Genomic DNA, 230,686 nt, shown 5'->3' with positions numbered 1-230,686 from the left:
ACAACCTAGGCAAGAACAAGCCAGACCTCAACCTCAAAGATCTGAAAGGGTTGAGCAAAGCAGGCCTTCCAGAGGATCTGAAAGCCGAGGAAATGGCGGCGGCGGAAGAGAAAATAACTCCTCTTCGAGATCATCCAGAAGCGGAAGAGGCTAGATAAATTTTATAAAGAAAAGCCGGCATAAATGTGCCGGCTTTTCCTTTTACACATTCCACACTTTTTTTTCCTTATCTTTGCAGCCTTTTATCAAGCACAACACGCTTAAACTCTTTATGATTAACCCGGAAATAGAAAAACGAAAAACATTTGCCATTATCAGTCACCCCGATGCAGGTAAAACTACATTAACAGAAAAATTTTTACTTTTTGGAGGGGCTATAAATACTGCCGGGGCAGTTAAACGGAATAAAGCAAATCAAAGCAATACCTCCGATTTCATGGAAATAGAAAAGCAACGTGGAATATCCGTGGCTACTTCTGTAATGGGATTTGAGTATAGCAACAAGCGCATCAATATATTAGATACCCCTGGTCACAAAGACTTTGCGGAGGATACTTACCGTACCCTATCGGCAGTTGACAGTGTTATTCTGGTAGTTGACTGTGTAAAGGGTGTTGAAGAGCAAACTGAAAAGTTAATGGCTGTGTGCCGGATGCGTAATACCCCTGTGATCATCTTTATTAATAAGATGGATCGTGAGGGTAAGGATGCATTTGATCTGCTTGATGAAATTGAGAATAAACTTAACATCAGCTTGTGCCCTCTTTCCTGGCCTATTGGGCAAGGACATACTTTTAAAGGGGTTTATAGTATTTACAATAATCACCTGAATCTATTTGAACCAGATAAGACTAAGATTAGCGAGCCTGTTATTGAAGTAAGCGACCTGAACGATGAAAACCTGGGTAAGTTTTTAAAGCCAAAAGAACTTGATGGCTTAAAAGACGACTTAGAATTGGTAGATGGCGTTTATGGTAAGCTTGACAAAAGCATGTACACTGAAGGATTGCTTGCTCCTGTATTTTTTGGAAGTGCGATTAACAATTTTGGGATAAAAGAGCTTTTAGACACTTTTGTTCAGATTGCCCCAAGCCCTAGAAGCCGCGAAGCTGAACAGCGTGAAGTTCTGGTTAGTGAAAAGAACTTTTCAGGCTTTGTTTTTAAGATCCACGCTAACTTAGACCCTAAACACCGTGACCGTATTGCCTTTTTAAGAATATGTTCAGGAAAATTTGAGCGTAATAAATTTTACTTCCATACCAGACAAGGTAAAAAGCTAAAATTCTCTAACCCAATGGACTTTATGGCCAATGAAAAGAGCATCGTAGAAGAGGCATGGCCGGGTGATGTTGTCGGTTTATATGATAGTGGTAATTTCAAAATTGGCGACACCCTTACAGAAGGAGAACAATTGCAATTTAAGGGCATTCCCAGCTTCTCTCCTGAAATATTTAAGGAAGTAGAGAACCGAGACCCTCTGCGCACTAAACAGCTGGAAAAAGGCATACAACAGCTTACCGAAGAAGGCGTTGCTCAGCTATTTATACAACAACCTGGTAATAGAAAAATAATAGGCGCTGTTGGAGAACTTCAATTTGAAGTTATTGCTTTCAGACTTGAGCATGAATATGGTGCTAAAGCATATTTCAGAACCTTAAGCTATGGCAGATCAAACTGGGTAACATCTAAAGACAAGAAGAAATTAGAGGAATTCCTAAAACGTAAGCAACAGCATATTGGCCAAGATAAAGATGGCAACCCTGTTTTCCTTGCAGATAATGAATTCATGATCAATATGACCATGAGGGATTATCCGGACATCGAATTTCATAAAACTTCGGAATTTAAATAGCTTTTATTTTAACTTTCCTAGCGCGGCTTTAATTCTCGGCAACATATCTTTAATATCCTGCAAAGAGCATCCACCCACAGAAGCTCTGAACCAGGCCATTGATTCGTCGTTTCCAAATGCTGAAAAAGGAACCAGCGCCGCCTGAGCTTCTTTAATTAAGTAGAAATTTACGTCTGCACTGTTTTTAATCAAATCTCCCGATGGTGTTGTTTTACCTATATAATCGATTTTCAGCGTCAAATAAATAGCCCCCATAGGGATTACAGAATCTACATTAAAACCTTCTGATTTTAATTGCTGAAAGCCATTGTGAAGCTCATCCAGACTGATTTGAACTTGCTTTTTAAACGAGCCCAGGAAACGATCAACAAGATTCTTGTTTTTAAAGTACTTAGCTACCGCTACCTGCTCTGCCTTAGGTGCCCACGCACCAATATGACCAAGCAATGCCTTCATTTTACTGATAATGACTTCCGGACCAAAGGCCCATCCGACCCTGACACCCGTAGCAGAAAGACATTTAGAAATTCCATCTATATAGATTACATATTCTTTTAGTTCCGGGCGTAAACTTACCGGATTAACATGTGCGCGACCAAAGGTTAGTAAAGAGTAGATCTGGTCGTATAAGACATATAGGGGCTTTTCTTCTGCTCCTCTTGATTTGTTTTCTTGAATTACCACCTCACAGATCTCTTCAAGCTGCTCCTGCGTAAACATTGTACCGGTAGGATTTAGTGGAGAACAAAGCGCAAGTAACGTTGCTCCCTTTAAATGTGGCCTTAATTGATCGGCGGTGGGCATAAAGTTATTCTCTACTGTAGTTACTACCGCTATACCTTTTGCAGATGAAAGGTGACAATAATGATTATTATTCCATGATGGTGCAGGATAAATCACCTTATCGCCAGGATCAATTAAAGCCAGGTAAGTGGCGTAGATCAATGGCCTGGAACCTCCTGCAATTAAAATATCCGATACCGCATAGTCCAATGAATACCTGTCCTTTAAAATATCAACTACCGTTTCCCGAAGTGGCAAAATGCCATCAGCAGGTGGATAATTGGTATGATTATGATGGTAAGCATCGATAATCTCATCTTTAAGTTCAGCAGGGATTGGAAAAATCGACGGATCAAAGTCTCCAATGGTCAGGTTTGCAATCTGCGCTCCTTTTCGCTTCATATCATTAACCTCGTTACCAATTTTAATGATTTCAGAGCCTATAAGGGTGTTTGCTAATACTGATACATTCATTTCTTATGCTTTATTTATGGTTAAGATAGCAATTGCTGAATTGCTTCTTTGGTTTTTTCAAATTTAAACTGAGACAGGATCTCGTCCATCATATCTTCAATATCACTATTACATAGGTTGCCAATGCTTCCCTCATGTGTATGGTGTATTTCAGTGCCAGGTGTAAATGTTCCGTTCTCTATTGACTCACCTACGATTTTATAGGCCTCTCTGAAAGGAGTCCCTTTTAATGCAAGTTCATTTACCACTTCTACACTAAACAAGTATGCATACTTTTTATCAGCCAATATATTGTCTTTAACAGTGATGTTTTGCAACATGAAAGTGGTCATCTCCAAACACTCGTTTAATGAGGTGATCGCAGGAAATAGATTTTCTTTTAATAATTGAAGATCTCTGTGATATCCCGAAGGAAGATTAGTGATCATCATAGCAATTTCGTTTGGCAAAGCCTGTATCTTATTGCAGCGAGAGCGAATCAACTCAAACACATCAGGATTTTTCTTATGCGGCATGATGCTAGATCCAGTGGTTAGTTCATCAGGGAAGCTAATGAAACCAAAGTTCTGGTTAATAAATAAGCAAACATCCATAGCCATTTTAGCTAATGATGCTGCTACAGATGACATGGCCTGTGCCAGAATGCGCTCTGTTTTCCCTCTACCCATTTGAGCGTACACCACATTATAATTTAGCCTTTCGAAGCCTAATAATTCAGTAGTCATTGTTCTGTTTAATGGGAAAGAAGAACCATATCCTGCTGCAGACCCTAAAGGGTTTTTGTTGCAGATCTTCCATGCCGCAAGCATTAATTCCATATCATCAACCAAGCTTTCAGCATATGCGCCAAACCATAATCCAAAAGAAGATGGCATTGCTATCTGCAAGTGTGTATAGCCCGGTAAAAGTTTATCTTTATGCGTGTTGCTTAATTCAAGTAGCTGGCCAAATAAAACGGAAGTGTTGCCAACCATTTCTTCGATACAGCTTCTAAAGAAAAGTTTAAGATCAACTAAGACTTGGTCATTACGAGATCTGCCACTATGGATCTTTTTACCTGCATCTCCAATTCGTTGGGTAAGCAGCCATTCTACCTGAGAATGCACATCTTCCACTGTATCATCAATCGTAAATTTACCAGCTTCAATATCGGCATAGATATTTTTAAGTTCTTTTTGAATTGCCTTAAGCTCATCTGCAGTAAGTAACCCTATACTTTCAAGCATTTCAACATGTGCAAGGGAACCAAGCACATCAAAAGCAGCCATTTGCAAATCCAATTCCCTGTCTTTACCGACGGTAAAGGTTTCAATATCTTTATTTACGTTTACGTTTTTTTGCCAGATCTTCATTATAATCTATTATAGATACCAAAAATATTTATTTGCCTTTTATTACCGGCTTAAGCATGTCAATATAAAGTTCAATCCCTTCGGCAATCTCGTTAACATAAACGTATTCATCAGCCATATGAGAACGTGCCGAATCGCCAGGACCAACCTTTACAGAGGGGATACTCAACAAAGCCTGATCGGAAGTTGTTGGAGATCCATAAGTTGTTCTTCCAAGTGCAATGCCCGACTGAACCAACGGATGTTCTTTATCTATTGATGATGGTTTTAATCTTATAGATCTTGGAGTTACTTCACAATCCACATTGGTACGGATAATTTTTAACACCTCTTCATTGGTATACGCATCTGTTACGCGCACATCTACAGTAAAAGTACATGTAGCCGGAACAACATTATGCTGAGAGCCGGCATTGATAATTGTAACCGACATTTTTAAAGGACCAAATACCTCGGAGATTTTAGAAAAGCGATAATTTCTGAACCACTCAATATCTTTAAGGGCTTTATAAATTGCATTGTCCCCTTCTTCACGGGCAGCATGTCCTGCTTTTCCCGTTGAAATGCAGTCTAACACCAGCAAACCACGTTCAGCAATTGCAAGATTCATTTGCGTAGGCTCTCCTACTATCGCGAATTCCAGTTCGCCCAAATCAGGAAGTACACATTCCAAACCGTTGTTACCTGAAATTTCTTCCTCAGCGGTTGTTGCCAAACAAATGTTATAGCTCAATTCTTCCTGATTATAGAAGTAGAGAAATGTTGCGATAAGCGAAACCAGACATCCTCCCGCATCATTACTTCCCAGTCCGTACAATTTACCATCTTCAACTGCTGCGTCGTAAGGATCGCGCGTATAACCTGAATTTGGCTTTACCGTATCATGATGAGAATTTAAAAGTACCGTCGGCTTGTTTGTATCAAAGTGTTTATTGTAAGCCCAGATGTTATTAAGCTTCCGGTAAGTTTTTATATCACGTTGCTGCAAAAACTGTTCAATCGCATCAGCCGTCTTATCTTCTTCTTTACTAAAAGACTGAATGCCTATTAGTTCTTTTAACAATTCTAAACTATCTTTTTGCAGTTGTTCTATCATAAGTAATTATTCTTTAGTGTATAAAGCCCCGGCTTTGATTGCCGATAACTTAATACCTTTAATTAAAGATGAGCTGAAGCCATTATGTTCCATCTCGTTTAACCCTGCTATTGTACAGCCTTTAGGGGAAGTAACTTTATCGATTTCCTGTTCAGGATGCGACTGCATTTGCAATAGCAGATCTGCAGCACCTTTTGCCGTTTGAACAGCCATTTTTAATGCTTCATCTGCATGGAAGCCAATTTCTACTCCACCCTGTGAAGCTGCTCTTATTGCACGCAAGAAAAAGGCAATTCCACAAGCACATAATGCCGTGGCAGAAGTCATTAGGTCCTCGTTAATTTTAACAACAGCCCCAACAGTTTCAAACATTCTAACCACCTCATCTACGTTCTCTTTTGACGCATTATCTGTGGCTACACAAGTCATCGACTGACCTATTGCGATGGCTGTATTTGGCATTGCCCTAACAACCTGTACCGAATCTCCCAGTTTATTTCTGATATCAACACAGCTTACACCTGAAGCAACCGAAATAAAAACCTGTTTCTTAGGGTCAACCGCGGGACGTATTTGTTCTAATAAGTGATTTAATTGCTGAGGCAAAACCGCTAGAACAACAATATCAGCCGCAGCAACTACGGCAGCATTTTCGCCGCTAACCATAAATCCCTGATCAGAAAATGCAGTTAAATTAGAAACATTGCGCCTTGTTAAAGTAATCTGACCGGGCTCTGCATAACTCGCCTTAACTAGCCCTTTGGCTAAAGAGACACCAATATTTCCGCTTCCTAAAATGGCAATACTGCCTTTAAACTGGTTCATAATTATCTGATTAATCGGGTTCCAAAATTCTGTTGATCTATTTGTGGCAATTCATCTGCTTTGCCAATATATACTGCATTAACTCCACTTTTTATAGCTTCAAAAGCATTATGTAATTTAGGGATCATTCCGCCCGATACTACGCCTTCATTTTTCAGGGTTTCAAATTCACCCATCCTAATCACTGGCACTAAAGACTGGTCATCATCAATATCCCTCATTACTCCACGCTTTTCGAAGCAGTAAATTAAAGAGGTGTCATAAAGCGACGACATCGCAACAGCAACCGCAGATGCGATCGTATCGGCATTAGTATTTAGCAATTGCGAAGCGCCATCATGGGTTATCGCACACAATACCGGGACAAGGCCGGCCTTTAACAGACTGTCTAAAGTATCTGAAGAAACCGAAGTCTCATCAAGATCCCCAACAAAGCCATAATCAATTTCCTTTACAGGTCTTTTAAGCGCTTTTATTATGTTTCCGTCTGCACCTGTTAAACCAATAGCATTACTGCCTTTGGCCTGTAACTGGGCAACCATATTCTTATTAATCAGTCCGGCATAAACCATGGTAACGATCCGAAGCGTTTCTATATCAGTTATACGCCTTCCTTCTACCATTTTGGCTTCTACCCCTAATGAAACCCCCAGTTCGGTTGCAATTTTACCGCCGCCGTGAATTAAAATCTTATCTCCGGGAAGCGCTGTAAAATCAAGCAAAAACTGATGTAGTTTCTCTGAATTATCAATAACATTCCCGCCGATTTTAATTACACTGAGTTTCTTCATACGATTACCTGATTACTATAATTTTTCTAACATTTGTTTCAATACTGCCTGTGCTGCCCATAAACGATTTCCTGCTTCATGGATAACCAATGAATTAGGCCCATCCAATATCTCAGAAGACAATTCAAGGTCTCTACGAACAGGCAGGCAGTGCATTACTTTTGCATTATTTGTGCCTGCTAGTTTTTCATTATTTAGCATCCATCCTTCCGGATAGGCGAGTACTTTCCCGTACTCCTTAAAGCTAGACCAGTTTTTAACATAAATATAGTCCGCTCCTTTTAATGCTTCATCTAAATTATGCGTAATGGTTGCACCAGGGGTAAAATCTTCACTTAGTTCATAACCTTCTGGCTGGGCAATGGTAAAATCAAGCATTCCATCCGCTTGAGCCTTACACATCCATTCTGCAAATGAGTTAGGAACGGCCTGAGGTAAAGCCTTAATATGAGGCGCCCATGCTAATACCACTTTTGGTTTAGCTGCACCACTCCAGGTTTCTTTAATTGTAACAAGATCAGCCAGACTTTGTAAAGGGTGGCGGGTAGCGCTTTCTAAACTGACTACAGGAACATTACAATATTTAATGAACTTATTAAAAAAGTCTTCATTATAATCTTCATCTCTGTTTATCAGCTTAGGGAAAGAACGCAAGCCTAAAATGTCGCAATATTGCCCCATTACAGCCGCTGCCTCACGAATGTGTTCGACAGTAGTTCCGTTCATTACCACACCATCTTGTGTTTCTAATGCCCAGCCTTCCTTATCCATATTCATCACCATCACATTCATGCCAAGGTTTAGTGCAGCCTTTTGAGTACTCAAACGCGTGCGCAAACTTGGGTTTAGAAAAACCAGACCAAGGGTCTTATTCTTTCCTAAATCCTGATGCGAATAAGGGTTTTCCTTTAGAGCCAATGCGTCTTTAACCAATTGGCCGATGTCTTGTACATCATTTACTGAGGTGAATTGGTTCATCCTTTTAAAGCAATTTTAAATTCTTTCAAAAATTGATCTGCTTGATCTTTAGTTAAATTTAATGCAGGCAAAAGTCTAATTACATTAGGCTTGGCTTCACCTGTAAATATTTTATGTTTAAATAAAAGCTCTTTTTTAACGTGCGAAAGGCTTTCAGGAAGGTCGATGCCTATCATTAAACCACGTCCACGTACCTCTTTTACTTCTTCAATCTTCTGTAATTCCCCAATCAGGTAGCTTCCTATTGTTTCCGCATTTTTCAATAAATCATCTTGTTCAATGATCTCAAGAACAGCCAAAGCAGCTGCGCAAGCAAGATGATTACCTCCAAAAGTAGTCCCCAACATACCATGCCAAGGCTTAAATTTTGGTGCAATAGAAATTCCGGCTACCGGGAAACCGTTGCCCATTCCTTTTGCCATCGTGTAAACATCAGCGTTCACACCGGCATAATCATGAGAATAGAACATCCCTGTTCTGCCGTAGCCACACTGAACACTATCAGCTATGTAAACCGAATTATACTGATCACAAAGGGAACGGATCTTTTGTAAAAAGCTTATCGAGGCTTCTTTTATACCTCCAACACCTTGAATCCCTTCAATAATTACAGCTGCAATATCATTTCCAAATTCAGCAAATGCCTGTTCCAGGGCAGCTTCATCATTATGAGGAAGAAAGACAATATTATCAGTTTCATTTACAGGAGCAATAATTTTAGGGTTATCAGTAGCCGAAACAGCTAAAGATGTTCTGCCATGAAATGCGCCTTTAAAGGCAATTATTTTCTTTCTGCCATTGTAAAAAGAAGCTAATTTTAAAGCATTTTCATTAGCCTCTGCCCCAGAATTACACAAAAACAATTGATAGTCTGTTTTTCCGGAAACCTTTCCTAATTGGTCAGCTAACTGCACTTGTAAAGGAATCTTAACAGAATTAGAGTAGAAACCAACCTTATTAAGCTGGTCAGTTAAACGTTGCACATAGTGGGGATGGGTATGACCAATTGAAATAACAGCATGTCCGCCATAAAGGTCCAGATATTCTTGTCCTTCAGCATCCCAAACGGTACTGCCTTTTGCTTTTACTATTTCTATATTATTTAATGGATATACGTCGAATAAGTTCATTTTTTTAGATTTTTTGCTCCTAGTCATCCTGAATTTATTTCAGGACCTCGAGGTAGCATGAGTTAAATGGTTAAATGGAAATCCGGGATCCTGAAATAAATTCAGGATGACGAAACAACAAATTAAAATGCAGCCGCTTTTAGCCGGAGTCCTGTACCTTCTTCTAATCCAAATATCAAATTCATATTTTGCACCGCCTGCCCACTTGCTCCTTTTAACAAATTATCTATTATACTTACAATAAAGAGTTTATTACCATGTTTTTCTACATGTACTAATCCTTTATTTGTATTTACCACCTGTTTTAAATCAATATTTCTTTTACTTACATGAGTAAAAGGATGTGACGCATAAAAATCTTCATAGATGCGCTGTGCCTCCTCTGCTGTCAAATCACTTTCAAGATACATTGCTGCCAAAATACCTCTTGTAAAATCACCGCGTTGCGGAATAAAATTTAAATCTTCATTAAAGCCCGGCTCAAGTTGCTTTAAACTTTCGCCTATCTCATTAAGATGCTGATGTTCAAAAGCTTTGTATACTGATAGGTTGTTATTGCGCCAGCTAAAATGAGAGGTTGAAGCCAAGCTTTGCCCGGCTCCGGTTGATCCTGTTGTTGCGTTGATATGTACTTCGCTTTTCAACAAACCTTTTGATGCCAAAGGCAATAGTCCCAGTTGAATACAAGTTGCAAAACAACCCGGATTTGCAATATAGCTCGCCTTCTGTATAGCTTCACGATTTAATTCCGGCAAGCCATATACCCATTTATTTCCCGCATTGACTTTTAATCTGAAATCCTGACTCAAGTCAATTATCTTAATGCTGCTATCAATAACGTTTGCAGCTAAAAATTTCTTCGCATCACCATGTCCTACACAAAGAAACAAAACATCGATATCCGACGATAATTCATCTGTAAAACGCAAGTCAGTATCGCCAAATAAATCCGTATGCACATCTGAGATAAGATTTCCGGCATTACTGTTACTATTTACAAATACAATCTCAACAATTGGATGATTCACAAGAATACGAAGCATCTCGCCACCTGTATATCCTGCACCCCCAACTATACCTGCTCTAATCTTCATGACTGTTTACTTTATGCCATATCATTACCTGGTTACCAAAAATCTTTGAGAAACCTTTAACATCTTCGCCACTCCATGCGTTGTTCATTTCTCCATAACTACCGAATTTATTGCTCATCAAATCGTGTTCTGATTCAATTCCGATAATATTGAAACGATAAGGCAACAATTCAACAAATACATTTCCGCTAACTGTTTTCTGTGTATCAGTTAAAAAAGCCTCAATGTTTCGCATAATAGGGTCATGGAATTGACCTTCATGTAACCAGTTACCATAGAAAGACGATAATTGCTCTTTCCATGAAAGCTGCCATTTTGTTAAAGTATGTTTTTCCAGCGTGTGGTGAGCTTTAATAATCACCATTGGAGCCGCAGCCTCAAAACCTACACGTCCTTTAATCCCTATAATTGTATCACCCACATGGATATCTCTGCCAATACCATAAGGCTGGGCTATTGCCTGTAATTTCTGAATTGCCCTAACCGGCTCAAAAGTTTCGCCATCAATAGCTACCAGTTCACCTTTAGTAAAAGTTAAAGTTAACTTGCGAGGTGTAGTTACGGAAACTTGAGTTGGCCATGCTTCTTCCGGCAATGTCTCATTAGAAGTTAAAGTTTCTTTTCCTCCTACAGAAGTTCCCCATAAACCTTTATTGATAGAATATCTCGCTTTTTCAGCGCTATAATGAACACCGTGATTGCTTAAGTACTCTATTTCTGCTTCGCGTGATAGTTTTAAATCTCTGATTGGAGTGATGATCTCTACATTTGGAATAATGATATTAAAGATCATATCAAAACGTACCTGATCGTTACCTGCACCTGTACTTCCATGAGCAACGTAATCAGCACCTATTTTCTTAACATAATTTGCAATTGCGGTAGCCTGACTCACACGTTCTGCACTTACTGATAGTGGATAAGTTGCATTCTTCAATACGTTCCCAAAAACCAAATATTTAATACAGCTGTCATAATAGTTTGTCGTTTCATCAACCACAGCATGAGAAGCTACACCTAAAGCATAAGCACGTTTTTCTATTTCCTCTAATTCTTCATCAGAAAAACCACCAGTATTTACAATAACAGAATGCACTTCTAATCCGCGATCCTGGGCTAAATAAATACAGCAAAATGAGGTATCCAAACCTCCGCTAAACGCTAAAACAACTTTCTTCTTCATCTTTATAACAGCTATTTAAATAAAACGGTAAACATTAAAAACAGAGATTTTAAACCTCCTTTATTCTCGGGTTTTGAACTAAGCACCAATCGTTGTTTAATACGCATAAAACGCTCGTAAAGCTTAGGCTTTTTGTGCAATTCCTCTGCGAATTTCTTGGCAACATCATGTTTTTGTTCCACAGGATCATACAGCATTGCAGTACACATGCAATTTTTGCGTTCCTTCATCTTTAGAATTTCGAAGTTCACACAACTTTGACAGCCTTTCCAAAATTCTTCATCCTGAGTAAGCTCTGAATAAGTTACAGGCTCATAACCAAGATCCGAATTGATTTTCATTACTGCCAATCCTGTAGTTAAACCAAAAATCTTGGCTTTAGGATATTTTTGTCTTGAAAGTGCAAAAATCTTTTCTTTAATAGCATGAGCAAGTCCTGCTTTTCTGTATTTGGGACTAACTATTAAACCTGAATTGGCTACAAATTGTCCATGTGTCCAGGTTTCTATATAGCAAAACCCAGCCCATGAGCCATCCTTATGGAAAGCAATTACAGACTTCCCGTCTAAAATTTTATTTGCTACATACTCCGGAGAGCGTTTAGCGATACCTGTACCTCGAGCTTTTGCCGATTCTGCCATTTCTTCGCAAATTTCTTCTGCAAAGACACGATGTTCAGGAAGTGCAACTTGCACTATAAAATCGTTTATATTCATTAATATGATAACGAAAAAAAATAAATGTTCTGATTAATTGTTTTTTGAGAGGCAATCCTCTGTGGAAATGCGTAGAGACATTACGCAGAGATTTACTCAAATCCGCGGCGTATAATTTTGCCGGTTAGTGGTTACAAAAAAAACGGGTCGCAAACGTTCAATAAACAAACTTCTGGAAGCAATATTTTTTGCTTCTACAATAGAAAGTTTATGGGTCGCGTGCTTAATCATTTTCTGTGTATAATAATTCTTTGAATGAGTTGAGGCGCAAAGGTTTAAATAAATATCGAGTTGTGCAATACGTTTTTAATTTTTTTACATTTTTATAATGAAAATCTGCACTTAATTTAACGTCCAAATCGGAAGAAATGAGACAAAATATTTGGCCTCCCCTCCATTATCTCAATAATCATATCCATTCCCATTACTGAAAAAGTAATCCCATTGCCCCCAAAACCGAGCAAAAAGTAGCTTTTAGGGTATTTAGGATGCATTCCTATATATGGTAAACCATCTTTGGTTTCACCAAAAGTACCAGCCCAGCAAAAGTCCTCAACAAATGAACTACCAGGTAAATATTTTTTTACCGTTTTTTCCAATCTCTCCTTTTTTCTGCTCAAAAGCAGATCTCTTCGAATTGCATTTTTAAAATTCTCATCTTCGCCACCAACAAGAAATCTTCCATCAGCCGTTGTTCGCATATATAAATATGGAGAATCTGTATTCCAAAATAAGGTTTTTTCGTAAACATCAGGATGTAAATCCTGCTTTTCACTAACCATCGCATAGGTGCTTTTCAATTGCACAATCTTATCAGAAAGCATATTTTGAGTTTCATATCCTGTGCAATAAATAATATGTTTTGCAGATATTTCAGCTCCAGTACTTAGCTGAACCTTTACCGCATCCTTTTCATATTTTACTTTTTTCAATTCCGTTTTATCAAAGACCTTTAGTCCTCTCTCTGCATTATAGTGCAGCAGATCGTGGGTCAAACAAAAAGCATCCACACTACCCCCATCGGCAGAAAGAATTGCTCCTTCGGCCACAATGCCATAAGTACCCTTTATTTCTTTTTTATCTAGCCAGCTCACATCAATACCCACCATTTTGCGTGCTTCATACTCCTGCTTTAGCCATTTAACATCCTTACTTTTCGCTGCAAAATAAAGAGATTCCTTTTTTTCAAACCCGCATGATGAATCAATCTCTTTCACCAGATTCTCCAGTTTATAAATAGAATCCCTGCAAGCAAGATAGCTCGCAATAGCACCATGCTCTCCTATCAATTCTTTTAATTTATATAGCGGCACATCAATTTCATATTGAAGCATTGAGGTAGTTGCCGAAGTACTGCCGTTAGCGATCTCTCTTTTATCGACCAATATCGTTTCATAACCCTTAGCTATACAGGCGTGCGCCATTAGGGCTCCGGTAATCCCCCCCCCAACAATCANCACCTGACAGTGCGCATCTTTCCTTAAAGAGGKGTAGGAATGCATTATTCCATTTTTTACCAGCCAAAATGGCTCATTTGAGCGAACATCCATAAGTTTCAATTAATCAAACTATAACAATCTTGTTTGATATGTGTTTTAGGTTCACAAAATTTAAACTTTACGTAAGTTTAACCCTATATTGAATTTTCCTTTGGGATTATTATGAAAAAGTATTCCTTAATATTATTTCTTTTTATTTTTATTGCAGGACCTGCACTTCCGCAGGATGTTCGCGATGCTCGTAAATTGGTAAATCAGCTCACTTCAAAAACCTTGTGGGGAAGAGGATATACCAATAACGGAATGGCAAAGGCGGCAGATTTGATTTGCTCTGCTTTTAAAGCTTACGGGCTAAGCCCGATGAACGGAACGGATTTTAAACAAGCATTCTCTTTTCCTGTAAATACCTTTCCTGGAAAAATGCAGGTTACCATTAATGACAAAAAACTTACTCCAGGTAAAGATTTTATTGTAATGCCCCAAAGCATTGGGAAAATAGCCAAAGGAAAATTTAAACAAAAAGACAGCATTACTTTTGCTGATACAAACCAGCGGGTAATTGCCATACTTAAGGATAAACTCACCTGGTCTRYWGSWMMWGAGMANGSKYGWTTWMANNCYGKYMYRKWMATMRRRMWWARYNCCRTMARMKKYMWWCMWMWWRACWKNCAWNAYYWWYRYTGAWANAMWCSWKYRKSCMWRWAKKTWWTRYTGCCMATAYNNNCTRWRKRRTMGTAAWRRGYACTACWAAACAAGATTCCATATTGGTTATAACTGCTCATTACGATCATTTAGGTGGTATGGGCAACAAAACCTATTTCCCCGGGGCCAACGATAATGCCAGTGGCATTTCTTTTTTACTATCTCTGGCAAAATACTACGCCGCCAATCCACAACCCTACACAATGGCGTTTATTTGCTTTGCCGGAGAAGAGGCGGGATTACTTGGATCCAAATACTTTACAGAGCATTCATTGCTTGCGCTCCAAAAAATCAGATTTCTAATTAATGTTGATATGGTAGGAACAGGAGAAACAGGCATTACCGTTGTAAATGCAACAATCCACCAAAAGGAATTTTCATTATTAAATCAACTCAACGATAAAAACAAATACCTGAAAAAGATCAATTCAAGAGGCAAGGCGGCAAATAGCGATCACTACTTTTTCACTGAGAAAAATGTTCCTGCCTTTTTTATTTACACCACTGGAGGCATAAATGCGTATCATGATATTTACGACCGGCCTAAAACCCTTCCATTAACAGAATATCAGGATTTATTTCGGCTCTTTGTCGACTTCAATGCGGCATTAATGAATAAATAGCCCATGTTTTTCATTTTATTGGCTTTACTTTAAACCAAATTCCTTTAATTTCGTTTTATAATAAAAACAACAACTTATGTTTGATAAATTAATGGCAGCCCAGCAGAAGGCTGACGAAATAAAAAAAAGACTAGATACGATCTCTGTTTTTGGAGAAGTTGAAGGCGGTGCAATACGTGTTACTGCAACGGCAAACAAAGCGATTACTGCAGTAGAGATCAGCGAAGAATTCCATAAGCAGGCCGACAGAGAAGAACTTGAAGAATTACTATTAACAGCTATAAATAAAGCCTTAACACAAGCCGATCAGGTCAGTGCTACCGAAATGCAGGCAGCAACCAAAGACATGTTTGGCGGATTAGGCGGAATGTTTGGACAATAATGAAATATACGTATTATGGCCAATCCTGCTTCCTGCTAGAAGCCGATGGCAAAAAGTTTCTTTTCGATCCCTTTATCACACATAATCCACTTGCGAAGCATATAGATATTAAAAGTATAGAGGCTGATTATATCCTGGTGAGTCATGGCCATGGCGATCATATTGCTGATCTCATAGAAATTGCAAACCAAACCAATGCACTTGTTATTGCAATAGCAGAAGTTGCTGATTGGGCCGGCAAACAAGGAATCAAAAATGTTCATGGAATGAACTTTGGAAGCCAAAACTTTGATTTCGGAAAGCTAAGAATGGTATGGGCAACTCATTCAGCGGCTCTTCCCGACGGAACCTGCGGCGGAAATCCGGCAGGTTACGTGCTGGAACTTGAAAATAAAACCATTTATTTTGCCGGAGATACTGCACTAACTATGGAAATGAAACTCCTTGCCGAGCTTTATAATCTAAGTTATGCAATCCTGCCAATTGGAGGCAACTACACAATGGATGTTGATGATGCCATTATCGCTACAAAATATATTGATTGCGACACCGTAATTGGCGTGCACTACAACACTTTCCCTGTAATAGAAATTGATACAGAAGAAGCCTTAGCTAAATTTAAAAGAGAAAATAAAGTTCTGTTATTGCCGGCAATTGGCGAAACCATTGAGCTTTAAAATAAAAAGCCTCGTTATGAAAATTCAAAACGAGGCTTTTCTATACGCATTAATTAATGCGCCGCTAACCAGTTATCTCCCTCACCAATTTCAACTTCAATTGGAACGGATGTTTTAATCGCCGTTTTCATCCTATGTGAAATGATCTTTTTCATCGCTTCAACTTCAGATCTAAGCACATCAAAGACCAACTCATCATGCACCTGCATGGTCATTTTTGATTGAAGGTTCTGATCCTGAATATCCTTATGAATATTGATCATCGCCACCTTTATCAAATCTGCTGCAGAACCTTGTATAGGAGCATTTATTGCATTTCGTTCTGCAAAACCACGGACTGTCTGGTTGGCAGAGTTGATGTCTCTTAAATATCTTCTTCTGCCTAAAATGGTTTCTACAAATCCATTTTCGCGGGCAAAATTCATCGTGTCCGACATGTATTTTTTAATCCCCGGATATTGCTCAAAATACTGATCAATAATGGCTGCGGCCTCTTTACGTGGAATGCCCAGATTTTGCGACAAGCCAAAAGCAGATTGGCCATAGATAATCCCAAAGTTTACGGCTTTTGCATTCCTTCTCTGAGTAGAATCAACCTCTTCAATTGAAATACCATATACCTTTGCTGCTGTTGCAGTATGAATATCGATACCCTTACTAAAGGCGTCCAACATGTTTTCTTCTTTACTGATCTCAGCGATAATACGAAGCTCTATCTGAGAATAATCTGCAGAAAGCAGCACGTGGTCTGCATCTCTAGCAATAAATGCTTTGCGCACCTCTCTACCTCTTTCCGTACGGATTGGAATGTTCTGCAGATTCGGATTATTAGAACTTAACCTTCCGGTTGCGGCAACAGCCTGATTATATGAAGTATGAACACGGCCTGTCCTCGGATTAACCAACAACGGCAATGCATCAACATACGTAGACTTTAATTTTTGCAGCTGTCTGAAATCTAAAATATCCTGAACGATATCGCTTTTATGAGCAAGTGCCAATAATACATCCTCACCGGTTTGGTATTGACCTGTCTTTGTTTTTTTTGCTTTTGGATCTAACTGTAATTTATCGAAAAGAACCTCTCCCAGTTGTTTTGGCGAGGCCAGATTAAACTTAATACCACACTTATCATAAACGTTCTGTTCAAACTTTCTAATGTCTAGCTCAAGCTCTTTAGAATAGTTAATCAAGGTGTCCATGTCTATTCTAACCCCTTCCTTTTCAATATCTGCAAGCACATAAATCAAAGGATTTTCAACATCAGTGGCAAGCTGTTCAGCATTAAGCTGTTTAAGCATTGGTTTAAACACATTGGCAAGCTGCAAGGTTATATCGGCATCTTCAGCGGCATAATCTACGACCTGCTCAACGGGAACATCCCGCATATTCCCTTGCCCCTTTCCTTTGGCACCAATAAGCTTAGTTATTGAAATGGGTGAATAGCTCAAATAATTTTCGGCCAGCACATCCATGTTATGTCGTGTATCAGGATCAATCAAATAATGCGCGAGCATGGTATCAAATAGCTTTCCTTTTACAGATACACCATACCATTTAAATACAAGCATGTCATATTTAATGTTCTGTCCTATTTTGGCTATATTTTCGCTTTCAAGAACAGGCCTAAATTCCTCAACAATTACCTGAGCATCGGCTCTTTCGGCTGGTACGGGAATATAATATCCTTCCCCTGGCGTTATACTAAACGAGATTCCTACCAGATCTGCAAGATTGGCATCCGTTCCTGTTGTCTCTGTATCAAATGAAATGCTTTCTTGCTTTAAAAGCAAGTCCACAAGCTCCTTACGCAACTCCGGAGTATCTATTAATTTATAATTATGTTCCGTATTTTCAATTGTTTTAGCGGCTACGCCTTGTTCAAATACTTCCGAAATAACTATCGTAGTTTTAGTTTTGATCTCAACTTGATCCACCACATTACCAAACAGATCAATTTGTTGCGATCCACCTGTCTTCCCTTCAGTTACATTAAATCCATCACCAAAAACACGTTTACCAATTGTTCTAAATTCCAGTTCCGCAAACAATGGCTCCAGTAGCTCCCTACTTGGTTCCTCAAGCTCCAAGGCCTTTTCATCAAATGGAACAGGAACATCAAGTATAATAGTGGCTAATTTTTTAGAGATCATCCCCTGTTCAGCATAAGTCTCCACGTTTTCACGCTGCTTTCCTTTCAGCTCATGTGAATTTGCAATAATGTTCTCTACTGAGCCATATTGTTTAATCAATAATTTCGCAGTTTTTTCTCCAATCCCAGGAATTCCCGGAATATTATCAACGGCATCGCCCCATAAACCAAGAATATCAATTACCTGTTCAACATTTTCAATCTCCCACTTGGCCAATACTTCTTTTACGCCTAAAATCTCCATCTCATTACCCATTCTGGCAGGTTTATAGATAAATATGTTTTCAGATACCAACTGTGCAAAGTCTTTATCAGGCGTCATACAATACACCTGAAAACCGGCTTTCTCTGCCTCTTTTGCCAAAGTTCCGATAATATCATCCGCTTCAAATCCATCCTTTGTAATTACCGGAATATTAAACCCTTCTATCAGCTTAAAAATATAGGGAAGTGCAGCCGACAAGTCCTCTGGCATTGCTTCTCTGTGTGCCTTATAGGCTTCAAAATCGGTATGTCTCTCAGTGGGTGCTTCGGTATCAAATACAACCGCTATATGTGTTGGCTTTTCCTTTTTAAGTACTTCCAGTAAAGTATTTGTAAAGCCCATAACTGCCGAGGTGTTAACTCCTGTAGAAGTAAACCTTGGGTTTTTACTCAGTGCAAAATGGGCCCGATAAATAAGCGCCATGCCATCAAGAAGGAAAAGTTTTTTCATTGGTATCTGATTCGTTTAATGATCGTGAAAGTTACTACTTTCAACATATCTCAAAGTTAATAATAGAGATCGGATTAGATAACAAACACAAAAGAAATTCCGTTATTTGAGTAATTATGAAAAGAGCACTTAAAACCTTCGCTTTATTAACGATGCTTTTGGTAATCGCATTGCGCGCATCAGCACAAGATGCAGTAGTTATTGCTTCAGGAGATTTTATAAGAGGAACAATACAGGGCACCAATTTTTCGACAGTTATTCTTAAAAATGACGACGAAACCATTGTTCAGTATAAAGCCAGCGACATTAAAGAGTTTTTATGGAATGGGGAAACCTATGTTAGCAAACCCATTGTTATTAAAAAGAAAATGGAGCATCGGTTTTTTAAAATTATAGAACAGGGGGCAGTAAATTTATATGCAATTGGTGGCACCACAAGTATTGAACAACCGCAGCCGAAAAGAGCACGAATTAGGCCATCTGTTGGTATTGGTACGGGAACCGGTGGCTTTGGAGGAGTAGGTGGCGGTGTAGGTATTTCATTTGGAGGTGGCAGAAGAAACGATGCTGAGCAAACTAATCGCAATCTCCCGACAGCCTATTTTATTGAAAAGTTTGGAACAGGACCAATGCAGGAAATCCCTGCCGAAGGAGGTAACTCTTCAGGCAAAACAGAACTGATTAAAAGCATTCTGCTTCAAAAACTTACCAACGACGAGGATCTTGCTGAACGTATAAAGGCAACAGAAACTTTTGATGCTAAACTCATAAAAGCTTTTGTTGCAGCATACAACGACATGCAGCAAAAATAACCTGTAAATTACCGGCTTATGCACCCTTCAACATGGTCGTTTACCATGCCGGTAGCCTGCATATGGGCATAGCAGATTGTGGTTCCAAAAAATTTAAACCCTCTCTTCTTCATATCCTTACTAATCAAATCTGATATCTCAGTTCTTGGAGGTACATCTCCTAAAGACTTAACTCTATTTAGAATAGGTTTTTTATTTGGCAAAAAACCCCACATATAGTCGGCAAATGACCCAAATTCCTTTTGTATTCCTATGAAAAGCTTTGCATTGTTTATTGCTGCATTAACTTTCAATCTGTTTCTAATAATACCGGCATCATTCATTAGTCTTTCTACATCTGCATCTGTAAAGGCGGCAACTTTTGCTACATCAAAGTTAGCAAAGGCTTGTCGGTACCCCTCTCTTCTTCTTAAAATTGTGATCCAGCTTAATCCGGCCTGGGCGCCTTCAAGAATTAGAAACTCGAATAATGTTTTATCGTCATAAACAGGTTTTCCCCATTCTTCATCATGATATTTTACATACAAAGGATCAGTTCCGCACCAACCACATCTAACTACTTCTGCCATTATTTAAAGACTAAGTTCATCCCAATATTCAACTGCTCTCCTGTAGTGAGGAATTACAATAGAACCACCAACCAGATTGGCGATCATAAATACTTCATTGATCTCCTCATTGGATACCCCTTCATCAAAACATTTTTCCAGGTGGTATTTTATGCAATCATCACAACGCAAAACCATAGATGCCACAAGACCAAGCATCTCTTTAGTTTTTACATTTAATGCTCCCTCAGCATATGTGGTTGTATCCAAAGCAAAAAACCGCTTTATGTTTGTATTTGCGGTTTCCATTATCCTATCGTTCATTTTAGAACGGTAGTCATTAAACTCTTCTACTAATTGTCCCATTATATTAAAATTAATTCAGCGTGCCCGTTCGTCAAAGTTTTTATTTTAACGCTACAATTCAACCAGAGGGTCCCAGAAATGCTGTTTAAAATTCTGGATTTTGTCATTTTTAACTACCACTCCTTCTTTCTCCAGCATTTCCTGCATCAGATTGGGCTCAGAGAAATGGAATTTACCAGTGAGCAACCCACTACTGTTAACCACTCTGTGTGCAGGTATTGTCGGATGGGCCAAATGGGCATTACTCATTGCGTATCCCACCATTCGCGCCGAACCACCTGCGCCAAGACTTTTAGCTATGGCCCCGTAAGAGGTTACCCTTCCTTTAGGAATTAACCTCACTAACTCAAAAACCTGGTCATAAAATGATTGTTCCATCTAATCAATTTATATTCAGTTCTAAATTAATCAAAAGAGAACTGTATGTAATTTATATTCTTATCGTGTTTCAGATAAATCCTTTCGTAATGCGTTTTAATAGCTAAAACAGCATCTGCAAACTCCGATTTATATAACTGATCTGTGTTTTTATGACAAACCAACCCTAGCTCCTGAACTTTCTCGACAGTATAAAGATACAAACCGTCGTTGTCAGTTTTCAAGTTTATTTTACCTCCCGGTTTTAAAAAAGTTCTGTACTTGTCTAAAAACCCTGGAAAGGTTAAGCGTTTTTTCTCACGACTATCCTGTGGTTGGGGATCAGGGAAAGTTATCCATATTTCATCTACCTCGTGTTCACCAAAGAACTCCACAATATCTTCGATCTGAATCCTCAAAAAAGCAAGATTTGAAATTCCTTCGTCCATGCCAGTACGTGCACCACGCCAAATCCTGTTTCCCTTAAGGTCAACTCCAATAAAATTTTTGTCAGGAAACATCTTTGCCAATCCAACAGAGTATTCACCCTTACCGCATGCGAGTTCTAAAACAACAGGATTGCTATTTTTAAAATGCTGAGACGCCCATTTACCTTTTAATTCTTTACCAGCATCAAGCTGGTAAACGTTAGGAAAGGTGTCTATTTCTGCAAATTTTCTTAACTTATCTTTACCCACTACTAAAATTATTTTTATGCAAACTTAAGCAAATAGTTATTTCATACAATGACAGATTGTTTAAAGCTCTCCTCATCGCGAGGAACTGCATTCCTCCCTTAAGGATGCCAAGAGGATTTTGTACTTTTGTAATAATCATTAAAAGCAAATTGGAAAAGAACGCAAAAATATATGTAGCTGGTCACCGAGGTATGGTTGGCTCAGCAATTTATCGTAAACTGATCAAAGAAGGTTTTACAAATCTGATCACCAGAACTTCAGCAGAATTAGACTTACGCAATCAGCAAGCTGTAACCGATTTTTTTGAATCCGAAAAACCTGAGTACGTATTCCTGGCAGCGGCCAAAGTAGGTGGTATTATCGCCAACAATACTTACCGGGCAGATTTCCTTTACGAAAATCTTTGTATTCAAAACAACGTGATCCACCAATCGTATAAAACAGGTATAAAGAAGCTGATGTTTTTAGGTTCAAGTTGCATTTACCCTAAACTTGCACCACAGCCATTAAAAGAAGACTACCTGCTTACAGGGTTACTAGAAGAAACCAATGAACCTTATGCTATTGCTAAAATAGCCGGTATAAAAATGGCCGATGCTTATCGCTCACAATATGGTTGTGATTTTATTTCGGTAATGCCTACTAATTTGTATGGGTATAACGACAACTATCACCCACAAAACTCCCACGTGCTACCTGCTTTAATTCGGAAATTTCACGAAGCAAAAGTGAACGGCACACCAGAGGTTATCATCTGGGGATCCGGATCTCCAATGCGAGAATTTTTATTTGCAGATGATCTGGCCGATGCCTGTTATTTCTTAATGCAGGAATACGACGAACCTGGTTTTGTAAATATTGGAACCGGAAAAGACCTGACAATAAAAGACCTTGCATTATTAATTAAACGCATCGTTGGATTTGATGGAGCACTAACCTTTGATAGCAGCAAACCAGATGGAACCCCACGCAAATTAATGGATGTATCTAAATTACATTCACTCGGATGGAAGCATGAAATAGAACTTGAAGAAGGAATTAAATTAGCTTATCAGGATTTTTTAGCCAAGCATAGTTAAAATTGATATCTTTGCTAAAGAGAATAAACTTTAGCTATATGACCTTAGTTCAACTAGAATACATCGTAGCGGTAGATACTTACAGAAGTTTTGTAGGCGCTGCCGAAAAGTGTTTTGTTACCCAGCCCACCCTCAGTATGCAGGTACAAAAGCTTGAAGAAATGCTAAATGTAAAAATCTTTGATCGAAGTAAACAGCCCATAATTCCAACAGAAATAGGTGCGCAGATTATTGAACAGGCTCGTCTTGTTCTTCAGGAAAGCCACAAAATTAAAGAGATTATTAGTAGCCAACAGCAAGATGTTGTTGGCGAACTAAAAGTAGGTATTATACCCACAGTCGCGCCTTATCTGTTACCAAAGGTAATTGCTGCAATGATGGAAAAATATCCCGACCTGAAACTTCTGATATGGGAATATACTACTGAAGATATCATTCATCACCTAAAAACAGGAATACTTGATTGCGGAATATTAGCCACTCCACTTGGAGATAGCGCAGTTGAAGAGGCGCCATTGTATTACGAAAATTTTGTTACCTACATCAGCAAAAACAGCAAACTTTATAAAAAGAAAACGATAGATGCGGATGACCTAGAAGATGAAAATATCTGGCTGTTAAACGAGGGGCATTGTATGCGGTCGCAGGTATTAAACATCTGCAGATCAACCAAGCAAAATCGTCTGCAAGGACTAACTTATAACACAGGAAGTGTCGAAACGCTTATCCGCATGGTTGATATGAACAATGGCGCTACCTTGCTTCCCGAGCTTGCTCTTGAAGAGTTAAGCAACAAGCAACTAAGCAAGGTAAGGTATTTTAAATCTCCCGAACCTGTCCGCGAGATCAGCCTTGTTACCCATAAAAATTTCATTAAAAAAAGAATGCTTAATGCATTGAGAGAAGAGATTTTGACGGTTATACCAAAAACAATGCGCCAGAAAAAGAAAAAGGATATTGTAGGGATATAATTTACATCCCTATTTCACCAGAGTACCCCCTACTTTTCTGCATGAAGTCCGATTTTGTTTCCTTCTGTGTCAATAATGATTGCAATATATCCTGCGGGAATTAGTGTTTTAGGAGCAATGATTTTTCCTCCTGCCTGTTCAACTTTGTCGAGAACAGTTTGAATGTTCGGACTCGCGTTAATGTAAACTACTGTCCCGGTACCAGATGGCCTGTTTCTGTCAGTTTTTGACAATACTCCCGTAACCCTTCCTGATGTCGCCTGAACAACATTAGGATCAAACGGAAAGAAAACAGCTTCGTCGTTGCCATCCGCTCTTTTAACCATTTCAATACCTAAAATGGTTTCATAAAAAGTCTTTGCCCGTTCAGTGTCTGCTACAGGGATTTCAAACCAAGTTAAAACATTGGTGTTTTTGTCAATTTTCTTAAGTAATTCCATGATGTTTCTTTTATAAATGTCTATACAACAAAGTTGATAAATGAAAAGGCGAATGACCTGTGACATTCGTCACAAAATCACGAAAGAGTTCTTCTTTTACGTATTCTGCTTAAGGTTTCCCTTGAAACACCAAGAAATGAAGCTAATTGAGAGAGGGAGACCCTTTGCAGGATTTCAGGATATTTGGTTTCTATATATTCCAGGCGTTCTTGAGCCGAATAGATCTTAAATAGGTTTGAAAATTCTTCCTGTTTAGAGGCAAACAAGCGGATACAATTACGTCCTAAAGTTTCTATTTCGACTGCTTGTTTTGCTGCTTGAAACAATTTATTCTTATCAAAAACGACTGCTGTTAATGGCTCACAGGCGATGATATTAAATTCGGACTTCAGCCCATTACCAAAACTGTTGATGTTTGTTGCAATATCATTTTCAAAGAAAAACCCTATGTTTTTTACAACCCCATCAATTTCATAATAGCTTTTACAATAGCCCTCATCTATGTAAAATAGCGAATTACAGACCTGTCCCTCTCGTAATAGAAACTCATTTTTCTTAAACTCTTTTCTGATTAATGCAGGTTTAAGCAGTTTCCAGCTTTTATCGGAAAACGCAGTTAGGGAATGAATATATTTTAATAGATTGTTCATTTGATCAAGTAATGCAAATCAAAAAAGGCCCCTATGATTCGCATCGGGGCCTCTTATATAATTTCCGTCTGACGGAAGTTTAAATAATTATGCTTTTTTGAAACGTTCTGCAACAGCATCCCAGTTAACTACATTCCAGAAAGCTGAAATATAATCAGGACGTCTGTTTTGATATTTTAAGTAGTATGCGTGTTCCCAAACATCCATACCTAAAATTGGCGAGCCTTTTACCTCTGCAATATCCATTAATGGATTATCCTGATTAGGAGTAGAAGAAACTACTAATTTTTTATCAGCGCCAACGCTTAACCAAGCCCATCCTGAACCGAAACGGGTTGCACCTGCTTCAGCAAATTTAGTTTTGAAATCAGCGAAAGAACCAAAAGCTGCATTGATTGCTTCAGCTAATTCACCTTTAGGCTCGCCACCCTTATTTGGACCAATAACTTCCCAGAATAAAGAGTGATTATAATGACCACCGCCATTGTTTCTAACAGCAGCTGGAAATTTAGAAATGTTTTTAACGATTTCTTCGATGCTTTGGCTAGCTTCTGGCTTGCCTTCTAAAGCTTTATTTAAGTTAGTAACGTAAGCTTGGTGATGTTTACCATGGTGAATTTCCATAGTTTGTTTATCGATATGCGGTTCTAATGCATCTGTTGCGTATGGTAACGCAGGTAATTCAAAAGCCATATTATTTATGATTTAAGTTTAAAAAATATTTTCGGACAATCTTTGTTAAATTGTAATTCAAAAGTTCGGGATTGGATACCAGAAACAACCAGAAAACAATTCAACTGAGCAAATATAACATTCGGAGGTTAAGTTTTGTTCAATTATTTGTCAATATTAGCCCCTTTTATTTATAAAAAACCGTTTCATCAGATTCCCGCACTGCGAGGCCAAAACATTTCCTTGTAGAATTGTTTTTGGATGCAATAAAGATGCTCCTTTGGTCGTAAAGCCTCTTTTTGGTTCCGGGGCACCGTAAACGATGCGACCTATTTGTGTCCAATAGCTTGCGCCTGCGCACATTACACAAGGCTCAACGGTTACATACAGGGTGCAATCTTTTAAATATTTGCCGCCAAGAGTTTGCGAAGCTGCTGTAAATGCCTGCATTTCTGCATGTGCAGTTACGTCATTTAACTGTTCGGTTAAATTATGCCCGCGACCCACTATCCTGCCCTTACATACCACTATTGCTCCAATTGGGATTTCTTCTGCATCGAACGCTTTTTGGGCTTCCTGAAGTGCTAAAAGCATGTAATGCTCGTCTTCTGCTGCAGGGTTCTCGTCTTCTGAAAAATTATAATAACTCATTTAACACAATTTACTGCCATTAGGCACTTTGCCATTTAGGGCTGTTAATACAATATCTCCATTTTCGTCAGCAAAGCCTGTTACCAAAAACTCTGACATAAATTTCCCTATCTGTTTGTTAGGAAAATTAACCACTCCTACTATTTGTTTACCAACCAACTCTTCTTTAGTATAATGTGCTGTAATCTGGGCACTACTCATCCTGATGCCAAGCTCGCCAAAATCTACCTTTACTTTATAAGCTGGCTTCCTCGCCTCCGGAAAATCAAAGACTTCAAGAATAGTTCCTGCCCGAAGTTCTACTTTTTCAAAATCATTCCAGGTTATTTCTTCCATGGGATAAAATTACAACTTCTCGGCAATACCGCCTATCATATCTCTGTTCTTCTGCATATATTTGTAACGCAAGGCCCTTAACATACCAATTCCTACCCCAATGATCCCTCTTAAAGAGATTTCCTACTTTGCCCTGGCCGCGTTGATCCTGGTGATCAGCCCCGGCCCAAATATGATCTATTTAATATCCCGTTCCATTACCCAGGGACAGCGATCGGGATTAATTTCACTTGCAGGAATAATATCAGGTTTTATCTTTCACATTGTTATGGTTTCTGCAGGTCTAACAGCTGTACTCTTTGCCGTCCCGTTTGTATACACTACCATTAAAACACTGGGAGTACTATATCTGTTGTACCTGGCCTATCAGGCAATTAAGCCAAACGGAAAGAGTCTTTTCGAAGTCAGACAAGACCTGACTAATGACAAACCGGCCAAATTGTTCAAAATCGGGGTACTAACCACCGTGTTGAATCCTAAAGTTGCTGTATTCTATTTATCTTTTTTCCCTTACTTCATAAAACAGGAATATGGCTCTGTATTCGTACAAAGTCTGCAACTCGGCATTACCCAGGTAAGCATCAGCTTTACGATTAACTTTATCATCGTACTAACTGCCTCAAAAGTAGCGCTGTTCTTTTCAAAAAGCCCAGGCTGGGTGAAAATCCAGAAATGGTTTATGGCAAGTGTCTTGGCTTCATTAGCTATAAAAATGGCATTAAGCAAAGAAAAGTAGTTGCTAGCCCCCCTTTTTTTTATCTTTGCACCATGATCGATGTAATACTCAAAAAAGGCAAAGAAAAAGCTGCTGTACTTCGCCACCCCTGGATTTTTTCTGGTGCACTTGATAAGGTTAAAGGCAAGCCTTTAAATGGCGAGATCGTATCTGTATGGTCGGCAGAGAAAGAGTTTCTGGCTTATGCCTACTACAACGACCAATCCAGAGTGGCGTTGCGCCTGTTAGAATGGGATCAAAACACCGAAGTAAACAGAGCCTGGTATCAACAAAAGCTTAAAAGCGCAATTGCATCTCGCAAACACGTATTAAGTAAAGATACCAATACCTGCAGACTTGTATTTAGTGAGGCTGATTTTTTACCTGGTTTAATTGTAGACAAATATGCTGATTTCCTTTCCTTGCAGATTTTAAGCGCAGGTATAGAAACAGTAAAAGATGAGATCATCGATATTTTAAGGGAAGAGTTAAACCCCACCGGAATATTTGATAAAAGCGATGCCGGAGCGCGTAAACACGAAAATCTGGAAGCTACGCAAGGGTTGTTATGGGGAGAGACTCCTCCTGAGTTTATTGAAGTGAAGGAAAATGGAGTTGTTTACCACATCAATATTGCGGATGGACAAAAATCAGGCTTCTATTGCGATCAGCGAGACAACAGATTAATTCTTGCTGAATATACTGAGGATAAAACAGTATTAGATTGTTTCTGTTATAGTGGTGGTTTTTCATTAAACAGCTTAAAACAAGGTGCATCTCATGTAACCAGTGTAGACAGCTCTGCTCTTGCCATAGAAACCTTGCAGCACAATCTTATGCTTAACGGACTTTCGCAGGATAAACAAACCAGCATTCAATCTGATGTAAACAAGCAACTGCGTGTATTTAAAGAAGAGGGTAAGAAATTTGACGTTTTAGTACTTGATCCACCAAAATATGCACCATCACGTTCTGCATTAGACAGAGCTGCACGTGCCTATAAAGACTTAAACAGACTTGGCATGCTTCTGCTTGAAAGCGGTGGTATCCTTGCTACGTTCTCTTGCTCTGGTGCGGTAGATCTTGAAACTTTTAAACAGATTATCGCGTGGGCAGCATTAGATGCAGGTAAGGAAGTACAAATCATTAAGCAGTTTAGCCAACCCGAAGATCATCCAGTACGTATTTCTTTTCCAGAAGGGGAGTACTTAAAAGGGTTATTGTTGAGGGTATTGTAGACTAATCTTCTGGGAGTTTATCATACTCCCCTTTTAGGGCATAGTAGCCAAAAACAACAAGACCTGCGCTGATGGGGATAAAAATAAACAGGATAATACCCCACTGTAAAGCTGTGTTTGTTTTTGCCACTCCTTCTGGAGCGAGGCCTACCTTTTCAATAGCCTGTATAAACATAAATATAATAGATGCCGGACCTAGTAAGATCCAGAATATTCCTAATGCTTTTTTTAATCCGTTCATGGTAATTTCTCTTTTAATTGATTAATGATCAGCCTCGCCATGGTCCGGCTTTTTATTCGATAAATAAATCGCCCCTATAACAAAACTTAATGCGGCTATTCCAATTGGATACCACAAGCCAGATAATGGCGTAGAACCCGAGAAACTAGCTATAAGCGTTGCAATAAACGGCACCAAGCCTCCAAATACGCCATTACCCACGTGGTAGGGCAGCGACATAGATGTATATCTTATTTTGGTTGGGAACAACTCTACTAAAAATGCAGCGATAGGGCCATATACCATTGTTACCAGCAAAATCTGAAAGAAAATTAGAAACACAAATTTCCAAAAAACAGGAGTGGAAAGCTTTTTATCCTTAAAAGCATCAGGCGAAATACTTACAGGCTTACTTAAATCAGCGTATTTAGTATGCGCCTGTATTTTTGTAAACGACGCCCCGCTTAATAGAGTAACCTGAGAGGTGGTGGTAATTAAACTATCTGAAGTATTCTCAATTAAGGTTTTTGTAACTACAGGATTGGAAACTTCTTTAATATCTTTCTGCTCGATCTTGGTTACATCCGTATCATCAAGGAATATCTGATATATTGGCCGGTAAAAGATAATCCCCAGCAACATCCCCGTCAGCATAATCCACTTTCGACCCACCTTATCGCTCCATGAACCGAATATTACAAAGAAAGGCGTTGCAAAGGCTATACCCCACAAAAGAATGTATCTGGAGTCGTTAAAATCGACCTTACACGTGTTTTCAATAAACGATTGGGCATAAAATTGACCGGTGTACCAAATAACCCCTTGCCCCATGGTTGCACCAAAAAGAGCCAGTAGCACCATTTTAAAGTTTGCTTTGTGGCTAAAGCTTTCTTTCAATGGATTTTTAGAAATATTGCCCTCTGTTTTTAATTTAGTAAACATTGGCGACTCATGCATTTTCATTCTGATGTAAATGGAAACGCCTACCAGTAAAATGGACAACAGGAATGGAACTCTCCAACCCCAGGCAGCAAAATCTTCGGCGCCTAGCAGGTTTTTGGTTAACACAATTATCCCTAATGAAAGAAACAATCCTCCGGTTGCTGTAGTTTGAATCCAGCTGGTAAAGAAACCACGTTTATTTGCAGGGGCATGTTCAGCCACATAAGTGGCTGCTCCACCATATTCACCCCCAAGGGCCAAGCCTTGTATCAACCGTAAAATCAACACCAAAATTGGCGCGGCATAACCGATGCTGGAATAGGATGGGATAAGCCCAATAAGAAAGGTTGATCCACCCATGAGAACCAGGGTCAAAAGAAAAGTATATTTTCGGCCAATAAGATCGCCCAAGCGGCCGAACACCAAAGCACCAAAAGGACGCACAATAAACCCTGCAGCAAATATCGCAAGGGTATTTATTAATGCTGAAGCTCCGGCATCTGCAGGAAAAAGCTGTGATCCTATAATGGTGGCCAGACTACCAAAAATGTAGAAATCATACCATTCGATTAGTGTGCCCAGGGACGACGCCCCAATTACTTTGAAAATGCTATTCTTTTGTGGTTCAACGTTCATATTATAGTTTAGGATATTTGGCTTACCACTAAACTACAATTATTTATTAATTACCGACAAACATTTTAACTATAATGCCAAAGCCGGTTACTCTTCCTCTCTGAAATAAACCTTATAGTAATTCATAGATTTATCATCGTCGAAACCTTTTTCTATCAGCTCCTTATCTCCGTGAATATAAATATGAAAGTTCTTATCCAGTTTAAGCACACTTTTAAAAACACGAGCCTGTTTCTTTACCGCAGCGCCTGAGATATCAAAACTATCTGGAATAGGTGCATCAAATTCTTCTTCGTAGTTTTTCTTATAGTTTTTAAAGGCCTCAATCCCCTCGGAATTGCCAATAACTTCATTCGAGAACTCATCAATATCAAAGCTTTCTTTCTCTTTAAAATATTTCATAGACTTGTTTAACAAATCTATTTTATCGGCTTTAGAGATATCAAATTCCTGATCCAGTTTCTCAGTAACAAAGTTTTTGTATACACCCAATACATTGTTTGTCTGGTTGAAATTATCATTTCTGGTTTTTAATTTCAGAAACTCATCTTTCCAGTAAACGGCCTCTGCACTACGATTGGTTTGATCTATCACTGCTACTCTGTAGCCTTCTTCTTTGTCCGTATTAAAGATAAGACAGCCTTTATCAAGCTTATTGATGTTAATTGCATCCTGTTCATAGCTTAAACCAAATCCGCTATTCTCTGGATATACTTTTAGGTAGGTCTCTTTAGTTTCTGATTTAAAGATCCCAATGGCATCATGAAGCTCTCCTTCTATCTGCACATTTTCGAAATAGGCAAGGTAAAGCTCTCCCGATTTTATTTTGGGATGCCCCGATACATCGTACAGGTATTTAGCAAGTTCTTTGCTGTTTTCATGAAAGGTTTCGCCCTTTTCAAATATTTCTGACGCAAAATGATACACTTCATTTAAGTTCAGATCTGAGTTGGGATGAAAGAAACGATAAATCTCGTTTACCTTTTCGTACGGACCAAGAAAATACTGCTGCAATAGGTTGCTCAACATATTGTCTTGTATGGCTACAGATTGCTCAGACAACACATAAAATTCATCTTGCGATTTATTTCCAATTCTGTGTATGGAAAGCTCAGCAAGGGAGGCTTCAAAAAAAGAAATCATTAATGGTATTAGTTTTTAGTTTCCTCTTCGCGAGGGGTATTTCTCAACTCAATAGGTTTTTTCGCATTTTTCTTCATTTTCAAATTCAGCATCTCTACTAAAACTGAAAAAGCCATAGCGAAATAAATATATCCTTTGGGAATATGCTGATCTAAACCTTCGGCTAACAGCGAGACGCCAATTAACAACAGGAATGACAATGCAAGCATTTTTACAGTAGGGTGATCGTTTACGAAATTACTGATTGCACTTGCCGAGAACATCATTATAATCACGGCAATAACAACTGCAGCAATCATTATTTCAACATGTTCTGCCATCCCTACGGCAGTAATAACAGAGTCTAAAGAAAATACAATATCTAAAAGTAAGATTTGAATTATTACACCGGCAAAAGAGTGAACCTTCCCTTTTATTTCTTTTTCTTCTTCACTTTCCAGTTTGTCATGTATTTCATGAGTACTCTTATAAATTAAAAAAAGCCCCCCTACAATAAGGATTAGATCACGCCCGGATATCGAAAGTTTTGCTAACCATTCTGCGTTAGAAACACCTATTAAATTCCCAAGATTAAACAATTCGGATGTTAAAGTCATCACCCAGGTAAGTGACAATAATAAAAGAACGCGGGTAATCATTGCAAGAGCCAAGCCCAATTGTCTGCCTTTTTTTTGCTGATCAGCTGGTAATTTGCCCGACAGAATAGAAATAAAGATAATATTATCTATGCCCAGGACAATCTCTAAAACGGTCAGGGTCAGTAGTGATATCCAAGCTTCCGGGCTGCTCAAAAATTCCATAGTTTTTAAATTATATTTTGAAGCTAAGATATAAAAAAAGCTTGCTGAATTATCAACAAGCTTTAGTAGTGTTTGGTTTATAATTTTATTTAAATGATACTGAACCGTAATCAGAATTGACCTTTACTCTGGCGCCACCTCCGTTACCTATTTTACCGGTATAGTTTTTAGTTGTCGACCCTCTGTCTCCTCCATCAGTAATTCTAGCTGAAACCCTGTCTCCGTAATTAAATGAAGCATAGCTGGTATGAACATCAAAATCTGCGTTAAAGGAATTGTTAAAATTAATAGAGATGCCAAGATATCCTCCATCAACAGTCAGCAATTTGCAACCATTGGTTACCTCATCAATGCTTAGTTTATTGTATTGCATATCAAACTTACCATCACCTCTTAAGGTTCCAATACTTGCGCTTGTATATTGGGCATTCAAATCGAGATTTCCTACAGATGAAATGCTGATATTGTTGTATTGCTGTCTGATTTTGGCATTTCCCTTAATGGTATTTACATTAACATTCGCATATTGAACATCCAGATCAAGGTTTTCTACCGAGCCAACAGTAAGACCAGAACCGTATTGTTGCTTAATAATTGCGTTTCCTTTAATGTTGCCCACATTAACTCCGGTATATTGTGCGTCGATATCAAGTGTAGTAGCCGAACCAATGGTTAATCCAGATCCATACTGCTGTTTAACAATGGCTTTGTTTACCGCCTGAACATTGGTTTTCCCGTATTGAACAGAAATATAGTTATTAGTACTATTTAAATTGCGGGCCGTAAAATTACCGTATTGTACTTTTACATAAAGGGGCCCGTTCAGGTCACCCATATTTACATCACCATAATTCTGCGACATCGTTAACGCATTTGATACAGGCATGTAAACAACATAATTAATCTTCACTTCTCTGCGCCACCTTCTGCCATTTCGGCTTCCGTTACCCCAATTGCCATTCTTTTGTTCCATTGTGGTTTTAAAAACAATCTGGTCTCCAGATTTTCCTGCTTCTATAGTAGTATTGTCCAATAATTTCTGGGCTTCTGCATCATTGCTGCTGTAAGCTTTAATATCAACATCTACTTTTACTTCTTTTCTGTCCCATACTTTAACCAGTATTGATCCGTATTGGTTACTCAGTATAATTTTATCAGAATTGTCGGCAGCAAAGGTTTTACTAAACGTTTTTGACCGCATTGGATCATCATCTCCGTCACTTGTATTCTGTGTAAAACTGGCAGGTTCAACTAATTCTTCAACGTTAGTTTTCTGTGAAACGTTAACTGCCACTTCTCCATTTATTGCGTTTTCAATATTTACAGATTGTGCATTGGCGATACTTGATACAAGTACCAGGGCTGCAATGATTCCCGTTAAATTTTTCATATTTTGTTTTCCCTTTTATACTGACTGACCTCGTTAATAATAGATAACTGTTGATTAATTACCTGTAGCTGGAGCTCAAGATTCTTTACCATCGCTTTCACAACCAACTTCTGATTAGGGCTGCTCTCCAACTGTTTCTTTAAGTTCTCATAGTCGGCACCCAGTTTCTGTAAATCAGCACTAAATTCACTGTATAACTTTGGGTTTTCCTGTGCATAAACCATAAGACTATCCTTCTTCTGTTCGATTAGACTGGCAAATCTCATCTCTTTCTGCGCATATCCCGGATTTACATCGGCTATATCTACCCCTGTTTCCCTGTTACGATAGGTATATATAAAAGTAACTGTCATCACCAAGATCAGGGATGCAGCTATAGCGAACCAAAACGGCACCCTCAAAGGCTTTTTTACTTTTTCTTTGTCTAATGCTGTTTCAATTTTACTCCACAACTGATCTGATGGTGTACCAACATCAAAAGACTTTTTATGTTCCCTGATATACTCTTCTAACTTTTTGCTCATCTTATGCTCCTCTCTTTTCTAATAAGCCGTTCAACTTCATTTTGGCTCTCATATATTGTGTGCGTGATGTATTTTCAGATATTTTTAGGATGTGTGATATTTCTTCATGGTCATATCCTTCAAATAAATACAGCGTTAGCACCACTCTGTATCCATCAGGAAGCCTGGCCACAGCCTCTCTGATTTCATTTACTTTAAATTCTAAATCTTCTTCATCCTCCGCCTCGGTATCCGCAACATCTACTTCATCAATATTTATAAATTCTGCTTTTCGTTTCCTCAGCTGATTAATGGATTTATTAATGATGATCTGCTTTAACCATAACCCGAAAGTAGTTTCGCCTCTAAAGGTTTCTATCCTTGTAAAGGCATCTAAAAACCCTTCCTGCAAAACGTCTTCTGCCTCGGCCTCATGATTAACTATCCTCAGAGCCACATTATACATAGCTTTAGCATACAATTTGTAAATTTCAAATTGTGCTTTCCGATTACCTTTTCGGCAATCGGAAACTAAGTCTACGTGTTTATCTATGTATACTGTTTCCAATGTTTTTCTGATTCGTTTAATATGACAACTGCTTTTTTAAAACGTTGCATGCGGTATTAAAAAAATTTTCATTTTCTTGATTTTAGAGACTCCGTCATCTCGGACTCCCTCCCACACTGTCACCTGTCCTATAGTCGAGATGACGGCAGATTTATTTTCAAACATCTTCGCCTCTTTAAGCGTAGTCATGACTTTTTTTTCTTAATTCAAACAGATAATCAATTAAATATAGTAAGTAAAATCGCCAGCATTTAAAATATGTGGTTCAAAATGAATATTTTTGCCGCTTAATAATTTTAATAATGTTAAGAACAACTACTTGCGGCGCTTTAACCATTCAGAACTTAGGAGAAAATGTAATCCTTTGCGGTTGGGTACAGAAATCAAGAGATTTAGGAGGCATGACCTTTATTGATATCCGAGACAGATATGGGATTACCCAATTGGTTTTCAATATGGATGATAATCGTGAATTATGTGAAGCTGCCCGTGGTTTAGGAAGAGAGTTTGTAATTAAAGCCAGCGGATTGGTGGTAGAACGCTCTAACAAAAACCTTAAAATGACAACAGGTGAGGTTGAGATAAAAATCACCGCCCTGGAAATACTAAATGCAGCGAAGCTCCCTCCCTTTTTAATAGATGACGAAACTGACGGCGGTGATGATTTACGAATGAAATACCGTTACTTGGATTTGCGTAGAAATCCGGTTCGTAATAACATGATATTACGCCATAAAATGGCACAGGTGGTACGCCGTTATTTAGATGGGCTAGACTTTATTGAAGTTGAAACACCCGTACTTATTAAATCTACACCTGAAGGCGCAAGGGACTTTGTTGTTCCAAGCCGAATGAATGCAGGTGAGTTCTATGCACTTCCTCAATCTCCGCAAACCTTTAAACAATTGTTAATGGTATCGGGCTTTGATAGATACTTCCAAATTGTGAAGTGTTTTAGAGACGAGGATTTACGCGCCGACAGGCAACCGGAATTTACTCAGATAGACTGTGAAATGTCCTTCATTGAGCAGGAAGATATCTTAAATACTTTTGAAGGTTTGATCCGTACTTTATTCAAAGAGGTTAAAGACTTTGATTTACCGGAAGTACCGAGAATGCAATATGCAGATGCAATGCGCTTTTATGGCTCTGATAAGCCCGACACGCGCTTTGACATGCAGTTTATTGAAATTACTGAGCTGGTAAAAGGCAAAGATTTCCCTGTTTTTGACAATGCCGAACTGGTTGTTGGTATTAATGCAAAAGGTTGCGCCAGCTATACCCGCAAACAAGTTGATGAGCTTACCGATTTCATTAAACGCCCGCAAATTGGCGCAACAGGGCTGATTTACTTAAGGCATAATGAAGATGGCTCGTTAAAATCATCTGTAGATAAGTTTTACAATGAAGACGAGCTAAAGAAATGGTCAACAGCATTTAAGACTCAGCCAGGCGATTTAGTGTTAGTTATGGCGGGCATTCAAGAGAAAGTGCGCAAACAACTAAGCGAACTACGTTTAGAGATGGGTAATCGTTTAGGTTTACGTGATAAAAATAAATTCAGTGCCTTATGGGTACTTGACTTCCCTCTGTTGGAGTGGGATGAAGAGACTGAAAGATACCATGCAATGCACCATCCATTTACCTCTCCTAAGCCTGAGGACATTGATCTTCTAGACTCTAAACCAGGAGAAGTAAGGGCAAATGCTTATGATATGGTAGTAAATGGAACTGAAATAGGTGGTGGTTCAATTCGTATTCACGACAGGACTTTACAAGCCTTAATGTTTAAACATTTAGGCTTTTCAGCAGAAGAAGCACAAAAACAATTTGGGTTCTTAATGGACGCATTTGAGTTTGGCGCTCCTCCACATGGCGGTATTGCATTTGGATTCGATAGGTTATGCTCTATCTTTGCTGGTCTTGATACCATTCGTGATGTAATTGCTTTCCCTAAAAACAATTCTGGTAGGGATGTTATGATTGATAGCCCTTCTACAATTGACGAAAAGCAATTAAAGGAATTGAAAATAAAGACAACGGTTTAGTTGTTAAAATAGAAAAGGGAGTCAACTCCCTTTTCTATTTTAATACGTTTCACTGTCAGGTGGAATGCCGTAATCAACATCCGAGTCCTCCTTATCTTTCTTTTTCTTAGAACCAGTAAACCACGATTTGACAGAGTTAAAAATAGCGGACAAATGTTCCGCATCTAAGGTCTTTCCTACTTTGTTCGATGCCAGTCCAACAAGGGTTTTAGTAAGAAACCCCGATCCTCTGAACAATGTCGTATTCATAATAAAAGGCAAGATATAGGACATCACACTACTGCTCAGATTCAGTTTATCATCCATCTTAAGAAAGGCCGAAGGAGTTGCATATTTTTTAATAAACCCTCCTAAAGTGAACTGCCTGAGGTATACTTTAGTATCATTAAACAATACATCTTCCTGCATTTTATATTCAACCTTTAGGCTAGCTACTGTTGCATGCAGGTCTTCCAGGTTCCGAATATTATATCTTCTTATCTTCTTCATCCTTGTCCGCCAATTTGTTAAAGTAATTTCTGATAGTAAAGTTAATTATTGCCTTCTCGATGTATTTTTCTTTAGTGTAATAAACGATCAGTGCCAAAAAGACATAGATTAAGGCCACACAACCAAAACCCCTTGCATAACTGCCAAGTAGGTCTGATAAGAATAGGGCTAAAGTAAACGTACCAAACAAGAATGCCAGCATAAAGCATATAGCCACCACAGCATTGGTTACCAAATCCGCAAATATCTTCGAGATTTTCTCTACAAGATATAAGCGGGTGTACTCAACCCTCGTATCTAAATAACTCTTCGCATCTTCATACAAATCCTCAATGCCCTTTTCCTTATTTTCGTGATTTTCCTCCATGCTGCTGGTTTAAAATTTGTTTATTAAGCGTGCTCTACATCGTCAACAAATTCCTCTTCAGATTGACGGAGTTTGCTTTTAACAGAACCTACAACCTTATCTTTCAAGCTGGCCAGGTGATTTATTTCATCTGCAGCTTTATCTCTGATAGAATCTCCAAGATCTTTTAACGATTGACTTAACTTATCTCTGGTATCACTTCCTTTTTCAGGTGCTAAAAGTAATCCCAATGCTGCACCCGCAGCCAAACCGGCTAAAAGCCCTATTAATACTTTTGAATTATCACTCATGACATTTTAATTTATGTTTAACATTTATATTCTATTTCCGCTCTCCGTATTATTATAACTCACCATGCTCTGAAATTGTTTTAATTCTCTCCAATCTTTCCGATGCCATAGCACTTGTTTCATATATTTTTATCAATAATACAAAATAAGATATCAATAATGGGCCAAATACAAGCCCCAATATCCCAAATAAAGGTATACCAATAACTACGCCAATTACCGTGGTTATTGGATGAATGTTTCCAATCCGTTTTGCAATCATAAAACGGATCACATTGTCGATGTTAATGATCACCACAAATCCAAATATTAGCATTGCCCAGCCTGCAAAATTGTTGCCTTCTGCAATTTGCAGTAACGCTGCTGGCACAAAAATGACTGGTGGCCCAAGTATTGGTACAAACGAAATAAAGGCAGTTATAACGCCCCAAAATACCGGATCTGTATAGCCTAAAACATAAAAGGCGAGCCCTAAAAGAGATCCTTGCACCAAAGCAATAAACCCCTGGCCTACCACATTTGCATAGGTTGTATTTCGCATTTCTTCGGCAAATCGTTGTGCATTTTGCTCTCTAAAGGGTGCATACTTTACCAGGGCCGATTCAAATGTTTCTCGCTCTACCAGCATAAAGTAGAGTAAAAAATACATCAAAAGTAAGCCCAAAATAATGTTAAACGCTCCGGTAATAAGTGAAGGGAACAATTCCGTAGCCCATACCCCGGCTTTTTTCACTCCTTCTTCAACAAGATTTTGAAGATCTCCATCTATTGGAACCAGGTGCTTTAGTTTAAAAATGACATTCTTGAAATATGATGGATCACTTTGCAATTCCGCAATCTTATTAATCATCATACTGCTTAACGCATAAAAAGGAAGGATGATAACAATTACTGATATGAAAAGCAATAAAATGGCCGAAAAACGTCTATTCATCCCCTTCACGTCTACAAAATAAATAAAGGCGGGCCGCAATAAGGTATACAACACAAGTGTGCTTAATATAGACCCAAAAATACCTTGTAAAGAAAATGCGATTAAACAGCCTAAGGCTATTATAATGACAAGATTGATATTATTCCTTTGCTTATATGTAAATATTGACATAATCCTTTAGGTTAAAACCAGAGGGTCCCCTCATGATATATTGGAATGCGAATCAGGAATAAACTCCCTTGTGCAAGTTGTTTCAGTTTAATGGAACCATTGTGAGTAGTTAATACACGCTGAGCATGGGTAAGTCCTAATCCACTGGCGCGTTTTTTTGTTGTGAAAAATGGTTCAAAAATCTTTTCCTGATTTTTTGGGTCTACCCCCGTACCATTATCCTCTATGGCAATTTCATACATTCCTCTATCAGCTGTGCTTGTTATATGAATTATTTTAGGGTAACTCTGCATGGCTTCAACCGCATTCTTAATAACACTAACCAATGCATTTTTTATTTTAGGTTTATCGAGTAATACCTTTTGCTCTGACTGATGAAATTGTGTTGTTAGCTTTATATTGTGCCCAACTATTAAATCTTCCAGATCAGAAATAGCTTCCTCAATTACTGTTAAAATATTATGTCGCTGAAGGTTTAAGGTTTTTGTTTCGGTGCTGGAAATGAAGTTTTGCATCAGCTGATTCACCCTATCGCAATTACTTTTTATAATTTCCAGGTAAGACTGAATTGTTTCATTACAAGCAATTGCAGGGTCAGCTGCCAACTCATCTAATGCAAGATTGACAGTACTTAATGGATCTCTGATCTCTTCACCCAATCCCTTGGCAATATGTTCCGAGATTGACATTTTACCCAAACTAACAGATCTTTCTTCTATGTTCTTTCTATGCCTCAGATCATGAATAATGGTGTGATAAACCTCTTCCACATTTACCATGTCTGTTTGAATAAATGAAGACAAACTACAACAGCAGACCTCTGATTTACTTGAAATCAACTCGCATTCAAAATCACTTAGAGAGCCGTTACTTTCCATTAATTCTCTAAATCTTTCTCCATCCTCTGCATTGTTAAAAATAGCACTTGTATTTAGCTGGAGTATGGCTGCTCGTTCGTAATCAAGGAACTTTAATCCTGCACTATTGATATCGTAAATTCTTCCGGTGTAGTCAGACACAAGAATTGGATCTTTAGCTTGTTCAAAAATAGCCCTATACTTCCGTTCACTATCTTTTAACGCCTTTGTTGCACTTGCTTCTTTAATAGAATACCGTATACTTCGATCTAATGACGAGGGGTCTATCTCATCTTTCACCAAATAATCAGCAGCCCCAATATTCATCGCTTGCTCATCAATAACCAAATCGCCTTTACCTGTAAGTATGATTATTGGCTCTTCACAACCAGAATTAATTGCTTCATTTAATAAGTCTATTCCGGTTCCCCTTCCTAATCTATAATCAACAAGGTAAACGTCAAACAGCTTCTTTAAAACGGCGTAAATTCCCTTCTCATAGCTGTTTACCCATGATAGTTCGTACGAAGCCGAAATCTGATCAAAAACTTCCCTGGTGAGGATGTAATCATCTTCATCATCATCAATCAATAAAACTCTTACCTGCTTCATTATCAGATTGTTTCTATTTATTTTGTTTCTTAGGAAGGATTACTACAAAAGTAGCTCCTTCCCCAGGTTTGCTTTCTGCAAAAATAAAACCAGAATGGTTATCCGTTATCCTCTTACATATAGCCAATCCGATACCTGTTCCTTCGTAGTCAACCCTTGAATGTAAGCGATGGAAAATATCAAAGATTTTCAAAGTATCTTCGGTTTCAAAACCAATTCCATTGTCCTTTACTTCAACAACACAATATAACTGGTTTTTGTTGATCTCAGATATATTCATTTCATGCCCATTTTTGGTGGTGCAGGATATTGTAATACTGGGAACCCCATTTTGATTTGTGAACTTTAAAGAATTTCCTATTAAATTTTGAAAAAGTTGCATTAACTGACTTTCAACACCCTCTATTTCATCCTCTTCAAAATCTATGGTTACTATGGCCTTTTTAAGCTCTATTGTAAAATCAAGATCACTTAATGTTTTTCTTACAATATCGCCAAGTTTAAGTTTAGAAAAGCTTTTATTACCCCTTGTAAGCTTAGAAAATGCAAGCAGATCGTCAATTAACGCCCGCATTCTATCGGATGCACCCCTCATCCTGCTGATATAATCCTGAGCTTCGGCATTCATCTGCGCTCCATACTTATCTTTCAAGCGGTCTCCAAAAGCTTGTATCTTTCTTAGGGGTTCCTGTAAATCGTGCGAAGCAACATAAGCAAATTGCTCCAAATCCTGGTTAGAGCGATTTAGTTCAACTACCTTTTCCTCCAACTGTACCTGAGCCTCTCTTAGTTGAGTTACGTCCTGTGTGTTCCCGATGTAAGCATAGTTATCATTTAACCCAATTAGTTTATGCTCAGCGGTGGTCAGCACGTGCCGGATCTCTCCTGAAGGCAACACGATTCTATAGTTTATCTTAAACGATATTTTATCTTTTTGGGCCTTATAAAAGTTCTCCATAAAAAGTGGAAGATCATCCTCGTGAACAAGCCCTTTATAAAATGAAAAATTAACGAAGATCGAATGCGGAAGAAAACCATGGATGTTATACATCTCATCAGACCAAAGAATAAACTCCTTACCATCAATCCATTCCCAGCTTCCGCTGTGCGAAACCATTTCGGCTTCTCTTAATAAAGACTCGTTTATTCTAAGCTTTAAAACAGCTTCTTTTAACTCGGTAATGTCTTGGATGGTACCAACAAGCTTATCTTCGCCCTCGACGTAAAATCCTTGCCCAAGCACGTACTTTCTTGCTCCCGAAGGCTGTACAATTTGGTATTCAACGGCAAAAGATGTTTTATTAGCAATTGCAGATTTCAGTTCTTTAGATACCTTTTCCCTATACTCAGGCGCTACAACTTGTTCATTGATAAGAGTATCGGGCAAAAAATCATCGTTCTTAAACCCATATACTTTATAAAGCTCTTCAGACCATTTAACTTGTCCACTTTCTACAAAAATCTCCCAGCTTCCAAGATGGGTAATCCGCTCCGCAAGATTGAGAACTTCAACCCGTTCTAAAAGGTATTTATTTTGATTTCGTAGCGCTGCAACTTCATCTCTTAGTCCACGAGCTACCGACATACTCCGAAAAAGGAAATATCCCAGGGTCAACAACCCGATAAAGATAACAGTAACTACCAATAACACTTTACGTATCCAAATTAATCGCTCTCATTTTGTTATACAACGTTTTCCGATCTATATTTAGAATTTTTGCTGCTTTTGTTTTATTAAAGTTTACTTCTCTTAAAACTTTTAAAATAGCATCATACTCTGCTTCCAGAGCTGCATTTTTTAAATCCCTTGGTTTTTCGATACGAGAAATTGAACTTTCAATAGCTGATGCCTTGGCATAGGTAGAGATTTCAAGAGGAAGTGCCTTTAATTGTATTTCCTGGCTCTCAGTAAGCAGGGTAGCTCTTCTCACTACGTTTTTAAGCTCCCTTACATTACCTGGCCAGTTATAGGTCAGGAAACAATCTACAACCTCTTCAGAAAACCCTTGTACATTCCTCGATAATTCCTGATTTGCTACATCCAAAAACGTATACGCAAAAACCATAATATCGTCGCCCCTTTGACTTAAAGGCGGCAGGCCAATAGAAAATTCATTGAACCGATGATAAAGATCTTCTCTAAATTTCCCTTTCTGAATAGCATTGGAAAGATTTTCGTTCGTTGCAACAATTATCCTTACATCCAAATCGATCTCTTTGGTGCTACCTATTCTTTTAATCTTTCTCTCTTGTACTGTTCTCAATAAGGCGGCCTGGATATCATAAGAAAGATTGCCAACCTCATCCAGAAAAAGTGTCCCTCCATTAGCCATTTCAAAGTGACCAATTTTAGTATAGAGGGCTCCGGTAAATGATCCCTTTTCATGGCCAAAGAATTCGCTCCCGGCCAATTCTTTAGTAAGAGAACCACAATCCATTGCTACAAACGGGCGGTCTTTTCTAGGGCTGTTTAAATGGATTGCTTTAGCAACAGACTCTTTCCCTGTACCGCTTTCGCCTGTTAAAATTACACTATAAGAAGTTGGTGCAACCAGTTGTATCTGCTTCAATAACTCTTTTGAAGCAGGGCTTTGCCCGGCAACAAAATTGTCTACCTGCTTATAGGCTTGTTTTGCAGTCTTTTGCTTAGCCGTTTCAGAAGATGTTTCCGATTGATTTGTATTTAACGCAATCTGGGTTTCTATTGCCTTATTAATCGTGTTTAAAATTTCATCTGGATAAAGTGGCTTGGTAATATAATCATACGCCCCTAATTTAATCAGTTCAACAGCAAGCTTAATATCCGAATAGCCCGTAATAATAATAACTCCTGTGCTAGGATAGCTTTCCTTTATCTTGATCAGCATTTCTCTCCCATCTGTATCATCAAGCCTGTAATCACATAAAACAAGATCATAAGCCTCTTTAGCCAGATAATCCATTGCAGCTACACCACTAGTAGCTGTTGATACACTAAATGAATTTCGGGTTAAAAATTTGGACAATAGCACACCGATGTTTACCTCATCGTCAACAATTAATATTTTTCTCATATTACCTAAAAAATTAGAGCGCATTTGATGAAATAAATATAACTAGTTTTTTTTAACTGGGAAATATTTTCTACAGTTTTATAAAAAAAGTATACAATTTTTTTCTCACTTTGCAACAAAGCCTCAATAAATCTCCGCAAGATCTAATGAGGCTCAGCTAATTGAGGACTTTATTTCCCGAAAAAGACAGGCTTTCTTTTCTCAAGAAAAGCTGTTGTTCCTTCTTTAAAATCCAATGTGCCAAAGCATTTACCAAATTCCTTTATCTCGGTGTCAAACCCATCAACATTATGTAATAACGATGCATTTACAGCTCTTATAGCACTTGCAATAGCTAGTGGGGCCCTTAGTTTTATCTTATTTAATATCTCTTCGGCCTTACCAATAAGCTCACTCTGCGAAACTACATAATTCACCAAGCCTATTTTTTCTGCCTCGGTAGCAGTAATCATATCGGCTGTTGTAATTATCTCTATTGCCTTCCCCTTACCTACCAACTGGGTTAATCTTTGGGTGCCCCCATAACCGGGAATTAAACCAAGACTTACTTCCGGCAAGCCAAGTTTTGCGTTTTCAGAAGCAATACGCATGTGACAAGCCATTGCTAATTCTAATCCTCCTCCTAAAGCAAATCCATTTATTGCTGCAATCACAGGCTTAGGGCAATTCTCGATGGCATCAAACACCGTATGCTGTCCCACTCGCGCAAGGGCTTCTCCTTCGGCAATGTTGTAGTTAGAAAATTCTGAAATATCCGCCCCCGCAACAAAAGCCTTCTCTCCGGCACCAGTAATTAAAACGCCCCTTATCTCATCATTACTTGCTGCTAGTGAAATTGCTTCAGCCAATTCGGCTAATGTATCCTTATTTAAGGCATTTAATTTATGTTCACGGTTTATGGTGACATACATGATGCCATCTGTTGTTTCCAGTAAAATGTTCTGATAAGTCATAATCTAAAAATTTCTGTTTTCAGCAACCCAATTTTTAATATAATCCACTATAGTAATCATTGTCGTTCCTGGCGCAAATAACTCCCCTACACCTATCTCTTTAAGTTTTTTCATATCATTTTCAGGAATAATACCTCCGCCTGTTAGCAAAACATCTGTTAATTGTTTTTGCTTCATGATCTCTACAATTTTTGGGAAAACAGTCATATGGGCACCGGATAGAATGGAAATTCCAATCGCATCGACATCTTCCTGCAAGGCGGTATTTACAACCATTTCAGGAGTCTGGCGCAATCCGGTATAGATCACTTCCATGCCGGCGTCCCTAAGGGAAGTTGCAATAACTTTTGCACCTCTGTCATGTCCATCGAGCCCAACCTTAGCGACTAAAACCCGTATTGGCCTGTTTAACGTTTTGCTCATAATTTATACTAATAGTAGGTGGTAAATGTAAGTAAATTAGCGCTTTTATGTTAACTTTGGCGCTAAATTTACAGTTTTTATGAGTGAAGAAAGATCATTGAACTTTATTGAAGAAATCATTGAGAACGATTTAAATAGCGGAAAATACGAAACACTAATCACGCGTTTTCCTCCAGAACCGAACGGATATTTGCATATAGGCCACGCCAAAGCTATATGCTTAAACTTTGGACTAACAAAGAAATATGGCGGTTACACAAACTTAAGATTTGATGATACCAACCCGGTTACTGAAAAAACCGAATATGTAGACAGTCAACAGGCAGATATTAAATGGTTGGGCTTTGAATGGAAAAACGAATTATATACTTCTGATTATTTCGATGCACTTTATGAATTCGCCGTAACTCTTATTAAAAAGGGTTTGGCCTATGTGGATGACAGTACTGCAGAAGAAATTGCTGAATTAAAAGGAACACCTACTGAAGCTGGTAAAGACAGTCCATACAGAAACCGTAGCGTTGAAGAGAATCTTGATCTCTTTACACGAATGAAGGGCGGCGAATTTCCGGACGGTACCTGCACACTCCGTGCTAAAATAGATATGGCTAGTCCTAATATGATTATGAGGGACCCGGTGATCTACAGGATTAAACATGCTGAACACCACAGAACGGGAAATAAATGGTGCATCTACCCAATGTATGATTTTGCACATGGGCAAAGTGACAGCATTGAAACCATTACACATTCTATTTGTACACTTGAGTATGTAGCACATCGCGAATTGTACGATTGGCTAATCGAGAAACTTGAAATATTTCCGTCAAAGCAATACGAATTTGCCCGTTTAAACCTATCGTATACTGTTATGAGTAAGCGTAAGCTACTTCAGTTGGTAAATGAGGGTGTGGTAAGTGGATGGGATGATCCCCGCATGCCAACAATAAGCGGACTAAGAAGGCGTGGTTACACCCCGGAAAGCATCAGAGAGTTTTGTGACAGAATTGGAATTGCCAAAAGAGAAAATCTTATAGAATTAAGCCTTTTAGAATTCTGTGTACGCGAGCATTTAAATAAAACTGCAAACAGAGTTATGGCTGTGCTAGATCCAATTAAGCTGATCATTACCAACTATCCTGAAGGGCAGAGTGAGATTCTAATTGGAGAAAACAACCCTGAAGCAGAAGATAAAGGCGGAGCAAGAGAAATCCCTTTCAGTAATGAATTGTGGATTGAGCGAGAAGATTTTATGGAAGAACCTGCTAAAAAATGGTTCAGGCTTGCACCAGGGGCAACTGTAAGACTTAAACATGCTTATATTGTAAAGTGTGAAGACTTCAAGAAAGATGCGAACGGCAATGTGACGGAAATATATTGCACTTATATTCCGGAATCAAAAAGCGGAGAAGATACCAGTGGCATCAATGTTAAAGGTACCATCCACTGGGTTAGCAGTAAACATGCTAAAAGCGCTGAGATCAGAATGTATGATCGTCTGTTCACCTCCGAATCTCCGGATTCAGAAGAGGGTGACTTCAAAGACTATCTTAATCCGAACAGCATTGAAATTATAAAACAAGCATACATTGAACCTTACCTTGCAAACGCAGCTAAAGATGCACGTTATCAGTTTATCAGAAAAGGGTATTATTGCGTAGATAAGGATTCTACTCCTGAAAGCCTGATATTTAACCGTACTGTTTCTTTAAAGGACGCTTGGGCAAAAGCGAATAAATAAGCAGATTAATATCTTATGTAAAAAAGCCTGATTAGGCTTTTTTACATATACTTCCTATACAAGTTAAATAGAATTAGTTTAACTGCAGGGGTTAGCTCAGGCGTTACATCTGTTTGCACAAAGTGAATCTTAAATGCCACAATTGCGGCGGGCAAATTACTCACATCATACCCTATTATCTTTAGCGCAAGAGTTGCATCGAAATTATCTGGTGGCATTACAAGCACGCTGTCATACCATAACCCATAGCCTTTTTCGGCAAACCTCTTCCAGGGAAAATTAGCAGGATCAACCTTTCTTCTTGGTGCCACATCTGAATGACCTATAAAATTTGCTGTTGGAATTTTATACCTGCTTTTTAACGTAGACAGCAATGTCATCAGACTTTGTAGCTGCGCCTCAGAATAAGGTTCAGCTCCCGAATTATCAATCTCTATTCCGATAGAAGATGAGTTTAAATCCGTATCGTTACCCCATCTGCCCACACCTGCATGATTAGCTCTTAAATATTCATTTACCATCTGAATGACCTTTCCGTCCCTTCCAACTACATAATGAGCACTCACCTCTGTTTTAGCAATGGTAAAAGTTTTTATTGTCTGATCAGAAGATTTCTGAGCCGTATGATGAAGAATTACAAAGTTTGGTCTTCGTATACCAAAATTCACAGATCCAACCCAGGATTGCAGCGTCGGATCAGAGAGGACAACCCCTTGCCCTACCGGCGGCATTGATTTTATTGTTTCTGCAAACTCACCAGCCTTTTTCTTATACACTTTATTTGTAGCCGCATATTTACCTGTAGAGCAGGATGCGAGTATAAGCATTGCTAAAATGTAGGGATAGCCTTTTTTTAATTTGATCTGATATACCATAATGAAAAGATAGAAAGTGTGAAATTACTATTTTTTACTATTTTAGTCGCAATTAAATCTGTGCTATCAAAACCTGCTTTGCCTAATGCAGGCTATGTAGTGATAAAAGTACTAATATATTCATCTATGAAAAACATTAGCAAAGCAAGCCTTTTTATTGCTGGATGCTCAATAATTGCAGGAATTGCTTCATGTGGTAATCCGCAAGATAAAAACACAAAAAAGACAGAAAAGAAAACATCCACAAACGATAGTTTACAGAGTTATGTAAATGAGCGTATTGATATTTATGAAAAGGTAAAACTAACCACCAATTTAAATGATCTGACTATTAATGAGCGTAAAATACTTCCTCTGTTAATACAATCTGCTCAAATAATGGATGAGCTATTCTGGAAACAGGCATACCCTCAGAGAGATAGTTTGCTAAACACCATAAAGGATGAAAAAACAAAATCTTTCATCTGGATTAACTACGGTCCATGGGACAGGCTTAATGGCGACAAGCCCTTTGTTGCCGGCATTGGCCCTAAGCCGGATGCAGCGAGCTTTTATCCTGCTGGAATGACTAAAGAAGACCTCAAAAAATCTGATGCAAAAGATAAATATGGCCAATACTCTGTTATAAAAAAGGATAGTACTGGAAAACTAAATTCAATTCCTTATCATGTCCTTTTTGCTGCAGAACTACAAAAAGCTTCAAATCTTTTAAAACAAGCAGCATTGCTTGCAGAAGACCCTGGACTTAAAAAATACCTGAATCTACGTGCCGATGCATTAGTAACAGATAACTATACTGCCAGCGACTATGCGTGGTTAGACATGAAAACCAATAACCTTGATATCATTATTGGACCTATTGAAAATTATGAAGACAAACTATTTAATGCCAGGGCGTCTTACGAGGCTTATGTATTGATCAAAGACAAGGTATGGAGCAAGCGCCTTGCCAAGTATGTAAGTATGCTGCCTCAATTACAGCAAGGCCTGCCTGTTGAGGCTAAATATAAGAAAGAAAAGCCGGGTACAGACTCTGAGTTAAATGCTTACGATGTGATCTACTATGCGGGTGATTGTAATGCCGGCTCAAAAACTATTGCAGTAAACCTTCCGAATGATGAAATTATCCAGCAAAAGAAAGGAACAAGGCGTTCACAGTTAAAAAACGCGATGAAAGCCAAGTTTGATAAAATTCTAATTCCTATAGCGCAGGAACTTATCGACAAAGATCAGCAACAGTATATCAATTTCGATGCTTTCTTTGCCAACGTAATGTTTCACGAGGTTGCTCACGGCTTAGGAATCAAAAAAACAATTACAGGTAAAGGGTTTGTTAAAGAAGCTTTGCAAGAACAATATTCATGGCTCGAAGAAGGCAAGGCAGATGTTTTGGGGCTTTACATGGTAACCGGATTACTTAAAAAGGGAGAATTGGAGGGCGACATTAAGCAGTTTTACACCACATATATGGCGGGCATACTTCGTTCAGTAAGATTTGGAGCCGCAAGTGCACATGGTAAGGCTAACATGCAATGTTTCAATTTCTTTAAGGAAAATGGGGCTTTCATCAGAAATGAAAACGGGACCTACAAAGTCGATTTTACTAAATTTGAAACGGCTATGAATAAATTAAGCAGCTTAATTATAACCCTTCAAGGAAACGGAGATAAAGCTGCTGTAGAAAAAACTCAAAAAGAAAATGCTGTTATTTCTGCTGAGCTTCAAACCGATCTTGATAAATTAACCAAAAAGGGAATCCCGGTTGATATCATCTTTGAACAAGGAGTTGATGTTTTAGGTGTTAAATAACCTAAAAGTACTAAAGCGCCTGCACTATTAATTTGATGCAGGCGCTTTCTTATATAGAAAGATGTTTGTGAATGATATCCTCTAATTCCTGGATATCAAATGGCTTAGACAAGTAGCCATCTGCCCCAGCCTCTGCCGCAAGTGCCTGTACATCGTTATTTGCGGAGAAATAAATAACGGGTATACCTTTCAGTGCCTCATGACCTTTAAGCTCTCTGGTTGCGTCAATCCCTCCTACATCCGGCAGCCAATTGTCCATAAAAATAATATCTGGTATGTAAGCCATCACCTGATCTATAATATTATTAGAGGTCGAAGATGTCTTAATATCGAAACCTGCATCTTCCAGAATAATGGTACATAATTCTAAAATTTCTGCATTATCATCAAATACAAATACTCTTTTATTCTTCTCCATTTGCGGGTATGATTAACTACAAAGTTTAGGGCAACAAATTTATGAATTCTACTATATCTTCTATGCTTAAAACACGATCTATTTTTACGTTAGCCTGAGCATGGGCAGGCATATAGGCTACCTGAGCAGTCGTTGGGTCCTGGATTAAGGTTGTCCCCCCCCAGAGCTTTACACTTTTCAAGCCATTTACACCATCGGCATTTGATCCTGAAAGTAAAAGGCAGGCCAATTTATCTTTATAAACCTCGGCCGCGGTCTGAAATGTAGCATCAATTGCCGGTCTGGAATAGTTTATTTTCTCGGAATAATCCAAAGAGAATGAACGGTCCTGTTCTATCAGTAAATGATAATCTGAGGGGGCGATATAAATAGTACCTGCAGTTAACGGCTCTTTCTCATCTACCTCTTTAACCTTAAGTTTAGTTCTGGTAGATAACAATTCCGGCAATAAAGAATCTGCACCATGTTTGCGATGGATAACAATAACAATTGGAAATTTTATTGCAACATTAATTAATGGAAGCACTTTTAAAAGCACATCTAAACTCCCTGCAGATCCTCCAATAATAAATGCTTCACATTTTTTCATCATTGTATTTTCCTCCAGATCTTCTCTGAATCCAATCGTTTATACTTGTCCGAAATACCAGAAAAGTTAATCGTTTCCTTAGTTCCAAGTGCCAAATACCCCAATTCTTCAAGGCTCTCATCAAAAAGGTTCAGCACCTTCTGCTGTAGTTCCCTATCGAAATAGATCAATACATTTCTACATAAAATGAGCTGAAACTCATTAAAGGAGTAATCAGAAACAAGATTATGCGTAGAAAATATAATCTTGCTCTTTAGGTCTTCATCGAATTTAGCCAACGAATAGTTCGCCGTATAATAACTTGAGAAATCTTTTAAACCTCCGGATAAAATATAGTTTTCAGAATATTGCTTCATGCTATTCATTCCAAACATTCCTTGTGCTGCCTTTTCCAGCACAATTGGATTTAAATCTGTTGCGTAGATTAAAGATTTATGCAGGAGGTTAAGTTCTTTTAAAATAATTGAGATCGAATATGCCTCTTCTCCTGTTGAACAGCCCGCTAGCCAAATCCTGATAAATGGATATGTACCCAGTTTTGGCAATACCACATCTCTTAAAGTTTTAAAAAAAACGGGATCTCTAAACATTTCAGTTACATTAACCGTAATCTGTTCTACAAACCGCTTAAAGTATAAACTATCGTTATTTACCTTATACCTGAACTCTGCAAAACTTACAGCTCTATCCAAACTGTACAACCGTACAATTCTTCTCTTTAAGGATGCTCTGGAATACCCCGTAAAATCATACCCATACTTTTCCAGAAGGTCTGAGAGTAAGATCTCAACGTGATCGTCGCTAATTACAGAGAGTTCCAATTTAAATATACTTTATGAGTAAACTTGTTAACTCTTCAACATTAATCGGTTTAGAAACATAGCCGGCGGCCCCTGCATTAATACAACGTTCTCTATCTCCAACCATAGCTTGGGCAGTAACGGCTATAACAGGAACATGTTTAATTTCAGGACTTTCATCTATTTTAGCAATCGCCTCATATCCATCCATTCCCGGCATCATCATATCCATTAACACCACTGCGATCTCTTTATTCTCTTTAAGCAAGTCTATTCCTTCTTCTCCCCCAGTCGCGGTTAAACATTGGTAGCCTTTTGCTTTCAAAACAGCCGATAACGCAAAAATGTTCCTGTTATCGTCATCAATTATCAAAATCTTTTTCGCCATATAGTTACACTTTGTTATAAAGCCAAACACGTAATAACGAGATTAGCTGATCAATATCAACAGGTTTCGAGATGTAATCAGATGCCCCTGCGGCAATACATTTTTCCCTATCACCCATCATTGCTTTGGCAGTAACAGCCAAAACCGGTAATTGTTTATATGCAGGGATCTTTCTGATCTCTTTAGTGCTCTCATATCCATCCATCTCAGGCATCATCATATCCATTAGTACAATATCTATCAATGGGTTCTCTTTAAGCATCTGTAGGGCTTCTTTGCCATCAGTAGCAGCTAAAACTTTCATTTTATGCTGTTCCAATGCTTTTGTTAATGAGAATATGTTTCTCACATCATCATCAGCAATCAGAACTGTTTTGTTATTCAGTATCTCATATAGGCCTCCAAGTTTTTCAGATGCGTGTTTTTTATGCTTGCCATCCATTTCCTTCTCTTCTATAAGATGCAAGAACAATCCTGCTTCATCTAATATCCTTTGATAAGAATGGGCCGTTTTAACCACAATTGAGTCGGCATATTGTTTAATTCTACTCTCTTCACCCTTCGATAAGTTTTTGCCGGTAAAGATGATGATAGGCAAATTCTCCAGGCCTTCACTTTTCTTAATAGTTTCAAGTGTTTCATATGCGTTCTTATCTGGTATACCCATATCCAGAATCACACAATCCACTTCTTTTTCTTGTAATGCGCCAATCCCTTCCTTAACATTGTTAGCAACCTGCGTATTGATATTATAGTTACTTAAGAAATAACTTAAAGCTTGGGCATGCTGCTTATTTTCTTCCACAATAAGAACTTTTTTAGGCCCCTTAGTTAATGCCTGCTCAAGCTTTTGGAATATCTGCGCCATATGCTCAAGAGCTACAGGCTTATTTATAAAATCCACGGCGCCCTTTAACAAACTTTCTTTTTTTACCTCAAGCGACGACATGATATGAACAGGAATATGTCGGGTTTTAGGATTCGACTTTAACTCTTCCATTACCTGCCATCCATCTTTAACAGGAAGCTGAATGTCCAATAGAATAGCCAGTGGCTTGTAGTGATTGGCCAGTTCAATTCCAACATCACCCCTAACGGCTACAATCCCTTTATAATTTCTTTTTCGGGTAAATTTTAACAGCGTTTTCGCAAATGCAGTATCATCTTCTACAATTAGAATCACTTTATCGTCATCCTTAATATCGTTCCTGTCGTCCTCAACCTCTTGTGGAATATGCTCAACGGTAAACCTTTCCAGAACAACCTCTTTTTGCTTTTCAATAGGAGTAAAAGTATCCGTCTCCTCCACTTCTTCTTTTTTAACTGCAGCCAACCTATCTATGGGTAAAGAGAAGGTGAACTCACTACCTATATTTTCTTTGCTGGTAAGCTCAATTTCTCCCCCTAAAAGTTTCGCTAATTCCCTGCTTATGGAAAGACCTAGCCCTGTGCCCCCAAATCTTCTTCTGGTCGAACCATCAGCCTGTTGAAATGCTTCAAATATAAGCCCGAGTTTATCCCCCGGAATACCTATACCAGTATCCGTGACTTTAAACAAGGTAAACTTATTTGTATCGTCCCTTTTTACTGTTAATGATACCTTGCCGTGATTTGTGAATTTGATAGCATTAGACAGCAGGTTCTTTAAAATCTGTTCAAGTCGCATTTTATCCGTATTAATGATACCCTTGCTCTCCTCAACATCAATAACTAACTCAAGCCCTTTATTCTTGGCCAGTGGTTCAAACAAAGACCGCATATCAGTTACGACCTCATTAACACTAATATCATCGAACTCAAGTTTCATTTTCCCCGCCTCTATTTTGGAGAGGTCAAGTATTTCATCAATAAGCCCCAACAACCCTTGTCCTGAGCTTTGGATCACATCCGCATACTCCACATATTCCTTATCGAGCTCTTTGTTCTCCGACATTAACTTAGACAACAATAATATTGAGTTTAAAGGAGTGCGCAATTCGTGCGACATATTAGCAAGGAACTCAGATTTATACTTGGTACTTTGCTCCAATTGTTCTGCTTTCTGTTGTATATCCAGATTTCGCTCCTGTATGAGTTGATTCTTTTCTTCCAATAAGCTTGTTCTTTCCTCAAGTTCCTGATTACTTTGCAGTAATTCCTCCTGCTGCACCCTCAACTCTTCTTCAGAAGTTTGTATTTTTTGCGTCTGCGCTTCCAACTCGGCATTGAGTCCTTCCAGTTCACTATGCTGAGCCTGCAGCTCTTCGGCCTGAGCCTGCGTTTCCTCTAAAAGCTCCTGTAATTTCTTGCGGTTCTGGGCAACATGTACTGCAATTCCAATATTATGCGAAATACTATTAAAGAACTCTAGCTGCAGGGGTGTATAGGTACCTAATGAGCCAAGCTCCACTACCCCGATAGTCTCATTATGCCTAATCACAGGAAAAGTAACAATATTTCGTGGCTTGGTGGTACCTGTAGCATAGCTAATAGTCATTTCGCCTTCGGGAATGTCATTAATTAAAATTTGTTTCCCCAATTTAAATACTTGGCCGGCAACCCCCTCTCCGGCCCTCAACCTTTCCTTTTCCCTGTCCGCGGTCAGCGAATAACTTCCTGCAAGATGCAACTCCGAATCGTCTCCTGCCAGGTAAAAAGCTGCAACGGAGCTATTAGTATGTACTATAATATTCTCAAGAATATCATTAGCAAGGTCTTCTACGCTTTTTTCTCCAACCATTTTATCGTTAAGAGAGGCAATGCCCGATTGGAGCCATTCTTTATCGGCCAAAAGGGCAAAAGAATACTGAAGTGATTCAGCCATCGAGTTTAATGACCCCGCTAAACTACCCAGACCATCTTTTTGTTCAGCGTTCATCCGGATCTGGTAATCGCCATTAGAAATTTGAGCAGCAATACCTTGAATAACTTCTATCCTATTGTCCATCTCCTCATTCTTATCCTCCAGCTCTTTTTGTAATCGCCTTCTGGTATTAAAATCAGATGAAACTCTTTTATAGAAAATTACGGTAATTAAAATGGCAAAAAAAGCAGCTATAAGAATTAAAATTGGGGTATAGCCCGCCATTTTATTCATATTAGCAGTCCGATCATCAAGCAATCTCTTTTCTTCTGCCTGCATTCTTTTAATAACCGCTCTCGACTTATCCATGTACACCTTTCCGTCAAGTAATTGAGCCGTTGTAACGCTTTCGCCTTTACTCTTTAACACTATGGTTTTTTCAATAATACTTAACCGGTCATCAATAATCCCTTGTAATTCCTTCGCATTTTGCTGCTGAAAAGAATTGTCCTTTGTATCTGAGCTTATTTTACTTAAAAGATCAATTGCCGATTGTCTGGCACCGTTATACGGCTCTAAAAAAACCTTATCACCAGTCAACAAGTATCCTCTCTGTCCTGTTTCTGCATCTTTTAATGTCGAAATTACACCATCAAGATTCGTCATAACCTCATTGCTATGCGAAACCAGATCTGCGTTTTGAATCAGGTTCTTTATGCTAACAAAAGACGCAAGTGATGAAATAAAAAGGATCAACAGTGATAGCCCTAAGCCAATTCGTAAATTATTTCTTAAAGATTTTTCTTTCATAAATTAATGTCTTTTAATCCGTTTCAGTGCCAGAATTTACAGGTAAAATGAAATAAAATTCAGAACCCTCGCCAAGCGTACTTTTAACCCCAACTTCTCCACCATGCCGTTTTATGATTTCGGCAGAGATGAACAGTCCAATACCCAGTCCTTGAAAGTGTATAGAGGTTTCTTCAACCCTATAAAATTTATCGAACACAGACTTTTGTTGGTCCGGGGCAATCCCAATTCCAAAATCCCTTACCCCTACGTAAACCTTATCAGCAATTACATCTACATGAATGTGAATTTCATTCGTTCCAGGAGAGTATTTAATGGCATTTGTTAAAAAATTAATAATCACCTGTTCAATCCTCATTTCATCGGCATAAACTTCAATGCCCACTTTTCCTTTCCTAATGATGTTAAATTCAGGATTAGCCTGCCGGATAATGTCGATTACACTATCTAGCAGATCATCAATTGCAAAATCTTTTTTGTTAAACTTAAGCTTTCCACTTTCGATTTTTGATATATCCAATAAATCAGCAATCAGTTCATGAAGCTTCTCTAACTGGATTTGTGCTTTCTCAAGATGTTTTTTGACTGTCGGGATGTCTCCCTTTTCTACGCTTCTTCCAAGCAATTGCATATACCCTTTAACACTTGTCAAGGGCGTTTTTAATTCATGACTGGCGATGCTGATAAACTCATCCTTTTTACGCTCGGCTTGCTTTCTATACTCTATTTCATCAAGTAATGCCTTTTGAATTTCAATCAGCTTCCTGCTCTGCTCATAGATGCGGTAAAACGTTTTTACCTTTAAAAGCAAAATATCCATATCAACGGGCTTGGTAATATAATCGAGCCCCCCAGAGGAATAACCCCTGGTAATAAATTTTAGTTCTTTATTTACAGCAGATAAAAATATTATAGCCGTTTCTTTGGCTTTACTGTACCCTGAAATGGCTTCCGCAACTTCAAAGCCATCCATCCCAGGCATTTGCACATCCAAAATAATCAGGACATATTCATTTTTAAGAACTTTTTTTAAAGCTTCTTCACCTGAGGATGCAGTATCAACTTCAAAATTATGCCTTTCAAGAACCCTTTTTAAAGAGATAAGGTTCTCTGGCGTATCATCTACAATTAATATCATTATTAAAGGGGAATAAGCTTCTAAATAGCATTAGCAAAATAATTTGTATAATAGTTTTGTTCTAAAGTTATACAACTCTGGAGAATATTAAGCGTTTAAACTTATATATATATCAAAAAAATTGCAAAACTACAGGCTTATTTATAGTTGTTTTGAACTAAACGTATCCCCTTGATTAATGTCTCCAGTCTCAAACCCTTTTTTAAACCAGTACATTCTTTGCGCAGATGTACCATGAGTAAATGCATCCGGAACAACCTCTCCCTGAGCTTGTTTCTGTAGTTTATCATCACCTATTGCATTCGCCGCGTTTAAAGCTTCGTCAATATCTCCCTCTTCTAATTTAAAGTCTTTTAAGTTTTGAGCATGATGTGCCCACAAGCCGGCAAAAAAATCTGCCTGTAATTCCAGTTTAACAGACAACCGGTTGTACTCAACCTCACTTACCTGTCCTCTGGCCTTTTGCAATTTATCAGAAATGCCCAATAAATTCTGAACATGATGGCCTACCTCATGAGCAATTACATATGCTTGTGCAAAATCCCCGGCAGCGCCAAATCTGTCCTTTAAATCCTGATAAAAGGACAAGTCAATATATACTTTATGATCTCCTGGGCAATAGAATGGTCCAACCGCGGAGCTCGCATTGCCACAGGCTGACTGTACCATATTGGTAAACAAGACCATTCTTGGCTTCTCGTATTCCTGCCCCAGGCTTTGAAATTGCTGCTCCCAGACTTGATTTGTCGACTCAAGAACGCCATCCGCAAACTTACCTTCTGCATCAGTCGGGTCTCCTTGTTTACCCTCAGATTGCGTAACATTATTTACAGGCAACTGGCTAACCAGACCTGTTAAATCTTTTCCGAAGAGAAGACCTAGAACTACAATGATAATACCAACGCCACCACCAATGGTGCCGCCACTCATACCCCTTCTATCGTCGATATTACCACTTCCTTTTCCAAACCACTGCATAAAATTATTTTTTAATTTGATAAGACAAGAATCCGAGACAATTGTCATACCAAAATACAAAATAATTAGCTAAACGCAGTTAATGCATTCTTTATTCTTTGCACAGTTTCCACTGCACCTAAAGCAAGGGCTATATCAAATACTCCGGGCCCGAATTTACCACCGACAAGCATTATTCTAAGTGGAAGCATTAGCTCTCCCGGTTTAAATTGATGTGTTCCTGCTAATTCTTTAAATTTCTCTTCTAGCTCTAAAGCAGTAGCATTATCGGTTACCAATAAAGTATAGGCATCAAAAAATGCATCCTTCTCTGCTGTCCACTTTGGTTTTACCGCAGCCAGATCATACTCAGCAGGGGCCACAAAAAAGTAAGTAGCCTGTGTAACGAAGTCGCTCAGCAAATGACATCTGTCTTTAACCAAATCAATTACTTTCAGCAAGTAAGCATCGTCTTCAAGTACAATACCTTGATCCGCAAATGCTGCTTTTACTGTAGGTAATAATTTTTGGGCATCAGCATTTTTGATCCATTCATGGTTATACCATTTGGCTTTTTCGAAATCAAATTTTGCTCCGGCCTTGCTTATACGCTCAACCGAGAACTTATCAATTAATTCAGCTAAGGAAAACAATTCCTGATCTGTACCATCGTTCCAGCCCAGCATGGCCAATAAATTCACAAAAGCTTCGGGCATGAACCCAAGTTCTTTAAACCCTTTGGTTAAATCACCAGTCTTCGGATCAGTCCAGTTTTGTGCATAAACCGGAAAACCTAATCTGTCGCCGTCGCGCTTACTCAGTTTTCCATTGCCATCCGGTTTTAATATCAATGGCAAATGAATCCATTGTGGCATTATATCTTCCCACCCAAGGTAACGCCACAATAAAATATGTATTGGAGCAGACGGAAGCCATTCCTCTCCCCTAAAAATATGACTAATTTCCATTGCCTTATCATCAGCCACAACGGCTAAGTGATAAGTTGGCATGCCATCGGCCTTTAATAAAACTTTATCGTCAACTAAATTTGTATCAAAACTTACATGCCCTCTAATCAGGTCTGTAAACGAAACCAGTTCATCTTTAGGCATTTTAATACGCACAACATGCGGGGTGTTATTGGCTAAAAGTTCAGCTACCTCATTTTCGCTAAGCGTAAGTGAATTGCGCATTCCTTCGCGTGTTGCTAATCCGTAAGTAAAATTAGGAATCTCCTTACGTTTTGCATCCAGTTCTTCCGGAGTATCAAAAGCATAGTAAGCATAACCATCAGCAATTAACTGATCTGCATACTGTTTGTAGGTTGCTTTACGTTCACTTTGACGATACGGGCCAAATTCCCCGCCTTTCTGCGGGCTTTCATCTGGAGACATCCCACACCATTCCAAACAAGAAACAATGTATTCTTCTGCTCCCTCAACAAAACGTGTCTGATCGGTATCTTCAACACGCAAAACAAACGTTCCATTGTGTTTTTTAGCAAACAGATAATTAAACAAAGCGGTACGTACACCACCTAAATGCAGCCCTCCTGTCGGACTAGGGGCAAATCTTACTCTTACTTTCTTTTCCATAATAACACTGCAAAGATATATTTTTGTAATTTGCCTTTTTCATAATCTATGAATCCTTACGAGAAAAAACGACGATGGAAGTTCTTTTTGCTGTTCTTTGCCATTATTATTGGAGCAGCATCTGTGTTTTATAGCGACTTCTTTGTTAAAAAAATGGAGCGGGAGGAACAATTACAGCTTCAGCTTTATGTAAAAGTAACAGAGCAATCACTGGTCATGTACGATGATGACCGCTATACCAGCTTGATAGAACTCATCAGAACCAATACAAAGCTTCCGGTTATCATGACTGATTCCACAAAGATGGAAATCCTTAGTTTTCAGGGACTGGATTCAACTAAAACCAATTACGATCTTGAAAAAAAGGCAAACGTAACCTACGATCCTGCCTATTTCGCACGTGAACTAAGAACCATGAAAAAACAGCATCCACCAACTCCAATTACCGGGCTGGATGGCACACGATGGTGGATTTTCTATAAAGATTCGCCTACCCTAACACAGCTTCGTTACTTTCCTTATATACAATTAGGCGTAATTGCCCTATTCCTGCTTACAGCATATGTAGCTTTTAGTTCTGCTCGTAAGGCAGAGCAAGATCAAGTATGGGTGGGTATGGCTAAGGAAACCGCACATCAGCTGGGCACCCCTATATCTTCTCTCATGGCCTGGGTTGAGTTGATAAAATCGAGATTCGATGCCGAAGACGATCCGCTCATTGCCGAAATGGAAAACGATATTAAACGCCTCGAAGTAATTACCGACCGTTTTTCAAAAATAGGCTCCAAACCAATAGTAGAAGACCACGTGGTATACACCGTTATCTATAATTTTGTAGAGTACTTTAAATTGCGCACGTCAGACAAGATCATTTTTACCATTAGCGGCGATGAGCAGGTACGTGCATTATTGAACGTTCCATTATTTGATTGGGTAATAGAAAATTTACTTAAAAATGCGGCTAATGCCATCGAAAACGAGGGCACAATTACCATAAATATCATCGAAAATCTGACCAAAGAAGAGGTCCTTATTGATGTAACCGATACCGGAAAAGGAATTGCAAGGTCTAAATTTGATGCAGTTTTCCAACCCGGCTATACAACCCGAAAACGGGGATGGGGTTTAGGGCTATCTCTAACCAAACGTATTATCGAGAACTATCATAGCGGACAAATATTCGTTAAAGAATCTGAATTAGGTAAAGGCACAACATTTCGTATCGTTTTAAAAAGCAGTATAACTTATGAACCGACCTCAAACACATGAGTACCCCGCCTGGGCTGAAACATACATTAAGCTTGTAGGCGAAGATGTAGTTGAATTACTGGAAAAACAAGCCATCGAATTTCCAGATTTTATAAACTCGTTAATAGAAAAGGCAGATTACGCCTATGCTCCCGGAAAATGGACTATCAAAGAATTGATTGGTCATATCATTGATACCGAGCGTGTATTTGTATATCGGCTAATGTGCTTTGCCCGCGGAGAACAACATGCACTTCCGGGTTTTGAAGAAGATGACTATGTAGCAAACGCTCATTTTTCAGATAGAAGTTTATTGAGCCTTTCTGAAGAATTTGCGCATTTACGTAAGTCGAATCTTTATTTAATTAAGTCATTTACAGAAAAAGAGCTTAACAGAAGCGGAACTGCTTCTGAAAGGCAAATCACGGTAAGAGCCATCCTGTTTGTAATGGCCGGCCATATTATGCATCATGTTGGTATTATTAAAGAAAGGTACTTATGATCTGGTTTACAGAATTTTCACCGACAAAGCTAAATAACCAACCCAAAAATCATATGGGCGGCTTTTTGGATATACAGTTCACCGAGGTGGGTGAAGACTTTTTAACCGCAACCATGCCTGTTGACGAGCGGACACACCAACCTGCTGGGATTTTACATGGCGGGGCTTCTGTTGTGCTGGCCGAGACCCTGGGCAGTGTTGCCTCGTATATGTGTATTGATCCGGAAAAGTATGTAGCTGTGGGCTTAGAGATAAATGCAAATCACTTACGTCCTGTAAAAAGCGGACTCGTAACCGGAATTTGCAAGGCCTTGCACATTGGTGCAAAAACCCACGTATGGGAAATCAAGATTTATACCGACAAAGGCAAAATGAATTGTGTAAGCAGGCTTACTGTGGCAATCATCAATAAGCCTTAATTTTAGACTCCTCCATAATTCTTTTCTGAGATACAAACTACTTGTGATTTGTATTATTTAACCAATCACAGATAAATTATACACAGATAAAATAAATCAATATCTTTGCAACCTAAGTATTTTAACAATGACTGAACAAGAAAACAACAACAGTTTTGACTGGGTTTACTACATTTTAGGTATGTTTTTTGGAATTTTAACTGCCTTTATTATTTCCGGAAGTTTTGGGTATGCAATTCTTGGCGGTATCGTCGGCTTTATTTTTGGTGCCATTTTCTTAAACGGAATCGTTAAAGGCCGAGAATATTAAACTACGGTTTTCTTTACTACACCTTCTCCCTATGAAGAAAATAATGCTTTTTGCTCTGTTTGCAATATTTGCCGGCAATACAATGGCGCAGGATGTAAAATTCCCGGTTATTGATTCGAGCCCTGCCGATATTGCTTATTTCCCTTTAAATGTTGCGAAAGCAAAAGACGATTCTAAGCCATTAATCAAGGTTATCTATTCGCGCCCTTCAAAAAAAGGACGGGAAATTTTTGGTGTGCTTGAGCAATTTGGCAAAGTATGGCGTGTAGGTGCAAATGAATCAACAGAAATTAAATTCTATAAGCCCGTAGTTATTGCCGGCAAAAAGATAAAAGCTGGTTCTTATAGCTTATTTGCCATTCCAAATAAAGACAACTGGACACTTATCATCAATAAACAGACTGATAAATGGGGCCTTACCTATAATCAGGAAAAAGACCTGTTAAGAACTGATGTACCCACAAAAGCCTTAACCAGCACAGTTGAATCGTTGTGCATTACTTTTACGCAACAAGACAAGGGTGCTAATTTAATTATTGCCTGGGATAAGACTTTTGTTGAGCTTCCTATAGAGATAAAGTAGTTTTATTGAAGGCTTTTGCCTTTTTTTCTTCTCAAGATACTGTCGAAATAGATTAGCGCTATAACCACATCTATAAAAAGGAAAGCAGTTAAAAACCCGGGAGTTAAGGTTTTGTCAACAGCGCCGGTAAGGTCGATTTTAAGTTTAGGCAATTCATATGTAGCAGTGCTATTGGCTATTGCATATATAAAAACGCCAGCAATGAATGCCCCAAAAATAGCCGCTATTCCGTAAATAATTCGATTATCCACCCGTGTTTTTAGAGCTACAGGTTGCTTTTCAAGCTTTATCTGCTCCATTACATTACGAGTAAAAGACATTGACGGCTCTTCCATCTCCATGCCTTTCAGTAACCTGGTTAATTCTTCGTCTTTTAGTTCCATAACAATTCCTTTACCTCGTCTTTTAATAAAAATTCTAACCGCTCTTTCAGTCGCGCCCTTGCTCTGTGCAGCCTGATTTTAACTGTATTTGCCGGCATATTCATTGCCGTTGCAATTTCTTCTAAACTTTGTTCCCCCTTATAAAACAACGTAACTATCGCGATATCGTCATTAGAAAGCGTAGAAATTGCCTCATCTAAGTATCTGTTTGTAGATTTCCTTTCGGCCAGGTTATCACTCAAATCAGATTTATGTCCTTCCAGCTCCAGTTCATTTTCATTTCCGTGTATTGATTGCGTATCAATTCGCTTTTTGCGTAAAAAAGACATCGCTGTAGTATAAGTAATGGTATACAACCATGTCGAAAATTTTGACGTTTGCTTAAATGTCCCTAAAGCCTTGTATGCCTTTACAAAGCAATCCTGAGCTATTTCTTCCGCATCTTCCCTGTTTTTAGCAAAACGCACAGCAAGTGTAAATACAAAGCGCTGATGGCGTTTTACCAATTCCGAATAAGCGGAGGTATTACCCATCAGGACTTCTGCAATTAGGTCTTGATCTGTTTGCTGCTGCATATACAGCTATGACGCCAGCTCGTGCTTGCAGGTTACAGGAATTTAGTTAATTTTTCATTGACCCATCAATCTAATGGCTTCCAGCAAAGAATTTTAATCCCAGAATTGAGCCAATTAATGTTGCAATAAAAAAGATACGCCAGAAATTAGCCGGCTCCTGAAAATACAATATCCCAACTATTACCGTTCCTACCGCCCCTATACCTGTCCACACAGCGTATGCCGTTCCCATCGGTAAAGTTTGGGTGGCTTTATTTAAGAAGTAAAAACTTAACGAAATACAAACAGCAAAGGCCAAAGTCCATTTAAAGTTGGTAAAGTTATTGGATAGCTTTAAACAGGTGGTAAATCCAACCTCAAACAATCCGGCAATGATTAAAATAATCCAGCTCATAATTTTTTTTTCTACAAAATTAGGGCGAATTAACAGGCCATTTTTTTACAAATGTTAAAAAATGAATTTGCTATTTTATTTCTGCACGGATCCGGCTCAACGTAACCTGGGTAACGCCAAGATATGAAGCAATATACCCCAACTGGATTCTCTGGATTAAATTGGGCGAGTTTTTAAGCAATTCGGCATAACATTCTGATGCCGATTTAAATAATCTGGAGATATAGCGTTCCTCGAGCTTAATCAGCTCAAGCTCTGCCAGTTTTCTGCCCCAGTTTGCAAGGTCTATATTTTCTAAAAATAGGCGTTGTAAGGCTTCATCTTTAATTTCATAAAGAATACTGTTCTCTAACAATTCTATGCTCTCGTAACCCGGCTGTCTATTTATATAGCTGTTATAGGAAAACACAAAATCGCCTTCCAGGCCAAACCAAAAGGTGATCTGGTTATCCTTTCCTTCGCAATAAGCGCGTGCAATGCCTTGCTTTATAAAGTAAGCCGAGCGACCTATTTGTCCCGCTTCAACTAAAACCTTGTTTTTGGGCAACCCTATCTTATGCATTTCATCAAGCAAAAGCTTAAGGCTATCGGGCTTTAGAGGATAAATACTGTTTATTTTTTTTATAAGCTCATCCAATGTATTTCAAAATTTAGATAAAGATAAAATAACAAGGACAAACATTTTTTTAAAATCTGTGTAACCTGAAATATTTTGATGTAGTCATAGCACACAGAACACAGATTCAAAACAACAGAACATTTAAAATATAAAATAGAATAACATGGGACCAGAATTAGTATTTATATCGCTTTTTGTTTGCACAACAGCAATGGTTTTTGGCATAAGATATATGTCTAACAAAGAAAAAATGGCAATGATAGAGCGCGGAATAGATCCGGGAATTGCCCGATCAAGACAAAGTGCCCCTACTCCTTTTTTGAGTTTAAAATTTGGGTTGTTAATGGTTGGCTTAGGATTGGGCATACTAACTGCACTATTTTGCGTGCGGCAAGCAGGTATAGATGATGAAGAAGCTGTAGCAGTTTATTTTGGGTCAATCTTCATTTTTGGAGGCCTGGGGCTAATTGTATCTTATCTTGTTGAGAAAAAATRGCTCGATCAGCATAACGACTAAGTTTGCAATAAGATCGTTTTAAGAGCCTGTTCATATTTGACCAGGCTTTTTTGTTTTGCCGCAACTCTCTTTGTCGCAATCGTCATCCGCTGACTTTTGTCAACACAAAGTCAACATACAATGCCTCCATAAAATTAGATATAAATTAATCAATCGATTGATTAATTTTGCCTCACAATTTGATTACATGGAAAAAGCAGATAAGAGATCGAGTATTCTGGAAGCAGCTTCAAAGCTGTTTGCTGAATTAGGATATGAAGGAGCCTCAACCCGTCAGATTGCGAAAGAGGCAGGCGCAAATATGGCTATGATTAACTACTATTTTGGTTCAAAAGAAGGCGTTTTCGTTGAAATGATGAATAACCGGATACGGGGATTCAAAGATGAACTGAATAGCATCAGCAAAGACCGCCTATCGGGAATGGAAAAACTATTAAAAGTGGTTGATGGTTATGCCACACGCATACTTTGCAATMWSASWTYCYWTAAAWKGRTRMWTARANGAKNCNTGWYKWTWTYTCRRWSWCCTGAAATGTTCATCACCATAAAAAATGCACTGTCCGAAAATCTTTTGGTGATACAGCACATTATTGAAGAGGGAATTGAAGACGGAAGCTTCAGAAAAGTGGATGTAAAAATGCTTATCGCCACTGTAATGGGAACCATAAGCTATGTAGCCATCTCCCCTTCTAAAATAACATCCGGAACTACGCTGGACATCAACAACAAAGAAGACCGAAAAATCATCACGGATCGTTTAATTACCCATTTAAAGGATCTCATTACTATTTACCTAACACCCCAACAATGATACGCAACACGATTAAATTAAGCTTTGTCGCTTTTCTGCTCCCTGGAATGCTATATGCCCAAAACATAAAAAAGCTAAGCCTACAGGAAGCAATTGAATTAGGCATAAGTAACAGCAAGAATTTAAAACTATCACAAAGTAAAATTGATGAAGCTGTTTCTAAACTCGCATCAGTTAAAGACAATGCACTGCCTACCGCCAGTGCTTCATTTTTATACAACCATGCCGAGATCCCCACTAATAAATTAAGCATAGGTGGCGCAGATCCAATTAATTTACCCAACAGAGCAGATGCATTTATAGGAACTGCCGCGGTGGAACAATTAGTATACGGAGGGGGTAAATTGAAGTATGCAGAAGCATCAACAAAATTGCTAACTGATGTTGCCCGTCTGGATGCCGATAAAAACAAAGAAGAAGTTAGCTACGCAGTAATTAACACTTACTATTCGTTGTTTAAAGTATTGCAAAGCAAAAAAGTAGTGGCCCAGAATCTGGAATCTATTGCCGGACAATTAAAGCAATCACAACGCTTTTTTGAACAGGGAATAGTAACTAAAAACGACGTTTTAAGGTTTCAATTACAACAGGCCAATGTTTCGCTAACCGAAATGGAAATTGAAAACAACAGGAAAGTAATTAACTACAACCTGGATATTTTATTGGGCCTGGATGAAAACACGGATATAGAAATTGCTGATCCCGACAACGCTTTAAAGCCGGTTTCACCATTAACATCTTATATAGATTTGGCGTTATCTAACCGTCAGGAATTAAAGCAGGCAGATTTGCAGAACAAAGTTGCCGATATGAACATCAAATCTATTCAGGCAAATACAATACCTACCGTTGGTGTTGGTGCAAACTTGTATTACATTAATCCAAGCGGCAAATTCATTCCTCCAACCAACCAGTATATTGTGCCTATGACGCTCGGAGCCAATATTTCTTGGAATATCGGAAGCCTATGGACCAATAAAAACAAAGTTACAGAGGCCCGGATTCAACAGAAAAATGTAGGTATCCAAAAGGATATTTTATCTGATCAGGTAAAAACCGAGATCAACAAAAATTATCAGGATTATCAGCTCGCCTTAAACAAAATAAAAGTGCTTGAAACTTCTATCGCTCAGGCCACAGAAAACGACAATTTACTGGCTTCAAAATACAAAAACAATGTGGCCTCTGCCATCGACCGTATCGATGCGGAAACATTGCTTTATCAAGCAAAAATCAATTTAGAATTAGCTAAAGCAGATGCCGGACTGGCCTACTATACGCTATTAAAATCAACAGGAAAAATCGCCCAATAACTACCATAACAAATACAGCAATGACAACTGAAAAGAAAAAGAAAAACAAAGTTATACCGATCATATTAGGGGTATTAATTGTAATTGGAGCCATTTTTGGCACCAAAGAGTATATTTATTACAGCAAACACGTTGATACGGATGATGCGCAGATTGATGGAGACATTAGCCCGGTAGTTGCACGTGTTGGTGGTTATGTAAAGGAAATTAAATTTGAAGAAAACACGCTTGTAAAGGAGGGTGATGTGCTGGTTACGCTTGACGATAGCGATTACAAAGTAAAGCTTGAACAGGCTATGGCAGGACAAAAAGGAGCTAGTGCAGGTGTTGGCGTTTCTGAATCGCAAATTGCGGCAACTGCTGCCAATACGAGTACTGCAAGGGCTAATATTGAAGCGGCTAAGGTTAAATTATCATTAGCGCAAAAAGATTATGAACGCTACGCAAACCTGATTAAAGATGGCTCAATTACTCAACAGCAATTTGACCAGGCTAAAGCAGAAAAAGAATCGGCCCAGGCTGCCTTTAATGCTGCTAGCGACCAATACACCGCAGCCGTTAAGCAGGTGGGTACTACTAAGTCGCAGTTACTTGTTAGCAACACAGGTGTGAACCAGCAACAATCGGAAGTTGATTTTGCTAAATTACAGTTATCATATACCGACATTAAGTCTCCTGCTACAGGAATCGTTTCTAAAAAGAATGTTCAAAAAGGACAGCTGGTACAAGCCGGCCAGTCTTTGTTTTCAGTTGTAAATGAAAACAGCATTTATGTTACTGCAAACTTTAAAGAAACTCAACTTGAAGAAATTAATCCTGGACTGAAAGTTAAGGTTGAGGTTGATGCTTATYYWKAYGSKKATGTACAGGGTGAGGTTTACAATTTTGCTCCTATTACCGGCGCAAAAGGTTCTTTATTACCTCCTGACAATGCCACAGGTAACTTTGTAAAAGTAGTACAACGTGTACCCGTAAAAATAAAAATCACTAAAGCACCTAAAGAGATCATGGCAAAATTACGCCCTGGTATGAGTGTTAAGGTTTCTGTTTCTATAAAAGACTAAAAATGGCCGAGAAAGGTTTAAAAAAGTGGATAATAACCTTTACAGTGATCACGGCTTCATTACTGGAGCTGATTGATACCACCATTGTAAACGTTGCTATACCCCAAATACAAGGTAACCTTGGCGCCACCCTGGAGGATGTTGCCTGGTTATCTACTGGCTACGCTGTAGCTAACGTAATCGTACTGCCTATGTCGGGATGGTTGGGTAGTCGTTTTGGCCGAAAAAACTATTTCCTGTTCTCTATCATTCTTTTTACGATCGCATCTTTCCTTTGTGGAAATGCAACCAACCTCGAAGAGCTGATCCTGTTTCGCATATTACAGGGACTTGCCGGTGGCGGCTTAATTTCTACCGCTCAGGCGATACTAATTGAAACCTGGCCACGAGAAGATGTTGGTATTGCCACAGCTTTGTTTGGACTGGGCGCAGTTGTAGGGCCTACTGTAGGGCCAACAATTGGTGGTTATTTGTTAGAGATCAGTTCGTGGCCGTTAATTTTTTACGTAAACATTCCCGTCGGCATCCTGGCCGCCTACTGTACCTATATGTTTGTTCGAGAGACGCCTAAGGATGGAAAAGGGATGCCGGTAGATTGGTGGGGCATTGCATTACTTGCCATTGCAGTTGGAAGTTTACAAACTGTATTGGAAAAAGGCGAAAGTGAAGACTGGTTTGCCACCCCTTACATTACAGCACTTGCGGTTACATCTGTCCTTGGCTTATTGCTGTTCATTTGGAGGGAGTTGAGTACCGACCACCCTATTGTGAACTTTAAGATTATGCGTCACAGGAGCTTTTCGGTCGGGATGTTTACCTCGTTTATCCTGGGTTTCGGGCTTTATGGATCCGTTTTCGTGTTCCCTGTATTTTGCCAGAATTTACTGGGCTTTTCGCCTCTGCAAACAGGAGAACTGCTGTTCCCGGGTGGTTTATGTACCATTGTAATGATGCCGTTTATTGGGATTTTCCTTAAAAAAGGCATACCGGCTCAGTTTATGGCAACCATTGGGATGTTCCTCTTCTTCGTATTTTGTTCTATGCTCAGTAAATCTACCCTGCAATCAGGAACCAACGATTTCTTTCTTCYWWKKMTGNMKRARMKKWGTWKKTMTKKCTTNYWTTGWTNMKWWSMGSTNRYYRSTWTGGCNNTTYAKKRTTYGNWMMGSTRMYSASWTTGGMCANNNWTCMGGNYTTGAANANSRTGMTGAGANNSRACWWGGMKSYKSMTTKRRYAWCNMTGNATKANACWACTTNNYGRTWCATNTTSGYMWSGSTNYWTYAMCNYASYWWKWTACWTGTNNNTMKYMAKGRWTWTMACCNCWGCNATTTACNYGWWMRTWTTAATGNRYWTWAYMMWGMATTTNNNKATSGNNYYAAWGGMTNTWANTAWWKARWYKYAWRRYCWMWGGMTRTAANNAWKYMRWCGMARRWWCYCTNKMYRWAAMAGYCATNKAMKGYWCMCTTNNAWARCNAKKCANTAYTGNKSWSKYMKRGCNGATRCNTWTTRKGTNKCMRKKCYGMTNSTTKTATSTTCAANNKTYCNMWRWWGWATSTTNNRAAGTTCMRRMAGANWTRYWSWARWYMMRRCAGMCNTTAMRMWAAWCWWAACRGCNSGTTNNKWWAATCTTAACGGCTGTTTTACCCCAAAAAATTAACAATTAAATTGCTTCATTTATTGCGTTTCCGCCCTCAAATCAGCACATAAGTTTAAAAGGATTTGCTTAACCTCTATGGTACTAAGTTAGTTTTTTTTGCAAAAAAATCAAAATTAAATTAATAGTACTTTCGGGTCTTTTTTTTGAATCATTTTTGGTAGCTTAAGCGCGAAAAAATACCCTTTAAATATGATGCAGAAACAACGCGCAAAAGGTCAGAGAGAATCAGTATTTAACAACGAAGTAGTATCCAGATTTGAACTCTATAACAGCCTTTTCCTTACCCTTCCTTTTTACAAGATTAAAGATACCGGCACACTATTGCCATTATTTATAAAATACTGTGAAGATGGTGTAAATAACCATGAGACTCCGGCAGAAATTATTAATGCTTTTTTCAAGAAGTATACGCAAAATAACGGGGCGAAGGACGTGATTGATCTTCTGTTCAGATTTATCCAATACATTGAGCGCCAGGTGGTGTTATTTGATGCAGTTGAAGACGCATCTTTTAACAAACTTAATGCTTCTGATGAGCATAATGCATTGCTTTCTTATCTAAAAAAAGGAATTGATGACAGCTCTTTAAATCAGAAAATAGAAAAACTGATTGAGGAATTCTCTTTAAGACTTGTTTTAACCGCTCACCCAACTCAATTTTATCCTGGAAGCGTATTGTCTATCATCACAGACCTTACCGCCGCCATTAAAATTAACGACATCACCAGCATCCACCTTTTGCTTCAACAGTTAGGCAAAACGCCATTTTTCAATAAAAAATCGCCAACCCCGGTTGATGAAGCGCTCAGTTTAGCTTGGTACCTTGAAAACGTGTTTTATTTTGCAGCAGCAAATATTCAATCGGAAATAGACAAAAGCCTGAACGATTACAGCCTGGACTCTAAAAAGATTATAGAACTAGGGTTTTGGCCAGGCGGCGACAGAGATGGTAATCCTAATGTACATACCGAATCTACCGTGCAGGTATCAAAAATGCTTCGCCAGATCTTATTCAGATGCTATTATCGCGATTTTAGAAACCTAAAAAGACGCATCACCTTTAGAGGTGTTGATGAGCCTATCGCTATAGTTCACGATGTATTGTACAAAAATGCCTTTGATCCGAATATTGAAATGGAAAACATTTCTGACTTTCTGATTGAGCACCTGAATAAAATTAAAAATACACTGATAGATAGCCACGATGGCTTGTTTGCAGATATTGTTTCTGACCTGATCCGTAAGGTCGAGCTTTATGGCAGTCACTTTGCCTCCCTTGATATTAGACAGGACAGCAGGGTTCTAAGAGACGTGCATGCCTATTGCCGACAAAGTAAACCGATCAATTCTATGTTCCCTGAGAACTACGACAGCTTATCGGAAGAAGAAAAAATCAAGACCCTTTCCTTTAAAAGTGCCCGAGTATCGCATAGCGATAAGGCAGATTCATTGGTTCAGGATACGCTTCAAACCATTACTGAAGTGAAACAAATACAGCAAAGCAATGGAGAACTTGCCTGCCACCGATTTATTATCAGTAATTGCCAGCAAGCGAGTGATATTTTACAACTAATAGAGCTTTTCTTATGGAATGGATGGGAAGAAAATGATCTTTCTATTGATTTTGTTCCGCTATTTGAAACAGTTCATGACCTTGCTGATGCGGCTACAATTATGGAAACCTTGTATTCTCATCCGTTTTATAAAAAACATTTGAAGAAAAGAGGGAACAAACAAGACATTATGCTTGGCTTCTCTGACAGCACGAAAGATGGCGGTTATTTAATGGCAAACTGGTCCATTTTTAACGCCAAGGTTGCTTTAACAGAAACGGCAAACAAACACAATATTCAACTGGCATTTTTTGACGGTCGCGGTGGTCCGCCTTCAAGAGGTGGAGGTAAAACGCACCGTTTCTATGCCTCTATGGGTAAAGAGATCGCTAATAAAAACATCCAGCTTACCATTCAGGGACAAACAATCAGTTCTCAGTATGGCTCTATAGACAGTGCCGAATTCAACATTGAACAATTAATAAACGCTGGTATTTCTGCGGGTATTAAAGAAAGACATAATATTTTATTAGATCCTGTTCATAAAAATCTTTTGGATATAATGGCGCAGGAAAGTTATGAATCATTTGTAGCCTTGCGGAAGCACCCATTGTTTTTAAGTTACCTAGAAAAGTTCTCGCCACTTACTTTGTTGTCTAAAATTACCATCAGCAGTAGGCCGGTAAAAAGAAATTCTGGAGGCGCATTAAAACTTGAAGATCTAAGAGCGATAAGCTTTGTTACTGCCTGGAGTCAGCTTAAACAGAATATTCCAGGATTTTATGGTATGGGCACGGCATTGAAAAGCCAGGAAAAAGCAGGAAACTGGGACAAGGTTGTTAAAACCTATCAGGAATCTGGCTACTTTAAAACCATCATAGACAACTGTATGATGTCTATGAGCAAGTCTGACTTTGCTGTTACGGCTCACTTTATAAACGACAAGGAATACGGTGCTTTTTGGAAGATTCTTTTTGATGAATTTACGCTTTCTAAGGAAATGCTTTTAAAGTTAGCGGGTCATGAGACACTAATGGAGAATTACCCTGTAGAGAAGCGCTCTATTGCCGTTAGAGAGAAGATCGTACTGCCTTTGGTGCTCATCCAGCATTACGCATTAGAACAGCTACAGAACGAAATAACAGAGGAAGAAAAACAATCGTATGAGAAGCTTGCCATCAGAACGGTATATGGCATTGTAAATGCCGGACGTAACCTGGCGTAAGGACATAAAAAAGGGGATATTGATATCCCCTTTTTTATTATGTTGCTAAATTAATGCCTGTCAATTGATCCCATTACTTTTTGACCAAATGCGTTTAGCGCATCTTTTTCAACTGCTCCTGCTTTCACGTTCTCATGAACTTCAAGCGCTCCGCATATATTGGTGATCATTTCTCCTGCCACATCAATTTCCTCCTCACTTACCCCTCTGAATTCACAAAAAGCTTCTAAAACTGATAAAGTTGCCTCAAGATTTTCTGGAGTAGTATTTTGGAACAGCTGTCTTATAACCGGAATTTTCATTATTTTATTTTATTAAATAATTCGCTTAATACTTCTGCTTTGTTCGTTTGAACCTGATCTACCAAAGCGCCGCCTTCAAAGGCTGCAAAAGTTGGTAAATTGTCAACGGTTGCCAGTTTACGCGAAGCCGGAAGTTTTTCGGCATCCACAATTAAGAAAGCAACATCTTCGTTTTCAGCAGCTAGTTTCTTAAACTTAGGCTTCATGATTCGGCAATTCCCGCACCAAGATGCAGCATACTGGACCATTACTTTCTTGTTTTCAGCAACATATTGTTGAAGATTATCTTCTGTTAATTCTAAAAACATAATTTTAAATTAATTGATTAGTTAGCGCTTAAATATTCAGCAACGCCAGTTCTGTTTGCATTCATTGCTTCTTTGCCTTCTTCCCAGTTTGCAGGGCAAACTTCGCCATGTTTCTGAACGTGAGCATAAGCATCAATTAAACGTAAATATTCTTTAACATTTCTACCTACTGGCATATCGTTAACACTTTCATGGAAAACTTTACCGGTTTCGTCAATCAAGTAAGTTGCTCTGAAAGTAACGTTTGATCCGGAGAAAATTTCGTTTCCTTCTTCATCATATTCAACCTCTTGCTCAACAATACCTAAAATGTTAGCCAATTGTCTGTGCGTATCAGCTAAAATCGGATAAGTAACACCTTCAATACCACCATTATCTTTTGGAGTGTTTAACCATGCAAAGTGAACTTCGTTTGTATCGCATGAAGCACCAATCACAATTGTATTTCTTTTTTCAAAGTCAGGTAAAGCTGCTTGAAAAGCATGCAATTCTGTTGGACAAACAAAAGTAAAATCCTTTGGATACCAGAATAATAAAACTTTTTTCCCTTTGCTTACTGCTTCTTCAAATACATTGATCTTTAAATCGTCACCCATTTCTGACATCGCATCGATACTAACACTTGGGAATTTTTTTCCTACTATAGCCATAATTATATTTTGTATTTTATTGTTGTTTTTTGATGGTGCAAAGGTAAGCCTATCTGCACTCAAAAACAACCATATTCAAGATATAACAGATACTTAATCTTGATAGGCACATAGACATAATCTATAATACAGAAAAACAAATTAGTTTTTATCTATTTTTGTTTTACCTCAGTATTCGTCCTGTTTTATCAGTATTAACACCAAATGGTTTTAGATATTCATTTACCAGAACGGCAAACTCTCTTCTTGTAATATTTCGCGCAGGGTCGTATTCGGTTTTAAACTTATATACGCTTTTCCAGTTTTTCTTAATCTCTTCTTCTGTATTCTTTGGCGATTTTCCGCCCACATAGCAAACAAGGTTTAGCGTTGCGCCGATAGTCATCTCGGGCGCTATATGTTCATCAAACCAGATCTGCGCTTTATAATAAAACTCCTTAATCGGATCCTTTATTTCTGCTGTTGAAACCGTCCGATCTGATTCAAAATTAGCCACTCCGTTCACTATATCTGCCTTTAAAAATCCCGAAAGACCCAGAAACTGAATCGATTTCCAATTGGTATCAGTTGGCTTAATATCTGAAAATGGCATTAAAGACAACTGGTATTTCATTAGCTCTCCCTGAATTTCCTTTAAAGGGGCCTGAGAGGTTTTGGTTTTGAAAAAAGCAGCATAAGCAGCCACAGCTCCCGCCGCCTGTCCTGCAGCAATGCTTTCAATTCCTGAATTTAGCACGACAAGATTATCCTGTTCAGGAATAAGCAAATCGCTTAGAAAAAGTAAATTTGCAGATGTATTTTCAACCTGCTGCCCCGAGGCAATACTTGTTCTGTAAAGGTTGTTGTTATAAGTAAGGGAATGCCACGACTTATTTACATTTTGCAAAGGAATAGCGGCATTAACCTTTCCTGTTCTATCCGCATTCACCATGGCAATCGCTTTCACTGTTCTGCCGTCACTTAACTGAACACTCCAGCCACTTCCAGATCTTTTTAACTTTATCCAGTTTGCATTTTTTATTATTGTCAGGTTTTTAAGTGTATCTGTCCATGATTTTATAGTGGCGTTGATTTGAGCTTTAGCTGCAGGCTTTAGCCTCTTAATCAAGTCCCCTTCAATTCCGGAAGATAAATTCCCTGAGGCGAGTGCAGCTTCAAAACCTTCTCCCGGTAATAATAGAACTGTTTTAGCGCCAGAAATGCTTGATTGAATGCTTGCTGCCAATGCACCACTCCCGTTACCAATAACCAAAACCCCCGTTTTAATGGTTTGGGCATTCCCCAACTGGAGAAATAATATAGTGGTTAGTACAGTAAAAAATCCCCTTTTCATTTTGTATATTTATTTTACATGTGCAATATCCTTTAAATCAATCTATTTTCAATACAATAGCAATTAAGGACAATTAATTTAACCTATTTTAACAATTTTAGGCCGGTTTGGCAAACTAACATGACACAAACGATCAACGCTGTTTTTAACGCCCAGCAAGCGCATAAATATACGCTTAGGACTAGCAATGCCGCACAAAGAATGAATAAATTAAAGGCATTAAAGCGCGGTATAGAAAAGCATGAGGCTGAGGTATATGCTGCTTTACTGCAGGATCTTCGCAAAAGCCAGTTTGAAGCTGCCGTTACCGAACTGATATTTACTTACGCTGAAATTGATTTTGCGATTAAGAACGTCAGAAATTGGATGAAGCCTAAATACATTGGTAAAACAATAACCAACCTTTTTGCAAAAAACAGGCTGTATTATGAACCAAAAGGCGTCTGTTTGATCATTTCGCCGTGGAACTATCCTTTTCAATTGCTGATGGCGCCTTTAATCTCTGCCATTGCAGCAGGGAATTGCGCCATATTAAAACCCTCAGAGCTTAGCCCAGCAACCAGCTCAGTTATTGCACGGATCATTGGCGAATGCTTTGAGGAACAGGAAATCTGTTGCTTTGAGGGCGATGCCTCGGTATCAACAGCTTTGCTTGAACACCCATTCGACCATATTTTCTTTACAGGAAGCACCGACATTGGAAAAGTAGTGATGGAAGCCGCTGCGAAAAACCTCACTTCTGTAACATTGGAGTTGGGAGGAAAATCCCCTACTGTAATTGATGCTACAGCCAACTTAAAGAATGCAGCAGAAAAGATTGCCTGGGGGAAATTGATGAATGCCGGACAAACTTGTATTGCACCTGATTATGTTTTTATTCCGGAAGAAAAACAAGCTGAATTTATTGGGCATTATAAGGAATCAGTAAACAAAATGTTCTGCAACGGGAACAATACCATCGATCACTCCGTTTATGCTAAAATTATAAACGACAGACATTTTAAAAGATTAACAGGGCTGATTGCTGACGCAACAAATAAAGGCGCCAATGTTGCCTTTGGTGGCGAAACAGACGAGGGAAATAACACCATTAGTCCTACGGTTCTTACGCGAATCAGCGATGATTCAAATATCATGAACGAAGAAATTTTTGGCCCGCTATTGCCGATCATCACCTATAAAAGTTTAGATGAAGTAATTAACCGCATCAACAAAAAGAGCAAACCGCTGGCGTTATATATTTTTAGCGACAGCAAAGAAAACATCCGTCGCATTATAGCAAATACAAGCGCAGGCGGCACCTGTGTTAATGATGTATTAATTCATATATCAAACCCGAAATTGCCTTTCGGGGGTGTAAACGGAAGTGGTATGGGAAGTTGCCATGGGGAATTTGGCTTTAAGTCGTTCAGCCATGAAAGAGCTGTTGTTTTTCAATCTAAGTTAGATATGACCGGAATGATTTATCCTCCTTATCACGGCAAAGACTGGATATTAAAGTGGCTGAAAAAACTAATGTGATTAGCCTACCTTAACAGAAGTCATAGTTAATGAACCGCCAACTGCTTTATCGTTAAATAACGAAACTTCCTCATTATCATTTTTCAAACCAAGAGTATACATTAAGGGCAGATAATGCTCCGGGGTAGGAATGGCGAGCATAGCCTCTCTACCAAGCGTTTGATAATTCATCAACGGATTATGCTCATTGTTTAGAATCAGGCTTTTAAACTTATCGTTCATTTGTAAAGCCCAGTCGTAGCCCCCACCATTTATCATTTCCCAGCTCATCATCCTAAGGTTGTGAACCATATTTCCGCTCCCAAGAATTAAAACCCCCTTCTTTCTTAAAAGTTGCAATTCCCTGGCCAGCTCATAATGATAGTGCGCATCCTTGGTATAGTCAATGCTCAATTGCAATACAGGAATATTTGCCTCTGGGTACATGTGCCTTACAACAGTCCATGCGCCGTGGTCAAGCCCCCAGTCATGATCCAAGCCAACATGAATATGTTGTATAAGTCCTGCTGTTTCAGCAGCAAGCTCCGGATTTCCGGGTGCGGGATAAACTACATCAAAAAGTGCCTGTGGAAACCCGCCAAAATCATGTATCGTTTTAGGGAAATCCATGGCAGTAATGTGGGTGCCTTTGGTAAACCAATGTGCAGAAACCACCAGTACTGCTGTTGGAACCGGTATATTTTGAGCCATAGAAGCCCATTTGTTGCTAAACTCATTACCCTCAATCCCATTCATTGGAGATCCGTGCCCCACAAATAGAACAGGCATAAGGTTTTCCTGAATTGGCAACCCCCTTGTGAATGTTTTGAATTGAGATAAGTTAGTCATAATGGGTAGAAATGATACAGGCCATCTTATCCAGACGGCCTGTAAAATCAATTATTTTGCCTGAACAAATTCCAGGTTTAAGGTTATTTTAACGTCTTTACCTACACCCATTCCTGTTGGATCATATTTGATATTATAATCCAAACGATTGATGGTTGTGTTAGCTGAGAAGCCTGCTTTGGTATTTCCTTGCTGATCTTTAGCTGTTCCGCCGAATACTACATTGAACTTAACATCTTTCGTTACATCACGAATTGTCAATTTTCCACTCAATTCATAGTTATTTCCTTTCAATTTTTTAAATGAAGTACTTTCGAAAGTCATGTACGGAAAAGTTTCAGCATTAAAAAAATCGTCAGATTTTAAGTGCTTATCGCGAGGTTCAACACTTGTAGAAATGCTGTTTACATCAACTGAAAAGCTGATTTTTGCATCAGTTAAATCTTCTTTAGCTGCAGTAACTGCGCCATCAAACTTTTTAAATGATCCATCTACAAATGAGATTCCCATGTGTTTCACTGAGAAATTTATAAATGAGTGCATTGGATCTACCGTCCACTTTGTTTGTGCGAAAGACGCAACACTGATTGAAATTGCAACCAGGAATAAAAATACCTTTTTCATAATTTTTTTGAGTTTAATGTTACAAAAGTACACCTCTGTGTTTTAGCCGACGTTGATGTATGGTAAGAAAGATAATCAATAAAATTGAAGCTTCCCGCATTTCAATAAAGCCATTTTTAACTTACCTTAGCTCCAAAGTAATATTAATGAACAGAATTCTAGCCTCACTACTATGTCTGGGTGTTTTCTCTGCTTTCGCTGCAAAGCCAAAACACCAATACGTTAAAATTAAAACGGATATGGGCGAATGTATAATCATGCTTTACAATGAAACTCCTCAGCACCGGGATAACTTTGTGTCCCTGACTAAAAAGGGTGTTTATGAGGGCTCTTTATTTCATCGGGTTATCAAAAACTTCATGATTCAGGGGGGAGATCCGGATTCAAAAGTTGCAAAACAAGACGAATTGCTGGGAAATGGAACTGTAGGCTATACCATTCCCGCTGAATTTAGAGACAGTTTATTTCATAAAAAAGGTGTGCTTGGGGCTGCGAGAGACGACAATCCCGAAAAGGCATCAAGCGGATCTCAATTCTACATTGTTCAGGGTAAAAAATTTACAGATCAGGGATTAGATTCATTAGAAACGAATCGCCTCCACTTCAAAATACCTGTTTGGCAGAGAGAAATCTATAAAAATCTAGGTGGCACACCACATCTGGACAGAAACTATACTGTTTTTGGAGAGGTGGTTAAGGGCTTAGATATGGTTGATAAAATCGCCGCTGTTTCCAGGGACTCAAACGATCGACCCAACATCGACGTAAAGATGTCTGTTTCAGTTTTGAAAAGACGCGCGGCTAAAAGATTAGAGAAAGAGTTGGCCAAATCGATTAAAAACGATTCATTTACAATTAATTAATCCAGTACCAATATATATTTTATGAAGATTATCTCTTACAATGTTAATGGCATTCGTTCTGCATCAACAAAAAACTTTTTTGGCTGGCTGCAGGCAACTGATGCCGATATGGTTTGCTTGCAGGAAGTTAAGGCCCTGCCTTCTCAAATTCCGGAGATACTTGCACTAATTGAGCAATTAGGATATCATCACTACTGGTTTCCGGCAGAAAAAAAAGGATATAGCGGAGTGGCCATCCTTACCAGAATAAAACCAAATCATGTGGAGTACGGTTGCGGAGAAGAATGGATAGATAAAGAAGGACGTATTTTAAGAGCCGATTTTGACGAGTTCTCTTTAATGAGCCTCTACATGCCATCTGGATCCAGTGGAGACGACAGACAGGTTAAGAAGTACGAATTCATGCGTTTCTTTGATACATATATTAGAGACCTGCGCAAGGAGTATCCTAATTTGATTATTTCAGGCGATTACAACATTTGTCATACCGCCATTGACATCCACAATCCAAAATCAAACGCAAACTCTTCAGGTTTCTTACCGGAAGAGCGTGAATGGATGGAGCTGTTTTTAAACAATGGGTTCATAGATACCTTCAGGCACTTTAATAAAGATCCGCACCACTATACCTGGTGGAGTTTTAGAGCAAATTCAAGAGCTAAGAACCTAGGTTGGCGCATCGATTACCATTTAGCAACCCAGCCTCTTTTAAATAAGCTGAAACACGTTTCAATACTTCCCGACGCAATTCATTCAGATCATTGCCCAGTTCTATTAGAGCTAAATCCCTAAACCATGTCTGCCCTCTTAATAACAGATATTGACACGCTTGTAGGCACTCATCCTAAAAACATTTCTGTTTTAAAGGGTAGTGCTATGAATACTCTGCCTGTTATAACCAATGCCTGGATATTATGTGAGGGGGGATTAATAACTGGTTTTGGCAGTATGAACAACCTACCTGCTGATCTGCCTACATCATTAACCTCCATTTCTGCTAAAGGAGGTTATGTTTTTCCATCTTGGTGCGACTCACATACACACATTGTATTTGCTGCTTCCAGAGAAGAGGAGTTTGTAATGAAGATCAAAGGAAAAGGCTATGAAGAAATAGCGGCTGCAGGAGGGGGTATTTTGAACTCCGCCCGCAAACTTCAGCACGAATCTGAAGATCATCTGTTTGAAAGCGCCTCCACCAGGCTAAACGATATGATTAAGCAGGGAACCGGAGCTGTTGAAATTAAGAGCGGCTACGGGCTAACCTTTGATAGTGAATTAAAAATGCTTAGGGTAATCCGGCGACTTAAAGACGCTTTTAAAATTCCTCTTAGGGCATCGTTCCTTGCCGCTCACACTTTTCCTGAAGACTATAAAAAAGATCATAACGGATATATTAGGCTTATTATAGACCAAATGCTCCCTAGAATAGCTGGCGAAGGCCTGGCAGACTATATGGATGTTTTTTGTGAAAAAGGCTTTTTTTCTGTGGAAGAAACGGATAAACTTTTAGAGGCAGGTGCGAAATATGGATTACCACCTAAAATTCATGCAAACCAATTGTCTGTATCAGGTGGCGTTCAGGTTGGTGTAAAACATCATGCAATTTCTGTGGATCACCTTGAAGCCACCGATGAGGAAGTGGTTAAGTGCTTAAGCGCAAGCAATACAATTGCTACCCTTCTTCCATCTTGTTCTTTATACCTTGGTATTCCTTTTGCAGATGCCCGCAGCCTTATCAATGCGAATGTTCCCGTTGCATTAGCCTCTGATTTTAACCCCGGTTCTACTCCTTCAGGAAATATGAATTTCGTGGTTTCATTAGGTTGTATTAAATTAAAGCTGCTCCCGGAAGAAGCTATTAATGCGGCTACTTTAAATGGAGCCGCAGCAATGCAGTTATCAGATGTTGCAGGAAGCATTGCAATAGGGAAAAAAGCGAACCTTTTCATTACCCGCCCTATGAATTCAATAGCTTACCTGCCTTATAGTTTTGGGCAATCGCAAGTAGAAAAAATCATTTTAAACGGAGAAATAAACTAATGGATGAGCTTAGAATTTATTCGAATAAGGATATTCTAAAATTAGTCAATATCCGCAGCGGAGAAACAAAATTAGGTGAACGCGTGAAGGTCATTTCTACTTTAGAAGATCTGAATACTTCGGAGGCCCGTTTTGTATTACTTGGAATTCCTGAAGATATCGGGGTAAGGGCTAATTACGGTCTGGCAGGGGCATCTACAGCATGGGATCCGGCACTTAAAGCCCTTCTCAATATCCAAAGTAACCGCTTTTTAGATGGGTCGGAATTAACAGTTCTAGGCCATTTTGAGTTTACTGAGCCCCGTAATAATACGATTGAAGCGTTACACAAAAAGGTATCAGAAATAGATAATCAAGTTTACGAATGTGTTCTTAAAATTATAGCTGCCGGCAAAATCCCCATTATAGTTGGCGGAGGGCACAATAATGCCTATCCTATCATTAAAGCGCTGGCCTCAGTCCATAATAGGGCCGTTGACATACTCAATATAGACGCTCATGCCGACTTAAGAGAGCCAAAAGGCAGGCATAGTGGCAACAGCTTCAGCTATGCCTTAAAAGAAGGCTATTTAGCTAAATACGGGGTCTTTGGATTACACCATAATTACAACAATGAAGCAATTCTAAAACAAATAGAACAGAATGAAAAAATACAGGCTGTTTTCTTTGATGACATCTTACTGTCGGAAGCTACAGGGACCCTCTGGAATCAGTTAATCACTGATTTTAGAAATCCTGGCTTAGAAATCGACCTGGATAGTATAGAAAATATATTATCAAGCGCTGCTACACCATCGGGTTTCAGCTTAAATGAGATCAGAAAGCTCATTCTTAGGTCATCAAAACAGTTTGCTTATTTGCACATCTGTGAAGGCGCAAGCGAAATGGCCGATAGAAGAACCAGTTCCTTTACTGGCAAAAGTATTGCCTACCTCATCACTGATTTTCTGAAGTCATATACCTTATGAGGTGTAATACATAGATCCATTTGGACATCATGTTCATTTACATCCTCTATATCATCTCCTGATTCGAAAAAAGAAACCCCCACCTTAAGCGCAGCTAACCCTTGTAGAAACCTGTCATAAAATCCTTTCCCATAACCAACCCTATAGCCTCTTTCATCAAAAGCCAATAATGGAATGATCACCATTTCCACATCCCCCCTATGCAGCTCTCCTTTTTGAGGTTCCAGAATATCATATAGGTTCTTTTCTAAACCATCCCTCCCTGAATAAACATAATTGTGCATTAAGGCCGTTTCAAAATCTGCTTTTGGGACAATAATTTTTATATCAGGATGGTTATTTCTAAGCCAATCGATCAAAAAAAATGTATCTGGTTCATTTTTCTCAACTATGGGTAAAAAAACATGTATTGTCTTTACCCCCGAAAAATCAAGACTTGAAAAATGAGCCAATAATAGGTTACTAAGCGCAGGTATTGCTGAGGGGGAGAGTAATTTTCTCTGGTTCAATGCTAATTTCCTAAGTTCTGCCTTTTTCATTTAAACAAATATAAAAAAAGATGGCTTCGGGAACCACTCCGAAGCCACAATCAACCTAAACCTAAAACTAAACTATGAAAATTCTTATTTTACTCTTTCTACGTAATCGCCAGTACGTGTATCTATCTTAACTTTATCGCCTTGATTGATAAACATCGGCACTTTTATTTCCACTCCGGTCTCTACTGTTGCATATTTTAATGCGTTTGTAGAGGTATCGCCTTTAACTGCGGGCTCAGAGTACGTTATTTCTAATTCAACATGTGAAGGTGTTTGTGCCATAATAGGCTCGTCACTTTCAAATGCAATGATTACATTCATTCCCTCTTTCAAAAAGCGAAGGCTTTTACCAAATAACACCTTTGGTATATTAAATTGTTCGTAAGTAGTATTATCCATTACTACTAGTGCTTCACCATCTTCATACAAGTATTGGTAATCGTTGGTTTCAACACGGCAAATCTCAACATCTTCATCAACACGGAACCTATATTCTACAAGTTTCCCTGTTTTTACGTTCCTCATTCTTGCTTGATAAAAAGCGCGTAAGTTACCTGGTGTCCGGTGTAGAAACTCTTCTACTTGCACTAATTCTCCGTTAAAACGAAGGATATTACCATTTTTTACTTCTGATGCTTTTGCCATTTTATTCTGAAATTTTGCCTAAACCACCGGCTCTTTTTCGTGCCGCAAAGGTATAAACTATTTATTAATTCTACAATAGTAATTTAAAAATATTTTTTTATCGTTCTTTAATGCCTAAATCGACCGCATTTGCACTTATCACAAATATAATTTTTGTTATTTATAATCCGTTATTTGAACGAAATGGTTACAAAACGAATACTCAGCTTCCTGATTTGAGCCAACGATTACAAGCCTGTCAGCTGTAAAACGTGCTATCAGCTCATGATACCATACAACGCCTTGCTTATCTAAGTTTGAGGTTGGCTCATCCAATAAAAGTATTGGCGTATCTGTACAGCATGCCAGAACAAGCTTGGTTCGCTGTTTCATTCCAGACGAGAAGTGTTTTAGTGCCTTGTCTTGCGATTTCTTTAGTCCAAGCAACTCCAAGACCATCTCTTCATCAAAACCCTTCTGCGGCGCCTTAAACTTGAAATGGAAATCGATGGTTTCCTGTAGCGTAAACTCTTCGATCAAATCTAAATACGGTGCTGCAAAACTAATGTATTCATAGATCTGCTCTACCGGTATATTCTTTTGATTATTGTAGGTTACAACGCCCTCCGATGGAGATAAATTTCCCAATACAACACTCAAAAGTGTCGATTTTCCAGAGCCATTTGGGCCTAAGATTGCGTATTTGCCGCCAGAATTAAATTGATAATTTATTCCCTTAAAAATCCATTCCTGGTTAAATCTTCGCCCAATGTCCTCTAAAGTAATTGTCATTGATTGATCAATTAGCTTCCAGAACCAAAGCCCTTCATCACACCCCTGTTTGAGTTTCTAATAAAATCAACTATTTCATCGCGAATTTCTGTTGGCTTAAATTCTGCTTCAATCATATCCAACGCTTTAGTAACGTTGTTATGTTTCACAAATAAAACCCTATAAATCTCCTGTATCTCGTTAATCTTTTCAGAAGAAAAGCCTCTTCTTCTCAAACCTACTGAGTTAATTCCTGCATAAGAAAGCGGCTCTCTTGCTGCCTTAACGTAAGGCGGAACATCTTTTCTTACCAGGGAACCGCCGGTAACGAAAGCATGGGCACCAACTTTTACAAATTGATGGATAGCCACAAGTCCTGCAAGTACTACATAATTACCAATGGTAATATGGCCTGCCAAGGTGGTGCTATTCGAAAAAATGCAATAATCTCCAACTTCACAGTCATGAGCGATGTGAGAATATGCCTGTATAAGGCAATTACTTCCTATTACCGTTTTCCATTTGTCTTTTGTTCCTCTGTTTATAGTAACACACTCTCTAATGGTGGTATTGTCTCCAATCTCAGCCGTGGTCACCTCGCCAGCAAACTTTAAATCCTGAGGCACACCGGAAATGACTGAGCCCGGAAAAACGCGGCAGTTCTTTCCAATACGCGCCCCATCCATAATGACTACGTTAGAACCTATCCAGGTTCCCTCACCAATCTCTACGTCCTTATGTATCACTGCAAAGGGCTCTATTACCACATTATCGGCAATTTTTGCCTGAGGGTGTATATACGCTAGGGGTTGTATCATGCTACTGGTTCGCTATCTTTTACTTTTACAATTTGTGCCATCATCTCTGCTTCCACAACTACCTTGCCTCCCACCATTCCGACGCCTTTCATCTGGGCAATTCCCCTTCTGATTGGTTCCATCAAATCGCATCTGAAAACAATAGTATCGCCTGGCGATACTTGAGCCCTAAAGCGTACATTATCTATTTTTAAGAACAAGGTAAGGTAATTTCTTGGATCAGGCACTGTGCTCAAAACCAAAATACCTCCGGTCTGTGCCATTGCCTCAATTTGAATTACTCCAGGGAACACTGGTGCTCCAGGGAAATGTCCTTTAAAAAACTCTTCATTCATGGTAACATTCTTAACGCCAACAACGTGTGTCTTAGAAAGTTCCAATATTTTATCAATAAACAGGAAAGGTTGTCTGTGAGGTAAAATATCCATGATCTGAACCACGTCGTAAAGTGGTTTTACCGATGGGTCATAAACGTGCTGTACCTTTTTGTTTTTTTCTTTTTTGATTGCCGCCTTAATCTTTTTTGCAAAGGCAACATTTGCTGCATGACCTGGGCGGGCAGCCATAATATGACCCTTTAAATGTACCCCAACAAGCGCAAGGTCACCTATCATGTCCAATAACTTATGGCGGGCAGGCTCATTTTGATACCTTAATTCCATGTTATTCAAGATTCCCTGAGGTGCAACCTCTATGGCCTTTCTATTAAAAATAGTGGCTAAATGGTCAAGTTCTTCTTTAGTAACCTCTTTATCTACAATAACTATGGCATTATTTAAATCACCTCCTTTAATCAGGTTATTTTGTAGTTGATATTCAAGTTCATGTAAAAAGCAAAAAGTTCTGCACGATGCAATTTCTTTTCTGAATTCTGCAATACTTGAAATACCTGCATGCTGACTTCCCAGAACAGGCGAATTATAGTCTATCATACAGGTAAACCTATAGTCGTCAAGCGGCATTGCTACAATCTCAACTTTTCTATCCGGTTCTGTATAAGTTATATTATGTGGTATTTGAAAGTACTCACGATCGATCTCTTGTTGTTGTATGCCGGCGGCCTCCAGTGCTTCTAAGAATAGAATTGCACTGCCATCCATAATTGGCGTTTCAGGACCATCCACTTTCATAAGCACATTATCCAGATCCATACCTACAAGCGAAGCCATTACATGTTCAACGGTACTTACACTTGCTCCATTCTGGGAAATAGTAGTTCCCCTGGCAGTGTCAGTAACATTATCACAATCTGCATCAACGATTGGCGCTCCTGGTAAATCTATTCTTTGAAATTTAAATCCATGATTTTCAGGTGCGGGACAAAAAGTTAATGTAACATTTGCTCCGGTATGCAGGCCTACCCCTTTTACGGAAACTTCGCTCTTAATGGTCTTTTGCTTAACGTTCATTATTTATCTTGTATTGTACTGTTTTGCTCAATTAACGCTTTTAATTGTGCGATAGTTGTTTCTAAGGCTGCTATTCTTTTTTCAACAGCAGGCAATTGTTTAAATATTACAGATGCGCGCATCCAATCTCTTAATGGCTGAGCAGGGCTGCCATGCCATTGTTTATTCTCTTCTGTTGTACTAAAGTTAATGCCAGCCTGTGCGCCAATCTGTGTTCCCTTGGCTAATGACAGGTGCCCCGCAATACCAACTTGTCCTCCAACAACGGATTTTTCACCCAATTTCGTACTTCCCGAAATTCCGGTTTGTGCGGCAACAACACTGTGTTCACCAACGTCAACATTGTGGGCAATTTGGATCAGATTATCCAATTTAACCCCTTTTCTGATGAAAGTAGATCCCATTGTTGCCCTATCGATAGTAGTATTTGCCCCAATCTCAACATCATCTTCAATAACCACATTGCCAATTTGGGCAATTTTTGAATAGGTTCCGTCGGCCTGCGGCGCAAAACCAAAGCCATCGCTTCCTACTACCGTGTTTGCATGTATAAAAACTCTATCCCCGATAACTGATCTGTTATAAATCTTTACTCCCGGAAAAAGTGTACATCCCGTTCCAATTTTGGTATCAGGGCCCACATAAACCTGAGCAAGTATTTTCGAGTTATCTCCTATTTCTACGTTTTCTGCGATATAAGAAAAGGCTGCTATAAAGACATTCTTGCCCAATTTTGCAGTTGGATGAACAAAGGATGGCTGCTCAATTCCTGATGAGTCATTAACCTGACTGATCACTTCATTGTACCTGTCTAACAACACAGAAAATGCGCTGTAAGGATCTGCAACCTTAATTAAGGTGCTTTTTACGGCCTGCGCAGGCAAAAAATCTTGACTAACAATAACTACAGAGGCATTGGTAGAATATAAATAGTTCTCGTATTTCGGATTGGACAAAAAGCATAAAGATCCCGGCTTGCCATCTTCTATTTTAGAAAGCTCTTCGACTTTTACATTTTCGTCGCCCTCAATGGTGCCATTTATAAATTCGCTTATCTGCTTGGCAGTAAATTGCATTTTACAAAGTTATATGTTAAATTGATATGAACAAATAAACCTATTTAGGTTATTATAATTCCATCTTAGATTAAGAAACTAAAAACGGGATTAAAAATTAATTATTTTGTTAAAATATGCTAAATAATTCTCGGGTAGCAAAGTATGTGCTTTTTCACTGTTTTGTCTAAAGATTCTAAGTTAGATAAATCTGATGCTTTTGCAATATCAATTATGATATTGTTTTTTAATAGGATATTAATATTGCTGTTGCCGGCATCATATGCCCTGTTTCTTATTACATCTGTAAAAACAAAATAGGACACTTCATCATTATTAAGTTTTAGAAATTCTGCTGTATTCTCCTTAAGCACAGCTACTCTGTTTTCATCTGGGGCATCATTTGTAATTTCAACTTTATAAAGATTCCTATTGGTAAGCATTTTACACAATTGGGCCAATATCCTGTCCGGATGGTCACACCAAACTTTAATGGAAGCAAAAATGTCCTGATCATCAAGTTGGACGAACATAGATAAATGAATCTCTTCAGAAAAGAAACTTGTCTCCGTAACGTCATTTATTAAAAAATGTTGAAGTGCGGGTGTTGCAAAAAGAGCTTCTCCCCGAACAGCAAGTTCCTTAGCGCGTTTCAAAATTTTCACCAGCACCATTTCTCCTGCAATAACCGTTTTATGTAAATAAACCTGCCAATACATCAGTCGTCTCGAAATCAAAAAGTTCTCTATCGAATAAATGCCCTTTTCTTCAATTACCAGGTTATCATCCAGCACGTTAAACATCTTAATGATGCGGTCAAAACTAATTACGCCTTCACTTACTCCGGTAAAAAAGCTATCCCGGTTCAGGTAATCCATTCTATCTAGATCCAACTGACCGGAAACGAGTTGAGCCAGAAAGGTCTTATGGTATTTTCCTTTAAAAATATCAATTGCCGGAGTTAATCTTCCGCCAAACTCTGCGTTAAGCTTTTCCATAATGAGCATGGAAATGTCTTCGTGCTTTATGCCGTTAACCAACGAATACTCAAGCGCATGCGAAAAAGGTCCATGTCCGATGTCATGTAGTAAGATTGCAATTGTGGCAGCCTCTTCTTCCTCCTTATTAATCTCGTGCCCTTTGCTTCTTAAAATTTCGATAGCCAATCCCATCAGATGCATTGCCCCTAAAGCATGGTGAAATCGGGTATGCAATGCACCCGGATACACCAAATGGGTCATCCCCAATTGCTTTATATACCTCAGCCTTTGAAAATAAGGATGAGAGATGAGATCAAATACTATTTCTGAAGGAATATTTATGAAACCATAAACAGGATCATTTATTATTTTCTTTTTGTTCAATCCTAAAAAATAAATTATACGGTACAAAAATTGCTATTTTTATCCATAGTAAGAAAGACGCAGTCTCTTTTTGACAAATTAATTCACATTATATAAATACAATAATGCAGGAAACCAAGATTCTATGGGCCGACGATGAGATAAACTTATTAAAACCACATATATTACTGTTAAACGAAAAAGGATATCATGTTACCACATACACCAACGGTAACGATGCCCTTGAAGCGTTTGGTAAAGAACACTTTGACCTGGTTTTTCTTGACGAAAACATGCCTGGCATGAGTGGTCTGGAAACACTTACCGCAATAAAAAACATCAGAAATGATGTCCCGGTTGTACTAATTACCAAAAGCGAAGAAGAAAACCTGATGGAAGATGCCATTGGATCTAAAATAGATGACTACCTTATTAAGCCTGTTAACCCGAAGCAGGTTTTATTAACCATAAAGAAAATAATAGACAATAAACGCCTTGTAAGCGAAAGAACTTCTATGGCCTATCAACAGGACTTCAGACGCTTGGGAATGACTTTAAATGATAAGTTAAGCTATGAAGAGTGGGTAGATGTTTATAAAAAATTAGTTTTTTGGGAACTAGAGCTGGAGAAACTTGATGACCCGCAAATGCACGAGATTCTGACAATGCAAAAGTCAGAGGCAAACATGCAGTTCTCAAAATTCATTGAAGACCATTACTTAGGCTGGGTCAATGGTAAAGGCAAAGCACCGTTGCTTTCAAACGAGTTATTAAAGAAAAAGGCTTTCCCTTTAATTAATAACAACGTTCCTGTCTTTTTTATCCTTATTGATAATTTAAGGTACGATCAATGGCGGATCATTAATCCCCTGATTACGGAATATTTCCGTTTGGACGAGGAAGATACGTATTCAAGTATCTTACCTACAGCAACCCAATATGCACGTAATTCCATATTTTCCGGGCTAATGCCTCTGGAGATGGAAAAACGCTTTCCTGGATTATGGCAAAACGACGATGATGAAGGCGGAAAAAACATGCACGAAGGCGCCTTTTTGGCAGATCAGATTAAGCGAAGCTTGCGTAAAGATTGTAAATTCAGCTACAACAAGATATTAACTTACGACGATGGGAAGGCCCTTAATGAGCAAGTCAACAATTTACTGCAAAACGAGTTTAACGCTATTGTATATAACTTTGTTGATATGCTATCGCATGCCAGAACAGACATGCAGATGATTCGTGAGCTGGCTAACGATGACGCCGCCTACCGTTCACTAACCCTCTCATGGTTTGAGCATTCTCCATTAATGGATCTTTTGAAAAAAATATCTCAGAAGAATGTTAAGCTGATCATTACTACAGACCACGGAACAATAAGGGTGAAACATCCAAGCAAAGTTATTGGCGATAGAAATACCAATACGAATCTTCGATACAAGCAAGGGCGTAACCTTAATTTTAATGCAAAAGAGGTTTTCCTTATTAAAAACCCTCATGAGGCCCAGTTGCCAAAAATTAATATCAGCTCCAATTATATCTTTGCAAAAGAAGACCGTTATTTTGTTTACCAAAACAACTATAACCAATTCGTAAATTATTACAATGAAACCTTCCAGCATGGAGGTATTTCATTAGAAGAGATGATTATACCAATTGCCACATACAGTTCAAGATAGTAATGAATATTAATGTAAACAGCTTATCTGATTTAGATCAAGCCGCTATTGCCCTGTTAAATTTTGCCGGAACTGAAAAAATATTTGTTTTTGAAGGAGACATGGGGACTGGAAAAACAACTTTTATTAAGGTCATAGCCAAGGCTCTTGGCGTAAAAGAACTGGTTTCCAGTCCAACCTTTTCCATTGTAAACGAATACGAGGGAAAAGGCAATACCTTTTATCATTTTGATTTCTATCGTATTAAAAACCTCCAGGAGGCATACGATATTGGCTACGAAGAGTATTTTTTTTCAGGAAACACCTGCTTTATTGAATGGCCTGAAAAAGTTGAAGAACTTTTGCCGGAGCACTATATTAAAGTCGAGATCAAAATGTTAAGTGAAAACGAGAGGATACTCTCGATCAATAAAATATAAAATGGCAAACCCTGATTTTTAGGTTATTTTTCTTAATTTCAAGCTAAAATATCACATAAACAAATATGGCTACAGGATTACGCGAAGGTATGGCCTCAATTGCTCAAAAAGGGCTTCTACAACCCAAAGAGACAATGTCAGAAACCAGTCAGAAAAGCAATAGTTTGTATATTGGCATTCCAAAAGAAATCTCATTCCAGGAAAACCGAATTGCACTGACTCCTTTATCTGTTGCTCTCTTGGTTAACAATGGGCATAAAGTTATAATTGAAACCGGCGCTGGCGTTGGTTCAAATTTTTCTGATAACGACTATAGCGAACAGGGTGCGATCATCTCTTTTAATAAAAAAGATGTATTTAATGCTGATATACTGGTTAAAATAGCCCCGCCCACTTTAGAAGAGGTTGCCCTCATGCACAAAGGGCAGACTTTAATATCGGCGCTTCAAATGGGCGGACTAAAAGAAACCTATCTAAAAGCACTTCTTAATAAGAAAATCAATGCCATTTGCTTTGAAAACCTTAGAGATGAAGGAAATATTCTAAGCGTAGTGCGTGCAATGAGTGAAATTGTTGGAGCAACCTCTATTTTCATCGCCGCAGAATACCTCAGCAATGTAACAGGAGGAAAAGGACTGATGCTTGGAGGTTTTACGGGCGTTCCACCAACCGAGATTGTAATTCTTGGCGCAGGAACCGTTGGAGAATATGCCGCGCGTACAGCCCTTGCGCTAGGCGCGGAGGTAAAAGTATTCGACAGCTCCATCTATCGCTTAAGGCGCCTTCAAAATAACCTGGGGAGCCGTGTATTCACCTCTGTAATGCAGCCAATAGTTCTTGGCAAAGCAATTACTACCTGCGATGTTGTCATTGGAGCCATCAGAGCAACCCACGGAAGAAGCCCATGCATTGTAATGGAGGAAACCGTAACCCGAATGAAACCCAATTCTGTTGTAATAGATGTAAGCATAGACCAGGGCGGTTGTTTCGAAACTTCTGAGGTCACCAATCATAAGGATCCTGTGTTTAGGAAACATGATGTAATACACTATTGCGTTCCCAATATTGCTTCAAGGGTACCTCGCACTGCATCTTATGCCCTCACAAATATATTTACACCAATTCTTGTAGATATAGGTGATATGGGAGGATTAATGAATGTGGTTTGGAGCAAGCCCGGCATCAGAGAAGCGCTATACATTTATCAGGGGCATCTAACGAACAAAGACCTCGCTAACATGTATAATCTTCCATACAAGGACATTGAGCTGCTTGTAGTCTCAAATCAATAGTTCCTGGCATGAAGAAATACCTGTATCTGTTACTGTTGTTCATTTTCGCGTCACGCACAGAAGCGCAAAAGCTTAAGACCAATCCTTACGGTTTACAGGTCATCAATTCATATGAAGACTACCAATCATCTTATGCTAAAGACCCAAAGAATGAACTAATAGAAATCAAAAAAGCAATTCCGAATATTAAGCTCGACATCAGGTACGCCACCAAAAATAATTTCATGAATCAGGTGATGTACAAAGAGGCTCGGGCTTTTGCCAGGAAACCTGTTGTTGAACAGCTAAAAAAGATACAATTAGCCCTCAACAAAAAAGGCTATGGCTTAAAAATCTTTGATGCATATCGACCATATACCATTACACTTGCTTTCTACCAAAAAGCTAAAGACAAAAATTTTGTCGCTAACCCTAAAAAAGGATCTAAACACAACCGAGGCTGTGCCATCGACTTAACACTTATCGATTTAAAAACAGGAAAAGAACTTCAAATGCCAACATCGTACGACAGTTTTGCCGCCCAAGCCTCACCATCTTATTCAAACTTGCCAGCCTTAGTAATAAAAAACAGAACATTACTGATAGCAACAATGCAGGCCTATGGATTCCGTGTAATAACAAACGAATGGTGGCATTTTGATTTCGTCGGATGGAAAAAATATCCCCTAATGGATATCCCATTTGAAAAGCTATAACCCTAAAAGTTTTCGTGCACGTAGGTTATAATTTTGCCCATCTCATTTCTCACCCCGGTTGTCGACGAAACAAAATTATTGTTCATAAAAGAGAACAGATATACCTTGTTTTTTTTGGTCACAACATAACCGCTCTGACAATGAACATTCGATAACGTTCCTGTTTTGCCAAAAACAAAGGGATCATTGGTTTTAGGATAGGCATTTTTTAAAGTTCCGCTCTTCCCTCCAGCCGGGAGCATCGCAAATAGTCTCTTTTGATCATTCACCTCTTTGTAAATAAGCTCCAGAAGCTTAACAATATCCCTTGGAGTGAATAAATTATACCTGGACAGACCTGAACCATCAATCCATACGGGCTTGTCCTGTAGCTCCTCTAAATAAGTTTTTTCGATGTGCTGGATTGCAGTCTCTGCACTCAATTTCTCACCAATCTGATTGGAATATACCAGAAGTAACTGTTCGGCAATAAAATTGTCACTTGGAACCATCATCTCTTTAAAAACAGAATCCGATTTTAAAGAATACAAAGTTGATGCATTGGCTGGCATATCCATGTTAACTAATTCAACCTTTTTTCCAAGGGTATCCGACAATAAGGCTAACGTTGTTTGCAAACTAACTTTATACGGCACAGACTGCTTATATCCCAAAGGCACAGTTACTGGCGGATAATTAAATCTATTTTCATTGAAATCCCTCTTTACAAGGAAAGAAGTATCTTTTATTGAAGAATCCTGGCCTACACAATCAGCAAACAACGTAGGCGAAACCTTCAATTTACCATTCTCCTCATTAATTTCCACCAGGTTCCCCATAATCGGGAACTCATTAATCTCTGCCTGATAATAATCATTGTAATCATCCCATTGCCAACCCTTTCCATAAAAATCACCCTTATATCTTCCATACGCAAAAAAGAGTCTTTTATTTGTAGCTTTCAGGAAATCGAAAGCCTTGATTCCTTTTAACTGGATTTGTAAAAAAGAGGGGTCTCCTGTCCCCCAAAATATAAGGGAATCTCCACGTTCAACATACCGCAAGGCGGGAATTGAATCCGGGGTCATTTTTAGTCCCCCATAAAAAGTAAATAATTTAGTATTTGATGCCGGAGTAAAATATTTATCAGCGTTATTTTCAAACACCATTTTATCGGCAGACATATCGTATAAAGCAAACCCCACATAGTGTTTTTTTAGCCCCTCAGACTGTTTAAAAAGACTATTCACCTTTCTGGCCATACGCCGGTCAATAGAGCATCCGCTTAAAAAAAAGCCTCCACAGACAACCAATAAAAGAAACAAGCTTTTAATTTTAAATTCAGATCTACACATACTGACTACTAATTTATTAAATTAGTTCAATGAATTCGCTTATGCGTACCGTTAATTTCTTTTTCTTAAAAGTTATTCTGATTTCCATAATAATTGGAATTTGCTGTGCATATGCCTTAAAAGCCCAGCAATTTAGTTTTCATGGTTCTCGTACAAAAGGCGCTGTCAATTTTACCCTTATCCGGAACTTAATTATTATTCCTTTATACATTAACAATAAAGGACCGTACAACTTCATTCTTGATACCGGTGTAGGACCGTTAGTGATCACAGATACTACAATTGTTAAAGATTTAAACCTTAAAGATCTTCGTCCTATTAAAATAACGGGTCTCGGTAAAGGAATAGAAATCGACGCTTTTCTTACCAATGAACTCTCAGCTAAAGTAGGCAAAGCAAGCATCGACTACATCCCTGCAGCAATATTAAAAACAGATATTTTAGGTCTCTCAAATTTTATGGGCATCAGAATTTATGGCCTTTTGGGGTACTATTTCTTCAATAGCTTTACCGTCGAAATTAACTACTCTTCTAAAAGAGTAATCTTTAGCCTGCCCGGAACTAAAAAGAAAATAAAAGGAGATATTGTTCCCTTGCAAATAATCAACAACAAGCCCTATATCAACGTAGAGCTAGACACCAAAGAATTGGGCATAATAAATGCAAAAGTTGTTGTTGATAATGGCGCCAGCCATGCCATTTCGCTGGAAACCTTAAACGAAAAGCCCTTCCCTGTTCCGGCAAATTCAATTCCGGCAAACCTGGGAATTGGATTAAGTGGCCCAATTAGCGGAAATGTTGGCCGTGTACCTAAAATAAGGATAGGAAACTTCGTATTAAAGGATGTCATTTCTTCCTATCCCATTTATGATGATGTAGCGGCAAAAACGTTTATTTTAAACCGAAATGGCAATCTGGGGGCCGACATACTAAGTCGGTTCAATGTTACTTTTGATTATGCAAATGAAATCATGTACCTCAAACAGAATCAATCCTTCAAACGGCCGTTTGAACACGATATGTCGGGTATCGAAGTCTATGTTGAAGAAGACCCAAACAAGCGATATTTCATTAGCAGAATTGAACCCAATTCTCCCGCCCAGCAGGCAGGAATACATGAAGGAGATGAAATTATATCCATCAATTTTTCTAGCGCCAAGACCCTAAACCTTAATGACATCACCAAAACATTGCGCTCCGGAGATGGCAGGGGCATTTTCCTTTCTATAAACAGAAATGGAGAGCTGCTTATCAAACTTATAAAATTGAAGAAACGGATATAAATATTTATTTTTACAAATATGACGAAGATACCCCGTTTTAAAATAATATTCAGCTTAATCTTACTCACTACATCTTATGCCTGCAACAACCCTAAAGAGGAGAAAAAAGTTGTAAAAAAGCTTTCATTTGACTCAATCATTGGAATTAGATATCAGGAAGTAAAGCGCAGATTTAGTAATGGCCTTTCTTTTAATGAAATGGGATTCCAGCAGGAACCGTCATGGATTATCCAGTTTAAATCAAACGACACGGTGATGGCTTATAGCCCTCAAAAGAAAAAAATGCAGCCTTTTTTTCTCATGTTTGATCATGGCGATGTATATAATTTTGCAAATGAATATTTCCGGATAAAAAAAGTAAGTAAAGATAGCCTTGTATTTCAAAGGCTTCATCTTCAAAAAAAGGAAATCTCGAAAGACATCAGGTCTGATGTTAACATAACTTACTATTCCGATAATTATATAAAAAATATACTAAAAACAACTGCAGAGGAGCTGCAAAAACCCTCCAAAGCCGATACACTTTATGTTCAATGGCTCTCTGCAAGATCAAATCGCAACCCGCAAAATTTAGATAGTGCTTTTGCTGGCCGGCAGCCGGTAGCGCTTACCCCGGTAAGCAAGCTCATTAAGGTTAAAAAAACGACAACCGTTGATCCTTTTATGGGTAGAACACAATCCTACGACTATTTATTTCCAAACTATCGCATCGACATTGATAAGGCTTACAAGGACTTTGCGTACGAATTTAATGTGCTTGTAAACGCTAATGGCAAAATGTATTTAACTTCATTTAGAAACGATATGCCTGAATATAAAGAGGCGCGAAAAAAGTCATTAGAAGCAATTATCAACGTCTATCTCCAAAATCTACTGAAGGTTACACCGGGAAAAACACTAGGAATACCCCACTCAAGCGAAATTAAATTGGTTGTTCAGGGCAAAAAAGACAATAAATGATGCTTTTCTCATTTTATATTAATCAAAATATAAAGCACTTGCATTTTAATAAAAAAATAATATGTACATTGCACACTTAATTTTTAATAAATAATACAATGCAAGAAGGAACAGTAAAATTTTTTAATGTAACTAAAGGTTTCGGATTCATCATTCCAGCAAACGGAGATAGCGAAATTTTTGTACATTCAACAGGCCTTATCGATGAAATTCGTGAAAACGACAAAGTTGAATACGATGTTGAAAGCGGTAAAAAAGGGTTGAATGCGATTAATGTTAAAGTAATCTAGATTATTAAAAACATAAATTGTACAGCATCGCAGATAACCTGCGATGCTTTTTTGTTTTATAGCCTTTTATTTATTCTCAGGCTGTGTTGCTTTGATGGTCTCAAAAGCCAATTCAGGTTCGTTCGTAGTTATAAACTCCACCTTATTCTTAAGCAGCCATTTCATGTCCTCAGGATTATTAACTGTCCAGGCATTAATAGTTAAACCCAATTCTTTAGCCTTAGCAAACCACTCTCCTTTTTGGTAAACGCTGTAGTGATAATCCGCACCATAAAATCCATCGGCTTTAAGTTTATCTAAAGATGCGTCTCCATTCAAATAAGCCACCTTAGCTTTAGGATCCAATTCCAAAACCCGCTTCAAAACATCATAGCTAAAACTAATGTAATCAACCCATTCTTTCGCTTTCAATTTCTTAACCATTGCAACTGCACGATCAGTTAATTTCTGATCTCTTTCCGGATCTGCTTTCGATGGTTTTATCTCCAGAATCAGCTTCATTTTCTTCTGCTTTATTCCCTCTTTTAAATACGCTTCCAGAGTAGGAATATTTTCGCCATTTGGATGTTTTTTGGTCAAAAGCTCCTTATACGTTACTTCTGCAATATGAAGTCCATAAAAGTCAGGATCATGGTTAATAACCAAAACGCTATCCGAAGTCATATGAACATCAAATTCAGAGCCATAACAGCCTAATCTTATCGCTTCTTTTAGAGAGGCAATAGAGTTTTCAGGTAAATTATTCTTTTTCCATGCCCCACGATGCGCAATAACAGGATTATTATTCCATGAACTTCCCTTAACAATTGGTTTAGGCTGAGGATCAAAGCTTTTCGTAAATACAGCCATAAGGGTAATGACTAAAATTGATGATTTCATAAATATACTTTTTCTAAAAATACTCGTTAAATGTTTATCTGAACGTTTTCTTAAAGTTATTTTTTAACTTTATTACCCATTCCACTGTTTTAATGAATAATAATTACGCCATTTTAATAGCTAAAGTTAATGAGTTTACGCAAAAGTTTTATCTAAATAAGCTGGTGCGGGGATCTATCTATGCAGCAGCCCTGCTACTTCTGGGTTATCTTTTCCTCTTTCTGTTTGTTTATTATACAAACCCTGGCGTAGGCACTAAAACCTTCCTTTTTTTCTCATTTATAGTGTTTTCTGTAGGGGTAATATCATTTCTCATTATAAAACCTGCCCTTTCTTACTTCAAACTAAGTAAGAATTTAAGCATCGAGGAAGCTGCTACATTAATTGGCGATCATTTTTTTAATGTAAAAGATAAGTTACTAAACACCCTTCAGCTTCAGGCGCTTGCTAATCAGCATCCAAACAACAATCAACTAATCTTAGCTGGGATTGATCAGAAAATAATGGAACTGAGACCCGTTCCTTTTGCAAATGCAATCAAACTAAAAGACAACAAAAAGCACGTTAAATACTTTCTCATACCCCTCTCTGTTATCTTGCTAATTGGCATAATTGCACCAGCCATATTAAAAGAAGGGACAAGCAGTTTTGTTCAGTATAACAAAGAAATTCTCCCTAAAGCTCCTTTTGATTTTGTGATGTTAAACAAAACCTTAATGGTTCCGCAGGGCGATGACTTTACCCTTAAACTTAAAACCACAGGAAACGAACTCCCTCAGGATGTATATGTTTCAGATGGAACGAATACCTACAAATTAGAAAAGGAAGGCAACAACCGCTTTATTTATATATTCAAAAACCTGCAAAAGAATAAAAATATTCAGTTCTCCGCCGGGGGCTTTAATTCTATTCCTCACACAATTGAGGTTAAACCCCGCCCTTCTGTACTCAATATTACCGCTAAACTCCAATACCCCGCTTATCTAAACAAAAAAGAAGAAATCATCCAAAATGCAGGTGATTTACTAATCCCCGAGGGAACCAAAATAACCTGGTTGTTAAATACAGAGAATAGTAGTGCGCTTAACTTTATCATTGGAGGCAAACAGTACGCTTTGAATTCAAACAGCAATACCTTTAGCTTCAGCAAAAAGTTGCAGGAAAATACAGGATATCAAATCACGCCTAAAAATAGCTTTATAAACAGTAAAGACTCGCTCTCTCATCAAATAGCTGTTATTAAGGACGAATTCCCTAACATCTCAATTGTAGAAACCCCAGATTCCTTAAGCAGCAAGGCTCTATATTTTTCCGGGAATATATCAGACGATCATGGATTTAGTTCGCTCAAATTTCAATACAATATCAAGGAAAATGGTGTACTAAAAAGCACTCTGACAAAATCCATTTCGATAAAAAAGAATCAACAGGAAGACGCATTTTTTTACCTATGGAATCTAAATGAGACCCCTCTAAAGCCCGGGCAAGCTTTAGAGTACTATTTTGAGGTGGCAGATAACGATGCGGTAAACGGGGCTAAAAAGACTAAATCGGCGATAAAGGTATTCGAAGTTCCCACACAGCAACAGGTTGCCGAAAAAATAAACCAGGGAAGCACAGAGCTGAAGCAGAAAATGGAAAAAACCATTAAACTGGCCTCCGAAGTTGAAAAAGACAGTAAAAAACTTGGGGAAACGCTGCTTGACAAGAAACAACTCTCTTTCGATGATAAGAAACAGATAGAGCAACTGCTGGATAAGCAGCAGCAGCTTGAAAAAGCCGTTGAGGAAATCAAGTCATTAAATGAAAAAAACACACTCCAAAAAGAAGAGAATAATGCTTTAAAAGACGAATTAATGGAGAAACAAAAGAAGATTGATGACCTGTTCAACAATGTTCTTAATGAAAAAACCAAAGAGCTTCTTCAAAAGCTTCAAAACCTAATGGACGAGAACAATAAGGATCAAACTCAAACTGAGTTGTCTAAAATGCAAATGGACAACAAGTCTTTAAAGAATGAACTTGACAGGATATTAGAGCTTTACAAGCAATTGGAATTTGAACAGAACCTAAAAAACAACACCGACAGGCTAAATGACCTTGCTAAGGAGCAAAAAGAATTATCCCAAAAAGGTGCAGAAAAAGACGCAGCGGCCGACAAGCTTAAAGAAGAACAGAAAAAACTCTCTTCTGAATTCGACGACATTAAAAAAGAACTGGAGAAACTAGATGAGAAAAACCAGCAAATGGAGCTTCCAAATCCATTTAAAAATCCTGAAAAAGAAACATCTGAAATCAAACAACAACAAAAGGACAGCGAGAACAAATTAGATCAAAATAATAAAAAAGATGCCTCAAAGAGTCAGCAGAAAGCGGCTGAACAAATGGAAAAGGTGGCCAAACAAATGGAGCAAATGCAGCAGGAATCTGCTGAAATGGAAAGTAATCTGAATATTGCCGAGCTACGTCAGTTGTTAAAAAACCTGCTGAACACCTCTTTTGATCAGGAAAAGGTTATGCTGAACCTGAAAGGGATGAATAGCAATGATCCTCTCTATACGCAAAACGTACAGAAACAACGCAGTATTAAAGACAATATGAAAACCATTGCCGATAGTTTATTCTCTTTAAGCAAAAGGGTGCCACAAATTGAAACGGCAGTTAATGAAGAAATGCAGAAGATCAACTTCAATATTGATAAAAGTCTGGAAAACCTTGGAGAAAGAAACACAGCCATGGCAAACAGAAATCAACAATATACCATGACATCTATAAACAACCTGACCTTAATGCTGAATGAAGCGCTGGACCAGGTGCAAAATATGAAGAAAAATGCTAAAGGTGGTGGGCAAGGGCAAGGGAAAGGAAGCAGCATGCAGCAACTTCAGCAAATGCAAAAGCAGCTTAATAACAACATGCAAAAAGCACGCAATCAGCTTCAAAAGAATGGGAATAAAGGTAGTGTACCGAAAGGGCAAATGAGTCAGGAGTTTGCAAAAATGGCTCAGCAACAACAAATGATCAGAGAAGCAATTCAGAAAATAAATCAGGAGCAAAATAAAGACGGGAAAAATGGGCTCGGAAACCTCAATCAACTGATAGAAGACATGAAGTCCACTGAGAGTGAATTAGTTAACAAAAAAATAGAACAAGAAACCCTTAATCGTCAAAAAACAATTCTTACAAAATTACTTGATGCAGAGAATGCACAGCGGGAACAAGATCAGGACGCAAAAAGAGAGGCAAAAGCCGCTAAAGATTTCCCCCCTTCTTACAAACAGATGCTCGAAAAATTTAAAAAACTACAACAATCAGAAACAGAATGGCTGCAGAAATTGCCGCCTGATTTAAACTTCTTCTATAAAAAGAAAATAACAGAGTACTTTAAATTGCTAAATTCGCCCCAATAATTTATGATCTGATGAGCAAACCGAGCATTAATTTTTTTACAGAAGACACCAACTATACCATAAAAAAGAAGACCGACATTAAGGATTGGCTCAAATCTGCCATTGCAGCAGAAGGGTATCTTTTAAAGGAATTGAATTTTATACTTTGCTCCGACGAATACCTGCTGCGCATAAACCAGGATTATCTTAATCATGACACATATACTGATGTAATCACTTTTGACAACTCAGAAGAGATTAAAACGATTGTGGGGGATATATTTATCAGCATTGAAAGAATAAAGGAAAATGCGGCAACATTTAAGCACACCGTTGAGCAGGAATTGTGTAGGGTAATGATTCACGGAGCGCTTCATCTTTTAGGATTTAAGGACAAAACTAAGGCTGCAAAAACACTCATGACCGCGCGCGAAGACCATTATCTTGCACTTTTATCCAATCCTTGATATTTGGCTGTTTTTAAGCTTATTGCCGAGACTTGTCTTCTTTACGACATAAGTATTGGATTGCCTCCAATTATTGTTTCTAAAGCCTGCTAATAAGGCCGTTTTTTAACCTCTTTTATCTTCAAAAGCATCATTGTTCTTATTTTACGAAATCGTAATATAACATTTTCGTTACAATTCAAAGACCTAAACTTATGCTGGTGTAAGATCAAAATCCTTTATATTGAATAAGCCCAGCTATATACCAAATAATTATTGCTTACTTTTGTAGTAATTTCTTATCTATAATCTCGTTAAACACAGACTTTGAGCACACTAATTGCAGCCGAAAACTTAGGCCATGCTTATCACGATGAATGGCTTTTTAAAAATTTAACTCTGGGCATACAAACCGGGCAGCGCGTAGCGCTAGTCGGAATAAATGGCGCCGGAAAGAGCACCCTATTAAAGTTACTTGCCGAAAGATTCTCACCTCTTGAGGGTAAAATTGTAAAAAATAAATCAGTAAAGATTGGATTTCTTGATCAGGAGCCTTCTTTCACCGAAGGTCACTCCATTAGTGATTTCATATTTTCGTTGGAAAACAAGCAGCAACAGCTCATCAAAGAATACGAAGAGCTGATAGAAAACCCTAATCCAGATGAAAAGACATTAAATCGCTTATACGAGGAATTAAGCGAACACAATGCCTGGGAGTATGAACATGAGATAAAAACCATTCTTAGCCGGATGGGGATCACTCATTTACAGCAACAGATTTCTACCCTCTCCGGAGGACAGAAAAAGCGCTTGGCCCTGGCGAAACTCCTTATTGAAGATCCTGAAATCTATGTATTAGATGAGCCAACGAATCATCTGGACATAGATACGATTGAATGGTTAGAGAAATTGCTTACATCGGGAAATAAAACGATCCTATTGGTTACGCACGATCGTTATTTTCTCGACAATGTATGTAATACAATTGTTGAGTTAGACAGAGGAAAAATATATAATTACAATGGCAACTATGCCTACTTCCTTGAAAAGAAATCCGAAAGAGAAGCAGCTGATGAGAGTACTTTTCAAAAGAACAAAAATCTTTTAAAGAAAGAATTAGAGTGGATGAGAAGGATGCCGCAGGCACGTACTACCAAATCTCAGGCAAGAATTGATGCATTTTACGACTTAGATAGCAAAACAAAGCAACGGACTGACAATCAAAGTATTACTTTAAATGTAAAAATGTCGCGCCAGGGAAACAAAATTCTTGAGCTAGACCATATAGGCCAGTCATTTGATGATAAAAAAATCATCAGTGATTTCAGTTATACATTTAAACGCGCCGACAGAATTGGTCTTGCTGGTAAAAATGGAACAGGAAAATCCACGTTGCTAAATATTATTACCGGATTTCTTAAACCTGAAAAAGGAAAAGTTGGGACAGGAGAAACAACTGTTTATGGTTACTATAAACAAGGGGGTTTAGCTTTTAATGAAAAAGAACGTGTTATTGATATTGTAAAATCTGATGCCGAATATATTAAAATGGCAGACGGACAAACCATATCAGCCTCTCAACTTTTAACGTTATTTCTCTTCCCTCCTAAGAAGCAACATGGCATGGTGGAGAAACTAAGCGGTGGAGAGAAGAAGCGCTTGCACCTGATGAAAGTCTTAATGCAAAATCCAAATTTCTTAATTCTAGATGAGCCTACAAATGATCTTGATATCGACACTTTAAATGTTCTTGAAGAATTTCTTGAAAATTTCCCAGGCGTCTTAATACTAGTATCGCATGATAGATATCTGTTAGATAAAATGAGCGAGCAATTATTTATAATGGAAGGAAATGGTGAAGTAACAATTTACAATGGAAACTATTCGGAGTACAGATTAAGTCTAGATGCTGCAAAAGAAAAGCCAGAAGTAAAAAAGAAAGAATCGCAAACGCCCGCCCCTACCTCTGTGGCACAAAAAAAATTAAGCTACAAGGAGCAGAAAGAATTAGAAGATTTGGAAGCAAGGATTCCTCAAATTGAAACAGAAGTAGAAAAACTGACACAATCATTGTTAGAAATTGATAACTCAAACTATATTGGAATTCAAGCCGTAACCAAGTCTATAGAAAGCTTAAATTCCGAAATGAACACTGTAATGGAGAGATGGTTGGAGCTTTCAGAAAAATAAATTAATAACTTTACAAACACGTTCCACGTGAAACGCTCCGGAAAATCATCGCAGAGTTTCACGTGGAACATATAAAATATACTAAGCTATGTTTAATGAATACGATGTAATTGTTGTCGGTGCGGGACACGCAGGTTGCGAAGCTGCGGCGGCAGCAGCAAACCTTGGCTCCTCTGTTTTATTGATCACGATGAACATGGAGACCATTGCACAGATGAGTTGCAACCCGGCAATGGGTGGAGTAGCCAAAGGACAAATAGTTCGGGAGATCGATGCTATGGGCGGTTACTCTGGAATTATAAGCGATAAGACAACTCTTCAATTCAGAATGCTAAATCTTTCTAAAGGCCCGGCAATGTGGAGCCCAAGAACTCAAAATGACCGGAAAAGATTTGCCGAAGAATGGCGACTTGCTTTAGAGCGAACTCCAAATGTCGATTTCTGGCAAGACATGGTTAGCAGCCTAATCATTAAAAACAATACTGTAGTGGGAGTTAAAACTTCCCTAGGCGTCGAGATAAAAGGTAAGTCTGTAGTACTCACAAATGGAACATTTCTAAACGGTGTTATCCACGTCGGCGAGAAAAAATTTGGAGGTGGCCGTACCGGAGAAAAAGCAGCAACCGGAATTACAGAACAACTTACAGCGTTAGGATTTGAAGCAGGCCGAATGAAAACCGGCACCCCTCCCCGAGTAGACGGAAGATCTTTAAATTACAGTGTTATGGAAGAGCAATGGGGCGATGAAAATCCCGGTAGATTTTCCTTCACTAATGTAGCCAGACCAACTGAGCAACGTTGCTGCTGGATCACCTATACAAACTCCGAAGTACACGAGACCTTAAAAGAAGGGTTTGAAAAATCGCCGATGTTTACCGGCCGGATCAAAGGCCTGGGTCCAAGATACTGTCCATCTATAGAAGACAAGATAAATAGGTTTGCCGAACGCGAAAGGCATCAAATATTTGTCGAGCCAGAAGGCTGGAATACCTGTGAAATCTACGTGAATGGTTTCTCTACCTCATTGCCCGAAGATGTACAATACAAAGCACTAACTAAGATCCCAGGATTCGAAAGCGCCAAGATGTTCAGACCTGGTTATGCAATTGAGTACGATTATTTTCCGCCTACCCAATTATCTTTAACCTTAGAAACGAAGTTAATAAGCAATTTGTTTTTTGCTGGCCAAATAAACGGCACCACAGGATACGAAGAGGCTGCTAGTCAGGGTTTTATAGCAGGAATCAATGCCCATCAAAAGGTAAAAGACAAACATGAGCTGATCATGAAGCGATCTGAATCCTATATTGGTGTTTTAATAGATGATCTGGTAACTAAAGGCACTGAAGAGCCATATAGAATGTTTACATCCAGAGCAGAACACAGACTTTTACTTAGACAAGATAATGCCGATATCAGACTCTCCCCTATTGGTCATAGTCTGGGCTTAATAAACGATGAACGTTTAGATCTGGTTAAACAAAAAGTAGCGAATTCAGATGCTATTGTAGAGTTCTCTAAAAAACAAGCAATTGACATGACCCAGGCAAATGCACTCCTGCAAGATTTAGGAACAAGCGCATTAAATCAGACGGTAAAAGTATTCAACCTGTTAAGTCGCCCGCAAGTAGGAATAAATCACATAAGAACTGTTAGTCCTAACTTCAATGAGTTTCTAGATCAATTTGACAAAGAAACTATTGAGCAAGCTGAAATAAAAATCAAGTATGAGAGTTATTTTGAAAAGGAACAGGAAATTGTAAATAAAATGCAAAAGATGGAAGACAAAGATATCAATCCAAATTTTGATTATTCTCAATTAGTATCTTTATCAAAAGAGGCTCGTGAAAAATTGTTAAAAATAAAACCAAGAACACTCGGACAAGCATCCCGAATTTCAGGTGTTTCGCCATCCGATATATCTGTTTTAATGGTACATATTAGCAAATAACAGGTAACTAACTGGACAATAATTACTTAGATGTTTAAAAAACAGACAAAAACAGGGCTTGTTTTAAAGCGATATAAGCCACTTTTAAAAAATTTTAATGATATCTATTAAAAACAGGTTTAAATTCAATACAACTTATATAAATGACTAAAAATAACAACATAGTCTTCTTAAGGAATTTCACTATCTTATTTTTGATAGTTTCTTTAATTTATAGCTGTGCAAGTATTCAGCAACCTCAGGGCGGGCCCAGAGACACCACCCCACCCAAGATTCTAAGCATGGAACCAAAAGACGAGACGACAAATTTCACATCCAAAAAAGTTGTTATAGAACTTGATGAGTATTTCAAATTACAGAATGAGTTTAAAGAATTTTCTGTTTCGCCCGAAATGCCTAAACCCCCTGTTTTAAAAACGAAAGGAAAAAAATTAGAAATATCCTTTCCAGATAGTCTAGAAAAAAATACAACATATACCTTAAACTTTGGAAAGTCCGTTGCCGATGTTAATGAATCTAACGTAGTCAAAAATTTAACCTATGTATTTTCAACAGGCCCAAAACTTGATTCACTAAGCATAAAAGGAAAAGTAACAAATTCATTAACCGGAGAACCTGAATTGGACGCCGTTGCATTTATATTGCCCCTAAATAGAGATACACTATTTGGAAAAGGCAAACCGTCTATTTATACCCTTACAGATAGCAGTGGTAATTACAGTTTAAAGAATTTAAGGAGTGATACCTATAAACTATACGTCCTCAAAGAAAAAAGTGGTGATAAAATCTACCAGCAAGCTACCGACGAAATTGGTTTTCTAAAGGATTCAATCGTTCTAACCAAGAATATGGATAGCATGAATCTAAAAGTATTTAAAGAGGACGCCACCGTATTTAGGATCATTGACAAACGCCTAAATCCAGACGGAAGTATCCTGTTAACTTTTAATCAAAAGCTAAAGAAGCCGGAAGCAATAATTCTCGATCCTCCTGCTTTAGACGCTTCAAAGAAAATTAAGTTCAGCAAGAACAACGATTCACTAAAGGTTTGGCTTACAGATTTAAGCTTCGATTCAACAAAAGTAAGCATTAAAGAAAACGGAAAATTGCTTCAAACAGCAACACTAACCAGAGGTAAAAAAGAGACATATACCAGATCATTAACCGCATTAAATAATCTCGATAACCGTGCTCTGCCACCGGGGAGAACCCTAAAATTTACCTTCAATTTTCCAATAGAAAGCTTTGATGCCAGTAAAATAACCCTATTAGAAGATTCGGTAGACACCAAAAACTTTACGCTGACCAAGGATAGTTTAGACCAACTCTCCTACTATTTCAGGTATCCGTGGAAACAAAAAACCATGTATGACATCACCTTCGCCCCTGGCGCATTTACAGCCATCTTTAAAGCTCAAAACAAGGAAATAAAAACCTCACTTGAGCTGGGCAAGAAAGATGATTACGGAACACTAAAAGTCAAAATTGTGCCTCCTGAAAAACAAAAAAGTTATATTCTTGAAATTATTGATGGCAATAAAAGCATCGTAAATACAATAGTTGTAAAACAAGATACATCTGTTACTTTCAGTAATTATAAAGGCGGAAAATACTTCATAAGAATAACCTACGACACCAATAAAAATGGCGTATGGGATACCGGAAGTGTTGCCTTGGGGATACAACCAGAAAAAATATGGAACGAGCCTAAGGAGCTATCTATCAGGCCTAACTGGGAAAGAAATGAAGTAATAACTATTCCAAAAGAATAAGCTATCTGAACCAGTCAGAATACATAATATAATTATCCGGCAACTTATTTAATAAAGCCCTTTGCACATCAGTAATGGGCTTTATTTTTTTTGCAGGCGTACCGGCATAAATAAATCCACTTTCACAGTGTGTATTCTCCAAAACAACAGCCCCTGCAGCGATAATAGTATAATCTTCGACCACTGCATTATCCATTATAATAGCACCCATACCAACCAATATATGATTGTTTAAGGTACATCCATGTACAATCGCATTATGACCCACAGATACTCTATTTCCTATCTTGGTAGCCGCTTTCAGGTAAGTAGCATGAATCACCGCACCATCCTGAATATTGCTGTCGTCACCTATCGTAATTTTATTTACATCCCCTCTAATCACGGCATTAAACCAAACAGAGCAATTTTTTCCCATAACCACATCTCCAACTATTGTAGCATTAGGGGCAATAAAACAATTTTCACCCCATTTTGGATGTACATCTTTAACTGGTAATATAATTGGCATAATTAAAAAATTGTATCTGTTAATTGTTCTGAATGATTAGGGTAATCAGTAGTAAAATGAAGTCCTCTGCTCTCTTTTCTGGCCATAGCCGATTTTATAACGATGAAAGCTACCTGAATTACATTTCTTAGTTCGCAAAGCTTTACAGAAACCTTATTTCCTTTATAAAAATCCTCTGTTTCCTGATGCAATAAATACAAACGTCTCATCGCTCTTTCCAACCTGAAATCAGAGCGAACTATACCAACATAATCACTCATTAATTTCTGAGTTTCTCTTAAATTATGAGTAACTAATATGTCTTCATTTGATTGTGTAACCCCATGATCATTCCATTCAGGAATGCTATCAGGAATCACATTATTCATAAAATTAGCTACAGCATGTTCAAATATACGATGAGCAAATACAGGGGCTTCTAATAAAGAATTAGAGGCCAACCTGTTGGCTCCATGTAAACCCGTCGAAGAACACTCGCCACAAGCATATAAATTCTTTATAGACGATCTTCCAAATTCGTCCACAAATATTCCACCACACATATAATGAGCCGCAGGAGTAACCGGTATAAGATCCTTGGTCATATCTATACCAATGGACAAACATTTAGCATATATATTGGGGAAATGAGCCAAAATATCAGCCTTTTTTCTATTTGTTATATCCAGATAAACAAAATCCTCACCCGATTTTTTCATCTCAGCATCAATAGCTCGGGCTACTATATCCCTTGGCGCCAATGATCCACGTTTATCATATTCATACATAAACTCCTCACCATCTTTCCTTCTAAGTACACCACCAAAACCCCTGACAGCTTCAGAAATTAGAAAAGCGGGATACTCTCCCGGATGATATAAAGCTGTTGGATGGAACTGAATAAATTCCATATTCCTTACTTTTCCTTTAGCTCTATAAACCATTGCCATTCCATCGCCAGTTGCAATAACCGGATTTGTAGTACTGGAATAGATATGTCCCGCACCTCCAGAAGCCATGATAGTCACATTTGCCAATATCTTTTCCACATCGTTAAGCTCTGTATTAAAGGCATATATCCCGTAACAGTTAATAACCTCGGTCGCTTTATCAACATGTATCCCCAGGTGATGCTGAGTGATCAACTCCAAACAGAAGTAATGTGTTAATATCTCTATGTTCTGGTTCTGATGAATTTGCTTCAATAACACACTTTCAATTTCGTAGCCTGTTACATCTTTATAGTGTAAAACACGATGTTCAGAATGCCCGCCTTCCTTGGCCAGATCATACACTCCGGTGCCATCCTTATCAAAGTTAGTCCCATAGTCGATGATCTCTTGTATACGCTGAGGACCCTCAGTTACAACTACTTCTACAATATGTTTATCGCATAAACCATCTCCGGCAATTAATGTATCTTCAATATGCTTCTCAAAAGAATCATCTTTATCTACAACAACAGCCACTCCACCCTGGGCATATTTAGTATTAGATTCGTCTTCGTTAGACTTAGTAACAATTAATACTTTACCATATTTAGCTGCCTTTAATGCAAAGCTCAAACCGGCAATACCTGATCCTATGACCAAAAAATCTACTTTTCTCATTAAAATGTGTTATTTCCACTCCTTTGTTAACAACGTTGATATAATTGTTAACTACTTGTCTAAATAAATAGAACAATTTTATTTGAATGTTTAAAGCTAAGCTAAAATGGTAATTCGACACAATATTTTAACTTATTTTTAAGCATAAACGTATCGGTTATTAACTTTTTATTCACCAACTAAGAATACACATATTGGTATTGATAAGTTTTAGAGTGAATTAATATATCGTTGTAAATCAGTCGATATTTTTAATAAAAATGTAATCTAAATGTTAATAAGTTACTAATAACTCATAAAGAAGCATTTTTTTGAAGTACTTTTAAACAATACTAACACACTAATAAACAATAGAAATCTATTTATATATAATAATTATATTTTATTGAAGTGTTGAAAGCTCCGTACATTTACAAAAGTTCCAAAACAGATAATTAAAATTTATGCTGTTCTTTGCTGCACTAAAAAAGAAATATTAAAACAGAAAATATCAACTCATTAAAATGGACACCTTAGAGGAAATTAACAGAAAAGGTTTTGTAGATGAAAAGATCGATCCCACACTTGACCTTTTTGAGGAAATTGAAAGATTAAAAAAGGAAAAGAATGCGATAATATTAGCTCATTATTACCAGGATCCTGATATTCAAGATATTGCAGATTATATTGGAGATAGTTTAGGGCTATCGCAGGAAGCTGCTAAGACCGAGGCAGATATCATTGTTTTTGCTGGAGTGCATTTTATGGCAGAAACAGCTAAAATTCTTTCTCCCAATAAAACTGTTTTGTTACCAGATGTTAAGGCAGGATGCTCATTAGCAGATAGTTGCCCACCACATTTGTTTAAAAAATTTAAAGAAAAATACCCTGATCACCTCGTAATAACGTATGTAAACTGCACAGCAGAGCTAAAGGCATTGAGCGATATCGTGTGTACCTCCACAAATGCTGTTCAAATTGTTGAAAGTTTGCCAAAAGATCAGAAAATTATCTTTGGACCGGATAAAAATCTTGGTGCATGGGTAGCAAAGAAAACCGGTAGAGATCTGGTATTGTGGAATGGAGCGTGTATGGTGCACGAAATATTCTCCAGAGAAAAAATAACAAAACTTAAAGAGCGCCACCCTAACGCAAAATTTATTGCACATCCTGAATGTGAAGAAGCGGTACTAAAAATGGCCGATTACATTGGTTCTACCACAGGATTGTTAAAATATTCCATAAACAACGATGCTCAGGAATTCATTGTAGCAACAGAAAGTGGTATTATTCATCAAATGGAGAAAGCTAATCCTGGAAAAACCTTCATACCTGCGCCACCAAACAACAGTTGTGCATGTAATGAGTGCCCATATATGAAAAGAAACACGTTAGAAAAGCTTTATTTGTGTTTAAAAAATGGATCTCCAGAGGTAACTGTACCTGAAGATATCATTGTAAGAGCAAGAAAACCAATTGAAAGAATGCTTGAGATATCTGCAAGTTTAGGGTTGTAAAAATTTGCTATCACCACCACATCATCCTGAAACGAATTCAGCATGATGTGGGGAAAAATGATATAAAAAAGAATGTTGATAACTATGTTAATTTGCTGTAAAAGAATAATATAATTATTATAATAACATAATTGTAAAAGAAATAAGATAATGTTTGAGAATAAGGAAAGAACTGATATTTCAGAGCTGGGAGAATTTGGGCTGATAAAGCATTTAACAGATACCTTCAAAATAAGACATGAAAGCAGTATAAAAGGCATAGGTGATGATGCAGCAGTATTAAATTTTGACAACAAACAAGTATTGATTTCTACAGATCTGTTGCTCGAAGGAATTCATTTTGACCTAGCTTATGTACCGCTAATGCATTTAGGTTACAAAGCAGTTCAAGTAAATTTAAGTGATATTTATGCAATGAATGGTATTGCAACTCAGGTAACCGTTTCCATCGGTTTGTCGAGCAAATTTCCTTTGGAAGCAGTTGAAGAAATTTACAAAGGAATTGAACTGGCCTGTAATAAATTTAACATTGATCTTATTGGAGGTGATACTTCAGCAAGTAAACAAGGATTGGTAATTAGCGTAACCAGTATTGGTTATGCAGAAAAAAATGATGTTGTTTATAGAAATGGAGCTGGTGAAGGTGATCTCTTATGTGTTTCAGGAGATTTAGGAGGTGCTTATGTTGGGATGCAGATATTAGAAAGAGAAAAGCTTATTTTCCTTGAAAATCCTAATATTCAGCCAGATTTAGAAGGTAAGGATTACATAATTGAACGTCAGTTAAAACCTGAAGGAAGAAGAGATATAGTTGATCTTCTTGCACAAATGGACATAAAACCAACCTCAATGATTGATGTATCAGATGGATTGGCTTCTGAAATATTACACATTTGCCAGCAATCAGAAAAAGGATGTAACCTTTACGAAGAGAAAATACCAATAGATCCAATGACTTATGAGACTGCACGTGAACTAGGTTTAGATCCAACAGTATGTGCTCTAAGTGGTGGAGAAGACTATGAATTACTGTTTACAATTAAACAGGAAGACTATCCTAAACTAAAAAACGATGTTGATATTACCATTATTGGTCACATCACTGATAAAAATTCGGGATGTAAAATGATATCTAAATCCAATGTTGTGCATGAATTAAAGGCACAAGGATGGAATGCATTTAAATTATAAACTATCTTCCTCATCAGGTAAGGTAGAATCCAGAAATTTGGTGTCAATCTGCTTAGTAGCTTTGGCACCTAATTTCTTTATTTTCTCTGAAGTATTAGAAAGGTTTCCGGCACCGGTAGAAAGCTTATTTAGAGCTTTATCATAAGCATCCTGGCTTTGCTTAATGTTCTTTCCTATCCCCTCCATATCAGTTAAAAAGCCAACAAACTTATCATACATACTGCCACTTAAACGAGCAATTTCAAGTACATTTCTATTTTGTCTTTCCTGTTTCCAAATACTTGCAATAGTTCTTAAAGTAGCCAGTAAAGTAGAAGGACTTACAATAACTACTTTTCTGTCCCAGGCATAATTAAAAAGTTCAGCATCCTGCTGTACCGCAATACCAAAAGAAGATTCAATGGGTATAAATAACAATACAAAATCAGGCGAGTTGATCTGATATAGATCATGGTAGTTTTTAGCAGATAAACCTTGTATATGGGCTTTTATGGAAGCAAGATGTTGTTTTAAATATAATTCTTTATCCTCATCAGTATCTGAAGTAACCAATCGTTCATAGGCCAGCAAAGAGACCTTAGAATCAATTATTATATGCTTATCATCCGGAAGGTCAATAATAACATCCGGTTGCATTCTACCCCCATCAGATGAGCTCAAACTGGTCTGTATTCTATATTCTCTATCCTTTACCAAGCCAGATCTTTCTAAAACACGTTCCAGTATTACTTCGCCCCAGTTTCCTTGCTTTTTATTATCGCCTTTAAGGGCCCTGGTTAAGTTATTAGCATCTTCCTGAATTTGCTTGGTCTGATCCATTAATTGTGAGATCACGCCTTTTAAAATATTTCTTTCGTCTGATTCAGATTTGTAAACCTTATCAACCTTTTCTTCAAAAGCTTTGATGTTTTCTTTAAATGGATTTAAAATAATGTCAAGATTAGTCTTGTTTTGTTCTGTAAATCTTACTGTTTTTTCTTCGAGAACTTTATTGGCTATATTTTCAAATTCCAGCTTAAATCTTTGTTGTAGTTCCGCAATATATTTATCCTGTTCAATCTGTTTTTCACGCTGGGCAACAAGCGACTCTTCGGCTTTTATCACCTTACTGCGCTCATTCATATAATTGAGGCGAAGATCACTCAATTCATCTTCTAGTTTCAATTTTTCATCCTTTAACCAATTCATCGACTTTTGGTGTTCCAATTCCTTTAACTCCAAAAGTGCAATATGATTTTGGTTAGCCGCCGGTTTCTTAAACAATAAAAAAATAAGTGAGGCTAAAATGATAACTAATAATACTATTCCTGCTATTTCCATACTAATATTGTTATCAAATGTGGCCATAATAACTTTAAATTGCAAAAATAAATAGTATTTTTTGATTAGTTTATAGAGAATCTATAACAAGCCTGGCGGCATCCTCTCCGGTTTGGGCGCCCATTGCAATTCCCATTCCGTTACACCTAACAGCACAGAAAACATTGGGTTTTACTTCTTTAATTATAGGATTTATAGTAGGCCCAAATGCCATAATTCCGCTCCAGGTTTGGTCTATTTCAAAAGGTGTTTCAGGTAAAATTACTTTCGACAACAATTTTGTTAGTGCATTTTGTACCAACTCGGTGGTTCCAAATTCAGCGGTTTCCTCAGCTTTAAAATCAAGGTTTCTTCCACCTCCTAAAAGAAGCCTTTCATCTATATTTCTAAAATAATAATACCCTTTATCGTAATGAAAAGTACCCTTTACTTTTAAGTTTTTTACTGGTTTTGTAACGATCACCTGACCACGTCCTGGGATCACATCTAAAGAAGGCACCAGATCCTTTACAAAAGCATTCGTACAGATCAATACCCTTTTACATCTAAAATTTCCTTCTGGGGTTAAAATGACCTGCTGATTTCCCTCTTCTTTTAATGCTGTAACTGTACAGGAGTTAAAAATAGTTATCCCTTGTGATGCTGCTTTTTTAAGCAGACACTGCATCATTTTTCCGGTATCTATTTGTGCCTCTAAAATATTCTCTAAAAGGATGCTCACATCTTTAAAACCAAACTCAGAAATTTTGCCGCTTGAAGTTTTAAAAACCTCCTGCTTGCCCGATATTTCCTTCAAAATCTGGTTGTAATGGCCAATTTTGGAGACACACAATGAAGATAATTCATTTTCTAACGGCTTAAATAATTCATAACCACCATAATTTTCATAAGATATTGAGCTATCTCCTAATAGCTTTCTGAGCTTAAGGAGGCCACTCCAGCGTTTATCAATTAATTTATATAAACCGTCGGTTCCTATAATTTTCTCTTGTTCAATTAATTCAGAAATACTTCCGAAACAAGCAAAGCCAGCATTCTTTGTGCTCGCCCCCGAGGGTAAGAAGCCCCTTTCTAATACAGCGATACTTAAATTTGGTGTTTCTTTTTTTAAGCCGATTGCTGCATTTAGGCCCACAATTCCACTTCCTATGATAATAATATCATAGTGAAAAAAGTACTTTTTTTCCCAATAAGAAATCAGTGCCGACATAATATAAAATTATGTTATTTTTTGATTATCAGATAAATTGGGAACGCTTTTTGATTAAAAACTAATGAGATTACAAAACTAAAAAAATGGGAATTTATTTGATTTTAATAATCCCGGTTCTAATACTAAGCATGTTTGTACAATGGAGATTTAGAAATAAGTTTTCAAAATATGCTGAAATGCACTTGAATTCGGGATTTTCGGGAAAAGAGGTTGCAGAGAAAATGCTGCACGACAATGGGATATTTGATGTGAGGGTGATGAGTACCGATGGACAATTATCAGATCATTATAATCCTTCAGATAAAACGGTTAACCTAAGTACAGATGTCTATTATGGCCGTAGTGTTGCAGCAGCAGCAGTGGCAGCTCATGAGTGCGGGCATGCCTTGCAACAGGCTAAATCATATAGCTGGTTAAACCTTAGAACCAATATGGTGCCTTTAGTAAGTCTAACTTCAAACCTTTTACAGTGGGTATTAATTCTGGGCGTTTTATTAATTGCTTTTACGTTTAACCCTGTTGTTTTAACAATTGGAGTAATAGGTTTAACACTAATAACTATTTTTAGTATAATTACCTTACCTGTAGAGTTTGATGCCAGCAGAAGAGCGCTTATATGGTTAAAAAACAATAAAGAGATACTGTATACAACCGAAGAAAATACACAGGCTAAAGATGCACTTTGGTGGGCGGCCATGACTTATGTAGTAGCCGCATTAGGTGCCATGACTAATCTTATCTATTACGTTTCCATATTATTTGGAAGGCACCAAAGGTCAGTTTAATCTGTAAGAAGCTATTAAGCTAAATTTAGGAATATCAACTGTAAATTCAGTATCATCAAACAGGCGGCTCATTAAATAGCTTCCGTTCATGGTACCCATATCAGTTGTTAAGTTGCAGCCAGACACGTAAGAATGACTTTCTCCAGGTTCAATTACAGGCTGTAAGCCAATAACCCCTTCGCCTTCTACTTCTCTTTGAACACCGCTGGAATCAAAAATGAACCATTGACGTCTCTTAAGCTGTATAGCGTAATCTGAAAGGTTTTCTATATTGATGCGGTAGGCAAATACATAGTGATCATTTGCTGGATTAGAATATTCATCCTGATACACTGTTTCTACCGAAATTTTAACACCGTCTGTTATTGCTGTAACCATTACAATTTTATTTATTAAATGTTTTCAAAAATCACGCCATTTCCCCAACCGGGAGAACGTTATGATACTTATCTGCCACTTCGTCTAGGATACTATGTATAGTTTCTATACTATCCTCTTTGACAAGCAACATTCTATAAGGTTTAAAGTCTGGTAAACCTTTGAAGTAATTTGCATAGTGGCGTCTCATTTCGAATACACCAACTTTAGGGCCTTTCCATGCAATTGATTTCTCAAAATGTGTTCTGCATACTGTTACGCGCTCTTCCACACTTGGTCCGGCTAAAATTTCGCCTGTATTAAAAAAGTGTCTTATTTCCCTGAATATCCATGGATATCCAATAGCAGCCCGACCAATCATGATGCCATCTATCTCATATTCCAGTCTCCAGTCTGCCGCCTTTTGTATGCTATCTACATCACCATTACCAAAGATTGGAATTTTTATACGAGGGTTACGTTTGATCTCTCTTATCAACGTCCAGTCTGCTTCGCCTTTATACAGTTGGGCCCTTGTTCTTCCATGAATTGTTAACGCCTGGATACCAATATCTTGTAATCTTTCTGCAACTTCTTCTACATTCTTGGTATTGTCGTCCCATCCCAGTCTGGTTTTAACAGTTACAGGCAAGTGTGTCGCTTTTACAACAGCCTCGGTCATTTTAACCATCTTGTCAATATCCTGTAGCAAACTAGCTCCCGCACCTCGGCAAGCAACGTTCTTAACCGGGCAGCCATAATTGATGTCCATCAGATCTGGATTGGCCAGAGTAGCAATTTCGGTAGCCTCTCTCATATGATCGATCTCACTTCCAAATATCTGTATGCCAATAGGGCGCTCATACTCAAAAATATCAAGTTTAGCCCTGCTTTTTGCAGCATCTCTAATTAACCCTTCCGACGAAATAAATTCGGTATACATCATATCTACCCCGCTTTGTTTACAAACAAAACGAAAAGGAGGATCGCTCACATCTTCCATAGGTGCAAGCAATAAAGGGAACTCTCCCAGGTCAATATTTCCTATCTTTACAGACATTTTTCTATCTTCAATGCAAATTTCAAAGTGCAAAGGTACAAATAATCAAAATAATGAATTTCATAGAAAAGCAACGAGACGAAAATAGTCCTTATACGCAGCTACTTATGCTCATTGGATACATAATAGCGGGCCTTTTTGCTTTTTCTATTATTGCGCTCGCAATTATAGTTGCCATGTATGGACTAGGATCGCTTACCGATCCTACAATACTTTCTGGTGGTGAAGAGAAATATCGTCCGGCATTACAAATTTTGCTGGCCGCTACTTCTATCGGAATGTTTTTGGCCCCACCCTTATTCCTAGCCTTAACAGAAAGAAGGAAAATAAATGTATTCTACGGTTTTAAAAAGCCAGAACCGAACCTTTTGCTCATCGTTTTATTAATTATGATAGTTTCTATGCCGATTATGGAGTGGACAGCCATGATTAATCAAAAAATGGTACTTCCCGATTACCTGAAATGGATAGAAACCTGGATGAGAGAGAAAGAAGACCAGGCCATGCAAACCACCCTGCTCCTGTTAAAAATGAAGCACATCAGCGAGCTTGTAGTTAACCTTTTGTTAATTGCATTATTACCAGGCATAGCAGAGGAATTGATGTTTAGAGGGGCTGTACAGCGTTCATTTTTAAGGATTTTTAAAAACCCACATGTCGCAATTTGGGCCTCGGCCTTCCTTTTCAGTGCTATACATTTACAGTTTTATGGTTTTTTACCACGGTTCTTATTGGGTGCCGGCTTCGGATATATCTATTATTGGAGTGGTAATTTATGGTACTCAATGTTAGCCCATTTTTTAAATAATGCTTATGCAGTATGTGTAGCATGGTATATGCAAAAAAACAATATACCTTTGTCTGAAGCAGACAATACAAGTCATTTTGCCTGGTATGGATACCTGATCAGTTTCATTTTAACGATTTTTGTATTCCAATTTTTTAAAAATAAAACATCAAAAACTTATGAGCAGCAATTGGATTAAGGTTTATGAAACGGAAGATCAATTTCAGGCTGAGATCCTTAAACAAGGATTAGAGGCAATTGATATCGATACCGTAGTATTAAACAAACAAGATTCATCTTACAAAACTTTTGGCATCTTAACAGTCCTAGTACATCCGGATGACTCCGAAAAAGCGAAGGAATACATTTTAGAAAATAATATTTAATGAAAACCAGAGCAATAACCGCGTTCTTTTTTACCATAGTGATGTTGGGATCCATCTTTTTAGGTGGCTATACCTTTACTTTTTTTTACCTGCTTTTAAGTCTTGCCGCGCTATTTGAATTCTTTAAACTAATCAAAACAGCGGGAATACGACCACACAGAAATATTGCACTTTTTGCTGCCACATTAATATTTTTAATGACCGCAGGATACCATTACCTGCAATTTGAAACCAAGTATCTGTTGCTTCTAGTTCCACTATTATTTTCAGTATTTATCAGCGAGCTCTATAAAAAAGATAAGATACCGTTTGCCAATATCTCCTATACTTTTGTAGGATTTGTATATGTAACAACCCCATTTTGTTTCTTTTATTCGCTCGGTTTTCTGGCTAGCAGCCCTGAATATAGCTTTCATTTACCGCTATCCTTTTTGCTGATGCTATGGGCCAATGATACAGGCGCTTACCTTTTTGGAATGAAATTCGGTAGAACACGACTTTTTGAGCGTCATTCCCCAAAAAAATCATGGGAAGGTTTCTTTGGAGGGATGTTTACCAGCGTGCTCGCATCTTACCTTATATCTTTACAATTTACAGAAATAAGCAGTTGGGTTTGGGCCGGAATGGCACTTTTAATAGCGAGCTTTGGCACACTTGGAGATCTTGTAGAATCAATGCTTAAACGAAGCCTTAACGTTAAGGATTCGGGCACTTTTTTGCCTGGACATGGTGGCCTGTTAGATCGGTTTGATGGCCTCTTGATTGCCGCCCCTGTGGTGTATACCTATTTGTATCTTTTGCTCCATTAATTTTAAAAAAATACCGCATTGATATCAGCCCTGAAAACAGTTGGGTTGTTACTTTGCCAAAATCAATAATGAACGCATATTAAATTCATATTAACACCGTGTTTTTGTGGTAAAACATGGGCTCAATATGGACTTTGAAAGGTTGTACTTAAGCTGAGGTCCTTAAACAACATCGCCCTAAATAAAAAAAACAGCTAAAAAACAATGATTTTGGGGATAAAATAGGCTAACGATTGGGGTTTTTTAATGGCTGAAGCAGATACTCCAGGCCATTAAGTTTAATCTCATAAAGTGTTGCAATCATCTCGCCAAGTTTTCCCGGAGGAAAACCTTCTTTATGAAACCAGATCAGATAAGATTCCGGAAGATCGCATATAATACGCCCTTTATATTTGCCAAATGGCATTTGCATAGTAACCAGATCTTTCAGTATTTGCGGATTCATTTCGCTTTAAATTAGTTAACCACCATTTCGAGCATTTCTACTGCTTCATCAACTGTGTTAAGGTTATCAAAAGCAATTCTTAAGCTGTCTTTAACTTCTTTTAAATTACATAGTCGGGGGTGGATTTGTGCAAAGTGCAATATTTTATTGAACATTGTTGAATCAAAGAACGAAGATTGCTTGTCTGTTATGAAATAGCCGCGCAGAGTGCCTTTTTTGAAGGTAATTTTTTCAAAAGCCAGTTTTTTGGCCACCCATTGCAATCTCAATACATTCAGCATGGTTTTAACTGGCCTTGGAACCGGGCCAAACCGATCTTTTAAACTTAGCTCAAATGCTTTTAACTGGGTTTCGTTTTCTATCTTAGAAAGCTCGGTGTATAGATTATACCGCTCGGTAATGTTGGTTACATAATCATCAGGAATGTATAATTCCAGATCGGTATCTATCTGTGTAAAGGTAACAAAAGGGCGTTCCGGTTCATCTTTAAACAGGCCTTTAAATTCGTCTGCTTTGAGCTCCTGTATGGCTTCATCAAGTATTTTGTGATACATTTCGAAACCTATTTCGGCAATAAAGCCACTTTGCTCTGCTCCTAACAGGTTTCCGCTGCCGCGGATGTCTAAATCCCTCATCGCGATGTTAAAGCCGCTCCCAAGGTCCGAGAACTCTTCTATTGCGCTAAGTCTTTTACGGGCCTCGGAGGTTAAGGTAGAAAGCGGAGGACTAAGCAGGTAACAGAATGCTTTTTTGTTAGACCGGCCTACCCTGCCACGCATCTGGTGCAGGTCGCTTAGCCCAAACATATGCGCATGGTTAATGATGATGGTATTTGCATTTGGAATGTCCAAACCGGCCTCAATTATTGTTGTGGCAACCAATACGTCCTTTTCGCCATTTATAAAATCAAGCATTACATCTTCGAGCGCGTCGCCATCAAGCTGCCCGTGGGCTATACCGATGCGTGCTTTTGGAACCAGGCGCTGTATTAAACCGCCCAACTGCGGGAGGTCGTTTACGCGGTTATGGATAAAGAATACCTGCCCGCCACGATCAAGTTCAAATTGAACGGCTTCCTGAATCAGTTTATCATTAAAAACGTGCAATTCTGTATTTACAGCTTGCCTATTTGGTGGCGGGGTGCTCATGATGGAAAGATCCCTCGCTCCCATTAACGAAAAATGGAGCGTACGTGGAATCGGCGTGGCGGTAAGGGTTAGGGTATCTACATTCACCCTCAGAGCCTTCAGCTTTTCTTTTGATGCTACACCGAATTTCTGTTCTTCATCGATGATCATGATGCCCAGATCTTTGAATTTTACATCCTTGCTCAGCAAACGGTGGGTACCAATAATGATATCTACTTTACCATCAACAACTGCCGCAAGTGTATCTTTTATCTGTTTGTTGGTTTTAAAACGGTTAATGTAGTCGACATTGCAGGGGAAGCCTTTTAAACGACCCGAGAAGGTTTTAAAGTGTTGTAATGCCAAAATGGTGGTAGGCACCAGTACTGCCGCTTGCTTGCCATTTGCAACGGCTTTAAAGGCAGCACGTATGGCGATCTCTGTTTTACCAAAACCTACATCGCCGCATACAAGCCTATCCATTGGGTGCGGGGCTTCCATGTCTTTTTTAACATCATTTGTGGCCTTTTCCTGATCCGGGGTATCTTCGTAAATGAAGGATGCTTCCAGTTCTGTTTCCAGATATCCATCTGGATCGAAGGCGGTACCAACCTGCGATTTTCTTAAGGCATATAGCTTAATCAGGTCGCGGGCTATGTCTTTAACTTTTTTTTTAGTGGTCTTTTTAAGCTTATCCCACGCTTCGGTACCTAGCTTATTCATTTTAGGGGCGGTACCGTCTTTTCCGCTGTATTTTGCAATGCGGTTTAGGGAATTGATGTTTACGTAAAGCAGGTCATTATCGGCATATACCAGTCTGATCATTTCCTGTGTTTTTCCGTTTACTTCTACCTTTTCCAGGCCGGCATATTTACCTATTCCATGGTCAATATGGGTCACAAAATCGCCCGGCTTTAAATCTCTGAGCTCTTTTAAAGTTATAGCCTGACTGCGTTGATAGCCTCTTTTAAGCTTGTATTTGTAAAAACGATCAAAAATCTGATGGTCTGTATAAAATGCCACGTGTTGCTGTGCGTCTACAAAACCTTCTCTTAAAGGGATGTTTACCGGGGTAAACTTTGCTGTTTTATCTATATCGTCTAATATGGCGTATAAACGTTCCGTTTGCTTGGTTGAGGAGCTGAAAATGAAGTTATGGATACCTTGCTTTTCATTTTCTTTGATGTTGTGAATAAGCAAGTTAAAGTCTTTATTAAAGGATGGCTGCGGTTTGGTTTCGAACTGAAAAACCTGGTCTGTTTTATAAAAAAATTGCTTCCCAAATTCAACCAGAAGAAAATCCTGGAGCATATCGGCGATCATTTTTTCGTCGGTAAAGGCAAATTTAGGATCAATCCAGTCTTGATTTTCCGCCTTTTCTTTTACCGGCAAAGCTTTCCAAAGCTCTACAGCCTTTTTGTACCCGGATTTAACAATGTCGAGAGTGAATTCTACATCTCTAAACCAAAGCTGAGTGTCTTTTTCTATATAGTCGAGCAAGCTGATGTTGCTTTCTGTAAGGTATTTTGATTGAACATTTGGGATGATGGTGAAAGTTTTTACATCTTCTACGGACAGCTGACTTTCTATTTCGAAGGTTCGGATGCTTTCTATTTCATCGCCAAAAAACTCGATACGATATGGCAGATCGTGTGAGAATGAAAAAATATCTACTATGCCGCCACGGATTGAAAACTGACCAGGCTCGTAAACGAAATCGGTACGGTTAAAATCGTAGTCTATCAGAAACTCATTTATGAAATCGATGCCCAGTTTAGCACCCAGACTAATTTCTAGGGTATTTTTTTCGAGAAGAGAACGGTTTATTACCTTTTCTGCAAGGGCTTCGGGGTATGTAACTACTATTTTTCCATATTCAGAATGGTGGTTTAGTTCGTTTAATACTTCGGCCCTGGCCAGTACATTTGCGGTATCAACCTGCGTAAATTCAAAAGCTTTGCGGAAGGAAGAAGGAAATAAAAGTACTTCTTTATCCAGAATACTTTCCAGATCTGCAAGAAAATAAGATGCCTCTTCCCTATCCGGTAACACAAATAAAATTGGTTTATGGAGCAGAAAATAAGTAGCTGTTGCAATTGTTGCATCGGCAGAACCAACTAGTCCTTTTAGCTGAAGTTTATTACCTTTGCCCGCATTAAGGGCTTTTGCCAATGCTACAATGCGTTCATCTGTTTTGTATCGATTAATCAGGTCGCGGATGTTCACAATGCAAATGTAAGATTTATGATTAGCTTTAGATGTAACAAAGTCTCTATTAATCAATCTAAGATAAAAAGAGGATAACATGAAAATGCTGAGCCGCATACCATTAGAACTCATTTTTTGGATAACGGCTTTAGTGTTGCTGGGATTAGCGCAACCACAGATACATGGCCATGAACATCACTTTACCCTTTGTCCGCTAGCAAACATGGGGATAGATTGGTGCCCGGGATGTGGAATTGGGAGAGCTTTAACGCAGCTGTTTCATGGTAATATTGCAGAGAGCATTAAGCTCCATTGGTTTGGAATACCTGCCCTGCTGATTATCGTATACAGGATTGTTGTGCTGATAAAATTAAGAGTTAACAGGAATAAAATTATAAAATATAAGGAGGAAGGATATGTTTGATTCACCATTTATGTCATTGCCGGGTATCACACCTCAGGAATATTCGTACTTGCAAACTGCAACTACAGGATTTAGTGAACAACAGTTGAGAGGGTTTTTAATGATTTACGGTAGTAAAAGAAGAAATCCGGACGATATGGTGCTGTATTGCATTTTAGGCTTCTTTGTGCCTGGATTACCAAGGTTTTTGGTAAACCAGATTGGTATGGGAGTGCTGTATTTCTTTACAGTTGGGTTATGTTTTATAGGAACGATTATCGATTTAATAAACCATAAGACCCTTGCTTTTGAATACAACCAGCGTATGGTGTTTGNAAAGYTNANAGATSGKWARAATGGGGAATATTCAATAGAATAGTACACTTCGTCATCTCGACGACAGGGCGCTTTAAAATAAAAAGAGATTGTACACGTGTTGAAGTGCAATCTCTTTTTATTTTAAAGCGAAATTTTGTTGTTCATATTGTAAATTTACATCTTATGAGGTTAGCGATTTTAATAAAGCATTTGGAAGAGTTTGCTCCATTGAACTATCAGGAAGATTATGATAATTCGGGGTTGCTGGTTGGAAATGCTGATCAAGACATACACGGGGCGCTTGTTGCCCTGGATTGCACGGAGGCTATTGTAGATGAAGCCATTGCTCAGAACTGTAATTTGATTATCACCCATCATCCTATCGTTTTTAAGGGGCTCAAAAAGCTTACAGGAAAAAACTATGTGGAGCGGGTCGTACTAAAAGCTATAAGGCATAATATTGCGCTTTATGCTATTCATACAAACCTGGATCATGTAAAATATGGTGTTAACGGGGTCATTAGTCAGCGCCTGGGATTAAAAAATATTAAAATATTAAGTCCGAAAACATCACTGTTAAAAAAATTGGTGACATTTTGTCCGACTGCTCAGGCTGCTCAGGTAAGATCAGCTTTGTTTGAAGCAGGAGCTGGCCGCATTGGTAATTACAGTGAGTGCAGTTTTAATGCCGAAGGCACCGGAACGTTTAAGGCCGGAGCGGATACGGATCCCTTTGTTGGCGAACAAGGTGTTCAGCACCACGAGTCAGAGGTAAGAATAGAAACTGTTTTTTTTGCTCAGAACGAGAGAAAAGTGCTGTTGGCCTTGTTTGAAAATCATCCTTACGAGGAGGTTGCCTATGATATTTATCCTTTGGAAAACAGGTTAGATACAGTTGGAGCAGGAATGGTTGGCTGGCTGGAACACGAAATGGATGGGAAAGACTTTTTGCATTTAGTTAAAGACAGAATGGATGCCGAAGTTATAAGACATACTAAATTGCTGCCTAAAAAGATTAAAAAGGTGGCTGTTTGTGGCGGATCGGGCAGTTTTTTGCTTAAAGAGGCCATTGCAACCGGTGCCGACGCTTTTGTGACGGCAGATTTTAAATACCATGAGTTTTTTGATGCCGATGAAAAATTGGTTATCGCTGATATCGGACACTTTGAAAGTGAACAATTTACATCTAATTTGTTGATAGATATTATTCAAGAAAAATTTCCTAACTTTGCAATCCGTTTAACGGAGCATAACACAAACCCCATAAATTATTTCATTTAATGGAACAAACTGTAGAGCAAAAGCTAAAAGCTTTATACGAATTACAAACTCTTCATACTAAGATCGATAAAATACGTCAGATACGTGGTGAATTACCAATGGAAGTGGCTGACCTTGAAGATGAGGTTGAAGGACTGGAAACACGTATACAAAAATTCAAAAGTGAATTGGATGATACTGAAGACGCCATTGTAACGCGTAAAAATATGATTAAGGAAGCTCAAGGCCTGATCAAAAAATACGAGACCCAATTAAAAGATGTTAAAAACAATCGTGAATATGATGCTTTAACTAAGGAGGTTGAGATTCAGACGCTTGAGATCCAGGTTTGCGAGAAAAAGATCAGAGAGTTTGGTTTTGATATCACTCAAAAAACTGAAGTTTACGAAAAAGCACTTGCTGATTTAGAGTCAAGAAGAAAAGATCTTGATATTAAAAAAGGAGAGCTGCAAACAATTACGGCTGAAACTGAAAAAGAAGAGCAGTCGTTGAGTAAAAAAGCTGAAAAAGCTGAAACTCAAATTGAAGACAGACTTTTAACTGCATATAAGAGATTAAGAGGAAATGCTAATAACGGCCTTGCTGTTGTTACTATCGATCGTGATTCATGTTCGGGTTGTTTTAATCAGATTCCTCCTCAACGTCAATTGGACATCCGTCAACGCAAAAAAATCATCGTTTGTGAGCATTGCGGAAGGATCTTAGTTGATGAGGCGCTTACGCAGGAAGAGTTGCCGGCATARCWCKYSCKRTCWTWNCTGAAATAAGGTCAGATTGACGGGAGTAAAAAAGAAGGTGTATCATATGACAATGATACACCTTCTTTTTTGTGGAAGAATTTTTGCTTGCAGCAAAGCATTAAGATTTAGTAAATCCTTGCCTTAGTTATGAATATGATTTCCGGTTCTGTATATAAATGTGTGCTGATCGTTTTTTTGTTGTTTTCGCCAACGGTTATTTACGCAAATTTCGACTTTAATACCAACTGCTTAAAGGCTTATCAAAACATATTTGAGCTTAAGCTAAGCGCCGCCAGAAAACTGATTGCTGCCGAGAAAAAGATTCATCCTGATAATGGAATAGTGCCTTTACTGGAAAACTATGTTGATTATTTTTATTTGCTCACTACAGAAAGCAAGGCGGACTTTGACAAGTTAAAGGAAAATAAATCTACACGGTTAGATCAAATCGCTGATGGCGACAAGTCGTCTCCATACTATTTATACGCACAGGCCGAGATAAACTTACAATGGGCTTTAATTAGAGGGCGATACGGCGAATATTTTACTGCCGCAAGGGAAATTAAAAAGGCCAACGGCTTATTACAGGATAACAACAAGAAGTTTCCGGCATTTACCCTAAATTCAAAAGGGTTAGGACTGATCAATGCTTTTTTGGGTAACCTGCCAGACGGAATTTTGAAGAGTACACTTTCTACGTTCGGTATAAAAGGGAATCTTCAAAGCGGAATAGCAATGCTAGATAAGTTGTCCGAAAGCTTGCCCAAATCTAAATTTGAGCCATTCTATGAAGAAGTGGTGTTCTATTATGTGTTTGTGTTAAACGACATAGCACATAGCCCTTCGGCCTATAGCAAAACAATGAAATACACCTCCGGAATTGCAGAGAGTAGTCTGTTAAAAACATATTTGCAGGCATTGGTTTGCTCAAAGAACGGTCATAATGATGAGGCCATCAGTATTTTAAATAACAGGCCAACAGGAGCAGAGTATCAATCTTTTCCTTATTTGGAGTTTTTGCTGGGTGCTGCAAAGCTTAATAAACTTGATTATTCGTCTGGCCAGAACTTTAACCGGTTTCTGCAGCTTAATAAAGGCGCTAATTACATTAAAGATGCAAACCTGCACTTAGGCTGGGTCTTCTTACTAAAAGGCGATACAGGGGCTTATACTGCATTTATGAACAAGGTTAAGTCGACCGGCTATACTTATCAGGAAAAGGATAAGCAGGCGCTTAATGAAGCGGGCGAATCTATGCCAAATAAAGACCTTTTAAAAGCCAGGTTATTATTTGATGGGGGCTATTATAATAAAGCGCTGGAAGAGCTAAAAGACAGTAAAGGGGATAGCTTTGCCTCTGCCAGGGATAAAACTGAATACTATTATCGCCTGGGGCGTATAAATGATGAGCTTGGAAAGGACGATATAGCGCTTACCAATTACCAGAATGCCATTAATACAGGAAAAAACCTGAAATACTACTTTGCAGCAAATTCTGCATTGCAGATTGGCAAGATTTACGAGAAGAAAGCAAACTTCTCAAAGGCTAAAGCTTTTTTCAATGTTGCAATTCAAATGAAAAACCACGATTATGAAAGCAGTATTGAAACACAGGCAAAAGCCGGTATCAAGAGAATTGACAAAAATGCTGACTAAAGTTGTAGCTTAAAAACGATAAACAAACGCATTGATGTGCATGCCGGCGCCTACAGATGCAAATACGGCGTATTCACCTTTCTTTACTTTATAGCCTTCTACCTTTTCTTTTAGAACTAGGTCTAGCAGTGTCGGTATAGTAGCTACAGAGCTATTTCCTAACCATGAAATGGTCATAGGAACAAGGTTTTCGGGCACAGTATCCAAATCATAAAGCTTAAATAAGCGTTTCATAATAGCGGTATCCATTTTCCCGTTAGCCTGATGTATGAAAACAATTTTAACGTCTTTAATGTCTATTTCTGCTTTATCTATAGCCTTTTTAACGACTTGAGGAACGTTTATAACGGCAAACTCATAGAGCTTACGGCCATTCATTTTAAGGTAAGTATTACCATTGCGTTCGCTCGGGTTGTTGCTTTTGCCCATTACCAATAAGGAGCCATAATCAACCGCATAGGTTTGTGTTTTATGTGCAACGATGCCTAAAGGGTTTTCGGATTCCTGAGCTTCAAAAATAACGGCTGCCGCACCATCAGAGAAGATCATGCTGTCGCGGTCATGGGGGTCGGTTATTCTGGAAAGCGTTTCTGCGCCAATAACCATTACTCTTTTTGCATCACCACTTTGAATGAGATAATTGGCTTGTATTGCGCCCTGAACCCATCCCGGGCAACCAAAGATGATATCATAGGCAACACAATCGGGATTTAAGATATGCAGGGTTTGCTTTACCTTGGCGGCCAAAGAAGGAAGGATATCCATTCTGTTGCTGCCGCTTTTTACGTCTCCAAAGTTATGGCAGAATATGATGTGATCCAGCGTTTCCTTGTCTATTCCTGCGTCGTCAATTGCACGTTGAGCAGCGATAGCCGCAATGTCACTATTTACGATGTTGTCATCAACATAGCGTCTCTCGAGAATCTCTGTGATCTCTGCGAATTTATTTATTACTTCATTGATGTCTTTTTCTAAAACCACTCCATTATCGTAAAATGTGGAGGTTAAAAAAGAGTCGCCAGAAATGACGTTTTCGGGAATATAGCTACCTGTACCTGTAATAACCGAGTGTAAGTTTGTTTTATTGCTCATTATGAACCGCAGACTGTTTTGGTATACAGTATAAAAATAGAACTATTATATTAGAAATAAAAATTTTAAGAGAAATCTTCAATTAAAAATACAAATAATTCTTTTGGTCCGTGTGCTCCAAGAACCAATGTTTTTTCAATATCTGCTGTTCTGCTTGGTCCTGTAATGGTGCTGATCATTGATGGGATTTGACTGCCGTATTTGTCTTTAATGAGCTTAAAAGCATCTTTCAGGTCCATTACAAGCTGCCCTGTTCTGGCAATAACAATGTGATGATGCGGGAAGATACTAAGTCTGCGACCGGCTGCGTTTTGGTTTGAAACCATTACAGAGCCATTGCGCGCGATCAGCGCTTCACACAGGGTGATCCCGACTTCGGCAAGGTCAAAATCTTTGTCTGTTTTATAAAAAGGAAATTCGTATTCTGTTAAAAGTTCTTGTAATTCCGGCTCCCAGCAGTATATTTTGCGCCAGTTAAAGCGGTCTGCAAGCTGGAGGATGTTTTCAATAAACTCTATACCGTTTTCGCAGTAGATGAAATTGCCGGAAACGGCGGTAAGTTGTTCTGCAAATAATACCTCCGGATACTCTGTATTTTCTGTATACAGCGGGGTATCTTCTAAATTTGGATAAGGGTTGTCTCTTTTTTCAAGAAGCGCCTTCCTTATCTTTTTCAGCATTAACTCTTTGGAGGAAATATTTTCTTGCATAAAAAAAGGGATTTGCAGCCATTTCGTTTATTGCGAAATGGCTGCCCCATAAATATTGTAATTAAGACTCTGTAGTAGTTGGCGTGATAGAAGCTGCAGGATCTGTAGTTTCGCCAACACCTTCATGTAAAAGGCCTTCTGCTGCAGGTTTTTGATCGCCTGTACCGTTTACAAACTCATCGTAAGTAGTACGGTTGTCAAAAGGACGTTTTCCTAAGATTTCTTCTAAATCTGCCTGGAAAAGAATCTCTTTTTCTATTAGTTTCTGAGCAAGCTTTTCTAGGCCATCTCTTTTATCTGTCAATAATTGTTTCGTTCTGTCGTAAACTTGTGAAATAAGGATACGTACTTCATGGTCAATCATTTCAGATGTTTTCTCTGAGTATGGCTTATTAAAGTTATACTCATTTTGAGGATCGTGGAATGACACGTTACCAATAGTGCTGTTCATACCGTATATGGTAACCATTGCGTATGATAACTTGGTAATTCTTTCAAGGTCATTTTGAGCTCCTGTAGAGATTTTACCGAACACAATGTCTTCAGCTACTCTTCCACCCATTGTCATACACATACCATCAGTTAATTGCTCTGTAGTATATAAAAACTGCTCTTTAGGTAAGTATTGTGCGTATCCTAAAGCAGCAACACCACGAGGAACTATAGATACTTTTACAAGTGGATCTGCATGTTCCAGGAACCATCCTGCAATTGCGTGACCAGCCTCGTGATAAGCAACGATTCTTTTTTCTTCTGGTGAAATGATTTTGTTTTTCTTCTCTAAACCACCGATAACACGGTCAATTGCATCCTGGAAGTCTTGCATGTCAACGCTTTCTTTATTGCGACGGGCTGCGATAAGTGCGGCCTCGTTACAAACGTTGGCAATTTCTGCTCCGGCAAAGCCCGGAGTTTGCGCAGAAAGTTTTTTAGCATCAACTTCCTGAGATGTTTTAATAGGGGTAAGGTGAACTTTAAAGATCTGCTCACGACCAACCAAATCAGGTTTGTCTATAGAGATTTGTCTGTCAAACCTTCCCGGTCTTAACAAGGCCGTATCCAATACGTCAGGCCTGTTGGTAGCAGCAAGGATAATGATACCAGAATCGGTACCAAAACCATCCATTTCAACCAATAGCTGATTTAGTGTGTTTTCACGCTCATCATTACCACCCATCATACTGTTTTTACCACGGGCACGACCGATCGCATCAACCTCATCAATAAAGATGATACATGGTGCCTTGTCTTTAGCCTGTTTAAACAAATCACGTACACGTGATGCTCCAACACCCACAAACATTTCTACGAAATCAGAACCTGAAAGTGAGAAGAAAGGAACTTGCGCTTCGCCGGCAACGGCTTTGGCTAATAATGTTTTACCGGTTCCCGGAGAGCCTACTAATAATGCTCCTTTAGGTATTTTACCACCGAGATTGGTGTATTTTTTAGGGTTTTTAAGGAAATCTACAATTTCCATTACCTCTTGTTTTGCTTCTTCGAGGCCGGCAACATCATTAAATGTTACGTTTACCTGGCTTTCCTTGTCGAACAGGGTTGCTTTAGATTTCCCGATATTGAAAATCTGACCACCACCACCACCTGCACCACCGCCCATACGACGCATAATAAAGATCCAGAAGCCAATGAACAATAGAACAGGGATAATTACCGTGAAGAACCACGAGTTAAATGAACTTTGTCTGGTTTCTTTTTCTGCTAAAATCTGCTGATCGGGGGGAAGGTTTTTCTGAGATTCCTTTAATTGTGTATCAAGCGCGTCCATTGATCCGGCCGTAAAATAAGCTATAGGGCCAGTGTTTGTTCCAAAATTACTTTTGTTTTGGTACTCTTTATACTTAGGCTGATTTAGCTTGTCTTTTTTAATGTATACCTCAATTTTTACAAGATCTTCGTGCTTATATGCTACTAGTTTTTGTACATCACCTGGTAAAAGCATTTCTTTTTCAAAAACGCGGTAGGTAATTGGTTTGCTGGTATCGGCATTGAATAGGAACTGCAATAAAATCAGTCCTAAAATAATTGCTGCGTAAACCCAAAAAATATTGAATTTTGAACCTTTTTGAGGCTTCTTCGGAATATTTGGAATTCTCTTTATTAGTTTGGGTTTTGTATTCGGGTTCTCTTTCATCGTTATATCAAAAAATGTGGAAGTAAATGATTATGCGCTTTTATAGGAGGTTGCCTGGGCATCGCCCCATAGGTCTTCTATCCCATAAAAGTCTCGCTTTTCAGTTTTAAATATGTGGACAACAACATCAAAATAATCCAGGATTATCCACTCAGCAGCATCTTGTCCTTCTTTGCGCCAAGGATTTGTTTGGGTATTTTTATAGATTTCTTCTTCTACGCTATCGGCAATGGCCTTAACCTGAGTGGCTGAATTAGCGCTGCAGATAATAAAATAGTCAGAAACGGAACTGTTTAGATCTCTTAGGTCCAGGCGGACAATATCATTGCCTTTTTTTTCCTGTATGCCGTGTACGGCTATTTCTGAGAGGTATGTAGAAAGGTTTACAATTTTCTTTTTTACCATTAAAATGTTTTAATTTTGATAAACAAATATACAATCAACACTTGCAAAATAACACTTTTTCAACATTATTTGTTGGTCAAAATCTTATCAGATTATCAGCGGTTGATTCTACTAATAACTTTTTGAAGTTGATGGTGTCAAAATCCGAGCCATTACCGGAAGGGACTGTTATTATGGCAGATAACCAATTTGCGGGCCGAGGACAACAGGAAAACACCTGGTACAGCGAGCCTGGATTAAATCTTACGTTCAGCATCTTTCTAACACCGGCATTTCTACCCATAAACAAGCAATTTATGCTAAATATAGCGGTTAGTAATGGCATTAACAAGGCTTTAAGGCGCTTTGTAAAGGATGGGATAACGATTAAGTGGCCTAATGATATTTACTATAATGACAGTAAAATAGGAGGGGTTTTAATTGAAAACAGCCTGTCTGGGAACCGTTTTAAATCGAGCATTGTTGGCATAGGAATGAATGTTAACCAGCAAAAATTTGATATTGAGAAGACCAAAGTAGCAACATCGTTATATGAAATTTTACAGCACGATGTTAATTTAATTGAGCTATTAGCTGAAATTTGCAGTCATATTGAAAGTCAGTACCTCAAATTGAAAGCAGGAAATTACAATAGCCTGATGAAAGAGTACCTTGAAAACCTATACCGATTTAACAAATTGGGTTTTTACAGACAGAATGGCGAGGTTTTTGAAGCTACAATAACCGGAATTACAGAGGCCGGACAATTGGTTCTTTTAACCTCAGGAAAGGAAAGAATATATAACTTTAAAGAGGTTGAATTTTTAACGGATAAAGAATATAAAAATTAAAAAACAATTACAGATGAAAAGAATAAGTTTGGTATTAACATTAGTCTTATTTACAGTGCTAGGAGCAGTAGCTCAAATTGAAAAACCTGTAACATGGGCTTACGCAGCTAAGAAAGTGAGTAAAACGGAAGCAATACTTTATATTAAAGCGAATATTGAAGATGGATGGCATATTTATTCTCAAAATTTGAAACCAGGCGGGCCAAGTAAAACTACATTTACTTTTAGTCCATCTAGTGATTATGCACTTAATGGAAAGACTACAGAGCCTAAGGCTATAAACTATTACGATGAGAATTTTAAAATGAACGTTAGCTATTTTGGCGACGGCGTTACATTTCAGCAAAAAATCAAGTTGAATAAAGGTGCTACTACCGTGAAGGGAAAAGTAGAATTTATGGTATGTAACGATAAACAGTGTTTGCCTCCTGAAGAAGTAAGCTTCAGCATTCCGGTAAAGTAAGCTGATACGGATAGAGAAAAGGGTGTTTTGAGTTTTCAGAGTACCCTTTTTTCATTTAAAGGGTTTTAAGGGATTATTAGCTGATAGTAAAATTAACACTTTAGCAGTTACAACACCGTCTTTAAATAAAAAATTATAAGTAATTTCACGCCCTCATCATGAAAATGAATATAATGGCGGGGTTTTTCATGGTTTTAAATAGGTAATCGGAATGCGGATGAAAAAAACACTTTTAATACTGAGCTTGTTCTTTCTTTTTGTTGTAACAATAACGGGGCATGGATTTGCCGCTACTCAGGTTCAGGATTCGACCGGAACGGATGATCTGGTTTTTACTGAGGTTGGTTCTGCTCAGGATAGTGCAGTAAACAACATGGTAAAAGACACTGTAAAAAAGGATGCTATAGCGCAGAGCGCAACTGTAGATCATGCCCAGGATAAGTCGGCTACAGCGGTTTTATCTGATGAGGCTGATCATAAGAAAACACTTTGGCAAACTTTTATTGCCGGTCTTGTTGGTGGGTTTTTAGCGTTTTTAATGCCTTGTATTTTTCCAATGGTGCCGCTAACCATAAGTTATTTTACCAAAAGGGCAGGCAGCAAGAATAAAGGAATTGGACAGGCGATTATTTATGGCCTCTCTATTATTGTTATTTATGTTGCTTTTGGGCTGTTAATTACGGTATTATTTGGATCGGCCGGCTTAAATGCGTTGAGTAGTAGCGGACTGTTTAATTTCTTCTTCTTTATTCTACTGGTCGTTTTTGCCATCTCCTTTTTCGGTGCATTTGAGATTACATTGCCAAGTTCTTTCGTTAATAAAATTGACAATAAGGCCGATAACAGTAAAGGTTTAGGAGGTATCTTTTTTATGGCGGCTTCTCTTGCCTTGGTTTCCTTTTCATGCACAGGACCTATTATAGGAACCTTGCTTGTAGATGCGAGTTCAAAAGGTGAGTTGCTTGCGCCGGCCGTAGGAATGTTTGGCTTTTCGTTGGCATTGGCTCTTCCATTTACTTTGTCGGCAATCTTCCCTGGCTTTTTAAGCAGCATGCCTAAATCAGGTGGATGGTTGAATAGTGTGAAGGTTTGCCTAGGTTTCCTTGAGCTTGCCTTAGCGCTGAAATTCCTTTCTGCTGCAGATTTAGTTTGGCATTGGGAATGGTTCGATCGTGAGGTGTTCCTGGTAGTATGGATCGTGATTTTCTTCTTAATGGGTATTTATTTATTAGGGAAACTCAAATTTTCGCACGATAGTGATCTGCCATATGTATCCGTACCACGATTATTCCTTGCCATACTTTCGTTTTCTTTTGCCATTTATATGGTGCCTGGTTTATGGGGTGCTCCGGTAAGTGTTTTGAGTGGCCTTGCGCCTCCAATGAATACTCAGGATTTTATCCTTAACGGAAACGGCTCGTCGCAATCAAAAGTGGATACCGAGTTTCCGTCTAAAGTGAAATACGATGATGTATTTAAAAAACCAATTGGTTTTACTCCGTTTTTCGATCTGGAAGAAGGTTTGGCTTATGCTAAAAAGGTAAACAAACCGGTTATGATAGACTTTACAGGCTGGGCATGTGTAAACTGTCGCAAAATGGAGGATAAAGTCTGGATAGATGCGGAGGTAGGACGTGTAATCAACGAATACGTATTGATACAGCTTTATGTGGATGAACGTAAAATTAAAATGCCGAAGGAAAAAGTTCATTATTCGGAGATTCTGAGGACAACGACAGATGATCTGGGGAAGTGGAACGGTGATTTCCAGGCTACAAAATATGGATCTAACTCTCAGCCATTCTATGTATTGGCGGGACATGACCTAATTCCCTTAGTTAAACCACAGGGGGCAATTTTTGATGCAAAAGAATATGCTGCATATTTACGAAGTGGTTTAGATAAATTCAAACAAGCTGAAAAACCAAATGAATAAGATTAAAAACATAGGTGTATTAACATCTGGAGGCGATGCTCCCGGAATGAACGCTGCAATACGAGCGGTAGTAAGGGCAGCAATTTACTACGATTTAAACGTTACGGGTATTTTAAGAGGCTACGAAGGACTGGTGAATGGGGACTTTATTGAGATGGACCGCAAGTCTGTAGCAAATATCATCCAACGTGGGGGAACGATTTTGAAAACGGCAAGGAGTGATTCATTCCGAACCAAAGAAGGAAGACAACAGGCGTACAATCAATTAAAGAAAAATAACATAGATGCATTAATTGTTATTGGTGGTGATGGTACTTTTACAGGAGCAGATTTGTTTACTCATGAGTTTGATTTCCCTGTGATAGGTTTACCTGGAACTATTGACAATGATCTGGAAGGAACCGATTTTACGATAGGTTATGACACGGCAATTAATACGGTTATTAATGCTGTTGATAAGATTAGAGATACAGCAGAGTCACACGACCGTTTATTTATTGTTGAAGTGATGGGCCGTGATTCTGGTCTTATTGCTTTGAGAAGTGGAATAGGAGTAGGTGCAGAGGCTATTATGATCCCTGAAGCAAATATGGGCATTGATGGTTTGGTTACCAGACTTGAGACCGGACGTAAGGATAAGGCATCTAAAATAATTATCGTTGCCGAAGGTGATGAGATTGGTGGCGGCTTTAATGTTGGCGAGGTTCTGAAAGAGAAATTCCCGGCATATGACATCAGGGTTTCTGTATTGGGCCATATTCAGCGCGGCGGTAAACCAAGTTGTATGGATAGGGTTTTGGCTAGCCGTTTAGGTGTGGTTGCTGTAGAAGGGATCTTAGCCGGACAAACAGGCGTAATGGTTGGGCAAAAGAATAAAGAGATTGTTTTTACGCCATTTAATCATGCTATTAAGCATATTGATGCGAAAGAAATAAGTCCTGCCTGGTTAAAACTGGTAGAGATATTGTCGTTATAACAAAACAAAAGGCCCTAAATTTTAGGGCCTTTTGTTTTGTTATTCTATTACTACAGCAGTTCCTGTTGCCGCAACCATTAACATGCTGCCGCCGCTGCCTACTGTTTCATAATCTAAATCTACTCCGATTATGGCATTGGCACCCATTGCGGCTGCATATTGCTGCATTTCATTAATTGCAGTGTTCTTGCCTTCTCTTAATACTTGTTCATACGATCCCGATCTGCCTCCAACGATGTCTCGTATTCCGGCAAAAAGATCTTTAAAAATATTGGCACCGATAATGGTTTCGCCACTTACAAGGCCTATGTATTTAACTACTTTTTTGCCTTCTACTGAATTGGTTGTTGTAATTAGCATCTTTTAATTGGTTTTTAGGTTTGATGATGATTTTGTGGATTTGTTACAGTAATTTATCCAAAACCTGTTGCCAGGTATCTACACGCTCGTAATCTTTTAGTAGTAAGTTGTGGGGAGAGGAGAATAAGAGTTTTCTGCCTTTAAAACCAATGAAATTTTTTGCTCTGTCGTCAATCATTACGTCTACATCAACAATTTTATCTCCGCAGAACATGATGTTTCTCCAGGTAATAAAAGGAAAATGCTCTGCCAGCCAGTCAAGCTTGTCTTCAAGAGAGTTCCTAAATTCTGTGGCTGCAGAAACGATATATACATCATGATGTTCCTGTAATTTTTTAACAGCTTCTACACTTCCTTCAATTAGCGGGAGGTCTCTGAAAAAGCCTTTTTCATTAATATAATCGAACCATTTATTGTTAATATGCTCTGGCATATGCTGGTAAACTTCATTTCCCGGTTCAATAATCAAGTCAAGCGGGATTCCGTAATCCCTGTTATAAAGGTGTATAAATTTGTGTATCGGATCGGCTAAAACCTCGTCCATGTCTATGGCTATTCTCATTTGTATGTCGTTTGTTCCAAATATCTTTAATTGGGGAGACAGTTATGTTAAATGAATTTAAAATTATTGCATCTTGTTAATCATTAGTATTTTACTTACTTTTGCAACCCCGCAAGCACGAAGCTCCGGGAACTATGTTGAATACATAAACTAAAAGAGAAATGGCAACTAAAATCAGATTGCAAAGATTCGGTAAAAAAGGTAAACCTTTTTTCCACGTTGTGGTAGCGGATTCCCGCTCACCAAGAGATGGTAAATTCATTGAGCGTTTAGGTTCATACAACCCAAACACCAATCCAGCTACTATCGATCTTAACTTTGACAAAACTTTAGACTGGGTAAACAAAGGTGCTGAACCTACGGATACTTGTCGTGCTATCCTTTCTTACAAAGGTGTTTTATACAAAAAACACTTAGAAGGTGGTGTTAAAAAAGGTGCGTTAACTGCAGAACAAGCGGAAGCTAAATTTGCTGAATGGTTAAGCGCTAAAGACGGTAAAATTGAAGGCAAAAAAGAGGGTTTAACTAAATCTAAAGATGAAGTTAGAAAAGCTGCTCTGGCTGCTGAAGCTAAGAAAAATGCTGACCGTGCTGCTGCCCTTGCAATTAAAAATGCACCGGTAGAAGAGGTTGTAGAAGAAGAAGTGGTTGAAGAAGCTCCAGTAGCTGAAGCTCCAACTGAAGAAGCTCCGGTAGCAGAAGAAACTCCTGCAGCAGAAGCTACAGAAGAAAGCAAAGAAGAAGAAGCATAGTATTTTTGTTATTCTGAATAATAGCGAAGAATCTTTATATGATTTCTTCGCTATTTTTTTATTTAGGGGTTTATGAAAGGCGGTGGCAATCGTAGCTAATAGACCAAAATTAATAATACACCAATGAAAATAGAAGAAGCATTTTATATAGGATACATTACCAAAACAAAGGGATTAAAGGGAGAGGTTCAGCTATTCTTTGAATATGATGAGCCTGAATTGTTGGAACTTGATGTGATTTTTGCGGATATTAATGGCAAAATGGTGCCTTTCTTTGTGTCGTCTTATAAGCTTCAGACAAATAATACGGGCAATTTCTATTTTGATGACATCGATCATATAGACAAGGCCCAGCCTCTATTAAGAAAGAAAGTGTACCTGCCTTTAACAAAAATGCCGGATCGTTCTGATGAAGATTTTCATTATAATGATTTAAAAGGCTTTGTTGTTTTTGATGAAACACATGGGGAGCTTGGTGAAATTATTGAAGTAAATGAATACCCTCAGCAATTTGTTGCTACGGTAGCCTATCAAAGTAAGGAAATCCTGTTTCCTTTAAATGATGATATGATTGTTGAGATTGATGAGGATGAAGGGACTATGCTTGTTGATTTGCCTGAGGGCTTATTAGACATATATATCAATCCTTAATTTTATCTTTGCACCATGCGTTTTGACATTATAACTGTTTTACCGGCTCTTTTGGATAGTCCTTTTGCCCACTCCATTTTGCAACGTGCTCAAAAGAAAGGCATTGCTGAGATAGTGGTTCATAACCTTAGGGATTATTCCACGAACAAGCAGAAAAGTGTAGATGATTATCCTTATGGCGGTGGTAGCGGTATGGTGATGTCTATTGAGCCTTTTGCCAGATGTATTGAAGGACTAAAGGCTGAGCGTGATTACGATGAGGTAATTTTTATGAGCCCTGATGGGGTGACCTTTAACCAGACGATTGCAAACGAATTATCCGGCAAGGGTAACATTATGATTCTGTGTGGTCATTATAAGGGCATAGACCAGCGCGTAAGAGATTTATTTGTTACACGCGAGATTTCTATCGGGGATTATGTTTTGTCGGGAGGAGAGCTTCCTGCTGCCGTTTTAGTTGATGCTATTGTAAGGCTTATTCCTGGTGTTTTGAATGATGAAACATCGGCTTTGTCTGACAGTTTCCAGGGAGAGCTGCTGGATGCTCCTGTTTATACCAGGCCTGCTGACTGGAATGGGCACAAAGTTCCTGATGTGCTGCTAAGCGGTCATGAGGCTAAGATTAATGAATGGCGCCATGATCAGGCATTGGCGAGAACACAACAACGTCGCCCTGATTTACTTGAAGATTAGTCCTATTTGCTCAGGAGCGAAATAATTTTATCCTTATCTTTTATTTGATCTTTCAATGCGGTAAGCATCTCTTTGCAATTTTTCAAATTGCTCTTTAGATCGGCATATTCTGCTTTTTGATCGCCCACAAGACTTTCTGTGATCTTGGTATCGTACGGTATTACTGGCGACTGAAAAAAGGTAGCAGGGGGCATTTTCAACACCTTAGAAAGGGTTATAATATCATTATATTTTATTGACCCCCTTGTTAAACTCAGCTTCAGGCCATCAAAGGTTTTGCCCATTTCTTGAGCAAGCCAGGTCATTGATCTGCCTTTTTCTTTGAGTAGCTCATCGACTATTCGCTTTAATACCATAAAAAATTCCGTATAAATTTGGCCGGCACTTAAAATATTTGGTGCGCTTATGCTATAAAATTATGAATAGCATTACATTTTTTTGATAAAAATACAAAAAATAAGCATAACCAAATTAAACTAACGTAGGTATGAAAAGAGTAAAGATCAGCGACAGTGCACCGAGGAGGTACAAGATTAACGAGTGTTTGCTAAAAAGATCGATCGACCACCACCGCGAAGCGATTAGGAAATTGCCTAAATATTTAGGCATCTCACTCAATACACTTCATAATTATCGAAACATTCTTTTTAGTGATGCTCAGTATATCCCTCATGACATTGTGGCTCTGTTTGAGGATTGTTTGAACTGGAGCCAAGGGGATTGCTGAATAAGCCCATAAGGGGCAAAACGCCGGATGAGCTGATAGCTACTGAACTACAGCAAAGTAGGGAATGATGCGTAGCGTAAATTCAAAAAACGGACTAACTGACAAGATTATATCATGAAAGAACAAAGAGAATATAAAATTGATGAAGCAAGAAGAAAGTTAAATTTATCAAATTATAAGGCCGCGCTAACGATTATCCCACGTGAATTGGGAATTCCTTCTAATGCTTTTCATAATTACAGGAAGTTAAAAGTTACTGATAAGGTTGATATTCCTTATGAAATGGTAAGAAAACTGGAGATCATGTTTAATAGGAAAATTGGAGAGCTGGCCAATTCAAAAATTTGTTGTGAGGCCCAGAGTGTTTTGATCATGGAATATCATAATACTGAAGCTTTTAGTGCTTAGCGAGTAGCCATGGATAAACCCGCTTTACAAGGGCTTTATTGGCCGAATTATTTATCTGAAGAATGAGTATATTTGCTTTTGAATATGTGGAAATAATAAAGAATGTGGAAAAAAATAAAAATCACTTTTATTTCTAAAATAAAATTCCTAATATTGCAGTCCGATTTTAAACAACAAAAAATCGGCTTAATAGCTTAAAATCATGGATTTAGTAAAATTTGTTGAAGAGCAGGTAATCGCAAAAAATGAGTTTCCTGCATTCAAATCAGGAGATACAGTGAGTGTTCACTATAAAATTCGCGAAGGTAATAAAGAACGTATTCAAATTTACCAAGGTGTAGTATTACAACGTAATAGCGTTGGTGCTAATGAAACGTTTACCGTTCGTAAAATGTCTAATGGTGTTGGTGTTGAACGTATCTTCCCGATAAATTCTCCAAACATCGCTAAAGTTGAAGTTAACAGCCACGGTAAAGTTCGCAGATCGAAATTATTCTATCTACGTGAGTTAACTGGTAAAGCAGCTCGTATCAAATCTAAAAGAGTTTAATTTTTTTAGAAAAAGCATATTAACCTTCCCGATTGTATCGGGGAGGTTTTTTTGTTTGGACCGAAACCACTCTGTTCTGGAATAATTAATTATGATTTATCATTATTTTAATGGTGGATCGTAAATGCATAGTTGCTTTTATCTAAGTTTGTTGTAACTAACTTATCTGGATTTAACTAAGCACATCATTACCCACTAAAGGGAAAAAATGATATGGTCAGTTTCATTCTGGAACTAACTGGAACATTGATGAAAGAACTATTAAAAAAATTTGAGGATAAACGACCTGAGATTGTCTTTGAATGGAAAGACAAGGAGTCTGAAGCTGAAGGCTGGGTAGTTATTAATTCACTACGGGGCGGTGCTGCGGGTGGAGGTACCCGAATGCGTAAGGGTCTAGACAAGCGAGAAGTGGAGTCTTTAGCAAAAACCATGGAGGTGAAGTTTACCGTATCGGGGCCGCCAATAGGAGGGGCCAAATCGGGAATTAATTTCGATCCTGCAGATCCAGGAAAAGCGCAGGTACTGGAAAGGTGGTACAAGGCCGTAATGCCTTTGCTAAAAAGCTATTATGGTACCGGGGGCGATTTAAATATTGATGAAATTCATGAGGTTATTCCTATAACTGAAGATTATGGCTTATGGCATCCTCAGGAAGGGGTGATCAATGGACATTATCAAGCCAGAGAGAATGAACGCATTCATCAGATTGGTCAGTTACGCTATGGCGTTTCAAAGGTTCTTGAAGATTTGAACTACACTCCGGATATTAAAAGAAAGTATAAGGTAGCTGATATGATTACCGGTTATGGTGTTGCAGAATCAATTGGACATTTTTATAAGATCTGGGGCGGCGAGCTAGGGGGTAAAAAAGCAATTATTCAGGGTTGGGGTAATGTTGCTGCCGCTGCAGGATACTATCTTGCTCAAAATGGCGTAAAAATTGTTGGAATAATTGATCGTGTTGGTGGGCTAATTAACACGAATGGCTTTACTGCCGAGGAAATTATCGGGCTGTTTAACAACAGGACGGGTAATACATTGATATCTCCTTCGTTGTTGTCTTTTGAGGAAGCGAATAAGGAGATCTGGAACATCGGGGCAGAAATATTTGTTCCTGCTGCTGCCTCCCGTCTGGTAAAGCAGGAAGAAGTAGATCAGTTGATAATTGGCGGGCTTGAAGTGATTGCCTGTGGTGCAAATGTTCCTTTTGCGGATAAAGAGATTTTCTTTGGCAGCATTATGGAACATGCGGACAATCACGTTGCTGTGATTCCTGATTTTATTTCCAATTGCGGCATGGCCAGAGTATTTGCATATTTAATGCAAAGAAATGTAGAGATGAGTGACGATGCTATTTTTTCTGATGCATCTGAAGTAATATATAAAGCAATGAAGGCTGTTTATAAGCACGATACAGCTAAAACCGGCTTGTCTAGAACAGCCTTTGAAATCGCACTAAAACAATTGGTATAAACTATGGATATTAATATTTTCGATCAGGTATTTTGGGGAAACACAGTAAAGCAATACTGTCTTTTTGGAGGGTTCATTTTATTGGGCCTGATTTTTAAAAGACTGGTATCTCGTCTGTTTAGTCTTTTGATCTTTACGGCATTTAAAAAATTTGCAGAAAATATTAAAGATGACACGTTTGTATCGCTGCTTTTAAAGCCCATCGAATCTTTCATTACATTTTGTGCGCTTTATCTTGCCGTAAATCAATTAAAATATCCATTGGATGTTATCATATGGCACAAGGCAAAATCTAAGCTTGAGGTGACTATAGGGGATTGTATCGATAAGATTTTTTTGTTCCTGATCATTCTATCTATATTCTGGATTATTTTAAGGATAATTGACTTTATAGCTCATGTTTTAAAGTATAAAGCATCCATAACTAATAATAAAGCTGATGATCAGTTAATTCCATTTTTAAAGGAGTTAACAAAAACCTTAATCTGCTTTTTGGGCTTCTTTGTACTGTTGGGTTTTGTTTTTGAAATCAATGTGCTAACATTAATTACCGGCTTAGGTATTGGAGGTATAGCTATAGCCCTGGCGGCTAAAGAGAGTTTAGAGAATCTAATAGGCTCTTTTACGATATTTCTGGATAAGCCATTTACTGTAGGGGATGTGGTTAAGGTTGATGGAATTGAGGGAACTATAGAAAAGGTTGGTTTTAGAAGCACCTGGCTGATAAGTCCGGATAAGACAACAATTGTTATCCCGAACAGGGCAATGATTGATGGGGTTCTGGAAAATGTTACATTAAGGAACTACAGAAGGGTGAACTTCCATATCGGAATTACTTATGAAACGAAGCGTGAGGATATTAAAAAGATTTTAGATGATATCAATACATTCTTGAAAAATGATTCCAATACAAGGGATGGCTATGCCACTTTTGATAATTTTGGGGATTTCGCCTTAAATATCCAGGTTGTGTACCTTGTGATAAACATGGAATTTAGTCAGCATGTTAAGGTTAAGGAGGAGATTAATTTTAAGCTCATCGAGATAGTTGAGGCCCATAAATCGGGATTTGCCTATCCTACGCAGCGCTCTGTAACTGATGCTCCCCCTGCCGGAAAACCGCTTTAAGAAAGTTCGGCCAAAACGGTAATACCGCCTTTTACAACCTGATCAAGTTCAAGGTTAACTTTGGTGCCAATAGGTAAAAATATATCTACTCTTGAGCCAAATTTAATAAAGCCGAATTGTTCAGACTGCTCAACATTGTCGCCCTCTTTGATATACCAAACAATGCGTCGGGCAAGTGCACCTGCAATTTGTCTGAATAATACCGGGGTGCCATTTTTATGTTCCACTACAACGGTTGTACGCTCGTTTTCTGTTGATGATTTTGGGTTCCAGGCAGCCAGATACTTGCCAGGATGGTATTTGAAGAATCTAACTACTCCCGAAATAGGGTTTCTGTTAATGTGTACGTTTACCGGCGACATAAATATGGACACCTGTAATCTTTTGTCTTTAAAATACTCACCTTCCTGAGTTTCTTCTATTACTACAACTTTCCCATCGGCAGGGCAGATTACCAGATTATCACCGGTTGTAAATGTACGGCTAGGGTTTCTGAAGAACTGTAGTACGGTAACAAACAGTGCAAAAGAAAAAATATAAATGAACCACCTTAACCAGGTAATGTCTGCAAATTTATAGTCAACAACTGCATTAATTATAAAGATGAAGAGTAGTGAAACGGCTATTGTGGTATATCCTTCTTTGTGTATGGTCATTCTTTTAGTAATATGTTTGGTGCAAAATTGGGAAAAAAATATCGGATTACGGTAAAACAGAGGCAACAGTTTTGGCTCTGTAGATATCATTAAGGTTTCTTCCGAGACCATTATAGTCTAGTCCATAGCCAACAACAAATTCATTACTGAGCTCAAACCCTACATATTCCAGTTCTTCAATTGGGCTTTTTAGTGCGGCTGGTTTTAATAACAGGGAACAAACTTTAACGGAGGCCGGGTTTTGTTTGTATACTTCAGCGAGAATATAGCTGAGGGTAAGTCCGGTATCAACAATGTCTTCAATCAGAATGACATCTCTATCCTTCAGGTCGTTAGGCAAACCAAAGGTCTCTCTGATGTTACCACTGCTTTCTGTGCCCTCATAAGATGAGACTTTGATAAACCCTACTTCGCAGGATATGGTAATCTCTTTTAAAAGGTCGGCCATAAACAAAAAGCTCCCATTCAAAATGCCAATAAATATAGGGCAGCGATCCTCGTAATCTACATTTATTTGGATGCCGATTAAGCGGGTTCGCTTGGCAATATTGTCATTTTGAATTAAGATTTCGAATTCTTTATCTTCTATTTGAATTGTGTTCATAGTTACGCGATTAACCAATAAGAGAGTCGATTATTAGTTTTCTTTTTTCTGCTTTTCGAGTTCCTCTTCCAGGGCCTTTTCTTTTCTTCGCAGCTCTCTTTTTTCTTCTCTTAGTTGTTTCCTGGTTTTCTTCACTGTATCAACAGTTATATTCGGTTTTGAGACAGAATCTTTTTTGGCTTCTCCGCCAAATAACCGGTCAAACAAGTTTTTAGAGGCATCGTGTGTTTCTATTGCAGGCAGAGGGTCATCACTGTCAAAAGCATTTGTATCAATGGTGGTGGTGTCAGGCAATAAATATTGGCGTAGTCCTTCTCTTAGATGAACGTTATAGAAGCCATAACCGCTGGTATCCGGAGGAGTTAACCCCCTTTTGGCCATAATGTTACCAATGTATTTAAAGTACGGATACATATAGTCCTTAAGGCCACCATCACCTCTGAATTTATATAAGGCTATTTTAGGTCTGGGAACTATGTTTGCAAGGAATATGCCTTCTCCAATATTCAGGTCTGATGGTCTTTTTCCAAAATAATGTCTTGTGGCTTCACCGATACCGTAAACATTCTGGCCCATTTCAATAATGTTAAAATAGACTTCAAGCATCCTGTTTTTAGTAATAAGGTGGTTGTTTTCTATGAGCCAAACGATTAGTATTTCCTCTGCTTTGCGTGCAAGGGTTTTTTGTCGACTTAAAAAAATGTTCTTAACCAATTGCATGGAAATGGTACTGCCACCACGAACAAACCTTTTCTCTTTAAAGTTTACCGCAAAAGATTTGCGAATTGATTCCTGAACGAAGCCTTTGTGTGTAAAGAAAGAAGGATCTTCGGAGGTTAATATTGCATTTTTAAAGTTGCTCGAAACCTGTGAAAGCGGGGTGTAATTAGGATTGGAAGGGCCTATCATGATATCGCGCATAGGTTTTCCGCGCTCGTATGGTGTATATATAAAGTCCTTATTAATTTTCTGCAGGTTGGTTTTACCTAATTTTAAGATCTTGAAATTTGTAGGCGTTAACCCGGAGTAAAATTTAACACTGTCTGGCAAAGCGCTATCAAGATAAAAATCAAGATCGTACTTAAGCTTTCCGCTCACTTTTAATCCTTCCAGCGATTCGAATAGCCCATGCGGAAAAGAGTTGAAAAGCTCTTGAGCATCTTGTTCAGGAGCACGAACCTTTAGCTCATAGATTTTGTTAGGAGAAAGGGTGTATTTTAGGTACGGGTGTATGGTCGCATTTTTTAAAAGAATTGTTGAGGAACTATCCAGGGCAAGGTAATTTTCTCCGATAAGCATATCGGCGTCAATCTTTGCATCGGGCACAACAATATCATTGGATGCGATTTTTGGATGATTGATCAATAAGTTCTTTACCGACCAGGAGCCTTCTATTTTGAAAGCATCGCCGCTGTAGTCTGCATTTTTCATCTCTGTTCTGACGGTGTCAAAGCTAAACTTGGCATGCAGTTTATCATTAAGATACTGAAGCTGAACAGGGCTTTTGTCTGCAAACAGCATCACATCCAGCTGTTTTTTTCCGGGCTTTAATTTTCCATTTATATGCCAGGTTGCATCTTTATCATTTACAAGTATTGTAGACGTTAGGTCGCCATCGTCTATTGTTGCAGTGGTGGTTAAGAACTTTAAATGGGCGGTGTCATTATCATTAACGGTTAACATCAGGTTTTTAACCTCCATGTTGTCCGGTATTTTATAAAGAAACTGATTGAGTAGGTTGTGGGCTAAATCACCAAGATCTACCTTAGATTTTTTCTCGGTGCTATCTTTCTTTTTACGTTTTAGAATAAAGTCGAGATTGCTAAGTGAATCTTTAAATACAATATTTATTTTACCCGTATTTAGCGTAACCTCCGATAATTTTACATTGCCAACAATTAAAGGAAACAGCTTAACACCTACGGTCAGATCGTTGATGGTGGTTAAGGTATCTCTATCTTTAGGGACAATTGTAATATTGGTCATGTGAACAGTACTAAGACCACTAAAGCCAGCCGTTCCAATTTTAATATTCAGATTAAAGTCTTTGTCGGCTTTTGCAATTGCTTTGGCCATCATTGTCTTTAGTAAAGCTTCTCTTTTGTTGTAGGCAATGGCACCAACCGTAATACAAATCACTAGAAAACAGCCTAAAACCCACGCTCCTATCTTTATGTATTTTTTAGGGATATTAATTTTTGGAAGATGCATGCTGTAGAATAAAATTTTTATTGCTAAACGTTAAATATAAATGTTTATTTCGTGTTAAAATTACACTAAAAACGCTAAAGTCAATTAAAATTATTCACCCATTTGCAATAATGTAACCAAGAGCCATGAATGCTTGGGGAGTTTTAGTTAAATTTGTAACAATGATTATTAGCCCAGAACAAGTCCTTGCAGCCTTGAGAAATGTTGAAGACCCAGACCTTAAAAAAGATCTGGTGACTTTGAACATGATCAAAGATTTAAAAATAGAAGATAAGAACGTAAGTTTTACCTTAGAATTGACTACTCCTGCGTGTCCTATGAAGGATATGCTTAAGAATGCCTGTCTAAACGCGATTAAACATTTTGTTAGCCAGCAGGCAGAGGTAAGTATCAATATTACTTCGAGGGTAACCAAGCCAATGGATAGTACCCAGTTAAAAGACATCAGAAATATCATTCTGGTTTCATCTGGAAAAGGAGGTGTAGGGAAATCGACCGTTGCAAGTAATCTTGCAGTGTCTTTAGCTGCTGATGGAGCAAAAGTTGGTTTGATAGATGCAGATATTTATGGGCCATCTGTGCCTACAATGTTTGATCTGGTTGGTGCGAAGCCAAGTGCCAGGGAAACGGAAGACGGTAAAACCCTTATCTTGCCAATTGAAAAGTACGGGATAAAGCTACTGTCGTTAGGTTTTTTTGCAGATCCTGACCAGCCAGTGCCGTGGCGCGGACCAATGGCTTCGAATGCGGTAAAGCAGTTGTTTAATGATGCAGACTGGGGCGAGCTTGATTACCTGATTGTAGATCTTCCTCCGGGTACCGGAGATATCCACATCACCATTACGCAAAGCTTCCCAATTACCGGGGCTGTCATTGTTACTACTCCTCAGCAGGTGGCTTTAGCTGATACCAGAAAAGGTTTAGCTATGTTTAAAATGCCAGGCATCAATATTCCTGTTTTAGGAGTTGTCGAAAATATGGCTTATTTTACACCTGAAGAATTGCCAGAGAGTAAGTATTATATTTTTGGTAAAGATGGAGGTAAAGAATTGGCAAAATCTTTTGATGTGCCGTTTTTAGGTGAAATTCCAATTGTACAAAGCATTGCAGAAGCAGGAGATAATGGAGCGCCTATAGCCTTAAATACAGAGAGTGTGCTTTCTGGAGCATTCGCAGAAATAGCAGGAAGAGTAGCTCAGCAAGTAGCTATAAATAATGCACAAACTGCTAATTGCTAAAAATTTACTATTTTTATACTTTAATAAAATATAACCAATGAATTTAACAGAACAAGTAGAGCAGGCACTAGAGACCATTCGTCCGTATTTAATAGCGGATGGTGGAGATGTTGCGATTGAAGAGATTACGCCGGAGAATGTAGTTAAATTAAAATTATTAGGTAACTGCGGATCCTGCAAAATGAGCTTTATGACAATGAAGGCGGGCATTGAACAAGCAATTATGAAGGCAGTACCACAAATTACCTCAGTGGTAGCTATAAATTTAGCTGAACCAGTATAAACGATTTAACACTATTTAACTAGCCGTTTTACCAAATACAGCTAATTTTGTAACATGAAGTATTCGTTCACCTTAATATTGCTTCTTTTCGTTTCTTCGATATTTGCACAGCAAATAACTACGGATAAGAAATTGATCCAATTTTCCGGAATTATTACCGATGTGGATAGTAATACTGTTGTGCCTTATGTTACGGTTACAAATTTATCGAATAAGGAGCAGCGTTATGCTGCCAATTATAAAGGATTCTTTTCTTTTATAGCCCATCCAGGAGATACAATTTTGTATACCGCGGTAGGTTATAAAGACTTGCTTTTAGCGGTTCCCTCTGTAATTAATGACACCAAGTATACGGCTATGATTAAACTGAAAGCCGAAATCATAAACCTTCCCACTGTTCGGGTTTATCCATGGGCAACTGTGGAGGAATTCACGAGGGACTTTATGTCTATGAAGATAGCGGATGATGATTATGCCATTGCCGCTAAAAACCTGTCACAAGAAAGCCTGTCTGGTTTAATGCAAACCCTTCCAAGAGATGGTGGAGAGATTCAGAGCACAAATTTCAGAACAAACCATGAAAGGTCGCTAAATAAGAACATGGTTCAGACTAATCCTTTACTTAATCCATTTGCATGGGGTAAACTAATGCAGTCTATCTTTAAAGGGGATAAGAGTAGAAGCGCCGATAATTAGCGCTTTTTACCTTTGTGCTGATTAGGGAAACGCATCTTATAATCGGCCTTTATATTGCCTTTAGAAATTGCATCCAACTTGCTTTGAAGCATTCTCTTCCGCAACAATCCTAATTTATCAGTAAATAAAGTACCTTCTATATGGTCATATTCGTGTTGAATAACACGCGCAGGCATGCCTGTAAATTCTTCGGTATGAAGCTCCCAATTCTCATCATAATATTCTATAAGAACATTTGGTTTACGGGTCACATCTTCTCTGATATCGGGAATACTTAAGCATCCTTCATTAAAAGCCCATGGTTCTCCGGTTTCTTCCAGAATTTCAGCATTGATAAATACCTTTTTAAAACGGTTTTTATCTTTTTCATCAGCGCCAGTATCAACAATAAACAGGCGTATTGGTAACCCAATCTGAGGGGCTGCCAAGCCAACACCGCTTGCGTTATACATGGTGTCGAACATATTGGTGATTAGCTGTGCCAAATCCGGGTATGTCTCATCAATTGGAGCGCATACTTTTTTCAAAACCGGATCTCCGTATGCTACAATGGGTAACTTCATTCTGCAAAAATACAAATATTACCCTAAAGGATAAAAAGTTAGCGCACTAAGATTACTTTCATCTAATATTTCATTGGTAATATTACCAATATCTGTTGTTGATACTGCTTGTATCTTGCTGAAAACGGTTTCGAGATCGTCTATTTTATCATAGTCAATAAGGCTTTTGGCCATAGAAATGATGAGCCCGATTCGGTTTTCTTCGCCCAGGGCAATCTGTCCGATGAATTTATTCTTAGCTTTTTGGAGTTGCACTTCGCTGAAGTGATTATCGCGAAGCTTTTTCAGCTCTTTAAAAATAAGCGCACTTGCCTTATTTACTTTTTCCTTATCAGTGCCAAAATAAAGGGTAAAAATACCCGTGTCACTTAATGGGCTATAGCCAGATTCAATGGTATAGGCAATTCCATACTTTTCTCTGATCTGAAGGTTCAGTATAGAACTCATGCCATTGCCCCCAAGAAGGTTATTTAATAATAACAAACCTGTTTTATAAGGGTGGTGTAAAGAGTATGCCTGAGAACCCAGCATTGCATGGGCTTGCTGGATTGGCTTATTGAATGTTTTAGTAACAACAGGAGCCCGTAAGGGAGCGTGCCTGGTTGATGTATGGAGGTTAGCCGGAATTTCCGAATAGTGCTTTGCGCCAACTTTTACTACCTTATTTAAAGAATAATTGCCCAATACCGCAATCACCATCTTATCGGTATGGTAGTTTTCCTTTATAAACTGATGGATATCTTTCTGAGTGATTTTGCTTACACTTTCTGTTGTCCCCAGTATATTACGTCCAAGTGCGTGTCCGGAGAATACCATATCCTCAAAATCGTCATAAATAGCTTCTTCCGGCTGATCAAGGTAGGAGGCTATTTCATCCAATACCACACTTTTCTCTTTATCCATTTCATCCTCAGGAAATGTAGAATGAAAAACGATATCGTTAAAAAGTTCCAGGGTTCTGTCTAAATAAGGATTTAGAAATGAAGCATGGATGCATGTATACTCTTTTGTGGTGTAGGCATTTAAGTCTGCGCCTACACTTTCAAGTCTGTTTAGTATTTGATTTGTGCTGCGCTTCTCGGTACGTTTAAAAATCAGATGCTCTATAAAATGGGCCAGGCCTGCATTTTTATCACTCTCATCTCTGGAGCCACTATTTATAATAATACAGGCATGAGATATTGCTGATGCAGACGGTACATGAAGTAGGCGGATGCCATTAGGCAAGGTGTGAACGTTGTATTCCATTAATTGTGCAAAGATACAGAGAAATATATCATGCGATTATAATTTTTCTGTATCCGGATAATTCAGGTTTAAGGCCTCAGTAATAGCCTGTTTGCTTGGCCTTGCTGATACCAAGAGCATGAAAAAAACAACTCCTGCAATCAAAAACACAATGTTGCCGCTTACCAGAAAGCCAACAATATTTAACAGAGCAGGAAGCTCAAAAAGAGCGGTGCGCATTAAGAAAGCAACTTGATATTTATTGATCTTGTCATCTGCAGAAAGTTCCTGAACATTAGATAACTGCTTTTTGAACAAGAATTGTCCTAATGCAATTGAAACAAGACCAATCAAAGGAAATAGCGGAAAGAATACATCATTCTGATTCAAATCGGCATCCAGGTAAAGACGATCTTTAACGGTTAGATACGAGGTGGCTGCCATTAAAACGATGGCCAGGCAGAATGCAAGATGTATGGTTTGCATTGCTTTTAATTTGGAAGAGTTCATTCTTAAAGCATTAAGTTAGCTCAAGATAACGATTTCTTTAGAAATTACCACTGGCCCCCCCACCTCCAAAGTCTCCACCACCAAACCTGGTATTGTCGCCCTGAGGCTGGGTGCCAGAGAAAGTTTCAGATACAATGAGTGATTCTACTTTTAGTTTATCCATAAAATTGTCGTCCTCTAAATCTTCATACGTGAAGCCGTGTTTAGGTGTTTTAAGGTATTTCATTACCATATAACAGATTCCTAAAAGGATGATCCCGACAATGCTAAGCACGCCTTCAATTGGCATGAGATGATAGTAGTTTCTGAAAGTAAATGCTGCTGCGGCTATCAGGATCAGGCCTGTTCGTAAAATGATTACATCCTTGTTTTTTATTCCAAGCCCTAAATAAATAAAAGGGATGAGGATAGTCCATGCCCAGAAGAAAAACCCAAAAGGAACAGTAGCCGGTTCAGCGCTATCGTATATGCCTTCGCTAGCGGGGCTAAGCGATTGTACCACGTAATAATTTCCTGCCAGATATAAAACAAGCAAACTTACAATCTGTACTACATACAAGCAGTTGGTATAAAAGAGGGTAGCTTTTTTTCCTACGCTCCGTTTGGATAAAAAATAAATTCCTGAACAAGCAATCATCATTAAAAAAGGCATGGTTGACATTCCCCATGAAAAAAGGTCTTTCCAAACAAAAAAGATCGTGGCAATAAGCGCAAAAAGGCTTATGGCTGTCATTAACATATCTATAAAGCGAAGGGCATAGTACAGGGCTAATAAGCATAGAAAGAATGAAATGCGTGAATACGGAAAATTGCTGCTTAGATCTGCTTGCAGGATAATAAATGCAGTTAAAAGTAAGCCCCCTGAGATCCACATTAAGGCATCATCAACTCCTGATTTAAAGTGATTGCTTTTTCTGACCATTATCTCAAGGGCGATGTAGGTAAGTATTCCTACAAAGAATGAAAAGCCCCATTTGTCAATAATATTCGTGTTACTTACCATAAGTATTAGCAATCCAATGGAAAAGGAAACAATGATGCAGGTTAGAATAAACAAGCCTATTCTGATAAAAATATTAGGAGAATAAAATCCTACAGGATGTTTTTCCTCTATTTTCTTTTGCTCCTCGATACTTATTGTCTCGGCTTTACGGGCTTTTTGTGCTTCTTCTCTAATTAATAAATTAGCCAGCCAAATGTTGTTGTAAATAATCATACGGCTTTAATTTTCTTGTTGAGGTTAATTAATAGAAATATAATACCAATTGCAGAGGCGATAAAATACATAAAGGAAAGGGTGATTGATGCATCATCTTTCATCGCGAAAAGGCCCCTTACTACCAAGGTGCTAATGGCTATATAAGTATAAATAACATCCAGTAACAAGAAGTAGAAAGACTGATGTTTCATGGCATCTTTATAAATATAAAAGGCCAGCGCAAACAGGGCTGCCATGAATAGAAATGCAAAGCCTGAATCGTAATAAAAGAAGTAGCCTGCTAATAGCGATATAAAGGAAAGGTGCACGCCGAAATGCTGGTATGTAAATCTGAAGTGCTTTTTAAAGTTAAAATAAACAGTCAGGTAGGCAGCAAGAAGTAATAATAACCCAAGTAACAGGTAAGTAAATATAACAGTCTGACTATTAAAATCAGCGTTTAGTAACAATTGTTTTGGAGTTACGGATACTCCCATCCAAATGGCCAAATTGGTTATCCCCATCGCTAAAATGCCCAGATGATCAAACTCATAGGCAATATAAAACAATGCAACCATAGGGATGAAAGTGGCCATTCCGTAGTTGGTGCCAAATACGGTATACTGGAATTGCAAATAACCAACAAATGATAAAAAGCTAAGGCAGCCCAGAAGGAGGATATAGTCAAAAAATGAGTTCGGAGATTTTATCAACTCTTTGCTAAAGGGCTTCTTATGCTTAAAGCAGTAAAAAAAGCATCCGGCACTGATGGCGGCAATGATTAATAAAATGACCTGATGGCCAATTGTGTCTATGTTTTTATAGATGAGAATGCCCAGGCCGGAACTTAACAACATTACACCGAGGTAAAGCAAAGTTTTTACCTCCCAGTGCAAAGAAAACAAGGTGGTTCGAGGAGCGTTTTTGATCCTTTCGAATGAATCTTCGGAAATACAGTCTTCTTCGAAAAGCTTTTTAAAAAGTTCAATGTTCATTGGTTGAGATGTTGATCATAGGATACTCAAGTATACAAAAAAGATGTCGTGTAAATGTTACTTACTGTCAATTTGACAACAAAAAGTAATTTGGAACATCCCTTGATAGGGAGCCTATGTACTTAAAAATGAGTTAACATATGAGCATAGAAGAAAAAGGAACGATATCCATTCACACGGAGAACATTTTCCCAATCATCAAGAAATTCCTATATTCCGATAACGAGATCTTTTTAAGAGAGCTTGTTTCAAATGCCGTTGATGCGGTACAAAAAATTAAACGCTTGGCAGCCCTTGGTCAGTACAGCGGAGAGCTGGGTAACCCTTTAGTTGAGGTTGCTGTTGACAAAGAAAAGAAGACCATTACCATTACCGATAACGGTTTGGGGATGACTGCCGAAGAGATCAAAAAATATATTAATCAGGTTGCATTTTCCGGAGCAAGTGAGTTTGTAGAGAAATTTAAAGACGCAAAAGATGCAAATGAGATCATTGGTAAGTTTGGTTTAGGCTTTTATTCGGCGTTTATGGTGTCTGATTTAGTAGAGATCCAAACGTTGTCATATCAGGAAGGCGCAGAGCCAGCAAGATGGATTTGTGATGGCAGCACTGAGTTTGAAATTACTGCTGGAAGCAAAACAACACGAGGTACTGAAATTATCCTCCACATAAATGCAGAGTCTGAAGAGTTTTTAGACAATCATAAAATAGAAGAGATTCTTGATAAGTATGGTAAATTTTTACCGGTACCAATTAAGTTTGGAACAAAAACAGTTCAGGAACCAGATGGCGAAGATGAAGAAGGAAAACCAAAAACTATAGGCGTAGAGGTTGATAACATTATCAATACGACTAATCCGATCTGGACTAAGGCGCCTGCAGATTTGTCAGATGAAGACTATCTTGCATTTTACAAGCAATTGTATCCATTTTCTGAAGATCCATTGTTTTGGATCCACTTAAATGTAGATTATCCTTTTAACTTAACAGGAGTATTGTACTTCCCTAAAGTGAAAAATGATTTTGATATGCAGCGCAATAAGATCAAGTTGTTTTCACGTCAGGTATTTATTACCGATGAGGTAAAAGATATTGTGCCAGAGTTCTTAATGTTATTGCACGGTGTTATTGACTCACCAGATATTCCCTTGAACGTATCAAGAAGCTTTTTACAGGCAGATAGTAACGTTAAAAAAATCAACAGCTACATCACTAAAAAGGTAGCCGATAAACTTCAGGAGTTGTTTAACAAAGACCGTAAAGGATATGAAGAAAAGTGGGGAGATATCGGGTTGTTCGTAAAATACGGAATGGTAAGTGAAGAGAAATTTAATGATAAAGCAAAAGATTTCGCATTGCTAACAAACACCAAGAATGAAAACTTTACGCTTGATGAATACCGTGAAAAAGTTAAAGATTTCCAGACGGATAAAAACGGGCAGGTAGTTTATATCTACTCAAACGACCCTTCAAAACAAGATAGTTTTATTCAATCGGCCAACAAAAAGGATTACGATGTGTTGTTAATGAATTCTGCTATTGATAATCACTTTGTTAGTCACCTGGAGCAAAAGCTCGAAAAAACCGCCTTAAAACGGGTAGATTCAAGTGTAGCTGATAAATTGATTGAAAAAGGTGATGCTATTGAGTCTGTACTTACTGAAGAACAAAGCAAAACGGTGTCGAGCATTTTTGAAAAAGCAATAACTAAACCCGGTATGCATGTAGAGGTAGTGGGCTTAAATCCGGATGAGTTACCTGTTACGGTAACTATGGATGAGTTTATGCGCCGTATGAAGGACATGGCCCAAATGGGTGGCGGAATGGGTTTCTATGGCAATATGCCCGACAGTTATAAGGTTGCTATTAACGGAAACCATAAATTGATTGGAAAGATTCTTAAAACAGATAACGAGGAAGAACAGAGCCTGCTTGCTAAACAAGCGGTGGATTTAGCTTTGCTTGCTCAGGGAATGTTAACAGGAGCAGAGTTAACGGCTTTTGTGAGCAGAAGCGTTGAGCTGATCTAAGCTTTCATATTTATAATATATTTATATCCCGCCATGAATTTTTCATGGCGGGATATTTATTTTTAAGGCTGGTGTAGCGTTTTGACGGTCAGAGTCGTTTTAGTGAAAAAAAGTGTTAATGGCCATTAACCATTTATTTTATTAATCGTAAAAAACAACCCTTAAAAAGATAGTACATTATGGAAATTTCAAACAAATTTAAAGCGATATCGAAAACACTTATTGCTGCGGTTACCATCTCAGCAGTATTGGTGTCTTGTTCAAAGGATAAGATCGACTATACCCCACAACCGATATCTGCTATGGACGTTATCCATGCTTCTCCAACTACTGAAAAATTAGATTTTTATATTGGAGATACCAAGGTAAACAACGATGATTTTGCTTACACCAACAGAATTGACTATAAGCAAATTTATTCGGGAGAGAGAGACGTAAAAATCACCAAAAAAGGATCTTCTACCAGCGTTTTAACAGAAAAATTAAAATTAGCCGATCAAAAGGCATATTCACTTTTCATTATCGATTCATTTGATAAAGTAAAGTTCTTGTTGGTTAAAGATTCTGTTACCATGCCAGGTGCTGGTAAAGCGAAACTTCGTTTCATAAACCTTAGCCCTGACGCTCCTGCATTAAGTTTATCAATAGTTGGAAAGGATGTGCCTGTAGCTACTAATAAACTATTTAAAGAATATAGTAACTTTGAAAGTGTTGATGCTGGAGATAAAGTATCGTTTAAAGTTAAAGACGCTGCCGGTGCTGATGTTGCAACGTTGGCTGATCAAAAAATTGAGAACGGAAAAGTTTATACCATTTGGGTAAAAGGACTTAAGGCAGCTACAACAGAAGAAATGAAGGTTGGAGCAGCTATTTTTACTCACTAACAATAAGATTTAATAAGCCGGCCTGCAATTTAAGTCGGCTTAAATTAAATTTATTTGGTTTGCTGTACGCTATATGATATGATTATAAGAAGAATTCTTAATTGTGCTGAAGAAGAATGCTCGGGCTTGAGGATATTATAGCGGGGTGTTTGAAGAATGACAACAAGAGTAAAGAGATGATCTATAAATCATTCTATGGCTATTTAATGGGCGTTGTTTTGCGTTATGTTAACGATAGAAATGACTCGGAAGAGCTTGTAAATGATAGTTTTATAAAAATTTTTAAAGGAATAACGCAATTTAGTTTTCCAAAAGATAACACCGAATTACAAAAGGCCTTTAAGGGCTGGATAGCAAGAATTTCATCAAGAACAGCAATAGATTTTTTAAGAACAAAAAGGACATACTTGTATGTTGATGATATTAGTGAGGATCAGCAACCGCTTACACAAGTCAATGCCGTGTCGCAATTAAATGTGCAAGACATTTTAAAGCTGCTTAATCAATTGCCGGAAACACACCGGCTTATTTTTAATATGTATGAAATTGAAGGTTTTTCGCACGATGAGATATCGAAAATGTTGAACATTCCAGAGAGTTCAAGTAGGGTATACCTTACACGAGCCAAGAATAAGTTGAGGGACCTGTATTCTAAAACATTAATTAATTCATATGCAACCAATTGAACATATGAAAGGATCTGAAGATGAGTTAATAGCTCATATAAAGGAAAGTCTGACAGGGCATGAGGAGGAGTATGTTCCGGGCTCATGGGAAAACTTCAATCAAATTGAAGGGAAAAGGAATGCAAAAGTATTATGGTTGTGGCGCTTAAGCAGCGCGGCGGCAGTAATACTTATTGCCGGTGCAGCAATTATACTTTTCACCAACAAAACAACAGGTGTATTGCCAGCACAAAACGTACGACATAAGCAAAAGGAAACACCTGCCCCTTCTGTAAAAATTGAAGAGAACATTGTAAAAGAAGCAGATTTGCCGATAGCAGAGAAGGAACATGAGCAATTAGCTGCGGTAAGAGAACGCAATAATATATCTGTTTATACCGCTGCTCAAGAGCCTTTAAAGACCCTTTCGGCCTCCTCTACAGAAGCAATTGCTGAAAAATCGAATCCCGTTGTTGTGCCTTCGGTTCGCGTTCCAGATACTAAGCAAGATATTGTTAAAACAGAAACGAAACCAATAGCAACGGAAAATAAAACCACTCTTTTCCAGGAGTTTCTAAACAATGAAACCAAAAAGAATCAGGGAGAAGCGCTGGCAAAATCATCGACTCCCCGAAAAGAAGACAAATGGGAAATGGGACTTGTTGTTTCGCCATCATTTGGAAATACAAAAAAACTCAACATGGGTTATGGGGTAAGTATGGGATATGCTTTATCAGACAAAATCTCCTTAAACTCCGGCGTATCATATAGCGAAATGGCCGCATCAAGAAGCCTGCCTGCTCCTGTAAGTACCGCTATTGCTGGCGAAAGTAAAAATTTAGAATCAATAGAGGCTAAGGTAACCGGTATAGATATTCCACTTGAACTGAAGTACCGTTTAAGTAAAAACCTGTATGCCAATGTTGGAGTATCTGCATTTGCCGTAATTAATCAGAAACAGAGCAACAGTTACATTCAGGAAAAATTGGTAGAGCGTGCTGTAAGTTCTGGTGGTGATGGATTGGCGGAGCTTAAGACATTTGCCGTAAATGAAAGGGTAGTAGAACCAGCACCCGAATCTGAAATTAAAGATGGAAGGTATATCGGATTCTATAATTTTTCATTTGGCTATAAACAAAAGATATCTAAAAATAAAGCCGTATCAATAGAACCTTTTATGAAAGTTCCAATGAAAGAGGTTTCTAAAGAGAATTTGCGATTAATAGGCACGGGCGTAAGGCTTAAGCTGGATTTTTAGTGTTTATTTTTAAAGGCGTAACTTTGCTTGGCTATGAAAGAGATGATGACGAGGAAAAATATTGTTAATGCGTTCTTTATAGCATTGTTTCTGGTAATTTTATTTGTCCCTTCGGCTAAAGCATTTTTAATGCAGGGCTTAATGGAAATCGGTTTATTCAAACCTAAAACAGAACCAATAGCAAAGGGAACACCTCCGGCGGATTTGTCGGGGATTAAATTCGAAGACAAGAGCGGAAAGGTTACAGACCTGAGCTCATTAAAGGGCAAGGTAATTTTTATTAATTTCTGGGCTACCTGGTGCCCTCCATGCCTGGCAGAAATGCCGTCTATCAACAAGTTCTATGAGCAATACAAGAATGACAAGGACGTAGTGTTTATAATGGTAGATGCTGACAGCGACTTAGCTAAAGCACAGCAGTATATGGACAACAGAAGCTATCAAATGCCGGTTTATTCCATAGCAAGCAATATTCCTGAAAATCTTTTTAAAGGAGCATTGCCCACAACAATTGTTTTTGATAAGCAAGGCCGGCTATCTTATAACGAGTCTGGGGCAGCCAACTATTCAAGTTCAAAATTCATTGAATTTATTGAACAGTTAAAGCGCCTTAAGATTTAACATTTTTTAACTCGATTATTGACATTTGGATTGTAAATCGATAAACAAATCAATAAAAATATTAAGTAATTTTGCTTTTAGTTAAACCCTTATATTATGAAAAGGACTTTGATGATTATTGCAKKCWYRAYRRMSKKWRYKRCRYWYMKCTMTGGNWYMGYANSCMAKCNTNTGSTTYAKRATCAAAACCCGAGATACGAAGTAGCAAGGGCTAAATACATGAACATGTCCGATTCTTTAACCCGAGATCAGGGTACTACCGTGCAAAACACCTATAAAGCATACGATTGGTACGAAGCCAGAGAGGAGCGCCGTAAACTTCGTCGTGAACGCAATTACGAGAGCAGCTTATACAGTTATCCCTATTATGGGAACTCTTATTACTACCCGTCTTTAAATTTCGGATGGGGTCGTCGCTACAATAGCCATTGGGGCTATTATGGAACAGGCTTTGGCTGGTAAGTAAAAACACAACATTTACATAAAATCATATTTAATAAAATGCAGTTTAAAAAAATATTAACCCTTGCTGCCATTGCAGTTTCTGGTATAATGATCTCTTCATGCTCCAGACAAGTAACAAGAATTAACACTACAGGTACTGTTGATGTTAGCGGAAACTGGAACAACACCGATTCGAGAATGGTTGCTCAGGAAATGACCCAAAGTGTTTTGGGAGCTAAATGGCTATCTACACATCTTGAAGCTAAAGCAGGTAAGAAGCCGGTAGTGGTTGTGGGTCTTGTTCAAAACAAAAGCCATGAGCATATAGACGCAGAAACATTTGTAAAAGATGTTGAACAGGCGTTTGTTCAAAGCGAACGTGTTCGTTTGGTACAAGGCGGCAAGAAAAGAGAAGAACTGCGTGCAGAGAAAGCCGATCAACAAGACAATGCTTCTATTTCTACCATGAAGAAATTCGGATTGGAAAATGGAGCTGACTATATTTTGCAAGGCTCAATTAACTCTATAGTTGATTCTCATAAACGCAAAAAAGTAGTTTATTATCAGGTAAACCTCGAGCTTACAGATATACAAACCAATGAGGTTGTATGGATAGGCGACAAGAAAATTGCTAAATACGTTAAGAACTAGCAGGATCCTGATCCGGCTAAATAACAGTATGACAAATAATAGTAAGAATAAGCTTAAGGCATCGGTTCTTTTAGGATTGATGCTTTTTCTTTTTAGCTGTGCTTCTTATAATGAGAAGATCGCGGGTTATTATAAACAAATCGCAACTGGAAATTATAATGAGGCAGTTAAGGAGCTTGATAAGAACCGCTTACTTCAGAAACCGCGGAATAAGCTGCTGTTTTTAATGGAGAAAGGAAAATCTAGCCACCTGATTGGCGATTATGAAAACAGTAACCGTTACTTTAATGAGGCCGACCAGCTATTGGAGAATGGAATTGGCGGTGCCATGGATGCTGTTGTGGGGACTCTTGTAAATCCTATGACCCAGGCCTATAAAGGAGAAGACTTTGAAAAGTTTATGATCCATTATTATAAAGCACTTAATTACTTGTATCTGCATAAAACTGAAGATGCCATAGTTGAAGCCCGAAGAATTACTTTACAATCGCAGGAGCAAGGAGACAAGTTTAATGATAAAGAGAGCAGATATTCTAAAGACGCGTTTTCGCTAATGCTTCAAGGCCTTATTTATGAAAGCGATGGAGACGTTAACAATGCTTTTATCGCCTATCGAAATGCTGCAGAAGTTTATTTGAAAAGCGAGGATAAAACCTATTACGGAACAACCCTTCCTAAAGAACTTCAGCTGGATGTCCTTAGAATGGCGGATGCGAATGGCTTTAAGTCGGAATTAACCAGGTTTGAAGAGCTGTTTAACTTAAAATATCAACCAGAACCACCATCAGAAGGGGGAATGCTTATTCTGTTTTGGGAAAATGGATTGGCGCCTGTTAAGCAACAGGAAGAGTTTATTTTTTCTCTTATCAGAGGATCTAATGGAGATTTGGTGTTTACGAATGTTGCAGGCACCTTGTTTATTCCCTATAATACGTCCTATGGAAGCGGTGACATTAATTTAAACTCCGTTAATAGCCTTAGGGCCACATATCCTAAATACGTTGCTCAGCAGCCTTATTTTACCAGCGCGACCATTACCGACGGGCAGGCAACCATAAACTTTGAAAAGGCAGAAGATATTAATGAACTTGCGTTTAAAACACTTGATCAACGTTTTGTAAAGGAGATGGGCAAAATACTTACCCGCCTGGCGGTAAAAAAAAGTGCAGAATATGTACTTAAAGCTAGTGCTAAAGGAAATGGAAAAGACGGTAAAGACAATACTTTACTTGAGGGATTGGGTTTTGGAATGCAGTTGTATAGTTTGCTTTCGGAGAAAGCCGACACCCGAAACTGGCAAACCTTGCCCAGTGAGATCCGTTATGCAAGAATCCCTTTAAAAAAAGGAGATAATGCCATTACGCTGGAATTAAAAGGAGCTAATGGCAATAGTGAAACAAAAACAATTAACATCACCGGAACTGGAAAAATGCAGTTTTATAATTATTCAACCTTGCGTTAATAGTAGATCCGGAAATAAAAAGAATAAAACTATGCAACAGCCCTTCGACATTAGCATTGAAGATGTAGATTATGCCGTATTTCCAGAGGGAAATGATACTTATGTGATCTTTAAAAACGGCAAAGAATATGTTCACATACAAAAAGACACCGACTTACAGTGGTTAAAACTTGACCCCGAAACAGCTATTCCGGTTTTTGAAATAGATGAAGAAATCAACAACATCGGCAGAGAAATCATGGCTTACGTTCCTGAAGAGGAGGACGAAGAAGATGTGGAAGATGATCTTGATTAACCAGCCAACTGTCGCGATCAAGGCTTCGGTAATGTATCAGTACTTGCCCCGAATTATTTATCTTGCAAATATTGCGGACCATATTGGGGCTCATTTGAGCATTGCAATGTATTGATGGCCGAAAATCTGGAGTCCTGAACATCTCTGGCTTTAATAACCCGTTCTCTTATCTTTTTACTCTTTTCGGCTTCAAAAGCAGAGGTGAGTTCATTAAAGTTTACAGGCGTAACTTCTACATGAAGGTCTATTACGATCTATAAGTGGTCCTGATATTTTGCTCAGGTATTTTTAAACAATGCCGGGACCTCAGGTAAATTCCTTTTCGGGGTGATTATAAAAACGGCAGGGACATACATGCGTTGCCTTGTTTGCGTTTCCAAACTCAATCGGTAAAACCGATGACTATTTCTTGCCCGAATGAGTGTGTAACTATTGGCGATCATATAAGGAAGAAAAGGATGGATCTAAAACTCTTGCAGAAAGATGTAGCAAGGATTATTAATGTTACCAGGGACTGTATCACCCTTTGGGAGAAAAACCATTCAGTCCCTCAGATCACACTTTCCGCGAATTATCAAATTTCTAGGGTATTGCCCACTTGAATTTGACGAAACAACACTTTCCGGAAGAATAAAGGCTTATAGGTGGCGAAATGGATTAAGCAACAAAAGGCTGGGTAAGCTTCTCAAAGTTGACGGTTCGACTATACTTACCTGGGAAAATGGAACAAGTATTCCCCAACAGGAAAAATTACAAAAACTTGAAGTCTTGTTACGGAAAGCGCATATAGTATCATTCTATAAAACTCTCGGTACTGCTGAGAATTTTAATTGTCGTACCAGTAGTGAGACAATTTGCATACCTTTCAGTAATAAAATCTGATATCTAATCCGATACCTTACCATTTTATTTGCTAGCCAATATGCTTAGTCCGTGAATGAAGCATGTTATGTTCTACCCGACGCCAACCAGGTACTCCCGAAATGACTAAATCGCTAGGGGAAATCAACTTTTACCTTAACGGCGGCATTTTTCTTAGATAGTTCAAATTTTTCAAGATCCAGTTCATATCGGATCTAGATTTGCAGGTATTGTGGAAATTCTTTTTTTCAATCTATCATTTTTTGTATCTTTACAGAGAGTGAAAAGATGGACTATTAAGTTTTTAACTTTGTAATATGATTAATCAAGGTATTATTTCTGAAGAAGACTTTGTAAAAAAGGGACGCATGAAAAAATCACCCTTTCATATGCAACCTGAAGAATTAAAAAGATGGGAAGAAAAGGAAAAAGCTTACGTTCGTAATTATCTATTTTCTATTGGCCAGCCACTGGTCTATAAAAAAAATGGCAAAATGGTAGCTGAGTACGCTGATGGTCGAGTAGAAAACATCTAGCTTTAGCTAAAATTTACATCATTGCAGGACCTCCTGGTGTTGGCAAAAGTACGTCAGGGAGTTCGCTTGTACCCAATGGGCTTACCATATTAGATCCAGATCAAATTGCTAATCGCTATAAAACCCAAGGCTTTTCAGATTATAAAGACATAGGTAATTTAAGATTTAATGAGCTGGTAAGAAAAGAGCTTTTTAAAGGAGAGAATTTTGTAATTGAATTAAACCTGGGTTACCAAAATCACTATGATTTTATAACTTCTACCAAAAATTTCAATACCGATAACACTATCGATGTAGTACTATTCCACACAGACACCATTAGTCTATGCCTCCAAAGAGCGGAAAGAAGATACCAATCGGGACTTCACCTTGTTAAGCCTGACACCATCCAAGAGATGTATCAAAATACTATTCCTCTATTAATGGCAAATTTTCCTTTGGTATCAACTCTTGTTGCTGTAAATGTAACCCCTGAAGATCTACCAAAAATCTGCCTTGAATATAGTAGATCAGAGAATAAGCTAATCTTAGAAGACCAGCAACCCAAATGGATAGAAGATAATCTTTTAAACTTTCTAGAATTACAGGTTAAACAGTCACAATCATTMAMMMYTSAAATTCACAAAAGGACTAAAAACATTAAAAGAAGAAAAGGCAAAGGCATTTAGTTATCTAATCTACTTTAGCTATCTGGTTATTTCATCAAAACTGGCTCCGGCGGACTGCAGGAAGGGCGTTCTGTCATTAAGGTATCTGCGGCACTAAGCTTTCCTGCAACAGAATGTATTTTTGTGGTTTCCAGTGCCTCCTGTAAATTTGAAGGGGGTAAAATGGTTGAAAGCCGCTTTGCCAGCATAGTTTTACCTGCACCGGGAGGGCCAATAAAAATAAGGTTGCGGCTTCAATTTCTAGTGCACGCTTTATATTTTTTTGTCCTTTTACATTCAGAAAAATCATGAGGATAGCGATTCACATTTTTAAAGAAATCGGTTCTGGTATTTACAATTACTGGCTCATGGTTTTGAGTTCCGTTAAAAAAAGAGACCACCTCGGCAAGGTTTCGCATTCCATAGACTAGCAGATTACTAACTATTGTTGCTTCCCTTGAGTTATCCAGGGGCAATATAAAACCTTTAAATTTGGCCTTTTTAGCCTGTGTAGAGGTGGGTAAGGCACCTTTTATGGATTGGAGCTGCCATCCAGAGAAAGCTCTCCCATAATGATGTATTGGCTTATTTCAGGACTTTCTATTTGCCCGGATGCAGCAAGGATGCCAATCGCAATTGGCAGATCGTATGAAGACCCTTCTTTACGGATGTCGGCCGGAGCCAGGTTGATGACGATCTTTTATCTCGGCATTTTAAGCCAGCTGATTGAATCGCGCTTTCAACTCTTCTTAAACTTTCTTTAATGGCATTTTCGGGCAAACCAACAATATGATACCTGTTTCCCCCTCCAATACTCACTTCTATGGTAATGGTTAAAGCATTAACCCCGAAAACAGCGCTTCCAAACGCCTTGGGGAGCATAATTTTGCGTACAATAATTTGTACTGCTAAACTATATTGATTTAGACATTAAGTGGTTGGAATTTGTGAAATTTATTGAAATTACATTTTACCCTGAGGCATCTTTGGCATATTCCTCATCATTTTTGCAGCTGCGGCCGGGTTAGAGAATTGCTTCATCACCTTACGCATGTCTTCAAATTGTTTGATCAGTTTTGTAACCTCTTCGATTTTTGTTCCCGAACCTTTGGCTATACGTAAGCGTCTGCTTTGCTGAATGCTATCAGGGTTTTCACGTTCAAATTTAGTCATCGACTGAATTACTGCCTCCACACTTTTAAATGCATCATCTTCAATATCAACGTTCTTCATCATTTTGCCAACGCCAGGTATCATGCCCATAAGGTCTTTCATGTTACCCATTTTTTTGATCTGCTGAATCTGATTGTAGAAGTCGTTAAAATCAAACTTGTTTTTACGGATTTTCTTTTGAAGTTCTGCAGCTTCTTTTTCGTCGAACTGCTGTTGTGCACGCTCAACAAGGGAAACCACGTCACCCATGCCCAGAATCCTTGAGGCCATCCTTTCAGGATAGAATACATCAAGGGCTTCCATTTTCTCGCCTGTACCAATAAACTTGATGGGCTTGTTTACTACAGATTTAATTGATAGTGCAGCACCACCACGAGTATCACCATCTAATTTGGTTAATACAACTCCGGTAAAGTCTAATCTATCGTTAAATGCTTTTGCCGTGTTAACCGCATCCTGTCCGGTCATGGCATCAACAACAAACAGGATTTCGTGCGGTTTAGTACTGGCTTTTACGGCAGCGATCTCATCCATCATCTGCTCATCTATTGCTAAACGACCGGCCGTATCTATAATGATTACATTATTGTTTTGTTTTTTGCCTTCAGCAATGCCTTCTAAGGCTATGCCAACGGGATCTTTAGAGGCAATGTTCGAATAAACAGGTACTCCAATCTGCTCACCTAAAATCTGTAACTGATCTACAGCCGCAGGGCGATATACGTCGCCTGCTACCAATAGCGGTTTCTTGCCTTTACTTTTAAGGAAGTTGGCTAATTTACCGGTAAACGTAGTTTTACCAGCACCGTTTAACCCGGCAATAAGTATAATAGTAGGATTGTTCTTTAAATCTAATTCCGTTACCTCGCCACCCATTAAAGCAGTAAGCTCGTCATTCATTACCTTGGTAAGTAACTGGCCCGGAGAAACAGCTGTAAGAACATTTAAACCTAATGCTTTTTCTTTAACGTCGTCCGTAAAGCTTTTAGCTGTTTTATAATTTACGTCGGCGTCTAATAAGGCTTTACGGATTTCTTTCATGGTCTCGGCCACGTTGATCTCTGTAATACTTCCTTGTCCTTTTAAAACCTTAAACGCACGGTCTAACTTATCCTGTAAATTTTCAAACATTTTCTTTAATGCTTAGTGTTCAATTTTTTGTGAATTGCAAAGTTATTAATTTTGCATGATACAGCTAACAATATCCGTAATCTTTATGTAGAATATTAACGAGGGAACGTAAATGCCACACCTAGTGCGAGCGCCTGACTCGCCTGGATCTCCGGATCGGAGTCTTTATCGAATAATCCTACGCCAGTAAGTGTCACATTCATTAATCTGTTTATCTGAGACCTTAGCTCTACATCTAAACGATGATCAACATGTACCAAAGGCCTGTCGTAGGGAATAAACATCTGATACCTGGCTTTCAGGTTTACATTCTTAAAGATTTGCTTGTCAAAATTACTTACAATCTGAAAAGCGAGCTCGTTTTTGAAGTTTTTACCAACCTCAACGCCATAATTACCTTTGTTGTATTGTTCATTGAAGGTTGTGTCCAGTTTAAATGTTTGTTTTGCAGTACCTGTACCAATCCTTGTTGAAAAATACCCAACAGGCTTATATTCGAAACCGATTGATTCGGTTAAATATCCTGGCGACATGAATTTAGAAACAAGAGAGGCTTGCTCTTCATTGTTACCATCTCTATAATAGGCATATCCCCTGTCAAATTGGGATTCAAATGTTATGGATCCAAAGAAATACCAGCTTTTAGATAATCTTAAATCGGCCTTGTTGTCCCAAAATATTCTGTCTCTGGTTTTCTTTTGCAGCTGGTCTTTGTTTTTCACCTTGCCATACTCAAGCATGACCTCACTTATATAACCGTAGCCTTCTTTTCTATATTCCGCACGGTAGTTGATAAGCCCGCCAACGGCAAGAGAGTTTACCCCCCCAGCTTTCCAGTTGTTTGAAAAGCTACCTTGATTGACGTTAATGCCAACAGAAGTCCTTATTTTCCAGTAATTGATTTTTTCGGCAATCACTACCGGTGGAATCTTTACGGGTGTGTAATTCAGTATACCGGTCCTGGATGGTAAAGGACTACGCTTTAATTTTATCTCCAGTCCTTTGGTTTCAATAGGAACAGTATCAATCTCCTGAGCGATCAGGTTTGATGAGGTGATAAACAGTAACAAGAGGCAGATATTAAAACTCTTCATTACTACAAAGAAAAACAAAAATGTGACTTATTAAAAGTTTATTAATAAACTAATTGCAAAACTTACGCTTATCTATGGTTTTTTGCTGACGAAACGAATCCACGCAAATGCTTTTCTATGAGATAAATACGATAGATCAGCATCAAAGCTGTAGGCTTCTTTTTCAAACGGGATATTAAAATAAGCTAAATAATGATTTTTATATCTGATCAGGTTGATCAGGTACATTASWRMWTWSAWRMWGWWMWAAGGTAGAATAAGCAGTTCAAGCTGTTGTCTAAAATGTATCCGTTCATGATTGATTAGTACCTTATCAACCTTTAGGGCTTTGTTTTTTAAGATGATAAAAGGGAAAATAGCCATTGCATTGGCCGGTAATTTAGACAATATGAGAAAGAAGGGTCTCAAAACTCTTCTACTTTTATTTTAGGAAGTGGCTGTAACCTAAAGGCAGCCGGATTCCGCTTGTAGCTGGCATAACTGTTTCTTAAATATACAACAAAAGCATAGTCTGAGGCTGTTAAAACGAATTGATAAGTAGGACGGTATTGTTGCATAAAATCCTCCATTTCATAGTCGCCCAACTGCAATACTTTCTTTACATAATCTGGCGTAAACCTATAATCTATAATCGCCTCGTGGTAATCACGCTCAAGTATTTTTTGAAGGTGACGGGCGTTTTTACCATCTCTGCTTAGCAGATTGTAAATTGCATCTATACCCAGGCCTGCGCCTCCCAGCCCAAGGTTGAGCAGGTCTTTTGCTTTACCCTTATCCAGCGCGTACTTATACTCTTTTAGTGTATTGGCGTGCGATTCTTTAGGGGTATATTTCCTGCCGGTAATGGATACTTCACGCAAGTTAATGCCAAGTGATTTCAATTGAAAGTACACTGCTTTCTGACCGTGATGAATAAGTGTATCAACCGCATAACCTTGCAATACAGCGTACAGAGTGTCTCCTACAGCAGCATTTATAGAAAACTCACCTTTGGGGGTATTGTAAATCCCCTCGTCTTTGCTGGCGTTATAGATGTACACTTTAGCCAGGCGAAGCTTCGAATCTTTGTCAACCACAAAGCCTTTTACCGTATTGGTTTGGGCCATTGCAGTTAGCGTTGTGCAGTAAAGGATTAATAACAGGCTAAAAAATCTCATTGGAGATACAAAACTACAAGATAACTATCTGCGCTTAATAAACATTAACATTATTTAACTAACACAAGCTTTTGTCCAATCTTGATGCCAGTGTCTGCAAGGTTGTTTAGCGCCTTTATATCGTCAACAGAGATGTTGAAACGTTTGGAGATGTTGTAAAGAGTATSCYCTTSYKNTYWYAGNTGTAAGGGCTCTCTAACGTTGTTGAGGAAACAGGATCAGGAGTGTTAATTACTACAGCAGGATCACTTATTTTTAATGTATCAGGAGTTTTAATTACTTGTTTTGAAGGTGGCGTGGCTACGGGAGTGAATTTTTTCTTCTCCTGAGGGATGTTCGCGTTGATTTCTGAGAAAACACGGTCTTCGCGTTTTAGTTTTTCATTCTCAGATTCTGGCATATCATAAAAATACAACTGATACTTTTCGATGGTATTGATCAGCAGATCCGGATACTTAGGGTTTGTAGCATAACCGGCTTGTTTTAAACCGACAGCCCAGTTTTTATAATCGTTTTTATCAAGCTCAAAAAGGGAACTGTAGCGCTTTCTTCTTAAGAATTCAGAATGGTCGCGGTAAGATTCTCTGGCATCCTTATAAACCCGGAAACAATCATTGGCCTTATCGTCGTCTTTATAATATCCCTTGCCTTTCCATTCAGAAGTACATTTGATGCCAAAATGGTTGTTTGCATATTTTGCCAAACTGCTGTTTCCACTTCCCGACTCAATAATGCCCTGTGCCAATGTAATACTTGCCGGAATACCATATTTATTCATTTCTTCAATTGCCACGCCTTTGAATTCGTCAATATACATTACTGTAGTACGTGATTTATATTCCGGATTTGCTTTGTCTGCTGCTTTTTCGATCGCTTTATTATTGCGACTGTACTTTTTTGTTTTACAGGCAGAGAAAAATAGCACGACGGCGGTCAGGATAATTATTCTTTTGTTCATTATAATTCAAGTTTTTGTCCGGGTTTAAGCGCAGCGCCTTTTAACCCATTTTTTTTCATTAGTGAGGCTGTAGTTGTTCCCCTCAATTTTGCTATTTTATTTAGGCTATCGCCTCTTTTAACTGTGTATGTTGATCTTGAATTCTTTGCAGATCTGGATCTGGTAGCCACAACAGGTGCAGGTGGTTCTGCATAATCATCAGGCCGTTCGTCATACTGCGAAAGGTCATTTTTTTTAATGATTCCAATGATCTGTGATGCCCATGTTCTGCTTCTGGCATAGCCACCACGCTGTATACCTCTTGCCCAGTTTCTGTAATCAAACTGATCATATTTCTCAAAAAGCGAGGTAAAAGATGATCGGCTTTTTAAGAATTCCATAAAACTATCATAAGACTCCTGCACGGAGAGGTAATCCTTATAGGACGAACGAATTTCGGTATTGCTGTTTGCGCCTTTAATTCCAAAATGGTTGTTAAGATACCGGGCAATTTTACTTGTGCCGGATGCTGATTCGTGTATGGCAACAGCAAGAATAACACTGGCAGGTATTTTATGTTCCCGCATCAGGGTTTGAGCATATGCTGCATGCTCTGCAATATATTCTGCTGTGGTTTGAGCGCCTGCACTAAATGTTATGGTGATAGCACTAAGCCAAACTAACAGTAATGATTTAAACATACCTTATTTTTTTCTGATGATAAATAACCCATCTCTAACAGGTAAAATGAGTTTTTCTACACGGTCATCTGCCGCAATTTTGTCATTAAATGTAGTGATATTTTTAGTGTCTTTATCCTGATTGGTGTTCAGTACTTTTCCACTCCACAGCACATTATCCACTATAATGAGTCCACCAGGCCTGATTCTGTTGAAAACAAGATCATAGTAGGTGCCATTGTTTTTCTTATCAGCATCAATAAACACAAGGTCGAAGGTTTCTTCCAATGAATTCACCGTTTGGGTTGCATCGCCAAGGATGTATTTTATTTTGCTGTTATAATCCGATTGAGCAAAGCTGCGGCGTACCATATCTTCCAGCTCTTCATTTATATCCAGGGTATAAATGATTCCGTTTTCTGTTAATCCTTCAGCAAGGCAAAGGGTAGCATAGCCGGTAAAAGTGCCAATTTCTAAAACCCGGTTGGGGTTTATCATTTTGCTTAGAAAGCTAAGCACCCGACCCTGATAATGGCCTGAAAGCATGCGTGGCATCAGCACTTTTAAATTGGTCTCTCTATCTATTTTTTGTAGCAATTCGCTTTCTGGTTCACAGTAATTAAGCAAAAGCTGCTGCATGTCATCGCTGATTAAGCTCATATAATTTTAATAAATGCAATCTATAAACGGTGCTGCTCCATAAAATATTGCAAAATAATAGTAGCCGCGATGGTATCTACGCGCTCTTTATTTTGTCGGTCTTGTTTTTTTAATCCGCTTTGCATAATTGTTTGATGGGCTAGTTTAGAAGTAAACCGTTCATCAATCCAATGCTGGGGGATATCAGGAAAGGTTCTTTTTAAGGTTCTGGCAAAGCCTTTTACATGCTGTGCAGAATCCGAAGGAGAACCATCCATTTGCTTTGGATCGCCAAAAACAAAAGCCTCTACCTGTTCTGTTAAAAGATATTTTTTCAGATATTCTATAACGTCTTTAGGGTGTATGGTATCAAGTCCTGTGGCAATAATTTGCAGGGGGTCTGTAACGGCTAATCCGATACGCTTGGTTCCATAATCAAAAGCTAAAATTCTGGGCATATGGGCAAAGATAATAAAATCCGGGAGGTCAACTTTAATAGCGGCTATAGGCAAGTCTTAAAATTTTGCTATTTTGCACCAAATGCAGTTTAAGAATATCATAGGTCAGGAAAGCATAAAACAGCAATTGATACAAACATTTGCTGAGAATAGGATAAGTCATGCGCAGTTGTTTCTTTCGTCGGAAGGAAGTGGTGCATTGCCTTTGGCAATTGCCTATGCTCAATATATTAACTGTCTTGATAAACAGGCTGATGATAGTTGCGGCGAATGTTCGTCGTGTAGAAAGTATGAAAGATATATTCATCCAGACTTGCATTTTTCTTACCCGTTTTTTGCTTCTAAAGATGTAAAAACAGCAGTAGATGTTTTAGATGAATGGCGGAGTATGGTGCTTGCTGATCCTTATTTTGATATGGATATTTGGCGATCAAAATTAAGTGCAGAGAATAAACAGGCAAATATTAACATTGCCGAGTGTCATGATATCATCAAAAAATTAAGTTATAAAGCTTTTGAGGCTGAGACGAAGGTGCTGATCATGTGGCTACCAGAATATCTGGATAAAGAAGGAAACTCCTTATTGAAGATTATTGAAGAACCACCGCAAAATACATTGTTTATTTTAGTAGCAAATAACCAGGAGCAGATTCTTTCTACGCTGTTGTCGCGGACGCAGATTGTTAAGATTCCTAAACTGCCACATGCTACTGTTGAAAATTATTTGATGGATGAATTTGGCCTATCAGAAAATCAGGCTACAGAATATAGCTTTCTTGCAGATGGAAATTTGATTGAAGCCAAGCAATTGGTGGCCAATACACAAAATGAAAATGCCGATAAATTTGCTGAATGGCTGAGGATGGGATATGGCAACAGGGTTTTAGATTTAACCAATTTTGTAGATCAGATTGCTGGCTGGGGGAGAGAAAATCAAAAGAATTTTTTAAAGTACGGGATCAGCTTTTTAAGAGAATGCAGCCTGTTATTAAGTGGCGCAGAAGAGCTGGTTAAGTTGCCTGGTTCGGCAATGGACACGGCAAAACGGTTATCAACCCATGTACTTAATCTTAATATGGCAGATGCCATTATTTCGGAATTGGAAAAGGCGCACTATCATATCGAGAGAAATGCAAATCCTAAAATTCTGTTTTTAGATGTATCTTTACAACTAGTAAAAATAATTAAGTTTAAAACGCTCCCGAAAGGGACTCAATATATATATAGTTAATTATGGGATGTGGAAGTTGTTCTACAGGTGGCGGATGTGCCCCCTCGGGTTGCAAAAGTAATGGCTCTTGCCTTACTGGAGGATGCGGAAAAATGGAAGTTTACGACTGGCTGTCTAATCTTGACATGCCTTCAAATTATATACCTTTTCAAGTAATAGAAGTTAAATTTAAGGGTGCCAGGAAAGAATTTTTCCTGAATAGCGAGAACATATACCTCGAAATAGGTGAGTTAATCGCTGTTGAAGGTCCTACCGGCGGTTATGATATCGGCCATGTTTCCTTAACGGGAGAATTGGTACGCATGCAGATGAAACGCCGTAAAGCAACTATTGATCAGGTAACCAGAAAAGTTTACAGAAAAGCTACTGAAGCAGACGTTGAAAAATGGAAGATCGCTAAGGCTTTGGAATGGGAAACGATGCATAAAGCACGTACCCTTGCTTTAGATTTACGTCTGTCCATGAAAATCAGTGATGTTGATTATCAGGGAGATAAAACTAAGGCCACGTTTTTTTATACTGCAGAGGGTCGTGTTGACTTTAGGGAGCTGATTAAAAAGATGGCCGAAACCTTTAGAATCAGGATTGAAATGCGCCAGATTGGAATGCGTCAGGAAGCTGGAAGGTTAGGTGGAATTGGGTCTTGTGGCCGCGAACTTTGCTGTTCTACCTGGCTAACCAATTTCAAAACGGTATCAACAGCTGCGGCCAGATATCAGAACCTTTCTTTAAATACTTTAAAGCTTGCGGGGCAATGTGGCAAGCTAAAATGTTGCTTAAATTATGAGCTTGATACGTATTTAGATGCATTAAAAGACATTCCTGATCGTATCGAAAGCCTACAAACTGAAATTGGAGTTGCACGTCACCAAAAAACAGACATCTTTAAAAAGATTATGTGGTTCAGTTATCCTAATACAGAAGATTGGATCCCACTAAAAGTTGACCGTGTGAAAGAGATTATGGCAATGAATAAACGCGGACAGAAGCCAATTAATCTTAAAGAAGAGGCTGTTGAGTTAACTCCGGTAGCCGTTGTAGAGAAAATACCTGATTATGAAAATGTTGTTGGACAGGATAGTTTAACCCGTTTAGACGATAAACCTAGAAATAAAGGCAACAAGAATAATAGAAACAATCCTAACAAGACCAACGAAAATAGGAATAGCGGAAACAGGCCTGAAAAAGGACCAAGACCTCCTCAAAATGCTAAACCTGCACAGGGGCCTAAGCCAGCTGTACAAGGCGCCAGACCCGAGAAAGGACCTAAGCCTGCACAGGGATCAAAACCTGCTCAGAATCCGAAACAAGGTCAACAGCCTAAACCAGCTAATAAGCCTGTAGTACAGGCTGCCGAAGGTGTTGTTCCTGAACAACCTGGCGCCATTGGTCAGCCGTCGGCTAACAGGAATAGAAATAGAAACAATAACCGAAGGAAAAAACAAAAGGAAAAGCCTAAGGATGAATAATTTTAAAGTTTTACTGTTGTCCTCAGTTTTAATCGTTCTCTTTTTTAGCGGATGCGATACCAATACGCTTGTGGATAGCAACCTGTCTATGCCTGCACGTAATTGGGGCTATCCTAACAAAGTTAAAACATTAGTTGAAATTACGGACAGCAGTAAGCCTTATAATATCTATTTTAAATTGCGCCATACGGCCGATTACAGGTATTCAAATATTTTTGTCTTATTCCATATAAGTGGAAGTGGGCAGGAAAAGCATACCAGACGTTATGAGTATAGATTAGCCCAACCAGACGGGCAGTGGAACGGTTCGGGTTCAGGTAATTTGTTTACCTATAATTTGCCTTTGCTTACCAACTATAAATTCCCCGCTGCCGGTAAATATCAGTTGGAAATAGAGCAGAATATGCGAGATAATCCGCTTGCTGAGATCAGTGATGCAGGAATAAAGCTCGAACTAAAGTAAAGGAAGCAGTTGTTCTAGTGCCATACCTCTGGATCCTTTAAGTAAAACAAGACTATTCCTTATGGGGTTGTTTTTTAGGAATTCCTGAGCCTCATCCCTGGTATTAAAGTAGTGCCCTTTGTATTTATTTTTTAATGCGTAAAAGTCTTTCCCAATAAAAACAAGTGTTTCTACATTAAGCTGTTCGGCTTGTTTGGCAATAAGATCATGTTGCTCTGCCGATTCCTGACCAAGCTCAAACATGTCTCCAATAATTACAGTTTTTTTGTCGGCAGTTAAAAGAGAAACGTTATTTAGGGCAGCAGCCATACTACTAGGGTTCGCGTTATAAAAGTCACATATCACTGTGTTGTTCTCCGTTTTTGTGATTTGTGAACGATTATTATTAGGATAATATCCAGAAAGACCTTTGTTTATTGCCGACGGAGTAACATCGAAAAATGCCCCAATGCATATGGCCGCCAATATGTTTTCGAAATTGTAAGAGCCGGTTAAATTAACAAATGTTTGATAGCTTGCCATTTTGTTTGACCATGAAATTTCAATTAATGGGTCTGTTTTGATCAGCTTTCCTGATATTGTATCTGTTGACGCTGTGCCGTAATATATAACCTTATCAAGATCAGCAGCAGTGCTCATTTCCAAAAGGTAAGGGTTATTCCGGTTGACAAAGGCAACGCCATGATTGTTCTTTAGATACGCATAGAGTTCTGCCTTCCCTTTTTTAACGCCTTCAAACCCTCCAAAGCCGTCTAAGTGGGCCATGCCAACATTGGTAATTAAACCCTGAGTAGGCCGCGCTATAGAACACAGAAACGCTATTTCCTTTTGGTGGTTGGCACCCATTTCTATTACTGCAATCTCGGTGTCAGTTGTTAATGATAGAATAGAAAGGGGAACGCCAATATGATTGTTTAAGTTTCCTTTGGTGGCAAAGGTTTTATATTTTTCGGAAAGAACAGCTTTTATTAGTTCTTTGGTGGTTGTTTTGCCGTTGCTGCCAGTTAAACCTATAACCGGTATATCTAATTGTGAGCGGTGATGTTTGGCAAGATCTTGTAATGTAGTTAGCACATCAGGCACCAAAATACACTGCTTGCTGGTTTTGTATGCAAGGTTATCTATAATAGCATATGCTGCACCATTTGTAAGGGCCTTCTCTGCAAAAGTGTTGGCATCAAAATTATCACCCTTTAGGGCAAAAAACAAGCAACCAGGAGTTATATTCCTTGTGTCGGTACATATAACGGGATGCTTTAAGTAATGCTGATAAAGGGATTCGATAGTGGCCATAGATAAAATGAATAATTAATATGGTAAAATTAGTATTTTGGAGTCTTAATTCATCAATATGAGATACTTCTTCCTTCCTTTTTTGTTTTTGCTTGTTGGTTTGAGTGTTGCAGGCGCTCAGACAAAGTCGCCGGATGAGTTTTTAGGGTATGCCCTTGGAAGTAAATTTACATCGCACGATAAGGTTGTCGATTATTTTAAATACATAAGCGATAAAGAAAAAAACATCAAGATTGTAAGCTATGGTAAAACCTACGAAGGAAGAGAGCTATTCGTTGCAGTAATATCCTCAAAAGAAAACATAGCTGATTTAGAACAAATCAGAAAATATAATGTAAGTCTTAGTAAAGCAGAGGCATCAACAGCACCGAAAAGCAAACAGCCGGCTATATTGTGGTTAAGCTACAATGTGCATGGGAACGAGGCGAGTTCTACTGAAACGGCTATGAAAACCATATTTGCCCTTGCTGAAGCAAAAACGAACGACATTAAAGACTGGTTAAAGAACACCGTTATAATTATAGATCCATGCCTTAATCCGGATGGCAGGGAAAGGTATGTGAGTTATTTTAACTCGGTTAGTGGGCATAGGCCCAATCCTAACCCAATGGCAAGAGAACACTTTGAGTCTTGGCCAAGTGGTAGATCGAACCATTATTATTTTGATTTAAATAGAGACTGGGCGTGGCAAACACAAATAGAAACACAGCAGCGGTTAAAGTTATATCATGAGTGGATGCCAGAGGTTCATGTGGATTTTCACGAACAAAGCTATAACGAGCCGTATTATTTTGCGCCTGCGGCCGAGCCGATCCATCAGGATGTTACCCCCTGGCAGCGTGAATTTCAGGTCACCGTTGGAAAAAACAATGCAAAGTATTTTGATGAGAACGGATGGCAGTATTTCACTAAGGAACGCTTCGACCTGCTTTATCCCTCGTACGGAGATACCTATCCCTTATATAATGGCGCGGTAGGGATGACTTATGAGCAAGGAGGAATTGGAGCAGGCTTGGCCGTAGTAACTATTGATGGAGATACACTTACACTTAAGGAAAGAATCAGTCACCACTATACTACCGGTATGGCTACTATTGAAGCGGTTTCAAAAAATGCCGATAAACTGGTAAAGGAATTCAAAGTCTATTTTGAAAAAGCGGTTACTAACCCTCCGGGTATTTATAAGACATATGTAGTGAAGGCGCAAAACCTGAGTAAAGTTAAAAAGCTTGCCGAGCTCCTTAAAAAGAATGGCATTGCGTATGGGTTTGGATTGGATAAGAGTATGCGGGGCTATAACTATGAAACAAAGAAAGTAGAAGGCTTTAAGGTAGATAGGAATGACCTGATTGTAAATCTGCAGCAACCCAAAGCTGTTTTGGCTAATGTGTTGTTTGAACCCCAAACTACTGTTAATGATTCTAATACCTATGACATTACTGCGTGGGCTTTGCCATATGTTTACGGTTTAAAAGCATATGCAAGTAAAGAATCTATAAAAGGGATTTATCCGGCTCTAGAGGAAGTTAAAGATCCTTCTGAAGTAGCAGATAAGCCTTACGCCTGGATTTTTAAGTGGAATTCGATTGAAGATGCGCAGGTTCTTATTGCATTGCAGCGGGCAAACATTAAGGTAAGGTCGGCTGAACAAGCGTTTACTATTGGCACTAAGGTGTTTCCTGCCGGATCATTATTGGTGTACCGAACAGAGAATGAGCGACAAGTAAAGGGGCTTTCGTCTAAGATTTCCCGTATACAAAAAGACCTAAACGCTGTAGTTTACACGGCGGCAAGTGGCTATGTAGATAAGGGGAAAGATTTCGGTTCAAATGTTTACCCTATTCTAAATGTGCCCAAAGTGGCTATTGTGACTGGAACGGGAATCTCCACTCAAGGTGTTGGTGAGGCCTGGCATTTCTTTGAGCAAGAACTGAACTACCCCGTTACGATGATAACTGCGTATAACATAGATAAGTTGGATCTCAATAAGATAAATACGTTGATTATGCCGGATGGTAATTATAGTGAAGATATTGATGAGAAATTGGAGAGTTGGATTGAGAATGGAGGGAAGGTAATTTTATTCGAAGATGCAATTTCAAGTGCACTCGGGAAAAAACCTTTCAATATTAGGTTGAGAGAGAGTGTAAAAAATGACATAAAGGTTAATGGGCCAAGAAAGTATGGTGAACGCAATCTTGATGATTTGTCGGAAACCATTCCCGGAGCTATTTTTAAGGTTAATCTGGATCAGAGCCATCCGATATCTGCTGGATTGGGAGATTATTATTATGCCTTGAAAACGGATGATAAAATCTATGAGCTTTTAAATAAAGATTGGAGTGTAGGAGTCTTAAAGCCAAATAGTTATATGGCTGGTGTGGTAGGTAATGGCGTTTTGAAAAAGCTCGATAACGGGATGTTGTTTGGTATTCAATCTGTCTCGAAGGGGACGGTAATTTACCTTGCAAGTGATATACTTTTCAGGTCTTTCTGGGAAAACGGAAAACAGATGWWKAYCRNAWGMKNGTMKTKYTGGTTAACTAGATATTCTTGAAAATGAGGCCGTTGATGTTGAAATTATAAATCTCTATAGTTAAATTTTATGCTATATAGTGTTAAAATATGTTAAATATTTTGGCAAGATGAGGTCTCGCTTTGTTTTTTGAATATTTCCCGTGCTTAATGGTTAATGTTCAGAATAAAATTTCGAAAAATGAGTATTCCCCAATATTGATAGCTTGTTTGTTGTGTCATTTTTATGTCATTTAAATTTGGCTAATCTTAAATTATTTATGCTCGCATATCAAATGCGTATATTTAAATATTATTAACTAACCTAAATTCTAACTTTTTATGAAAAAACTTTTACAAAGTTTGTTCATTTTGGCCTTCATAGCTGGCYCTRCCSNGRCRCWMWWYCGAWCNNTTASYKNTACGGTTACAKATAAGGAAGACGGCAAGCCGCTTCCGGGAGTAACCGTTGTAGTTAAAGGCACAAAAAATGGTACTCAAACTGGAGGCGATGGTAAATATGCATTGTCTGTACCCTCAGCTTCCGCGGAACTCGTTTTCTCTTACTTGGGCTATGTTTCGCAAACAGTAGCTGCTTCTGGAAACACTGTTGATGTTGTTCTACAGTCTGATTCTAAATCCTTAACAGAGGTTGTGGTAACAGCCTTGGGTATTAGCAAAACAAAGAAAACAATCGGTTACTCAGAAACTACAGTTAAATCTGAAGATATTAACAAATCAGCCCCAGTAAGTATGTTGGGCGGTTTGCAAGGTAAAGTTGCGGGGGTAACTATATCAAACACTTCAGGTTCACCAGGTGGTTCAACTAAAATTATCTTAAGAGGTTACACTTCAATAAGTGGGGGTAACCAGCCTCTGTATGTTATTGATGGGGTTCCTTTGGACAATTCAAGCATTGGATCGGATGAGAGCTATGACTTTGGTAATAATGCCAACGATATTAATCCAAACTCTGTAGAAAGCATGAGTATCCTTAAAGGATCTGCCGCTACAGCATTATACGGATCAAGAGGATCAAACGGTGTAATTTTAATTACTACTAAAAAAGGTACTGCCGGTAAAATGGTTGTTGATTTTTCACACGCTACAACCATCACGCAAGTGGCATCGGTATTTAAACCGCAATCTACCTTTGGTCAGGGATGGGATGGTACATTCATCGAATCTGAAAATGGTAACTGGGGACCTAAGTATGATGGACAAATGAGAACCTGGGGTGCAATAGTTGACAATTCTCAACTATTAAAACCTTATTCATTTATTAAAAATAATGTTAGAGATGCATTAACAAACGGAACAGAATTTAATAGTAATATTTCCTTAAGCGGAGGAAGTGATAAAACTACCTATTATTTTTCTTACGGAAATGTAATGAGTGATGGTTATCTTCCTTCTGATAATGATTCGTATAAAAGGAATAACTTTAGTGTTAAGGCAGCAACTGTGATTGGCAACTTTAACATTGAAGGATCTGTGAACTATGTTTCTAAAACACAAAAATTTGTGGCACAAGGACAGGGGATATCAGGAATTGGTTCCTCATTCTACGAAGATATTCTTCAAATTCCGCAGGATATTCCCATTAAAGATCTAAGAGATTATAAAAACAAGTTTTTTAATGTAGACAACTACTTTACTCCTTATGCAGAAAACCCGTACTATTCTATATATGAGAATGGTAGTCGTTACAAAAATGATCGTATTTATGGGAACGTTAATTTTGGATTCACTGTAAATGACTGGTTGAAGTTACAATTCCAACAAGGAGCTGATGTTGATAATGCAGGGGATAGACAATGGCACAACAAAAATGCCCCAACTTTGGGTAGTTACAATGATGGTGGAAACGTTGAGGGTGCTAAAAGAGCAGCTGATGTTGGTAGAGTGATAGAAGAGTCTATTAAAACTTTTGAATATGACTCTAAACTTAATGCGATATTCAAAAAAACCTTCTCTGATTTCGATATAGACGGAGTAGTTGGGGTTAACTATAATGACAGGGGTTCTCGTTTTCTTACTACAGCTGTAGAGGATCTGGCCATTCCAGGATTCTTTAGTCTTAGTAACTCGGCGAATAAACCAACTAGTACAGAAACTGAAAGACACAGACGTTTGTTTGGTGCTTATGCTTCTGCAACCTTGGGATATAAAAATAACCTCTTCCTGACGTTAGCCGGAAGGAACGACTGGTCATCAACATTGGCAACAGGAAACAATAGTTATTTTTATCCTGCAGCGAGTTTGGCATATGTTGTTTCTGAAGCATTTGATATGAAAAGCACTCCAATAAGCTTCTTTAAATTACGAGCAAGTTATGGAGAAACAGGTAGTGATACTGACCCATACAGGGTTTTCGATGTTTTAAATGCAACCAACGTTACATTAGGCTTTGGTAACATTAGATTTCCGGTAGCTGGCGTAGCAGGATATTCTATTGCAAATACATTAAATAACGTTAATCTTAAACCAGAGCGTGTAAAAGAGTATGAGTTTGGTGGTGATATCAGGTTCTTATCTGATAGAATTGGCTTAGATGTAGCCTACTTTAATAGATTAAGGGTTGATCAAATTTTACCTGTTCCAATTGATCCAGGTAGTGGTTACTTATTTCAGATCTTGAACTTTGGTAAAGTTAGGGTGAGAGGTATTGAGGCCGCACTAAATATCAAACCGGTTAAAACAACTGATTTTAATTGGGATCTAACCTACACCTTTAGCAGACAGCGCAATATGGTTATGGAACTGCCAGCAGGTTTAGATAAGGTTATTATTAACAATGCTTATGATGCAGACCTGGTAGCAATTAAAGGAAAACCACTAGGTGTTTTTCAAGCTCCTGGCCCAGAATATTCTCCTGATGGAAAGATTGTGGTAGATGGAACCGGATTCCCTGTGGTTGCTGCTACAAATAAGGAGTATGGTAATATTCAAAGAGATTACTCTATGGGATTAACAAATATGTTTACCTATAAGTCCTTTAGTCTAGGCTTTACGCTTGACTATCAAAAAGGAGGGGTATTTTATTCTGGAACAGCAGATTTGTTGAACTTTGTTGGTGCTGATGTTAAATCAACATTTAACGATCGTCGCCCTTTCATTGTTCCTAACTCAGTACAGAAGATTACTGATGCGAATGGAAACCTAATCAGGTATGAGGAAAATACGACGCCAATTACAGAAGGTTTGATTGATGATTACTATTATCCAACAACAAATAAGGCAATGGTATATAGTAACCGTATTCTGGATAAAACATTCCTGAAATTAAGAGAAGCTTCATTGAGTTACACTTTGCCTAAATCTATTGCAAACAAAATAGCGGCTAATAGAGCTGTATTTACGGTTTTTGGCAGAAACTTACTTACCTGGTTGCCGGAGTCTAATAGAACTATTGACCCTGAGGTTTCTAATCAGGGTGTTGACTTGGCCAGTGAGTTCGGTGAATTTAGAACGGCTCCTCCAGTAAGGTTCTTCGGAGCATCCTTAAGAGTTACATTTTAATATTTGAACGATGAAAAAAATTAATATACAATATAAACCACTGATTTTATCAGCACTGATTTTCTTAACGTTTGGATGTAAGAAAACATTGGATGTAAATGTTGATCCTAATAACCCGCCAATAGAGCAGGCCTCTCCAGAGGTATTGTTTCCGTCGGGAATTATGGGAACAGCCGGAATTGTAGGAGGCGAGTTGACAATACTTGGAGGCATATGGTCTCAGTATTGGACTCAATCAAATGCCTCTAATCAATACAAAACAATTGATACTTATAATTTGACCAGGGTGGATCTGAATGGTCCTTACGACAGGTTACTGTCTGGATCACTTGCTGATTTCAATTTGTCTATAAAGCTGGCACAGGAGAGAAGCGATTGGAGATACAATTTAATGGCTACAGTTATGAAAGCCTATACCTATCAGGTGTTGGTTGATATTTATGACCAGGTTCCTTACACAGAGGCATTTCAGGGAGCCGCGAACCTACAGCCAAAATTTGATGATGGCTATAGCATTTATGTTGCTTTACTAGCTGAAATGGACGCAGCGCTCGCTAAAGACTTTTCAGCGCCATTAACAAGTAGTCAGGCTAAAGGTGATTTTCTATTCAATGGCGACATGGATAGCTGGGTTCAATTTGCGAATACATTGAAATTAAAAATGTATTTAAGAATGGTGAATGCAAAGCCAGCTGAAGCGCAGGCCGGAATTACCAAACTGTATGCTGATGGAGCTAACTTTTTGACAACGAGTGCTGGTATTGCTGAGTTTGAAGGAACGCCTAACAATAGTAATCCTTTCTACGAATATAATATCAGAAGATTAAATACAACTACTAACGTCAGAGCAAGTAAAACACTGACTACCTGGTTAGTTAAAAATGGAGATTTAAGAACTGTTACTTATTTTGGAACAGCAACTCCTACGGCAATGCATCAAGGTGATTTTGCTGCAACGGCTCAAGAACAACCATCATATTCATCTGCAACAGTTGCCGCTCAAGATGCAACTGATCCAGTATGGTTTATAAATGAGTCAGAATCTTATTTCATGCAGGCTGAGGCTTTAGAACGTTATTTTGGCGGCGCAGGAGCAAAAGCTAAATATGATGCTGGGGTAACCGCGGCATTTGCAGAAGCCTCTCAAAGCGGAGGTGCGGCATTTATTGCTCCGGGAGGGAAGTATGCATATAAAAGCGCAGGCTCGTTTGAGGATAAGTTAGAGCAAATTATCGTTCAAAAATGGGCTTCGCTACCAAGATCTGGACATACTATAGAAGCGTTCTTTGAACAACAAAGAACTGGTTATCCCAAAAACAGCCCGGTTTACTCAACAGATCCGTCTTACGATCCTGAGAATGCCGCTTCACCTAATCATAGAGGAGAATGGGTTTATGCTAAGAATGGGGTTACAGCTGGTAAGTTCCCGAAAAGGTTAGTTTTTCCTGCATCTTCGAGAGATAGAAATAAAAACACACCAGCTGAAGTTCCGATCTATACAAAAGTTTGGTGGGGAAAATAGGATATTGATTAATAATTTAGAATAGAATCATGAAAAGATATTTAAATATAATTGCTATAGGAATTTTGGTCATGACGTTTTTGTCATGCAAAGACGATTCCTTTAATTATCCTGAAGGAACGGTTGGAATCTCAAAGGTTACTGTTTATCCTATATTAACAGTAAATGGCGACCAATATATGTTTGTGGCCAAAGGGGGGACTTATACCGATCCAGGGGTTGTGGCTAAGGTTGGTGAAGATGAAATCGATGTTAAGACCGACGGACAAGTTAATACTGCAGCTGCAGCGGTTTATACACTTACGTATTCTGCCGCAAACTCTGATGGTTTTTCTGCGTCACAGGCTAGATACGTTGTTGTGTATGATACCAAAGCAGATGCTGCTGGGAATGATTATTCGGGGACTTATAAAAGAGCTGGTTTTGCTACTTTTGCGGTATGGGCTAAGGTGGCTCCAGGGGTTTACTTTATTACAAACCCAGGTGGTGCTGTAGGCAACACCGATAAGGTTGTGGCAATCAATCCAACTGGGTCAACAATACAAATTCCACCGCAAGGCTCGCCTATGGGCGCTTTTNNAGTYCCACGGTTGGAACTATGAATGGCGGTAGCTACTCATGGGCTTTGGATAATGCTGGATATGGAACTGCTGTTAGATCATTTAGTAAACAATAATCAAAATCATAAGACATGAAAAAATATACATATATACTAGCACTTTTTGTAATAATGCTTTCTGCATGTAAGAAGGATGAGGTTATTGGCGGCACAGCTGTTCAGGACATGTCTGGAGAATGGTGGGTGCAAATAGATGGTGAGGGAGGTTACTATCAGCTTATAACTTATAATACCGCAGATAATTCTTCTACTCAAATGTGGATGGATGCAAGTGGTTTTTGGGCAGGCCCTGGTCAGCATGTATCTTCTAAAATTAATGTGAATGTTCAGGACCTAACATTTTCGGCAGAAAATGCCCCTAATGTAGGAGAGTATGAATCTGATGAACCATTAACAATGACAATTACAAATGGTAAGATCATTAAAAATGGCGCTATAGGTCCTTCCTCAAAAGCTGTAACAGATTCGATTTCATTGACGATTAAATTTTCTGATGATCCAGATTCTTATAATCTTAGAGGCTACCATAGAACAAAATTCTCTGGGGATGATCATTAATCCATACAATACAAATAAAAAAGCTAGTCCAATTGGGCTGGCTTTTTTATTTTAAAGAAGGCGATAGCTTATTCATACTCAGGCTCATCTTACACTTATATAGTTCTTAGCAGCGAGAATGTTGCTGCTTCACCGAGTGCCCGAAAATGGTCGATAGCATAAAGTGAGCCAAAATCATTGAAGTATTTCTCTTTAAATCGGGTGCAATATTTGCAGCAATTTTTAATTCGTTAAAAGTGGGCATTTTTTGATATTTTCGAAATCAAATCAACTTTTACGACTGATATTCGAAATTTAGTTCTCTTTTAAGCGTAGTTTTTGAGTTTTTGATAATACGCCAAAAAGTCATTTTATTGTCATTTGTTTTTTGGGCGGCAATAAAAATATGCTTGCATATCAAAATCGCTATATATTAGGCCATTATTAACTAACCTAAATTTTATTCTTCATGAAAAAACTTCTACAAAGTTTGTTCGTGGTAATGCTTTTTGCTTTCTCAGCAATGGCACAGCAACGGACGATCACTGGTACAGTTACAGGTAAAGATGATGGGCTACCATTGCCAGGCGTAACTGTAGTAGTAAAAGGTACAAAAGTCGGAACGATGACCGACGCAAAAGGTAAATACTCAATCAGCATTTCTGAATCAGTTACCTCATTAGAATTTTCTTACATCGGGTATGTTTCCCAAAGTAGAGCAATTGGAACTTCAGGTGTTCTTAACGCAGTTTTAGTCTCAGATGCAAATCTTTTAGGCGAGGTTGTGGTAACAGCAATRKGMMAWACCANNCRGRYRAKMMYKTTAGGATATGCCAATTCGACTATAAAGGCGGCAGATATTACTGCTGCAAACAATGTGAATGCATTATCTGGTGTGCAGGGCAAAGTTGCCGGTGTTAGTATTTCTAACTCAGGTTCTGTGGGTGGATCGACTAAAGTTATCATCCGTGGTATTTCATCATTTACCGGTAATCAACCATTGTATGTTGTTGATGGTGTTCCAATCAACGACAATAATGCTACAAAAGTTACTTCAACTAGATCTGTCGATTTAGGAAATCAGGTAAATGATATCAATCCAGATGATATCGAAACAATGGATATCTTAAAAGGAGCTTCAGCAACAGCATTATATGGTTCAAGAGCAGCACACGGAGTGGTAATGATTACTACTAAATCGGCTAAGCAAAATCAAAAATTAAAAATTACTTACAACGGAGCAATAAACTTCAGTAATGTTTTGATGACCACAACTACACAGAATCAATTCGGTCAAGGATGGCCTAACTTTGCTTTTGAAGAGAATGGATCATGGGGACCAAGATTGAATGGACTTGTTAAGGACTGGGGTACTGAAGTTGATGGTGTTCGTCAGCAAAAGAACTATGCCTATGTTGAAGATAATGTTCGTAATTTCTACGATACTGGTTTAGATCATACCAATGAGATCTCAATTTCAGCAGGGGGTGAACATACTTCGTTAATTTTTTCTTATGGAAATGTTGGACAACGTGGTATTACTCCAGGTAATGTTGACAGATACACAAGAAATAACTTCTCATTCAGAGGAAATACTAAATATGACAAGTTTGAAGCAAACTTTAGCTTAAACTATGTGAGAAAAGATGCGAACTTAATCTTTAGTGGTCAGGGAACAGCAGATGGTGGTAAAACGTTATTTCAGGAATTAATTCAAACGCCTGTTGATATTGATTTGACATCACTAAAAGATTATGACAATGTATACAACAACTACGATAACTTTTATACTTTGTATGCTTCAAATCCATATAAAGTAGTAAAAGATAATAAGGCAGTTGCTCAGGATGATCGTGTTTATGGTAAAGTTGACCTATCGTACAAGTTGATTAAAGGACTAACCGCAATTGGTCGTTTAGGTGGTGACTTTTCTAGCACTCGTTTAAGAGATTACGGATCAATTATCAACTATACCCCTGGTTCATTCTCTGCTGCAGGAAAAAAAGCGCCGGTAACAGGTAGGTATGGTGAAAACTATAGAAGAAACAATCAGATTGATGCGACCGTAATGTTACAGGGTGATTATAAATTAACTGAAGACATAGGATTAAATGCAACAGCCGGCGGTAACTATAACCAAAGAGGCTTCAATTCGTTAGACGCATTTGTTACTGGCTTAAATGTTCCAAACTGGTATAGTTTATTGAATACAAGTAGCACCCCGGTAAATGCATCTCAAGATGTACGAAGACGTTTGTTTGGGGCATTCGGTGCGTTTGATTTCTCTTTCAAAGACTTTTTATATGTGAATGTGGCTCTAAGAAATGATTGGTCATCTACCTTACCAGTTAATAGAAACAGTTATTTCTATGCTGGAGCAAACGCTTCATTAATTGTTACAGATTTATTTAAAGAACTTAAGTCCGATAACGTAAACATGCTAAAAGTACGTGCGGCGTATGGTAAAACAGGTAATGATGCGAGTCCTTATTTAATTTATAATACCTATCAAAATGCATCTGCACCTTTGCTTAATGGAAATATCTTATTGCCTTTAAACGGTGTTGCGGGATTACAACACAATAAACGTTTAGGTAATCAAGACTTAAAGCCAGAAATGACAACAGAGTTTGAATTTGGTGCTGAGGGACGTTTTTTTAATAATCGCTTAGGTTTAGATGTTTCTTACTATAACAGAAAAACTAAAGATCAAATCGTTGATGCAACGCTTCCTGCAGAAACAGGCTATACCACAAGAACTATTAATATCGGTAATATCCAAAACAGAGGTGTTGAAGTAGCTTTGACAGGTACACCTCTTAGAAACGAAGATTTCCAATGGAATGTTGGAGTTAACTTTACTAAAAACATAAGTAAGGTGCTCTCTTTATTTGATGGTGTTCAACAATATCAATTCTTCAATGCTTACTCTGTAGACTTTGTTGCAGAAGTTGGTCAACCGTTAGGTGTTTATAAAGTTCCTCAGGTAGAACGAGTAAAATCTGGTCCTAATGCAGGTAAAGTTGTTGTTCTAGCAAATGGATTACCAAAATTGGATTTAGTTGATAAGAAAACAGTTGGTCAAGCAGGTCCAGATTTTGAGGTAGGGTTTTCGAATAAATTCACTTATAAAAGCTTCTCACTTTCTGCATTGGTAGATTGGCGTAAAGGTGGGTACTTCTACTCATATACTTCTCAGTTGAATAACTTTGTTGGTAACTCTACCGAAACTACTTTCAACTTCCGTCAGCCGTTCCTAATTCCTAACTCTGTGAAAGAAATGGGTGTAGTAAATGGAGCAATGACATATGCCGAAAATACGAATCAGATTGGTGTAAATAACATTTATGCTTATTGGGGTTCTTCAAGCAATAACGCCATGTATGAGCATGCTGTTTTAAAACGTGACTACGTTAAACTTCGCGAGGTAGTATTTACTTATTCATTGCCTAAAACATTCGTGTCTAAACTAAAATTACAGAACATAGACGTAAGTTTAGTGGGTAGAAACTTGTTGATATTCACACCAGATTCAAACAATTTTGTTGATCCCGAAGGATCGAACTACGGCAATGATATTTCTTCAAACTTTGGAGAATTTGCTGCAGGCCCAACTGTTAGAACTATCGGTGGTAGTTTAAAAGTTACTTTCTAATCTATTAACATTAAAGAAATGAAGAAATTAAAAATAATCGGACTATACATGGCGGCCCTGGTTTCAGTGGTTGGATGTAAAAGTGATTTAGACATAAATAGGGACCCTTATTTGCCAACAGAGGCAACTCCAAAGTTGCTTTTGCCCTCAGGTATCGCTTATTCGGCTTCTAAAATTGGTGGCGATTTACAAAACCTTGGCGCGTTCTGGTCGCAACACTATACGCAAAACAATACCTCTGCTCAGTATAAAACCGTAGACCAATATTCTATCGGTGTGGCTGATTATAACACTGTATGGACAAGCGTTTTCGGCGGTGGATTAAAAGACTTGTCTTTAACAATGGAGATGTCTAAAGCATCAGGTGCCTGGAACTATTATATTCCGGCTTCTGTAATGTCAGTTTTAGATTTCCATGTATTGGTTGATTTTTATAGTCAATTACCATATACAGAGGGCTTAACAGGCGATAAAAACAAAGCACCACACTGGGAAGACGGTAAAGTAGTAAATGCCAAATTAATTGCACAACTTGACGAAGCTATTTCAAAAGGTGCTGATGCAATCGCTTTACCAAAAATAGGTAATGAAGATTTTATATTTCAAGGAGACATTGCTCAGTGGATAAAATTTGCAAAGACTTTGAAACTTAAAATCCTTATGAGAGATTTTACAGCTAATCAAGCTGCAATTCAAGCATTATTAACAGAAGGAGATTTATTAGCGACTTTAGATGCAAAAATGACTGGCTTCTCTGACGTTGAAAGTAAATCCAATCCTCTTTATGAGTATGATAGACGTAAATTGAATACTTTCTCTAACATTAAAGCAAGTAATACATTGTTAAGTTTCTTGAAAAAGAACAATGACCCACGTATTGGCAATTTCTTTGAATTGGCAGATGTTAAAGGCCAACCAGGTCAAACAGCTTACATTGGTATAGAACAAGGTAATTTTACGTTAACTGGCCCTCAAACCAATGAAACTTCGAGAGCGGTATTGGCGGCTACTGATCCGGTTTATTTTGCTTCTGCAGCAGAATCTAAATTCTTGCAGGCTGAAGCTTGGGCGCGTTTAGGTGATGCAGGAAAAGCAAAAACAGCTTATGATCAAGGTGTAACTCTTGCTTTCGCAAGGTGGTCAAAAGATGCTTCAAGCTTTATTGCAACAGGTGGTGCATATGAATTTAAAGCAGGAACAACTGAACAAATGGTAAAAGCGATCATTACTCAAAAATGGGTAGCAGCAGTTCGCTGTCAGGCTTGGGATTCGTTCTTCGATCAAAACAGAACGGGATATCCGGTTGTCAGCCCTGTTGGTACTGATGCTCCAGGTTACGTTGCAGGTGAATACACCATTTCAGTTAATACAAGTTTAGGTGGTACTGAGATTCCAAGAAGATTGTTATATCCTAAAATATCTTCTGACTTTAATCCTAATACCCCTAAAGCGGTTGCTATTAATACTAAAATGTGGTGGCACAAACAGTAGTTTTAAATTTTTAACAAGAAATTATGAAATCAAATAGATTAATATATTTAGTGCTCGTTTTAGTAGGATTAACCGCTGCGAGCTGCAAAAAGGATCATCCTGAGGTGGAAGTTTCACCTGTATATCCTATTTCAGGTGAGTGGTATGTTCATGTGTACAATGCAGATGGATCCGCCGCAAGGCCAACTTACGCAACGCTTAGTACATACAATACTTCTGATAACGTAAATAACGTTGTTTGGATGAAAATGTTAACGAACGCTGTACCTTATGGCTTATTAGGCAAAGTTAGCTGTGATGTTGCAGCTAAAACCATTAGTGGTAGTGGAACTAATATTGCTTTTACACCGAACAAAGGATTTAACGTTTTAGAAGGCAAAGTGTTACTTGAGGCTACCAAGCTTAAAGGAAGTCAAACAATTGCAGACAGTATATATGTAAAGTATTCAACTGAGACTGATGGAAAGACTTATATTCTTTCTGGTCACAGAAGATCTCAGTACGAAGAAGATCAATACTAACTTTTTATTCATAAAAAGCCTTATCTATTTATTAGATAGGGCTTTTTAGTTTAACAGCATTAACTTCAACTTTTAGCCGAACGGTTTTACCCAAAACCATCGCTCTATGATCATCAATATGACCCACCGGAAAGCCAAAACAAACCGGATAATCATAATCTTTTACAATCTCCCAGATTACCTGTTCCGGGCTCGATCCAAAAGGAATATCTTCTGCTTCAACTTCATTAAAAGCACCTACAATTAGTCCCTTTAACTTTGCTAGTTTACCACTGCGTTTAAGCATCCGCATCATTCTATCAATAGAATATTCGTGCTCCCCAACATCCTCTATAAATAAAATCTTGTCGGTATAATCCATTTCTGATGCTGAGCCTTCAACCATTACTAAAAGCGTCAAATTGCCGCCAATTAATATGCCTCCGGCCGCTCCCTTTCTATTGGGGATACTGCCGGCTGGACATTCATAAGTAATCTCTTCACCAAACAACGCCTTCCGTAATGATTCCAGAGATTCTGGAGTCGCGCTATCAAAAGTATAAGGCATTTGAGCATGGATGCTTTGTGTATTTAGTTTTGCAAGTAGGTGAGATAGCAAAACTGTGATGTCGCTAAAGCCAACAATCCACTTAGGCTGTGCGTTAAACGCGGTAAAATCAAGATCATCAATAATCCTGATCGTGCCATAACCGCCCCGCCCAGCTATAATGGCCTTAACCTCCGGATCATCCAAAACGGACTGAAGATCCTGAACCCTTAAACTATCATCACCAGCAAATTGGTGATGAGCTGCGTGCACCGTTTTGCCAATTACAACTTGCAGTCCCCAGCCCTCCAAAACAGTAATTGCGTAGGCAATGCTGCGGGTTAATTTCTTGGCTGGACAAACTATTGCAATTTTGTCTCCTTTTTTTAAATATGCTGGCTGTTTAATCATTAGTAAAACACTTATCTTTGACAAAATAATAAAAATAGTTTTGGATAACAGTAAAATAAAGAGATATACCGTTACGGCTGCGCTGCCCTATACAAACGGACCTGTACATATAGGACATCTTGCTGGCGTTTACCTGCCTGCGGATACCTATGTAAGGTATTTGCGCTCTAATAAAAGAGATGTAAAGTTTATTTGCGGATCTGACGAAAATGGAGTTCCGATTACCTTAAAGGCAAAAAAGGAAGGAACTACACCTCAGGCAATAGTAGATAAATACCATAAAATCATTGGAGATTCCTTTAAAGAACTTGGTGTTTCCTTCGATATTTATCACCGTACATCATCTTTGATGCATCATCAAACTGCTTCAGATTTCTTTGAAACACTTTACAATAAAGGTGTTTTTACGGAAGAAGTAACCGAACAATACTACGATGAAAAGGCACAGACTTTTTTGGCCGACAGATACATTACTGGTACCTGCCCTAAATGCGGAAATGAAAATGCCTACGGCGATCAGTGTGAAAATTGCGGAAGTACTTTAAATGCGACAGATCTTATCAATCCTAAATCTACTTTATCTGGAGAGAAACCTGTAAGAAAAGAGACAAAGAACTGGTTTTTGCCGCTTGATAAATATGAAGATCAATTAAGGACTTACATTGAGAGCCACAAAGAGTGGAGACCAAATGTATACGGACAATGCCAAAGCTGGCTTAACGCGGGTCTACAGCCTCGTGCTATGACCAGAGATTTGGATTGGGGTATTAAAGTTCCCGTTAAAGGCGCCGAAGGTAAAGTTTTGTACGTTTGGTTTGATGCGCCTATTGGCTACATTTCGGCAACAAAAGAGCTATTTGAATACGCTCGTTTGGGTATCTGGAACCCTAAAGCTGAAGAATATTACATTAACCAAAACGAGGTAGAAAATGGCAGCTGGGAACAGTATTGGAAAGATGATGAAACCAAGCTTGTTCACTTTATAGGTAAAGATAATATCGTATTCCACTGTGTTATTTTCCCGGCAATGTTAATGGCCCACGGAGATTATATATTGGCCGATAATGTACCTGCAAATGAGTTCCTGAATTTAGAAGGTCAAAAAATATCGACCTCTAAAAACTGGGCAGTTTGGCTTGATGAGTATCTGGTTGAATTTAAAGATAAGCAGGATGTTTTGCGTTACGTTTTAACTGCTACAGCTCCTGAAACAAAAGATAACGATTTTACCTGGAAAGATTTTCAGGCCAGAAATAACAATGAACTGGTTGCCATTTTAGGTAACTTTATTAATAGGGTGGTAGTTTTAACCCATAAGTATTTTGGAGGTAAAGTTCCAATGTGTATGACTAAAACTCCGGAAGATCAGCAAGTGATTGATGATTTGGCTGCATACCCTGCAAAGATCAGTGCTTCGATTGAAAATTATCGCTTCAGAGAGGCTTTATCGGAGGTAATGAATGTTGCCCGCTTAGGGAATAAATACCTTGCAGAAACGGAGCCATGGAAGGTAATTAAAACAGATGAAGATCGTGTTCGTACCATCTTAAACATCAGTTTGCAAATTGCGGCTACTATAGAAATTTTGATCGAACCGTTTTTACCATTTACTGCCGATAAATTGCAGAAAATGCTGAACTACGGCGGTCATTTGTGGGAAGATGCAGGTAAAATGGGCTTATTGAAACGTGGACATCAGCTTAATGAGCCTGTATTACTATTTGATAAGATCGAAGATGAAACTGTACAGGCTCAAATAGATAAACTTAACAAGAGCAAAGCCGATAATGTTGCTGCAACCGCAACTGTTGAGCCTGCTAAGGAAAACATTCAATTTGAACAGTTTACCGCAATTGATATCAGGGTGGCTACAATTGTAGCAGCTGAAAAGGTTGAGAAGACCAAAAAGCTATTAAAACTAACGCTTGATACCGGTATAGATCAAAGAACTGTTGTTTCCGGTATTGCCGAGTATTATAAACCAGAAGAGATAATTGGAAAGCAGGTGAGTTTGGTTGTAAACCTTGCCCCTCGTGAAATTAAGGGTATTCTATCTCAGGGAATGATCTTAATGTCTGAAGATTCGGACGGTAAACTGGCTTTTGTGTCTCCAGTAGAAAATCATAGCGTTGGTAGTGTGATTCGATAATCGAATCACACTATTATTTTACATTGAATGACATTTCTCTCCAGCCGTCAATTGCATCCGGGTTTATTGTCCAGGGATCATAAATGTTTTTAATATAGCTGCAGGATTAAAGGGGTTACTATTAATTCCTAAGTTCCCGGCAAATGTTTCTGTAAAGTAATGAAGGGTAACCGTTATGCCACAAAGGCATCCTGCTTGTGTATCAAAATTGAGCTCTGTTTCGGGTATAGTAAGGGGTTTAAACTTGTATTTTATTTCAATAGACTGCGTTTCTTGTGCAAATCGCCAGTAGTTTTGCAGGTCAAATAATGCCAGTTGAAAAGCTATGACACAATTTTTTCCATCAGCAGGGAACTTTAGGTCTTTTGGAATGTGCAGCTCAGGCAATGCTATTTTAATCGCTTCATCAGTTGTTGTGACTCGTGGCTGAGCAAATAACTGCTTCCTTACTGGGGAATCGATATCGAATTCAAAACCATTAAGCTTGTTAAATGCGGCAATCGAAAAATCAAATGTTTGTGTTTCGCCGATAAGGGCTGAATTAAGTAGAAGTGCATTTTCTCCGGTAAACCGCGAGATCGCCATGCCATCATGGTCGCCAATAGTTTGCGCTTGCGAAACCCCTTATATCAGACGCCAGGTTGCTGGCTTTACCAAAAACGCTTGCTGCTTTTTTAGTTGCAACAGTTTGTCTTATCTTTTTTTGGATTTGCTCTGAACAACTTGTGTTTTGCCGACTTTTTTAAAAAACAGCGTCGCCAACTAGCCCTCTAATGTATTTACCGTCAAGTTTTCTCGTCTTTTGGAGGTTTAAAATTAAACGCTTAGAATATTTTGGTTACAGAAAAATAAAAATTTAATCTTCTGATAATGAGTGGCATATGTAAAGTTTTGTTGTAAAAACAGGGAGTAGATATGGACTTACCATGGACTCAACATGGACTTACTCGCAGGCATATATTCTACTTTTACAGGGCCAATTAAACCTGTTTTTTGCAATGGCGAATCGGGGTTGTAGGGGTTAATTCCAGACCAGGTTTCACGCTGCTCTTTGGGCACAATTTTGTCACCTATCATTCGGTTAACCCAGGTATTCACTACATCAATGCGAAGTGTGTTTAGGCCTTGCTTTAATGCAGGTGAAATGTTTACACGATATGGAGGTGTCCACACGCCGCCAACATATTTATCATTTATCCAAACTTTGGCCATGGTGCTCACTTCACCGAGATCAATATAAATATCTTGTCCTTTGGCTGCTGCTAGATCAACTTTAAATGAGGTAGTGTATAGCATGTTTCCGGAAAAATACTTTATGTTTTTATCCTGTGATGTGGCAAGATCTTGAAGTTCATTTAGGTGTATAGGTTTAGGATTGGTAAGCATGCCCTTAAAGCTGACATCCCAAATCGTTTTAAGATCAGTGACTTTAGCGGGTTTCGGAAAATTTAACGTACCAGCTACAACAGGTTGAGCTTTTTCGCGGAATACGATAAACGCGCTTTCATAAGCGTGCAATACGATGGGAATGTTGGTGGCTTCAGCATCGGATGAAAATGCTGGAAGTTTACGCATTGAACCGTCTATCGGGTTCCATAATTCGGGCTCCATTCCTTTAACGCGAAATTTAATATCAGTGCTTTGTACTGTGGCGGTCTGGTTTGTAATAAAGTAGATATCGGTATTATCCATCTTACGATGTCCAAATTTAATTGCGTTTTCCAAAGGAATTTTACAATCTGGTGTGACGCTGATTTTTGAAAATACATCTTCCAGGGGCACACCATTAAATATCATTCCCTTACCGAATTTTGCAGCGGTAGTTTTGCTTCCATCAAGTCCGTCCCATAATTCCGAGGCTAATTTCTTAACTAAGGCATCTGATGCCGGCTGGTTTTGTAAACTCGGAGAGTGTGTCGGCGGAGCACCCAGAACGATTGCCCCATCGGCTACCAATTGCTTGATTTTTGCTAGCAATTCCGGACGCATGGTATTGATTTTAGGAAGAACCAATACCCGATAAGATGTTCCATGAGGAAGGGTAATTAGTCCATTTTTTACACTGGCATCACGAAGGAGGACCTCTGCATTAATATAGTCGAACTGATAACCTTGTGGAAGTGCGGGGTCTTGTATACCCGTCATTTTCGGTACGTCCTCACCAATAAAGTAGGCAACATCCGCAATATTTAGGCCCTGGCGCAACATGTAATTGCAGCGTTTAACATAATCAAGAAACAGATCGATATGCGAAAACCAGGTATTATTACGGTTGTATTCGGTGCCAAACCAGGCGTTGGTTCCAGGGAATTTGGTTGAGTCGGGCTGATGGACATACACATGGAGTAATGTATTGTTGATACCTTCAGAAAAATATTTGTCTGTACGTTGTTTGGTTTCTGCTGGCACGTGCGAGAAAGCGGGCCCTCCACTGGTATTTGATTCGGCGGATACCAGGGTTTTCCCGTAAATGTGAGCGCATGACGATGCTGCCCGATTTTCTATGTTACCCAGATCGTTTTCCCAGGATGGAGTGGTACTAGGTATCCAGTACTCACCCCCAACTTCGTCTGACTGGCCGCCGTACATTAAAAATTCTGCAGGAAATCCCCAATGGCCATAGTTTTCCAGCCAGGTAGTTAGCCCATGCTTGTGGCACATCTCTCTAAATCCACCTACATAATCATATGCAACTTTATCGGCAATTAAGCGGCGTAGATCCCATAAAAACCTATCGGATTGGGCTTGACTGCCTACAACTTTTCCAAAATAAGCCGGCAGGAAAGGTAAAGGATCGTAACCATAACGTTGTTTAAAGGAAGCAAGTAAGTTGTCAGTAATGTTTTGCCCGCCAGATTCGTAACTGTCCTGAACAACTACTTTAAATGTCTTTCGATCCTCAGCCGGTATACGTTTTAGAATCTTTCCTATAAAGGCATCAAAATGGGTAGCAACGTGTTTCTTACTCATTTTATCTATCTCGAGGCCTGTTCCATCTGGACCTCCGGGGTTATTGGTAACTCCGGTTGGAGTCATGCCTGTACGCAAGATTACCCATTCACCTGCTGGTGCCTTCCATGTTAGTTTTCCATCTGCAGTTAAATATTTCGAAATATCGATCACCTTTGCCGGGTCAATATTCAATGATGCATTCTTGACCTCAGGCTGTGCCCTCCACATGTAATGGTCCCACTGAGGAAGAGGATCCTGAAACATCTTCGCAAATGTTTTTGCAGCGTAACTTTCTATTTTTGGGGAAGCAGACAACTCTATTTCTGCAATGCCTCCTTCATTGCGTTTATTTTTTACGAGAATCCTGAATTCCTTGGCCGTGGTCTCGTCAAGAGACATCACAACTGGAGCAAAAGGCTGGAACCCGACAATTAGGGCAAGGTGATGCCAATCTATATTGAATTTAGAGATGGTGTGAAACTCATTTCCTTTTTTTGCTTGTAATTCAAATGAGGCGTTGATGCTGGTGTGTGAAGGGTAGATCGTAAGACTTCGTGCCGTAAAACTTTCCTTTGCAATAATATTTATGCTTATATCTAAGTTTTCAGGAAGAGCAGCATCTGAAAGCCGGTCGCCATCAAATATTTTCTCTGAATTTTTTAGCTCGGGTATTATGCTGATTTTGGAATTGGATTTATCAAGAATCATGAGATCGTCTTTCGGCACACGATAAGCGATAACTTTTACATCTTCAAATTGTTCGGTAGGTTTTTTTAATGTAGTAGAAATGTTTGCGGGCCCTTTAACCCTCAGTTCGGATGAGGCCAGATACCGCATCGCCTCGTTAGGTTTTACCCAGGGGCCGCCTGCCTGGGTCCAGCCCGGAGAATTGAACATCCCTATCTCAATGCCTAATTCAGTGGCCTTTTTTAACGCTGTATGCGTAACCTCCCACCATTCATCACTCATTAGTTTAACATTTCGGCCCCCCTCGTAAGGATCAAAATAGATGTTTCCAATAAATGCACGGTTAATACCCACTTTTTTCATTGCCTCAAGATCCTTTACCACACCCTCCTTAGAGATATTTCCAGACATCCAGTACCAGTATACACTTGTTCGAACTGTAGCAGGTGGTGTTACAAATTCACTTTCCAGGTGTTTGCTTTGAGCAAAGCTGTAAGTAGATAAGGCTGTAAATAATATTGAAAAGTATAGATTTTTCATTAGAATGGTTTAATTGGTCAGTGGGTGGCCACATCTTTTACAATATTAGCCAGTTTCCGGCTATTAAATTTTTACAAAATGCACTTTTCTTTGTCCTTTTTGATAAAAAAGCGGACACGGGTAAAGATGTTGATTGCCAAAAAGTACATTTGATTTATCAAAACATCTATTTCTCCTGTATCCATAAGCAATAATTTTGGAGATTAGGCATGCACTAACCAAATATTAACTAATCTTATGACACTTTCAAAAAGCACCTGTTTTTGCCTGGTTTTACTCTGTTTCATATTGAATTTCGCAAAAGGACAGGAAATTGAACACACTTTCATAACCGCTCCTGATTCCATTCAGACCAGTGTATACTGGTACTGGCTATCTGGAAATGTTTCAAAAGAAGGGGTTGTAAAGGATCTTGAGGCAATGAAAAAGGTGGGTATTAACCGTGCATTTATTGGCGATATTGGCTTAAATGATGTGCCATATGGAAAAATTAAGTTTCTTTCGGAAGAATGGTGGGATATTTTACATACCTCGCTTAAAACTGCAACCCGCCTCAATATTCAAATTGGGTTGTTTAATGGCCCGGGCTGGAGCCAGGCAGGAGGCCCATGGGTTAAGCCGGAGCAAGCCATGCGCTACCTGACCTCCTCGCAGGTTATGGTTAAGGGTCCGATATTGTTCAATAAACAGTTAACCAGTCCTCAGAAAAACTTTCAAGATGTTAAACTACTTGCTTATCCCGTCCCGGCTGATTTTAATGAGGGTATGGTTGCGTTAAAACCCAAACTGACCTCTGAACAAGGCATCGATTCGCTTAAAAATCTGATGGATAATAACGAGGCAACAGGGATCCATTTTAAACATGGTCAGCAATTTTCGATTGACATCAATACGTCGAAGCCTTACACCCTGCGCAGCTTAACTTTGTCAACACTACATCGTGCAACTTATTTTGAAGGCGACATCCAGNGNTRAGRWCSNAAKARYGWNGTRTGTTTCTGTTAAGCATTTTGTAGTAGATAGAAGAGCGCCCGCTTTGAATTTTGGTTTTTTACCCTGGGCAAAATCTGCGATTTCTATACCTGCCACTACATCTGCCAGCTTTAGGGTAGTCATTAGCAATGTTTCTGGGGATTCGGGCATAAGCGAAATGAATTTCTCGTCGACAGCTATTGTTGACGGCTATATGGAAAAAACGATGGCTAAAGCCTGGCAAACGGAAGATCTGATCTGGAATGCTTATGTATGGGAGCCGCAGCGTGATGAACATTCAAAATACATTATCGATCCGGCAAAGGTGATCGATATTTCAAAATATATGGCTCCAGATGGCAGTTTAAACTGGAAGGTGCCTTCGGGTAACTGGATCATCGAACGCACCGGTATGACTACCACAAATACAACAAACGTGCCTGCTACACCTGAAGCCACTGGCTTGGAAACGGACAAAATGAGCAAGGAACACATTACTGCACATTTTGATGCCTACGTGGGACAGATATTGAAGCGAATTCCAGCGGAGGATCGTAAAACGCTTACGGTGGTGATAGCGGACAGCTATGAGACTGGCAGTCAGAACTGGACTGATTTCCTATTGCAGGAATTTAAAGCGAAATATAATTATGACGCCACCCCATTTATTCCTGTATTACAAGGTAAGGTGGTTGGGAGTGCAGTACTTTCGGAACGTTTTTTATGGGATCTGAGACGATTAATTGCTGATGATATAGCATTTAAATACGTAGGTGGGCTACGGGAAGTAAGCCACAAGCATGGATTGACTACCTGGCTTGAAAACTATGGTTATTTTGGTTTCCCTGGAGAGTTTTTACAATATGGGGGACAGTCTGACGAGGTTGCCGGGGAATTTTGGCTCGACGGTCGTTTGGGCACAGTTGAAAACAGAGCGGCTTCATCAGCAGCACATATCTATGGAAAGGTTAAGGTGTCTGCAGAATCCTGGACTTCAGCAAATGCCGCCTGGCGTGCGCATCCGGCATCTTTAAAGGCCCGCGGCGACCGCTTTTTTACTGAGGGTGTAAACAATACGTTACTACATGTTTTTATCCACCAGCCCGAAATAGGACCTAAACCGGGCATAAGTGCATGGTTTGGTACCGAATTTAACCGGGGAAATACCTGGTTCTATGATATGGATATCTTTATTAAGTACCTTAAACGATGCAATGTGATGTTGCAACAGGGTCAATATGTTGCTGATGCGGCATATTTTATTGGAGAGGATGCCCCTAAACTTATGGGAATTACTGATCCTGCGCTACCGAAAGGATATTCGTTCGATTACATCAACGCTGATGTTATTAAAGATGATCTGTCTGTTAAAGATGGCAGGCTTTTATTACCAAATGGGATCAGTTACGGAGTATTAGTGTTGCCCAAACAAAAAACGATGCGGCCAGAATTATTGTCGAAAATAAAGGGTCTGGTGAAAAATGGCGCTGTGGTGTTGGGGCCAAAGCCGGAAAGATCGCCTAGCCTGCAAGGTTATCCGGAATCAGATCGAWMWNTMMRATCANTGGCTGATGAACTGTGGGGTAATGTTGATGGACAAGCAAATAAGGTAAACCGTTATGGTAAAGGGATGGTTCTTAATGTAATGAATATGCAGGAGGTTTTTGACCTAATCAAAATAATTCCTGATTTTAAGACGGCCGAACACGACCCTGTACTGTTTATTCATAGGCAACTGAAAGACGGATCGATCTATTTTATTTCCAATCAGAAAAATGAGGGGGTTAATATTTCGGCTCAATTTCGTGTAGTCGGCAAAAAACCCGAGTTGTGGGATGCGGTAACGGGTACTATGAGAGATTTGCCCTCTTTCCATCAAACGGCTACAAGCACTATGGTGCCGATTCAGCTTGCAGCAAATGAAAGCGCATTTATAGTTTTCAGAAAACCAGGAATACAGGGTGATTCGATTAAATCAAATTATCCCGCTCCAGAGCTCAGTATTGAGGTTACAAAGCCATGGGTGGTGACATTTGATAGTAAGATGGGTGGTCCTAAAAAACCGATACTTTTTAATACGCTAACAGATTGGTCTGTGAACTCAAATGACAGCATCAAATACTACTCTGGCGCTGCGGTATACCGAAATGAGTTTAGTGCAAAAAAAGTAGATAAGGGGGTAAATTATATTATTGATCTCGGTGCAGCTAAAAATATCGCCAAAATTACGCTTAATGGTATTGAAGTCGGCGGCGCCTGGACACCTCCCTACCAGCTTGACATTACCAAAGCAATTAAACAGGGAAAGAACAAACTGGAAATAAGAATAGTGAACAATTGGGTGAACCGTTTAATGGGGGATGCCCTTTTGCCTGCGGAGAAAAGAAGAACAGCAGCATTGTTTGGCCCTGACCAAAGGGGCGGCTTAGAACCTTCCGGGCTATTAGGGCCGGTTAAAATTAACTTGATTAAGTATTAAAAGTTGTGATGATTCAATGAGTCATACATGGTTGTGGGTGGAACTGATAAACTATTCTTATTATGAAAAATTATCTCAAAATAATTGAAATAAATGAATACTCAAAAACGCCGAAGTATCTTCAGATTTTTGATTCTATACTGAATGCTATTAAAACCAGCGAGATTGATGTTAATGATGTACTGCCCTCCATTAACTATTTAAGTGAAAGCCTTGAGGTTGGAAGAAATACAATTGAACGGGCTTATTTGGGCTTGAAGAAATTTGGAGTTGTGGATTCTGTACCGGGGAAAGGCTACTTTGTGTCGAACGTTGAATTTGAGCAGCCTTTCAAAATTTTGCTGCTCTTTAATAAACTAAGCGATCATAAGAAAATTATATATGATGCTTTCACGGCAAAATTAGGAAGTGATGTATCTGTAGATTTTTATGTTTACAATAACAATTTTAGTCTGTTCAGAAAAATTCTGGAAGATAAGGTTGATCGCTATAGTAAGATTGTGATTATTCCACATTTCTTTAATGAACACAAAAGCGCCTATGCATTGATAAACAATTTACCGAAAGAGAAACTAGTGTTGGTAGATAAGCTGATTCCGGAAATATCGGGCGATTTTTGCACTGTTTATGAGGATTTCGAAAAGGACATACAATATGCATTGGAGGAACTTAGAGGGCGATTGAGTAATTATCATACCATTAAGATCATTTTTCCCTCTAAGAGTTATTACTCCAAAAAGATTTTAACTGGCTTTATTGATTTTTGTCAGCAGTATGCCTTTAACTATGAGGTATTATCCGATCTAGAAAATGAAATATTTCTTTCGGGAACGGTGTATATTAATTTGAGGGAAGACCATTTGGTTGAGCTGGTAGAAAAAATTGTGAATAATCAACTCAAAATTGGTTCGGAAATAGGAGTCATATCTTATAACGAGACACCCATAAAGAAACTAATCCTTTCAGGGATTACAACCATATCCACCAATTTTGCAATGATGGGTGAAGCCGCAGCAAACATGGTTCTTGATAATTCAAAGGGACATTTGGCAATTCCTTTTAAAGTTACAGCAAGGAATTCGTTGTGAAACAGACAGATGGATGCTAGTGCGGGTGTATCTACATCAGACAGAACAGGTTGCGGATCATGCTTGCAAAAACTATTATTGTGTTAACCAAATACAAACCAAACAGTATGCGTCCTCTCATTCTAATTGAAGTTCGGTATCGTCTTCTGTATTATTTACAGAAAGGTAGGTGCTTATGAAATAGAACTTATACATCCATTTATGTCAACTATCCATACTTCTTTATTGGCCTAAAGAAGTATTGAATAGCTAACAGCCAAATGTCACAATTCTTTTAGTGCAGAACGGAACCACGGAAGCAACCTAGATATCCGTTATCTGCGAATATTTACATTTAAACAGAGTAAAGGTATGAAAAAAACGCTTGTTCTCATAGCTCTCTCGATGGTGTGCAATTTTGTTTTTGCGCTTAAATCGGGAGAAATGAAGACTTTAAATAAAATTGCCGCCCCGCGCATAATTACGGGAACTGTTTTGGACGAAACAGGAGCGGGGATCCCAAATGTAACCATCAGTGTTGAGGGATCTAAGCCGAAACGTGCCGCAATGACAAGCCCCGACGGGAAGTACAGCATACAGGTAAACAGTGATTTGGAAGTGTTGATTTTTTCCTATGTTGGATACGCTACACAAAAGATTACCGTTGGCGAAAAAAATACTGTCAACGTCAAGTTAATTCCCGACGATAAAAATGCGCTTGAAGAAGTTGCGGTAGTTGCTTTTGGCACTCAAAAGAAAAACGATTTAGTTGGGGCTGTTACTTCGATTAAGGTATCAGATCTTAAAATTCCTTCAAGTAATCTTACCACTGCCCTTGCAGGGCGAGCCGCTGGTCTTATCGCTTATCAACGAAGCGGAGAGCCTGGACAAGATAATGCTAACTTCTTTATCAGAGGGGTTACTACTTTTGGCTATAAAAATTCTCCATTGATCTTGATTGACGGAATGGAATTGACCACCACAGATCTTGCCCGCTTACAACCGGATGATATTGCCAGTTTCTCGATTATGAAAGATGCTACCTCTACTGCTTTGTACGGAGCTCGTGGAGCAAACGGAGTGATCCTGGTTACCACTAAACAGGGGAAAGTTGGTAAAGCTGAAATTACGTTGCGTTTAGAAAATTCCCTGTCAAGTGCGGTAAAAAACGTTGAAATGGCAGATCCCATTACATACATGAAGCAGTCGAATGAATCCATTCTGACCCGTAATCCGTTGGGAACAATTCTTTATAGTGATGAAAAGATCGCGAATACAGCAGCGGGAGTTAATCCGATCATCTATCCTGCTAATGACTGGAGGCAACTTGTATTTAAGGATTATACCATGAACCAACGGGCAAACCTGAATGTGACAGGTGGTGGCGAAGTTGCCAAATATTTTGTCTCAGGATCTCTGAATAAGGACAATGGTATGCTGAAGGTAGACCCCAGGAATAACTTTAATAATAACATCGATCTAACCAGTTATTCCCTCCGGTCTAACGTTACAATCAACCTAACTAAATCAACGGAGATGATCGTGCGCTTGAGCGGAAACTTTGATGATTATACCGGCCCGCTGGACGGGGGAGCAGATATGTATAAGAAAGTTATGCGCTCCAATCCGGTATTGTTTCCACAGTATTATCCGATAGATGCAGCGCATGCTTTTGTAAAGCACATCATGTATGGTAACTATGGTGATGGCTCTTACACCAACCCTTATGCAGATCTGACCCGCGGTTATAAGAATTATTCGAGGTCACTGATGTTGGCACAATTAGAAGTGAAGCAGGACTTATCTGCTTTAGCAAAAGGGCTTTCTTTCAGAGTTATGATGAATACAAACCGCGCATCTTTCTTTGATGTAAGGCGTTCTTATAATCCCTATCTCTATACGCTTGACGGATATGATCCGATGGCAAACACCTATTTCATCTCGAACATCAATGAAGCTACAGGCACAGAATACCTGGACTATGGTGAAGGAGAAAAGACGCTTAATTCCACTTTTTATATGGAATCGATGTTGAATTATAGCACCAGCTACAAAAAACACGGATTCAGTGGTTTGCTGGTTTATATGATGCAAAACAACATTAATGCGAATGCAGGAGATCTTCAGCAGTCACTTCCATTTAGAAACGTTGGCTTGTCGGGAAGGGCTACCTATAATTACGACAGCCGGTATTATCTTGAATATAACTTTGGCTACAACGGGTCGGAAAGGTTTGCTGAAAAAAACCGTTTTGGATTCTTCCCTTCCGTAGGTCTGGCGTGGAGTATTTCCAACGAGAAGTTCTTCGAGAAAATTAAACCTATTGTTAATAACCTGAGGTTGAGGGCGACTTATGGCTTTGTTGGAAATGATGCTATAGGAAGGCCCGAAGACAGGTTCTTTTACCTTTCTAACGTGAATATGAACGCAACTGAGAGGGCCGCATTTTTCGGAAATGGCCAGGGTCCATCATTTGGTTTAAATGGTGTGAACATCTCCCGATATGCTAATGCCGATATTACTTGGGAAGAATCAACAAAAACGAACCTTGCGCTTGAAGTAGGCTTATTTAACAAACTAAAAATAACAGCAGATTTCTATTCCGAACAGCGTAAAAATATCTTGATGGAACGCTCAGCAATCCCCGTTACTATGGGCTTAACGGCTGCAGTACGGTCAAATGTAGGTGAAGCTTCGGGAAAGGGAATGGACATTTCGATGGATTATCAGCACTCAGTTAATCAGGACTTATGGTTTTCAGCGACAGGGAATTTTACCTACGCAAAGAGCAAATTTACTGTTTTTGAAGAACCGGTATATGACGAAAAATACCGCAGTGTGATTGGTAAACCAATTTTCCAGGAATATGGATACATCGCAGAGCGACTATTTGTGGATGACGCAGAAGCCCTGAATTCTCCAAGGCAGAATTTTGGAATCTATGGAGGTGGTGATATTAAATATACTGATGTTAATCGTGATGGACAGATTACAGAGGCAGATAAAGTGCCAATTGGAAATTCAAAATTACCTGAAATAGTGTACGGTTTTGGTTTTTCGGGAGGGTATAAGAATTTCGACCTTTCTGCTTTTTTTCAGGGATTGGCAAACGAATCGTTTTGGATAGATCCGAATATTACATCACCTTTCAACAATCAAACCCAATTACTGAAAGCCTATGCTGATAGTCACTGGTCAGAAGATTCGAGAGATGTCTATGCTCTTTGGCCAAGGTTAAGTCCGAATATTAATGTGAATAATAACCAGATCAGTACCTGGTTCATGCGCGACGGTGCTTTTTTACGCCTGAAGCAGGTTGAGCTTGGATATAAAATTCCAGAAAAGCTTCAAAAACGGCTTCATACCTCCAGTTTCAGGATCTATGTAAATGCCACTAATCTGTTCAATATCAGCAAATTTAATTTGTGGGATGTTGAAATGGGCGGAGATGGTCTTGGCTACCCAATCCAGCGTGTATTTAATGTTGGTTTAAACATATCACTGAAGTAAATCAAACGTATTATGAGAAAATATTTTATACTCGGAACCTGCTTATTGGCCATTTTAGTCGTGGTTAGTTCCTGCAAAAAGTTCTTAGATGTAGTGCCAGATAACGTTGCTACCATTGATAATGCCTTCACAATGCGTTCTCAGGCAATGAAATTTTTATTTACCTGTTATTCCTTTATGCCTAGAAGTGGACAATTGGGTGATGATCCGGCAATGGTAGGAGGCGATGAGCTTTGGGAGATTCCCGAACGGGCGGCCTACCTTGATATAGCCAAAGGCTTTCAGAGCAAGGTAGGGCCATTGGGAGACCGATGGGAGTCCATGTATCAAGGCATTAGAGACTGTAACATCTTTCTTGAAAACATTGGTCAGGTGCCAGACATGCAGGAAACTGAAAAGGCACGGTGGATTGCGGAAGTAAAATTTCTTAAGGCCTTTTATCATTTTACTTTAGTGAGAATGTACGGGCCAATTCCATTAATTAAAACAAACCTGCCGGTATCAGCGGATGTGAATCAGGTAAAAGTGTGGCGTGACCCTATAGATTCCTGTTTCAATTATATTGCTCAGCTGCTTGATGAGGCATCTCCTGCGCTGCCACCTACGATAATTAGCCCCGCTACCGAAGCGGGACGCATTACCCAGCCCGTTGCCTTGGCTTTAAAAGCTAAGGTACTTGTTACTGCGGCAAGCCCGCTGTTTAATGGGAATACCGACCAGGTAGGTTTGAAAAGTAAGGATGGAAGTCCGCTTTTTAACCAAACTTATTCGACTACTAAATGGGAAATTGCGGCGAATGCCTCCAAAAAAGCTATAGATCTCTGTGAGTCACTAGGGATGAAACTATATGTTTACAATCCTGCATTTCAACAATTTGATCTCACGGATACGATAGAGACACAGCTAAGTATAAGAAACAGCGTCACAGAAAAGTGGAACAGCGAGATCATTTGGGCCAATACGCAATCCAGTACAGTGGGCTTGCAGCAATTGATTTCCACCTGGTGGGATCCAAGGTATCTTGATGGTACCACAACCAGAGGAGAGCTTTCCCCACCCTTAAAAATAGCAGAAATGTTCTATACAGATAAGGGTGTGCCAATCAACGAAGACAAAACCTGGAATTACTCAGGAAGATATTTGTTAAAAACAGCTGGAGAAGACGACAAGTTATATATCCGTAAAGGCTATGAAACCGTAGGACTACATTTTGACAGAGAGGCAAGATTTTATGCTGATCTTGGTTTTGACGGTGGTATTTATTATGGGCAGGGACGTTACGACGACAGAGACAACATGAATTTGTTGTATCTGGAAGGAAAATTTAAGCAAAGGAATGGAAAAGGAAAATACGGGTATAATACTGTAACCGGTTATTACCTCAAGAAATTGATCCACTTTCAAAATGTTGTTAGCTCTTCTACTGATTACTCAGTTACCGATTATCCGTACCCTTTGCTGCGGTTGTCTGATTTGTATTTGCTGTATTCAGAGGCACAGAACGAAGCCCATGGGCCGGGTTCCGAGGTTTACAAATACATTGATCGTGTGAGAAAACGCGCAGGATTAGATGGTGTAGCCACGTCGTGGTCAAATTATTCTACCAACCCAGCAAAATATACTAATAAGGATGGGATGCGGGCGATTATCCATCAGGAAAGGCTAATTGAGTTGGCTTTCGAGTCTCAACGCTTTTGGGACCTGCGCCGCTGGAAAGAATCAGAGAAAGAATTAAATAATCCAATTAAGGGGTGGGACCTTTCGCAGATCACTGCTGCGGCATTTTACCGGACTACTGTACTCTTTAACCAAACGTTTGGAACAAAAGACTATTTCTGGCCAATTGCTGATAGGAACATCACGACCAATAGAAACTTGGTTCAGAACACGGGCTGGTAATTATGTCATTTAAAAATTGCTCATTTATTTAAAACATAGAAATGAAAAAAATATATTTTATCGGAGGATTACTAATGGCCTTTTTCTGGCATGGTTGTTCAAAGGAAGGGAGATTGGACTTTAAAGACGACAATTTACCTGCCCCTGCACAAATCAGCGCGGTGAAGGTTGATCCGACCCCGGGAGGAGCAGTACTTACGTATACGCTTCCGACAGACCAGAACCTCGCTTATGTTAAGGCAGTATATGAAATACAGCCGGGAGTATTTAGGGAAGCCAAATCATCAAGATATACAGATACACTTCGTTTGGTAGGGTTTGGTGATACGCTAAGTCACTCTGTTCAATTATTCAGCGTAGGGAAAAACGAGAAAATTTCTGAACCACTATCGGTTGATGTTTCTCCAAAAACCCCACCTGTAAGGTCCGTATTTAGTACTGCCGATTTTACGTCAACTTTTGGTGGGGTAAACGTATCCTTTAAAAATCCGGATAAGGCCGATCTGGCTATCGTAGTCATGAGAGATACTACAGGCAACAATACCTGGAGTACTGTGGCTACCTTTTATACAGCGGCTGTTTCGGGCAATTTTGCTGCCCGGGGCCTTGAATCTAAAAAACAGAAGTTTGCCTTGTTTATCCGCGATCGCTGGAATAACAAATCTGACACGCTTGTGAAGGAGCTCAATCCTAAGTTCGAGATGGAGATTCCAAAGAATACCTGGAGTCCATTGGTCCTTCCTACGGATCAAAAAGAAATTGCAGGCCCAGGTTATGTATTATCCAATCTTTGGAACGGTTTGGCAAGCAGACAGCTTTATGCATCATCAAACGCTTCTTCGCTACCACAGTGGATTACCATTGACCTAGGAAAAAAAGTGCTGTTAAGTCGATTTAAGCAATATATGGAACAAAATGATCATTGCTATACAGGCTCAGGTTTGAAGAACTTTGAGCTCTGGGGCTCTAATTCTCCTGATCCAGATGGCGGCTGGACACAGTGGCAAAAGCTAGGAACATTTGAAACGGCGAAACCCTCCGGTCTGCCATTAGGTCAGAAAACGGCGGAGGACATCAACTATGCCTGTAATCTGGGTGCTGATTTCGAATTTGATGGTGAACCACCAGCAGTACGTTACCTGCGCCTAAAATCTTTAGAAACTTATAGTAGTACAGGGCAGGTGGTGATTATGGAACTCACTTTTTGGGGGCAGGTAATCGAATAAATATTAGTCAGCTAATCAATATAAAATTTAAATGATGAAAAAAATATTGTACAATACCATGTCACTGTTCATGATTCTTGGCATTTTATCGGGGTGCACAAAAATGGACAATACTTATAAAGAATTTGTTGTTCCCGGAGGCTTAACCTATGCCGGAAAGGCAACTTCACCAAAGGTTTATCCCGGGCTTGCCAGAGTAAAGGTTGCCTGGCTTAGGGGTTCGGACCCCTCTGTGGTAAATGCCAAGATATTCTGGAATAACTTTGCAGATTCTGTGATTGTGCCGATTCCACCTACTGGAGATACCGTAAGCGTGATCATTGATGATTTGCTGGAAAAAAGCTATTCTTTTGTGATTCGTACCTATGATCCAAAGGGAAATTCATCCGTACCGGTTGAGGTAATCGGTGGATCTTATGGTGCAAATTACCAAGCACAGTTGTTAACCCGGCCTGTGAACTCTTCGCTGATTGATGCTAAAGGAAAGGTTACCATCCAATGGGGCAGTGCAGATATTTCGAACGGCGCTTTTGCGTCGGAAGTTAAGTACACGGATGTTAACGGAAACATCAAGAATAAGTCATTTCCGACAGACTTGATGACTTCTGAAATTAATGACCTTAAACCCAATACGAGTTATCAGTTTAGAACGATGTTTAAGCCGGATTCACTAAGTATAGATAATTTTTATACTTCTTACTCTGAAAGTGGATTCTTCAATTTTGATAAAAAGGATTGGAAAGTGATTGATTATTCTGATCAATATTCGGACGGGGATAACGCCGCAAAAAACGTTATTGACGGTACTGATGGAACGCGTTGGCATACGGCTAACGGGGCATCATACCCTCATTATGTTACAATTGACATGGGAGCGGTAAGGATAATCTCGCAGTTTGGTGTATGGAGAACGCTTTTTGATTCACCAGGAGGGGATGACAGGGCACCTAGCCGGATTCAATTTATGATGAGTACTGACAATCAAAATTGGACTAATCTTGGCGAGTTTAATTTCAATAATTTAATTAATGGAGAACAGATTTTTCCGATATCGGGTTCCCCTAAGGGCCGGTATTTAAAGTTAATTGGCCTTGCGGGGAACAACCAGTTTATGACCCTTGGTGAAATTAGTGCCTATGGTTTTTAAGAAGCAAGCTCTCAGGTGCAATCGATGCTTGTAGATTAGGTTGGTATGCCAGCGGGAATGGTTTCCTGCTGGCTTTTTAAATTTACTGGCCTGGGGTGGATACTACATGATTATATTAAAATAGTATAACTCCTATTTAAAGGCATTGTTTTATTATTATATTTGCGCCTGCTATTAAGGTTTATCCTTTAATGGTATTTATTATTGGTCCCGTAGTTCAACGGATAGAATAGAAGTTTCCTAAACTTTAGATATGAGTTCGATTCTCGTCGGGACCACCCTCCGATACAGCGCTTGAAAATCAGGCGCTGTATCTGTTTTCAAGCCTCTTAACTCCTTGTTAATCAGCCATATTACGTGAGCGATAGAATTTGTCCGAGGTGTTCGATGTTTGGCTCCGTCAAAGTCGATCTTTTCAGGAAAAAGTGAACACAGGATGTGTCTTTGTTTTTTTAACGGCGCTTTTTGAAATACCTTGTCAAGGTTGCAGAACGTAGTAATAATCTTATCCATCAGTTTATTAATGTCCAATCGGATCATTTTCGTTTCTGAAGCTTCATGTAATTTTACCTCTAAACGTGCGATTACAGCATCACAATCGGCTTTTATCTCTTTATAATCAGCAGGTTCAATATCCTCCTCTAAAAGAAGCCGTCTGGCTTTCGAGATTTTTTCGTTCTGTTTGGTGATGTCATTCATTACCTGAGCTTTCGCATTGAACTCCGTTTTTGTTCGAGTTTTGTATACTGAGGATATTACCATTTTTAGGAGCTCTACAGCAGCCGGATTGATCACCCAGGATTTAAGTAATTTCAAGAAAAGCTTATTGGTTTCCTCAGCATTATACCTTACCCCACAGGAAGAATCACAGTGATAATAATAGTAATGTTTATGTTTACCCTTTGAGGAACTTCCCGTTAACATGCGGTGACATTTATTGCATTTTAAAAAGTTCCGAAGTGGCAAAAGTTCCATTGATAATAGCTTTGCAGCAGGCACCCGCTTTCTTCCGTTTAAAATATCCTGAACATCATAAAAGTGCGCTTCAGAAATCAACGGCTCATGCTGGGCGTCGACGATGTAAGAAGGCTCATCTTTGTGTTGTTTGATCACCAGCTTTCCACAATACATTGGGTTTCTGATGTTCCTCCAAAAGGTCATTCTTGTACACTTCAAGCCAAGCTGGTTGGCCTTTTTCCTGATCTGATCGACAGCAAATACATTCCGGGATATTTCCTGAAACACCCACTTCATAATTCCAGCTTCCGGTTCATATGGAGCAATGTACTTTTTGCCATCGGGTGTCGATAGATTCTTATACCCGAGAGGCGCAGTACCCATAAAGCGGCCCTCCTTTTTTGCTCTTCGCATGCCATAGAATACATTTAATGCCCTACGGTCGTTGTCAACCTCACCTGCAGCCAGATAGATGGCGAGCATCATTTTGCTCTCAGGTATAGTCATATCCAAAGGCTGCTCAATGGAGATCGGTTGCACGCTTAATTTTGACAACACGCCAATCATTTGATAGGACTCGCTTACATTCCTGCTAAACCTATCCCACTTAGTAAAAAGGATGGCATCCGGCCTGGATTTTACTCTCCTGAGATCCGCTAGCATCCTACTCCATTCCGGGCGAACAAAAGTTTTAGCAGAATGATCTTCATATACAATTTTTAAAACCTCAACGGAATTTTGTTGACAGTAACGTTGCAGACGTTCGTGTTGATCACGCTGGGAGTAGCCTTTGTCTGCTTGCTCATCCGTACTCACACGGATGTAAAGAAATACTTTTTTCATGTGAAAAAATTAGTTAAAAAATGGGCTTTTCGTATATACCGGGGCAGCCTTTTATTCCTGATCAAGTAGTTGATCCATAGACAAGTTAACTAAAAAAATTAGCAATTCCAAGATGTTCTTTGCCTCATCAAGACTTACTTCAACCCCATTTTTTGCCAGTATTTTCTGAGCCATTTCCGGTCTGATCCCACCCAGATCACAAAATTCATTCTCCATAATTTCACGATTATTTAATTCGCAAAGTGGCAAGACCGATTAAGGTTTGTTCCCATGATGGGTAGCAAATGGGATTTTACAGGAATAAACGTACGGGAGTTTGCTGGCCAGGAATTTTTGGGATTCCTTGCAGATAATTCAATAGAATTGAAGGATCTTTCTCCGTAACATCCGATAACAGGAATTTCTCCAGCGTACTTAGATCGAGCAAACTTTCACAATCCGCCTCCAGAAAGATACCCTTCAAAATTGGATCTTCAGCAACCCTGAATTTAATAAAACCCGCAAGCGTATCTATTCCCAGATACTGTTTGTCCAGCAGCTGCACCCTGGTTAGTTCCGACAGCTTCTTTCCTTCAGGCGTACCATCATTGGTAATAAACAGAAAGGTACGGATCACAATCATGTGCTCATGAACCAAACAAACCAAATACCCAAGTTTCTGCTCATAAAGAGAAAACTCAACAAGACTGCTGCCGCCCTGCCTCAGAAACTTTATTTTTTCATCCTTTTTAAAGCAATCCACGAGTGCCAGGTGAACCACGCCAGACACGATACCGATCCGTTCAGACAAGCGCCTCAAACCATGGCGCTGAATATAGACAGGTGAAAGCGACAAAGAATTGCCGAGACCCAGTAGTGCAGGATCAATACAAACGGGCATAACTTTTCCCTGATAATCCGGCCACTGTAAAGGAATGGCTTCCCGCTTGGTACCATCCAGTTTAATGGAAGTCGCCTTCGACCGAACCAATCTGACGACCACGTGGTTACTTTCGGAATCCCCGCTAAAAGCAAAGACCCGGTTAATCTCGTATTCAAAAACCGCTACCGATAAATCACTAAACATCGTGCTCATGCGGTACATCAGTTCCAACAAGTCCAGTATCGGTTTGGTAAACACCGAACGCTGGTATCCCTCGAATGCGGCCTTTACTTTTGACGCATTTGGGGAGCCGAGTTCCTGAATGATTTCACTATAACAGACCAGGGTCATGCCCTCCCTGAGGTATTGTCCCAGCGTCATCGTTTCTCCGGTCAGTGTCGTTACCGTTAGGGTATTGAGCTGGGTGACAAAAATGTCATTGTACATTTTAAAATCCAAAGGGCTGATGTTGCCATCGCTGCTTAATTTGAGTTTGAGTGCGGGTAACCTGTTGCCGCTCATCCTGGCTTTACATAGGGCGGTAAACATATTGAAAGAACCTTTACCCGTCATTTTTTCGCAGGCAATTTGGAGCTGCTTCAGCTTATTCGCTTCAATTTGCTTGGGACTATGCTGCCCCGGTTTGCCCAGTTTCTTCATTCTTCATCGTTTGTAATGTGCCGGGCTTTGCCCTGGCAAAATTAAGTACTTCTGGCGCGGGAACGTTAAATAAAACGCTTATTTTATGGAATGACTTATAAACAGCTGATTTACAGCGACTGATTAATTGGGTTTTAGTGCTGCCCTATAATATCTACAGCTACGAGTTCGAACGATTTGACCAAATCCTGAACGGTCTGTCTATATTTTTTAATATGCGGCGTCAGCACTGTTTGTTATGCCCAAACTTCGAATTTCATCTCAAACTTTGTTTCACCATTGGAATAACTTCCGATTTCTTTCCATCCCTGGAGAGTATAAAATTTTTCTGCCCGGGTATTTGGAGCAGTGCCTAACACAATTGCGTCGTTGGTTTGGCTAAAATACCAATCCATCATTAACCGGTGTAATTCCTTTCCTATGCCTTTTTCTGCGTGGACAGGATCAACAAATAAAGCCCAGACGCTTTTGTCCTCCAAGTCAACGATAGCAAAGCCAACAACTTTCCCTTCTGATTCGGCCACCCATCCCTTGCCTTTTACTGTGATGTAATAGGCAACGTCCTTATCGGGAACCAAATTCGGATCGCTTAGCGTGTTCTCTTTTACCAAATGTCTGACCACCTGCATTTGTGCGATATCAGCTAATTCCGCTTCTCTGAAATTCATCAATTAAAATTAGAAAATATTTCTGTCAATCCCGTTTTACTCCCAACTTGGGACTGCTCACTGACTTCTGTTACAAACTTTGCCAGCAATTAATATTGCCATGAGAACATTAGTAAAACTTAAGACGGAACATTCAGCGCCAATGTCAACTTACCTACGAAAGTTGCCGAGAAAGAAGATCGTTCAGGAGCGAAAGAAAATCCGGCAATTGCTCCGATCCATGCTGCCGATGGAAGACGAACAACGCCAGGTGCAGGAAGAGCAGAACATATTTCACAAACCCGGAAGGGCTCAGTAAATCCACAAACATGATGAACGCAAAGAACAGGATTTCTCCGCAGAAGACCGCGGTAATTTTAGTCTCACCTGAGCCCAGCAAAGATGTATTTTCGTCTACGAAAATCTCTTTGCTTGTTGCCACAAGAAATGAAGGGGCTGCGGAACTTGCCCCTTCTGGAAACCATAAAATATCGAGGTAATGGCCAGGAAAAAATCTGCCGAACCGCAGAAGATACTGAGCCGTGTGCTGAGAATCCGCCTGACTGATGCCGCTTTCTTAAGGCTGGAAAAGATCAGCAAAAGCAGCGATTGCCGCACGGTCGGGGAAGCTGCACGCAAGATCCTCAGTCAGGAAAAAATCACCTTGTTTTACAAAGACATCACCCTAAATAGTGCCATGGAAGAACTGGCCTTGATCAGGAAAGAATTAAGGGCAATCGGGATCAACATCAACCAGATCACCAAGGCTTTTCATAGTGACAAGCGGGTACATTCCCAGGCAATCCAGGTGGCCAAAGTGACACAGCTTTATCAGCAGGTGGAAGCAAAAACGGCCACCCTACTTTTGATTATCAACAGGCTTGCAGAAAGATGGTTGCCAAGATCATAACCGGGAAAAGTATGAGAGGGGCACTGCAATACAATGAAAACAAGGTAGCAGAAGGAAAAGCTGAGCTGATCGTGGCCAGTGGCTTTGCCGGGGATATTGACCAGATGAATTTTCACCAGAAGCTGCAACGATTTGAAAACCTCCTAATGCTAAATCCAAAGGTGAAGACCAATACCCTGCACATTTCCTTAAATTTTCATTCATCTGAAAAGCTAAAAGACTACAAATTACAACAGATCGCATTGACCTACATGGATCGCATAGGCTTCGGTGACCAGCCGTTTCTGGTCTACCGGCATAACGATGCCGGACATGACCACGTCCATATCGTAACGACCAATGTTCAGGCAGATGGTGAGCGCATCGACCTGCATAACATAGGCGCAAATCAGTCGGAAAAGGCAAGGAAGGAAATTGAAATCGAGTTCGACCTGGTAAAAGCAGAAAGTAACCGGCTTAAACTTGGGCCAGGGATAGGCCCTGTAGATGTGCAAAAGGTCATCTATGGAAAAGTACCAACCAAAAGAGCGGTCAGCAATACAGTAAACGCCATTATCGGTTCTTATCAATTCACCTCAGTTGCTGAATTGAATGCGGTTTTGAAACAGTTCAATGTGGTAGCTGACCTTGGTGCTGAAGATACGCTGATGTTCCAGAAGAAAGGATTGATCTATAGCCTGCTGGATGAAAAAGGAAACAAGATTGGCGTGCCGATTAAGTCTAGCTCCCTGCACTCCAAACCCACACTGCCTTTTTTGGAAAAGCAATTTGTAAAGCACGCAGAAAGCAGGCTGCAATACAAACCTCAACTCAAAAAATCGATTGATAAGATCCTGGCAGCCAAACCCAGAAACCAGGAAGCTTTTATCAAGGCGATGGGATCAGCGGGAATCCATGCAGTGTTCAGGATAGGTGCAAACGGTCAGGCCTTCGGAATTACTTATGTGGACAATTGGCATAAGACCGTATTCAATGGCAGTGACCTGGGCAAGGCCTATGGTGCAAAAGCTATCCTTTCAAATCTGGAAAGCAACAGAATGTCTGCAGAAGCTTTACAAATGTCAATTAAAAACAGCCAAAAGTCAACGAGTCCTGTTGACAGAATCAATGCTTCCGAGCGCTTGAACGATATAGCAACTACAATTCCCAACCTTTTAGAAACGATGCTGAAAGAGCAATTTGATTCTTCAAGCCGACTGCCCAGGAAAAAGAAACGAAAGAAATTAAACATCTAAACCCTTGACTATGCAAACAGGAGAAAACATACAGGCTTTACGCAAGATCACTGACTTCACCAGGTTACTCAGCCTGATGATACTTGCGATCCATTTCTATATATTTTGCTATGATGCATTTCAGCAATGGCAACTAACCGCTGAATTGACCAATAACATTCTGAAAAAAATAATGCCAATGGCAGTTTTCACAACTGAAATACTTTCTAAATCCGCTGCTTTGTTTTTACTGCTGGTGTCCCTGATGGCGACTAAGGGCAAGAAAGATGAAAAGATCCGAAAGCAGACCATTATTACCTACCTCGCTATTGGATTAATCCTTTACAGCATCAGTCATTTCTTTTTAGGCTTGAACACCAGTGCCGACACCATTGCCATGTTGTACATCGGGATGACCAGTACCGGTTACCTGCTCATTTTAGCCGGTGGAAATCTACTGTCCAGGTTGTTACAAGTCAACCTCAGTGGCGACACCTTTAATAAAGACAACGAGACTTTTCCGCAGGAAGAGAGGCTGCTGGAAAATGAGTACAGCATCAATTTACCAACGAAATATTGGTTAAAGGGTAAACAGCGGGATGGCTGGATCAACATCATCAACCCCTTTCGAAGTACCTTGCTGTCGGGAAGTGCTGGTGCCGGGAAAACCTACTTTTATATCCGACATGTCATTGACCAGCACTTAAAGAAGGGTTTTGCCATGTTAGCCTATGATTTTAAATACCCGGATTTGACAACACTGGCGTACAACAAGCTGCTTAAATATGCCAAAAACTTTAAGGTGAAGCCGATTTTCTGCGTGATCAATTTCGACGAGATCATGCATAGGTGTAATCCATTGGAACCAAAAGGGATGACCGACATCACCGATGCTACGGAATCGGCAAGAACGATTATGCTTGGGCTGAATCGGGAATGGTTGAAAAAGCAAGGCGATTTTTTCGTAGAGTCTGCAATAAGTTTTGTGACTGCACTGATCTGGTTCCTGAAGAAATATGAGAACGGTAGGTATTGTACGCTCCCACATGCAATAGAGCTGATGATGGTCGATTACAAAAGGCTGTTTACCGTGCTGACTATGGAGGAGGAAATCCAGGCACTCTTAAATCCCTTTGTTTCTGTCTGGGAGAAAGAAGAATGGGGGCAGTTGGAGGGACAGATCGGTAGCGCGAAGATCAGTATGGCCAGACTGGTCTCTCCTAAACTGTATTACGTTTTGAGCGGGAATGATTTTACGCTGGACATCAACAATCCTCAGGTGCCTAAAATAATTTGTTTAGGGAACAACCCGCAAAAGCTGCAAACTTATGGAGCAGTATTGTCTCTCTATGTGACCAGGATCTTAAAGCTCGCCAATCAAAAAAATAAACTCAAATGCAGCCTGGTGTTTGATGAGTACCCGACTTTAGTGGCTGATTTGGTGCCGACGATTACGACAGCAAGAAGCAACCTCGTGAGCTGTACCATCGGGATTCAGTCTGTCGAGCAGTTGAAAAAAGAATATGGGGCGGAACAGGCGAATATCATCGCCGGGATTTCAGGCAACATCATCAGTGGTCAGGTAAGTGGGGACTGGGCGGAGAAGTTGTCTAAAACGTTCGGGAAGATTGTTCAGGACAGGCAGAGCCTGAGCATCAACAGCAGTGATACTTCTTTGAGCAAATCTACCCAGATGGATTCTGCCATTCCGGCCAGTAAGATTGCTTCGCTTTCTTCCGGGCAATTTGTGGGAATGGTGGCGGATAATCCTGATCACAAGATTGATTTGAAGATGTTCCACGCGGAGATTGTGAATGATCATTCGGCAATAAAGGCCGAAGAAAATGGCTATGTTCCGTTGCCTAAAATAAGGGAGATCTCCGAAGACGATATCGAGGAAAACTATAAGAAAATAAAATCTGATATTCAAGAACTGATTGCGTATCAATTTGATAAAATTAAAGCTGTATCAGAAAATTTAGTGAATGATCCTGTATCTATTGTCAGCCAAAAAGTTGAAACTGTTAGTGGAAATAAAATGAAAATTGATAAAGAGAGAAAAAAGATGAATAAAGCCAGGACCAAGAGCTTGTCATTATAAATTTGTTCGAAAGCACATTTAGAATTTCGGCAATATGGCTAACGACAAAAACCCGCGTAATTCCGCGTGAAGGTTGGCGCAGTATAAACGATAAAGATGGTAAGCGAAGTCAACATTTGAACTCCTAGTTTTCGGCGCTCATATCAATTCCCCATTTGTAATTAGGCTCCGGACCCATTTCGAAAATCAGGCTGCCACCAGCAATAATATCATTATGGTGGAATCTAGGAACATTCAATGGTTTGCCATTAAGCGTCGCCGATTGGATATACTTATTCTTTTCTGATACACTGTGCGCTATGATTTCGAATTTACCAGGTTCCGATCCGTCTAGGTTAATAGTAACCTTCGGGAACAACGGGCTGCCAATATCGCAATATCCGGTTAAGTTATCTACATGATAAAACCCCATTGCACTGGATACATACCAACCAGATTGCTGACCATAATCGTCCATGCCACACATACCGGATGGTGTCGGTCGGTACAATGTTTTTTGAATCTCGCGTACAATCGCCTGGGTCTTCCATGGCTGCCCCGAATAGTTGTACAGGTAAGGGATGTGGCGATATACTTCATTACCATGCGCATACAGGTTTAAAAAACCGGTTACATCGCGCAGCGGGAATGCGGTCTTTGGCATTGGTTTATTAAACATGGTATCTAACTTGGCTGAAAAGCTTTTCGGTCCGCCTAATAAGTCAACCAAACCTGGAATATCACCCATAACATAAAAAAGGTAATTCCAGGCATTACCTTCCCGGAAAATACTTTCAGCATGTACATCATATGGGTCAATTAACAACCAGCTGCCATCCGCATGACGAGGCATAAAGAAACCTACAGAAGCGTTGTAAACATTCTTATAATTTTTTGACCGTTCGGAGAACATTTTATAGTCATCCGTCTTACCCAGCTCCCTGGCGTATTCTGCAAGTACGTGATCGCTATAAGCCAGGCCGAGCGAGTGGTTAATACAGTTATTCACCACGCCGATCGGCACATAGCCATACTTACGATAAGCATCACCGATAGCGCCGCCACCGGTCATGGCTTCCTCGCGTAATTTGGCATAGATCTCAGGCAGGTCAAAGTTTTTAAAGCCACGTTTATACATCCCCAAAGGCGCCCATGCCGAACCAATACCCCAGAACTCGCCACTCCAGACCCACCTGCTGCCCAGATTGTTTTTATCACGGTTTTCAAGTCGCTCATTATACCAATCGCGACCACGCATAAATATTCTTACTGTCCAGGGTGTGCAAAAAGCACCCCCTTGCCAGCCGCCAGCGTAGGCAGGTCCTTCGGTCAAGTGGTACATAGAGGTGTAGAAATTCTTGCGGTCAAAGTCGGCACCACCATCAACTGCAATATGGCTCAACACATCGTTCCACTGGGTGACAGCCTGTTGGTGTACCGATTCGAAATCCATCCCTGGAATTTCTTGTTGAAGGTTACTGGCGGCATCTTCTATACTGATTTTAGAGGTGCCCACTTTAATTAACACTTGTTCGCCATTGGTAGTATTAAAAGTTACGTATGCTCCAACTGGCGTGCCGCTTGCCGACAACGAATTGGCGGTGATTATTTCATTTTTCCACGTGCCTGATAACACGAAATCTTTACTAAATACTGCCCGAAAATAGATCTTGGTACGGCCTGTATTTTGGTAGCCTTCTATAGTTCGCTTATCAATAATGGAAACTGACGCATCGGTAGCTTCAGGACGGCTGTTGCTCAGGTCAATTAAAACGTTGGCCTGCTTTGTTGCTGGGAAAGTGTAGCGATGCACGCCGCAATTTTTAGTGGCGGTTAGCTCGGCTTTAATGCCATATTTTGTCAGCATTACAGTGTAGTATCCTGCCGATGCCTTTTCTTGTAAAGTATCTTTTGTTGAGCGGTAGCCGATAAATGGATGCTGAATCGTGCCGGGATCGGTGGTGATACTTCCAACTGTAGGCATAAACAACAGGTAATTGTCGCGGCTATACTGCGCATTAAAATGTGTAAAGCCCATAATAGATCCGTCATCATAACGATACCCCGAGCCACGTACATGATAGCAGCAACCATCAAAGCTACTTACAGGGCCAAGTTGTAAAGTTCCATTCGGATCCGGTACTTTAGCGGCAGGATTAACACTTCCGTAATACAAATCCTCGTTAGGCGCCGGGTTATTGCCCAGATGCTCTTTATCCAGCATAGGGGCGGTGCCGACCATTGGGTCTACGTAATCAACTGGGCGAAGCTGCTTTTTTTGTGCCTTAACTGTTATTGCTGTAAACAGTAGGGCAGCCACTGAACCTGCAGTAATCCATGATCTTTTATAATTGCTTAACATATCGATATCTGTTATTTGTACTCTACAACGATTAGTGAATTTGGCTCGATGTGCATTTTTACACTATTGCCCGTTTTTGAAAGGGTGATGGTGGCTTTCTCAGGTAATGTCAAAATTTTATTGGCCTCGGATATTTTTGCGAAATCAAGCGATACATCAACAGCGGTTTCGTTTATGTTTTCAACTACAAGAGTATGATTGCCAAAAAGATACAGCTCAACCCTGCTTGGGGCGTCAAATTTCATCTCGAATGGTGCCAGTAGCTTATCACGGTAAACTTTGATTTGCTCACGTGTTAAGTTTAAGACTGTCTTGGGGGACCCTTTAATAGGCAGATAAGTTACGTTGGCGTTATTTAAAAATGCAGGACGATCGGCCATCCGTTTAGCCAGGCCATCGGTGAGTACCAGCGGGGTACCTTTGTTTACTATGCGCTGAAATTTGTCGATGAAATCAGGATCCTTAAGCGCATGTACAGAAAATACCGCCGATTTGGCTTTCTCGTCAATTACACTGGCCGGGACAAAAGGAATACCAAGTTCGCCCAGGAAACTTAAAAGCCAGGTTTCTTCAAACGAATCGCTGTTGCCCGGTTTAACTATGTGTACTCCTTTAACAGGTTTGCCCCTAACTATTTTAGCCAGTTTTATTAATCCCGGGTATTCTTTTAAGAGAGCATCCATTTTATTTGGTGCACCTACATGGCCGCCGTAACTCCACAATATCATGGTGTTGCCTTCGCCCAACACAGTATGACGCGCTTGCTCCATATAAGTGGTAACCTTCGTGCGGGTGCCACCGGTATCAAACCAGCCACCACCTTTAGCAACACCCAATGTAGCCTGCCNAGCKMAKATTAAAATATGCGTTGTATCCAATTTCATACCCAAGGTTGTCTTTCTCATATTCAAAATTGCGGTCTTCAGTACCTGTCCATAAACCATCGAATAGCGGTGGTTGGCCAACCACATCGTAGCCCCGCATGTGAAACTGATCATACCATTGGGGGTATTTGATGATGACTTTAACATTTGGATTAACCCTGTGCGCCGGGCCAACTACACGCTCACGGCTGACTTTGGTCATTAGATCGGTATAATATTTCGACCAGGATAGATCTCCTCTTGCCTTGATACACTCGTCGCATTGGCATTGGGTGAAATACCAGTCGTCCAATATGATCTCATCAAACATTGAGGCAGTATATTCGATCAACCGCTGAAGTTCGCGCTGCGTGCCTTTATTGGTATAGCATTGCGACCCGGTCCATTCAACCGCCCCATCGCCACCGTTGACTGCGTCTTTGCCAAACTTGGTGGTAGTTACACCAGTGGCAACCTCAATGCCCTCCTTTCTAAACCTGTCTCTTGCTGAAAGCAGAGTTTCTCGTTTGGCGTATAAACCACGGCCAAAAGCTTCCAAATGTACTTTTGTTGCACCATATTTTTTACACCAGTTAACCGCATCGTTCATTCCCCGCGGGTTCGATAAGAATTTATCGACCTCCTGTGCGGTGAACCAAATGGCCAGTTTTAATACCTTGTTCTCGCTTTTCATAGTATTCCACGTTATCTGAGAATAACCGGAACTTGCAACCGTAAAAAGAAGCAATAATGCCAGTGGTATAACTTTTAATTGCAAAGCAATCTTTCTCATATCTTAATAATTGGTTAATAACGGTAGCCTGTTTGCAATGTAAATTACCTTTTTGGAGCAGGCCAGCGATTACCTGATTGTACATATTTATTGTCTTGTTGTACATTGTTAAATAATTGGAAACGGCGTATATAACAGGTTATAAATCTTATTACTAATATTGCTGAGAAACTTAAATCAACCCATACATTCATCAGATATGAAAAAATTTAACAGCATCACATTGGTGATTTTATCGACATTCAGTTTCCTGAACGCCCTGTCCCAGGATAAGCCTTTATACGATACTCTAACCAAACCAAAATTAGTAGCCAGACAGTTCGGTTTTACTGAGGGCTCTTCAGTAGATAAAAAAGGTAATGTGTTTTTCACGGATCAAAACAATAACAAAATCTGGAAGTATACCACCGACGGTAAATTAATGCTCTTTATGGATAACTCAGGAAGATCAAACGGCACATATTTCGACAAGAAAGGGAACCTGATTGCTTGCGCCGATGAGCATAACCAACTATGGTCTATTAACCCTAAGGGTGAAGTAACGGTTCTACTCAAAGAGTATCAGGGAAAGTTAATGAACGGGCCTAATGATGTTTGGATTGACAATAAAGACGGAATATATATGACAGACCCTTATTATCAGCGCCCATSKYKRACRNCKMAKSWMAYYCSAYCYGNANASCCNGRWMTGYWNAMWASCTGCCCAAAGGGGCTGCGCAGCCGATTATAGTCATTAACAATTTTAATCAACCAAACGGAATTGTGGGTACGCCCGACGGGAAATACCTTTATTGTGCCGACGCAGGTGCTAAAAAAACTTATAGATATTCGATTAATAACGACGGGACCTTGACCAATGGGCAGCTTTTTGCAGACCAGGGTTCGGATGGAATGACATTAGATGTTAGAGGCAATGTTTATTTCACAAGTAAGGCAGGCGTTACTATTTATAGTGCCCAAGGCAAAAAATTAAGTAATATACCTATTCCCGAACCTTCTATTACCAACGTCTGCTTTAGCGGCAGAAAAAAAGACGTGCTTTTTATCACTGCTACAACTGCTGTATACACGCTTAAAATGAATGTAAAGGGCGTGGAATAATGGTGGCGAAAGGTATGCTTTCTGCGTTCTTCATGAGGAAACGATGGAACAGGCCAAAATAAGACAAAGTATTGTCTCATTCTTCATATGGCGGGTCGATAGAAGTAGGGAAATCCCAACCCGCTCAGCGTACGGAACAACCCAATTACCTAACATGAATTAATTGATTACGGCACTAAGAGCAAGATGTTCTTAGTGCTTTGCTATTCATTTGAATAGTAATACGCTTTAATTCGTTACTTGTAATCCAGTACCTTAAACAAGGCCTCCCGCTGAGATTTTAGCGGGTCGTTGATAAGTTTACTTTCGTTATCGATTACCATCGTCTCCCGATTTTTAACAGTATAAGCAGGCCAGCGTGGCATTTTAGGTGTATTAGGGTCGCCGGTACGGGCAAAGGCTATCCAGGCATCGCTTACTTTATCTGCAAGCGCTATCGCGTCAGAACCCCCACCAGTCAGGTCTTTACACAGCACTGCGTTATCAAATGCAAAAGGCCATTCTATATTGTGCGGCGATTTTAACAGTCCGCCTTGCACCGGACTTTCCCAGGCAAAATAATAAAGGTAGACCGGCGCTTTGCCAAGTCTCGCCCGGCGTTCGGCTATCTTCATTGTCGCTGCGCCGTACCGGTAATCGCTCTCTATTAAAAAGAAGATATCGGTGGGCGAGGCATCCGGATTCTCCTTTTTATACAAAGCGATCATTTTTTCTGCCTCACCGCCCAATAGTTTTTTAATTTGCTCTTGCAGACCTGTCTCATCCAGGTGCCAGAACTTAGCTTCGGTGGTTAAACCGGTGTATTCTGTTCGCGTATGGCCTATGATGATAGGCACGTCAGCTGAAAGTGCTGAAGCCGTCGGATAAAACGGATGCTGCGGAATATTCACCCCATCAACCGATGGCGAAAACCCTACGGTGTCCAGATCGGCGTCAGGCCCCAAGTCCTTGTTCACAGCATAATGCGCTGCGATAATGTTGCTCAGCGGGAGGTTTTGGATGTCCCTGACATTTTCCTTGGATATACCTAGTTTACCCAATAAAAGTTCTGCGTTCTTAATGGCTTGTTTCTTATCTACCACTTTGATGGCGATGCCACTCTCGATCACCGCGCGATGGAATAGACCCTTAGCCTCAGGCATGGCTAATAGCGTTTCGCATTTTCTGCCCCCACCTGACTGGCCGAAGATGAGGACCCTGTCAGGATCCCCGCCAAACGTAACAATATTATTTTTGACCCACTTCAGAGCATGTACAATATCCAGCATGCCAGCTTGTCCGGAGGACTTGAACATTGGGTCGAATTCGCTGAGGTCTGCAAAGCCCATAACGTTGACGCGGTGATTTATAGTAATTACCACCACATCCCCCCGCAGGCAGAGGTTGGTGCCGTCCCAACCGGGATTTGAGCCCGATCCACCTCTGAAACCACCGCCATGGAGCCAAAGCATTACCGGTCTTTTTCTGCCATCATTCAGCTTGGGTGTCCAAAGGTTCAATACCAGGCAGTCCTCGCCTTCGCTGGTTGGTTCGCCACCCGGAACGCCTAAGGCTGAATAAATGGATGGCCCTTTTAATTTAGGACCTTCCGGACGTGGCGTGGGGCTGGCAACCGGGCCGGCATTGGGTGTTGATGGCCTTGTCGGTTTCGGAACACTTTGCGGCGCGCTGTGTCCATAATGTAGCGCATCGCGTACGTTAGTCCACTTATCTGGATCAGCTGGGGGCATAAAACGGTTACTGCCTCCTGTGTTTGCACCATAGGGAACCCCTTTAAATATTTTTATTCCACGGTTCTCAATTCCGCGTATCTTCCCAAAGGTTGTTTCCGCTGTTATATAATTTGGTTCCCCGGCCATTACCTTGTCTACCCTTACCAATGTAGACACGGCAGCGATCGTGCTTCCCCATAGGAACTGTCGCCGATCCATCCTGTTGATTTCCATTTACTTTTTGTTTAAAGTTAATTGATAACTAAAACTGGTTGCATTTGGGCAAGCCTTATAAGGTTCTGATGGCCCGTGGCCGTAATCATTTGACGCGGTACGCTGCAAAACTAAGGGTAATGACCAGCGTATTATTGTCTTTCTAAACACATATTTATTCATCTTCTTTGGTCATGTTTTTTTCGGTGAGTGCCTATCTGTTGAATTTAGCTTTTAAAATATCGTTTTTATCCACCGGCGTTAGGTTTTTATGTAATCGCAACTGGTAGTTAAATGTGGTTGGTCGGGCATAAACTAAAAATGGTTCCAGTACCGGACCGCGACTGGCGATACCCAGCGTTTTGTGGTTTATAAACAGTGCTGTGTGCTTACTTTCTGGCAGATCCATTTTATATTCTACTGGTTCGGTTTCCTCGTCGGTATATGGCACGGCAGCGATTTGTAATAATGAATCCACATGGGTGATATGAATCCCCAAACCTTTGGCAGTGGCTAAGTTTGCCCACCGCACATCTTCATGGTTGCCACTCTCCATCGGTTTTTCGTAAGGTGTAAGCTGATCGCTAACTTTACTGTGATAATGCGCGATATCAAAACCACCTTTACGGTTGTTATAGGTTTCCAGCGGGCCGCGACCAAGGTAATCGAACTGTTCCAAACTTTTGTCTAACAGCAGCCGTACGCCGATGCGGCCTAATACTAGTTTCGGGTCACTCTCAAAACTTATATCATTGGCTGCATTGATTACGCCATCGGCAGTAATGGTGTAAGTCACTTTATGATGAACTTTGAATCCTTCTTTACCGGCGCCTGTTAAATTAGCTTTGATCTCTATTGCGTTAGGCGATACTTTAGCACTTTTCACCTCATCTGTAACCCAGGTAATGGTGCGTAAACCATACTTGTCCCAGCCTTTGGCGTAACCCCAGGTGACGTCATCATCAATATGCGGCGAACGCCATAGCTGCAGCATAGGGCCACCGGCTTCTGTAAGGATATTGATACCGCTTTGTTCGATTTTTATGAACGTGCCTTTGAGTTTATCAAACTCAAGCCTAAAATCATCACCTTTCACCTGGATGTTGCCGGGTGATTCATTTAGTGTTAAGCTACCGCCCTTTACCATTTCCTTAGAAACCCGGACAGGGCCGGTGATTTCAAACTGCTGCGATATCAGTTCGAAACCCTTTTTTGCCCATAATTCATCCTTAGCTAAACCGAATGATACTTTAAGGAAATATTCCTTGCCCGGTTTTTCCGTGAACTTATAAGATACCTGAACGTCCTTTTCTTCTCCGGGACTGATCAGACCTACATTAAAGCTGCCCGATGTTAAGGGTATCCCATCTTCACTGACTTCCCATTTGGCCGTAAAACCGTTGAGGTCAATAAATTCATAACGATTTTTTATGGTGAACAGCTTAGTTTTAAGATCTTTTGCCTTTATAACAACCCATTGGTAAGCATGTTTCATTTCGGCATAATGGGGTTTGAGGGTCCTGTCCGAAAATACCGTTCCATTCATGGGCGAGTAATGGTCGTTTGGCTGGTCACCAAAACCACCGCCAAAAGCTGTAAACTTACGTTTGGGGTCGCGATAATTATATAGTCCCTGGTCGGCCCATTCCCATATCGCGCCACCCAGTAACGCAGGATACTTATGAAACATTTCTACATATAAGTCTAATGACCCCATGGAGCTGAAACGGCTATGTTCGTATTCGCAGATGTAGAACGGTTTGGTAAGTGCCGGATCATTGGCGCGTTTATCCAGGGCGGCAAAGCCGGTATACATCTCGCTATCCATATCAGCCGGATTTTTGCTGTCGCCGGTTCCGAAGCCCTCATAATGTGTTGGGCGGCTTGGATCAAGCCCTCTTACCACATTTAACGCGGCCCTGAAGTTTGTGCCACCGCTGCCATTTTCATTGCCTAAGGACCAGATAATGACCGAAGGGTGATTCTTAAAACCTTCCACGTTGGCTACGTTCCTGTCTATAATTGCTGCCTTTGCTCTTGGCTCTTCATTAAACTGGTTCATGGCACCGTGGCACTCGACATTCGCTTCGGCAACAAGATAAATCCCGTACAGGTCGCACAGTTCATACCAGCGAGGATCATCAGAGTAATGGCAGGTTCGTACATGGTTACAATTACCCTGTTTAAGCAGGTTCAGTTCAATAAGCATTTGCGCTTCGGTAACAGCATGACCCACATCCGGCCAGTGCTCGTGCCTGTTTGTACCCAATAACTTAACTGGTACACCATTGATCATAAATACCCGCGCTTTGATTTCAATCTCACGGAAACCTGTGCGCGAGGACAATGTTTCCATCACTTTATTGCCATCTTTAAGCATAATGATGGAGGTATAAAGGTTCGGAGTCTCTGCCGTCCACTTTTGCGGGTTGGCGACATGAAACTTTACCGTAACATTGGCTTCTTCGCCAGGCTGCAAAGCAGGCACACTGCTTTTACCTGTCGAACCGGCAACTGGCATTGTGCCATGATATAGTGTTACTGTCACCTGCCTTGCTCTGGTTGGTGAAGTGCTATAGTTTTTAACCTTAGTAGTAACGGTTACATCAGCATTTTTGTATTGGGCGTCCAGTTTGGTTTTGATGAAATAATCGCGGATATGTTGTTGCTGGACGCTCCACAAGGTGACATTTCTAAAGATCCCGCTTAATCGCCACATGTCCTGGTCTTCAAAATAACTGGCTGATGTAAAGCGGTAAACCTCGACAGCCAAAACGTTCTTACCTGGTCTAAGATAGTTTGTCAGGTCAAATTCAGCCGCATTGCGGCTGTTAACACTATAGCCAACTTTTCGCCCGTTGACCCAGATAAAAAAACCGGCATCAACGCCATCAAATGTGATGAAGACGCGTCGTCCCGCCCATTCGGCCGGTACGGTAAAATCCCTGCGATAGCTACCCACATCGTTGCGCTGTTTATAAGTGGTATATTTTTGCGGCGGGGTGCTCATTATCCACGGAAAATCCTTTTTAAACGGATAAGTGATATTCGTATAGATCGGCGTTCCGTAGCCCGCAGTCTGCCAGTTTGAAGGTACTGTGATATTTTTCCAGCGCGAAACGTCATAATCTGTTTTATAAAAATCCACTGGGCGCTTTTGCGGCCAGTCCACCCAATTGAACTTCCAGGTCCCATTAAGACTACGGGAAAAGGATGAAGCATGCCTGTTTCCCGCCAGCGCTTCCTTTAAGGAAGCATAAGGCATTAATGTTGCATGGGCAGCCTCTTTATTGATACCCAGGTTCTCCGGATCCTGGATCTCCTGGGGAACAAAAGCGGTATCTGCTTTTGATAAAAAGCCGTCGCCTTGCTTGAAGGCGAAAGCTGCCTGTTGTCCCAGCGTTAATGCAAATGCCAGGAATAAATGTCCTTTCTTAAAAAATATGTTTACCATCTTCATTTCTTTTTGAATAATTGCAACTGATAACTAAATGTGGCAGGGCGCGCATACACTAAATTGGTTTCTATCATTTTTGACCGGCTCCAAACCCCCAATGTTTTATGGCTGATGGATAATACGGTTTGCTTACTTGTTGGCAGGTCTATCCGGTACGCGACAGGTTCCATTTCCTCGTCGCTGTAGGGCAGGGCAGCAACTTGTATCAACGCGTCAAGGTGTTTGACGTTAAGACTGACACCCGTAGCCGATATCAAGTTAGCCCAGCGGACATCCTCGTGGTTACCGGCCTCCATCGGCTTTTCGTAGGGGGTCAGCTGTTCGGCTACAGTGCTGTAATAGTGTCCGACCTCTGATGCGTTTTTGCGGTTCACGTAGTTTTCCAGAGGACCCCGGCCCAGGTAATCAAATTGGTTGAGATCTCTCCTGAGAAAGAGCCGCACACCAATTTTGGCCAGTAATAGATTGGGCTCGCTAAAATCAACATCGTTCACCGCTCTGATCTCACCCCGTCCATTAATGGTGTAAACTACTTTATGATGAACGGTAAAATTTAGTTTTCCTACACCGGTAAGGGTTGTACTGATCTCTACTGCATCGGCAGAAAGCTGTTTGCTTGTCACCTGATCCACCGTCCAGGCAATCATTTTTAACCCGTATTTCTCCCAGTTTTTATTATAATCAGCGTCGTCATTTTGATGTGGCGCGCGCCACAGGTGTAAGGCCGGGCCACCACCAGCTACCAAAATATTCTCGCCCTCAGTTTCAATTGTAGAGAAAGTACCTTTTACTTTATCAAATGTTAGCCCGAAGCCGGTTCCCGTTATCCTGATTTCATTTTTAGCCTCGTTCATTGTCAGGCTCCCGCCTTTTAAATCATCCAACTTAGTTACTGCTACTGGCAGCTCAAATTGTCTGGCTACAGTTTCAAACCCTTTTTTTGCCCATAATTGGTCAGTTGCCAGCGTAAAAGAGATCCGCACAAAGTATTCCATACCTGGTTTTGGTGTAAATTTATAGGGCAACTGAATGTCCTTTACCTGGCCAGGGTTAACCAGCCCAAAGGCGATATCACCTGATGACAAGGGCTTATTGCCATTCTCAAATAATTCCCATTTCGCCCTCAGGCCGTTCAGATTAATGAACTGATATTTGTTTTGGATGGTGAAAATACGGTTCTTAAGGTCCTTCGGCTGAATGCTTACCCACTCATAACAGTGTTTTAATTCGTAGTAATGCGGTTTAGGACTGCGATCTGAAAACACCACGCCGTTAAGAATGGTATATTTATCATTGGGGTGATCATCAAAACCACCGCCATAGGCGATTATGGGGTGCTCTGGATCACGGTTGTTGTAAAGGCCCAGGTCATGCCACTCCCAAAGCGCGCCACCCAGNTARGWTCGGATATTTATCAAAAAGGTCATTATATACGTCTACTGATCCCATGGAATTGAACATGCCATGCACGAACTCGCATAAATAAAAAGGCTTGGTTAATTTGGGGTCGGTAGCACGACTTTCCAGAGCCGCAAAGCCGGTATACATTTCGCTATCCATATCAGCAGGATTCTTATCAKMCSCTSTWCCRAWNCNTTMGNTAANGMNTWKSMMRMTYATCRANGNCWWKMRWRNCTKYWAYYAYWKMCSTAMNARTYNTKMYSCCMCCTTTCCGCACTCATTGCCTAAGGACCAGATAATTACTGAAGCATGGTTTTTAAAATTTTCCACGTTGGCAACGTTTCTTTCTATCAGCGCGGCTTTTATCCGAGGTTCTTCATTAAAATCATTCATTGCGCCATGACACTCTAAGTTAGCTTCGGCAACCAGATAAATGCCATACTGGTCACATAGCTCATACCAGCGCGGATCGTTGGCATAATGACTGGTACGTATGTGGTTGCAGTTCGCTTGCTTGATAAGTTTGATATCTTTTATCATCTGGTCTTCAGTAACGGTGTGGCCGCTTTCGGGCTCATGTTCATGACGGTTCACACCTTTTAATTTGATGGGCACCCCGTTAAGTAAAAATATCCGGCCTTTTATTTCAATCTGGCGGAAGCCGGTTTTTGACGAAAGTGTTTCGATGGTGTTTTGTCCTTCATTAACTGTAATGACCGAAGTATAAAGCGTGGGGGTCTCTGCTGTCCATTTCTTGGGATCTTTCACCTGGAAATTTACCTTGACTTGAGCCTCTTCCCCCGGCCCTAGCCCTGGGATATTACCCGTGCCAACTGCTCCGTGTACTTCCAAAGTACCATTATATAGCGCAACTTTAATTGTTCTTGCTTTTGTCGCGACAGACCCGTAGTTTTTAACTTTTGTATTAACCAGCACATTAGCACTACGAAATTGCTTATCGAAAGTTGTTTTAATTGCGTAATCACGAACGTGCAACTCCGGAGCGCTCCATAAAGTAACATTACGGAAAATGCCGCTCATGCGCCACATATCCTGGTCTTCTAGGTAGCTTCCCGAGGTATAACGGTAGACTTCTACCGCTAAAGTGTTCTTTCCAGGCTTAATATATTTGGTCAGGTCAAACTCGGCAGTATTCTTACTATTCACGCTGTAGCCGACTTTTTGACCGTTCACCCAGATAAAGAAACCGGCATCAACCCCGTCAAAAGCAATGAATATGTGGCGGCCATTCCATTCGGCCGGCACGGTAAAATCGCGGCGGTAACTGCCTACCTCGTTCCGTTGCCTGAAAGCAGTATATTGTTCCGGCGGTGTGCTCATAACCCGTGGAAAATCTTTTTTAAAGGGGAAAGTGATGTTGGTATAAATAGGGATACCATATCCTTTCATTTGCCAGCACGAGGGCACCTCGATGCTTTTCCAGCCAGATACGTCAAAACTTGTCTGATAGAAATTGACTGGTCGTTTTTGCGGCCAGTCTACCCAGTGGAACTTCCATAGCCCATTCAGGCTGCGGCAATAAGAGGAGGCATGGCGATTAGCAGCCAATGCTTCTTTCAAGGAACCATATGGCATCAATGTAGTATGGTTCAACTCTTTATTCACGCCGGTATTTTCGGGATCCTGTATCTCGGTCGGAACTAGTGCGGTGTCTGTTTTAGATAAAAAAGGGTTAGACGGTTGCTGAAAGGCAAAACTCGCGATACGGCTAAAAGCCATGATCAGTAAAACAGCTGTGATCTTTTTTCCAAGTAAAAAATCATTCATAATGGATCTCCTGGTTAGTTGTGCAATTAACCTATTATGTTAAAATATTCGATTGGCCGATCGTGCATATTATTTGCCACTTTATACAGTGATGAGCGTATTCCCTCTTTTTGTGACAACCGTATATTTTATTAGATTTGTTATCTAACCGCCTGCTATTGATGATATTTAAAGGTTTGTTCTGGCTGAAAATAAGCCGGGTCGTTGGCACATTTGCTTGCTCTGCAGTGCTCAGCGTGCTGCTGACCCAACCCTGCCTTTCGCAGTCCTTTTCTTACCGGTTTAAATACCTGACCGTGGATGAGGGACTATCGCATACCGATGCAAATGATATTGCCCAGGATGGCAAAGGCTATTTGTGGGTCGGCACGAATTTCGGGCTTGACCGCTATGACGGTTATGTTATTAAAAAGTATTACAATAATAATGTACCTATCAGCAATGCGCAAAAAAACAG

General features: G+C 39.2%; 203 protein-coding genes, 1 tRNA gene and 12 pseudogenes (2 of these 216 cut by a window edge). 104 read left to right on the top strand and 112 right to left on the bottom strand.

Annotated features, from left to right (window positions below; translation table 11 throughout):
- Together N824_RS27185 and N824_RS27180 are read left to right on the top strand one after the other, a co-directional pair.
- A protein-coding gene (locus N824_RS27185) for a DUF6600 domain-containing protein (protein ID WP_048908229.1) crosses the window boundary here: on the top strand, positions 1 to 154 show its end. The gene continues 1,160 nt to the left of window position 1, outside the view; 154 of the gene's 1,314 nt are visible here — the last part of the coding sequence; its start codon lies off the left edge, out of view; the stop codon is at positions 152 to 154.
- A gap of 117 nt (positions 155 to 271) precedes the next feature.
- Positions 272 to 1,852, top strand: a complete 1,581-nt coding sequence (locus N824_RS27180; protein ID WP_048908228.1) for a peptide chain release factor 3 — start codon at positions 272 to 274, stop codon at positions 1,850 to 1,852.
- A 3-nt stretch (positions 1,853 to 1,855) separates the two neighbouring features.
- Here the strand turns inward: N824_RS27180 and N824_RS27175 are convergent, their stop codons facing one another.
- From N824_RS27175 to N824_RS27125, 11 genes are all read right to left on the bottom strand, one after another.
- The gene (locus N824_RS27175; protein ID WP_048908227.1) at positions 1,856 to 3,109 is read right to left on the bottom strand and encodes a pyridoxal phosphate-dependent aminotransferase; all 1,254 of its coding nucleotides are present in this window, start codon (positions 3,107 to 3,109) and stop codon (positions 1,856 to 1,858) included.
- Positions 3,110 to 3,129: 20 nt separating this feature from the next.
- The gene (gene argH / locus N824_RS27170; protein WP_048908226.1) at positions 3,130 to 4,461 is read right to left on the bottom strand and encodes an argininosuccinate lyase; all 1,332 of its coding nucleotides are present in this window, start codon (positions 4,459 to 4,461) and stop codon (positions 3,130 to 3,132) included.
- A 28-nt stretch (positions 4,462 to 4,489) separates the two neighbouring features.
- Positions 4,490 to 5,557 carry a M20 family metallo-hydrolase gene (locus N824_RS27165; RefSeq protein WP_048908225.1) on the bottom strand — a complete coding sequence of 356 codons (1,068 nt, stop codon included), beginning with the start codon at positions 5,555 to 5,557 and terminating at the stop codon, positions 4,490 to 4,492.
- A gap of 6 nt (positions 5,558 to 5,563) precedes the next feature.
- Entirely contained in the window at positions 5,564 to 6,382 is an 819-nt protein-coding gene (gene proC / locus N824_RS27160; RefSeq protein WP_048908224.1) for a pyrroline-5-carboxylate reductase, read from the bottom strand.
- A 2-nt stretch (positions 6,383 to 6,384) separates the two neighbouring features.
- On the bottom strand, positions 6,385 to 7,173 hold the full coding sequence (gene argB / locus N824_RS27155) for an acetylglutamate kinase (RefSeq protein ID WP_048908223.1): 789 nt from the start codon (positions 7,171 to 7,173) through the stop codon (positions 6,385 to 6,387).
- A gap of 15 nt (positions 7,174 to 7,188) precedes the next feature.
- Positions 7,189 to 8,151, bottom strand: coding sequence for an acetylornithine carbamoyltransferase (locus tag N824_RS27150; protein WP_048908222.1), 963 nt, complete (start codon positions 8,149 to 8,151; stop codon positions 7,189 to 7,191).
- Entirely contained in the window at positions 8,148 to 9,281 is a 1,134-nt protein-coding gene (locus tag N824_RS27145; RefSeq protein ID WP_048908377.1) for an aspartate aminotransferase family protein, read from the bottom strand. Before N824_RS27145 ends, N824_RS27150 begins: the two co-directional genes overlap by 4 nt.
- A gap of 122 nt (positions 9,282 to 9,403) precedes the next feature.
- The gene (gene argC, locus N824_RS27140) at positions 9,404 to 10,375 is read right to left on the bottom strand and encodes an N-acetyl-gamma-glutamyl-phosphate reductase (RefSeq protein WP_048908221.1); all 972 of its coding nucleotides are present in this window, start codon (positions 10,373 to 10,375) and stop codon (positions 9,404 to 9,406) included.
- Positions 10,365 to 11,558 carry an argininosuccinate synthase gene (argG, locus tag N824_RS27135; RefSeq protein ID WP_048908220.1) on the bottom strand — a complete coding sequence of 398 codons (1,194 nt, stop codon included), beginning with the start codon at positions 11,556 to 11,558 and terminating at the stop codon, positions 10,365 to 10,367. Before argG ends, argC begins: the two co-directional genes overlap by 11 nt.
- An 11-nt stretch (positions 11,559 to 11,569) precedes the next feature.
- On the bottom strand, positions 11,570 to 12,274 hold the full coding sequence (locus tag N824_RS27130) for an N-acetyltransferase (protein WP_048908219.1): 705 nt from the start codon (positions 12,272 to 12,274) through the stop codon (positions 11,570 to 11,572).
- Between the two features lie 347 nt (positions 12,275 to 12,621).
- Complete coding sequence (locus tag N824_RS27125; RefSeq protein ID WP_048908218.1) at positions 12,622 to 13,824, bottom strand: FAD-binding oxidoreductase; 1,203 nt, start codon at positions 13,822 to 13,824, stop codon at positions 12,622 to 12,624.
- Positions 13,825 to 14,537: 713 nt separating this feature from the next.
- On the opposite strand from N824_RS27125, the gene N824_RS27110 reads away from it, so the two are divergent.
- The 3 genes from N824_RS27110 (at position 14,538) to N824_RS27100 (ending at position 16,157) form a co-directional block, all read left to right on the top strand.
- Complete coding sequence (locus N824_RS27110) at positions 14,538 to 15,098, top strand: M28 family metallopeptidase (protein WP_235207325.1); 561 nt, start codon at positions 14,538 to 14,540, stop codon at positions 15,096 to 15,098.
- A gap of 76 nt (positions 15,099 to 15,174) precedes the next feature.
- Complete coding sequence (locus tag N824_RS27105) at positions 15,175 to 15,480, top strand: YbaB/EbfC family nucleoid-associated protein (RefSeq protein ID WP_048908217.1); 306 nt, start codon at positions 15,175 to 15,177, stop codon at positions 15,478 to 15,480.
- Positions 15,480 to 16,157 carry a metal-dependent hydrolase gene (locus N824_RS27100; protein ID WP_048908216.1) on the top strand — a complete coding sequence of 226 codons (678 nt, stop codon included), beginning with the start codon at positions 15,480 to 15,482 and terminating at the stop codon, positions 16,155 to 16,157. Before N824_RS27105 ends, N824_RS27100 begins: the two co-directional genes overlap by 1 nt.
- Positions 16,158 to 16,210: 53 nt before the next feature.
- Here the strand turns inward: N824_RS27100 and polA are convergent, their stop codons facing one another.
- Positions 16,211 to 19,024, bottom strand: a complete 2,814-nt coding sequence (polA, locus tag N824_RS27095; RefSeq protein WP_048908215.1) for a DNA polymerase I — start codon at positions 19,022 to 19,024, stop codon at positions 16,211 to 16,213.
- A gap of 116 nt (positions 19,025 to 19,140) precedes the next feature.
- On the opposite strand from polA, the gene N824_RS27090 reads away from it, so the two are divergent.
- Entirely contained in the window at positions 19,141 to 19,836 is a 696-nt protein-coding gene (locus N824_RS27090; RefSeq protein ID WP_048908214.1) for a hypothetical protein, read from the top strand.
- An 8-nt stretch (positions 19,837 to 19,844) separates the two neighbouring features.
- On the opposite strand, the gene N824_RS27085 is transcribed toward N824_RS27090, so the two are convergent.
- Genes N824_RS27085 through trmB form a run of 4 tightly spaced genes read right to left on the bottom strand, consistent with a single transcriptional unit; the run spans position 19,845 to position 21,805 of the window.
- Positions 19,845 to 20,405 carry a DNA-3-methyladenine glycosylase I gene (locus N824_RS27085; protein ID WP_048908213.1) on the bottom strand — a complete coding sequence of 187 codons (561 nt, stop codon included), beginning with the start codon at positions 20,403 to 20,405 and terminating at the stop codon, positions 19,845 to 19,847.
- A 3-nt stretch (positions 20,406 to 20,408) separates the two neighbouring features.
- Positions 20,409 to 20,750 (bottom strand): carboxymuconolactone decarboxylase family protein, encoded by a 342-nt coding sequence (locus tag N824_RS27080; RefSeq protein WP_048908212.1) that lies wholly within the window; start codon positions 20,748 to 20,750, stop codon positions 20,409 to 20,411.
- 51 nt (positions 20,751 to 20,801) lie between these two features.
- Positions 20,802 to 21,128, bottom strand: a complete 327-nt coding sequence (locus N824_RS27075; RefSeq protein WP_048908211.1) for an MGMT family protein — start codon at positions 21,126 to 21,128, stop codon at positions 20,802 to 20,804.
- A 26-nt stretch (positions 21,129 to 21,154) separates the two neighbouring features.
- Positions 21,155 to 21,805 (bottom strand): tRNA (guanosine(46)-N7)-methyltransferase TrmB, encoded by a 651-nt coding sequence (trmB, locus tag N824_RS27070; RefSeq protein ID WP_048908210.1) that lies wholly within the window; start codon positions 21,803 to 21,805, stop codon positions 21,155 to 21,157.
- Positions 21,806 to 21,954: 149 nt separating this feature from the next.
- Between trmB and N824_RS27065 the strand changes: the two genes are divergently transcribed.
- Together N824_RS27065 and N824_RS27060 are read left to right on the top strand one after the other, a co-directional pair.
- Entirely contained in the window at positions 21,955 to 22,884 is a 930-nt protein-coding gene (locus N824_RS27065) for a GDP-L-fucose synthase (protein ID WP_048908374.1), read from the top strand.
- A 38-nt stretch (positions 22,885 to 22,922) separates the two neighbouring features.
- On the top strand, positions 22,923 to 23,855 hold the full coding sequence (locus N824_RS27060; RefSeq protein WP_048908209.1) for a hydrogen peroxide-inducible genes activator: 933 nt from the start codon (positions 22,923 to 22,925) through the stop codon (positions 23,853 to 23,855).
- A 29-nt stretch (positions 23,856 to 23,884) separates the two neighbouring features.
- On the opposite strand, the gene N824_RS27055 is transcribed toward N824_RS27060, so the two are convergent.
- From N824_RS27055 to N824_RS27035, 5 genes are all read right to left on the bottom strand, one after another.
- Positions 23,885 to 24,295 carry a VOC family protein gene (locus N824_RS27055; RefSeq protein WP_048908208.1) on the bottom strand — a complete coding sequence of 137 codons (411 nt, stop codon included), beginning with the start codon at positions 24,293 to 24,295 and terminating at the stop codon, positions 23,885 to 23,887.
- Positions 24,296 to 24,372: 77 nt separating this feature from the next.
- Positions 24,373 to 24,945 carry a Crp/Fnr family transcriptional regulator gene (locus N824_RS27050; protein ID WP_048908207.1) on the bottom strand — a complete coding sequence of 191 codons (573 nt, stop codon included), beginning with the start codon at positions 24,943 to 24,945 and terminating at the stop codon, positions 24,373 to 24,375.
- An 87-nt stretch (positions 24,946 to 25,032) separates the two neighbouring features.
- The gene (locus N824_RS27045) at positions 25,033 to 25,638 is read right to left on the bottom strand and encodes a superoxide dismutase (protein WP_048908206.1); all 606 of its coding nucleotides are present in this window, start codon (positions 25,636 to 25,638) and stop codon (positions 25,033 to 25,035) included.
- A 156-nt stretch (positions 25,639 to 25,794) separates the two neighbouring features.
- On the bottom strand, positions 25,795 to 26,268 hold the full coding sequence (locus tag N824_RS27040; RefSeq protein ID WP_048908205.1) for a nucleoside deaminase: 474 nt from the start codon (positions 26,266 to 26,268) through the stop codon (positions 25,795 to 25,797).
- Complete coding sequence (locus N824_RS27035; protein WP_048908204.1) at positions 26,269 to 26,604, bottom strand: tRNA-binding protein; 336 nt, start codon at positions 26,602 to 26,604, stop codon at positions 26,269 to 26,271.
- 100 nt (positions 26,605 to 26,704) lie between these two features.
- Here N824_RS27035 and N824_RS27030 point away from each other — a divergent pair, with 100 nt between their 5' ends.
- Together N824_RS27030 and N824_RS27025 are read left to right on the top strand one after the other, a co-directional pair.
- Positions 26,705 to 27,340: a LysE family translocator gene (locus N824_RS27030; protein WP_048908203.1), complete on the top strand. Its 636-nt coding sequence runs from the start codon at positions 26,705 to 26,707 to the stop codon at positions 27,338 to 27,340.
- A gap of 32 nt (positions 27,341 to 27,372) precedes the next feature.
- Positions 27,373 to 28,557, top strand: a complete 1,185-nt coding sequence (locus tag N824_RS27025; RefSeq protein ID WP_048908202.1) for a class I SAM-dependent rRNA methyltransferase — start codon at positions 27,373 to 27,375, stop codon at positions 28,555 to 28,557.
- Position 28,558: 1 nt separating this feature from the next.
- Here N824_RS27025 and N824_RS27020 read toward each other — a convergent pair whose 3' ends face one another.
- From N824_RS27020 to N824_RS26990, 7 genes are all read right to left on the bottom strand, one after another.
- On the bottom strand, positions 28,559 to 28,798 hold the full coding sequence (locus tag N824_RS27020; protein ID WP_048908201.1) for a DUF6814 family protein: 240 nt from the start codon (positions 28,796 to 28,798) through the stop codon (positions 28,559 to 28,561).
- A gap of 21 nt (positions 28,799 to 28,819) precedes the next feature.
- Positions 28,820 to 30,355 carry an MFS transporter gene (locus tag N824_RS27015; protein ID WP_048908200.1) on the bottom strand — a complete coding sequence of 512 codons (1,536 nt, stop codon included), beginning with the start codon at positions 30,353 to 30,355 and terminating at the stop codon, positions 28,820 to 28,822.
- A gap of 87 nt (positions 30,356 to 30,442) precedes the next feature.
- The gene (locus tag N824_RS27010; protein ID WP_048908199.1) at positions 30,443 to 31,498 is read right to left on the bottom strand and encodes a nucleoid-associated protein; all 1,056 of its coding nucleotides are present in this window, start codon (positions 31,496 to 31,498) and stop codon (positions 30,443 to 30,445) included.
- A gap of 8 nt (positions 31,499 to 31,506) precedes the next feature.
- Positions 31,507 to 32,298, bottom strand: a complete 792-nt coding sequence (locus N824_RS27005; RefSeq protein ID WP_048908198.1) for a TerC family protein — start codon at positions 32,296 to 32,298, stop codon at positions 31,507 to 31,509.
- An 85-nt stretch (positions 32,299 to 32,383) separates the two neighbouring features.
- Positions 32,384 to 33,688 carry a hypothetical protein gene (locus N824_RS27000; RefSeq protein ID WP_052334279.1) on the bottom strand — a complete coding sequence of 435 codons (1,305 nt, stop codon included), beginning with the start codon at positions 33,686 to 33,688 and terminating at the stop codon, positions 32,384 to 32,386.
- On the bottom strand, positions 33,685 to 34,212 hold the full coding sequence (locus tag N824_RS26995) for a hypothetical protein (RefSeq protein WP_048908197.1): 528 nt from the start codon (positions 34,210 to 34,212) through the stop codon (positions 33,685 to 33,687). Before N824_RS26995 ends, N824_RS27000 begins: the two co-directional genes overlap by 4 nt.
- A gap of 1 nt (position 34,213) precedes the next feature.
- Complete coding sequence (locus tag N824_RS26990) at positions 34,214 to 34,759, bottom strand: RNA polymerase sigma factor (RefSeq protein WP_048908196.1); 546 nt, start codon at positions 34,757 to 34,759, stop codon at positions 34,214 to 34,216.
- Positions 34,760 to 35,061: 302 nt separating this feature from the next.
- Between N824_RS26990 and aspS the strand changes: the two genes are divergently transcribed.
- Positions 35,062 to 36,807: an aspartate--tRNA ligase gene (gene aspS, locus N824_RS26985; RefSeq protein ID WP_048908195.1), complete on the top strand. Its 1,746-nt coding sequence runs from the start codon at positions 35,062 to 35,064 to the stop codon at positions 36,805 to 36,807.
- A 39-nt stretch (positions 36,808 to 36,846) separates the two neighbouring features.
- Here aspS and N824_RS26980 read toward each other — a convergent pair whose 3' ends face one another.
- From N824_RS26980 to N824_RS26940, 9 genes are all read right to left on the bottom strand, one after another.
- Positions 36,847 to 37,296, bottom strand: coding sequence for a hypothetical protein (locus tag N824_RS26980; protein ID WP_048908194.1), 450 nt, complete (start codon positions 37,294 to 37,296; stop codon positions 36,847 to 36,849).
- Positions 37,274 to 37,663 carry a phage holin family protein gene (locus tag N824_RS26975; protein WP_048908193.1) on the bottom strand — a complete coding sequence of 130 codons (390 nt, stop codon included), beginning with the start codon at positions 37,661 to 37,663 and terminating at the stop codon, positions 37,274 to 37,276. Before N824_RS26975 ends, N824_RS26980 begins: the two co-directional genes overlap by 23 nt.
- Positions 37,664 to 37,686: 23 nt before the next feature.
- On the bottom strand, positions 37,687 to 37,953 hold the full coding sequence (locus N824_RS26970) for a YtxH domain-containing protein (protein ID WP_048908192.1): 267 nt from the start codon (positions 37,951 to 37,953) through the stop codon (positions 37,687 to 37,689).
- Between the two features lie 52 nt (positions 37,954 to 38,005).
- A complete protein-coding gene (locus tag N824_RS26965; RefSeq protein WP_048908191.1) occupies positions 38,006 to 39,058 on the bottom strand; it encodes an AI-2E family transporter in 1,053 nt (350 codons plus the stop codon).
- A gap of 11 nt (positions 39,059 to 39,069) precedes the next feature.
- Complete coding sequence (locus tag N824_RS26960) at positions 39,070 to 40,527, bottom strand: hybrid sensor histidine kinase/response regulator (protein ID WP_048908190.1); 1,458 nt, start codon at positions 40,525 to 40,527, stop codon at positions 39,070 to 39,072.
- A 13-nt stretch (positions 40,528 to 40,540) separates the two neighbouring features.
- Positions 40,541 to 42,112: a PAS domain-containing protein gene (locus N824_RS26955; protein ID WP_048908189.1), complete on the bottom strand. Its 1,572-nt coding sequence runs from the start codon at positions 42,110 to 42,112 to the stop codon at positions 40,541 to 40,543.
- Between the two features lie 67 nt (positions 42,113 to 42,179).
- Entirely contained in the window at positions 42,180 to 43,580 is a 1,401-nt protein-coding gene (locus N824_RS26950; RefSeq protein WP_048908188.1) for a sigma-54 dependent transcriptional regulator, read from the bottom strand.
- A 170-nt stretch (positions 43,581 to 43,750) separates the two neighbouring features.
- Positions 43,751 to 44,533 (bottom strand): enoyl-CoA hydratase/isomerase family protein, encoded by a 783-nt coding sequence (locus N824_RS26945; protein ID WP_048908187.1) that lies wholly within the window; start codon positions 44,531 to 44,533, stop codon positions 43,751 to 43,753.
- Between the two features lie 3 nt (positions 44,534 to 44,536).
- Positions 44,537 to 44,956 carry a cobalamin B12-binding domain-containing protein gene (locus tag N824_RS26940; protein WP_048908186.1) on the bottom strand — a complete coding sequence of 140 codons (420 nt, stop codon included), beginning with the start codon at positions 44,954 to 44,956 and terminating at the stop codon, positions 44,537 to 44,539.
- A gap of 79 nt (positions 44,957 to 45,035) precedes the next feature.
- Here N824_RS26940 and N824_RS26935 point away from each other — a divergent pair, with 79 nt between their 5' ends.
- Positions 45,036 to 46,697, top strand: a complete 1,662-nt coding sequence (locus N824_RS26935; protein ID WP_048908185.1) for a glutamine--tRNA ligase/YqeY domain fusion protein — start codon at positions 45,036 to 45,038, stop codon at positions 46,695 to 46,697.
- A gap of 41 nt (positions 46,698 to 46,738) precedes the next feature.
- On the opposite strand, the gene N824_RS26930 is transcribed toward N824_RS26935, so the two are convergent.
- A complete protein-coding gene (locus N824_RS26930; RefSeq protein WP_152542472.1) occupies positions 46,739 to 47,572 on the bottom strand; it encodes an N-acetylmuramoyl-L-alanine amidase in 834 nt (277 codons plus the stop codon).
- Positions 47,573 to 47,698: 126 nt separating this feature from the next.
- On the opposite strand from N824_RS26930, the gene N824_RS26925 reads away from it, so the two are divergent.
- Positions 47,699 to 49,381, top strand: coding sequence for a Zn-dependent hydrolase (locus tag N824_RS26925; protein ID WP_048908371.1), 1,683 nt, complete (start codon positions 47,699 to 47,701; stop codon positions 49,379 to 49,381).
- A gap of 49 nt (positions 49,382 to 49,430) precedes the next feature.
- On the opposite strand, the gene N824_RS26920 is transcribed toward N824_RS26925, so the two are convergent.
- From N824_RS26920 to gltX, 8 genes are all read right to left on the bottom strand, one after another.
- Positions 49,431 to 49,799, bottom strand: a complete 369-nt coding sequence (locus N824_RS26920) for a response regulator (protein ID WP_048908184.1) — start codon at positions 49,797 to 49,799, stop codon at positions 49,431 to 49,433.
- 25 nt (positions 49,800 to 49,824) lie between these two features.
- Complete coding sequence (locus N824_RS26915) at positions 49,825 to 50,391, bottom strand: chemotaxis protein CheB (protein ID WP_306413940.1); 567 nt, start codon at positions 50,389 to 50,391, stop codon at positions 49,825 to 49,827.
- Positions 50,388 to 51,209: a protein-glutamate O-methyltransferase CheR gene (locus tag N824_RS26910; protein WP_048908183.1), complete on the bottom strand. Its 822-nt coding sequence runs from the start codon at positions 51,207 to 51,209 to the stop codon at positions 50,388 to 50,390. Before N824_RS26910 ends, N824_RS26915 begins: the two co-directional genes overlap by 4 nt.
- Before the next feature lies 1 nt (position 51,210).
- Positions 51,211 to 51,576 (bottom strand): response regulator, encoded by a 366-nt coding sequence (locus tag N824_RS26905; RefSeq protein WP_048908182.1) that lies wholly within the window; start codon positions 51,574 to 51,576, stop codon positions 51,211 to 51,213.
- A 4-nt stretch (positions 51,577 to 51,580) separates the two neighbouring features.
- On the bottom strand, positions 51,581 to 55,168 hold the full coding sequence (locus tag N824_RS26900; protein ID WP_048908181.1) for a response regulator: 3,588 nt from the start codon (positions 55,166 to 55,168) through the stop codon (positions 51,581 to 51,583).
- Positions 55,169 to 55,181: 13 nt separating this feature from the next.
- Entirely contained in the window at positions 55,182 to 56,306 is a 1,125-nt protein-coding gene (locus N824_RS26895; protein WP_048908180.1) for a hybrid sensor histidine kinase/response regulator, read from the bottom strand.
- 141 nt (positions 56,307 to 56,447) lie between these two features.
- The gene (locus tag N824_RS26890) at positions 56,448 to 57,284 is read right to left on the bottom strand and encodes a neutral zinc metallopeptidase (protein WP_048908369.1); all 837 of its coding nucleotides are present in this window, start codon (positions 57,282 to 57,284) and stop codon (positions 56,448 to 56,450) included.
- 65 nt (positions 57,285 to 57,349) lie between these two features.
- On the bottom strand, positions 57,350 to 58,858 hold the full coding sequence (gene gltX / locus N824_RS26885; protein WP_048908179.1) for a glutamate--tRNA ligase: 1,509 nt from the start codon (positions 58,856 to 58,858) through the stop codon (positions 57,350 to 57,352).
- A gap of 48 nt (positions 58,859 to 58,906) precedes the next feature.
- Between gltX and N824_RS26880 the strand changes: the two genes are divergently transcribed.
- From N824_RS26880 to N824_RS26860, 5 genes are all read left to right on the top strand, one after another.
- Positions 58,907 to 60,127, top strand: a complete 1,221-nt coding sequence (locus N824_RS26880) for a HAMP domain-containing sensor histidine kinase (protein ID WP_048908178.1) — start codon at positions 58,907 to 58,909, stop codon at positions 60,125 to 60,127.
- On the top strand, positions 60,105 to 60,608 hold the full coding sequence (locus tag N824_RS26875; protein ID WP_048908177.1) for a DinB family protein: 504 nt from the start codon (positions 60,105 to 60,107) through the stop codon (positions 60,606 to 60,608). Before N824_RS26880 ends, N824_RS26875 begins: the two co-directional genes overlap by 23 nt.
- Entirely contained in the window at positions 60,605 to 61,027 is a 423-nt protein-coding gene (locus N824_RS26870; protein ID WP_048908176.1) for a hotdog fold thioesterase, read from the top strand. The genes N824_RS26875 and N824_RS26870 overlap by 4 nt, the downstream gene beginning before the upstream one ends.
- A gap of 127 nt (positions 61,028 to 61,154) precedes the next feature.
- Complete coding sequence (locus N824_RS26865; RefSeq protein WP_048908175.1) at positions 61,155 to 61,337, top strand: hypothetical protein; 183 nt, start codon at positions 61,155 to 61,157, stop codon at positions 61,335 to 61,337.
- A gap of 31 nt (positions 61,338 to 61,368) precedes the next feature.
- Complete coding sequence (locus N824_RS26860; RefSeq protein WP_048908174.1) at positions 61,369 to 61,920, top strand: DUF2911 domain-containing protein; 552 nt, start codon at positions 61,369 to 61,371, stop codon at positions 61,918 to 61,920.
- 2 nt (positions 61,921 to 61,922) lie between these two features.
- Here the strand turns inward: N824_RS26860 and N824_RS26855 are convergent, their stop codons facing one another.
- The 4 genes from N824_RS26855 to N824_RS26840 all read right to left on the bottom strand — a co-directional run bounded on the left by N824_RS26855 (position 61,923) and on the right by N824_RS26840 (position 63,909).
- Entirely contained in the window at positions 61,923 to 62,303 is a 381-nt protein-coding gene (locus N824_RS26855; protein WP_048908173.1) for a hypothetical protein, read from the bottom strand.
- Positions 62,294 to 62,878, bottom strand: coding sequence for an RNA polymerase sigma factor (locus N824_RS26850; protein ID WP_048908172.1), 585 nt, complete (start codon positions 62,876 to 62,878; stop codon positions 62,294 to 62,296). Before N824_RS26850 ends, N824_RS26855 begins: the two co-directional genes overlap by 10 nt.
- Positions 62,879 to 62,948: 70 nt before the next feature.
- Positions 62,949 to 63,272, bottom strand: a complete 324-nt coding sequence (locus tag N824_RS26845) for a multidrug efflux SMR transporter (protein WP_048908171.1) — start codon at positions 63,270 to 63,272, stop codon at positions 62,949 to 62,951.
- Positions 63,273 to 63,342: 70 nt separating this feature from the next.
- Complete coding sequence (locus tag N824_RS26840; RefSeq protein WP_048908170.1) at positions 63,343 to 63,909, bottom strand: Crp/Fnr family transcriptional regulator; 567 nt, start codon at positions 63,907 to 63,909, stop codon at positions 63,343 to 63,345.
- Between the two features lie 145 nt (positions 63,910 to 64,054).
- Here N824_RS26840 and N824_RS26835 point away from each other — a divergent pair, with 145 nt between their 5' ends.
- The 6 genes and pseudogenes from N824_RS26835 (at position 64,055) to N824_RS26810 (ending at position 72,032) form a co-directional block, all read left to right on the top strand.
- Positions 64,055 to 64,408, top strand: coding sequence for a DUF6249 domain-containing protein (locus N824_RS26835; RefSeq protein ID WP_084498471.1), 354 nt, complete (start codon positions 64,055 to 64,057; stop codon positions 64,406 to 64,408).
- A gap of 187 nt (positions 64,409 to 64,595) precedes the next feature.
- Positions 64,596 to 65,219, top strand: a pseudogene (locus N824_RS26830) (TetR/AcrR family transcriptional regulator).
- Positions 65,216 to 66,532, top strand: coding sequence for a TolC family protein (locus N824_RS26825; RefSeq protein WP_048908168.1), 1,317 nt, complete (start codon positions 65,216 to 65,218; stop codon positions 66,530 to 66,532). The pseudogene N824_RS26830 and the gene N824_RS26825 overlap by 4 nt, the downstream one beginning before the upstream one ends.
- Before the next feature lie 20 nt (positions 66,533 to 66,552).
- Positions 66,553 to 67,596: pseudogene (locus N824_RS26820) on the top strand (HlyD family secretion protein).
- 2 nt (positions 67,597 to 67,598) lie between these two features.
- Positions 67,599 to 68,795, top strand: a pseudogene (locus N824_RS26815) (DHA2 family efflux MFS transporter permease subunit).
- Between the two features lie 648 nt (positions 68,796 to 69,443).
- Positions 69,444 to 72,032 carry a phosphoenolpyruvate carboxylase gene (locus tag N824_RS26810; protein WP_048908166.1) on the top strand — a complete coding sequence of 863 codons (2,589 nt, stop codon included), beginning with the start codon at positions 69,444 to 69,446 and terminating at the stop codon, positions 72,030 to 72,032.
- A gap of 50 nt (positions 72,033 to 72,082) precedes the next feature.
- Here the strand turns inward: N824_RS26810 and N824_RS26805 are convergent, their stop codons facing one another.
- From N824_RS26805 to N824_RS26790, 4 genes are all read right to left on the bottom strand, one after another.
- The gene (locus tag N824_RS26805) at positions 72,083 to 72,334 is read right to left on the bottom strand and encodes a hypothetical protein (protein WP_048908165.1); all 252 of its coding nucleotides are present in this window, start codon (positions 72,332 to 72,334) and stop codon (positions 72,083 to 72,085) included.
- On the bottom strand, positions 72,334 to 72,642 hold the full coding sequence (locus tag N824_RS26800; RefSeq protein WP_048908164.1) for a co-chaperone YbbN: 309 nt from the start codon (positions 72,640 to 72,642) through the stop codon (positions 72,334 to 72,336). Before N824_RS26800 ends, N824_RS26805 begins: the two co-directional genes overlap by 1 nt.
- Before the next feature lie 17 nt (positions 72,643 to 72,659).
- Entirely contained in the window at positions 72,660 to 73,355 is a 696-nt protein-coding gene (locus N824_RS26795; RefSeq protein WP_235207324.1) for a peroxiredoxin, read from the bottom strand.
- A gap of 100 nt (positions 73,356 to 73,455) precedes the next feature.
- Positions 73,456 to 74,625: a hypothetical protein gene (locus N824_RS26790; RefSeq protein WP_048908163.1), complete on the bottom strand. Its 1,170-nt coding sequence runs from the start codon at positions 74,623 to 74,625 to the stop codon at positions 73,456 to 73,458.
- Positions 74,626 to 74,745: 120 nt separating this feature from the next.
- Here N824_RS26790 and N824_RS26785 point away from each other — a divergent pair, with 120 nt between their 5' ends.
- The gene (locus N824_RS26785) at positions 74,746 to 76,146 is read left to right on the top strand and encodes an aldehyde dehydrogenase family protein (RefSeq protein ID WP_084498470.1); all 1,401 of its coding nucleotides are present in this window, start codon (positions 74,746 to 74,748) and stop codon (positions 76,144 to 76,146) included.
- Here the strand turns inward: N824_RS26785 and ygiD are convergent, their stop codons facing one another.
- Together ygiD and N824_RS26775 are read right to left on the bottom strand one after the other, a co-directional pair.
- Positions 76,147 to 76,974 (bottom strand): 4,5-DOPA dioxygenase extradiol, encoded by an 828-nt coding sequence (ygiD, locus tag N824_RS26780; RefSeq protein WP_048908365.1) that lies wholly within the window; start codon positions 76,972 to 76,974, stop codon positions 76,147 to 76,149.
- Between the two features lie 51 nt (positions 76,975 to 77,025).
- Positions 77,026 to 77,598, bottom strand: a complete 573-nt coding sequence (locus N824_RS26775; protein ID WP_048908161.1) for a YceI family protein — start codon at positions 77,596 to 77,598, stop codon at positions 77,026 to 77,028.
- A 146-nt stretch (positions 77,599 to 77,744) separates the two neighbouring features.
- Between N824_RS26775 and N824_RS26770 the strand changes: the two genes are divergently transcribed.
- Genes N824_RS26770 through N824_RS26755 form a run of 4 tightly spaced genes read left to right on the top strand, consistent with a single transcriptional unit; the run spans position 77,745 to position 81,469 of the window.
- Entirely contained in the window at positions 77,745 to 78,461 is a 717-nt protein-coding gene (locus tag N824_RS26770) for a peptidylprolyl isomerase (protein ID WP_048908364.1), read from the top strand.
- Between the two features lie 21 nt (positions 78,462 to 78,482).
- Positions 78,483 to 79,253, top strand: a complete 771-nt coding sequence (locus tag N824_RS26765) for an exodeoxyribonuclease III (protein ID WP_048908160.1) — start codon at positions 78,483 to 78,485, stop codon at positions 79,251 to 79,253.
- A 3-nt stretch (positions 79,254 to 79,256) separates the two neighbouring features.
- On the top strand, positions 79,257 to 80,501 hold the full coding sequence (hutI, locus tag N824_RS26760; protein ID WP_048908159.1) for an imidazolonepropionase: 1,245 nt from the start codon (positions 79,257 to 79,259) through the stop codon (positions 80,499 to 80,501).
- A complete protein-coding gene (locus tag N824_RS26755; RefSeq protein WP_048908158.1) occupies positions 80,501 to 81,469 on the top strand; it encodes a formimidoylglutamase in 969 nt (322 codons plus the stop codon). Before hutI ends, N824_RS26755 begins: the two co-directional genes overlap by 1 nt.
- On the opposite strand, the gene N824_RS26750 is transcribed toward N824_RS26755, so the two are convergent.
- The 7 genes from N824_RS26750 to N824_RS26720 all read right to left on the bottom strand — a co-directional run bounded on the left by N824_RS26750 (position 81,430) and on the right by N824_RS26720 (position 88,049).
- Entirely contained in the window at positions 81,430 to 82,008 is a 579-nt protein-coding gene (locus tag N824_RS26750) for a 5-formyltetrahydrofolate cyclo-ligase (protein ID WP_048908157.1), read from the bottom strand. The genes N824_RS26755 and N824_RS26750 overlap by 40 nt on opposite strands.
- Positions 82,009 to 82,092: 84 nt before the next feature.
- Positions 82,093 to 82,653 carry an elongation factor P gene (efp, locus tag N824_RS26745; RefSeq protein ID WP_048908156.1) on the bottom strand — a complete coding sequence of 187 codons (561 nt, stop codon included), beginning with the start codon at positions 82,651 to 82,653 and terminating at the stop codon, positions 82,093 to 82,095.
- Between the two features lie 156 nt (positions 82,654 to 82,809).
- On the bottom strand, positions 82,810 to 83,424 hold the full coding sequence (locus N824_RS26740; protein WP_048908155.1) for an ABC transporter ATP-binding protein: 615 nt from the start codon (positions 83,422 to 83,424) through the stop codon (positions 82,810 to 82,812).
- Positions 83,425 to 83,435: 11 nt separating this feature from the next.
- Entirely contained in the window at positions 83,436 to 84,221 is a 786-nt protein-coding gene (lpxA, locus tag N824_RS26735; protein ID WP_048908154.1) for an acyl-ACP--UDP-N-acetylglucosamine O-acyltransferase, read from the bottom strand.
- Positions 84,218 to 85,630 carry a bifunctional UDP-3-O-[3-hydroxymyristoyl] N-acetylglucosamine deacetylase/3-hydroxyacyl-ACP dehydratase gene (locus N824_RS26730; RefSeq protein ID WP_048908153.1) on the bottom strand — a complete coding sequence of 471 codons (1,413 nt, stop codon included), beginning with the start codon at positions 85,628 to 85,630 and terminating at the stop codon, positions 84,218 to 84,220. The genes lpxA and N824_RS26730 overlap by 4 nt, the downstream gene beginning before the upstream one ends.
- Entirely contained in the window at positions 85,630 to 86,706 is a 1,077-nt protein-coding gene (gene lpxD, locus N824_RS26725; protein ID WP_048908152.1) for a UDP-3-O-(3-hydroxymyristoyl)glucosamine N-acyltransferase, read from the bottom strand. The genes N824_RS26730 and lpxD overlap by 1 nt, the downstream gene beginning before the upstream one ends.
- Before the next feature lie 119 nt (positions 86,707 to 86,825).
- The gene (locus N824_RS26720) at positions 86,826 to 88,049 is read right to left on the bottom strand and encodes an HD domain-containing protein (RefSeq protein ID WP_048908151.1); all 1,224 of its coding nucleotides are present in this window, start codon (positions 88,047 to 88,049) and stop codon (positions 86,826 to 86,828) included.
- 104 nt (positions 88,050 to 88,153) lie between these two features.
- On the opposite strand from N824_RS26720, the gene N824_RS26715 reads away from it, so the two are divergent.
- The 4 genes from N824_RS26715 (at position 88,154) to N824_RS26700 (ending at position 92,113) form a co-directional block, all read left to right on the top strand.
- Entirely contained in the window at positions 88,154 to 89,707 is a 1,554-nt protein-coding gene (locus N824_RS26715) for a bifunctional response regulator/alkaline phosphatase family protein (RefSeq protein ID WP_048908150.1), read from the top strand.
- Between the two features lie 2 nt (positions 89,708 to 89,709).
- The gene (gene tsaE, locus N824_RS26710; RefSeq protein WP_048908149.1) at positions 89,710 to 90,126 is read left to right on the top strand and encodes a tRNA (adenosine(37)-N6)-threonylcarbamoyltransferase complex ATPase subunit type 1 TsaE; all 417 of its coding nucleotides are present in this window, start codon (positions 89,710 to 89,712) and stop codon (positions 90,124 to 90,126) included.
- 65 nt (positions 90,127 to 90,191) lie between these two features.
- Complete coding sequence (locus N824_RS26705) at positions 90,192 to 91,418, top strand: alanine dehydrogenase (RefSeq protein ID WP_048908148.1); 1,227 nt, start codon at positions 90,192 to 90,194, stop codon at positions 91,416 to 91,418.
- 8 nt (positions 91,419 to 91,426) lie between these two features.
- Entirely contained in the window at positions 91,427 to 92,113 is a 687-nt protein-coding gene (locus N824_RS26700; RefSeq protein WP_048908147.1) for a M15 family metallopeptidase, read from the top strand.
- 2 nt (positions 92,114 to 92,115) lie between these two features.
- On the opposite strand, the gene N824_RS26695 is transcribed toward N824_RS26700, so the two are convergent.
- Positions 92,116 to 93,447: a D-alanyl-D-alanine carboxypeptidase/D-alanyl-D-alanine-endopeptidase gene (locus tag N824_RS26695; RefSeq protein ID WP_048908146.1), complete on the bottom strand. Its 1,332-nt coding sequence runs from the start codon at positions 93,445 to 93,447 to the stop codon at positions 92,116 to 92,118.
- A gap of 29 nt (positions 93,448 to 93,476) precedes the next feature.
- On the opposite strand from N824_RS26695, the gene N824_RS26690 reads away from it, so the two are divergent.
- From N824_RS26690 to N824_RS26680, 3 genes are all read left to right on the top strand, one after another.
- On the top strand, positions 93,477 to 94,730 hold the full coding sequence (locus tag N824_RS26690) for an aspartyl protease family protein (protein ID WP_048908145.1): 1,254 nt from the start codon (positions 93,477 to 93,479) through the stop codon (positions 94,728 to 94,730).
- A gap of 18 nt (positions 94,731 to 94,748) precedes the next feature.
- The gene (locus N824_RS26685; RefSeq protein ID WP_048908144.1) at positions 94,749 to 95,690 is read left to right on the top strand and encodes a hypothetical protein; all 942 of its coding nucleotides are present in this window, start codon (positions 94,749 to 94,751) and stop codon (positions 95,688 to 95,690) included.
- A 98-nt stretch (positions 95,691 to 95,788) separates the two neighbouring features.
- Complete coding sequence (locus N824_RS26680) at positions 95,789 to 95,980, top strand: cold-shock protein (protein ID WP_008241764.1); 192 nt, start codon at positions 95,789 to 95,791, stop codon at positions 95,978 to 95,980.
- A gap of 66 nt (positions 95,981 to 96,046) precedes the next feature.
- Here the strand turns inward: N824_RS26680 and N824_RS26675 are convergent, their stop codons facing one another.
- Positions 96,047 to 96,859 carry a glycerophosphodiester phosphodiesterase family protein gene (locus N824_RS26675; RefSeq protein ID WP_052334278.1) on the bottom strand — a complete coding sequence of 271 codons (813 nt, stop codon included), beginning with the start codon at positions 96,857 to 96,859 and terminating at the stop codon, positions 96,047 to 96,049.
- A gap of 92 nt (positions 96,860 to 96,951) precedes the next feature.
- Between N824_RS26675 and N824_RS26670 the strand changes: the two genes are divergently transcribed.
- From N824_RS26670 to N824_RS26650, 5 genes are all read left to right on the top strand, one after another.
- Positions 96,952 to 100,269, top strand: a complete 3,318-nt coding sequence (locus N824_RS26670; RefSeq protein WP_048908143.1) for a DUF4175 family protein — start codon at positions 96,952 to 96,954, stop codon at positions 100,267 to 100,269.
- Between the two features lie 11 nt (positions 100,270 to 100,280).
- Positions 100,281 to 100,715, top strand: coding sequence for an rRNA maturation RNase YbeY (gene ybeY / locus N824_RS26665; protein ID WP_048908142.1), 435 nt, complete (start codon positions 100,281 to 100,283; stop codon positions 100,713 to 100,715).
- A 306-nt stretch (positions 100,716 to 101,021) separates the two neighbouring features.
- Positions 101,022 to 102,884: an ABC-F family ATP-binding cassette domain-containing protein gene (locus N824_RS26660; RefSeq protein WP_048908141.1), complete on the top strand. Its 1,863-nt coding sequence runs from the start codon at positions 101,022 to 101,024 to the stop codon at positions 102,882 to 102,884.
- Between the two features lie 88 nt (positions 102,885 to 102,972).
- Positions 102,973 to 104,835, top strand: coding sequence for a tRNA uridine-5-carboxymethylaminomethyl(34) synthesis enzyme MnmG (gene mnmG / locus N824_RS26655; RefSeq protein ID WP_048908140.1), 1,863 nt, complete (start codon positions 102,973 to 102,975; stop codon positions 104,833 to 104,835).
- 143 nt (positions 104,836 to 104,978) lie between these two features.
- Positions 104,979 to 106,607, top strand: a complete 1,629-nt coding sequence (locus N824_RS26650; protein ID WP_048908139.1) for an Ig-like domain-containing protein — start codon at positions 104,979 to 104,981, stop codon at positions 106,605 to 106,607.
- A gap of 1 nt (position 106,608) precedes the next feature.
- On the opposite strand, the gene N824_RS26645 is transcribed toward N824_RS26650, so the two are convergent.
- Both N824_RS26645 and nadB read right to left on the bottom strand, forming a co-directional pair.
- A complete protein-coding gene (locus N824_RS26645; RefSeq protein WP_048908138.1) occupies positions 106,609 to 107,118 on the bottom strand; it encodes a gamma carbonic anhydrase family protein in 510 nt (169 codons plus the stop codon).
- A gap of 2 nt (positions 107,119 to 107,120) precedes the next feature.
- Complete coding sequence (gene nadB, locus N824_RS26640; protein ID WP_048908137.1) at positions 107,121 to 108,707, bottom strand: L-aspartate oxidase; 1,587 nt, start codon at positions 108,705 to 108,707, stop codon at positions 107,121 to 107,123.
- Between the two features lie 503 nt (positions 108,708 to 109,210).
- Between nadB and nadA the strand changes: the two genes are divergently transcribed.
- On the top strand, positions 109,211 to 110,203 hold the full coding sequence (gene nadA / locus N824_RS26635; protein WP_048908136.1) for a quinolinate synthase NadA: 993 nt from the start codon (positions 109,211 to 109,213) through the stop codon (positions 110,201 to 110,203).
- A gap of 150 nt (positions 110,204 to 110,353) precedes the next feature.
- Positions 110,354 to 111,394, top strand: a complete 1,041-nt coding sequence (thiL, locus tag N824_RS26630) for a thiamine-phosphate kinase (protein WP_048908135.1) — start codon at positions 110,354 to 110,356, stop codon at positions 111,392 to 111,394.
- On the opposite strand, the gene N824_RS26625 is transcribed toward thiL, so the two are convergent.
- Both N824_RS26625 and N824_RS26620 read right to left on the bottom strand, forming a co-directional pair.
- Positions 111,389 to 112,741 carry a DNA recombination protein RmuC gene (locus tag N824_RS26625; protein ID WP_235207322.1) on the bottom strand — a complete coding sequence of 451 codons (1,353 nt, stop codon included), beginning with the start codon at positions 112,739 to 112,741 and terminating at the stop codon, positions 111,389 to 111,391. The two genes, thiL and N824_RS26625, sit on opposite strands and share 6 nt — an antisense overlap.
- A gap of 43 nt (positions 112,742 to 112,784) precedes the next feature.
- Positions 112,785 to 113,924 carry an FAD-binding oxidoreductase gene (locus tag N824_RS26620; protein WP_048908134.1) on the bottom strand — a complete coding sequence of 380 codons (1,140 nt, stop codon included), beginning with the start codon at positions 113,922 to 113,924 and terminating at the stop codon, positions 112,785 to 112,787.
- A gap of 86 nt (positions 113,925 to 114,010) precedes the next feature.
- Between N824_RS26620 and N824_RS26615 the strand changes: the two genes are divergently transcribed.
- Positions 114,011 to 114,712 carry a zinc metallopeptidase gene (locus tag N824_RS26615; RefSeq protein WP_048908133.1) on the top strand — a complete coding sequence of 234 codons (702 nt, stop codon included), beginning with the start codon at positions 114,011 to 114,013 and terminating at the stop codon, positions 114,710 to 114,712.
- Here N824_RS26615 and apaG read toward each other — a convergent pair.
- Positions 114,704 to 115,090, bottom strand: a complete 387-nt coding sequence (gene apaG, locus N824_RS26610) for a Co2+/Mg2+ efflux protein ApaG (protein WP_048908132.1) — start codon at positions 115,088 to 115,090, stop codon at positions 114,704 to 114,706. The genes N824_RS26615 and apaG overlap by 9 nt on opposite strands.
- A gap of 31 nt (positions 115,091 to 115,121) precedes the next feature.
- Positions 115,122 to 116,129, bottom strand: coding sequence for a tRNA dihydrouridine synthase DusB (gene dusB / locus N824_RS26605; protein ID WP_048908131.1), 1,008 nt, complete (start codon positions 116,127 to 116,129; stop codon positions 115,122 to 115,124).
- A gap of 53 nt (positions 116,130 to 116,182) precedes the next feature.
- Between dusB and N824_RS26600 the strand changes: the two genes are divergently transcribed.
- From N824_RS26600 to N824_RS26590, 3 genes are read left to right on the top strand one after another with little or no spacing between them, the layout of a single operon-like run.
- Positions 116,183 to 117,115: a CPBP family intramembrane glutamic endopeptidase gene (locus N824_RS26600; RefSeq protein ID WP_048908130.1), complete on the top strand. Its 933-nt coding sequence runs from the start codon at positions 116,183 to 116,185 to the stop codon at positions 117,113 to 117,115.
- Positions 117,096 to 117,302 carry a DUF2007 domain-containing protein gene (locus N824_RS26595; RefSeq protein WP_048908129.1) on the top strand — a complete coding sequence of 69 codons (207 nt, stop codon included), beginning with the start codon at positions 117,096 to 117,098 and terminating at the stop codon, positions 117,300 to 117,302. The genes N824_RS26600 and N824_RS26595 overlap by 20 nt, the downstream gene beginning before the upstream one ends.
- Entirely contained in the window at positions 117,302 to 118,111 is an 810-nt protein-coding gene (locus N824_RS26590; protein WP_048908128.1) for a phosphatidate cytidylyltransferase, read from the top strand. Before N824_RS26595 ends, N824_RS26590 begins: the two co-directional genes overlap by 1 nt.
- A gap of 226 nt (positions 118,112 to 118,337) precedes the next feature.
- Here N824_RS26590 and N824_RS26585 read toward each other — a convergent pair whose 3' ends face one another.
- On the bottom strand, positions 118,338 to 118,556 hold the full coding sequence (locus tag N824_RS26585) for a DUF3820 family protein (RefSeq protein ID WP_048908127.1): 219 nt from the start codon (positions 118,554 to 118,556) through the stop codon (positions 118,338 to 118,340).
- Between the two features lie 11 nt (positions 118,557 to 118,567).
- Positions 118,568 to 121,909 carry a transcription-repair coupling factor gene (gene mfd / locus N824_RS26580; RefSeq protein WP_048908361.1) on the bottom strand — a complete coding sequence of 1,114 codons (3,342 nt, stop codon included), beginning with the start codon at positions 121,907 to 121,909 and terminating at the stop codon, positions 118,568 to 118,570.
- A 79-nt stretch (positions 121,910 to 121,988) separates the two neighbouring features.
- Here mfd and N824_RS26575 point away from each other — a divergent pair, with 79 nt between their 5' ends.
- The 5 genes from N824_RS26575 to N824_RS26555 all read left to right on the top strand — a co-directional run bounded on the left by N824_RS26575 (position 121,989) and on the right by N824_RS26555 (position 126,289).
- Positions 121,989 to 122,315 carry a DUF2752 domain-containing protein gene (locus N824_RS26575; RefSeq protein WP_048908126.1) on the top strand — a complete coding sequence of 109 codons (327 nt, stop codon included), beginning with the start codon at positions 121,989 to 121,991 and terminating at the stop codon, positions 122,313 to 122,315.
- Positions 122,308 to 122,673, top strand: coding sequence for a TM2 domain-containing protein (locus N824_RS26570; RefSeq protein ID WP_084498469.1), 366 nt, complete (start codon positions 122,308 to 122,310; stop codon positions 122,671 to 122,673). Before N824_RS26575 ends, N824_RS26570 begins: the two co-directional genes overlap by 8 nt.
- A 122-nt stretch (positions 122,674 to 122,795) precedes the next feature.
- Complete coding sequence (locus N824_RS26565; RefSeq protein WP_048908125.1) at positions 122,796 to 123,893, top strand: Nif3-like dinuclear metal center hexameric protein; 1,098 nt, start codon at positions 122,796 to 122,798, stop codon at positions 123,891 to 123,893.
- Positions 123,893 to 124,636: a zinc ribbon domain-containing protein gene (locus tag N824_RS26560; protein ID WP_048908124.1), complete on the top strand. Its 744-nt coding sequence runs from the start codon at positions 123,893 to 123,895 to the stop codon at positions 124,634 to 124,636. The genes N824_RS26565 and N824_RS26560 overlap by 1 nt, the downstream gene beginning before the upstream one ends.
- A gap of 144 nt (positions 124,637 to 124,780) precedes the next feature.
- Positions 124,781 to 126,289 carry a tetratricopeptide repeat protein gene (locus N824_RS26555; RefSeq protein ID WP_235207321.1) on the top strand — a complete coding sequence of 503 codons (1,509 nt, stop codon included), beginning with the start codon at positions 124,781 to 124,783 and terminating at the stop codon, positions 126,287 to 126,289.
- Positions 126,290 to 126,298: 9 nt separating this feature from the next.
- Here the strand turns inward: N824_RS26555 and N824_RS26550 are convergent, their stop codons facing one another.
- The 4 genes from N824_RS26550 to rsfS form a co-directional block, all read right to left on the bottom strand.
- A complete protein-coding gene (locus tag N824_RS26550; RefSeq protein ID WP_048908123.1) occupies positions 126,299 to 127,381 on the bottom strand; it encodes a 3-oxoacyl-ACP synthase III family protein in 1,083 nt (360 codons plus the stop codon).
- A 65-nt stretch (positions 127,382 to 127,446) separates the two neighbouring features.
- Positions 127,447 to 128,091 carry a lactate utilization protein gene (locus tag N824_RS26545; protein WP_048908122.1) on the bottom strand — a complete coding sequence of 215 codons (645 nt, stop codon included), beginning with the start codon at positions 128,089 to 128,091 and terminating at the stop codon, positions 127,447 to 127,449.
- A gap of 61 nt (positions 128,092 to 128,152) precedes the next feature.
- Complete coding sequence (gene ftsH, locus N824_RS26540) at positions 128,153 to 130,243, bottom strand: ATP-dependent zinc metalloprotease FtsH (protein WP_048908121.1); 2,091 nt, start codon at positions 130,241 to 130,243, stop codon at positions 128,153 to 128,155.
- 30 nt (positions 130,244 to 130,273) lie between these two features.
- The gene (gene rsfS / locus N824_RS26535) at positions 130,274 to 130,648 is read right to left on the bottom strand and encodes a ribosome silencing factor (RefSeq protein ID WP_048908120.1); all 375 of its coding nucleotides are present in this window, start codon (positions 130,646 to 130,648) and stop codon (positions 130,274 to 130,276) included.
- Between the two features lie 41 nt (positions 130,649 to 130,689).
- Between rsfS and N824_RS26530 the strand changes: the two genes are divergently transcribed.
- The 4 genes from N824_RS26530 (at position 130,690) to pfkA (ending at position 134,853) form a co-directional block, all read left to right on the top strand.
- Positions 130,690 to 131,478 carry a biotin--[acetyl-CoA-carboxylase] ligase gene (locus tag N824_RS26530; protein ID WP_048908119.1) on the top strand — a complete coding sequence of 263 codons (789 nt, stop codon included), beginning with the start codon at positions 130,690 to 130,692 and terminating at the stop codon, positions 131,476 to 131,478.
- Positions 131,479 to 131,491: 13 nt separating this feature from the next.
- Positions 131,492 to 131,941 (top strand): protein-disulfide reductase DsbD N-terminal domain-containing protein, encoded by a 450-nt coding sequence (locus N824_RS26525; RefSeq protein WP_048908118.1) that lies wholly within the window; start codon positions 131,492 to 131,494, stop codon positions 131,939 to 131,941.
- Between the two features lie 217 nt (positions 131,942 to 132,158).
- Positions 132,159 to 133,877 (top strand): protein-disulfide reductase DsbD, encoded by a 1,719-nt coding sequence (locus N824_RS26520; RefSeq protein WP_048908117.1) that lies wholly within the window; start codon positions 132,159 to 132,161, stop codon positions 133,875 to 133,877.
- Positions 133,870 to 134,853 (top strand): 6-phosphofructokinase, encoded by a 984-nt coding sequence (gene pfkA, locus N824_RS26515; RefSeq protein WP_048908116.1) that lies wholly within the window; start codon positions 133,870 to 133,872, stop codon positions 134,851 to 134,853. Before N824_RS26520 ends, pfkA begins: the two co-directional genes overlap by 8 nt.
- 39 nt (positions 134,854 to 134,892) lie before the next feature.
- Here pfkA and N824_RS26510 read toward each other — a convergent pair whose 3' ends face one another.
- Positions 134,893 to 135,213, bottom strand: a complete 321-nt coding sequence (locus N824_RS26510; protein WP_048908115.1) for a YbjQ family protein — start codon at positions 135,211 to 135,213, stop codon at positions 134,893 to 134,895.
- A 43-nt stretch (positions 135,214 to 135,256) separates the two neighbouring features.
- Positions 135,257 to 135,775 (bottom strand): 5'(3')-deoxyribonucleotidase, encoded by a 519-nt coding sequence (locus N824_RS26505; RefSeq protein ID WP_235207318.1) that lies wholly within the window; start codon positions 135,773 to 135,775, stop codon positions 135,257 to 135,259.
- A gap of 161 nt (positions 135,776 to 135,936) precedes the next feature.
- Between N824_RS26505 and N824_RS26500 the strand changes: the two genes are divergently transcribed.
- The 3 genes from N824_RS26500 (at position 135,937) to trmD (ending at position 137,871) form a co-directional block, all read left to right on the top strand.
- Positions 135,937 to 136,527: a 30S ribosomal protein S16 gene (locus tag N824_RS26500; protein ID WP_048908113.1), complete on the top strand. Its 591-nt coding sequence runs from the start codon at positions 135,937 to 135,939 to the stop codon at positions 136,525 to 136,527.
- A 123-nt stretch (positions 136,528 to 136,650) separates the two neighbouring features.
- A complete protein-coding gene (gene rimM, locus N824_RS26495) occupies positions 136,651 to 137,178 on the top strand; it encodes a ribosome maturation factor RimM (protein ID WP_048908112.1) in 528 nt (175 codons plus the stop codon).
- Between the two features lie 15 nt (positions 137,179 to 137,193).
- Positions 137,194 to 137,871, top strand: coding sequence for a tRNA (guanosine(37)-N1)-methyltransferase TrmD (trmD, locus tag N824_RS26490; RefSeq protein ID WP_048908111.1), 678 nt, complete (start codon positions 137,194 to 137,196; stop codon positions 137,869 to 137,871).
- Between the two features lie 2 nt (positions 137,872 to 137,873).
- Here trmD and N824_RS26485 read toward each other — a convergent pair whose 3' ends face one another.
- Positions 137,874 to 138,227 (bottom strand): hypothetical protein, encoded by a 354-nt coding sequence (locus tag N824_RS26485; protein ID WP_048908110.1) that lies wholly within the window; start codon positions 138,225 to 138,227, stop codon positions 137,874 to 137,876.
- 485 nt (positions 138,228 to 138,712) lie between these two features.
- Here N824_RS26485 and N824_RS26480 point away from each other — a divergent pair, with 485 nt between their 5' ends.
- From N824_RS26480 to N824_RS26465, 4 genes are all read left to right on the top strand, one after another.
- A complete protein-coding gene (locus N824_RS26480) occupies positions 138,713 to 139,006 on the top strand; it encodes a hypothetical protein (RefSeq protein ID WP_048908109.1) in 294 nt (97 codons plus the stop codon).
- 202 nt (positions 139,007 to 139,208) lie between these two features.
- Positions 139,209 to 139,556 (top strand): 50S ribosomal protein L19, encoded by a 348-nt coding sequence (rplS, locus tag N824_RS26475; RefSeq protein ID WP_048908108.1) that lies wholly within the window; start codon positions 139,209 to 139,211, stop codon positions 139,554 to 139,556.
- Between the two features lie 249 nt (positions 139,557 to 139,805).
- The gene (locus tag N824_RS26470; RefSeq protein WP_048908358.1) at positions 139,806 to 141,032 is read left to right on the top strand and encodes a Glu/Leu/Phe/Val dehydrogenase dimerization domain-containing protein; all 1,227 of its coding nucleotides are present in this window, start codon (positions 139,806 to 139,808) and stop codon (positions 141,030 to 141,032) included.
- Between the two features lie 3 nt (positions 141,033 to 141,035).
- Positions 141,036 to 142,160: a mechanosensitive ion channel family protein gene (locus tag N824_RS26465; RefSeq protein ID WP_048908107.1), complete on the top strand. Its 1,125-nt coding sequence runs from the start codon at positions 141,036 to 141,038 to the stop codon at positions 142,158 to 142,160.
- Here the strand turns inward: N824_RS26465 and N824_RS26460 are convergent.
- From N824_RS26460 to N824_RS26450, 3 genes are read right to left on the bottom strand one after another with little or no spacing between them, the layout of a single operon-like run.
- A complete protein-coding gene (locus tag N824_RS26460) occupies positions 142,157 to 142,816 on the bottom strand; it encodes a phosphatidylserine decarboxylase family protein (protein WP_048908106.1) in 660 nt (219 codons plus the stop codon). The genes N824_RS26465 and N824_RS26460 overlap by 4 nt on opposite strands.
- Before the next feature lie 46 nt (positions 142,817 to 142,862).
- Positions 142,863 to 143,420, bottom strand: a complete 558-nt coding sequence (gene hpt / locus N824_RS26455) for a hypoxanthine phosphoribosyltransferase (protein ID WP_048908105.1) — start codon at positions 143,418 to 143,420, stop codon at positions 142,863 to 142,865.
- A 33-nt stretch (positions 143,421 to 143,453) separates the two neighbouring features.
- Entirely contained in the window at positions 143,454 to 145,631 is a 2,178-nt protein-coding gene (locus N824_RS26450; RefSeq protein WP_048908104.1) for a transglycosylase domain-containing protein, read from the bottom strand.
- Positions 145,632 to 145,792: 161 nt separating this feature from the next.
- Here N824_RS26450 and N824_RS26445 point away from each other — a divergent pair, with 161 nt between their 5' ends.
- From N824_RS26445 to N824_RS26435, 3 genes are read left to right on the top strand one after another with little or no spacing between them, the layout of a single operon-like run.
- Positions 145,793 to 146,869, top strand: coding sequence for an Mrp/NBP35 family ATP-binding protein (locus N824_RS26445; RefSeq protein ID WP_200869944.1), 1,077 nt, complete (start codon positions 145,793 to 145,795; stop codon positions 146,867 to 146,869).
- Between the two features lie 37 nt (positions 146,870 to 146,906).
- Positions 146,907 to 147,152, top strand: coding sequence for a NifU family protein (locus N824_RS26440; protein ID WP_048908103.1), 246 nt, complete (start codon positions 146,907 to 146,909; stop codon positions 147,150 to 147,152).
- 54 nt (positions 147,153 to 147,206) lie between these two features.
- On the top strand, positions 147,207 to 147,848 hold the full coding sequence (locus N824_RS26435; RefSeq protein ID WP_048908102.1) for a hypothetical protein: 642 nt from the start codon (positions 147,207 to 147,209) through the stop codon (positions 147,846 to 147,848).
- Here N824_RS26435 and def read toward each other — a convergent pair.
- From def to N824_RS26410, 5 genes are read right to left on the bottom strand one after another with little or no spacing between them, the layout of a single operon-like run.
- Entirely contained in the window at positions 147,845 to 148,411 is a 567-nt protein-coding gene (gene def / locus N824_RS26430) for a peptide deformylase (RefSeq protein ID WP_048908101.1), read from the bottom strand. The genes N824_RS26435 and def overlap by 4 nt on opposite strands.
- Before the next feature lie 18 nt (positions 148,412 to 148,429).
- A complete protein-coding gene (locus N824_RS26425; protein ID WP_048908100.1) occupies positions 148,430 to 149,659 on the bottom strand; it encodes a pitrilysin family protein in 1,230 nt (409 codons plus the stop codon).
- Positions 149,660 to 149,695: 36 nt separating this feature from the next.
- Positions 149,696 to 150,148, bottom strand: a complete 453-nt coding sequence (locus N824_RS26420; RefSeq protein WP_048908099.1) for a hypothetical protein — start codon at positions 150,146 to 150,148, stop codon at positions 149,696 to 149,698.
- A 37-nt stretch (positions 150,149 to 150,185) separates the two neighbouring features.
- Positions 150,186 to 151,364, bottom strand: coding sequence for a hypothetical protein (locus N824_RS26415; protein ID WP_048908098.1), 1,179 nt, complete (start codon positions 151,362 to 151,364; stop codon positions 150,186 to 150,188).
- Positions 151,361 to 152,341, bottom strand: a complete 981-nt coding sequence (locus N824_RS26410) for a DUF2157 domain-containing protein (RefSeq protein ID WP_048908097.1) — start codon at positions 152,339 to 152,341, stop codon at positions 151,361 to 151,363. The genes N824_RS26415 and N824_RS26410 overlap by 4 nt, the downstream gene beginning before the upstream one ends.
- Positions 152,342 to 152,481: 140 nt before the next feature.
- Here N824_RS26410 and htpG point away from each other — a divergent pair, with 140 nt between their 5' ends.
- The 9 genes from htpG (at position 152,482) to N824_RS26365 (ending at position 160,651) form a co-directional block, all read left to right on the top strand.
- The gene (gene htpG, locus N824_RS26405; RefSeq protein ID WP_200869943.1) at positions 152,482 to 154,371 is read left to right on the top strand and encodes a molecular chaperone HtpG; all 1,890 of its coding nucleotides are present in this window, start codon (positions 152,482 to 152,484) and stop codon (positions 154,369 to 154,371) included.
- 179 nt (positions 154,372 to 154,550) lie between these two features.
- A complete protein-coding gene (locus N824_RS26400; protein WP_048908096.1) occupies positions 154,551 to 155,255 on the top strand; it encodes a DUF4397 domain-containing protein in 705 nt (234 codons plus the stop codon).
- A gap of 149 nt (positions 155,256 to 155,404) precedes the next feature.
- Complete coding sequence (locus N824_RS26395; protein ID WP_235207316.1) at positions 155,405 to 155,941, top strand: RNA polymerase sigma factor; 537 nt, start codon at positions 155,405 to 155,407, stop codon at positions 155,939 to 155,941.
- Positions 155,928 to 157,178: a hypothetical protein gene (locus N824_RS26390; protein WP_048908094.1), complete on the top strand. Its 1,251-nt coding sequence runs from the start codon at positions 155,928 to 155,930 to the stop codon at positions 157,176 to 157,178. The genes N824_RS26395 and N824_RS26390 overlap by 14 nt, the downstream gene beginning before the upstream one ends.
- 33 nt (positions 157,179 to 157,211) lie before the next feature.
- Positions 157,212 to 157,799, top strand: coding sequence for a TlpA disulfide reductase family protein (locus tag N824_RS26385; RefSeq protein WP_048908093.1), 588 nt, complete (start codon positions 157,212 to 157,214; stop codon positions 157,797 to 157,799).
- A gap of 225 nt (positions 157,800 to 158,024) precedes the next feature.
- On the top strand, positions 158,025 to 158,261 hold the full coding sequence (locus N824_RS31095) for a hypothetical protein (protein WP_152542471.1): 237 nt from the start codon (positions 158,025 to 158,027) through the stop codon (positions 158,259 to 158,261).
- A 39-nt stretch (positions 158,262 to 158,300) separates the two neighbouring features.
- Entirely contained in the window at positions 158,301 to 158,894 is a 594-nt protein-coding gene (locus tag N824_RS26375; RefSeq protein ID WP_048908092.1) for a penicillin-binding protein activator LpoB, read from the top strand.
- A gap of 28 nt (positions 158,895 to 158,922) precedes the next feature.
- Positions 158,923 to 160,356, top strand: coding sequence for a COG3014 family protein (locus tag N824_RS26370; RefSeq protein WP_048908091.1), 1,434 nt, complete (start codon positions 158,923 to 158,925; stop codon positions 160,354 to 160,356).
- A gap of 31 nt (positions 160,357 to 160,387) precedes the next feature.
- Complete coding sequence (locus N824_RS26365) at positions 160,388 to 160,651, top strand: hypothetical protein (RefSeq protein WP_048908090.1); 264 nt, start codon at positions 160,388 to 160,390, stop codon at positions 160,649 to 160,651.
- Here N824_RS26365 and N824_RS39365 read toward each other — a convergent pair.
- Positions 160,593 to 161,002, bottom strand: a pseudogene (locus N824_RS39365) (ATP-binding protein); the annotation flags it as partial. The gene N824_RS26365 and the pseudogene N824_RS39365 overlap by 59 nt on opposite strands.
- 150 nt (positions 161,003 to 161,152) lie before the next feature.
- Here N824_RS39365 and N824_RS26360 point away from each other — a divergent pair.
- Together N824_RS26360 and N824_RS26355 are read left to right on the top strand one after the other, a co-directional pair.
- Complete coding sequence (locus tag N824_RS26360; RefSeq protein ID WP_235207315.1) at positions 161,153 to 161,533, top strand: helix-turn-helix transcriptional regulator; 381 nt, start codon at positions 161,153 to 161,155, stop codon at positions 161,531 to 161,533.
- Between the two features lie 296 nt (positions 161,534 to 161,829).
- A complete protein-coding gene (locus tag N824_RS26355; protein WP_048908089.1) occupies positions 161,830 to 162,048 on the top strand; it encodes a hypothetical protein in 219 nt (72 codons plus the stop codon).
- A gap of 694 nt (positions 162,049 to 162,742) precedes the next feature.
- On the opposite strand, the gene N824_RS38125 is transcribed toward N824_RS26355, so the two are convergent.
- The 10 genes and pseudogenes from N824_RS38125 to ruvX form a co-directional block, all read right to left on the bottom strand.
- A complete protein-coding gene (locus N824_RS38125; protein WP_306413939.1) occupies positions 162,743 to 162,904 on the bottom strand; it encodes an ATP-binding protein in 162 nt (53 codons plus the stop codon).
- Positions 162,905 to 163,227: 323 nt separating this feature from the next.
- A pseudogene (locus N824_RS38120) lies at positions 163,228 to 163,577 on the bottom strand (magnesium chelatase domain-containing protein).
- Positions 163,578 to 163,658: 81 nt separating this feature from the next.
- Positions 163,659 to 164,999: a signal recognition particle protein gene (gene ffh / locus N824_RS26340; protein WP_048908087.1), complete on the bottom strand. Its 1,341-nt coding sequence runs from the start codon at positions 164,997 to 164,999 to the stop codon at positions 163,659 to 163,661.
- A 599-nt stretch (positions 165,000 to 165,598) separates the two neighbouring features.
- Positions 165,599 to 166,093 (bottom strand): annotated as a pseudogene (locus N824_RS39360) (DUF3078 domain-containing protein); the annotation flags it as partial.
- A 404-nt stretch (positions 166,094 to 166,497) separates the two neighbouring features.
- A complete protein-coding gene (locus tag N824_RS26325) occupies positions 166,498 to 167,250 on the bottom strand; it encodes a hypothetical protein (RefSeq protein ID WP_048908085.1) in 753 nt (250 codons plus the stop codon).
- Between the two features lie 50 nt (positions 167,251 to 167,300).
- Positions 167,301 to 167,369, bottom strand: a complete 69-nt coding sequence (locus N824_RS29995; RefSeq protein ID WP_235207338.1) for a hypothetical protein — start codon at positions 167,367 to 167,369, stop codon at positions 167,301 to 167,303.
- A pseudogene (locus tag N824_RS26320) lies at positions 167,366 to 168,208 on the bottom strand (glycoside hydrolase family 73 protein). Before N824_RS26320 ends, N824_RS29995 begins: the two are co-directional and overlap by 4 nt.
- Entirely contained in the window at positions 168,208 to 168,888 is a 681-nt protein-coding gene (locus N824_RS26315) for a glucosaminidase domain-containing protein (RefSeq protein ID WP_048908084.1), read from the bottom strand. The pseudogene N824_RS26320 and the gene N824_RS26315 overlap by 1 nt, the downstream one beginning before the upstream one ends.
- A gap of 3 nt (positions 168,889 to 168,891) precedes the next feature.
- A complete protein-coding gene (locus tag N824_RS26310; protein WP_048908083.1) occupies positions 168,892 to 169,527 on the bottom strand; it encodes an O-methyltransferase in 636 nt (211 codons plus the stop codon).
- A gap of 20 nt (positions 169,528 to 169,547) precedes the next feature.
- Positions 169,548 to 169,964, bottom strand: a complete 417-nt coding sequence (gene ruvX / locus N824_RS26305; protein ID WP_048908082.1) for a Holliday junction resolvase RuvX — start codon at positions 169,962 to 169,964, stop codon at positions 169,548 to 169,550.
- An 82-nt stretch (positions 169,965 to 170,046) separates the two neighbouring features.
- On the opposite strand from ruvX, the gene N824_RS26300 reads away from it, so the two are divergent.
- Genes N824_RS26300 through N824_RS26290 form a run of 3 tightly spaced genes read left to right on the top strand, consistent with a single transcriptional unit; the run spans position 170,047 to position 173,127 of the window.
- Complete coding sequence (locus N824_RS26300; RefSeq protein ID WP_048908081.1) at positions 170,047 to 171,195, top strand: ATP-binding protein; 1,149 nt, start codon at positions 170,047 to 170,049, stop codon at positions 171,193 to 171,195.
- A 2-nt stretch (positions 171,196 to 171,197) separates the two neighbouring features.
- Entirely contained in the window at positions 171,198 to 172,664 is a 1,467-nt protein-coding gene (ricT, locus tag N824_RS26295) for a regulatory iron-sulfur-containing complex subunit RicT (RefSeq protein ID WP_052334275.1), read from the top strand.
- Positions 172,657 to 173,127 carry a gliding motility lipoprotein GldH gene (locus N824_RS26290; RefSeq protein WP_048908080.1) on the top strand — a complete coding sequence of 157 codons (471 nt, stop codon included), beginning with the start codon at positions 172,657 to 172,659 and terminating at the stop codon, positions 173,125 to 173,127. The genes ricT and N824_RS26290 overlap by 8 nt, the downstream gene beginning before the upstream one ends.
- On the opposite strand, the gene murF is transcribed toward N824_RS26290, so the two are convergent.
- Positions 173,119 to 174,420 carry a UDP-N-acetylmuramoyl-tripeptide--D-alanyl-D-alanine ligase gene (gene murF, locus N824_RS26285; RefSeq protein WP_048908079.1) on the bottom strand — a complete coding sequence of 434 codons (1,302 nt, stop codon included), beginning with the start codon at positions 174,418 to 174,420 and terminating at the stop codon, positions 173,119 to 173,121. The two genes, N824_RS26290 and murF, sit on opposite strands and share 9 nt — an antisense overlap.
- A 58-nt stretch (positions 174,421 to 174,478) precedes the next feature.
- Between murF and N824_RS26280 the strand changes: the two are divergent.
- The 8 genes and pseudogenes from N824_RS26280 to N824_RS26245 all read left to right on the top strand — a co-directional run bounded on the left by N824_RS26280 (position 174,479) and on the right by N824_RS26245 (position 188,801).
- A pseudogene (locus tag N824_RS26280) lies at positions 174,479 to 176,977 on the top strand (M14 family metallopeptidase).
- Between the two features lie 299 nt (positions 176,978 to 177,276).
- Positions 177,277 to 180,456: pseudogene (locus tag N824_RS26275) on the top strand (SusC/RagA family TonB-linked outer membrane protein).
- Between the two features lie 10 nt (positions 180,457 to 180,466).
- On the top strand, positions 180,467 to 181,978 hold the full coding sequence (locus N824_RS26270) for a SusD/RagB family nutrient-binding outer membrane lipoprotein (RefSeq protein WP_048908076.1): 1,512 nt from the start codon (positions 180,467 to 180,469) through the stop codon (positions 181,976 to 181,978).
- Positions 181,979 to 182,007: 29 nt separating this feature from the next.
- Complete coding sequence (locus N824_RS26265; RefSeq protein WP_048908075.1) at positions 182,008 to 182,580, top strand: DUF5011 domain-containing protein; 573 nt, start codon at positions 182,008 to 182,010, stop codon at positions 182,578 to 182,580.
- A gap of 89 nt (positions 182,581 to 182,669) precedes the next feature.
- Positions 182,670 to 183,155 carry a lipid-binding protein gene (locus N824_RS26260; protein WP_048908074.1) on the top strand — a complete coding sequence of 162 codons (486 nt, stop codon included), beginning with the start codon at positions 182,670 to 182,672 and terminating at the stop codon, positions 183,153 to 183,155.
- Positions 183,156 to 183,603: 448 nt separating this feature from the next.
- A pseudogene (locus N824_RS26255) lies at positions 183,604 to 186,789 on the top strand (SusC/RagA family TonB-linked outer membrane protein).
- 18 nt (positions 186,790 to 186,807) lie between these two features.
- Positions 186,808 to 188,280: a SusD/RagB family nutrient-binding outer membrane lipoprotein gene (locus N824_RS26250; protein ID WP_048908072.1), complete on the top strand. Its 1,473-nt coding sequence runs from the start codon at positions 186,808 to 186,810 to the stop codon at positions 188,278 to 188,280.
- A gap of 23 nt (positions 188,281 to 188,303) precedes the next feature.
- A complete protein-coding gene (locus tag N824_RS26245) occupies positions 188,304 to 188,801 on the top strand; it encodes a lipid-binding protein (protein WP_048908071.1) in 498 nt (165 codons plus the stop codon).
- 31 nt (positions 188,802 to 188,832) lie between these two features.
- On the opposite strand, the gene N824_RS26240 is transcribed toward N824_RS26245, so the two are convergent.
- Positions 188,833 to 189,738: an LD-carboxypeptidase gene (locus N824_RS26240; RefSeq protein WP_048908353.1), complete on the bottom strand. Its 906-nt coding sequence runs from the start codon at positions 189,736 to 189,738 to the stop codon at positions 188,833 to 188,835.
- A gap of 40 nt (positions 189,739 to 189,778) precedes the next feature.
- Between N824_RS26240 and metG the strand changes: the two genes are divergently transcribed.
- Positions 189,779 to 191,887, top strand: coding sequence for a methionine--tRNA ligase (metG, locus tag N824_RS26235; RefSeq protein WP_152542470.1), 2,109 nt, complete (start codon positions 189,779 to 189,781; stop codon positions 191,885 to 191,887).
- A 63-nt stretch (positions 191,888 to 191,950) separates the two neighbouring features.
- Here metG and N824_RS26230 read toward each other — a convergent pair whose 3' ends face one another.
- Entirely contained in the window at positions 191,951 to 192,472 is a 522-nt protein-coding gene (locus N824_RS26230; RefSeq protein WP_048908070.1) for a hypothetical protein, read from the bottom strand.
- Between the two features lie 336 nt (positions 192,473 to 192,808).
- A complete protein-coding gene (locus N824_RS26225; protein ID WP_048908069.1) occupies positions 192,809 to 196,066 on the bottom strand; it encodes a glycosyl hydrolase in 3,258 nt (1,085 codons plus the stop codon).
- Positions 196,067 to 196,303: 237 nt separating this feature from the next.
- On the opposite strand from N824_RS26225, the gene N824_RS35310 reads away from it, so the two are divergent.
- From N824_RS35310 to N824_RS26190, 8 genes are all read left to right on the top strand, one after another.
- The gene (locus N824_RS35310; protein WP_084498468.1) at positions 196,304 to 197,041 is read left to right on the top strand and encodes a glycosyl hydrolase; all 738 of its coding nucleotides are present in this window, start codon (positions 196,304 to 196,306) and stop codon (positions 197,039 to 197,041) included.
- Between the two features lie 61 nt (positions 197,042 to 197,102).
- Positions 197,103 to 199,517, top strand: a complete 2,415-nt coding sequence (locus tag N824_RS26220) for a glycosyl hydrolase (RefSeq protein WP_052334273.1) — start codon at positions 197,103 to 197,105, stop codon at positions 199,515 to 199,517.
- 62 nt (positions 199,518 to 199,579) lie between these two features.
- Positions 199,580 to 200,605, top strand: a complete 1,026-nt coding sequence (locus N824_RS26215; protein WP_048908068.1) for a GntR family transcriptional regulator — start codon at positions 199,580 to 199,582, stop codon at positions 200,603 to 200,605.
- Between the two features lie 423 nt (positions 200,606 to 201,028).
- A complete protein-coding gene (locus N824_RS26210) occupies positions 201,029 to 204,094 on the top strand; it encodes a TonB-dependent receptor (RefSeq protein WP_235207313.1) in 3,066 nt (1,021 codons plus the stop codon).
- Positions 204,095 to 204,106: 12 nt separating this feature from the next.
- Complete coding sequence (locus N824_RS26205) at positions 204,107 to 205,993, top strand: RagB/SusD family nutrient uptake outer membrane protein (RefSeq protein ID WP_048908066.1); 1,887 nt, start codon at positions 204,107 to 204,109, stop codon at positions 205,991 to 205,993.
- A 41-nt stretch (positions 205,994 to 206,034) separates the two neighbouring features.
- On the top strand, positions 206,035 to 207,219 hold the full coding sequence (locus N824_RS26200) for a DUF5000 domain-containing lipoprotein (protein ID WP_048908065.1): 1,185 nt from the start codon (positions 206,035 to 206,037) through the stop codon (positions 207,217 to 207,219).
- A gap of 31 nt (positions 207,220 to 207,250) precedes the next feature.
- Positions 207,251 to 208,366 carry a DUF4998 domain-containing protein gene (locus tag N824_RS26195; protein ID WP_084498467.1) on the top strand — a complete coding sequence of 372 codons (1,116 nt, stop codon included), beginning with the start codon at positions 207,251 to 207,253 and terminating at the stop codon, positions 208,364 to 208,366.
- Positions 208,367 to 208,572: 206 nt separating this feature from the next.
- Positions 208,573 to 208,644 (top strand) — tRNA-Arg (locus N824_RS26190).
- On the opposite strand, the gene N824_RS26185 is transcribed toward N824_RS26190, so the two are convergent.
- The 4 genes from N824_RS26185 to N824_RS26175 form a co-directional block, all read right to left on the bottom strand.
- Positions 208,607 to 210,166 (bottom strand): recombinase family protein, encoded by a 1,560-nt coding sequence (locus tag N824_RS26185; protein ID WP_084498480.1) that lies wholly within the window; start codon positions 210,164 to 210,166, stop codon positions 208,607 to 208,609. The genes N824_RS26190 and N824_RS26185 overlap by 38 nt on opposite strands.
- A 51-nt stretch (positions 210,167 to 210,217) precedes the next feature.
- Positions 210,218 to 210,382: a hypothetical protein gene (locus tag N824_RS32120; RefSeq protein ID WP_161662372.1), complete on the bottom strand. Its 165-nt coding sequence runs from the start codon at positions 210,380 to 210,382 to the stop codon at positions 210,218 to 210,220.
- Positions 210,383 to 210,458: 76 nt separating this feature from the next.
- Positions 210,459 to 211,688: a hypothetical protein gene (locus tag N824_RS26180; RefSeq protein WP_048908063.1), complete on the bottom strand. Its 1,230-nt coding sequence runs from the start codon at positions 211,686 to 211,688 to the stop codon at positions 210,459 to 210,461.
- 236 nt (positions 211,689 to 211,924) lie between these two features.
- Positions 211,925 to 212,356 (bottom strand): GNAT family N-acetyltransferase, encoded by a 432-nt coding sequence (locus N824_RS26175; RefSeq protein ID WP_048908062.1) that lies wholly within the window; start codon positions 212,354 to 212,356, stop codon positions 211,925 to 211,927.
- 308 nt (positions 212,357 to 212,664) lie between these two features.
- Here N824_RS26175 and N824_RS32115 point away from each other — a divergent pair, with 308 nt between their 5' ends.
- Genes N824_RS32115 through mobC (N824_RS26155) form a run of 4 tightly spaced genes read left to right on the top strand, consistent with a single transcriptional unit; the run spans position 212,665 to position 216,560 of the window.
- Positions 212,665 to 212,835 (top strand): hypothetical protein, encoded by a 171-nt coding sequence (locus tag N824_RS32115; RefSeq protein ID WP_161662371.1) that lies wholly within the window; start codon positions 212,665 to 212,667, stop codon positions 212,833 to 212,835.
- Positions 212,835 to 213,245 carry a plasmid mobilization relaxosome protein MobC gene (gene mobC, locus N824_RS26165; RefSeq protein ID WP_048908060.1) on the top strand — a complete coding sequence of 137 codons (411 nt, stop codon included), beginning with the start codon at positions 212,835 to 212,837 and terminating at the stop codon, positions 213,243 to 213,245. The genes N824_RS32115 and mobC (N824_RS26165) overlap by 1 nt, the downstream gene beginning before the upstream one ends.
- Positions 213,246 to 213,256: 11 nt before the next feature.
- Positions 213,257 to 214,480 (top strand): relaxase/mobilization nuclease domain-containing protein, encoded by a 1,224-nt coding sequence (locus N824_RS26160; RefSeq protein ID WP_235207311.1) that lies wholly within the window; start codon positions 213,257 to 213,259, stop codon positions 214,478 to 214,480.
- A 10-nt stretch (positions 214,481 to 214,490) separates the two neighbouring features.
- Entirely contained in the window at positions 214,491 to 216,560 is a 2,070-nt protein-coding gene (mobC, locus tag N824_RS26155) for a conjugal transfer protein MobC (RefSeq protein ID WP_048908058.1), read from the top strand.
- Between the two features lie 124 nt (positions 216,561 to 216,684).
- On the opposite strand, the gene N824_RS26150 is transcribed toward mobC (N824_RS26155), so the two are convergent.
- Positions 216,685 to 218,901 carry a GH92 family glycosyl hydrolase gene (locus N824_RS26150; protein ID WP_048908057.1) on the bottom strand — a complete coding sequence of 739 codons (2,217 nt, stop codon included), beginning with the start codon at positions 218,899 to 218,901 and terminating at the stop codon, positions 216,685 to 216,687.
- A gap of 1,855 nt (positions 218,902 to 220,756) precedes the next feature.
- Here N824_RS26150 and N824_RS39355 point away from each other — a divergent pair.
- Together N824_RS39355 and N824_RS36375 are read left to right on the top strand one after the other, a co-directional pair.
- A pseudogene (locus tag N824_RS39355) lies at positions 220,757 to 221,287 on the top strand (SMP-30/gluconolactonase/LRE family protein).
- A 32-nt stretch (positions 221,288 to 221,319) separates the two neighbouring features.
- Entirely contained in the window at positions 221,320 to 221,658 is a 339-nt protein-coding gene (locus N824_RS36375; protein WP_200869942.1) for an SMP-30/gluconolactonase/LRE family protein, read from the top strand.
- A gap of 236 nt (positions 221,659 to 221,894) precedes the next feature.
- Here the strand turns inward: N824_RS36375 and N824_RS26130 are convergent, their stop codons facing one another.
- From N824_RS26130 to N824_RS33910, 4 genes and pseudogenes are all read right to left on the bottom strand, one after another.
- A complete protein-coding gene (locus N824_RS26130; protein ID WP_048908054.1) occupies positions 221,895 to 223,604 on the bottom strand; it encodes a carboxylesterase/lipase family protein in 1,710 nt (569 codons plus the stop codon).
- Positions 223,605 to 223,797: 193 nt separating this feature from the next.
- Entirely contained in the window at positions 223,798 to 227,037 is a 3,240-nt protein-coding gene (locus tag N824_RS26125) for a glycoside hydrolase family 2 TIM barrel-domain containing protein (protein ID WP_052334281.1), read from the bottom strand.
- A 2-nt stretch (positions 227,038 to 227,039) separates the two neighbouring features.
- Positions 227,040 to 228,458, bottom strand: a complete 1,419-nt coding sequence (locus N824_RS33915; RefSeq protein ID WP_200869941.1) for a beta-galactosidase domain 4-containing protein — start codon at positions 228,456 to 228,458, stop codon at positions 227,040 to 227,042.
- Positions 228,409 to 230,229: pseudogene (locus N824_RS33910) on the bottom strand (glycoside hydrolase family 2 protein). The gene N824_RS33915 and the pseudogene N824_RS33910 overlap by 50 nt, the downstream one beginning before the upstream one ends.
- 161 nt (positions 230,230 to 230,390) lie before the next feature.
- Between N824_RS33910 and N824_RS26115 the strand changes: the two are divergent.
- Positions 230,391 to 230,686, top strand: the 5' end (the start) of a protein-coding gene (locus N824_RS26115) for a hybrid sensor histidine kinase/response regulator transcription factor (protein WP_048908053.1). It continues 3,883 nt past the right edge of the window; the window shows 296 of its 4,179 coding nt (coding positions 1–296); it begins with the start codon at positions 230,391 to 230,393; its stop codon lies beyond the right edge, outside the window.

Origin of the sequence: Pedobacter sp. V48 (genome assembly GCF_000523515.1) — a bacterium.
Taxonomy (GTDB): Bacteria; Bacteroidota; Bacteroidia; order Sphingobacteriales; family Sphingobacteriaceae; genus Pedobacter.
This window is presented reverse-complemented; position numbering and strand designations above follow the sequence as displayed.

What these genes read in the sequence shown, in the direction of transcription:
- N824_RS27180 (WP_048908228.1), top strand. Translation starts at nt 272, where the DNA reads ATGATTAACCCGGAAATAGAAAAACGAAAAACATTTGCCATTATCAGT.
- N824_RS27175 (WP_048908227.1), bottom strand. Translation starts at nt 3,109, where the DNA reads ATGAATGTATCAGTATTAGCAAACACCCTTATAGGCTCTGAAATCATT.
- argH (WP_048908226.1), bottom strand. Translation starts at nt 4,461, where the DNA reads ATGAAGATCTGGCAAAAAAACGTAAACGTAAATAAAGATATTGAAACC.
- N824_RS27165 (WP_048908225.1), bottom strand. Translation starts at nt 5,557, where the DNA reads ATGATAGAACAACTGCAAAAAGATAGTTTAGAATTGTTAAAAGAACTA.
- proC (WP_048908224.1), bottom strand. Translation starts at nt 6,382, where the DNA reads ATGAACCAGTTTAAAGGCAGTATTGCCATTTTAGGAAGCGGAAATATT.
- argB (WP_048908223.1), bottom strand. Translation starts at nt 7,173, where the DNA reads ATGAAGAAACTCAGTGTAATTAAAATCGGCGGGAATGTTATTGATAAT.
- N824_RS27150 (WP_048908222.1), bottom strand. Translation starts at nt 8,151, where the DNA reads ATGAACCAATTCACCTCAGTAAATGATGTACAAGACATCGGCCAATTG.
- N824_RS27145 (WP_048908377.1), bottom strand. Translation starts at nt 9,281, where the DNA reads ATGAACTTATTCGACGTATATCCATTAAATAATATAGAAATAGTAAAA.
- argC (WP_048908221.1), bottom strand. Translation starts at nt 10,375, where the DNA reads ATGAAGATTAGAGCAGGTATAGTTGGGGGTGCAGGATATACAGGTGGC.
- argG (WP_048908220.1), bottom strand. Translation starts at nt 11,558, where the DNA reads ATGAAGAAGAAAGTTGTTTTAGCGTTTAGCGGAGGTTTGGATACCTCA.
- N824_RS27130 (WP_048908219.1), bottom strand. Translation starts at nt 12,274, where the DNA reads ATGAATATAAACGATTTTATAGTGCAAGTTGCACTTCCTGAACATCGT.
- N824_RS27105 (WP_048908217.1), top strand. Translation starts at nt 15,175, where the DNA reads ATGTTTGATAAATTAATGGCAGCCCAGCAGAAGGCTGACGAAATAAAA.
- N824_RS27100 (WP_048908216.1), top strand. Translation starts at nt 15,480, where the DNA reads ATGAAATATACGTATTATGGCCAATCCTGCTTCCTGCTAGAAGCCGAT.
- polA (WP_048908215.1), bottom strand. Translation starts at nt 19,024, where the DNA reads ATGAAAAAACTTTTCCTTCTTGATGGCATGGCGCTTATTTATCGGGCC.
- N824_RS27090 (WP_048908214.1), top strand. Translation starts at nt 19,141, where the DNA reads ATGAAAAGAGCACTTAAAACCTTCGCTTTATTAACGATGCTTTTGGTA.
- N824_RS27085 (WP_048908213.1), bottom strand. Translation starts at nt 20,405, where the DNA reads ATGGCAGAAGTAGTTAGATGTGGTTGGTGCGGAACTGATCCTTTGTAT.
- N824_RS27080 (WP_048908212.1), bottom strand. Translation starts at nt 20,750, where the DNA reads ATGGGACAATTAGTAGAAGAGTTTAATGACTACCGTTCTAAAATGAAC.
- N824_RS27075 (WP_048908211.1), bottom strand. Translation starts at nt 21,128, where the DNA reads ATGGAACAATCATTTTATGACCAGGTTTTTGAGTTAGTGAGGTTAATT.
- N824_RS27060 (WP_048908209.1), top strand. Translation starts at nt 22,923, where the DNA reads ATGACCTTAGTTCAACTAGAATACATCGTAGCGGTAGATACTTACAGA.
- N824_RS27055 (WP_048908208.1), bottom strand. Translation starts at nt 24,295, where the DNA reads ATGGAATTACTTAAGAAAATTGACAAAAACACCAATGTTTTAACTTGG.
- N824_RS27050 (WP_048908207.1), bottom strand. Translation starts at nt 24,945, where the DNA reads ATGAACAATCTATTAAAATATATTCATTCCCTAACTGCGTTTTCCGAT.
- N824_RS27045 (WP_048908206.1), bottom strand. Translation starts at nt 25,638, where the DNA reads ATGGCTTTTGAATTACCTGCGTTACCATACGCAACAGATGCATTAGAA.
- N824_RS27040 (WP_048908205.1), bottom strand. Translation starts at nt 26,268, where the DNA reads ATGAGTTATTATAATTTTTCAGAAGACGAGAACCCTGCAGCAGAAGAC.
- N824_RS27035 (WP_048908204.1), bottom strand. Translation starts at nt 26,604, where the DNA reads ATGGAAGAAATAACCTGGAATGATTTTGAAAAAGTAGAACTTCGGGCA.
- N824_RS27030 (WP_048908203.1), top strand. Translation starts at nt 26,705, where the DNA reads ATGATCCCTCTTAAAGAGATTTCCTACTTTGCCCTGGCCGCGTTGATC.
- N824_RS27025 (WP_048908202.1), top strand. Translation starts at nt 27,373, where the DNA reads ATGATCGATGTAATACTCAAAAAAGGCAAAGAAAAAGCTGCTGTACTT.
- N824_RS27020 (WP_048908201.1), bottom strand. Translation starts at nt 28,798, where the DNA reads ATGAACGGATTAAAAAAAGCATTAGGAATATTCTGGATCTTACTAGGT.
- N824_RS27015 (WP_048908200.1), bottom strand. Translation starts at nt 30,355, where the DNA reads ATGAACGTTGAACCACAAAAGAATAGCATTTTCAAAGTAATTGGGGCG.
- N824_RS27010 (WP_048908199.1), bottom strand. Translation starts at nt 31,498, where the DNA reads ATGATTTCTTTTTTTGAAGCCTCCCTTGCTGAGCTTTCCATACACAGA.
- N824_RS27005 (WP_048908198.1), bottom strand. Translation starts at nt 32,298, where the DNA reads ATGGAATTTTTGAGCAGCCCGGAAGCTTGGATATCACTACTGACCCTG.
- N824_RS27000 (WP_052334279.1), bottom strand. Translation starts at nt 33,688, where the DNA reads ATGAAAAATTTAACGGGAATCATTGCAGCCCTGGTACTTGTATCAAGT.
- N824_RS26995 (WP_048908197.1), bottom strand. Translation starts at nt 34,212, where the DNA reads ATGAGCAAAAAGTTAGAAGAGTATATCAGGGAACATAAAAAGTCTTTT.
- aspS (WP_048908195.1), top strand. Translation starts at nt 35,062, where the DNA reads ATGTTAAGAACAACTACTTGCGGCGCTTTAACCATTCAGAACTTAGGA.
- N824_RS26980 (WP_048908194.1), bottom strand. Translation starts at nt 37,296, where the DNA reads ATGAAGAAGATAAGAAGATATAATATTCGGAACCTGGAAGACCTGCAT.
- N824_RS26975 (WP_048908193.1), bottom strand. Translation starts at nt 37,663, where the DNA reads ATGGAGGAAAATCACGAAAATAAGGAAAAGGGCATTGAGGATTTGTAT.
- N824_RS26970 (WP_048908192.1), bottom strand. Translation starts at nt 37,953, where the DNA reads ATGAGTGATAATTCAAAAGTATTAATAGGGCTTTTAGCCGGTTTGGCT.
- N824_RS26965 (WP_048908191.1), bottom strand. Translation starts at nt 39,058, where the DNA reads ATGTCAATATTTACATATAAGCAAAGGAATAATATCAATCTTGTCATT.
- N824_RS26960 (WP_048908190.1), bottom strand. Translation starts at nt 40,527, where the DNA reads ATGAAGCAGGTAAGAGTTTTATTGATTGATGATGATGAAGATGATTAC.
- N824_RS26955 (WP_048908189.1), bottom strand. Translation starts at nt 42,112, where the DNA reads ATGTCGGTAGCTCGTGGACTAAGAGATGAAGTTGCAGCGCTACGAAAT.
- N824_RS26950 (WP_048908188.1), bottom strand. Translation starts at nt 43,580, where the DNA reads ATGAGAAAAATATTAATTGTTGACGATGAGGTAAACATCGGTGTGCTA.
- N824_RS26945 (WP_048908187.1), bottom strand. Translation starts at nt 44,533, where the DNA reads ATGACTTATCAGAACATTTTACTGGAAACAACAGATGGCATCATGTAT.
- N824_RS26940 (WP_048908186.1), bottom strand. Translation starts at nt 44,956, where the DNA reads ATGAGCAAAACGTTAAACAGGCCAATACGGGTTTTAGTCGCTAAGGTT.
- N824_RS26935 (WP_048908185.1), top strand. Translation starts at nt 45,036, where the DNA reads ATGAGTGAAGAAAGATCATTGAACTTTATTGAAGAAATCATTGAGAAC.
- N824_RS26930 (WP_152542472.1), bottom strand. Translation starts at nt 47,572, where the DNA reads ATGGTATATCAGATCAAATTAAAAAAAGGCTATCCCTACATTTTAGCA.
- N824_RS26925 (WP_048908371.1), top strand. Translation starts at nt 47,699, where the DNA reads ATGAAAAACATTAGCAAAGCAAGCCTTTTTATTGCTGGATGCTCAATA.
- N824_RS26920 (WP_048908184.1), bottom strand. Translation starts at nt 49,799, where the DNA reads ATGGAGAAGAATAAAAGAGTATTTGTATTTGATGATAATGCAGAAATT.
- N824_RS26915 (WP_306413940.1), bottom strand. Translation starts at nt 50,391, where the DNA reads ATGATGAAAAAATGTGAAGCATTTATTATTGGAGGATCTGCAGGGAGT.
- N824_RS26905 (WP_048908182.1), bottom strand. Translation starts at nt 51,576, where the DNA reads ATGGCGAAAAAGATTTTGATAATTGATGACGATAACAGGAACATTTTT.
- N824_RS26900 (WP_048908181.1), bottom strand. Translation starts at nt 55,168, where the DNA reads ATGAAAGAAAAATCTTTAAGAAATAATTTACGAATTGGCTTAGGGCTA.
- N824_RS26895 (WP_048908180.1), bottom strand. Translation starts at nt 56,306, where the DNA reads ATGATATTAATTGTAGATGATACGCCAGAGAACCTTATCTCTTTAAAA.
- N824_RS26890 (WP_048908369.1), bottom strand. Translation starts at nt 57,284, where the DNA reads ATGCAGTGGTTTGGAAAAGGAAGTGGTAATATCGACGATAGAAGGGGT.
- gltX (WP_048908179.1), bottom strand. Translation starts at nt 58,858, where the DNA reads ATGGAAAAGAAAGTAAGAGTAAGATTTGCCCCTAGTCCGACAGGAGGG.
- N824_RS26880 (WP_048908178.1), top strand. Translation starts at nt 58,907, where the DNA reads ATGAATCCTTACGAGAAAAAACGACGATGGAAGTTCTTTTTGCTGTTC.
- N824_RS26875 (WP_048908177.1), top strand. Translation starts at nt 60,105, where the DNA reads ATGAACCGACCTCAAACACATGAGTACCCCGCCTGGGCTGAAACATAC.
- N824_RS26870 (WP_048908176.1), top strand. Translation starts at nt 60,605, where the DNA reads ATGATCTGGTTTACAGAATTTTCACCGACAAAGCTAAATAACCAACCC.
- N824_RS26865 (WP_048908175.1), top strand. Translation starts at nt 61,155, where the DNA reads ATGACTGAACAAGAAAACAACAACAGTTTTGACTGGGTTTACTACATT.
- N824_RS26860 (WP_048908174.1), top strand. Translation starts at nt 61,369, where the DNA reads ATGAAGAAAATAATGCTTTTTGCTCTGTTTGCAATATTTGCCGGCAAT.
- N824_RS26855 (WP_048908173.1), bottom strand. Translation starts at nt 62,303, where the DNA reads ATGGAACTAAAAGACGAAGAATTAACCAGGTTACTGAAAGGCATGGAG.
- N824_RS26850 (WP_048908172.1), bottom strand. Translation starts at nt 62,878, where the DNA reads ATGCAGCAGCAAACAGATCAAGACCTAATTGCAGAAGTCCTGATGGGT.
- N824_RS26845 (WP_048908171.1), bottom strand. Translation starts at nt 63,272, where the DNA reads ATGAGCTGGATTATTTTAATCATTGCCGGATTGTTTGAGGTTGGATTT.
- N824_RS26825 (WP_048908168.1), top strand. Translation starts at nt 65,216, where the DNA reads ATGATACGCAACACGATTAAATTAAGCTTTGTCGCTTTTCTGCTCCCT.
- N824_RS26810 (WP_048908166.1), top strand. Translation starts at nt 69,444, where the DNA reads ATGATGCAGAAACAACGCGCAAAAGGTCAGAGAGAATCAGTATTTAAC.
- N824_RS26805 (WP_048908165.1), bottom strand. Translation starts at nt 72,334, where the DNA reads ATGAAAATTCCGGTTATAAGACAGCTGTTCCAAAATACTACTCCAGAA.
- N824_RS26800 (WP_048908164.1), bottom strand. Translation starts at nt 72,642, where the DNA reads ATGTTTTTAGAATTAACAGAAGATAATCTTCAACAATATGTTGCTGAA.
- N824_RS26790 (WP_048908163.1), bottom strand. Translation starts at nt 74,625, where the DNA reads ATGAAAAGGGGATTTTTTACTGTACTAACCACTATATTATTTCTCCAG.
- N824_RS26785 (WP_084498470.1), top strand. Translation starts at nt 74,746, where the DNA reads ATGACACAAACGATCAACGCTGTTTTTAACGCCCAGCAAGCGCATAAA.
- ygiD (WP_048908365.1), bottom strand. Translation starts at nt 76,974, where the DNA reads ATGACTAACTTATCTCAATTCAAAACATTCACAAGGGGGTTGCCAATT.
- N824_RS26775 (WP_048908161.1), bottom strand. Translation starts at nt 77,598, where the DNA reads ATGAAAAAGGTATTTTTATTCCTGGTTGCAATTTCAATCAGTGTTGCG.
- N824_RS26770 (WP_048908364.1), top strand. Translation starts at nt 77,745, where the DNA reads ATGAACAGAATTCTAGCCTCACTACTATGTCTGGGTGTTTTCTCTGCT.
- N824_RS26765 (WP_048908160.1), top strand. Translation starts at nt 78,483, where the DNA reads ATGAAGATTATCTCTTACAATGTTAATGGCATTCGTTCTGCATCAACA.
- hutI (WP_048908159.1), top strand. Translation starts at nt 79,257, where the DNA reads ATGTCTGCCCTCTTAATAACAGATATTGACACGCTTGTAGGCACTCAT.
- N824_RS26755 (WP_048908158.1), top strand. Translation starts at nt 80,501, where the DNA reads ATGGATGAGCTTAGAATTTATTCGAATAAGGATATTCTAAAATTAGTC.
- N824_RS26750 (WP_048908157.1), bottom strand. Translation starts at nt 82,008, where the DNA reads ATGAAAAAGGCAGAACTTAGGAAATTAGCATTGAACCAGAGAAAATTA.
- efp (WP_048908156.1), bottom strand. Translation starts at nt 82,653, where the DNA reads ATGGCAAAAGCATCAGAAGTAAAAAATGGTAATATCCTTCGTTTTAAC.
- N824_RS26740 (WP_048908155.1), bottom strand. Translation starts at nt 83,424, where the DNA reads ATGACAATTACTTTAGAGGACATTGGGCGAAGATTTAACCAGGAATGG.
- lpxA (WP_048908154.1), bottom strand. Translation starts at nt 84,221, where the DNA reads ATGATACAACCCCTAGCGTATATACACCCTCAGGCAAAAATTGCCGAT.
- N824_RS26730 (WP_048908153.1), bottom strand. Translation starts at nt 85,630, where the DNA reads ATGAACGTTAAGCAAAAGACCATTAAGAGCGAAGTTTCCGTAAAAGGG.
- lpxD (WP_048908152.1), bottom strand. Translation starts at nt 86,706, where the DNA reads ATGCAATTTACTGCCAAGCAGATAAGCGAATTTATAAATGGCACCATT.
- N824_RS26715 (WP_048908150.1), top strand. Translation starts at nt 88,154, where the DNA reads ATGCAGGAAACCAAGATTCTATGGGCCGACGATGAGATAAACTTATTA.
- tsaE (WP_048908149.1), top strand. Translation starts at nt 89,710, where the DNA reads ATGAATATTAATGTAAACAGCTTATCTGATTTAGATCAAGCCGCTATT.
- N824_RS26705 (WP_048908148.1), top strand. Translation starts at nt 90,192, where the DNA reads ATGGCTACAGGATTACGCGAAGGTATGGCCTCAATTGCTCAAAAAGGG.
- N824_RS26700 (WP_048908147.1), top strand. Translation starts at nt 91,427, where the DNA reads ATGAAGAAATACCTGTATCTGTTACTGTTGTTCATTTTCGCGTCACGC.
- N824_RS26695 (WP_048908146.1), bottom strand. Translation starts at nt 93,447, where the DNA reads ATGTGTAGATCTGAATTTAAAATTAAAAGCTTGTTTCTTTTATTGGTT.
- N824_RS26690 (WP_048908145.1), top strand. Translation starts at nt 93,477, where the DNA reads ATGAATTCGCTTATGCGTACCGTTAATTTCTTTTTCTTAAAAGTTATT.
- N824_RS26685 (WP_048908144.1), top strand. Translation starts at nt 94,749, where the DNA reads ATGACGAAGATACCCCGTTTTAAAATAATATTCAGCTTAATCTTACTC.
- N824_RS26680 (WP_008241764.1), top strand. Translation starts at nt 95,789, where the DNA reads ATGCAAGAAGGAACAGTAAAATTTTTTAATGTAACTAAAGGTTTCGGA.
- N824_RS26675 (WP_052334278.1), bottom strand. Translation starts at nt 96,859, where the DNA reads ATGAAATCATCAATTTTAGTCATTACCCTTATGGCTGTATTTACGAAA.
- N824_RS26670 (WP_048908143.1), top strand. Translation starts at nt 96,952, where the DNA reads ATGAATAATAATTACGCCATTTTAATAGCTAAAGTTAATGAGTTTACG.
- ybeY (WP_048908142.1), top strand. Translation starts at nt 100,281, where the DNA reads ATGAGCAAACCGAGCATTAATTTTTTTACAGAAGACACCAACTATACC.
- mnmG (WP_048908140.1), top strand. Translation starts at nt 102,973, where the DNA reads ATGTTTAATGAATACGATGTAATTGTTGTCGGTGCGGGACACGCAGGT.
- N824_RS26650 (WP_048908139.1), top strand. Translation starts at nt 104,979, where the DNA reads ATGACTAAAAATAACAACATAGTCTTCTTAAGGAATTTCACTATCTTA.
- N824_RS26645 (WP_048908138.1), bottom strand. Translation starts at nt 107,118, where the DNA reads ATGCCAATTATATTACCAGTTAAAGATGTACATCCAAAATGGGGTGAA.
- nadB (WP_048908137.1), bottom strand. Translation starts at nt 108,707, where the DNA reads ATGAGAAAAGTAGATTTTTTGGTCATAGGATCAGGTATTGCCGGTTTG.
- nadA (WP_048908136.1), top strand. Translation starts at nt 109,211, where the DNA reads ATGGACACCTTAGAGGAAATTAACAGAAAAGGTTTTGTAGATGAAAAG.
- thiL (WP_048908135.1), top strand. Translation starts at nt 110,354, where the DNA reads ATGTTTGAGAATAAGGAAAGAACTGATATTTCAGAGCTGGGAGAATTT.
- N824_RS26625 (WP_235207322.1), bottom strand. Translation starts at nt 112,741, where the DNA reads ATGGCCACATTTGATAACAATATTAGTATGGAAATAGCAGGAATAGTA.
- N824_RS26620 (WP_048908134.1), bottom strand. Translation starts at nt 113,924, where the DNA reads ATGTCGGCACTGATTTCTTATTGGGAAAAAAAGTACTTTTTTCACTAT.
- N824_RS26615 (WP_048908133.1), top strand. Translation starts at nt 114,011, where the DNA reads ATGGGAATTTATTTGATTTTAATAATCCCGGTTCTAATACTAAGCATG.
- apaG (WP_048908132.1), bottom strand. Translation starts at nt 115,090, where the DNA reads ATGGTTACAGCAATAACAGACGGTGTTAAAATTTCGGTAGAAACAGTG.
- dusB (WP_048908131.1), bottom strand. Translation starts at nt 116,129, where the DNA reads ATGTCTGTAAAGATAGGAAATATTGACCTGGGAGAGTTCCCTTTATTG.
- N824_RS26600 (WP_048908130.1), top strand. Translation starts at nt 116,183, where the DNA reads ATGAATTTCATAGAAAAGCAACGAGACGAAAATAGTCCTTATACGCAG.
- N824_RS26595 (WP_048908129.1), top strand. Translation starts at nt 117,096, where the DNA reads ATGAGCAGCAATTGGATTAAGGTTTATGAAACGGAAGATCAATTTCAG.
- N824_RS26590 (WP_048908128.1), top strand. Translation starts at nt 117,302, where the DNA reads ATGAAAACCAGAGCAATAACCGCGTTCTTTTTTACCATAGTGATGTTG.
- N824_RS26585 (WP_048908127.1), bottom strand. Translation starts at nt 118,556, where the DNA reads ATGAATCCGCAAATACTGAAAGATCTGGTTACTATGCAAATGCCATTT.
- N824_RS26575 (WP_048908126.1), top strand. Translation starts at nt 121,989, where the DNA reads ATGAAAATGCTGAGCCGCATACCATTAGAACTCATTTTTTGGATAACG.
- N824_RS26565 (WP_048908125.1), top strand. Translation starts at nt 122,796, where the DNA reads ATGAGGTTAGCGATTTTAATAAAGCATTTGGAAGAGTTTGCTCCATTG.
- N824_RS26555 (WP_235207321.1), top strand. Translation starts at nt 124,781, where the DNA reads ATGAATATGATTTCCGGTTCTGTATATAAATGTGTGCTGATCGTTTTT.
- N824_RS26550 (WP_048908123.1), bottom strand. Translation starts at nt 127,381, where the DNA reads ATGAGCAATAAAACAAACTTACACTCGGTTATTACAGGTACAGGTAGC.
- N824_RS26545 (WP_048908122.1), bottom strand. Translation starts at nt 128,091, where the DNA reads ATGCAAGAAAATATTTCCTCCAAAGAGTTAATGCTGAAAAAGATAAGG.
- ftsH (WP_048908121.1), bottom strand. Translation starts at nt 130,243, where the DNA reads ATGAAAGAGAACCCGAATACAAAACCCAAACTAATAAAGAGAATTCCA.
- rsfS (WP_048908120.1), bottom strand. Translation starts at nt 130,648, where the DNA reads ATGGTAAAAAAGAAAATTGTAAACCTTTCTACATACCTCTCAGAAATA.
- N824_RS26525 (WP_048908118.1), top strand. Translation starts at nt 131,492, where the DNA reads ATGAAAAGAATAAGTTTGGTATTAACATTAGTCTTATTTACAGTGCTA.
- N824_RS26520 (WP_048908117.1), top strand. Translation starts at nt 132,159, where the DNA reads ATGAAAAAAACACTTTTAATACTGAGCTTGTTCTTTCTTTTTGTTGTA.
- pfkA (WP_048908116.1), top strand. Translation starts at nt 133,870, where the DNA reads ATGAATAAGATTAAAAACATAGGTGTATTAACATCTGGAGGCGATGCT.
- N824_RS26510 (WP_048908115.1), bottom strand. Translation starts at nt 135,213, where the DNA reads ATGCTAATTACAACAACCAATTCAGTAGAAGGCAAAAAAGTAGTTAAA.
- N824_RS26505 (WP_235207318.1), bottom strand. Translation starts at nt 135,775, where the DNA reads ATGAGAATAGCCATAGACATGGACGAGGTTTTAGCCGATCCGATACAC.
- N824_RS26500 (WP_048908113.1), top strand. Translation starts at nt 135,937, where the DNA reads ATGGCAACTAAAATCAGATTGCAAAGATTCGGTAAAAAAGGTAAACCT.
- rimM (WP_048908112.1), top strand. Translation starts at nt 136,651, where the DNA reads ATGAAAATAGAAGAAGCATTTTATATAGGATACATTACCAAAACAAAG.
- trmD (WP_048908111.1), top strand. Translation starts at nt 137,194, where the DNA reads ATGCGTTTTGACATTATAACTGTTTTACCGGCTCTTTTGGATAGTCCT.
- N824_RS26485 (WP_048908110.1), bottom strand. Translation starts at nt 138,227, where the DNA reads ATGGTATTAAAGCGAATAGTCGATGAGCTACTCAAAGAAAAAGGCAGA.
- N824_RS26480 (WP_048908109.1), top strand. Translation starts at nt 138,713, where the DNA reads ATGAAAGAACAAAGAGAATATAAAATTGATGAAGCAAGAAGAAAGTTA.
- rplS (WP_048908108.1), top strand. Translation starts at nt 139,209, where the DNA reads ATGGATTTAGTAAAATTTGTTGAAGAGCAGGTAATCGCAAAAAATGAG.
- N824_RS26470 (WP_048908358.1), top strand. Translation starts at nt 139,806, where the DNA reads ATGAAAGAACTATTAAAAAAATTTGAGGATAAACGACCTGAGATTGTC.
- N824_RS26465 (WP_048908107.1), top strand. Translation starts at nt 141,036, where the DNA reads ATGGATATTAATATTTTCGATCAGGTATTTTGGGGAAACACAGTAAAG.
- N824_RS26460 (WP_048908106.1), bottom strand. Translation starts at nt 142,816, where the DNA reads ATGACCATACACAAAGAAGGATATACCACAATAGCCGTTTCACTACTC.
- hpt (WP_048908105.1), bottom strand. Translation starts at nt 143,420, where the DNA reads ATGAACACAATTCAAATAGAAGATAAAGAATTCGAAATCTTAATTCAA.
- N824_RS26450 (WP_048908104.1), bottom strand. Translation starts at nt 145,631, where the DNA reads ATGCATCTTCCAAAAATTAATATCCCTAAAAAATACATAAAGATAGGA.
- N824_RS26445 (WP_200869944.1), top strand. Translation starts at nt 145,793, where the DNA reads ATGATTATTAGCCCAGAACAAGTCCTTGCAGCCTTGAGAAATGTTGAA.
- N824_RS26440 (WP_048908103.1), top strand. Translation starts at nt 146,907, where the DNA reads ATGAATTTAACAGAACAAGTAGAGCAGGCACTAGAGACCATTCGTCCG.
- N824_RS26435 (WP_048908102.1), top strand. Translation starts at nt 147,207, where the DNA reads ATGAAGTATTCGTTCACCTTAATATTGCTTCTTTTCGTTTCTTCGATA.
- def (WP_048908101.1), bottom strand. Translation starts at nt 148,411, where the DNA reads ATGAAGTTACCCATTGTAGCATACGGAGATCCGGTTTTGAAAAAAGTA.
- N824_RS26425 (WP_048908100.1), bottom strand. Translation starts at nt 149,659, where the DNA reads ATGGAATACAACGTTCACACCTTGCCTAATGGCATCCGCCTACTTCAT.
- N824_RS26420 (WP_048908099.1), bottom strand. Translation starts at nt 150,148, where the DNA reads ATGAACTCTTCCAAATTAAAAGCAATGCAAACCATACATCTTGCATTC.
- N824_RS26415 (WP_048908098.1), bottom strand. Translation starts at nt 151,364, where the DNA reads ATGATTATTTACAACAACATTTGGCTGGCTAATTTATTAATTAGAGAA.
- N824_RS26410 (WP_048908097.1), bottom strand. Translation starts at nt 152,341, where the DNA reads ATGAACATTGAACTTTTTAAAAAGCTTTTCGAAGAAGACTGTATTTCC.
- htpG (WP_200869943.1), top strand. Translation starts at nt 152,482, where the DNA reads ATGAGCATAGAAGAAAAAGGAACGATATCCATTCACACGGAGAACATT.
- N824_RS26400 (WP_048908096.1), top strand. Translation starts at nt 154,551, where the DNA reads ATGGAAATTTCAAACAAATTTAAAGCGATATCGAAAACACTTATTGCT.
- N824_RS26390 (WP_048908094.1), top strand. Translation starts at nt 155,928, where the DNA reads ATGCAACCAATTGAACATATGAAAGGATCTGAAGATGAGTTAATAGCT.
- N824_RS26385 (WP_048908093.1), top strand. Translation starts at nt 157,212, where the DNA reads ATGAAAGAGATGATGACGAGGAAAAATATTGTTAATGCGTTCTTTATA.
- N824_RS31095 (WP_152542471.1), top strand. Translation starts at nt 158,025, where the DNA reads ATGTCCGATTCTTTAACCCGAGATCAGGGTACTACCGTGCAAAACACC.
- N824_RS26375 (WP_048908092.1), top strand. Translation starts at nt 158,301, where the DNA reads ATGCAGTTTAAAAAAATATTAACCCTTGCTGCCATTGCAGTTTCTGGT.
- N824_RS26370 (WP_048908091.1), top strand. Translation starts at nt 158,923, where the DNA reads ATGACAAATAATAGTAAGAATAAGCTTAAGGCATCGGTTCTTTTAGGA.
- N824_RS26365 (WP_048908090.1), top strand. Translation starts at nt 160,388, where the DNA reads ATGCAACAGCCCTTCGACATTAGCATTGAAGATGTAGATTATGCCGTA.
- N824_RS26360 (WP_235207315.1), top strand. Translation starts at nt 161,153, where the DNA reads ATGTTACCAGGGACTGTATCACCCTTTGGGAGAAAAACCATTCAGTCC.
- N824_RS26355 (WP_048908089.1), top strand. Translation starts at nt 161,830, where the DNA reads ATGATTAATCAAGGTATTATTTCTGAAGAAGACTTTGTAAAAAAGGGA.
- N824_RS38125 (WP_306413939.1), bottom strand. Translation starts at nt 162,904, where the DNA reads ATGCTGGCAAAGCGGCTTTCAACCATTTTACCCCCTTCAAATTTACAG.
- ffh (WP_048908087.1), bottom strand. Translation starts at nt 164,999, where the DNA reads ATGTTTGAAAATTTACAGGATAAGTTAGACCGTGCGTTTAAGGTTTTA.
- N824_RS26325 (WP_048908085.1), bottom strand. Translation starts at nt 167,250, where the DNA reads ATGAGATTTTTTAGCCTGTTATTAATCCTTTACTGCACAACGCTAACT.
- N824_RS26315 (WP_048908084.1), bottom strand. Translation starts at nt 168,888, where the DNA reads ATGTTTAAATCATTACTGTTAGTTTGGCTTAGTGCTATCACCATAACA.
- N824_RS26310 (WP_048908083.1), bottom strand. Translation starts at nt 169,527, where the DNA reads ATGAGCTTAATCAGCGATGACATGCAGCAGCTTTTGCTTAATTACTGT.
- ruvX (WP_048908082.1), bottom strand. Translation starts at nt 169,964, where the DNA reads ATGCCCAGAATTTTAGCTTTTGATTATGGAACCAAGCGTATCGGATTA.
- N824_RS26300 (WP_048908081.1), top strand. Translation starts at nt 170,047, where the DNA reads ATGCAGTTTAAGAATATCATAGGTCAGGAAAGCATAAAACAGCAATTG.
- ricT (WP_052334275.1), top strand. Translation starts at nt 171,198, where the DNA reads ATGGGATGTGGAAGTTGTTCTACAGGTGGCGGATGTGCCCCCTCGGGT.
- N824_RS26290 (WP_048908080.1), top strand. Translation starts at nt 172,657, where the DNA reads ATGAATAATTTTAAAGTTTTACTGTTGTCCTCAGTTTTAATCGTTCTC.
- murF (WP_048908079.1), bottom strand. Translation starts at nt 174,420, where the DNA reads ATGGCCACTATCGAATCCCTTTATCAGCATTACTTAAAGCATCCCGTT.
- N824_RS26270 (WP_048908076.1), top strand. Translation starts at nt 180,467, where the DNA reads ATGAAAAAAATTAATATACAATATAAACCACTGATTTTATCAGCACTG.
- N824_RS26260 (WP_048908074.1), top strand. Translation starts at nt 182,670, where the DNA reads ATGAAAAAATATACATATATACTAGCACTTTTTGTAATAATGCTTTCT.
- N824_RS26250 (WP_048908072.1), top strand. Translation starts at nt 186,808, where the DNA reads ATGAAGAAATTAAAAATAATCGGACTATACATGGCGGCCCTGGTTTCA.
- N824_RS26245 (WP_048908071.1), top strand. Translation starts at nt 188,304, where the DNA reads ATGAAATCAAATAGATTAATATATTTAGTGCTCGTTTTAGTAGGATTA.
- N824_RS26240 (WP_048908353.1), bottom strand. Translation starts at nt 189,738, where the DNA reads ATGATTAAACAGCCAGCATATTTAAAAAAAGGAGACAAAATTGCAATA.
- N824_RS26230 (WP_048908070.1), bottom strand. Translation starts at nt 192,472, where the DNA reads ATGGCGATCTCGCGGTTTACCGGAGAAAATGCACTTCTACTTAATTCA.
- N824_RS26225 (WP_048908069.1), bottom strand. Translation starts at nt 196,066, where the DNA reads ATGAAAAATCTATACTTTTCAATATTATTTACAGCCTTATCTACTTAC.
- N824_RS26215 (WP_048908068.1), top strand. Translation starts at nt 199,580, where the DNA reads ATGAAAAATTATCTCAAAATAATTGAAATAAATGAATACTCAAAAACG.
- N824_RS26210 (WP_235207313.1), top strand. Translation starts at nt 201,029, where the DNA reads ATGAAGACTTTAAATAAAATTGCCGCCCCGCGCATAATTACGGGAACT.
- N824_RS26205 (WP_048908066.1), top strand. Translation starts at nt 204,107, where the DNA reads ATGAGAAAATATTTTATACTCGGAACCTGCTTATTGGCCATTTTAGTC.
- N824_RS26200 (WP_048908065.1), top strand. Translation starts at nt 206,035, where the DNA reads ATGAAAAAAATATATTTTATCGGAGGATTACTAATGGCCTTTTTCTGG.
- N824_RS26195 (WP_084498467.1), top strand. Translation starts at nt 207,251, where the DNA reads ATGATGAAAAAAATATTGTACAATACCATGTCACTGTTCATGATTCTT.
- N824_RS26185 (WP_084498480.1), bottom strand. Translation starts at nt 210,166, where the DNA reads ATGAAAAAAGTATTTCTTTACATCCGTGTGAGTACGGATGAGCAAGCA.
- N824_RS32120 (WP_161662372.1), bottom strand. Translation starts at nt 210,382, where the DNA reads ATGGAGAATGAATTTTGTGATCTGGGTGGGATCAGACCGGAAATGGCT.
- N824_RS26180 (WP_048908063.1), bottom strand. Translation starts at nt 211,688, where the DNA reads ATGAAGAAACTGGGCAAACCGGGGCAGCATAGTCCCAAGCAAATTGAA.
- N824_RS26175 (WP_048908062.1), bottom strand. Translation starts at nt 212,356, where the DNA reads ATGAATTTCAGAGAAGCGGAATTAGCTGATATCGCACAAATGCAGGTG.
- N824_RS32115 (WP_161662371.1), top strand. Translation starts at nt 212,665, where the DNA reads ATGATGAACGCAAAGAACAGGATTTCTCCGCAGAAGACCGCGGTAATT.
- mobC (WP_048908060.1), top strand. Translation starts at nt 212,835, where the DNA reads ATGGCCAGGAAAAAATCTGCCGAACCGCAGAAGATACTGAGCCGTGTG.
- N824_RS26160 (WP_235207311.1), top strand. Translation starts at nt 213,257, where the DNA reads ATGAGAGGGGCACTGCAATACAATGAAAACAAGGTAGCAGAAGGAAAA.
- mobC (WP_048908058.1), top strand. Translation starts at nt 214,491, where the DNA reads ATGCAAACAGGAGAAAACATACAGGCTTTACGCAAGATCACTGACTTC.
- N824_RS26150 (WP_048908057.1), bottom strand. Translation starts at nt 218,901, where the DNA reads ATGTTAAGCAATTATAAAAGATCATGGATTACTGCAGGTTCAGTGGCT.
- N824_RS26130 (WP_048908054.1), bottom strand. Translation starts at nt 223,604, where the DNA reads ATGGAAATCAACAGGATGGATCGGCGACAGTTCCTATGGGGAAGCACG.
- N824_RS26125 (WP_052334281.1), bottom strand. Translation starts at nt 227,037, where the DNA reads ATGGTAAACATATTTTTTAAGAAAGGACATTTATTCCTGGCATTTGCA.